Source organism: Vibrio glycogenivorans (assembly GCF_051660965.1).
GTDB lineage: Bacteria > Pseudomonadota > Gammaproteobacteria > Enterobacterales > Vibrionaceae > Vibrio.
Genome location: NZ_JBPVIS010000002.1, coordinates 1 through 230,686 on the forward strand (window position 1 = coordinate 1; position 230,686 = coordinate 230,686).

Genomic DNA, 230,686 nt, shown 5'->3' on the forward strand with positions numbered 1-230,686 from the left:
GTCTTGATTGACTTAGCAGCTTCACGAGCAAAAGCTTCAAGTGCTTTTTTATCCATGTTGTCCATCCTTAGCCAGTACGGCTTAAGTGTAGACAGTTACACAGAATTCAGGACAGTCTCACTAATTTGGCTGCTGACGCAGCTAAAAGAGAGCTATTGCCTATTGACGGGAGTTAGGCTCATATGTGTTAGGCACCTTTCTCAAATTCAAGTACTAATTTTGATAATAGTTCTTGCTCTACAACAGGTAAGTTACCTGTTGAATCACACAACAACCCATTAATGAGATAGTACTCGGTTTCGTCGTTAATACAGCCTCTTGTTATGATTTTCTTGAAAGCTGAAGAGTAACGCTTACGAAGTGTAGAAAGGGTGACAACACCATTTGATGCCAACTCCTTATCAAGACTGATAATTTCTTCAGAGTTAAGGCTGGAGGAATCCTCAATAATGTCATTTACGGCTTGTTTCAATCCTTGAAGCACTTTGGATTTTCCAAACATTTCTAGCCCTTGAGCCAAACAATTTGATGGATGCACGGGAGCATCACGTTTTAACCCCGTTACATTCGAGGAGTAAAATTCAATGAATGCTGCTAACTCATCAAACTCAAGCTCTTTCTCCGTAGCGATTTTTCTTGCCACATCGCCTCCTTGGTGCCTAACGCCTTGCTAACGGGCGATAACGCTAGACCACCCGATAAAAATTTGTGCCCTAAACACTGAAGCCGATTTGAATGAGAGTGGCCAAGCGTTAGGAGTCCCTGTTAAGCGATTTGTTATATTTTATTTGATAGATTCGATAAATCTCGAACCTACATTTTTATAAATATTGTTCAAGTCAGACTTAACACTCAATTGTCCACTATTAGCCATCAGACCAACTACAAGAGCAATAGAGGTGTCGATTAACTCACTTGCAGACTCAAAAGTTACATTGTGGCCTGGTGATTGTTCACAGTTAAAAAGTGTTGCTTTATCATTATGAGCAAGCTTTATATCTCTATATGTTTTTACGCGCAAATCTCGCCAAATATCAGCTGTTTTATTGCGTAGCTTATCAAGCCTGTCATCTAGAAATTGTTCGTGCTGCAACACTAGATTTCGCTGGGATAGGTATTCCAGAATTTCACCATTAAGCTTGTAACCATCAGAGTCGAATAAACGCGCTAAAGATATTAAGATTTCGTCATGCATTGAACGTTTAATAACTGTTGTAAACTCAAGAGACTTGGCTGACAAAGTATCTATTGCTTCACGAGAATCAAAGATTTCGCTATACACTTGTATACTTCTTCTAATGCGAATTGCTTCTGAAAGATAACGATTAAATTCATCCATTTTACAAGAGCCTCCTGAAAATATAACGCTTTGTTAAATGGCGAAAAATCGGGCTTGTCAAAACCGACTGAACTCCCCACAAAATCCGCCTAACTCTTCGCGTCCATTTGAACAACTTGTTATATATCATCGCAAGTAATGCCCGAGCAATACTCAGAACTATCTAGCAGCTCAATTACGTTACAATGCTCAGCTATAGAACGTTCAACTCTCAACATTATTTCACGTTCTTTATCGGCTTCACTTTGATTTAGCACCTCATGATACTCTCCTAACTCATGGCGAAGTTTAATATGGCGAGCCCCTTTATAAACCTCATCAATTATGAGTATTTGGGCATCCACAAAATCCCCGCTGTAGCGTATGTCATATACATCTCCGGGCTCTTCAAGACCTGTTAACGTAGCTCTCCGTCCTGTTTTCCTTTGGAACATCTGAACGCTCTCTACTTCTTTCAAGCCTTTCATGCTCGCTAGTATACAGTCTACTTCTGGGAGTGAATCCAGAGAAGCTTCCCTGTACAAATAATGGCTCGTACATCCACTAAGCAGAACTAAAGCAATAAATGAGAGTAAGATCTTCTTCATCGTATCCCTTGAAATATAACGCTTTGTTAAGTTGCAGCTAACTGCCACGACCCTCAAGCAAACCCAGCGTAATCACTAAATTTAAACCGAACCCAAAATGCCACAGGTTAGCTGTCAGCTTTAACAATTTGTTAGGCATCTATTACTGTGGAACTCACTTTATGTTGATAACCTTTAATCCATAACTAGACTCTTGTTTAACAGCTTGCTTAAAACGTATATGGCGTTTATCTTCGCAATCACAAATATTCATGATTGTTTTCTTATCGCTCTCAGACATTCTTAAGCCAAAAGTAATACTCTTAATAGAACTTGGATTGTATTTGATTGGTCCATTTGATTTGCTCACCAACCGAATTTCTTTCTCATAAGCCCAATCAATATATTTGTTACCTATAGTTGCGATGGCCATTCGAGCCTCTTCATGCTTTGAAATTTGGCTACCTAAATCTTTATATTTACGTTCCCACTCGGGTCTAGGCAGGTCTTTATTGTCACAAAACATAATCATGTAGAAATCAATTAAAAGTTCTGGATCATTTAAGTCTTCAAAATCATTTAAGTATTTAACGTTTATTACATCACAAGAAGCTGAAATGTTATTTTCAAGGTCATTGAATTCAATACAAAACCCTCTATGTTCTTCACCATAGTGACTCCACATCAGGATATTATTTTCTACTTCACTAAGGCAAACTATCCCTATATTTTTCGTATTATCCCTAATCCTATCTAAAGTAGCCTCTCTTACCTTAAGGTCATCTTCAGAAGGTTTAGCAACAAGGCTATTTAGATGTAGAAACTCCTTTCGAGATAGCTCCTTTTTTTCAAAAATTTCTCGCAGCTTAATCCTTGCATTCTTGTTATATTTTACTAGATCTGGAGCTGGGTTTCCGAACTCAAAAGGGTCATTAAACTGCTCATGAGTTGCAAAAAAAAGCTGATTATTAATTAGCCCCTCTAAAGAGTACTTGGACGTACTTCGATACTTATATAATTTCATCTTACTCTTTAACTGTTATCGATGTGATGTTGATGCCTAACGCTTATTATGAGGCATCTTACCTCATAAAACTTTGACACCAACCCCCAAATTTAGATTTTATCTATTTAAAACAATACTATACCTTCGAACACCTTACTACTCCACCGGTAAAATGTGGCAACTAGCAGCTTCTTTACCTCCACAATGTAGCTATGCTCTCCACTACCCCAGACCGGGGCTATCTACAAACATAATCAAACTCGATTTGCTTTAATCAGCACATTTTTTTGAATAATCCTTGCTTGGTTCATGCGAAGTATCAGATACTTCAACCAGATATAACGCTTTTGAAATCACACATTTCAAGCACCGGATTACGATATGCCTACAGACAACCAACCAACTTTCTTCTTCTTCGATTATGAGACCTGGGGCACCAGCCCAGCCAAAGATCGCCCTAGCCAATTTGCCGGTGTACGCACCGATGCCGACTTCAACATTATTGGTGAGCCTTTGGTGATTTACTGTCAGCTGCCATCGGACTACCTGCCTTCTCCTGAAGCGGCACTGATCACTGGGATCACACCACAAAAAGCTAATGCTGAAGGCCTTCCTGAGCCTGAGTTTATTCGTCGTATTCACCAAGAGCTGTCGAAACCGAATACCACAAGCCTTGGCTACAATAGCATTCGCTTTGATGACGAAGTGACGCGCTACACCTGTTATCGTAATTTCTATGACCCTTATGCTTGGAGTTGGCAAAATGGCAACTCACGTTGGGACTTGCTTGATGTGATGCGCGCGTGTCATGCGTTACGGCCTGAAGGTATTGAATGGCCGGAGAATGACGAGGGCTTTACTAGCTTTAAGCTTGAGCACCTCTCTGTTGCTAACGGTATTGAGCATGCTAACGCCCACGACGCGATGGCGGATGTGGTGGCGACAATAGAGTTAGCCAAGAAAGTCAAAGCGGCTCAACCCAAGCTGTTCGATTATTTCTTGCAGTACCGACATAAGCGCAAGCTTAACGAGCTGATCGATATCGTTGAGATGAAGCCACTAGTTCATGTCTCTGGCATGTTCGGTCGAGAATGCCAGTACACTAGTTGGATTGTTCCAGTTGCGTGGCACCCGACTAACAAAAATGGCGTGATTGTGGTTGATCTGGCCAAAGATGTATCACCGCTACTTGAGCTGGATGCCGATACCCTACGCGAGCGCCTCTATACTAAACGCAGTGACCTTGGCGAAGATGAGCTTCCCGTTCCAGTTAAATTGGTGCACTTAAATAAGTGCCCTATTCTGGCTCCGGCTAAGACATTGACCGCAGACAATGCCGCGACCATTGGTATTGATCGTCAGCAGTGTTTGGATAACCTGGCTTTGCTGCGTCAACATCCTGAAATTCGTGAAAAACTGCTCGACCTCTACCAGCAAGAAAGAGAGTTTGATACGTCCAATCAAGATGTCGATAGCATGCTGTACGATGGCTTCTTCTCCCCAGCGGATCGCGCTGCGATGGAAATTATCCTGTCTAGCGCGCCTGAGGCACTGGGCAGCCTAGATATTACCTTTGATGACCCGCGAATTGAGCCACTGCTGTTTCGCTATCGCGCCCGCCACTACCCATGGACACTGAGTGATGTCGAGCAGCAAAAATGGCTGGCCCATTGCCGTGATTATTTTGAGTCGCAGCTGCAGGATTATTCGCTCAATCTCGAGAACCTGGTTCACGAGCATGAGTCTGATGAAAGCAAAATACGCGTACTCAAAGCGGTTTATCAATACGTAACCAAGTTGGTCAATTAAGGCGTTTGCGAGTGAAACTGAATAAACTCTTGATAGTACTGCGTGAATACTTGATTTCGTTTACCATTATTGCCGCTTGCCTTGCAATCGGTGTTGGCTTGCAGCGACTGCTGGCGATTGCCATCCCCGGCAGTATTGTCGGCATGTTGGTCTTGTTCGCACTGCTTAGCTTGAAAGTCATCCCGGTGAAATGGGTCCAACCGGGGGCAAGCCTATTTATCCGCCACATGATTTTTCTGTTTGTGCCTATTAGTGTCGGCTTGATTGCTCATCTTGAGCTGTTACGTGAAAACGTATTAGCGATTGTGCTCAGTGTTGTCACTGGATCACTTCTGGTTCTGGTGGCAATGAGCTGGAGTATCAACAAGTTGCTTAAGGAGAAAGCCTAACTATGTGGTTTCTCATCACTCTCGCGGTGTTTATCGTCGTGCGCCGCGTCTGTGTCAAAGTAAGCTCGCCGATATTTAATCCCCTGTTGGTGTGCGTGTTGGTTTTGGTGCCCTTGTTATTAGCGCTTGAGGTTGATTACGCTGAGTATTATGCCGACAATGCTTGGGTAACTTGGCTACTGCAGCCTGCTGTGGTCGCACTGGCTCTGCCGCTTTACGAGCAACTGCCTGAGATCCGTCGGCGCTGGCAGATCATTTTTCTTAGCTGCACGGTGGGTAGTGTCATGAGTATGCTCACCACCCTGATCTTTGCCCTATGGCTTGATGTTGATGCTGAGTTGCTGGCCAGTATGATGGGCAAATCGGTCACTACACCAATCGCAATGGAGATCGCGAGCTTCCTAGGCGGCGTGCCTGCTATTGCTGCGATTATGGTGCTCGTTGCTGGACTGGTCGGCGCAATTTTGGCCTACCCGATTTATCGCATGCTGAACATTACCAGCCCTATAGCGCGTGGATTGACCATGGGCTGCGTCTCCCATGCTTTGGGCACCGCTACCAGTGCTGGTAAAGATCCGCAGGATGCAGCTTTTAGCTCGCTATCTTTGGTCCTATGCGGCGTGATCACCTCGATTACCGCACCAACAATCATGAGCCTGGCCATTTGGTTTACAAACTGGTAACCCACCCCAACACCTAACCGTGATCACCATCACTTATTTTGTGCAATTTAATATTATTGCAATGCATATAAATGATATTGATCACGGAAACAATCGTCTACTCATCTAAAATTACCTCATAAACTCCATCGAGGAACTCATATGTCATCGCGCTTTGACCAAGCCTTGTCACAAATCCCAAGCGATTATAAAGACGCCTTCTCTGTCCTATTGTGCACAGACCAATTCAATGGCGTCATTGAGCCACAACAATTTCAAACTCTGCAGCGTCAAACCGGCCTAGAGCCCAGTGAGCTGAAACTTGCCCTACTGCCTTTTGCAGCCGCCTATTCGTATGCGCCACTCTCCAATTTCTTTGTTGGTGCGATTGTTGAAGGACTCTCGGGTCGACTCTATTTTGGCGCCAATATGGAGATTGCGGGCGCACAGCTTGCGCAAACCGTTCATGCAGAGCAATCTGCCATCAGCCATGCTTGGATGAAAGGCGAGCATGGTATTAGTGATATCACGATCAACTACAGCCCATGCGGTCATTGCCGCCAATTTCTCAATGAATTGACCACGGCAGAGTCACTCACTGTACAGCTGCCCCAACGTGACCCAATGTCACTGCAGGCCTACTTGCCCGAATCATTTGGTCCAAAAGATCTTGGTGTAACAGAAGGACTGATGACGCCAGTATCACACGGCTATGAGTTGAAGGATGCAGACAAGCTGATTACGTGTGCTATCGAAGCTCTAAATATCAGCCATTCCCCTTACACCAACAACTTAAGTGGCGTTGCCCTGCAAACCAAAGACGGCGCTATCTTTAAAGGTGCATACGCCGAGAATGCCGCCTTCAACCCAAGCCTACCACCCCTTCAGGTTGCAATGACACAATTGCTACTCAGCGGCTACCAGCTAGACGATATCCAACACGCCGCACTGGTGGAACTGTCCAGTGGCAAAATCAGCCACCTACCAGAAACCCAATCCACCCTAGAAACCATCAACCCAGAAATCACGGTTGAATACGCAGCCCTGTAGATTTAGCACAGTGGTTTACGCGCGCAATAAAACCCTCGCTCCTCGGAACGAAGTGAAACCCGAACCCCGCACCTAAAAAAAGAGAGCCAACCGGCTCTCTTTTTTGCGTTTACTGTATTTTAAGTCGCTCAAATACCGTCTGCGGATCGAGATAATCGACATAGGCAAGGTGATCAAGCTTATTATCAAACACAAAGCGGGTGACCAAGACACGAACGGTCTCAATCAGCTCCTTAGCCTGCCAAGGCTTCTCGAAATAGTGCTGAACACCGGCTTGGTTGATTGCCTCAATCGTATCACCATGCGTTGCTTGACCAGTCAAGAGGACTTTCTTGGTGTTCGGATAACGACCATCTTCATGGATATCTTTGAGCAGCTCAACCCCGGTTTTATCCGGCATCATATGGTCTGAGATCACCAAAGCAATATGCTGACCCTCAGCGTCCAGTTCCTCAATAAGGTCGAGGGCTTCGTCCGCAGACTCACAGCCTTCGATTTGTAACCAAGAAGAGAGTGGCTCGAGATCAGAAACCACGGCGGTCAATACTTCTCGTTGATCATCAACACAAATTACATATAGAGATTCCATCCTACCTCCCTGATAGAACGATTGAGCGGAACTACTGAATAAAGCCGACAATATTCAGGATCCAAACCATCACGAAACTAAGCGCGACACCAATCAAACCCAAGATCACACCCACGCGTGCCATCTGCTTGGTATTGACAAAACCCGTGGCGTGAGCCAGTGCATTCGGTGGCGTACTGATCGGCAGTGACATACCCAGCGATGCGGCAAAAGTCACCACAAGGATAAGAGTCATAATACCGCCAAGCGGCAGTAGCCCTTCCATCGACATACCGAGCGCCGCCATAATTGGCATCAGCAAGTTTGCCGTTGCGGTGTGCGACATAAAGTTCGCCATCAGCAAACACAGCGCCGCGGCACCCAGCAAGACCGCATAAGGCGACAAGCTGCCAAATGGAATGGTGTTTACCACCAGTTCCGCCAAGCCAGTGCGATCAAGCGCTAGACCAAGCGCGATGCCACCTGATACCAACCACAACACATCCCAAGAAATGCCCTTAAGGTCTTCTTTATTGATAATGCCGGTCATTGAGAACACCGCTACTGGAATTAACGCGACGGTGTACGAGTTCATCCCGTGAGCAGAGCCCATCAGCCACAACAAGATAGTCAGACCAAAAGTGAAATACACGATCATCGCTTTTGGCGTCTTAAGAAACTTACCTTTAATATCCAGTTTGACCGTCTCTTGATCTGATGGGTACAACTTACACATCACCACCCAAGCGATTGCCATCATCACGATAACAAATGGAATGCCGAATGCCATCCACTCACCGAAGGTAATTGTGTACTCATCGACTAAATATTTGAGCGCTATCGCATTTGGCGGGGTGCCGATAGGTGTACCGATACCACCAATGTTGGCAGCAACAGGAATACACAGCGCAAGCGCAATACGACCTCGGTCTTCGGCCTTAAACACCGCAATCACTGGTGCAAGGATCGAAAGCATCATCGCCGTGGTCGCCGTGTTGGACATAAACATCGAGAACACGCCGGTGATCAGCATAAGACCGAGCATTACGTACTTAGGTTGATTGCCAAATGGCTTGAGCATGACCCTGGCCAAGTTGACATCAAGTCGGTACTTGGTGGCCGCCATCGCAAGGAAAAAACCACCCAAAAACAGCATGATAATCGGACTAGCAAAGGTCGCCATCAAGTCTTGATGGGCAATTAGCTCACCAAAACCTGGCTCGCCTAAGCCACTGCGTGCCCAGAGTATCCCTTTGTCAGAAAGGAGCAGTAGCTCAAGCACAATGATCACCACCGAGGTGGCGTAAATCGGGATAGGCTCAAATACCCAACACAGGGCAGCAAGTAAAAAGATAGCAATCACGCGCTGTTGAATAATCGTCATGCCTTCAAATGGAAACGCACTGGTTGGCAACAACAAAATAACAAGAGGGATCACGAGAGGAATAATAAATTTTGGTGACAGTTTCATAACGACTGTAATTCCATTTAAAGGTTCCTTAACAAAAGTGGTCTACCCATTTGGGGGTAAACGGCGGTAATTGGTATTTTGTCCTAAATAGCACATCAATTACTAGTGGTTAGATCAATGAATCTTCAGTGTTTCTTTCTCATCGGTGGATTAACCGCCATTTAGAACAGCACTGAACGCAAACGATTGCTTTTGCGCGTGGATACAGTATGATCCGCTGCGAAATTTCCAACTTCGCCCAAGCACTAAGAGGATTGTCTATGTTTGGTACTGCTACTGCGAAAAATGCAACAAAAGTGTTACTACTCGGCTCAGGTGAGCTAGGTAAAGAGGTCGCAATCGAATGTCAGCGACTTGGCTTTGAGGTGATCGCCTGCGATCGCTATGAAGACGCGCCGGCAATGCAAGTTGCCCATCGAAGCTATGCAATTGATATGCTCGATGGTGATGCGTTGGAGGCATTAATCAATCAAGAGCAACCGGATTACGTAGTACCAGAAATTGAAGCGATCGCGACCGACAAACTGGTAGAGCTTGAGCAAAAGGGCCTCAACGTTGTCCCAAGTGCCAAGGCGACCCAGCTGACTATGAACCGCGAGGGCATTCGTCGCCTAGCAGCGGAAGAGCTTGAGCTAGTCACCTCTCCGTATCAGTTTGCTGACGATTACGACAGTTTCGTTGCTGCTGTCGAAGCGGTTGGCGTACCTTGTGTGTGTAAGCCAGTCATGAGCTCATCGGGCAAAGGCCAAAGCGTTATCAAGACTCAGGCAGATATTGAATCGGCATGGGAATACGCCCAAGAGGGCGGTCGTACTGGCGCTGGTCGCGTTATCGTTGAGGGCTTTATCGACTTTGACTACGAGATCACGCTCCTGACCGTGCGCGCCGTTGATGGTGTGCATTTCTGCGCACCTATCGGCCACCGTCAAGAAGATGGCGACTACCGCGAGTCATGGCAGCCTCAAGCGATGTCAGAGACCGCGCGCAAAGCGGCCGAATACACTGCAGAGCAGATCGTCAATGCACTTGGTGGCTATGGCATCTTTGGTGTTGAGCTGTTCGTTAAAGGTGACAAGGTTATCTTCAACGAGGTTTCCCCTCGCCCACACGATACCGGCCTAGTGACGCTGATCTCACAAGACCTGTCTGAGTTTGCACTGCACGTGCGCGCCTTTACTGAGCAGCCAATTGCCGCGATCACCCAGTACGGCCCTGCGGCATCTGCGGTCATCCTTGGTCAAGGTCAATCAGAAAATATTCAGTTTGACGGCCTAGCTGACGCTGTGCGCGAGCCACAAACTCAAGTGCGCCTATTCGGCAAGCCAGACATCAACGGCCGCCGCCGCCTAGGTGTCGTCGTCGCCAGACGCGACAACGTACAAACCGCCATCGACGACGCGGTAGCCGCAACCAAGCGCATCAAGATCGTATACTAATTAGTATCTTGTCCTAGCACTAAAAAAAGGAGCCCTCAAACCTGAGGGCTCCTTTTTATATAAATAATAGATTCAATTACAGCGCACTCAGCAATCCTCGAACCCCGCAGGGCTACGCCCGTCCCCGCACCTCGCCCCCTTTCTGTAAGGCGAATACACTCTCAGCAAAATAGCTCAAACCACGCTCAGCACGCTTTGGATGAGACTCATCAGCCACATCTGTCGCCAATCGAGTGACGTTGTAACCAGTAAACAGCTGGGTAATCTCCTGCTCAAGGACGCTAAACGGTGGGCCTTGCATTTCATCTTGCTGGTACTCTAACGTGACCAGCAAAATCTGACCGCCCGGCTCAAGCAGTGAGTCTAGCCTTTGCGCGTAGTCGGCTCTCATCTCGTGAGGCAGTGCAATCAAAGCGGCGCGATCATAAATCAGCGAGACCTTTTCCAGCGGCGCGGTAAACACATCGCCTGTATAAATTGAGAGTTCGTCGAACTGATACAGCTCATGTTGACCCGATACCTTGGTGACCAATGGCGTATAAAAGTGCTCCGAGAAAAACGCTCTAACCGCAATTTGGCTTAATTCCACCCCTTGAACGTCATCATGACGCTCGGCAAGCCAAACCAAATCTTCGCTTTTACCACATAAGGGAACCAACACCTTTTGTGAGCGTAAAGGCTTGAGAGCGTCCCAGTGTTTGATCAGAAGTGGATTGACATCAGCCAGGTGGAATCCAACGGAATTTGAGGCCCATTTATTGTGCCAAAACTCGGCATCTTTCATTATATTTCCCTGTAGGTGACTTTGTGTCGCCATCATACGAGGGAACGCTTGGGATGGGAATAGAAGGGTGCACAGACAGAAAACAAAAAAGCGACCTTACGATCGCTTTTTTGTTCAAGAGGGTTTATCCATCAACCTTTAAACTCTCTACTCGAGACTTGAGCTTCTGTCCCGGACGGAACGTCACCACACGTCGAGCTGAGATTGGGATGTCTTCGCCGGTTTTTGGATTGCGACCCGGGCGTTCATTCTTATCCCTGAGATCAAAGTTACCAAACCCCGACAGTTTCACTTGCTCGCCATTCTCTAGAGCTTTACGAATTTCTTCAAAAAAAACTTCAACCGTTTCCTTGGCGTCCCGTTTACTGTAATCCAGTTTTTCGAACAAATTCTCTGCCAAATCGGCTTTAGTGAGCGCCATAAAACTTCCCTCAAAGCTAATTTCATCTTCGCTGCGCTTGCAGCACCAAACTTTTGTTTAGTCTTTCAAAGACCTACAGACCAAACTTACGAAAGTGTAAGCCAACCTTATGATTTTCGCCAACTTTTTACTGCGCTACAGGCAATTAACATCAAAACATGACAGCAGATAATGCTGCTGAATTAAATTTTAATGACATCATTAGTAGCCAAAAGACATAAAATCAGCACAAAGACTTAACTATATTATTCATGGCAGAATTTATGGCTTTTATTGGCAAAAGTGTCATTTGATGAAAATCATCGCTTACGCCGTAAACAATACACTATTTTTCAACAACTTGTATTTGACTGGGTTCATAATTTACAACAGCTTGACTTAGGAGACAGTGATAAAGCTTCACTTTTATACCCAAGTAACCTCAAGATGCAGATTCAGCGAGATTTGCTTGGTTTGCAGCCAAGGCGGTCATTCGAAGATTTAGTGGTTCTAAATCAAGGATGACCAACGCCGGCTGCGAGCCAAGCAAACTCGCCCGAAGGGACTCAATATACAGGCTCATCTCCGCGTCAAATGACTTTAAAAGGGAGCGCCATTTCTGCAGTCATTTTCCTTGATATGAGCCTGTATATTGAGTCTGAAGTCTGCATCTTGAGGTCACTTGGGTATACCCTAATCGATTAATTCCATTAAAAAACTTTAAAACAGGCGTGGGTTTACTATCTTGTGTTAGTGAGTAATAAATTAAGCAAAATTTTATGAATTTCTGACACTTAGCTCAGCGTATTCATCACCTGGTGAGGCTGTCGAGAGACCAAGGAGAGATCTTGTGAAGTTGAACGTTGCAATTGCCATGGGCATCGCCCTATCCTCCGCTCAGCTCGGTTATGCTCAAACGCTTGAGCAGGCGGTGGCGCACACGCTAAAAACCAACCCCAGTATTAAAGCCCAATACAATGAATACGTCAGCAAGCGCTATCTGCGCCGAGCATCTGGAGGGCAATACCTGCCGAGTATAGACTTGGACGCCGGTATTGGCTTTCAGGATACAGAGCGTCCTGAGTCCGATTTTGGCGACCTGACTGGGCGTGAGGTGACGCTTTCTCTAACTCAACTGCTCTGGGATGGTAATGCCACTCTCAATGATATGGATCGTACCGCGGCTGATGCCGAGTCGGTACGCTTACAACTGGTAGCTGATGCACAAGATATCGCCTTAGAGGTGACCAAGATTTACCTCGATGCGCGCCAAGCGTTCGACCTGTTAGAGCTCTCAGAAGGAAATCTACGCACCCACAAAAAAATCTACACAGACATTAAAAAACGGGTCGATTCTGGGATTGGCTCAACCGCAGATCTCTCCCAAGTTGAAGCACGCATCGCCAAAGCACACGGTAATCTTCTTGCCGCACAAAACAATATGTACGACGTCCACACCCAATTTACCCGAATCGTGGGTATGGCACCTCAGGGGCTGATTTATCCACGCGCGGACGAGAACTTTATCCCGCCATCGCTGCAAGATGCGATTGATATGGCCTTTGAAGATCACCCAGTGATCAAGGTCAGTCAAGCCGACGTCGACTCCGCTAAATTTCAGTACAAACAGTCTAAGGGTGTTAACCTGCCCACCTTTACCATCGAGGCGTCACAGACATGGCGCGAAGACATGGATGGTCTACGGGGCAGTGATGACGAAACCTCTCTGATGCTGCGTATGCGCTATAACCTATACAACGGTGGGAGCGACAGCGCCAGACAAGACAACTTTGCCTATCAACTTAATCGTTCAAAAGATCTGCGTGACAGCGCCTATCGCCAAGTCGAAGAGGGATTACGCCTGGCTTGGAGTGGTTTAGACCTGACTCGCCAGCAAAAACTGTTCTTAGCCGACCACGTTGATTCGGCATCCAACACTGTGGTGGCGTATGAAAAGCAATACAAGATTGGTAAACGCACCCTACTCGACGTACTCAACACCGAAAATGAGTTGTTCGAAGCTCGCAAGTCGTTCTTAGATGCCAAATATGGTGAGCAGTACGCCAAGTACCGGATTCTCAACGCCACTGGCGTGTTACTCCAGTCTTTAAGAGTGGAATCACCACAAGAATGGTCACAGCAAGTGGAGTATTAGTATGAAAATCTGTTCTTTGATATCGCTTGGCCTGATGGCAAGCCTTTCTGCCCCGTTACTCGCCGATGCTGTCTATGTTGAGAAAGACGCCAACGACGAGTATGACTATCGCCCCACTCCCGTTGCGACGCAAATTCATGACTTGATGGATGATGACCGTGACGGCGTCATTAATGCACGCGATATGTGCCCCGGTACACCGCTTGGGGCAGAAATCGATAATGATGGCTGTGGCGGGATGATTAGCGCGAGCTCACAGATGCAGTTGTATATTCTATTTGCTAACGACTCAGCGGAGATCAGCCCGGCATTTATGAATCAAATTCGTGAAATGGCGCTGTTCCTGAAGGATTTCCCGCAAACTTCTATTGAGCTGCAGGGATTTACCAGTAAAGTCGGTAGCGTTGAATACAATCTCGACCTATCCAAGCGTCGTGCCGCTGCCGCGCAAGCCGCCCTCAATCGCTACGGTATTGGCTCTGATCGGGTGGAAATAGTTGGCTTTGGCGAGTCACAGTTAGTTCGTGATGGTGACGATGAGATTAGCCATGCGCTTAACCGCCGGGTGGTGGCCACGGTAGTCGGGCTTGAAAATGTGGTTGAGATGGAGTGGACGGTTTATACGACACTACCTAACAAACGTTAAGCCCTGCTTCTCCTTAAAGATATCGCAATAGACAGAACTTTTCTTTGCACGCGCGGTAGTTTGCGTACCTGTGTGCTAAGAAAAGTGCTATAGTGAGCGGGAAAACGAAGAGTCCTCTTCACACCACTATTGAGATATTCACAATGACAAAACTGACTGAAAATATTGAAGCTAACCTAGAGCTTTTCATTAGCGAATCAAAACAAAACATGAAAGTTTGGGGGCTTCGCAATGAAGATGGTTGGCTTGCGGTTGACTCAACCGAGTTTGAGAACTCAGAAGTGATGCCTTTTTGGTCTAGCGAAGAAGACGCTAAGCACCACAACGTCGAAGAGTGGGCCGACTTCGAAGTGCTAGAGATCCCACTGGATATCTTCGTTGAAGACTGGCTGGTTACTCTAGATGAAGACGGTGTTCTTATCGGTCCAAACTGGAACGCTCAGCTAGAAGGCAAAGAAGTTGAGCCAGCTGATATCGCCAAGAAATACCTGTAAAGGCATCAGCAACACTGCCAATCAAAACTAACAAGTTAACCAAAAGCTCTGCATATTGTGCAGAGCTTTTTACTATCTGTTTTTTACTATCTAAGTGGTGCGCAAGGGAGTGAGCATGACGATTAATTTCAACCAGGTTTATTACACCAGTCCAACGACCGAACTAACCATCGAGCACTGGTCTATAAAACCTCAAGAGTCTTGGGGTATCCTTTGCGCTGACCAGACCACCAGCGCGCTGATTGGTGACCTACTCTGCCAAGAAATGTGTGTAACTCATGGTCAGCTTGAGCTTAATAACAACACCATCGAGCCGGTCTCTCTAAAGCAACAGCAACAACTGCTCGAGCTTGAAATCGCCAACGACGATACCGATTTTCTTGACCGCCTTGATCACGGTAGCTCAGTGAAGGACTTGGTGATGGCGTGTTGCATTGATGTCACTCAGTGCGAGCGTTTACTGGAAGAACTTGATTTAACGCATCTGGTCGACCATGGCTTTCGTATGCTCTCAACGGGAGAGACGCGCCGAGTCATGCTGGCACGTGCGATTGCCAGAGAGCCAAACTACCTTTACCTCGATGATCCCTTCGCAGGGTTAGATGCTCCGCACCGGAACGATTTGCAGCATTACCTCACGGGCCTGTCTGACTCTATTGCTATCATCATTAGCGTCAATCGCCTAGAAGATATGCCAGCGTGGATCGACCAAATTGCTGTCTTTGCTGATCATCAACTGGTTCAAACCCTTGCGGTACAAAACTGGCAACAACATCCGGTTGTCAGGCAGCTCACATCGCTTGGCGAGCAGCAAAGCCAACAGATCACCGCCCTACTGGATAAATATCAGTACCAGCCACAACAACAAGCCCAACCGGTTTTTGCCATCATCGATGGCAAGGTGGAGTACACGGATCAGATAATTTTCAATCAGCTCAACTGGACCATTGAAGCGGGGCAGCACTGGCAAGTCGCCGGGCCAAACGGCTGCGGGAAAAGCACCCTGCTTGGACTTATCTTTGGTGACCATCCGCAATGCTACAGTAATCAAATAGAGCTGTTTGGTTATCAACGAGGCAGCGGTGAGTCTATCTGGCAGATCAAGCAGCATATTGGGCTGGTTTCCTCGGCTCTCCATCTGCAATACCGCGCCAGTTGCACTGCACTTGAAGCGGTGATCAGCGGTTTTTATGACTCGATTGGTCTTTACACCCAACCGACCAAACAGCAGCGACAAGCGGCACAGGAGTGGCTGGCGATCCTTCATCTCTCTGATTGTCAAAATCAGCCGTTTCGTCAACTTGAATACGCTCAGCAACGCCTGATTTTATTAGCTCGCGCACTGATAAAACAGCCTAAGCTGCTGATTCTCGATGAGCCTTATCAAGGGTTAGACTATCTAGGCCGCCTGCTGTTTAACCAGACTATTCGCTATATCGTTGAGCATCAGTTGAGCCAAGTGCTGTATGTCTCCCACTACGAGCAGGACAATATTCCTGGCATCAACCATCGATTGACCTTTGTCTACAACCATGAACAAGGCTGCTATCAAGCTCAGCTTGAGTACGCCAAGCCTTGCCAATAGATATTTCAATAACGGTTTAAGATTGAACATTATGACTGAACGTTTAATAAAATTTATCGCTGCCGATATGGATGGCACGCTGCTAGACCAGTATGGCCGACTTGACCCACAGGTTTTTGAGCTCATCGGCCAACTAGAACAACAAGGCATTCGTTTCTGTGCGGCTTCAGGTCGGCAGTATTTCAGCTTAAAAGACACGTTTGCGCCAGTTGCCGACAAGGTGGTGTTCGTCGCAGAAAACGGCACCTTGGTGATGCATCAAGATAGAGAGCTGTATAGCTGCACTATGCCCAAAGAGGACATCGTGGCGATCATCAACTGCGTTCGGACCATCCCGGGCGCGACCATTGTGTTGTGCGGCAAACGCTCTGCGTATATCGAGACGCAAGACCCACAGGCGTTAGATGAGCTGCAAAAGTACTATCACCAATGCCAGTATGTTGCAGATGTTCTTGAGGTTGAGGATGACTTTATCAAGGTAGCGGTATGTCATTTCGGCGGGACGGAAGAACTGGTTTATCCAAGCGTATCGCACCACTTTGGCCATTCCCATCAAGTGGTGGTCAGTGCTGCTATTTGGCTTGATGTGATGAACGCTAGTGCTTCTAAAGGCGCGGCAATTGAGCACCTACAGCAGCACTTTAACTTTAAAGCGCAACACACAATGAGCTTTGGGGATTATCTGAATGATTTAGAAATGCTCGCCGTCAGCGAGCACTCTTACGCGATGGCTAATGCTCATGAGAGAGTCAAACAAGTTGCTCGATTTGAGGCCCCAAGCAACCGTGACGCTGGTGTGCAACGCGTTATCGAGCAGCTACTAACAGAGATCAAATAACGCATCACCGCTCTATTGAACCAGTTTGACCTCTAACTCAGCCATCACGCTAGCACGATTGTCCAGGTACTCATCAAGCCCTTCACGGCGTAGATGACACGCTGGGCAATCGCCACACCCATCACCAATGATGCCGTTGTAGCAGGTCAAGGTCTGCTCTCGAACCAGATCTAGCGCCGCATACTTATCTGCTAGCGCCCAGGTTTGGGCCTTGTTCAGCCACATCAGCGGCGTGACAATCTCCAACTGGCGATCCATCCCTTTCACCAGTGCTTGGTTCATCGATTTTACAAACTCATCGCGACAATCTGGATAACCTGAGAAATCCGTCTCACACACACCAGTGATCACCGAATCTGCACCGATCTGGTAGGCATAAATACCCGCTAGGGTGAGAAACAAGATATTACGTCCAGGAACAAAGGAATTGGGTAGCCCATTGTCTTGCAGTTCGTGCGACACAGGAATGTCATCACGGGTCAGCGAGCTGATCGCCAATTCATTCAGCAAACCAACATCCATCACTTTGTGCGCCGCAACGCCAAGTGATTGTGCGAGTTTCTCAGCTACCTCAATTTCAAGCTTGTGACGCTGGCCATAATCGAAGGTAATGGCATGAACCTCATCATATTGCTTCAGAGCTTGAATTAAGCAAGTGGTAGAGTCTTGCCCGCCACTAAATACAACAACGGCTTTTTTCATTCTTTTTCTCCTAGGCAATTTGCAGGTATTTGTGGGTTTGAATCGACAGGCGCCAGTTGCGCTTGATGCAGGTATCTATGCACAGTTCGGTGGCGCGTGGCTTTTGGCTGATTGGCTGCAGTGAAATAATCGTCTGTGGCGAAACCTGTACACTTTCTAGTAACTCATCGAGTTGTTCGATGTCTTTTTGCGTGCCCACTGGATGCTTGATTTCGTCCGCTCTGGCCAGTGCTTGTGGCAGAACAGGCAATTGCCCTTTCATTGCCACTTTTGGTGACACGGTCACAAACGTGTCCTCAGAGGTGCGTATCTCACTGGTACCACTGGTCTCAATCTGACAACGACAACCGAGTGATTCAAAGGCATGAGTCAACTCAGTCAGGTCATAGATGCAAGGCTCTCCGCCAGTGATCACAATATGCTTAGCACTGAAACCTTGCTGGTGATAAATCGTGACCAATTGTTCAGCGGTTGTCTTGCACCATAGCTGTGAGTCTTGCTGCTTAGCGATCACCTCTCCCACACTGCTCTCATGCTGTGGGTTTGCATCCCAGGTTTGCTTGGTATCACACCAGGCACAGCCGACAGGACACTCTTGCAGACGAATAAACACCGACGGCACGCCAGTAAAACTGCCCTCGCCCTGAATAGTCTCGAAAATTTCATTGAGCTTGTACAATGCTCACTCCAGTTACATTTGTCAGATTTTGCCAGCACCTTAATCGAGCTGCTGCAGAATATCAACCAGATAGCGGCCGCCCTTGTGTTCTTGTGGTGAAAAAGTAGCGGAAAACTATCGATAAGTAAGCCATTAACGCAGCCAATGGTAGATACAGCGACTCTACTACTAACCACTCAAGGCGATTGAAGCTCGACGCGCCGAGCACTAAGGTAAGATAGACACTGGGCATAACACACAAGCTCCCCCACCCAAACGGTAAACTGACCAACGATAATCGCCCATTTGGCAGCAACAGCATCCCCAAACTCACCATGATGATCACGACTAGCAGTTGCATTGCTTCGATTGCGTACCAGTGGTAGCACACGACGCACGCAAGCACCGACAGAAACAGCCAAGCATAGCGCCCAACCAACTTGGCATCTTGCCTCCAAGTAAGCTTGGCAACCACAAAGCCTATCCCCGCCCCAATAAAGCCATCAATCATAAATGCATGATAGCCAAGCCATAAACTTGCCAACGCCAACAGTATTATCACAGCATTGATAAGGTGCCACCTACGCGCTATGCGGTACAATTGCGTCAGGCAATACCAACTCGCCACCCAGAGGCTTATAGGTAGCGCGGGTAAACCATAGCCCATTCCTTGCCCTGTCAGCAGACCAACATACTGGCTGGGGGACGGAGAAGATACGGCAAACATAACACTAAAGCTAACGAGAGCTGTGACAAGCTGAACAAACAGCAAGCGAACAGCACTGGCAAAGTGATGACTCGCCAATACCAATATGATCGGCAAACAGAGTAGTATTGGGCTAAACAACACCTGATTGACCGCATCAATCCATCGCTTAAGCTTTTCCTCATAAACACTTGTGCCAGTGGTAGCCGATAATTGTTTCATCTCACCTTGTTGCCACCAAGGCGCCTGGCTGATTGCATTATCTATGTATTCAACTGGATAGGACTGTGTTTTTGCTATCCACTTCTTGACCTCAGGCCACAAGGCTGGATAACGATACTGCTCAGGCTGGACTAACTCGGGCTCAATCAGCATGACATCGGACACCTCAATCGCAAAATGCGGCGCATGCCAAGCTGGGACTGGTTTTGCTTTTAAGCGATGACGAAGGGAAAATGCGATTAACTTAGAAGTGGGAACGCACTCATAAATATGGGTGGAGCTTGTCGCGCCGATTTGACGCACTGCAGTAACCACAACCCCTGCTTCTTCCCATGTTTCGCGCTCCGCAGCCAGACGTGAACCCTCACCTGGGTTTACCGCGCCTCCTGGTAGCGAGAGTTTATTACTCAGCGTTTCTTTCACTAACAAAAGCTTGTTGTCTGCGTGGATAACACACAGGGCGCCATGGCTATTCGGCTCTGCGATTTCCTCTGCCAGTACAGGCAATGACGCAGCGGTCAGGAAGATCAAAAAACACAGTGCAGCGCGCAAATGTTACTCCCTAACCACCTTCATCAAGCAGTGAATATGACTTTGGTAACCCTGAGTCAAATAGAATTGAACCGCCGTGGGGTTAGATTCCCAGACCTCAACAAACAGGTACCTAGCACCATAGTCATCAAGTGTCTGCTCTATCTTATCCATCAATTTAGACGCTATTCCTGACTTTCGATAGTCTGACTCTACGTATAACTCATCGACACTGCCCATCATTACAGGCTTACTGACTGGGGATTGATATTGACCAAAGTGCCCTGAGATAAAACCAACAACGTCGCCATTATCGACAGCAACAAACACCAAGCACTCAGGATGGTCGAGGTAATGCGCAATGGTCTTATCGATTTCATTCGCGGGTTTAAACAGCTCAGGAGACTGGAGATGATGCTCATGATGCAGCTGATACATCATGCGATTGAGTTTATCGAGGTCAGTGCACTTCGCAGCTCTTATTGTAATTGGGGACATTATAGTTGCTCTTGTTAGCGATGGTACCGTCACGCATCGATGATACTCCGTTTAGCAAGAGGCGACCAGACTATCGCCCCTCTTCCTCCCTCCATACAGCCACAACGAACCTTTCACCACCATGCCACATCGCTCATTCACTTTGCTTTGAATATTTTATACAGCCATAGATAAAACCAACCAACATATGTATTTTTCGAAACAGCGTCAATAGACATATCTTACCAATACCAGTTATTGGTCAATTTATTTTTACAACTGTTGAACCTATCACTATTTTTGTATCGATTCTTGTGTAGGCTTTTGCAATGACAATCAGCTCGATGCAATCAACTTAATTTCTATTCGACCTAGGTTTACTTGGATTAAATCTGGGCCGGGGTGATTGTGTTATGAAACAGCCCATCACGCTATGAGGATTGTATTGTGAAATACAACAAAATGTTTTTAAAACCGATGGTTATAGCCCTTACTTCTGTGTTGTTTGCAACCAACTGCGGGGGCGAATCCAATCGCTCGACTCCCGACGTTGAAGACCCATCAGACGCCTATCTCGTTACGGTGGGCAGAGATAACGTTACCGAACACAATGGCAGTATTATTATTAGCCCCAGTGCTTGGAGTAGCATTGTTACCAACGCGGCCAATATAGGTACGATTCAGTTGCCCGAGGGGGATATCCGGGTTGGAAACCTAACAATCAACGTTGATGGAATAAAAGTTCGTGGCGCTGGAAAAAACAAAACAACAATAATCAGAACGGTTGGGGAAGATAATAGCGGTGGACCGCACGGGTGTATGGATAATTGTCAGTGGCAGGTGTTTCGCATTGAAGCCGATGATGTGCATTTTTATGATCTAACGATTAAAGGCGATAAGCCGGTCGAGGTCGAGAGTGATTATGAGGAAGATTCAAACTACATCACTGAATTCCCGCAAATGACCCAGGGTGTGAAGCGTGCGTTTTTTCTTACTAAGGGCAAGTCGCAGAACTTCACCATGGAAAATGTATTTGTGAATGACGTCTACAACGGCGTTGAGTACCAATACAGCACCCTACCTCATGGCCTGACACTCATTGATGTCGATTTTTCGGTTTGGACCAAGATGGTGACGGTGACCCTCACCTCCGGGGATGAGTTTAATCAGCTTTATCTGAATAAGCCGTTTTTGATTGATGGTGTACGCCATGTCAACCGAGATGGTGAGATAAAGAACAGTAATCGACCGCTTGCGGTTTCTGGGATCACCTTTGATATGGGCAACCATGGTAATACGGGCGATCTTGATAGACGCGATGATGAAAGTATCGATCTTAGCGGCTCAGTGATCAGAAACTGCGACTTCAGCATGCCAAACGCCAAGTGGAACCTCGGAATGACTCGTGTCCACAACTTTGAGATCCATGACAACATCTTTGGCGGTGGTGGCTGGGGCAACGACTTTTTCTATCATGCCATCCACATTGAGGATGGTGGTTCAGAAACGACACCGATAAAAATCTACAACAATACTATTCACCAAGATGGTCTCAATGACGAAGGCAAGCCGATAAATAATGTTGGCCACCTATGGCTGGGTGTCACCTACTCCGACTTTGCGCCAATCGTGCGGCTTTATGATAATAAGATAACGGGTGATCTGACCGAACCGGATACTGGCAGCGACGGCTTCAGTGATGCCTATATTATTAAGCGGGGGGCGGGCTTTGACCTGAAAACTTGTGATCCTGTGGAAGTTCCATATACAGAAGGGAACAATGTACCAAGTGATCAACTGTTCCGCGCTCCGGGGCCCGAGTCCAAACAAGGCGGTAATATCGGCGCCTGTAACTGATAAGACAATGATCTGTTTTCCACTCTAGATAGTCATGCCGAGCCGTTTGCAGAGACAGCTCGGCACGCAGGGAAACAGCGACAATGCTAGTAATAGCCGCTATTTGAGAGCTGACGATGGACTCGGTTGATACTCCTCAATCGAGTAACATCGCAGCCATCGATTTGGAACTGTTTGCCAACGCTGCGCCATCTTGGCAACCGTCGCCACGGGCACATCATGTATCGATTCAAACTCCCCTTTCGCTTCCACAATCTCAACCCGAAGTTTGAAGTGCTTAGCGAGATCTAAGTACGACTGCAGTTCCCATAACCTGACAAACGTATTCGAGACAACCACGGTTTTTCCTACCTGCAACGCAAGACGCGTCTGCTGCAGGCACCATTCATGTGCCTGAGGCAAGCGCTGGGGATCAAAACAGTAATCACCGGCCTTATCGACAAAATACATATCGGCCTCAAAGTGCTGATAATCTGGTTGCAGTTCAACCAGCTTGCGTGCGTAGGTCGATTTCCCTGAGCCAGGCAAGCCCCTGACCAAGATTAACTTTTGTATGCTTGAAGATTTGGCGTGACATGGACTCATTAACAACCTTTGGATGATTTTTTATTTCTGGGCGCTAATAATATTTGATTTAGCTATCGACATAAATCACAGTTTACGTTAACTTTGGATGTATAGACGTCCAAAATTATGCTTAGGGAGTAAAGCTGTGCCGATCAAGATACCCGATCAACTACCTGCCACTGATGTACTGCGCAATGAAAAAATCTTCATTATGTCGGAGACCCGCGCTGCCACTCAGGAAATTCGTCCACTTAAGGTACTGATCCTTAACTTGATGCCGAAAAAGATTGAGACCGAGACTCAGTTTCTGCGTCTACTGTCCAATAGTCCGCTGCAAGTGGATGTCGAACTGCTGCGTATCGATAATCGCCCGAGTAAAAACACACCGGTCGAACACCTAGACACCTTCTATCGTCAATTTGAGATGGTCAAGGAACGCAACTTTGATGGCTTGATTATTACCGGCGCGCCACTCGGCTTAGTACAGTTTGAGGATGTGATCTACTGGGAGCACCTGCAAACCATTATGAATTGGGCCAAGGACCATGTAACGTCAACGCTTTACGTTTGTTGGGCGGCACAAGCCGGTCTCAAGCTTTTGTATGATCTGCCAAAGCGCACCCGTAAAGAGAAGCTTTCTGGTGTCTATCATCACGATATCCATGACCCTTACCACGCGATCCTACGTGGCTTTGACGACACCTTCTTAGCGCCACACTCGCGCTTTGCAGACTTTTCACCTCAGTATCTGCAAGATCACACTGATCTGGATATCCTCGCGACCTCGGATGTGGCAGGCGTATACCTAGCAGCCACCAAGGATATGCGTAATGTGTTTGTCACCGGTCACCCAGAGTACGACGCCCATACCCTGCACAACGAGTATATTCGCGATCTAGGTGAAGGCATGGAGCCAGCAATCCCAGTGAACTACTACCCGAACAACTGCCCTGATAACAAACCCATCGCCAGCTGGCGCAGCCACGGCCACCTATTGTTCGCCAACTGGCTCAACTACTGCGTTTACCAGCAAACGCCGTATGACCTTGATCAGTTTAGTGAGGCTAACTTTACTAAAGACGACTAAAACAAAGGGGCGAGGTTCGGGGACGGGCGTTGCCCTACGGGGCACGAGGGGTTTAACACAAGCGGTAAATTACTCGCTACTCGAAACGCAGTGGCCTCGCTCCTCGCCCCTGAAAAAGAAAGGCATACTCCGGAAAGTATGCCTTTTGAAAGACTAAAAATTTCTTAAGTCACTAAAGCGCTTATCGCCAGTCTTTTTCGGTGTTCATCCCCATCAGCAAACTCACACACATTGCCAATAGCACGAAAGTGAATGGTAGTGCGGTGGAGATTGAGCCGGCTTGTAGGGCCTCGATGGCTTCAGTGCCACCTACCCAAAGCAGGGCGGCGGCGATTGCGCCTTCCATAAATGCCCAGAATACACGTTGCAGAACGGGCGCATCCACCTTACCACCAGCAGTGATGCTGTCGATAACCAGTGAACCTGAGTCTGACGATGTGATAAAGAACACCATGACGAGGATAATCGCGATAATCGATAGGAATGTACTCATTGGCAAGACATCGAACATCTCGAACATTGCCAGTGATACATCGGTCAAGCCTTGCGCGCCTAACTGACCCACGTTGTTTACTACCTGATCAATCGCCATGCCGCCAAAGACTGACATCCAGATTACCGTGACCGAGGTAGGCACGATCAAGACCGCAGTCATAAACTCACGCACGGTACGACCACGCGAGACACGCGCGATAAACATACCGACAAATGGAGACCAAGAGATCCACCAAGACCAGTAGAATACAGTCCAACCTTGGAACCAAGCTTCGTCTTCGCGCCCGTGAGGGTTGCTTAATGGAATAAGGTTTTCTAGATATGCCATCAGTGTGTTTGGTACCGAGCCCAACACGACACTGTAACCGATCACGCCAACCAAGATCAGCAGTAGAAACGCAACGATTATATTGATATTACTGATGACTTTTACCCCGCCATCAATACCGCGCAGAACCGAAACGACGGCAAGCAAGGTCACGACCGTGATCACGACTATTTGCATGCCCATGCCAGCCTCAATACCGAACACGTGTTGGATACCGGCTGCTGCTTGCTGCGCACCAAGGCCCAGAGAGGTCGCAAGACCAAACAGAGTCGCTAACACCGCGAGAATATCAACGATGTGACCTGGCCATCCCCAAGCGCGGTCGCCCAAGATAGGATAAAAAATCGAGCGGATCGACAGCGGTAGGCCTTTGTTGTAACTGAAGAACGCTAGCGAGACAGCAACAACACCATAGATAGCCCAAGGGTGCAGACCCCAGTGGTACATGGTCGCGCCCATCGCCAGTCTGGCAGCTTCCGGTGTGTTCGGCTCAACACCCAATGGTGTTTCGAACCAACCGGTGTAGTACGCTACCGGCTCAGCAACACTCCAGAACATCAGACCGATACCCATACCTGCGGCAAACAGCATGGCCAGCCACGAGAAAAAGGTGTAATCCGCGGTGGCGTCTTGACCGCCAAGGCGGATCTTACCAAAAGGCGTTACAATCAACGCCAAACAGAAGATGACAAAGATGTTGCCTGCCCAGATATATAGCCAGTCAAAAGAGCCGATGATCTGCCACTTAATCCCATCGAGCACTGCCTTGGCCTGCCCTGCATCCAATACCGCTGCAGCCAACAGGAAGAAGGTTATAAAACCTGCACTAATACCAAAAACAGGGTTATGCACATCAAAACCCCATTTTTGAACGTTATCTTGACCGACCGTGTAGTCGGTACTGTCGATACTGTACTTATCGATACCTTTCGTCATTTGACCCTCTAATCTTTCTCTATGAGACGTGAGTTATCCCACCGCTAACGCGGCTGTCAGACTCAAGTCACTTTGAGTACAAATCATCATTTTGATCATCTGTTCGCAAAGTCACTTATCTCCGGTGTGGGATTTAACCCCCATTGTCAGTTATCAAATCATTGAAAACCGGCTTGATTGTACAAGCTTAGGCTATGACTGCCAGTCAAAGGGCATAATCTGACCAAGATTGATTGAGATCACCGAATGACTGCCGATAAATCAGACAGCAATCAACACTTGGCACACCGCCATATTGGTTATGGGTGGTTACAGGTTCGCTATGCTACAAGACAAACAAGGCGCCACAATCGGCGCTATCTCGACAAAATCCCTTGCTGAGACAATTGTTGCAAGATGTCGCTGGTTTGTTGGCGGAAATAGTCTCTCAGTAGCCGCACTGTTGGGGTAATCGACTGACGACTGGGGCAAACAAGCCAAAGCTCGGTTGAGGTCGGTACATACTCGGGCAAGACACTCACTACACGCTGATTAAGCAAGTCATCGGCCATATCCAGACACGATTTAATCGCAAAACCATAACCAGAGACGCACCAGCGCCGCACTAGGTCGCCATCATTTGAAGCGCGGTTGCCCTTAAGTTTGACCTTATGCAGCTCATCGCCTTTGGTAAAGCGCCACTCGTCTTGGACGATATCGCGCAGCTGGTAAAACAGACCATTAAAATATTGCAGAGATTCAGGGGTATCTGGCATGCCGTGCTTTTCAAGATAACTTGGCGCGGCACATAACAGACGCGGCACATCGCAGATCTTAAAGCCATACATATTGGCGTCATTGGGCGAGCCATAGCGCAGGGCCATGTCCACCGAGTCACGATAGAAGTCAATATTGCTGTCGCTGATGTTGCTGCGCAGCTCAACCTCAGGGTGCTCAAGCAGAAAGGCATCAAGCCATGGGGTCACCACATTACGCCCTAAATCTGACGACAGCGCGATGCGCACCTCTCCACCGAGCACATCAAGGTCTTCTTGAATATTCAGCTTAGCGTTCTCAAGTAACTGCAATGCCTGCTCGCATTGAGGTAGGTAGCGCTCACCAGCAGGTGAAAGCCTGAGCTGACGTGTCGTGCGCACAAACAGCTCAAAGCCGATCTCTTTCTCTACCCGCTTAAGAGCAGCGCTCGCGGTGGCCATTTGCATGTCCATGCTATTCGCTGCCGCAGTAATGCTGCGAAACTCGGCTACCTTGAGTACCACTAGAAGATCATTGAGAAGCATATTTTCAATCTCTATTTGAGAATATATCTATCAATATAGTGTGTCTGCTTTAGTCAACAAGCCCTATGATGACGCGTTTTCAAGACTTACCAGGTATCGCCATGCAAACTGCGCTTTTTCAACAAGGTCCCATTCGTCCACCCTCAGAGGCAAACAGTCTACTGATCCGCACTACCCAAGGCTGTCCGTGGAATAAGTGCAGCTTTTGCACTTTATTTGCCGGAATGGATTTCCACATTCGTCCGGTCGACGAAATCATCAAGGATATCTGGGCAGCCAAAGCCTTCTATCGTGGACGCAAGTTCACCCAGTGCTTCCTACAAGATGGTGACTCGTTTGCCATGCCCACCCAAGACCTTATCTTGGTACTAAACACCCTAAAGCAAGCCTTTCCAGAGCTAACCCAAATCAGCTCATACGGACGCGCGCAAACCATGAGCAAAAAGAGCGCCGAGGAGATGAAAGCCATCTGTGAGGCGGGGTTGAACATGCTCTATTGCGGTATGGAATCTGGCTCAATTGAAGTGCTGAAAAAGATGAAAAAAGGCATCACGCCGAAGTCGATCCTCAAATCTGCGCAAATGGCCAAACAAGCAGGGATGAAGATCATGACCTTTATTATCACAGGGTTGGGGGGTAAAGAGCTATCAAACGAGCACGTTGAACAGACAGCGACGCTACTTAACCAAATTGATCCCGATGAAATCCGTGTTTTATCTTTGGCCGTCAAACCGGATACGCCACTCGACCAACTGGTCAAATCTGGAAAGTTCACACCACTTGGTGAGCTCGAGATGGTTGCAGAGCAGCGAGCCTTGATCGCGAGACTTGAGAACATATCCAGCCACTACGGGCATTTTCACTCAATCAACCTACTCACCGAGATTCATGGGCAATTGCCCGGTGATAAAGATGTGTTTATCTCACGTATCGACCAACTGCTGACTATGCCGAGCAATAGACAAAATAATTTTATGCTTGGCAGACGACTCAACTACTACGCTGAGCTTGAGGATATGGATAATCAGCTTTATTACGATACGGTGCAGAGGGAACTGAACAAGGTTGGCAATGATGAGGGAGAGAGTATCGACCGCCTTTGCTATCAGCTGCGTCAACGCATGATTTAATGGCGATAAATCATACAATAAGTCTTCGCGCTATGTCTCATTTCCGCTATACTAGCGCGCTGATTAATCGAGGAAAATTCCATGAACCAGGCCAAGCGAGCGGGCGTCATCGCCTTGATCGGCATTCTTTTTATTGCGCTAAATCTGCGTGCACCTTTTACCAGCCTTGCGCCTGTGCTTGGCCAGATAATGACCGACCTATCGCTCTCAGCTTCGTCGGCAGGGTTCCTCACTGCCCTGCCCCTGCTGTCATTTGCGATTTTCTCACCCATCGCTGCCACCGTATCACAGCGTATTGGTCTGTATAATAGCCTGTTCCTTGCCCTGATTTTAATTGCCGTGGGGGTGTTATTGCGCTCATCGGGTCAGGAGTTGTCGCTGTATTTAGGCACGATACTGCTCGGCGCTGGTATTGCGGCGGGTAACGTCCTGCTTCCGGTCGTGGTCAAGGTGAGTTTTCCAGCCAGAATATCGGTCATCACCTCGTTGTATATCTTCATCATGGGGGTGGGTTCGACCTTAAGTGCAGGTTTAATGGTTCCCCTATCGACCTTTAGTTTTGCCAATCTCTCAGGTTGGCAGGTTGCCCTGGTGTTCAATCTTATTTTTCCATGCCTAGCACTGGCTGTTTGGCTTCCTCAACGGCAAAGCTATCAAACCAGCCGCCAACAGAATGGTAATCAGGTCAATTCGACCCCGATGAGGGCACTACTCAAGTGTCCAATCGCATGGCAAGTGACGCTTGGGATTGGTTTAAACTCCTTTACATTTTACTCATTGGCGGGCTGGTTGCCGAAAATGCTCAGTGATTTAAATTATAGCGAGGTTGATGCGGGCTATATCTACAGCTTCCTTCAGTTTTCTACCATGATCCCTGGGCTGATCATGCTGCCAATCCTTTCGCGCTCCAACAGTCAGCGCGCCCTGATCACCCTTTGCACATCGAGTGTGGTTGTCGCTTTGGGTGGCATGGTATTTGTGCCGAGTTGGGCGATTTTGTGGGTCGGCTTGTTTGGTCTTGCCAACTGCTCCACCTTTATCATCGCGATGTCTTTTGTTGGGTTGCGGACCAATAACCCAGGCCAAGCAGCCGCGCTCTCAGGACTTTCTCAGAGCATCGGCTACGCATTGGCGGCGACTGGCCCAACCATTATCGGTTATACACATACCCTAACCGATGGCTGGGTCTTGCCACTTGGCGTTATTGCCGTCGTGGCGTCATTATGTGTTGTGTTTAACAACCTTGCAGCGCGGGATAAAAAAATTCTTCAGGGGTAAAGCGTATTACTGTCCCTTGGCAGGATAATTGATGCTGTGATACTCCGGCTCTTCAATACCGTCGTATTGGTTGATTAAGCGAGTCAGAGCAAAGTAGTAGTTGGCCAGCAAATTGGCGAAACGGGGTAAGGTTGGCGCTACTGCTTTACCCTCTTGCTCTACCTTAACTAACAGGCGAACGACCTTTTTACTTAAGCTGCGACAGTAATGCAGTTGAACCACTGCCCCTTGGCCGCGCGGTAGCACAAAGCGCTTGCCTTTATCTTCCACTTGCTCTTTGAAGTAAAAATACTCTTCTGCCAGCTGCTCTAAATCACTTTCAAAGATGCCACATTTACCACGAATTGAGCCATTTAAATGGAACAGCTTAGGCTGCAGCCTCTCCAAAGACTGGCGAATCTCCGGTTGGGTCACCGCACTGAGAGCAAGTCCGGTAAAGGTGCACAGCTCATCGGTTAAAATCTCATAATCGCACAAGCTACTTTGCTCAAAGATAAAGGGATAGGCGAGCTCCCCAGGTTTGCCTGAATATTTCATAAGCTGATTTCTTTGTAGTTATATCAAGCCGATAGTCACATAGGGACGATGTTTGGTCAAACTCAAAGACAAAATTAAGAAAGGTTAAGGTGGGATGACGTTGACCTACTGAGCCGAAACCAATTTGATAGTAAGGGGCGAAGGTACAGTGCGTACTGCATACTCTTCGCCCCTTGCTTCAACTCATTGATTAACGCCGATCAAGCTTTACCTAAGGTTGACTGACAACTTTGAGCAGCGGCGCCCAAAGCTCTCGATTCTCTGTATAGGGCAGAAAAAGAAACACCAGCATCATCAGCTTGGCGCATAGCAGACAGTATGCGCCAAGCGCTAAGGAACCAATCACCTCGCCCATAATACGGGTCACATCAGCGTGACGAAGAGGCACACCGAACGCTTCGTAAGCCTCCATCGCACTGACGAAGCTTTGATAAATTTCATTACCCGCAAAGAGAAGAAAAATCGCCGTTAAGCCTTTGAGCATAAGCCGTGGAGCACCGGTAACACACAATACCAAGCATAGAGAGACAGCAAAAAGTGCCGCAACGGGTATCACTTCATAGCCTTTAGTCACCACCGTCATCCTCCAAATCTCCACTTTAGAAAATGGTAATAGTGTACTGCATAGAAACAGCGTAAAAGCCAAGCAGCCAAATTTGTTATTCATTTAAAACCTATCCAATTAGACGTATTAGTATATTTTTCTATCAATTTTCTTTTTGATAGTATTTGTCATACTAATGAGCATATTTTAAAGTTTAATGAACCACTACATTACCACTCAATAGATGTTACATCCGTCCCATTAATGGATATCCAAAATTTTCACTATTAGCACCGATTTTATTAGGGATTAATGCTAATCCATATCAGTCTTGTCATGATGGGGCTACTTAAGTTTAGAGTCTATAGTCTGTAAGTAATCGCCACTACTAACCAAGCGTATTACTACACATACCCATAACTCGATAATGAATTAACTTAGCTTGGGAGCTGCAGGAATGGATAAGGATAACCTTGGTGATAATGAAGCGATCAACACTATCAACAAGCTCAGTCACCGCTTTGCTGACATGCCCGGCGCGTTTTTCACCCGCATTGGCGTCAAGCCCCTGAGTAACTCACGCTGGGTGATCTGGAATCAGGATTTAGCCAAGCAATTCGACTGGCCGCAAACCCCTCCCAGTGGATTACTGCAGCGCTTTCTTTTTGGCGAGCAGGCCCTTGAACACCACCCTGCCCTCGCAATGAAATACGCGGGACATCAATTTGGCAGTTACAATCCTGATCTGGGGGATGGACGTGGGTTGTTGCTCGGTGAGCTCAGAGATAGAGACGGCCGCTTGCACGATCTGCACCTAAAAGGTGCTGGGATCACGCCTTACTCTCGCATGGGTGATGGTCGCGCTGTATTGCGCTCAACCATTCGCGAGTACCTTTGCAGCGAAGCCCTGGCAGGCCTTGGCGTGCCAACGACGCGAGCGCTTGGCATGTTCACCAGCGACACTCCCGTGTATCGAGAAAAGAGCGAATTTGGCGCGATGTTGCTCAGGACAACCCCGAGTCACATTCGCTTTGGTCACTTCGAGCATTTCTACTATTTGCAACAAACAGATTCGCAACAAACTGACCACTTGCGACTGCTCGCCGATAAAGTCATTGAGTGGTACTGGCCAGAATGCCTTGATTCAGAGCATCCCTACCTTAGTATGTTCATCAAGATAATTGACAAAACTGCCGCTTTAATTGCGCAGTGGCAGGGACTTGGATTCACTCATGGGGTAATGAACACCGACAATATGTCGATTTTGGGCGAAACCTTTGATTTTGGTCCGTTTGGCTTTATGGATGGATACAATAGCCAATTTATTCCTAATCATTCCGACTATCAGGGTCGCTACGCATTTGATATGCAACCCAGTGTTGGGCTATGGAACCTTAGTGCGCTTGGACAAGCGCTGACCCCACTGATAGACAAGCAACACATCGAGGCCGAGCTCTCTCACTATCAGAGCAAGATAAATCACCATTACAGTGAGATCATTCGCTCTAAGCTCGGTTTAAAAAGCAAGCAGCCCGAAGATGCAGCACTGATTAGTGACCTGTTTTCACTGCTCGAGCAGCATCACACTGACTACACCCGCTTTATGCGCGAATTAAGCTACCTTGACCATCAAGATGGTACTAATGTCACTGAGCTATTTGTTGATTCAAAGGCTAGTTCGTCTTGGCTATCTCGCTATCTCAAGCGCTGTAAACTTGAGACTGGGCAGCAGGGTGTGACGATAACTGATAAAGAGCGATGTAAGGCAATGCGCAAGGTCAACCCTAAATACATCCTAAGGAACTATCTAGCGCAGCAAGCCATCGTACTCGCTGAGCAAGGAGATTATTCCGAAGTACACCGCCTTGCTCAGCTGCTCAAACATCCCTTTGATGAACAGCCCGAGTTACAACACTACGCTAATCTTCCCCCAACGTGGGCTGAGGATATTGAGATAAGCTGCTCCTCTTGAGCATTCGGCGTGGTTATTTGTTATGCAGCATCAGTCAACATTCAAAATAAGCCGCGTCAATAAAATGATTAAAACTCGGGCAACACCAAGCAATCGTTTTTAAATCCAAGATAGCCAGATAACAACTGTTCTACACTTGATGGGTTGGCCTGATGCTCGTACAAAGCCATCTCTTGACGAATAATACCGATGTAGAAATGGGTGGAGATCATACCTGGGAACAATTTCGGTTGCTCCATCATCATTTCACGGATCTGCTTGTCATTAATTTTTTTTACATGCATAAGTGTTATCCCTCTTCCTTGACTACTGATACTCAAGTGGTCTCAAGATACAGACAACTTAAGTACAGTCATAACAGCTCTCTATAGCCATATGGTCACAAGATACTGTTTTCGCTACTCGTAAACTGACGTCATATGGCTATAACTACAGTTTTATTGAATCTTGCACGGCAAATCAAGCTCTATTTTATCCATTGTTATTAATGTTGAAATTTGGAGACAATTTGTTAATGTGGAATTACCACTCACCAACAAGGTTCGTTTCTAGTTATTTATTCGTCACCTTCTGTCATTACGTTACTTGCATTTTGCGGGTAGTAAACTCAACAAAAGGACTGAATCATGAGCACAATAACTGCCACTCAACGCGAGTTTGATATCGCCAACCGCTTATTTGCCGAGTTTTTGGCCGGCATGCCAGAGATCTCAATTAACACCGCTTATGCCGACGCACCCAGTGAGATGAATACCAATGATCCAGACGAGATTGCTGCGTACCTAACCTATGCTTTTGAGCAGTATCTTGCCGCGCTACCCAAGCCACAACCTGTTTTTGACATACCACCTCATATCGACCAAGAAATACTGCCTTCTACTCAGCAGCTAGACTCCGGCGCTTCCCATGAGCTTAGCATTGATAATCAACCGCCGTTTCACCCGCCTTTACAGCCATAGATAGGCAAGCAACTTGGCGCTAACCATGGTTGGCGCCACAGAAAACCCTTGCAGACGTAAATATTATTGTACATCCAAAAAAACAACCACCAAGAGCACAGCACTTGACAAAATTGGATTGAAAACATCTCCAGACATCTTTACAGTGGGATACATTGCACAACACGCTCTAAGTAGCGTTTTTCACTATCTATTTGACCGTATTAAAGTTGTAAATTATGCATAAGCACCAACAAACCCTCGCCAGCAGTGTATTACTTTGTCTACTTTCGGCCACCTCTTGGCAGGCGTACTCGGGCGATATATTGGATGAAATCATCGCCACTAAAACGTTAAAGGTCGGTGTGACCGGAGACTATATGCCCTTCTCCGAGAAGCTAGAAGATGGCCGCTATATCGGCATCGAACACGATATTGCCGCTGAAATCGCCGCTTACCTAGGGGTTAGCATTGAGCTTGTCCCAACCAGTTGGCCTACGCTAATGCAAGATTTTCATCAGGGTCGTTATCACCTTGGCATGACAGGGATCTCAATCAACGACGAACGCCAGCGAACTGCGTATTTCTCGACGCCCTACTATGTTTACGGCAAAACACCAATCACGCTGTGTGAAAATGCAACTAAGTTTGATAGCTTGGAAAAAATCGATCAGCCCTCCACCACGGTGATCATCAACGAGGGCGGTACCAATGCCAAATTTGCCCGAACGACACTAAAAAACGCAAAACTGCATGTTGAGCCTACCAACAAGCATGTCTATGACCGAATTTTGGATGGCACGGTTGATCTGATGATTCCGGATTCGGTGGAAGCAGATTATCGCGCAGCCAATTACCCAGAGCTATGTCGCTCGATGCCAGACTTCGAGTTTACCCAATCGAGTATTGGTACCATGATGGCCAAAGATAGTGAACTCAAAGCCGCTGTAGATAAAGTGCTAGAGAAGCTTACAACCAGCGGTGAACTCGAACGCATCATTGCTACCAACATGAACACCAAGATCTAGCTATACTCCGTGCCTGCCCTTTTTGCGAGGGCAGACTCTCCCCTCATCCACTTTTCTATCATCTCGAGCAGTTGTGCCTTTTTCACCGGTTTGGTTAGGTAATCATCCATACCCGATAGGACGCCTTTTTGCCGCTCTTCTAACAGTGCATGAGCCGAGAAAGCGATGATTGGACACCAGGGATAATCACCTGACTGCTGCATTGCTCGGATCTCTTTGGTCACGGTAAAACCATCCTTGTTTGGCATCGAAATATCTGTGATCACCAGATCCGGTTGCACCTGCTGATAAAGCCGCACCGCCTCAACACCATCCTCCGCTAGGGTAAGGTTGATGTTGGTATCTTTTAGCATTGAGGAGATTAAGATTCGATTGATATCACTGTCTTCTGCCACGAGCAATTTGATGTCTGAGAAATCACACAGGGTGCTATTGGATGCCAGTGCGGCTGATTGCGCAGGCTGTTGGTAAAGTGCACTTAGTTTGCTATACGTGATTGGCTGGCGTAACACCCGGCCAAATTGTGATCGCCTAGTATCTCCACTTGGTTCTATCGCATGGATAAAGTCAGCACTCTGTACTTGCTCAATGCAATCTAATGCGTTTTTTTGAGCTTCAATATCACGCTGACCGACGATAACATGCCCGAGTTTAAGCTGTTCAATCTCAACAGCACTGCCTGTGAGCTCTGTATAGTGACTGACGGTAAGCCCAAGGTCACGTGCCATACGAGCGATCAGTTCGGCTCTTGTGCCGCAGTCATCAACGATAGTCAGGTGGGCATTGAGTCTATCTTTCGCCACCACCGTTGGTTGCGTCTGGGCGGAAAGCCACAGCTCAAAACAAAAACACGATCCCTGACCGAGCTGTGAAGTGACAGACAATTCGCCATGATACATATCAATGAGATGCTTAGAGATGGCTAAACCCAAGCCTGTGCCTTCGTATTGGCGCGTAACCGAATTATCTGCTTGCTCGAACTTATCCATAATATAAGGTAAGCGATCTGGAGGAATTCCAATTCCAGTATCAATCACTTCAAACAGATAACCGTGATGTTCAGCTGACTCTTTGGGTGATACGCGTAATAACACATATCCTGTATCAGTAAATTTAATCGCATTGCCCAATAAGTTCAGTAGGATTTGGTTGATGCGTCCTTTATCTGCCATCACAGCACTGTTTAGTGATGCAGGCATATCTACCAGTAATGTCAGCCCCTTTTTGTTGGCTTGATAAGCACACAATTCACAGCAGCTCTCCACCAACTCACGTAGATCAAACGCTTCATTGACTAAACTCAGCTTGCCGGCTTCAATTTTACTGTAATCGAGAATGTCGTTGATCACGGTGACCAAGTTATCAGCCGACTGATGAAGCAACTTCAGTTGTCCCAGTTGCTCAGTACGCTGTTCATCTTGCATCAACAACTCGCTGATCCCCATGATGGCATTCATCGGCGTGCGTATTTCATGACTCATATTGGCCAAGAACTCTGATTTCGCTTGCGCCGCCCTGTTAGATTTATCCAGTGCTGATGAAAGTTGCTTTTCAATCTCGATGCGATCGGTGATATCTCGCTCAACCGCAATATATCTCTGTAGTCGGCCATACTTGTCTTTGACTGGGGTGACATCAAGTTCTACCCAGTACGAGCGTCGAGACTTGGTGTAATTTAGGATCTCTACCCGAATCGGCTGGTGCTCACGAATACTGTCAGACAGCCTGGTCACGGTAGACTTATCCGTTCCTTCCCCTTGCAGCAAATCCCCTGGTGACAAGCCAATCACCTCCTCCAAGGTGTACTCAGTGAGCTGTTCAAATGCCGGATTGACCCAGGTGATTTTGCCGTTGGGCCCGGTGATAATAATCACATCGCGCGCGTGCTCGGCGACCTGAGCCAGTTGGGTAACTTTCTCCGTAAGCCTTTGCTGATTCGAGTACTCTTGTTGAAGTTTCTGTTGTGCTTCTGCCAATGAGAGCGACATCTGGTTAAACGCCTCACCTACGCGTGTAACCTCATCGTTGCCGCTTATCGAAATCTGTGCCCCTGGACCTTGTTTAGTGACCTGAACTACCCCTTTGCGCAGCAGATCCAAGCGCCGCATAAGGTATGTACCCAGAGCAAATGAAAACAGGGCCACCAAAGACATCTCGACACCAGCAATGATCAGGCTCGCTTGCGTGGCCAGCTCAAGCACTTGATGAAGCCCCTCCACCTTGACACCCATTTCCACGTAGCCAAACACTTGACCATTAAGCTGGATCTCACTCACCACATCATAAACCCCATCAGGGACATCAAAGGGACGAACAGAGGTGTCCACTCCATCATAGTCACCTTTGGTGGTTAACACTTGACGGCCTTGGTCCAAAATACGGATATACGCGAGATTGTGCTCACTTGCGACAGATTGGGCAAAACTATCTAGATAGGCAAGGTCGGTCGCAATCACAGCATCCCGCGAGGCGCTAGCGAACACACTCGCCAATTGCGAGCTGCCCAGTTGAAGTTGTTGCTCGTTCGAGCTTTTTAGCCAGCTCAAACCACTAATGATCAGTAGCCCTAAAGCCAGCGCTTCAATCAGAGCAATCCCAATAATCGTTTTCGAGCGCAAAGTCATCTTGATACCTACAGCTCGATGTTTAGCTCAACAATGTCTTGCCAATCGCTATCTACTGCAGGCTGAAGTCCGGGTATATTGAGCGAATCAAAACTTTGCTTGGCGGTAGCATCTTGGTTTAATGCCTCAATCGCTTCGCTTAAGGCTTGCTGGATCACAGGGTCGACCGCGTTGGCTATGGCAATCGCGTGTGGTGTATAGGCTTGTGTTCTGTGAATAATTTTTAGTTGACTGCGGACCTCGGGAGCCAAACTGTTAAATGTCCGAGCAACGCCACCGCCTGCGCGATACAGCCCTTTTGCGACACCGAGGTAGACAGAATCGTGAGAGCCAACGTACTTCGCCTCAAAATCAATGCCGAACTGCTTAAGCTCAGATTGATTAACAATGGTAGCGGCAAATGCACGCGGGGCGGGAAACGCCAGTATAACTTGATTAAGGTCGCTAAGTTCCCCCTGCCAATCTTGTCTTGCCACCAAAATACCTTCTATCCGTTTGTCCTTGGCTCGAGCAAGCGCAGTGTACCCTGGAGCACGGTTAAACAGAGTGAAATGATAAGGGTTCATATAAGCGATATCGTATTCACCTGCTGCTAAACGCTGTTCAAAGGTGGGAATGTCCCGCGCAGTGGCAAATTTGATATCGATATTTGCAAGCTCGCCCCAACGCTTGATAAGCGGCTGCCAACTTTGTGCCAATTTAGCGGCAGATTGCTGAGGAACAACGCCAAATGTTAATACCCGCGCTGGCTCAGCATGAGCAGCGGCTAGGTTAAAGATCAGCAGTAGCATCCCTGATAGCCGAATAACAACCAAGCCGAGTTTGTGCAGTTTGAAGTCCTTGCCCATCTAAGCTCTCCCCTAATCCCTTAGCTGCTCTAAATACTTGAACCTCTTAAATATAGACAACTTAATGCTTATACCCAAGTGAGCTTAAGATGTCGGCGACAGCATCGATATTCGGCCTATCTCAAGAAAGGGGATGGTCGCTGACTATGGTGACTGTGGTTTCTTTGGTGACGATGTTTAACCAGTTGGCTTGGCCGATCACCAAGGAGGGCTTTGTGCGCCACATTCGCGATGTTCTTTGCCAAACTTGAATCGAAAACTATGTGCAAACGCAGCTTATTCTTATTTACATCTTTGAACAGATTGATTACTTTATAATCTAAACGATCGCTAAGCTAGGGAAGGAATAATGTTAGTCACTAAGCCGTTGAAAGTAGAGTTTGTAAAACTGATCATCGCCTTGACGGCTGGCTCGGTTGTCAGCCTTTATTCAAATTGGCTAGCCCTAGCCATGGTTGTATGCGTTTATGCTCTTATGAGTTGGACCCAGTCGAGCAAAACGAAGACAATATTCGCCAAACGCTAGGGGGTTCTATCCCCACCCAAGCAACCTCGAGATGGAGTGTCAGCGAGGTCGAACTAGGTGAAGTAAACTTATTGGTTTTTTAGCGCGGCAGAGCGAGCTAGGATGGACAGTGTTGTACCATTGTGCAATAGAGCGCTTAGTGCAGGATTAAGATAACCCAATGCAGCGGCAAGCATGATACCACTGTTGACGTATTCAGCCAGGCGAATATTAGACGTTATCACCTGCATAGCAATATTCGCCAACTCACGCGCCTGCGATAGCCCGTGCAGATTGTCATGGATCAGTACGACATCGGCGACTTGTCGAGCCAACTCCGTGCCCTTGCCCATGGCCACACCAACATCGGCTTGCGTCAAAGCCGGGGCATCGTTGACCCCATCACCAACAAACATCACGGTTTTGCCCTGACTTTGCAACTCAGCAACAATCCGTGATTTATCGGCTGGACGGGTTTCAGCGTAAACCCTATCCATGTGCAGTTCGCCGGCCAAGATCTGCGCCTTAAACTGGCTATCACCAGAAATCATCACCAACTCTTTAACCCCAAACGCTCTCAGATCGCTTAAGGTTTGCTTGGCATCTTGACGCAAATGGTCGCGAAGACCAATCATACCTATCAGCTTATGCTGACAAGAGATATAGACAAGATGCCGCCCTTTAGCTTCATAATCACGGATCATGCCCTCGAACTCACTAAAATCGACATCCTCATGCACCTCCAAGAAATGTCGGCTACCCATAACTAGAGTGTGTCCATTCAAAGTGCTTCTCAAACCATGAGCGATAACATAGTCGACCTCGCCGTGCTCGATATGAGGCAGTTCATGATCCTTAGCCGCATTCACGACCGCTTGAGATAAGGGGTGATTGCTATGCTCCTCAACAGAGGCCGCAATCGCAAGCAGATCACGGGCGCTGTTGGTTGGGCACAACGGAATAACATCCGTTACCTCCATGTCACCATGTGTGAGAGTACCGGTTTTATCAAACACACAGGTGTCAACCTTAACCAACTTTTCTATCGCACTTCCGCCTTTAAATAGGATGCCTTGCTGAGCTGCTCGATACATAATTGATTTAAAGGTGACTGGGGTGCTCAATTTGAGCGCACACGAGTAATCGACCAAAAACACCGACGCAACGCGATTAATATCTTGGGTCAACGCAAACACTGCCGTCCCAATCGCGAGCGTGATTTTCACTCGGCGGTTGGCCATGTCTTGAGTGACCTGTTGGATTTCACTTTTTTCACTCAGTGAGTGATAAATCAGTTTGGCAATTTGAGCGGTGGTTGCCTCGCTGCCAACTTTATCAACTCGCACACGAATATTGCCATCATGAACAGAGGTGCCCGAGTAGACAACCGCCCCCTCTTCACGTCGCACTGGCACATTTTCTCCGGTAAGCGACGATTGATTAACCAGCGCCGCTCCCTTGATTACCGTGCCATCGATTGGAATCGCGACCCCAGGTCCAAGTTCAATATTATCGCCCACCTCAAGCTCCGTAGAGCTGACCTGCTCTAGCTGCCCGTCGTCAGCCACACGCCAGACCATACTCTGCTGCGGTCGCATCAAATCGGCCAATAGCTGATCGCTGTTGCGGCTTGTCTCCTGCTCCATGTATTCGCCAAGACTGATGAGGCTTTGGGTGATCATCGCGGTGCGATAGTCACCCCGCCATGCCGATAGTCCTACTGCGACAGCATCAAGGACTTCTACAGAGACCGAGCGCGCTTTTAAGTCTTTGAGCCCCTCAAACAAGGTTGGCGCGATCAATAGCGCGGTACTCATCGCACTCCAACGACTTGGCAAAAGTAGAGTGGCAATCGTGCCAATGATATTCATCGCCACATCACCGCGGGTAAATTCGCTTTCTTGCTCTTCACTGGTGCTTTGGCTGAGATCCAGCTGCCGAATTCGATCTCGCACTGCGTCAGGGCGAATGACCTCTTTGTCATAATCGACCACGATGGAATCGGCCAGAGCGTTGACACGAACCTGCTTAATGCCCTGTATCGCCATCAGACTCGACTTGAGCCAGCCCCCGATATCTTTATACTGTCTTAAAGCACGTAGCTTGAAACGAATCCTGCCTGGCAGGTGGTGCCTGACTTGCAGCGCAATCATTCTTCGCCTTTGGCAAGATTGCGATAGTACTCTAGCTCAGCCTGGGTATCCTCTAGGCGTTCTTTGAGCTCTTCCACTTCACCGCGCACCGCAGACCAGGCCTTCTCACCCGTATTAACCACCCCTTGCTTGAACTTTTTGTTCGTCAATAGGTAGGCCACCGCTGCACCTGCTGCAACACCCATCACAAAGTGCGTCTTGCTGTTTTGTTGTTGGTAAGCAGGCTGTTGTGGTTCACTCTGAGCCTGAGGCGCATAGCCGTAGTAAGGATAGTTAGCATAAGGGTTATTATTGTTGTTCATCCATTGTTTCCTTGGTCTGATCCATCAGATACAAGCCGGCAGCGCCGACACTTAAAATGGTTAGCATTGAGAGCAGCGGTCGACCGGCCATCTTTTCAGCGATATACGTGGTGGTCCCCGCAACAGCAGCGGTTTTTATCGCACTTTGCGCTGCACTGCACACCATGGTATCGGTGCTGATCTCGCCCGCCCTGTGAGCAGGCAAGTGGCGTGCAATAGAGGCGCTGCCCCCAGCTAACGCACCGACAATTAACGCCCGATTAGCTGTGCTGAGTTTATCCGTTGCGTTACTCATCACTATTGCTCTTTAATCACAGGTTTGGTGTCATCGTCGCTATCTGCGGGCACTGGCGTGTCGGCGGATACCGCTTTGACGGCAGGCTCTGCTGTATGCTTTTCAACGGATTGCTCAAACCCTTGCTTGCCAGCGGCCACGGTGTCTTTAAAGATCTCACTGCCCGTTGAAACATTCTCTTTTACTGAACTGGCCGTGTTAACAGCAGCGTCTTTAACTGACGCCCCACCCGTCTTGAGCATATCGCCAGCACCAGAGACCATCCCCATCAACTTATTGCGCACGTTGTCGTTACTCAGCAATAATGCCGCGGCAGCACCAACCATAGCGCCCTTCCAAAACTCTTTATCACTCATACCAAAGCTTCCTAATATCTCGTTAAATAATCCCGCTTCCTCACCAAGCGCTCCCTCAAGCATAGCCTGCGCCTGCTCGAAAAGTGGATTGGTGTCGGTTGCCTCCTGCGCGGGTTGGGTGTGATTGTGTGGTGGGGCCTGCATCGGCTGCGCCGGTGGCATACCGTGTCCCCAAGGTGGTGGTGGCATCATACCTGCCATAGGCGGTGGCATCTGGGGTGGAAACGCCCCAGGATGCATTGCTGGCGGCGGCATGGGGTAGCCGTTTTGCTGTGCATTGGCGTACGCTTTTGCCATCTCCACTTGCATATCCATCATTGCACGAAAATACGCCTCATAGGGATTCATGGACGGCTGTGAATCACTCATTGGTCACTCCATTGGTTGTCATCGATCCCGCAATTGCATAACACGCCTCTCTTGCCTGCGACTCAGATTGTGCAAACAGGGCATCAATCCACTCTGGACTGATCAGCTTAGCGTCATATTCAATCAGCACACTCCCTGTTGCGGTATTGAGCTTGTAGTCTTTAAAAGCAGGAATGGCGGCAATCGCTTGCTCAATATCATCACTGCGATAGCTCGCAAGATGCGCGACGATGCCTAACTTGTACTTAAGTCGCACTCGCCCGGGGATATGGTGGCCAATCCTCACCCACTTCCTTAGTTTTAAGGCCTGTTTTATATACTCTTCCATCGCTGGAAGTATATACTAGCTGTGTTGCATATCAGTAAAAAAACACACCGTGTAAGCACTTTTCTACAAATATTTTGCTCTAAGTCATGTTCAGTGATATGGTTGCTAATGGAAATGGTTATCATTTAGGTTGACATTGTTATGAACACTTATATTCATAAGACAAATCAAAGGCTTAGAGTGCGATCCGACTATATCAAGCAGCACCCTGCCGCTGTGAGCAAATTGATCACTCAGCTCAATGATATTGATGCCATTCACTCCATCAAACATCAAAAACATGCTGGCTCTGTCGCTGTGTGTTTTGACCCAGCTGAGCTTGATTGTGAGTCTTTGTTGGAGATTATGCAGTCGCATGGCTGGACAAACAGCGATGATAAGCCCTCTTTCGTTGAGCAAGCGGTAGTATCGGGCACCAAAACCTTGGTCAAGGGAATCACGGGAATAGCGCTGACGCGACTACTCGGCCCATCTGTGAGCCGCGTAATCATGAACTTAGCCTGATTCAGGCAATCTGCTTAAATTTTTTCGCCGCACATTTACACACCCCATTACTCAATGCAGGGCAGCGCTTGCACGGGGGCGATTTGAGCGGCAGGTGGACGATGGATTTAACACTTGGCGTAGGGTTGCCAGTTTGTCGACTGACCACTGAGGCGGTTTGGGTTGGCGCTGACTGACCATGCGTTTGAGTCGGCCAGTCTATCCCCCCTTCATTAAACCAAGACAACAGAGGGTTGAGTGGAGTCGCGAGTTCGCTTAATGCGCTCTTAGCCGCTTGGTTGGCAACCTGACGCAGCTCAGCAGACATCTGCGAGGCCGATCGCTCCGTCGAGCCTTTTCTTACCTGCGTCTCACTCTTTAGCGCATCCAGTTGCTTAATTGATTGGCTCTTTAGTGCTTTTTGACTGCTCTTTTTTAGTTTTTTGAGCGCTTTTTTTGCTTTCATTGGCGGTACCCTTAACTCTCACCGACAATGTAGCAGGATGCTAATTAAAAATAAATCTCATTTACAAATAAAAACGGGCAAGATGTTGTCTCTTGCCCACTCTCGTTACTGCCTCTCGTCACCCAAACTTATTGGGTTTCAAAAGCCATTTCCAGATAACCCGCCGCGTCCAATAGCTCTCGCGTGTAAGGGTCGGTGACGTTTACTAGGTCTTGCATCCGCTCGACACTCTCAACAATCACCCCGTCTTTAAAGAACATTAACCGTTCACACAAAAATGTCGCGACCGCAATATCATGGGTGATAAAGAGATACGAGATCTGGCGCTGATGTTTGAGTCTCTGCAGCAAGTCGAGGATCTGGACCTGCACCGACACATCCAGAGAGCTGACCGCTTCATCTAGTAGGATAAACTTGGGGTTAGGCGCGATAGCCCGTGCGATACACACCCGTTGCAGCTGCCCTCCGCTCAGTTGATGAGGATACCTCGTCAGCATATCGGCGCTAAGCCCTACTTCTTCGACTAAGCTCACCAGCAATGACTCGCGTTCACTGTTTGTTAACGGCTCGCTGATCAATGGCTCGTTAATGATTTCACGCACGGTAAGGCGCGGGTTAACAGAGGTGTTATAGTCTTGAAAGACGACACTGATCGCCTTGTGAGTGGGCAAGGCAGCAATCGAGTCGCCCAACACGACGGCTCCGCTATCGGGCTGCTCTAAACCCAAGATGACCTTGCCAAGCGTGCTTTTGCCACTGCCTGACTCTCCCACAATACCGACACACTCCCCCTCACCTACCGTCAATGATACCCCGTTGAGCACGTGTTGGTAGCTTGGAAATAACCAACTGTCATCGGTTTTAAACGCCTTGGTCACCTGCTTAACATCAATCAACATGCTGCGCCCTCCATGACGGATTTAAAGCGATTAATCAAGGTCAGCCGAGTATCAACTAGATAGCGAGTATGTTCGCTTTGTGGGTTAGTGAAAACCTGCTTAGCCTCGCCATATTCAACCACTTCGCCCTGATTCATCACCATTACATCATCGGCAATATGCGAAACTAGGCTGAGATCGTGACTGACGAAGATCAAGCTGGTGCCAAACTGCTCGCGGACAAATTGCAGCTCCTTAATCACCTCTCGCTGTGAGATATAGTCAATCGCTGTGGTTGGCTCATCAGCAATGATCAGCTTGGGCTCAAGCACAAGCGCCAGTGCGACCATGATCCGCTGCAGCATCCCGCCACTCAACTCGTGGGGATATTTATTCATCAGCGACGCAACCGAGGTAAGGTTCACTCGGGTAAGCACCTCGCAAAACAGCGCCGTCGCCTCACGGCGGCTTATCGCTTTGTGCTGCCTAATGGTTTCCACCGCTTGATTACCTATGGTAAACAGCGGATTAAATGCCGTCATCGGGCTTTGCATGATCATCGAGATTTGCTCACCTCGCATCTCACGCCGCTGTCTCGCTGACATACTTAGCAAATCCTGGCCATCAAATTGCGCTGCGCCACTGATGGAAAAGTGCTCACCTAGCAAGCCATTGATGGCATTACAGGTTAAGCTTTTGCCACTACCCGATTCACCCAAGATACCCAAGCACTGATCTTCTGCAAGCGAAAAGCTCACCTGTGAGACAAGACAACGCTGTGTGGGCTTGCGTAAATGAATCGATAAATTGCTCACTTCTAGCATTATCTTTGCTCCGTTTTCGGATCTAACACGTCACGCAACGAGTCGCCGAGTAAGTTACAACACGCGACCAGTACCATGATGGCCACACCTGGGATCAGCATCTGCTCTGGGCTTGAAAACAACACCTCTTTGGCATCGCTGAGCATCGCCCCCCATTCTGGTGTTGGGGGCTGGATCCCGAGCCCCAAGAAAGACAGGGTTGAGATACTCAAGATAATCCAACCAAGGTCTAGTGTGGCAAGAATGATAACCTCTGCGGCGATATTGGGTGCCAGGTGTTTACGAAACACATAGCCATGTGAAGATTTGATGGTTTTTGAGTACAGCATGTAATTTTGGTGATTGAATGAAATCACTGAGCTGCGCACAATTCGCACGTACCAGGCGATCTTCGCGATAAAGTTGGCGACAATAATATTGACGATGCCCGGTCCCATGATCCCAACGATACTTAACACGATAATCTCATACGGGAACGACAGCATGACCTCGCAGCCACGCATGATTAATGCGTCGATTTTTCCGCGCATATAACCAGAAATCACCCCGATAATCCCACCAACAACCGCGGTGATCACCATGGTAAGGAGTGAATAATATACAGTAGTACGGATACCAAATAACAGGCGTGAGTAGATGCAGCGGCCCAGATAATCTGTCCCCAGTGGGTATTCGGCTGACATCGGCATTAGCGTGTTGATCACATCCGCTAAGTTAGGGTCATGTGGCGCAATCCAAGGAGCAAAGGCACCCATTAGACAGATGATGGTCAATATCGTAAGACACACCATGACCGTCTTGTTGCTTAGAAGGCGTTTGATCATTGTGGCGCCCCTCCTGATTTCAAGCGTGGGTCGACCACAGAATGGAGAATATCAATCAACAAGTTGGACAACACAAACAAGCTGCCCATCAACAGGATGTAGGCTTGAATCACCGGATAATCGCGATTAAAGATGGCAGCTAGCGCCAAGCGCCCCAGACCAGGAATGGCAAAGATACTTTCAATGACCACAGTACCTGCGATCAAGCGCACCACCCCGATCCCAAGGGCCGTCATTGAGGTTTGCAATGAATTTTTCAGCAGGTGCTTCCACACCACTCGCCGTTCACTCAAGCCGCGTGCGCGTGCATACGCGACATAGTTTTCACTCATCGAATCCAGCATCGCATTACGGATCAAGCGGATATACGTCGCAACATAGGCCATGCACAGTGTGACCGATGGCAGAATAAAATGGCTCCAAGTGGTCGCACCACTGCTTGGTAACCAATACAGATGGATTGAGAAAACCCAAATCAAGATGAAAGCTAGCCAGAAGTTGGGCATTGCAGTGCTGGCAAAAACGAAAATACGCACACACCGGTCGAACCAATGGTCTTTATGCACGGCACTGAGCACCCCAATCGGAATGCTGACAGCAATAAGCAGCACTAACGACAGACTAGCCAATTTGAGTGTGTAGGGAAAACTGCGCAATAATTCATCAGAAACCAAGCGACTGGTGTTGGTGTAAGACACACCAAAGTCACCTCTTAACGAAGCGCCAAGCCAGTCGGTATAGCGCACCAAAAACGGCTTATCGAGCCCAAGCTTTTGCCGGATCTCCTCGATAGCTTCTGGGCTCGGCGTGGTGTCATTAACTCGTAAAGCCACCTCTGCAGGGTCTGCTGGAATAATGTTTACCAGAGTGAAGGCAATAAAAGAGACAAAAAACAGCGTCACTATCGCACTCAGTAAACGCTTTAAGATAAATTTAGCCATTACTGTCTATCCAAAAATACAAAAAACTGACACCTGCATTATCTAGGTGTCAGTTGTGCGTTGAAGTAGAGGTCGTCCTTACTTCACTGTCATTCGTTGGAGAGGGATCTCAAACTGAGACGGATTAAAGCCGACATTGCCAACGCTTTGATTGTAGACCGCACGGTTTTGCTCATAGGTAATTGGGATGTAGATGGCTTGGTTATGCAACGTCTCAAGTACATAGGAGTAGTGCTGCTGACGCACAGTTTCATCAGTCGCCTCTAGAGCGAGCAAAATCTGCTTGTCGATCTCTGGTTTTTCAGGGATGCCCTGCTGCGCCTCGTAGTCACCATAAACCGGCTCGCGCATCGCGCCAAGGAAAGACTGTGGATCATAAGGTGAGCCCCATGAGATGTTGAAAGAGATATCAAAATCGCCATGCTTGAGTCGATCGCGGTGCGCCTGCTCTTCCTCGCCGACGAGCTTCATCGTCAAGCCAACCTTAGCCCATTCGCTTTGCAGATATTGAGCAATGGTGCGCTCAACCACTTTGTCACTGTCGTACGACAGCACAATCTCAAACGGCTTACCGTCACGTTTACGCACACTGCCGTCTTTAACCCAGCCGGCCTCATCAAGTAATTTTTCTGCTTGAGCCACATCATATTGGTATGGCGTCAGCTCGATATTGGCATACGGCACCGTCTTAGACAGAAGCGTATCAGCGGGTTGCTCGAGACCTTGCATAATGCGCTCAGCAATCAGCGCTTTGTTAGTCAGATGACTGAGCGCCTGTCGCACGCGGGTATCGCTCAGGTTGCCCCGGGTAGAGTTGAGAATCAACATACGCGTAGATACCGGGCCTGAGAGTGATGTATCGAACCTTGGATCTTTTTCAAACTGCTTGAATGACTGAGCATTGATCAACTGCAGTCCGTACACTAGGTCAATCTCACCACTGCGCAGCGACAGCAGGCGCGATTGGTTGTCCGGAATCACTTTGGCGACGATTTTATCGATTTGCGGCTGCTCACCCCAGTAATCTTCACGGCGCTGAAACTCTGAATACTGATCCACCACATTTTTGCTCAGCACATAGCTCCCTGTGCCGATATAACAGCTCGCGCCGTTCTTGGTCGTGCCATCTTTAAAGCAATTCGGTGATAGAAAGCGAAACGGTCGTGTCACGCCTAGCTCAACCAAAAACGGGTAATACGAGTTGGCAAACTCGACCTCAACGGTATAATCATCGACAACACGCACACTCTGTTTGCCAGATGCCTCTACTTCCATCATCAGGCGGATGGACTCAAGCCAAGTATGGCGATTGCCATTGTCTAGCAGTGCATCAAAATTGGCTTTTACAATGCTCGCGTCAAATTTGGTTCCGTCAGAAAAAGTGACATCGTCACGCAGTGTAAACGTATAAACTGTCCCGTCTTCTGAGACGCTCCAGTCAGTTGCAAGCCATGGCTCAAGAACACTGTTCTCCCCTAAGTGTACTAAGCCCTCAAAAATCAAGTTTTGGGCAAAAATCTCACCACCGTATAAATGCGGATTTAAATCTCTGATATCGCGATAGTTAGCGAAGGTAAGCGTCGATTCATCTGCAACAGCAGCAAAACTCGGCACCAGAGTTACCGCCGCAAGTGCAGCAACCTTGAATATGTTACGTGTTTGCATACATTAAACCTATCTGTGAATTATTCTCATTTATATTGTCACCCAGTATAGTAGGTTTGTTACTGAGAGTGATTATTGATCTTAATCATGCAACCTCTCACATATTACGTTTTTTACTGATTTTTTAGATACTTACATAAATTACGTGTCACAGCACAATCTCAGTTTGCGAAAACGTTACCACTCAATTGTGCTGTCGCTGTCGCATTTGGACAAAAATCGTTCGTATTTCATTAGGTATTCTGTTTTACTAGGCTAATGTAAATGAGAATCATAGGCATTTGAGTTATGAAGGAACAGTGGGAACGATTAACCAAGCGTGCGCAACACTACTTCGATCAACAAGAGTACGCCCACGCAATCACCCTCAATCGCGAGGCGCTAAACTACGCTCGGCTTGGTTTCTCCAACTGCTTTGCCCGCTCCCCTCAGGACGCAACGGCTATGGTCCTTATCAGTTATCTCAATCTGATTGATAACTACGAAGCTGCAGATAATCGCATGACCTGTGAACGACTTTTTGAGCAAGCTTTCGACTTCTTTGCCACACTCGAGCCAGACAATGACGCTGACTATCATCGCGGCTCCGTGATGCAAGCATTGAATATCTGGCAAAGAAGCCGCGGTGAGTACTTAAGCCGCGTTTGTTTGATGTAACCCTATGCTAGTGTAAGGGTTCAATTTGACACCAAGGACATGGAAAACAACAAAGTACACAATGTCCTCACCGCCTCCAGCCAAGTGCGCCTAAAAGGGATTACGCACCCTAGGCGCCCAGCACACGTTAAGTGAGGGATACTTTCTCGGGTGCTTAATGATCATCGCCTGCGTAGATCCACATCGGTTCGGTTTCGCCAGCTCGCTCAAAACCCAGTGTTTGATAAAACGCTACTGCCGCTTTGTCTGCGGTGAGCATCTGTTGATGAAAGCTACGGTACCTAGTTTGCATTAGCTGCATGATTTTCCGCCCTATCCCTTGACCTTGGTAGTCTGGATGAACCAGCAAATGAGGGTAGTAAACCACTAAATGCCCATCTGAAATTGCGTTACCCAAACCGACTAATCGATCCCCCAACCTTGCAACCACCAATGCATCTGAATTTTGCAGGCCTAACAATAGCTTAGTTGGCACTTCAGCCGATGACCAGTGATTCGCTCGATAGAGCTCAATGACTTCTGTTTGTTCTAATTGCTCTACAAAGGCCACTTCTATTTGCATTGCTTCAATTCCTTATTCCAACTCTCTTTTTGATTACAAACCATCATACACCTGCACAATCACATACCAACATAAACAAATAACTGATATTCATAAACAAATTGAAACGATTACTCAATTAATATTATACTTATCCGACATAGCATTAAAAAACTCTGTGCTTAAAACAATATCGATTGTGCAAGGAAGCCAAATGAACAAAACAATAAACCTCGTTATCGCTGGGTTGCTACTCAGTGGGTGTATTTCAGAGGATGAGCCACATCAGCCTAGTGTGTCTGAAGTCAGAAAACTCCTCGACAACTCAGTGGCAAACTACCCTACCAAATACGGGTTTGATTGCGAAGGTGATGGCAACAATATCTATGGTTGCTACGTAATGCCTAGCTGCTACAAACCCTCTTCTTATGTCTCGACGTCTAGCAGAACCGTCTACGGCGTCGGTCGCGACAAGTTGACTGCCTACGTATTGGACTACTTAACCGATAACTGCTCTGGCAAACCAATCCTTAGCTTTATGAGCGCTGGCATTTGGAGTTACTCAGCCAGTTATGATGAAAACCTTGACCAAGGTGAGCTCGCGGTTAACCTGACCTATTACCAAGACGAGCGTTGGGATAACAGCAGCACGCCTGCAAAAGGTGTTACCTATCGCGCCCATTTCCATATCGATAACGGCAAGAAACTGTGCCTAAGTGATGGCCTGATTGATGCGACCCGACCGTTGAAGTTTATGAGCCAAAGTCCTGGCCAGATTAACTTTAGCAAGTGTGCCACTGCCATGTAGCTTGGATATTCGTTGAGCTCAAACCTGGGCTCAACGTGCTTCTCTGCCCTTAGCGCTTAAACTAAGTTGCTATTATTTCTTAACCATTTGAGCCCTTCACGCTTGGCCAGCCCATCTATTTTCTCATCATCAATAAATCTAACCACCGCAGTTGCATCGGTCTTTGAGTACTCGCGCAGCGCCCAACCAATCGCCTTTTGAATAAAAAACTCTTTATCATGCTGATTTTCCCGAATCATCTCAAACAACAATCCGATATCCGTTTGCTGTTTGAACTTGAGTTGATAAAGCAATGCTGTTCGCCTTAGCCAGATATTGTCTGATTTTCGCCAACGCTTGATGTACGGTGCTATTTGCTGAGGATAGTTTTTGTAGAGCGCTGATGCGATATGGGTTGCCAACATGTCTACGCTATCCCACCAAGACTTTGTGGTGATCAAAAACTCGAGTTCATCGGCATAAATGACCGGCAGCTGGTGTTTGTACTTAATCAGAAGATCGACCGCAATGAGCTGATATTCTCGCTGTGGCAGACTCCATAACTCGCGAACAATCTCGGGCACAGAACTTACGGGAGGTAAACTCTTTTTGCTAAATAGCTGCTTTACCGCTGCTCTCCTTGGAGAGGATTGGATGCCGTAAAATGAGAATTGGTCGCGCATATAGGCTTGCATATTTAATGCATTTGTTTCATCCGCAAGTGGCTCGATTGCAGACTTTATTGCTTGATTCCATGAGTGAAGTGGCTGATTGCTCATAACAAAACTAACGTATTAGACGATGGTGTGGGTACACCACTTTAATCGATATACCGAGTAAACCTCAAATTTCAGTATGCTCATTAAACAGCGACGTTAAAACAACAACACACCAAAAGGGGGCTCCTTTTAGTGTGTTGATTTGATACTGTCCAAACTAGAGGTCATCTAGACTTGAAAGGTAACTTAGAAAATTAGATGCCCACACAGTGCAATGATTGGCAACGTAATCAAGGTACGCAAAACAAAAATCACCAGCAGTTCAACAATATTAACCGGTATTTTGCTCGATAGGATCACCGCACCGGTTTCAGACATAAAGATCAACTGAGTAATCGATAGCGCAGCAATGACAAACTTTGTTAGCTCACTATCGATCGTTGACGCTGCAATAATCGAAGGGACATACATATCTGTGAAGCCAACCATCACGGTTTCTGCTGCTGCTGCTGCCTCTGGCAGATTCAATAGCTCGATCAGGGGCACAAACGGCATACCAAGCCAAGTGAACAAAGGTGTCGTTTCAGCAATGACCAGACCCAGGGTACCAACCGCCATCACTACCGGCAATACACCAAACATCATATCCAGCGCGCTGTGAAGGCCCTCTTTTGCTACACCGCCCAAGCTTTTCACCTGGCTTGCACGGCCAAGTGCCAGTTGGTAGCCGTAAGCCAAGGTTGATTGTCCTTGTGGCACTAACTCTGCGTCTTTATCCGGTGCTGAACCATCGATGTACACATCAGGCTTATAACTCAGTGGTGGTAGGTACTGAATCAGCATTGCCGCAACAACGCCAGACAAACAGATGATGGCATAAAAAGGTACAAAGTAGTTTTCAAGGCCAACTTGCGTCAATACCACGAGTGAAAACGAAATCCCAACCGGTGAGAACATGGTCGCAACAACCGCCGCTTCTCTGGCCGTGTATTTCCTCTGCTCATACTGCTTGCTAGTCAAAAGTACGCCAACGGTGCCATCACCCAACCAAGACGACATACAGTCAATCGCTGCTCTTCCCGGCAAACGGAACACTGGACGCATCAACTTGCTTAGCAGAGTACCGAGAAGTTCAAGCAGCCCAAAATTTAGTAACAAAGGAAGAAGTAGGCCAGCAAAAAAGAAGGTCACAAACAATGACGGTAACAAGTCATGCAATACCAAACCGCCCGTATCGCCACTCCAAATAAATTCAGGCCCAATCTGATGCAAAGCAAGCAAGGTAAATAATGCGCCTAAAACACGCACTGCAACCCAGACTGGAGAGAGAACAAACAGACGCGTGAGTAATTCAGAGCGCTGAAAGAATTTAGGCTGAATCACATTAGCAACAATAGTTACCGCAGCAGAGAAACAGATAATCGCAGTCACGGTTGGCAATATTGCCTCACCCAGTACACTCTTTACACCTTTCGCCATTAAGGCCAGTGGAAAGGACACATTGCCATCGACACTCAATGGCGCAAGGAAGAAAAACAGGCCCAGTAGGGATGGAATAGCAAACATCAGCACAGTTTTAATACTGTGCTGCTTGGTTTGAAGGGTAAGTGTATCGCTCATCTACAACCTCATGATGACTAACAATGCTTAATTTATGCATAACTTTTCAAAAACAAGCTAAGTCTATCAATCTCACTCGATAGTTCAAGTGAAAAGTATGGTAAAAATTCATAAAATTAGCATTTATAATTAATAATTATTCGAAAAACTGCATAATCTGCCCATTCAGTGACCAGTACATTGGTGGAGTTCATGCTGTGGAAGAGCTTACTCGAGCTCTTTTGCGCGAGCGATTCACACCTCTATCGATAATCATTCAAATGCATATTAGATGCCAGCGCACTAAACCACAGCCCTATTAGACCCAGTTTTGTGCTGAATTTACGATTTTCTTTCTCATTCACTATTTCCTTACTCGAAGCGCTTTGCCTTTCATTTTATTGGTTTTTATTTTTATTCTAGAGTAACAACACCAAATTAAATAACCTTAAAGAAAAAATAATTGAGTTTTTTTGAAAGTAATAAAACTTACCCAAGGTCTTTATTCGTACCCTACACTAATCGAGTCGGTTAGATTCGATAACATTTCAGGTAAGAAAGGAGAATATTATGAAACGTCTAATCACACTACTAAGCGTAATGACAATCGCCGCCCCTGTATTTGCTGGTGGTTACAGCTGGACAAACAGTGAAGAGATGATCGAGGGTGCCATTGTTGACAACAAGCAAGCAGCGTATGCGATCGGACTGGATATGCTTGAGGGTTATCAAGCGAAATCTGCTGATGAACTAAGAGATGAGTTTATTCTGGACTTCACTTATGTTGACAACGATTCATTTGCGATTACTGAGGCAACTGTTACCGTTGATGAGTTCCTACAGGAAAATGGTAAAATCGTGTATCAACCCGTACTAAACCTAGAATACGAATATCGTGTGAGAGAGCTTGGCAGTGATCGATAAAATAAGTAGCGAAACTATTTATTTTATAAGATTAAAATTCTTACCCCACCCTTATATATTAAGGGTGGGTTATTTTTATTTCCCAACCTATGACTTATCGCTCTACACTTTATCAGATTTGAGTCTCATAAGGAGTGAATCGACAATACTCCTTGTGGCCCTGTTTGGCATTAGGCTTAAAAAATGGGGGCAAATAGGTTTTATCTTCGAATCTAAGCTGATAAACAATTGAGTCGGTAATGTTTTCACCCTGTAACTAGATCACCTCCATGCTTAACTCCATGTCTACGCGCTCCCGCATGCGTTTTACTTTATCATAATAATCAGTCTCTTATAGAACATTAGCTTATTGTTCCTATTGCTAAAGTTGACAATATCAACCACAATCACTATAGTTGACACCATCAACTATGTAACTAAAGACATGATGTTGACTATCCTAGCAATTGTCGGTGAAGCGGTGCTTTATAACACTATCCGCTGGGCAAGCTAGCATAAGTTTCACTTGGTAACAGGAGATTAATATGGGCCCTAAAATGCGAATGACTCAAGTGGTGTCAGTAGAAGAGCTATCGCCACATATGAAGCGAATCGTGCTCGGTGGAGAGTCGCTGGCGGATTTCCCAATCGACAAAGAGAGTGCTCACGTAAAAGCGATCTTCCCCAACCCTGCGTCAATCGATAAGATGCCACGGCTTGGGATGTACTTCGGCTTTAAAAAGTGGATGCGCAGCTACACCGTGCGCCAATTTGACCCAAAGAGCCAACTACTCACGTTGGATTTTGCGGTCAATGATCATCAAGGTCTCGCAACCAATTGGGCTTTACAAGCAAAGGTAGGCGATCACCTCGGCATCGCAGGCCCTGGCGAGATAAAACACACTGACTATAACACAGATAATCATTTACTGTTTGGTGACTTGACGGCCCTGCCTGCCATTGCTGCCACACTGGAACGTTTGGATAAGCAGGCCACCGGACACGCGTGGATTCAGGTGCCGTCAGACCAGGATATTCAGGATATCGATGCGCCATATGGCGTAGAGATACACTGGCTGATCACCGAAGATAAATGCACCAGTCGGTTTCTTGAAGCACTTGTTGCCCAGCCCACTGAACTCGCCGACAGTGCTATTTTCATTGCTGCAGAAGCCAGCGTTGTAAAGGCCCTAAAATCGCACCTTAATTGCCACTGCCAGTACGACAAAACCAAACTTTATGCCAGCGCCTACTGGAACAAGAAATCAAAGTAGCGAGTCGTTGGGCTATGGACCGGCCCCAGATTGATACGAGGGTATCGGTTATTGGTCCCTCGTACCTGGAAACGCAGTGCACCCGCGTTTTATTTTTAATAGCCTGGTTTAGATATTGTCTAAGCGGATATGGCTATTCTTAAGATCATCACGCGTAATACCTTGACCTTGATTCATGTTATTGAACTCACGCAATAACCCTGCAATCGCATGAATCGAGGCTAGCAAATCGCCTGTGTGCGCCGATTCAGAAGAGGTGTGCATATTACGGATCGGATAACCCAAGGTAATCGCCGCGCTATCAACGCCAGCCAGCGCTGCCGCCATGCCATCAGTACCCATATCACGTCCAGTGAAATCAAGCTGGTAAGGGATCTCTTGTGCCTTACACACACTCTCAAGGGTCTGAACTAAGAACTCTGAGGCTACAGAGCCGCGGCCAATGGTGAAGCCCTCGCCCATTTTCAGCGGGTTCATATTACGATGACCAATACCTGGCGCCGCCTCGTAGTCGTGGTTCACGTCCGTTGCAATCAACACGTCTGGTTTTAGCTCACCCACCAGTTGAGTTGAGCCAAAACGACCGATCTCTTCGTGCGTTGCGATGGTGTACAGCACGCGCACATTATCCAAACCTTCTTTTGCGACCAAGCGAGCGATCTCGGTAACAGAGAAACAGCCTAGGCCGTTATCAAGGTAGGCACCGTAGAAGGTGTCTGGTGATACGCCACGTTTAATTGGACGATCGAGAATGATTGGATCGCCTGCGCGCAGTCCTAGTGCCTCAACCTGTGCCTTGCGGTCTTTACCATGGGTATGTAACTCAAGATAAATCGACTCAGGCTTGATACCCTTATCACCCGTGCGCTGACCCGGCGTTGAGAAGTGGATGGCGCCAAGCGCTTCTACTGTGCAGCCTTCGATGACCTTGTATTTGCCCGCTTGTTCTGGATGCTGGCAAAAGACTTTCACCTCATGACCAATTAGGGTCGTTGGCAAGAATGAGTCGGTGTTGATCCACACTTTGCCATCATTATCGATCTTACGCACCTGCATACGGATCTTATCCGCATGCCCCACAATCATCACGCTCACCAAGTCATCACGACCTGGGTGTGAATCAAACACTAAGCCCGCATTGGCTTTAAACTGATGCACGCCCCACCCTTGAGGCATAAAAGATTCAAACTCAGGCTTGATCACGCCATAGCTCATCGCCGCCTCAAATCCAATCGGCGAAGGTGATGCAAGGACCTTCTTCATAAATTCAAACTGATCTGATGGCATCTCATTTTGCCATACTTGTTTTTCCATGTTGCTTTCTAAACTCATGATGTTGCTCTTTTATTCTCTTGGGATAGTGTTCTCTCTTACGTTGCCAACTCGTCAGATCTCGATGATAGGGCCAGGCAAGAGGCCAAACAAACTATCGTGAGCACGTCGCAACTGCAAGCGTTAACGCAAATTAATTTGCTGAAATCACTCAATAATACCTAACTGCCTACTCCGACAACAACGATCAGTCACCACCGCCGCTTAAGCCTTACTTTCCTGACATCCTGTATCCGTTGAGGTTACAAGAAAGCTCTTTTGTGGTTGCTCACCCTCAATAACCGCTACAGCTTCACTATCAGAGCGATCTTTAAGCACAATGCCTGAGCTCTCTATCCGCCGAGCCTCGTTGAGTAGGTAAACGGCGCGCTCACAGGCGGTTGAATAACTCAACCCTTGGGGACGCACATTAGAAATACAGTTACGCTGGGCATCTTTTGTTCCCCTTGCAGCTCCCCAGGTTAAGTAGATTCCCATACTATCGGGCGAAGACAGTCCCGGCCTTTCGCCAATCAGCACCAGAGCTGCTCTAGCATTGAGTCGCTGGGCAATATCGTCACCAACCGCCACCCGTCCCTGCGTTACAATGCAAATAGGGGCGATTCGCCAAGGGGGTTCCGTATCGCTAGCCAGGCGTGGGATCAAGTAATCTAACACCTCAACCGCGTGAGATTGCACCGCAACCGCCGAGAGACCGTCAGCAATCACAATCACCAGATCAAACGCTAGCTCTGGCAAGTTACCCGGCACTGTCAACACTTGCCATGCTTTATCACTCAACTCACGCCCCCAGTCGGGGCGCTGCAAGTACGCCAATCGATCGGATGCTTTGGTCTCAAGTACCTTGGGTGGCATCGGTGTATGAGTGCAAATTGCCTCATTAGCTGCAAGCTCTGTCACTAAGGCCTGGATATCTAGTGGAGCATGCACGGCGTCCATTGCTTTGGCGTGGTCAAGCTGGAACTTGAGTAGCTCTTTGGTCGGTATGCTGGTGCCACTGCGCCCAATCGCCACGCGTGCTGATGTATGTTGGCGCAGTGCTTGCCAAGGCGTCTCAGTGACCCCAGAGGAAGGCGATGTTGCTTGTGTTGGTTTAGTTGTCATAGTCACCCCCTGTGATCACAGACTCAAGACTGTGCGTAAAGTGCGGCGACAGCCTGTCGCTTAGGGTCACGCTGCCGACATCATCAAAAATTTGCATCCGCTGCAGCCACTGCTCAAATTCCGGCGCTGGCTTTAACCCGAGCACCTTTCTCGCATAAAGCGCATCGTGGAATGAAGTGGTTTGATAGTTAAGCATCACATCATCAGAGCCAGGGATGCCCATAATAAACGAGCACTCAGCAACGCCCAACAAGGTCAAGAGATTGTCCATATCGTTCTGGTCGGCATAGGCGTGATTGGTGTAACAGATGTCACAACCCATCGGCAGTCCGAGCAACTTACCGCAGAAATGGTCCTCTAAGCCAGCACGAATGATCTGCTTGCCATCAAAAAGATATTCAGGGCCAATAAAGCCCACTACGGTATTGACCAGTAAAGGATTAAATGCCCTTGCCACGGCATAAGCACGTGCCTCACAGGTTTGCTGATCGACCCCATGAAACGCATTTGCTGACAGCGCCGTTCCTTGCCCCGTCTCAAAATACATCACATTGTTGCCCACCGTGCCCCGCGATAACGCCTGCGCCGCCTGCTGCGCCTCTTTAAGCAACGCAAGATTGACGCCAAAGCTCTCGTTCGTCCCTTGGGTGCCGCCAATAGACTGAAACACTAAATCAACTGGCGCGCCCTGCTCTATCGCCTCGAGCGTGTTGGTCACATGAGTGAGTACGCACGATTGAGTCGGGATCTGATAGCGCTCAATCACCTCATCGAGCATCGAGAGCAGTCGAACAGTCTGCGCCACGTTATCGGTGGCAGGGTTTATACCAATCACCGCATCGCCATTGCCATACATCAGCCCATCAAAAATGCTCGCGGCAATACCATCGAGGCTGTCGGTAGGGTGATTAGGTTGCAGACGCGTCGAAAGACGGTTAGGCAGACCAATCGTGCTGCGAAATGCGCTGATCACACTGCATTTTTTGGCGACCAATATCAAATCTTGATTGCGCATGATTTTGCTTACTGCGGCCACCATTTCTGGAGTCAGCCCCTTGGCGATACGCGACAAAGTTTGGGTGTCGGCTGCATCACTGAGTAGCCAGTTGCGAAAGTCTCCCACAGTGAGGTGTTCTATTGGCCTAAACGCATCACGATCATGCGAGTCGATGATCAAGCGTGTCACCTCATCACTCTCGTAAGGAACGACGGCTTGATTTAGGAATGTCTTTAGTGGCAGGTCGGCTAACGTCATTTGCGCGACCACACGTTCGGTAGCGCTGTGCGCTGCGATGCCCGCCAGCGTATCGCCGGAGCGCATTGGAGTTGCTCTCGCCATTAATTGTGCCAGTGAGTCAAAGGTGTAAACCTCACTGCCCTGTTGCCAACGGTATCCACCCATCGTTTTCCCTCTTTAGCGCTTCAACTGATAATCAATACATCTGGGTTAATTCTAGACCGCCCGTGTTACAGCGAGATAAATAGCTCCGCTGAGCCATCCCACAGCAACTTAATCCCAGAGATAAACAGAAAGAAATAACACAACTGATAGATTCGTTTTTGGCTCACGCGATCAAGTAGCCACACCCCAAGTTTGACGCCGATTGGCGCGATGGGAAACAGCACTAGAGCTGTGGTCAGATTGGTTGCATTCATCTTTCCCAGAGCAATGTATGGGATCATCTTGAACAGATTCATGGCACCAAACAGTACCGCCATGGTGCCAATCATCTCCATCTTATTCAGTCTTTGCGGCAGCAAATAGATGCTAATTGGCCCGCCACCGGCGTGGATCGTGGTACTGGAAAAACCGCTCAAGAGGCTCCAGAAATACCCTTGCGCCTTGCGTGGCGGCCGACTGGCTTCAGTCTTGGACAACACGTACTGGATACTAAACAGCACAGAAAGCAGCCCAATTAGGATCTGTAAGCCAAACTCAGGCGTGACACTTAGAAACAATCCAGCGACAAATATCCCAACCACCGCGGATGGCAGCATCACCCACAACTGTTGATAATTGCAGTTTTTGGCATGATGCGAGATGGCAATGATATCCATAAAAAACAACAGCGGCAGGAGGATCGCCGCCGCTTCAATCGGCGATGTGGTCAATGTCATCAGGGGCACCGCGATAATGCCAAGCGCACCACCGAGTCCCCCCTTGCCGATCCCGTAAATCAAGACGGCGGGGATCGCCGTCAGGTAAAACCAAGGATCTGTAATCATAATATTAGCTTGTTATATGGATTTAACGGCTAAGTAAGATCTGTTGCCAAATCGCAACCTCATCAAACAGTACATACTCTCGACGCAGTCCCCATGGGCCAAACTCGGCGTGAGCCGCGCCCATGATATACACATCAGCACCTGTTGGAGCACCAAACATACCCGGCCCTTCGTGCTTACCTTCAAGCGTCCAACGTATCGCAGCGCGTGGTGGCATCATAGGGTCATCACGGCCGATACGGTGGTGAACCTTAAACTCGGCATTAGGAAACGCAGAGCGCAGGCGCATCCAAAAGCTATCAATTTCAGCATGAGAGTGGGCCTGAACCTCACTTGGGTACTCGGCTATACACGCGCGGTCATATTCCTGAGGGATCACAGAAAATTCTGCCTTCATGATCCGCTCAAGAATATCTTGGTAACGACAGCCCCATTGTGAGTCATTGCCGACACCATGATAAGGTCCTTGAATATCTTGCTCACGGGTAAAAGGTCGTGGACACTGCTCTGCGCCACCCGCTCGCTCGATAAGAAAAGCGGCTTGCTCTTTGGCGGTCTTACCCAGGTGCTTTGCGATCGCACCGTGGTCACGGATCATCCACTCATCATTAATCTGATCGTTGATCGCATGACAATCCGCGATGATACGGAACTGGACCTTCTTGCCGGTCTCAAGTTGAGTGGCAGTGGATAAGATCCGGTGTGATGAATACATGCCATACTCAGGGTCACCAGACCATATCACGTCCTCGCCCAGCAGCACACGGTCTGGAAACTCGGCCAGCACTCCCATGGTCGCATTAATCACATCAACATTACCCTGTGACACTGCTAATGGCGTGCGCACCACGATATCCGGCGCATAGTAATGATGCAGGGAGTGTAATTGACGCTCCTCCCAGATCTCCTTGGTGATACCCAAAATGTAGTCTGGGAAATCTTTGAATTTTGGGTTGAATCCTTTCATCATTTGCTTGGTCCTACTACTTATCAAAATTGCGATAGCGCGCTTTGTTCAACTCACGCATTCGAGCCAGTACATCCACACCCAACTGCGCGTAGGCGTGGAGAATATCCACCAGCACCCAGTTCTCGCGAATCATGCCGTTTTCGCAGCGCCAGAAGTCTAGGCTGCGTAAGGTAATTTCTTTATCGCTTGGCGCGATCCCCAACCAGCCATCGCCAGACACCTTCATCGCCATACCCGGCCAACCCGTGAACGCAACATAATTATCCTCAGCAAACAAATAGCCGTTCTCTTCTATTGTGCGCCGGTCAGGCATGGCTTTTAAAAAGGGGATCTGATGCCAATTGCGAAACCCTTTGATCCCGCGGCAAGTACCAATCCCCGACGGGCCATACCAGCTACATTTTGGGTGCCATCGCTTTTCGAGCTCCATTGCCTCCACGCCGCCTTCGGCGTAATTAGACAAGGCGTCGAGCATATCACCCACTAATTTCAGGCTTTTTGCTGTGCTGTCTGGGCTGGACGCCTTCACTAAACCATCGCAGGTTGCCGGAGCGGGCGTATGCCACTCACGCCCCAAACTCGGTGACATTGGCCAAGCGCCTGCCTGCATCATCACCTCGGGAATATCCCAAAGGGCCTGCATCTCAACGATTTTATTGTTCTCAATGCAATAAAATTCATGAAAGCGCATCGAGACTTGATGGCCTGTTGGCGGAATATCTAACCAGCTATAGAGAAAAGCCCCAGTGTAATAGCCTGCACAGCCGACCCAACACTTGCCTTCTGCCTCACCCACCATTGAGATGTAGGTGCGCTTTTCCAGATCTGGAATCGCGTTAAGCAGCAGTCCGTACACCTCGTCCCAGAGCGCATCCACGCCAGACAGGGTCTCAAATGGATACGCGAGTTGGATCAGCGCCTCTTTATCGAAGCTGGCTTCAATCAGGCTGCGCACCTCGAGCGGATCGAAGTCGTACATCGCGGCATTGAGCCTGTCGATTAAAGCGCGGCTATCTGCTAGCCCGCTCATTCCATCACCTCAGCGGTGTGAACCAAAGGCCCCTGCTCACTGTCTAGGTTCTCCCAACCATGGCCAGAAAACGGGTCGACACCAAGCTGCATCATGATGCTCGGGAAATCGACGGTCACGTAGTTGTCGACGATTTTGCCATCCTCAACCTTCCAAAAGTCCATATAACGGATGATGACCTTTTTGCCGGTTGGCTCAATTCCCATAAAGGTGCCAGAGTGAATCGCTTCTTGGCGACCAAAAGCCGCACACCATTGGCCTTGCGTGATCCGCGCCTCATCTACACAAACCTTATTTGAAAACGCCTGTTGAAATGGTCGCTGCCAGCCATCTTGAAACTCTTTTAGACCATTTTTAAAGCCACAGCCGCCATTGCCCATCCAGCGAAACGACTCAGCGAAAAAGCGCCCCATGTTATCGATATCGTGATCGTTAAGACCATCGACCATAGAGTCAATCACACGCAAGGTCTCTTCGGTTTGGCTCAGGTCGTTGTCTTTGGTTAATACACCTTGTTCTGGACGATTCATAACTACTCCTTAAAAAATTATCCTTTAACCGCTCCGGCAACGAGACCTGATACGATTTTTTTCTGAAAAACAATGATTAATGCAAGAATTGGGATGGTGATAGACACAGCCCCTGCCGCGCTCATCGACCAGTATTTAATGTCATCGGCACCAAACTGTGAGATCGCCACCGGCATAGTCGCCGCATCGGTCGCGGTCAGCGTCAGTGGGATCAAAAACTCGTTATAGGCCAATAAGAAAGTAAACAAGCCAGTGGTGATAATGCCAGGCCACATCACGGGCACGATGGCACGCAAGAAGGCTTGGAACTGATTACAACCGTCCATCATTGCCGACTCTTCTAGCTCTTTAGGAATGTTCATAAAGAACGAGCGCATCATCCAGATGGTAAACGGCTGGTTGATGGCCACGAGGATCATGATCAGGACCAGGTGGGTATCGTACAGCCCGGTAATGCGAGTGAACTCATAGTAAGGAATGAGGAACACTGTGTGAGGTAGCGAACGAAACACCAAGGCTAAAATCAGCAGAACAAAGCCGAGCTTGCCCGAGTAGCGCGCTAACGCATAGCCTGCCAAGCAGCCAATCGAGAGTGAAATCACCACCACGCCCAAGGTGACAATCACCGAGTTCCATAAGAATGTACTGAACCCAAACTCTAGCCACAGCCCGGCGTAGTTTGCCGCGGTCGGCTCAAATACCCATACCGGTGGATTGGAGAACGCATCTACGGGGTTCTTAATCGAGGTCATGAAGGTCCAGAAAAACGGGAACGTACAGTACACCAACCAAATAAGCAGGACTGGGTAGATCAGCAGTGCACTTTTATTTCGCAACAAGTTTGCCATTAGTGGGCCCCTCTCTGCTCTTTGTAGGTGAGATATAAAAACGGCATCAAAAAGATAAAGATACCCAGCATAGTCAGTACAGAAACCGCACTGCCTTTTGCCACTGCGTCCTGAATAATTCCAATGCGATAGTTGTAGTACATCAGTGTTTCGGTGTTGTTCAGCCCACCTGTCATGATCGCAACCGCGTCGAACAAGCGATACGCATCCATGATGCAGATCATCGAGACAAACAGCACTAGTGGGGCGAGCGCTGGCAGCATCACGTGCCGGATCTGGTCCCAACTGCGCGCTCCATCCAGCACGGATGATTCAATCGTGTCGCTTGGGATGGCCTGCAGCCCAGCGAAAAAGACAATCGCAGCGAACGGTGTGACCTGCCAGATGCCGTATAGGATAATCAGCAATCGAGACTCAAAGGTCTCACTAAACCAATACACCTCTATCCCCATTAGGTTGAGCAGATAGGTAACGTAGCCAAAGTCTTGAAACAACCAAGAGAAGATCAGCGTACCGACCACGGGGGTGATAACAAACGGCAGCAAAGTAGCGGCCATAAATAGGCCACGAACCTTCTTATTCATTTTGTTAAGCGCCAGCGCAATGCCAAAACCCACGACTAACACAGTTAAGGTCACCGATACGGTGTATACAAAGGTAAACTCAAACGCCTGCCAAAACTCGCCGTCAGACAAGATATCGAGATAGTTATCGAGTCCCACCCAGCGCAAATCGCCCTTGAAGTTAAATCGATTCAGTGACAAGTAGAGCGTCATCACCAAGGGTGCTGACATCAGCAGCACCATGGTGGCAATAGATGGTCCAGAAAACGCAAGAAAATGTCGTCTATTCATACTCATCCTACTCCAAATAGCCCTGGGCTTTGGCCTCGCGATGATAGGCGCGCGCCGCCTCACTCAAGGCGAGTTTGATCGGTTTACGACCGCGCAGTGCGTCTGGCAACTTACTGCCAATTTGGTTATGTGCTATTGAGTAATAGGCTTGATTCGGGAACGCCTTAGCACCTTTAGCGATATTGTCATGCATCGCGGTTAGGTAGCGGTATTGCTCACCCGTCAAGCCTTCACTCGCTGAGCGTCTCGATAAGAAGGCTAATTCACTCGCACCGCGCATCGATTCAGCCTTTAACGCCTCCATAAGGACCTTAAACACCAACTCGCGGTCGGCCTTGATTCGATTTGGGATCACATAACCATCCCAAAACACACTGGTCGCGGGAATAGACGATGCCACCGTAGCGGTTGGTGCAGTGGCGTATTGGATCTTGCCGACAACTTTCGAGACCGCGGCATCATCCATTTCAGCGGCGCGCGTACCCCAGATATTGCCCATTACAGCTTTGTCTTGCTGCAAGTTGACCATCACTAGGTCATTAGACATCGACAAAGCATTAGGCGACATATAAGGCAGCAGCCCCTGTAAAATCTCAGCCGCTTCAATACCTTTATCACCATCAAACAGCGGTGCACCATCTTTATCAAAGTACTCTCCACCGAGCGACAAATAGATGTTGGTGAACTCGGTGGCCAAGTTCCAGCCCATACTCATTGCCTGAGCAAGTGGATATTGAATGCCAGCCTCTTGCAGGGTTTTCGCGCTAGCCACCACATCTTGATAGGACTGAGGAACGGACAGGCCGTATTGGTCGAGCACATCCTTGCGATAGAAGAACTGCTGCATGTTCATTTGCAGAGGCACGGCATAGATTTCGCCATCAACGGTCGCTAAGTCCCAGACGCTCTGTGGAATATCATCTAACGCGTACTCTTCCCAGTACTTTTCAACTAGGTCTGTGATTGGCTGAATTTGCTGTTTGGTTTGAAACTCGTGAAAGCTCTCAGCTGAAACCTGGATCAGTTCGTACGGCACATTTCCGCGGCGGCCTGACAGCACGATACGTGACTGCTCTTGCACAGCGCTGCCGCTGACTAACTTACTGCTGACCTTAAACCCGCTTTGCTCACAAGATTGGATCGCATCAGAAAAGTACTTGAGCACAGCGTAGCTGTTGGACAGTAGCGACAGTTCGCCTTTTGCCTTAACACCAGTCAGGTCACACTGCGCGCTTGCCGTCGTGCTGGCCAAAAGCAGTCCAGCTGCTAAAAGATGTTTTCTAAATTTTGTCATCATCTGTTCCCTCAGAATTATGCAGTTAGTTTGGCGACACTCTCTTCAAGGACAAAGTCAATCCGTTGCTCTGTTTGAGAGTTGAATAAGTAGGTATGGTGGAGGTCGAATTGGTAGCCAATGGTGTCGCCAATCTCGACTTGGTAGTTTTTGTCTGCGCGCGCGACGACCAAGTTGCCATCAATAGCCACCGTGACTAGCGTGCTCTCTCCTGTCATCTCTATCGAGTACACCTCACCAGAAAGATGTCCCTCCTCAGCCTGACAGACAGTAATGTCCTCTGGCCTTATACCTAAGGTGACTCCGGCATTAGACAGGCGCTCAAAGCCGCTCACCTGACAATTTTTGCTGCTAAAACTGCCTTGTCTTAGTGAGCCCTGAATAAAGTTCATCGAAGGTGAGCCTATAAAGCTGGCCACAAAAAGATTACGCGGATTGTTGTAGATGTTCTTTGGCGTATCGAGCTGTTGGATCTTGCCCTCAAACAGCACGGCAACGCGGTCAGCGAGCGTCATCGCCTCAATCTGATCATGGGTGACATAAATCGTGGTGCGCTTAAACTCGTGATGGAGATTTTTCAGCAGCGCGCGCATCGATACGCGCAGTTTGGCATCAAGGTTTGACAGTGGCTCATCCATAAGGAAAAACTTTGGCTCACGCACAATCGCGCGCGCTAATGCTACTCGTTGGCGCTGCCCTCCAGATAACTGGGCAGGCTTACGGTCAAGTAGGTGGTCTAACTCAACCCGTTTGGCCGCTTTAAGCACCCGCTCATGGATCTCCTCCTTTGGCAGCTTTTTCATCTGCAACGGAAAGGCAATATTGCCATACACAGTTTTTTGTGGGTAAAGGCCATAGCTTTGAAATACCATAGCGATATCGCGATCTCTTGGATGCCAGTCGTTGACTACTTCCTGATCGAAACGCACCTCGCCTGCGGATGGTGTGTCCAATCCCGCGACCATTCTCATTGTCGTGGTCTTACCACAGCCCGATGGACCAAGAAGAACCAAAAACTCTTTGTCATGGATTTCGAGATTCAGATCCTCGATCACCGTAGTGCCACCCCAAGTCTTCTCTATATTGCTTAATGTGATAGACGCCATGCTTCATCCCTCTGCATTGCCTTCTCGCTATACAATGAATAAATTCTCATTGCATAGGAATTCAGTTTTTAAGATTTTATCGCTGAATTAGCTAGAGCAAATTGCGTACCAAACCGGTTTGATTAGATCGAACAATTGCATAAACCATTTATTATCAATAACTTAAATAAATTAGACTAGAATTGGCACCGTTAAAGTATCTTTAGATTGCATACGTCTGCACTTTGCATATTATGCATGCACTATGCATAGGCTTACCGTGTGCCATCTTGATGCAATTTGTTGCATTTAATATCGCCGGGAGGTGACGTTGCTCACTAATAGTGGGATTTAACACGGTTTCTCTTAGTTGGTATTAGAATTGCTTTGCTGAACAGACTTAGGTTGTGACCATTCAGGATGATAGGAAAACAATGGCGAACGGAAAAATCACCTCCACTGATGTAGCAAAGGTACTTGGCGTCTCTCAATCCATGGTATCCAGAGCGTTTAACCCTAACGCCAGTGTCGCTGAAGATAAACGCAAGAAGATCATTGAGGGCGCACGTAAACTCGGTTACACCCCGAATGCATTAGCTAGAAGCCTGATCTCAAATCGCTCTGGCTTGATTGCGATTATCGCCAGTAGCGAGCAAAACCCTATCTATGATGAAATCACCCGTCAGCTCACTCTTGCGATTCAGATGAAGGGCTCCCAGAGTGTGCTGTGCTTAGTGAGTGAGCACAATTTTGAGGTGGCGATTTCCAAGGCGATTGAGTATCAAGTTGATGGCATGGTGATCGCCTGCAGTGGCATCAGCAGTGTCCTACTGCAGCGCTGTATTCACCTTGGGATTAGGATTAGCTTTATCAATCAGTATCATCAAGGCGTAGCCGCGCAGAGCTTTTGCTCCGACAATGAGCAGATTGGTCGAGATGTGGGCAACTACCTCATCGATCGCGGCTATCAAAAAATTGCTTACCTGGCCGGTGATAAAGGCAGTATGGTCAACGAGGAGCGCTGGGCCGGGCTGCGCAGCAGCTTATTTGATAGAAACGCTGAGCCCCCGCTTTATCTTTCGGGCAGCTTTTCATTCCAATCGGGTATCACAGCTGCCGAAATTTTACCGACTAAACCGCAAGAGATTGATGCTGTCTTCTGCGCTAGTGATATTATCGCCATCGGCTTAATAGAGGGGCTGAAAAAAACGCCTGACTATCGGCATGTTGCGATTATTGGCGTGGATAATATTCCAATGGCGAGCTGGCCTTCTTTCGAGCTGACCACAGTTGAACAACCCCTGCCCCTACTTGTTAAAGACTGTATCAATGCCTTGTTTGATCAAATCCACTTCAATCGTTATTGTAATGGACAGTATCACTATTATCGGGCCAAGATCGTAGAAAGAAAGACGACATAAAGTCAAAAAAAGGTCTACGTCAATCAACGCAGACCTCAGCAAATAAACTATTAAAATTGAATGCTACAATACCTTCTAAGCATATGTCTTTCTGCGCGTTAAGCCACATAAGCCAAGGAATACCATCAGCCAATAACTGCTACTTCCGCCATCTTTACTATCAGAAGTTTTGCAGCTCTCACCGCTGCCCTCTGGCTCATCAGTTTCTGCAGATCGATAAAGCACACCAATATTTTTGCCAGTATACAAACTAGTGCAAACCGGTGCGTTATCGATAGGTGTTGCCAACTCTGTTTCGCAGCGTGTTTTTAACGAATCGTCATATAGATAGCAATTAAATCGACGCGCAGCATCGCTCATCTCTGGATATGGCGTGTCTGTAACATTCACAAAACCAATATTGTAATTCTCACCATCCCATGCACGCCCTACCAGCGGTGAGTCAATATACTCAAACCAATGCGCTCCAATGAACAGTGGGTTGGCGACCACAGACTCTAAGTAGCGCACCATCTTCGCTGCACGCTCTTGTTGGTTGGAGGCGCGCAGTAGCCCTTCAGCCAGGCTGCCACTGTCTAGCGCACCAAAGTGATATTCGCCGATGATCACCGGTAGATTGAATGCCTCTAACTGTGCCAGTTGGTCACCATCCCAATGCTCGGCGGTGATCGTCTCTTTGTAGATGTTGAAACTGATCACATCGACCTGATCTTTGGCGGCGGTAACCACCGACGGCGTGCGCCCGAAATCAGCAAAGCGGGCACCAAGGTACAAGTGCCCCGGCATTTCTTCTTTCAGCGCGTCGTTGATAATTTTGAAGTAGTTATGCGCAATAAAATACTGCAGTTTATTTAAATCACCAGTAATAGTCGTGTCTGTTCCGTCATAGCCGGTCTTGTCAATAAAGTTGAAGGGGGCGCGCATCGCATCAAATGAAGCAAAATCGGTACCCCATGCTGCATTAAGCTGACCTATGTTGGCATAATTCAACGCCCATTCGGCGGTTAATAGATTACCAACAAATGTGTTCTTCGCCGGTGATTGAGAGGCATCCGTATTAAACACGGCCATTGTTTGCGCATGGCGATTGAGCACTTCATTATCATATTGACCTGTCTTGCCTCCCCAACTCAACTCGTTGTCAACATAGATGCCGAGGACGAGATGTCGCTTACCACCTGCGTCGAGCTGGTTACGGATTTCTTGCGCCATTAGTTGAACATTAGTCTTGAACTGCGAGTCCCATGGATCCGGAATCGCAGGTCCCCATTCACCAGCACCAATCGTTTTGTACTTTCCACAATCAGAAGCGCCGTTACAATTATTCGTCCAGCCCGCTACCGCAAAAGGCAGGGTTGCTTCAGTATAAAAATCCGTTTCAGCCCAGTTACCGAGTGAGTTAAAGCCCCAGTCTTTCAGACGTTTTTGCGTGATATCACGCCATTGTCGCTCGCCACCGTGACGCTCGGTAATGTTATTGCCAAAAAAGCTCACCGCTTGCCCGATGTCAACAGGCCCTGCGCTAGGCTTGTACCTATCGTTTATGTAGTCTTGATTCGTCGGTATCTCGGTAAACATGCTCTTACGCAACTCGGAATCCTCGCCCCCATTTGCAGCGACACCGGTTAACGTGTATGTCCCATTAAGACGCACGTTCGCAATCCCACTAGAGAAGAAGGCGTAACCATCTGGATCAACAAAATACCATTTCCCGGAATCATCCTGACAGGCGTTGAACGAATCCGCGTATGCCAACCGACAGTTTTGATCAGGCTTTAAGCTTGGGTGACTGCCATAACCATTGGCGTTTCTGCTTGGTCCAGTAAGATGCCCCAACACCCCTTTGGCGGCCTCAGCAACACCTAGCTCAGCTAAATCTGTCTGTGGGTCAATCTTATAATCGTGTGTAACCTGATTATTTTGTCCCCTGCGATCGACAAGGTCTGCATAAGCCGAATCATGGTTGAAGTCTTTAATAATTCGCGCGTTATCGTAAATAATTCTGACGTCTTCGTCATAACTCAAACCATTTGCAAAGCGCAATCGATAGACATTATCTAAGTCTAACTTCCAATCGATCCCCTCCCAATCATTTTCCAAGCTATACAAAGCGGGAAGGTTTGCCATCCCATAAGCTTTCACCCGCTCATTACGCCAAAGATTAGCCGGTAAATCGTTCAAGCTGACGTAGACTGTGTGGGTCGAGTTTGCTGGGATGTCTCGGCGACGTTTTTGATAACCCGAATCATTCACATAGTCAGAAAACTGGAAAATCTGGCGAAAGTCGAAGTCATTTGGGTTGGTAATATCAATGGCAAAGGCGATATTTTCACCCCGCTCCCCAAGGGTTGTCCAATCCCATGCTTTGCCTAACTCCCCAGGAGCCAAAGACCAAGAGCTCCACTTCCCCGATTCGTACACCACCTCAAGAGCATGACTGCCAACGCTAACGCCCTCGTTAACCAACTGCGCCTGTTTGACATTATTCTTGTCAAAATAATCAGGCAAACTCGCAAAGTCAGTTATCTGCGCCAGTGTCTTAACTGGTGCAGTAGCCACTCTACCGTCCTCCGAGCTACCACTTGATCTGTTTAAGTCACTTTGCTGAAAATTGGCAAACACGATCGGTGACATAACAATTAAAGACACCGTCATTGCTGAAGCTGTAAAAACTCGCATAAACTAATCCCTTGAGTGCGAAAGGTTAACTCTTTGTATCGAGTACGATTTGGCTGAATTGACACAAGCATAACTAATGGATAACCAATTTTCAGTGATCTTGAAACATGTACACTCTCACTAGCTAAGCAAATTGAACGCCTATTATTAACCAATACCAACAATAAACTCATATTTATCAGTATTTTAAATTGAAAAATCTCATTAACTGACATGCAAAAAGACATCTATTTGATTTGGGAGTTTATTCCCATTTTGCTATTGGTTTAACAATATTTGCATTTTGGTCTGGATTTTATTTGCATAATGGTCAACATTGCTTTGAGCAGCATTACCGCAATCCTCGCAGACGACACCTATTGTTTATTCAAGGTTCCGCGCTGCTTCCTCAACTGCCACATAAGAAGCACCGGCTCGTTTGATGTGGTAACAAACACATGAATTATCAAATGTAACTTAAGCTTTTGGAGATTGATTAAATGAAACAAGTCATTGTTATTACCGGTTCCACTGGTGGTGTAGGTCAACTTATCGCTCGTGGTTTAGGCTCAAAACACAGACATATCATTTGTGTTGGGCGTAATGAGTCGCTACTGATTAACCAGGTCAATGAACTTGCATCTACCTCCTCACCAGAGGCTGAGTTTTCTTATCGAGTCACCGATATGATGGATGCGGCTCATGTTGAAGACGTTGCTCGCAGTATTTTCAACGAGTTTGGCCAGATTGATATGTGGATCAATAACGTCGGCGTAAACAATACCAAGGCCATGGGACCGACATGGGAGGTTGAGCACAGTGAGTGGCTGAAAGAAGTTGAGCTAAACCTCTTTACCGCGTTTGCCGGCACTGCAGCCGCGATTACAGTAATGAAAGATCAACCCAAAGGGTACGTGGTGAACTTAGGTGGTGGCGGTGCGGACACACCTAAACCGTTTGGCTCGGCTTACGGCGCTTCCAAGGCGGCGGTGGTCAAGTTTAGTGAGACGGTAAACCAAGAGCTAGTCGAGCAAGGCTCTAATATCCGTGCTTTCTGTTTTAACCCAGGTTTTATTCGCAACACCCGCACTGAGGCCTTAGTCAAGTCTGATATCGCGCAAAAATACATGCCGATCCTTGCAGAAGTGATGAACAGTGACAGGATGTCGAGCATCGATGATTCCTTGTTTGTCTTGGAGTCCATCTGCTCAGGCGACATCGATGAACTCGCCGGTGGATACTTATTTGCTGACACGTTCAAGCACAATCTAGATAGTGGGCTGGATAAACAATCCTACTATCTGCGTTGCAACAACTCAGCTCAGTGAAGACGTGCGGGGACCGGCTTTGCCCTTCGAGGTACGGGGAGTTTTCAAGCGCTTCTCTAGCAATGAAGAGCCCGACCTCACCGTGTTAGTAAGGTCGGGTTTGGTTGCAGAACCAGCCGTCTAGCTTAGGTCGAACCTATCGGCGTTCATTACTTTTGTCCAGGCGGCAACGAAGTCATGGACGAACTTCTCTTTGTTGTCATCCTGTGCGTAGAGTTCTGCATACGCGCGCAAAATCGAGTTAGAGCCGAAGACTAGGTCGGCCCGAGTCGCTGTCCAAGCGGTAGTGCCCGTCTGACGACTGCGGATCTCGTAGAGGTTCTTACCTGTTGGCTCCCAGGTGTAGTTCATGTCGGTTAGGTTAACGAAAAAGTCGTTAGTCAGCTGCCCTACTCGGCTGGTCAACACGCCGTGCAGTTCACCGCCATAATTGGCACCCAAGACTCGCATACCGCCTACCAGCACCGTCATTTCACTGGCCGTCAGCCCCATAAGCTGTGCGCGATCAAGCAGCATCTCTTCGGGCGTCACAGCATAATCCTGCTTCAACCAGTTGCGGAAGCCATCATGCACCGGCTCAAGCACCTCAAACGAGTCTTGGTCGGTCATGTCTTGACTGGCATCTCCTCGTCCCGGTGCAAATGGCACGTCGATATCTACGCCTGCGGCTTGCGCCGCCTGCTCAACGCCGACGTTACCCGCCAAGACAATCACATCCGCAAGACTGGCACCGCTGTCATCAGCAATAGCGCCCAGAACAGTAAGCACTCTTGAAAGACGCTCTGGCTCATTACCTACCCAATCTTTTTGCGGCGCGAGGCGAATCCGCGCCCCATTAGCCCCGCCACGATTATCTGAACCTCGGAAGGTTCGCGCACTATCCCAAGCGGTCGCGACCATATCACCAATCGATAGTCCACTTGAAGCGATCTTCGCCTTGACCGAAGCAACATCAAAAGTCGTACTGCCTTGCGGAACTGGGTCTTGCCAAATCAAGTCTTCCGCAGGCACTTCCGGGCCAATGTACCGTCCTTTTGGCCCCATGTCGCGGTGTGTCAGCTTGAACCATGCACGAGCGAACACCTCTGAGAAATAGGCTGGATCATTATAAAAACGCTCAGAGATCTTACGATACTCTGGGTCCATCTTCATTGCCATATCGGCATCGGTCATGATCGGGTTTTGACGCACAGAAGGGTTCTCAGCGTCGACTGGTTTGTCCTCTTCTTTGATGCCGACAGGCTCCCATTGCCATGCTCCAGCAGGGCTCTTCGTCAGCTCCCAGTCGTAGTTAAGCAACAAGCTAAAGTAGCCATTATCCCACTGGGTCGGATTGGTGGTCCATGCCCCTTCAAGCCCACTGGTAACAGAATCTGCACCAATGCCACGACTGGTCTTATTGAGCCAACCTAGCGCTTGGTCGTGAATATCCCCGCCCTCTGGCTCGGGACCAAGCAACGTCGCATCGCCATTACCGTGCGCCTTACCGACCGTATGACCACCGGCGGTCAGCGCGACGGTTTCTTCATCATTCATGGCCATGCGACCAAAGGTCACGCGCACGTCATGCGCGGTTTTAAGTGGGTCTGGATTCCCGTCGACCCCTTGTGGGTTAACATAAATAAGCCCCATGGTCACCGCAGCGAGTGGGTTTTCCAAATCTCGCTCACCTGAGTAGCGGCTGTTGGGATTATCTGTTGGCGCAAGCCACTCTTGCTCTGAGCCCCAATAAATGTCTTTTTCTGGATGCCAAATATCTTCGCGCCCAAAACCAAAGCCAAATGTCTTAAGTCCCATTGACTCATAAGCAATCGTGCCTGCGTAGGCGATGAGGTCGGCCCAGCTTAAGCTGTTGCCGTATTTCTTTTTAATTGGCCACAAGATGCGGCGTGCTTTATCTAGGTTGGTGTTATCAGGCCAAGAATTTAGCGGAGCGAAACGCAAGTTACCGGTTCCGGCACCACCGCGCCCATCCGCGATACGGTATGTACCCGCCGCATGCCAAGTCATCCGGATCATCAGCCCGCCGTAGTGGCCCCAGTCGGCTGGCCACCACTCTTGACTGTCGGTCATTAAAGCGATCAAGTCTTGTTTCAGCGCAGCAAAATCGAGTTTTTTGACGGCTTCTTGGTAGTTGAAGCCATTCATAGGGTTGGTTTTATCGTCGTGTTGGTGGAGGATGTCGAGGTTCAGCGTCTTTGGCCACCAGTCCATTTCTGTCCGGTTGTTGGTCGTCATCGAACCGTGCATAAATGGGCAGCCGCCCGACGACTGAGTTTTATCATTTGGCATAATAACTCTCCTTATTTCGTCCTTTCCAAGTGCTACTTGGTAAAGCTAGCGGCCGGCACCCACCAACGGCGATACAACTCTGTAGACGTGGCCAACTAACCTGTCGTTTTACTACTTATCTTTATTGCTTACGTGCTTCTTTCGAAATCGTGCTACTTCTGAATCGTTCTCAACATCCATGCGGTTTTCTCATGGATGCGCATGCGATCGGAAACTAAAGCCACGCTCGATTCATCGTTCGCCTGCTGTGCAAGTTTCAGTACCTCACGCGCTGTTCTTACCACTCGCTCGTGCCCTTTGGTAAGAATATCGACCATCTCGGCGGCGCTAAGTACGCCCTCCACTTCCTCTATAGAACTCAGGCGTGAGAATTCCTGAAAGGTACCAGGCGCAGGCACATCTAGGGTGCGAATGCGCTCGGCGATGTCATCAACGGCGGTGGCAAGTTCCGTGTAGTGTTCTTCGAACATCAAATGGAGTTCACGAAAAAGGGGGCCTTCCACATTCCAGTGAAAGTTGTGGGTCTGGAGGTATAGGGTGTAGGAGTCTGCCAATAGTCGTTTTAAGCCGTCTGCAGTGTTCAGTCTATCTTCATCATCAATGCCAATATCGATCTTGCTCATACTGATTGCCTCTCGTCTAGCGCGAAAATGCGATGCATAAGTTGTTTAAAAGTTAGGACAAGTATTGTTGAGATTCAGATGTTTGTAAAAGTGATAACTTTGAAGATAGTGTTCGTTTTTTTAGATTGATCCAAGCGATACATTAGATTTTGACTAATAGATAAGCCAATGCACTGAACTTATTTAAAAATCTTCATGACTAACAAGACTAAATCTAGCGGCAAATCTATTTTTGGTATCCAGCCTCACTACTCGAAGCGCAGCGTCCTCGCTCCCCGCCCCTCTATTTAAGAGATTTTTGCGCCAACTCCGCGAGTATCTCCAGACTTGCCACGTTGACATAATTAGGCCGAAATATCAGCGCAATGCGTCGGTGTGGGCTTGGCTCATCGAGATGAACGACAGACAAATTAGGATACCGATCGACTAACTGCCCTATCGCCATCCTCGGGATCAAGGTCGATCCCATGCCGCTAATCACCATCTGGATCAGCGTATTTAAGCTGGTTGCTCGATAGCCTTGGTTAGTCTCTTGCTCGGGCAAACGACATACATCAAGGATCTGGTCTTTCAAGCAGTGACCGTCTTGGAGCAGCATCAGGTTGCTTGTGGTTAGGTCTTCAGTGGTGACGCCAGTTTGGTTGGTGTGCTCTTGCCCTGTCTGAGCAACCCAATAAAAGTCTTCTTGCCAAAACTCGATGCTCAGCAAGCCCTGACAAGGGAATGGCAAGGCCAGCACAGCTGTATCAATCTCGCCCCGCTGCACCATATCAACCAAGACATGGGACTGCTCTTCAAAGATATTTAGCGTCGCCTCTGGATAGTGGCTTTTCACCTCAGACATTAATTTGGGCAATAGGTAAGGCGCAATCGTTGGGATCATGCCAATACTCAACGGAAAACTGAACGGCTGGCCATGACTCTCTGCCAAGTGGACCAGTTCATCGATCTGATCGAGAATGTTTCTCGCTTTCTCCACCACCTCCTCTCCGTGCTGAGTAAGGAGCACTTTTTTATTGTCTCGCTCAAATATCTTGATGCCTAGCTGGCGCTCGAGTTCGTTAAGTCCCGTGCTCAAGCTCGACTGACTGACATGACATAGCTCGGCTGCTTTTCTAAAGTGCATCGTTTTGGCCACGGCAAGCGCATAAGTTAACTGTTTTACCGATATCATAATCCCTCGCTAGTTTTGTCCTTGGTGTCCACCTCGCCGCAACCTAATTTTCTACCAACCTAATTCACTACCAACCCAGTGAGCGAATTTCATTCTCTATCTTGGCTGCGAGTTGTTGAATTTTAAAATCCAGGTACTGAGAGTCACATTTCATGCTGAGCATATCTTCAACAAAATATTCCGTTCGGACTAACCTCATTGCCTGCTGGTTTTTACACACAAAATCGACACAAGGCAGCCCTTGGGAGTTTAAATACTCAATCACATAGGTAGCCGGTGTTTGCTGATTAAGATGAGTATTTAACTCTTCGATAAGCTCGAAGTAATGGGCATTGATCCACTCTGAGTAGTGGCTAATAAAGTAGGCTTTGAGTGACTCGTAGCTGAACTGCCCCTCTTGGTGCAGCGCGCTCTCGCTAGCTAATTTTGCACCATCATGTGGCAATAGTTGGTGACGGGATAAGAACTGGAACGGGTACCTAGCGTGAAGCCAAGCCGCGACTTCAACTAAGGCTTTGTACATAATGTAGTGCAGAGCACTGTACAGGTTGCCATAGACAAAGCGCTGATGGTAAAAGAGCCGAATCCATTCACCCCTGAGCTGATTAAGGTAACCATCCGGAGCCGTTATATTGAGGCCGTGCTCGCTGTCCTGACCGCCTATCGCAACATCACTTTGGCCTAATTTGTTGATTTCATGAAGCTGTCTATTCCAGTAGGCGATATCGAAGGTGAGTAAGTTAGGCCACTCGAGTATCGAGGTCTGAGGCCGCCTGGGCTCGTTTAGGGTGATCCGATCTCGACCTTCACCCAACTCAAGTTGGCTTGCCGCATGCGCCTGATAGATTAATTGCGGCTCTTGCTGATACTGGGGAGAGCATGTATCTGTTGTATCACCCAGCACTCCAGGCTCACGCCCTTTGTTCCATGACGTTCGATTTAGCATACCGCCTCCCCAAATCAGTGCACGATTGGTACTAAGTATATACTCAATTTCCAATAAGCGTGACCAACGTCACACTACTAATAATTCAAATCAAGCTGTGATTTCTTTGCTGAAGTACGACTGGAAAGGCACTTTGAGATTGTTAGATATAGGGATTTGAAGTGAAGGAGTTATTTGGTCACCGTTTCACTTTTCGGACTGACTCAGTCTACTGCTCACCAAACTCGCAACCATAATAGCTAAATAGAAGCTACCTAAAATGGATTCAACAAAGACAAAAAACCGTGGAATTGGCAGCCGCGGAGAAATATCACCATAACCAACAGTGGTTAAGGTGATAAAACTAAAATAGACCACCTCAAATAGGTTATCTAACCATGGCTTTTGTTCGAGTCCATTAAAAGCCTCAGGAAATAGCTCAAGCTGAATGAGATAGATGATCGCCCAGGAAAGGCCAAACAAGAGATAGACGCAAACCGAGCCGACAATTTGGTTTTTACTCACATAGTCGGTGATCATCACCTGCTTTAACGCGGTGTAGGTGTGCGAGAGCAAAAAGAACAATAGGGCTGATAAAGTCACCAGTGACATATCGAAGTCGTCGAAAAAAGAGACCACCCCAGAGATAGCCGCCAAGCTGAGCAAAAACCCGTACCAACTGCGATAAAAGGTTTGTTTGCGCTTAACCCCGACGACAGAGAAGGCCAAGCAAAGAATAATTAACGCCAGGATTGATTTTTGCCCGCCAACATTAAACTGCTGCAACGCCGCACTGGAAAACAGTATCGCGATCAAAGCGAAGAACAAGAAATAGAAATTGTCATCGCTAGAGACTCGTCTCATCTATCAGCCCCCTGTATTTACCTCGGTATCAAGCCAAGCCACCAGCAATTTATAACTCAGACTGAGGATAACGGCGCCAACGAACAGACCCACAATGCCTGACAGCGCCATTCCGCCAAGAGCTCCGAGTAAAATAACCAGCATGGGAATATCTGACCCTCGGCTCAGCAGCATGGGTTTTAATACCGCATCACTGCCACTGACAAGCAATGACCAGATCAAAAACAGCACCGCAGTTGTGGTGGTATCGACACTAAATAGATAGACGATGGGGATCAGTAGCGCCAGAATCGGCGGCAATTGAACGATCGCCACCAGCAACACCGCAAGAACCCAAAGTCCCGTGGCGGGCACGCCTGCCACAACCAACCCAATTCCTGCAGCCATCGCTTGGATAAACGCCACACCAATAACACCTTGAACCACACTGCGAACCGTGACTTTAGACAACTGGGTAAGTTCTTCGCCTCTCTCGTCGGTGAGTCGGTTAGCCACCAAGATAAACGCGCGCTGGCATTTCTCTGCGTTAGACATAAACACTCCCGCGATGATGGTTGAGATAATGAACTGAACTATTCCTCCCCCCAAAGAACCTAGCACTGAGGCTAGCTTGGTTAGAATTGCCGTAATTTGCTCCCCATATGTACTTAGTGCTACCTCAAGATTGGAAGCGGCGAGAGAAAAAGCGGCATAAGCCTTATCGCCAACTACAGGCCAGTCTTTTATTGATGCGTCAGGCTTTGGGATCACCAACTCACCACTTTGATACTGAGCCACAACCTCAGAGGTGCTGGCATACAGCCCTGTGGTGACAAAAATTAACGGAATGATCAAAAGTAAAACACCAATAAAAGATAGCAGGCCGCTCGCCTTAGACTTGGATAATGAGAATCGACCATGCAGCCACATAACCACAGGATATAGCGCGGTAGCGATTATCCCAGCCCACACCATCAACAGGATAAAAGGTCGCAAGATCGAAAAGCACCAAAAGGCTAAGATCGATATTGCTGCAATTTTAATAAACGCATCGATCGCATTGGTAGAAAAAGGGGTGTGGCTACTCATATCAGCTCCCGTTCGCTTTGTGTCAGTTTTCCTACAGCATCATTAGACGGTTTCGGTCTTTCACTTATTGGGCGTCTTTGCCACCGAACGCCGCCTCCGCTTAGATTTAACCGACTCATTTTCCCTCTTAAGCGATCACAAACACGACACAGTCTATTTTTAGATTCTGTTATTTATAGAAGTGAATGTGTTAGATTGAAAATATTCACTTTGTCTGCGAACTCGATTCAACGGCCAGCACAAAGCTCCCCTTGGAAAAGATAATCTTTGCCAATAGTGAAGGAATGATGCCCGCAGCCTGTTTAACGCTGGGTCTCAGCCTAGAAAAAATAGTTACTCAATCTGATACTAAGTTATTGATTAACCACGTGAGATTAGTATGTTTAGTTTTACTCGCTTTCAGCAGTGCACCTGCAAAGCAGCGGCCCTGGTGGCTGCAACATTGCTCGTGCTATCACCCCCTTCACTAGCTAACCTTTCAGCGCGAGATACCGCTGAACGAATTAAAACCACTTACGAGAGTAAACTCAGCAGCCTATCATTATTTAAACAAGGTCATTACAGCCTCAGACTCTATCGCTTAACGCAGGATGCAAAATACATCGATGGCATTCAGAGTGACCTTGAACGTATCGCAAATAAACTGAATTTTTTTGCCACCAGTGTTTATACCGCTGAGGAAATTCAACTCTATTCAACCAAGCGACTATTGGAGTATGTGGGAAGTTATGATGAGAGAAGTCAGCGTCGTTATCACGCGACGCAACGACACCCAGAATACCTTTATTTAGGCGTCGACCTTCTTGGCGCGCTTGCCAGAGCCGACGAGTATGGCCTCAAACACCAGGATGACCAAAGATTTAGGTATGTTCTCCAACAATACGATTTTTCCGTATATGTTACCAGTCGAGAGATGATCAAGGCATGGGCAGCGCAACTGGCTAACCAAGTCTATTGGCTAAAGCAACTCGGTGAGGCTGACTATACCGACCTATTCAAGCAGCAGTTTCGTGACACCTACCCAGACAGCCAAGACGAAAGTTTGAGCAACCAACAGTTCATGAACAAAGTCTACGGTATGACGCATATCATATTGGCTGACTCTCGCTACTATCAAAGTCAGGTCCGTGAGCAGGAGCATCAGTGGATCTACACTTATTTTCGGCGCAACCAAAATAAAATACTGGCACAAACCAAAGAAGATGTGATTGCTGAGGTCGGCATTTGCTTCTTATTGGCTGGCCTTTATGACGATCCTTTCGTTGCCGCGGCAAAAGAGGCCATTCGCACTTCGGTCAACCTAGAACATGGCATGATACCATCAACTTCGGGTAGCTTTGATTTTGCCTCCGGCGAGCATCGAAATGTACTGGCGGTCATGCTGCTCGATTGGAAAACGCCCCGAGTGGGGCCGAGAATTGAAAATGAGCCTGAGGTGTTTTATCACCTACCTGAGGGTTTAGTGCCAAAAAAATAATCACACCAATACCCTCTGGCTGCTGATAGCGCAAGCTCGTTGCTATTCCTTTGTCAATTTATGCGGCTTCAACAAACAGTGCACGATCCAGGGCTTGAATCAGCTGCGGAATATCATCTTGTTTGAGCGATTCCGGTAATGTAACCCACTGCTCTAACGCGCCACAAATAAAACTGTTATAAACAAGACAAGCCGCTGAAGACGTCAATCCTGGGTTCAGGATCCCTTGCTGTTTCAAAGACGTCATGACTTTGTCGAGTTTTTTGTTTTCTTCACAGCGCTGAGCGCGATTTTTTAGCAGCAACTCTTGGTCTGAGAGCCACTGCATGGTCACCTTGATCACTTGCTGAACTTTCTTATCATGCAGCACACTTTCGACAAAATACTGCGCAATTTTCAGTAACAGCTCACGCAAAGCCTGTCCTTGTGCCGTTTCAATGCTGTCAAACAAGCTCGTTGCCGGTGCAAATACTTGTTCAAACATCGCCTGCAGCAAGGCATCTCGATCTTCGAAATGCCAATAGATAGCGCCGCGAGTGACGCCAGCGTGGCTGGCAACCTTACTCATGGTGGTTTTCGCTAAGCCCTCTTCTGTCAGGACAGCTAAGGTTGAGTCCATGATCGCAAGGCGCGTTCGCTCTGCTTCTTCTTTAGTCTTTCGAGCCATAGGTTCCTTATGTGGTGCCCCTAAGCGGGCACCTGCTGGTCTGAATCTGAATTTTGCACACCCATTTCTTTGGGTTTGTCGCGCGTCAGCAACACATAAAGTGCAGGGATAATGATCATTGCAATCACGGTCGATGCAATCAAACCGTAAATAATCGCCATACATAACGGATACCATTGTGGATCGCTGTATGCAAGCGGCAACAAGCTTAACACGGTTGTCAGACTCGTGCTTAGAATTGGGCGTAATCTGTCGCCAGCACCCATGGCAGCGGCTTGAACTATGCTCTCTCCCTTGTTGCGATGCTGGTTCATGGTATCCACCAGCACAATGCCGTTATTCACGGCAATACCGGCAAGAGACACAATACCAATCAGACCAGAGAACGACATCGCGGTACCACTTAAAAAGTAACCTAAGAAGGTACCGATTAGGGCCAGCGGGACAATCAAAATAATAATCGCTGGCTGAACAAACGAGCCAAACATCAGGGTAAGCAGAACATAAATCGAGAACATCGCCAATACAAACGCGGTGCCCATCTGACCATAGCTGTCTCCCGACTGACTTACCTCGCCACCAAACTCATAGCGATAGCCATTTGGCCACTGCGCTGACATCTTCTCCAACTCCGGTTGGATTGCCATGACGACCTCCGCTGCCGTCGCCCCTTCGGCGCGCGCAGTGACGGTGACCGTACGGCGTCCATCACGGTGCACAAACACGCGTGGCACTTCAGCAATGCGATAGTCGACAAGCTCCCCGAGCGATACTGCATAACCTTGTGGGGTAATGATTTGCAATAGATTCATCTCGGCAAGATGACGCGGCCCACCCAGTTCGCCATGACGACTCGGCCAATCAATCCCTAAGCGGATTTTCGGGTCATCTTCGATGCCCTCAACCTTAAAATAGCCAATCTCATCTTGCTCCATTGCCACGCGGATCTGCTGGGCAAGGTCGGCCTCACTGACGCCATGAAAACTCAGCATCTCGTGCTTAAGTGAAAAGCGGATTTCATGCAGCGCAGGGCCTAGGTTATCCGCCACATCGGTTGCACCGGAAACGCTCGCGAGCTCGCGTTTTACCTCGGCGGCAATATCGATAAGCTCAGCGTAGTCATCGCCAATTAAGCTAATCTGAATCGGTGCGGCAGTATCGGGATTACCACCGATATGCACCAGTTTCACCGACAAACCCGGCTCATCGGCGAGTGCTTCGTCTAACCCCTGGCGAATATCCGGCAGATAATCAAACGATAATCGATCGCGTTGATCTTTCGGATACAGCGTCAAACTGAATCCGACCTGGTTCCAAGACTCATTAGGCAGCAAGGCATCATTGAGGTTAGCTGTGGTCATCGGGCTTTTTGCCCCGACGTAAGCAATCATTTTTTCCAGCCAAGGCTGCTCACGCAAAAACTCACCCGCCTTATCGGCGACACGCTGAGATTGCGCTAATGTTGCATCGGGGGCTAGCTCAATCGATACCCCAATCTTGCGATCATCGGCCTCAGGGTACATCTCTGATGGCAGTAAGCCTGCGATCATCACCGAGGCAACAAACAAGCCGAATGCCCCTGTTACCCATGCGGCGGCGTAGCGGCGACGCTTGACAACGTAACGCCCTAGCCAGTCGCTCAAACCCGCTTTATATCGCGACGAGAGCGTATCAATCAGCAGTGGCTTTTGCTTCTCATTTACGCGCCCGAGAATAAAGCTCGAGAGCGGAATACAGATAAGAAACGCAACAAACAAGCTCAGTAACAGGGTAACCGTGATCGTCAGCGGCAGGATACGAATAAATTTGCCATCAATACCACCAATCATCATCATTGGCAGCATCGCCAGAATGGTGGTTAATTGGCCTGCTCCTGCTGGCAAAATAAAGGTTTTTACGGTATTCAACGCCGCCTGTGAAAAAGGCTTCTTGTGTACATACAGGTTCTCATGCATGCCTTCCATCACCAAGATGAACACATCGACCATTAAACCCAGTGCCAGCACCATACCCACCATGACCATCGAGTTAAAGGTGTAGCCAATCGCTCCCATAATAGCGAGCACGCCAAGCATAGTGACAGGAAGGGCAAGACCTGCAACGATGGCTTCTCGCCAGCTTAGCAACAGCATCAACACCAAGAACACGATCATCACCGCCTGTTTCATCGATGACGAGATATCATTGAACGCCAGCTCAATCAACTCTCCATCGTCACTAACATGGGTCAATGTCAGGCCTTGTGGCCAATCGTAAGCCATTATCTCATCGGCAAGCAACAAGGTGGAATCTATCACAGCAAAGGTGTCAGCGCCCGGGCGCTTGAGCACATCTAAGGTGACACTGCGCTCAAACTCTGCGCCATTAATACTAAAATACGTACGACTGCGTTCGCGGTCGAGCTGCATGCTGACCTCAGCAATCTCACCAAGGCGCACCGTGCGGTTATTATCAATACGCAGGATTGGCAGCAGTTCAACTTGAGAAATAGTGTCAAAGCGACCTGCCATGTAGAGATTGAAGGTGTTTTCATTGCCCTCGAATTCGCCCCAGGTCATGTCCATATTAGCTGACTGAATTCGCTCTCTGACCAAGAGTGGTGAAATTCCAAGATCACGTAATTGGGCTGGGTTAAGACGAACGTGCAGGCTCTTCTCACGCATACCACTGATGTTGACCTTTTTGACCAATGGCAGGTTTTCGATCTCAGACTCTAAACGCTTAGCCGTATCCGAAAGCAACATGTCATCGACATCACCGCTTAACGCAAAGCTAATTACCGGCATGTTTGACACCGACATCTCTTCGATATCGGGCTTTTCTATACCCTGCCCGGCAGGAAACTGCGCTGCGGCGCTATCAACCGCCGCGCGCAGCAGCGGCATGGCCTCATTGACGGGCATATCCGCATCAAACTCGACGGCAATAATTGAGTAAGAGTTATACGAGCCGCTGGAAAAGGTTTTCAGCCCGTTGAGGCTGGCGATTTCATCTTCTAAGTGCTTGGTGATCTCTTTTTCAATCTGCTCTGGTGCCGCTCCTGGCCAGAAGGTCATGACAATTGCCGCTGGGATTTCCAAATCCGGGTAGCTCTCGCGTACCATGTTGTTGTAGCTCAGCACACCAGCGAGAAGTAGCATACCTAATAGCAAACGGCCGATCAGGGTTTCAACAAACAGCTTACGGCTGATCATGATTGTGCTCCTACCTTAACCACCGAGGCACCATCAATCAGTAAGTGTTGGCCACGTACCACAACCTCATCACCGCTGTTGAGTCCCTGCGTCACTTGAATCGCATTCGTGCCTTGCAAACCAAGTTGAATCAAGCGTCGCTCCACTTGCTGCGTGTTTGAATCAAACACGAACACAAACGGCTGCCCATCTCGAAATGACAGTGCATGAAGCGGCATAGTCAAGGCCTCAGGCTCTGTTTGCGCAGCGATCCATGCACGCACGAACTGGCCTTCTTTAAGCAAGCCATTAGCCTGTTCAACTCTTACCTTAACGGTTTGGGTGCGGCGCTGCAGGTTGATTGACGGACTCACCGACCAGATCTCGCCAATAGCCACACGGTCAGCGAACTGATTGTTCTGCTCTGCCTGATACAACTGATGATCATCGCTTGCCAAGATCACCTGTTGGCCTTCGCTGAGCTGTTTCGCATCCACCATGCTGATCTCAAGCTGGACCTCCATCTGTGAGTCATCCACGATCACGATCGCCGAGCTTGCCTCACGCTCACGATCGCTTGCGCCACTCATTGGTGGGTAATAATGATTATCCTCACGAATATTCATCGTGGTCACAACCCCATCAAACGGCGCAAACAAACTGGTTTTTTCAAGGCTTAATGTGGCGCGATTGAGCTCTGCTACTAAGCTGGTGATCTCCGAAGACACCGATGCAAGTCCACTTTCCGCCGCTTTGACCGCAGCGTCGGCATTCAAGCGTGAAGTTCTGATTTTATCAAACTCATCTTGAGAAATAACGCCGCGGGCGAACACCTCTTGCATGCGCTGAAAATTCTGCTCGGCGAGCTTTTGATCATTAAGCACCTGCTGCACACGCGCCTGCGCTTCACTACGCTGAGCCTGGATACTTTTTAGCCGAGCTTCTAGGCTTTGCACGCCCGCTAGGCTGTCTCGATTATCAATCTGCGCCAAAAGCTGACCATTACGCGTACCCTCTGTAGGACCAAACACTCGTGTGCCTTCACGCACTTGTGTACCATCATCGGTGAGTGAAATGCTCTCAACCTTACCTGACATTTCAAAATCGAGAAATGCCTTACGCTGAGCTTGGACTGTACCTTCGGAGAACACCCATGCAGTCAAGGGTTGAGGCTCAACTAACTGAGTTTGAATACGCACCGAGCGCTCTGGAGACGCCACCTCGGTGCCCTGCGCAGAGAGGGTCATAAACCGATACCCCACCAAACCAACCAACAACAGTGGCGCTGCAACCACTAATAAACGGCGTGAAGACCTTTTCATCATCTGATCCTGGTAACTTAAATTCTGTGCGGATTATACAAACATACATGTATGTTTGTATATTATTATTTTTGGTGATCGCTCAGTATGGACTGACACCTCATTCACGATATTTTTGTTAAACCAAGTAAGCACCCATACAGAGCGTGATCACACTCACAGCAATTTCGCTTCAATAGAAACAAACCGAGTAACTGCAACTAGTCTTGATGTGGTTATTTTTTGTCCTACTCTGCTTTACGCGATTAGCTGAGCTTGTAATCGTTACTATCAACTCAGACAACGGCAGGTCAACATGAAACATTTTGTACTAATCCTCTTACTCGCATCACCTTTCGCTAGCGTCGCATCATCTGGTACCGGCGGTGTACCAACGGTGCCTTGTTACGTTGATGGTGAGTATAAAGGCAGTGTTGAGATCACTAAGTGCACTAGCCATAGAGGCAAAACCTCACAGTCGTAGCTCGCATCCTCACTGAATGTTGTTGACTAAGGGGCCCACCATCGTCATTGAGTGGCGGTATTATTCGGTAGGGCTTTAGGGTAGATCAGTGTATTGGTGAGATAGAACGTCACATACCGCTTCGCTCGACTGCGAAAGGTTGTGACGTTTTTTTGTAATAAGTAGCGTTGTTGGTTTCGGTAACTTGTGACCTGTTTAAGCACTGCGTAACTGCGGCTGGGAGTGACACCCAGCATCCGAACCAATCCAGTCCAACGTCGTGCGCCAAAATAGCGCATCAAGGCTGTCATCACAGATCGAATTGTCTACGTAAGTCTGCTGATAGACGGGTGAGTCTGTCATCATGCCAAGCGTGCGGTAGTTTCTAAAATGACCAAGTAGCTTTAAAGTTCGCTCTACTTGAGCGCCGCCAGTAACAGGACATCGATTAAGGAAAAAACCCAGTTGTGTTCGGCGATTTAAGCGTGCCATCTCGCGGATAATTTTCTCGATGAAAGGTAGGCTTGCATGCAGGTCCATCGGGGTTGGTTGGATAGGAATAATCACCCTATCAGCAAAGGCTAAATAGCGATTAAGATGGTGGTGAGGGAAGTTGGCTGGAGAATCGATAATAGCCATCCGCTCCTTTTCGCTGAACTTGAGCGACGTGACAATGCTCGAGTAGCTTTTGTAAGCCAAATCAAACTTAACGCCTCGCACGTGTGGGTTGCTATTGCTCCAACTAAAGCTTGATTGCTGTGGGTCTGAATCAATCAGTGTGATAGGGCTGCCAAGCGAAGACAGCTTGGTGGCTAAATTGATGGTGAAGGTTGATTTTCCCACCCCACCCTTGGGGTTAATTATCAGCACTTTTTTTATCGTATTAGACGCAAGAGTAATGCCCTTTAACTTCATCACCACTCATTAACCCTTTAAAATCAGAAAACGTTAAAGGGAATGTTATCAGGTATCGCCAGTCCTGATCATTACAACCTGTCATCGCAATGTTAATCTGAGAGTTGTGTTCCGGTTAGGGTAACTTTGACATTTCTCACCCCGTTGTGACTTATCTTTTGCCTTTTGTTGGTCGTTTTAATTTGCTCCCCAAATCGCGTTACTCTGGTTCAATGACCTTGGCTTGCAATTTTGCCAGCTTAAGCCTGCCACCTTCGACAATGATCCTTAGTTGTTGCTCAACTGTCAGTGTGTAGTCTTGGCCGGTCTTATCTCGCGCTTGCCAATAGACCTGATAAGCGACACGCCAACCTGTGTTGTGGTTGCCTTCAATCTCTAAGTCGCTTAACTGATGGGCATTCCAGACAATATTATCGGTCACACCTTTGTACCAATTGAGAAAATCTTGATAGGAGTTAATGGGGTACTCTGGGTAATGCATGTCCACTGGCTCAGCAATTCTTGCTAAAAAGAACCCGGACTCTCTCTGATGATCAAATCCAGCGAACCATTGATAAACAAAGCTTGCGACATCGTTTGCACTGTATTGAGAGCGGGCGCTTGAGTCGTAGGTTTGACTAAGGATGTTCATATCTATTTGCAGGCGCTCGATTTCACCCGCTTGATTAAACGAAAAATACTCTCGCCAACGATGCTGGCTCGGAGTGATGGCGAGGCTAGCGCCGTTTTGGGTTTTGTCGAGTGTGCCATAAACGGCCACCTCGTACACGTTCTCCTCTACCTCGCCGTTGATTTGATAACGAAAGTCATCGCGAGTTCGGTAGCGTTCAAACCAATCAGAAACGGATTGGATATGCCCCTCTTTACCAAGATACTCGCTGCGCGTCACATCATGGACGACAGTAATACTGTTTTCGGCGAACAACTGCTCTCGCTGGTGAACAAAGGCATCAAACCCTTCTAGCCCAATCAAACTGTATTGGGCATAAAAGCTATCAATCGTGTGAGTCTTATCTTTCAGGTGCGCCGACTTTGCGTTCCCGACTAATAACACCAAAATCAATGCGAATACCGATTTGATAGCCATTGATTCACTCCCTCTCACCTCAAGACCTAAACTTCCCCTTTAACTACATAGAACACTTGACTCGCTTAGCCGCCAAACTCTCCAAAACATCCGACAAACCAGCGAACCCGTCTCCACTTAAAAGTGTTGCCGGATGTCGCGGTTTAAACAAGGTTGAAACTTTGCTGAAATTGTTTCTTAGCAGGCGTGATAAAGGTATTAATTTACGGTTTACTGACTACCTTAGTTCTAAGGTATTTTCACACCCCGCCAACATATAGCCACAAATATCAAATGTGCGTCGTACCAACAAACACCTATGAACTATTCTAACTTGAACCAACTAAGCCAAGTTCGCCAACAAAAGGGACCTCAAATGTTGCTTGCTATCCGTGTATGGCCTTGTGCTAATGTCTGCTGAACAGTGGTTAATTGTCACGCTGTTGCTGGCCACAATCGCGCTGTTTTTGTGGGGTCGCTGGCGCCACGATGTCGTTGCAATGACCATGCTGCTAATCAGTGTTTTTACCGGCCTAGTCCCCACGGCCGACGCCTTCGCCAGTTTTAGTCATCCAGCGGTGATCACCGTAGCCAGTGTGTTGGTGCTTGGGTTTGGCTTGTTACGCTCTGGTGCCGTAGACATTCTCGCCAAATATGTGATCCCATCTTCTGCGGGCACGACTATCACTATTTTTACCTTAGTCGGACTTGCCGCCCTTTTGTCTGGCTTTATGAATAATGTCGGTGCCTTAGCACTTCTGATGCCAGTCGCTATTCAAGTCGCCGCCAAACACGAGTTACCCGCGGGTAAAGTCTTAATGCCTCTTGCCTTTGGCTCCATCCTAGGAGGCATGACAACCTTAATTGGTACCCCAACCAATTTGGTTGTTTCAGGTTTTCGCGCTGGCAATGAACTGGGCAGCTTTTCCATGTTTGATTTCGCCCCTGTCGGGGTCTCTGTGGCATTGGTTGGCATTGTGTTTATTGGCTTGTTTGGCTGGCGGATTGTGCCTACGCGTAAACAACCCTCTTCCGGAAGTTTTGACACCGGGACCTATTTTTGCGAAGTGACCGTGACCTCAGATAGCAAAGCCAATAATGCCCGGTTGGTTGAAGTGGCACGCTTACTTGATGAAGCGGATGCTCAGGTGCTCGGAGTTATCCGTAACCATGTTCGTCTGTCTCCTAGATACCGGCGCCGAGTGCTTATCGAAGGCGACATTCTGATCATCGAGGTTGAGCCTGAATCTCTACCTAAAGTGTTACTTGGGCTTGGGTTGAACCTAGAAGAAAGCGTACAAAATATAGATAAAACGGCAAAAGATATAACCAAACTGCCTGATAAAAACACCAAAGATAGTAACGATGAGAACGAGGGGCAAAAGTCAGATGAGATTGTCGTTCAAGAGGTCGTTGTTGCCCCCTCTACCGTCTTAGTCAATCTGTCGGTGACGGACATTGACCTTCAAGCGCGCTATGGCGTCACTCTGTTGGCTATCTCACGCCAAGGCCGCCGCTCAATCAAACGACTGCGCTACACCAAACTCAACGAGGGCGATGTGTTGCTACTCCAGGGTGACGCTGACTCAGTCGCCCGTTTTTGCACCGATTTTGGCTGCCTCCCCCTCGCCCCTCGCGATATTCAAGTCCCCAAAAAAGGCCAGGCACTGAAAGCATCGCTGATTATGCTCACTTGCTTGGTCTGCGTCACAACGGGGTTGCTGCCCGCAGAAGTCTCTTTCGTTGCCGGTGCGCTCGCTTTTGCTATCTTTGCAATCGTGCCCCTACGCCTTCTCTATTCATCGATTGATTGGTCTGTGGTGGTGCTACTCGCCGCCCTTTTCCCGGTCGCGAATGCCATGGTCACCACAGGGGCGGCGGATGTTATCGCGCAGTTCTTAATCAACACTATTGCTCGAAGTGATGCGGTGACCGCCCTGGTCCTATTGTTAGTGGTGAGTATGTTTCTTTCTGACCTAATGAATAACGTTGCCACCGCCGCGGTAATGTGCCCAATTGGGATCAGCACGGCAAATCAACTTGGCGTCAATGCCGATGCCTTTTTAATGGCAATAGCCATAGGGGCTTCTTGTGCGTTTCTGACCCCGATTGGCCACCAAAACAATACCTTGATTTTGGGCCCTGGTGGCTTTCAGTTTGGTGACTATTGGCGCTTGGGGCTGTTTTTGGAGCTGATTGTTGTGCTGGTCAGCGTGCCGATGTTGTTGTGGGTTTGGCCGCTCTGAGAGCAGAGGCGAGAATCGGGAGGCGAGGGGCGAGTAAAAAAAGCAACTGCTTTGCAGTTGCTTTTTGAGTTTAAGGACTGTTAGTTGAATTTAGCTGCTGGGGAGCAGTGCAGTGTAGACGCCGGTGGCTTCGGCGGCGCACCAGACTCGGTTTGGTGTGGCGGTGTCGAACTCGATGCCGCCAACCATCATGCCGCCGCGGCCGGTGTTGAACTTGACCCAAGAGCCAGGTTTACCACCGTTAATGCTGTAGTAGGTGCCCGCATCTCGTTTGCCATGACTTTTCGTTTCGCGTGTAATAACCAGCTGGTTATTCTCGTCAAACGGGCTGGTGCGGATGGCTGACACAAATGGGTGGTCAAATATCTTGGTCCAATCTGAGGCTTGGTAGTTGCCATCGGCTTTATAGCTCGCAACCCACAAGCCACCTTCACCTGAGACCTCAAGCTCTTCTCGATCGCCTGCAGCAAGATAAATATTGGTCGCCTCTCCCGATTGGTCGGCATGCACCCAAACATCCCATACCGACTTAATCGACTCAGGGATCCCAGCTTGTGTCCAAGAAGTCGCACCGTTGTTAGTGATATACAAGCCACCATCAACACGACCACTCTGCCCCTCTGGCGCATAGTATTGACGCACAGCCGCGTAGAGCATGTTGTTATCGTTCGGGTCGACAATCAAAGACTTCACCGGTGCACTATCTACGCCGCGGGTCGGCGCACTGGTTTTGCCCGGAATATGGGTATAACCTGGGTCGTGTTTCCAGTCTCGTCCCCCAGCCGTCTTTGGAATATTGGCGTTAACGTTTTGCCAAGTCTCACCATAATCCGTCGACTTATAAATACCTTTTTGTGAGTTCGGGTTAAAGATTTGAATCTGCCCCATTGGACGATTGTTTACATCAATCGTCTCGGCCACCGCATACATGGTTTTGCCGCCATCAATAATACGCAGATCACTCCAGTAAACCGTTTTCATATCTGGAACTATGATAGTTTCAGGCACCTCAATCGGCTGAGAAATGATCTCTCGCTTAGTCCCATTTTCACTGATCTTGAACAGGTTGCCAGTGCGCTGAGAGAGTGCATAGAATACCGAAGGATCCGTTGGATGTGCCGCTATCGTCGTTGGGGTATAAAACGGCTGACCCGGCGCCCAAGGCTTGCCTTCATCAATCAGAGCTGGGATCGGTTTAACCCCTACAATACCTGGGAAATCCGGGTGGGTTTCAGTGGTTGAGCGCCATGCAGAAAGCTCATAGGGCAGAAGAAACATCTCGCCAGGACGGTGGGGATCGGGAGCGACGGCAAATGCACCCGTATCCGCATTACCATGGCCAAAGTAGGTGTCTCGACCCACTTGGGTATTATCAAGGCTGGTCCAGAAATCCGCTTTAGGGTCATATTTTACTGTGTAGTAACCCTTAATTGCCGCAGCGACTAGCGTACCGTCTGGCGCAATACTCATCGAGCGTACACCACGTCTTCCGTACGTTTGGAAGTCAGGGAACTGGCGATCATGAACCTGCAGGTCGATATTGCGGTTGGTTTTGCCAGGTTGTGTTTGCTGCCAGTATTTATCTTTCTGGAAACCAGTCCCAACCCGTAGTGCAGCCTGCCAACTGTCACCACCATCCGTTGTCGACCAAATCGCTCCCGTCATCGGCTTGTTGATATGGCGTCCCCAGGTTGACATATACACAGTGTCAGGGTCAGTAGGGTCGACCAAAATCTTAATAAAGTCTTGGAAATACGCCTTTGGCTTTTCCATTGACTGGGCTTGCTCTTTAGTGCGCTTAAACCACCACTGGGTTTGATAACGGATCAGCTGGGTATCCACACTGACTTGGGTCAAATCAACATATAGGTTGCTAGTCTTGTCTTCCCAGCCGGACTCGATTGTCGCAGTAGCAGGCTGACTGGTTTTCAACACGCCCCCGTGAGAGATCAATTGGTTGCCATCAATCTCATAAGTCGCTTGCTGCAATACATACACGGTCAGCTCTGAGCCACTCCAGTGGTAATCTGCTTTGGTTGGCCCCGAAACCAGTTTGGTCCAGTTACTATCACTGTCTTTACGATAAAAACCGCTCGACGTTGCTGCAAACAGCATCTCTGGGTGGGTTTCTACATCAGGATGCACAAACAGCTCAAACACAGCAGTTTCCGCCTCCATACCCGTACCATCAATGGGAGTAATAGTACGTTGCTCACTGGTAATGTCAGTCACTCGCCAGACTTTAGGGCTGTTGATGTCTACATCACCGAGCGGATTTGGGTTAACGGCGCTGCGGCGCTCTTTGGTATCTAGGCCATTAGCCACATACCAAGTGCCCTGCTCTGCTGGGTGTGGATGGGCAGTAAACCAAGAGGAATCTGGCTGCTCACCTGATGCATAATCAGAGATCGGGTTAAACACAATCCCCCCGTCTGTACTGACTTGAATCGTCTTGCCCTTCAACCCAACCACCACATTCGGGTTTTTCGGGTCGCTAGCAATAAAGTCTTCACTGAGGCGATTGCGTTCACTCCAAACACCATCCTCCGGCATGGTCGTTCGCCAGTGTCGTCCCCCATTCAGGGTCAGGTAGTCATTGCCCATATCCGGAGATATCCAGATTTTATTTGGGTCAACACTATCGACAGAAACGTACTTGTTACTTCCCGACATTCCCGGTGCGACCTGACGCCAAAATCCTTCTTCCTGACTTGGAATAAAATTATCGAGAATGGCTGCCGACTCGGTCACTTCTGCAACTTGGCTTGATTGCTCCGCATCCACGCACCCGATTGGCATTACTAGCGCTAAGGTAAGCAAATTACGCAAGCTGAGCACTTTGGTATTATTGACTAAAGACATAAAACAAAACTCTCTTCATTTTCGACTATCACCCGGCTGGGCCGCCAAAAAAGTGGTTGATAAACTGTTCAATGACAGACAGGTTGACTGGGGAAACGACAAACTGATGACCCAATTGTTGGTGCTGCTCTTGTGGCAAGGCGGGTCTTTTACCCCTTTTAACTCTTTATCAAAAAAGTGCTTTAAATATTGTCTCAAGCAAGTTCAAAAATAGTATAAATCTTTATTAATCATAGTTTTAAATGAGAGACGATTTTCATTAAATGAGAGCCACATCAAGGCCAATAATCACCCTTTATCCCGATATTATCATCATTATTTTGCTCCACTCATTGCAGCGGTATCGCGGCAAATCGGCATCGTCCCCTAGGTGACGGCGTCACAGTTCACTCTTTTGACATTGTTATTGCTGATAGATGCCGGTCACATCGTTGATGAATATCAGTACATCAAAACCATCAAATTAACGGTTACTTTCATAAGACTGCTAGATTAGTAGCAAAATCCAGTTTTTCTTCGCTACTTGCCTTTATGTCGATGGCGATATCGCTATAGTCTATGGTTCACTGGTTTCTCATCTACCGACTCCAAGGAGGGAGCTGTGACAACTTCACGATATCTCATCAGCCTCTTAGTCAGCACTATTGCGCTTGTTAGCCAAGGCTGCAGCAGCGACCACACGAACAACTCCGATTCTTCTGTCGAACTCGATTCGCGTTATTACCAAGATATCTATGATTGGAATCAGCACAGAGGCTTGGATGTCACGTTTCTTGGTCGTGGGATCAATATGGGCAATTACTTGGAATCACCTAGCTATGAGGGTGAGTGGAACAATGACCTCACTATCCAGGCAGAGGACTTTATCAATATCAGAGATGCGGGTTTTGCCAGTGTGCGCATCCCTATTCGCTGGAGTGCCCATAGCGCCAAAACCGCACCTTTTCAGATTGATCCTAAGTTTATCTATCGCGTCCAAGAGGTGGTGCAGCAAGCCATTGATGCCGATCTTCGTGTGGTGATCAACACTCATCATTATGATGAACTGTTTTACACCTCAGGTGGTTTCCCCCACCACAGGCAACGATTGATCGCCATGTGGTCCCAGCTAGCGACCCATTTCCCACTCGCAGATTACCCGCAAGATATGCTCGTGTTTGAGCTACTTAACGAGCCTCACGCTGAGGTTGGTAGTGAGCGATGGAATCTGCTGATTGATGATCTGTTGACTCTGCTTTGGGAGGAGCACGCCTCTGAGCAAAATAGTGCTCTCGGACAACGCAAAATTATGATTGGCACTGCAGATTGGGGCGGACCATTTATGCTGCCAAAGCTAAAGCTGCCCGACTCAGCAACAGCCGATAATACCATCATCACCGTGCATTTCTATGAACCGTTTCAGTTTACTCATCAAGGTGCCGAATGGGTTGAAAACGCCAACGCATGGCGAGGAACGCACTGGCTAGGTACTACCAAAGAGCAGCGGGTCTTATATGATTACCTTAATGCAGTTTCAAAATGGAATAGCCAACCCAATCGTGGCTATGAAATTAATATTGGAGAGTTTGGGGTGTATAGCAAGCATGCTCGAGCTGAGGATCAAAAGGCATGGACCGCGTTTATCGCCCGTGAGTCGGAAAAACGCGGCTTTAGCTGGCACTATTGGGAGTACAGCTCGGGGTTTGGCGCCTATGATCCCACCACACTCAATTGGCGACCAGCACTCATTCAAGGCTTAATTCCACAAGACTAGTGCCAATTTGCCTCTTCCTCACGACTTTCGAACTCGACCTGAGTTTGCGCGCCGACCAGTTGACTGATCTTGGTCGGTCTACCCTCTTGATCAAGCTCGACTAAACCAACGCCTGAATGGTTGAGCAGTCGCTGGCCTTTTGGCGTACCAAGCGGTTTACGCGGAGTAATGCGCATCCGCCGCCGTCGGGTAAACCAGTTGAGTGGCGAACGTGGCGAGTACAGCCATCGATTGAGCTTATCGAGGATGCTCAGTAACGGCTCTGGAAAATTATTACGCAGCCCACTGCTGCAGATCTGCCAAATCTCCGGGCTGTTTCGTCGCCCTCGCAGCTCGACGTCATACACAAAGGAGTAATGGACATCACCACTAAGCACCACAAAATTTTGTGGCGTTTTTCGATGACAGAACACATTGAGTATGCCACTTGCTGTGCCTGGGTGCGCCATCCAGTATTCTGCATCAACAGCTAAGGGTTGGCCGACTATAGTTGCCAATCGTTGGATAACCTCGATCAGTTTTACTCCAAATATGGGTGCCGCCGACACCAAAAGCACCGACGAGTGTCCACTCAAGCGACCTTGTAACTCGGTGAGAGCCTCCCAATCGAGAAGCCCTGATGGCTTGGTTGCTGAAGACTCACTGCGCCAGCGACGCGTGCGCGTGTCGAGTACAATCAGCGGTGGATCAGTTGGCCACTCAAAATCCCAGGCTTCTAGCTTGATTAAGGTGTCGAGCAGTTGCGGGTAATCTTCAGCTCCGGGCTGCTCTAGCGCTTGCTTGACCCGAGCGATAAGCTGCGGGCTAAATGTCTGTGGGCTGTTCCCCCATGCCTGATTAATCAAGTAGGCCAGCATGCCGTTACCCACCATCCGGTGAGAAAGCGGATGATTATAGACCGTTTCTTCCCAGCTTCTATGTAGGTTAAAATCATCGGTAATGTCGTGATCATCGAGTATCATGGCCACTGGCAGGTGCGCCATCACGCGCTGAACTTGTGTAAGGCCCTGAATGAACTGGTTAATTACGCTCAGCTCTTGTTGATAACGCTGTGCCAGTTGTGGAGAGAGTGAGGGGTGATAGTTTTTGTCCACTAGCTGCCAAGGCACTGCAGACCAAGAGAGCAAGTAGCACGCCAAATATTCACCCAAAGTGATCAAGTGATTGTCTGCTGAGCTGCTGGTAAATATTGGTTTACGCGCCCCACCAAACAGTGTTTTGACCAGCATCTGCCCCTCTTCATTACAGGGTAACAAATGCTCACGCCGATAATAGCAGGCGGAATGTTGGTAGAGCGCTTCACTGGTCATCCTCTCATCAGAGTCTGGTGCTACCTGCCAACTCTCACAAGGGAACTTGAGCTTGGCGCTTAATTGATGGATTGCGCTTAGCATGGGTCCGGCGACATCATCGGCATAGATCTGATCGCCAGACATCACTATCATGGAGGGCCAATCGCTGGTCTGGGTTTGCTGGTTCGATAATACGTGCTCAAGGTGTCGGTCGGCTTCGACTACTCCATCAACGCCAGCAAAATGCGGCTTACGACAAGAGCCATGCAACAGTGACCCGACCCGACTGGGAAGGCACAGTTTTAATGAAGATTGACCCGGATAGAGTAATTCCGGCATCAGCTCGGTGATATTTTGCCAACCTCCAGTTTCGTCTCCCTCAGGTCTAAGCATTAAACGATAGTCAATCAGGCAGTCCATCTCGAGTGGCTGAGATAGATTAAGGTGGATGAGTTGATAATACAGTGACGGGGCATAGCCAATGGTGATGTGCTGCGTGCTATTGCGCGCCAACAGGTACTCCTCGCTCTTCCGTGTTGGCGAAGAGAGGTTGATTTTCACCCGGACGTCTTGGGTTGTGACCAACCACAGGGTGACTGACTCACGGGTCAGCTTGCGTAAAATGGGGCCAGCAAGCACCAAGGGGAGTTCTGTTGTCGCACTCATCCAACTATCCTTAACTCATCAACTATTTGGCTCTTTTTTGAATTTATCTAGTACTCTGGCGAAGGCTTTCTCATCGGTTTTTTCAAGTTTTGCTAGCACCTCTTTGGCTTGCCATTCCAGGTCGGGCTGAAACTGAGCCTTAATCAACTCGATAGCTTGGACTCTTTCGGTTAATTGCTGCACCAAATCATCAAACCCTTCTTTACGCTCATCAGGCGCCTTAGCCAGCTCTAGGATAATCTCCGACAATAGCCCCAGCTGTTTACCGTAACTGGCCACATTGCTGACCACCTTATTTTCGACCGGGCGATTACCCGCATAATTAATCTCAAACGTCGGCGAAAACCAGTTGCTCCACGCATTAATCCATTGGTCAACAGAACCACTCAACGGATGATTATGTGTCTCACTCATAGACAGCTCTCCTTAGCTATATTCAATCAGTTTTTCGTGTCACTTTAGATTAACTCGGCAAAAGAAAAGCGGTCAATAAACAACCATTTAAATTCACTACCTCTTAACAATAATGTTCACTGGCACGCAAAAACACCTTTAATAGGCACAAACGACAACACACGATCGTCGAAGCGAACGGTGCCCAGCTACCGGTCCCTAAAAAATAAGCCGGCAACTTTGCCGGCTTATGTTCATTAATTAACGACCCCACACCTCAATATGGCGGAAGTTATTCCAATCACGCAAATGCGCTAGGCTATCGGTGTTGCCTTGACAAACAAAGCGCACATAGCGCGCTTCAATCGAGCCCAGTGGGTACTTGACCATATTGTCACTGTCACCATCGGTGGTCACACTCATCACATGCTCAAAGTTTTGACCATCACTACTTACTTGAATATCCATAAAATAGCGACGCTCATGACCTTTGTCTTGAGCAAAGCGTACCGAATGCAGCGTGGCCAAGTTCGCAAGGGTCAGTGTGTAGGTCACATTCTGCCCTTTCGCCGACCATTTGGTGGCAAGATTGCCATCAATCGCATGTTCAATCTTGTCTATCCCATTTGGGTTAACCGCACTGGCGTTAGCGGCAACAATGGATAGTTTGCTATCGACCGCGTCGTCGCAACTGCGGAAAATCGGTAGTGATTTGACCGTAAACTCTTTCAATGATGGGAACAGCTCCTCAATACCTGAGTCTCGCACCCCGACCCACTTGAGCAGTGACGCATGGAATAAGTCGACACTCATGGACGGGATCACCCGCCCTCGGCTGAGCAGATCATCACTGCCATTGGCAAGGCTTGGCCATTGACCCAGCACGCGCTCACCTAATACATCTCCACCAAGTACCATCTGGCAGTTACCCCACCCGTGGTCAGTGCCTGAACCATTTGGCTCTAGCGTTCGGCCAAACTCAGAGAAGGTAAAGCTGGTCACTGAGTCGGATAAGCCCAACTCTTCCAAGCGCTGGTGGAAAACCGAAAGCTGAGATGCCAAGGTGCGCAATAGTGCACCTTGCTCTTTACTTTGCGATGCATGGGTATCAAAGCCGCCCATGCTGACAGAGAAGAACTGCACAGGGTGGTTAAACTCATCGCGCGCCTTAAGCAGCAATAGTACCACGCGCAGCTGTTTGCCCAGCGATGTACCTAGGTCAAATCCGTAGTCATTCTCATCATCAAAAATGGTCTCGAACTCTGAATACATCTCTTTGGCGTCCGCACACAGCTCAGCATAGTATTCTTTGAATAGAGAGCCTTTGGTCATGCTGCTATCGCGAAACGCTTGATAGAGAAACTCGCCCTGCTCTTCCAATACCATGGGTGCTGGCAGTGAGGTGCCGATACGGTTGGCCGATTTTGGCAAGCTGTTCGTCCAGATGGTCTGTGAGCCAACTTCAAACAGAGGTGGCAGCTCTTGAAGACTGAATAAGTTATCCAACAGCTCAGCCGACAGACCGCCCCAACCTTGATCGCTGATCTGCAGGCCCGTGTGAGTTTGAGTGACCGCACTTTGATGGCTGTGTGAGTAGATATGTACCGGCTCAAGCTGTTTAACATCGCTCACCGCAGTTGGATCACGCATCAGTGGTCCAACATTGACCACAGGCAACGCCTTGCCCTGATCAAACAGCCACTTTAATTCCTCTAGCTCAGGCGACAGACCGAGATCTAAGCCCGCATCATTAAGCCCAAGATCCAGCACTTGGTCGCGTCCAAATGCCAAGCTCGTTCTCAGCGCCTGATAATCTTCATAGTGACCAGCACCTTTGGGAATAAAACAGTTAAATCCATCATTACCACCACCAAGGTTGATACCAACCAGCGCCTTGTGAGGCTTATCCCCTCCGCAGGTATTATCAAACGCATGAGCCAAAGGAGAAGATAGGTTCAGCGCCGCTACACCTGCGCCCGATAAGCCACTTTTTAGAAAGTTACGTCTAGAAATCTTCATTATCCTTTACCCCTGAGTCATGAATTCTGGTGACATAAGTAGTTGAATGATCAATGCACGCAGATGACCATTGTTACGAGGGGCGCCTGCTAGGAACTCCCTAACGATCTCTTTCATCGCATCGCTCATATTGGAAGCAAATAGATGCACATCAAGCTCTTCGATCAGCTGCTCATCATTCTGTGTTTCAAAGAAATGGCGAGTAAAGCTCGAACGATTCATATAAGTTTGCGCGTTCTCGCTCTCTAGACGCACGGCGAGATCAGACACTTGACGGAAATAGTGGTGCACGTCATCCCAGTTGTAGATTTTAAACTCAGGTGCGGCAAGACCGACGAAACGCTCATCACTTGGCGCCTCATGGGGTTTGTAGTAATAAAAGACGCTTGGTCCATCCATCACAAAACGGCGATCATGCCATGCAAATGCGTTCGGCAAGATGTTATTACCCGGTTTTAGCGTTAGGTTAAGCGCTCTAAAAGCGTGTGAGAGTGTAATGAGAGGGTCGCGGATCAAACCATCCTCTTCATCATTGCGCGAGTAGTCTGCTTCTGGGTCTGACAAGATAGCTTTAATCAGCGTAACCATCTCCAGACCGCTATTGCGAAACTCACTCGCGACTCGGTATATGTACTCCGGCGATGGATTTGAGGTCACCATTTTCTGAATGAAGAACTTAGCGATAAATGGGGCGATGTTATCGTGCTCACACAAAATATCGAGCAATTGATCAAGGTCTTGCTCAGCGCTTGCACCCGCTGGGAAATCATGGCCAAGGATGGTCTTGGCTTGAGTATTGTGGGCGCCGTCTTTTTCTCGCATCGCGATATCCCAGCGATCATTATGTAATCCCCAGCCGGTCATCACTTTAGCACCTTGCTCGATATCCTCTTGGCTGTATGACAACACAGGGCGACCGTCTTCAGTTACAATACTGCCATCCATACGCAACAGTGAAGGACCAATCGAGAAAAGCTGCATCAACTCACGAGCAAAGTTCTCATCGGGTGCTACACCCTCTACTGCGTCGTTATCAAGATAGGTCAGGTACTGCCCCATTACTGGCGATGTAGACATCACCTTAAGCAAGTCACGAAAGTTGCCAAAACACGCTTTAGCCAGCTCATCGTAATAGTGTGAGAAAGCGATGCGACGGAAGTGTTGAGATAAGCCAGGTGCGTTATTACTGACAACAAACAGTTGAGTTAAGACGTAGGTCATGCGTTGGCGCAACAGATCGTTACGCTTGATCAGCATATCGGTATAGCCGATGTTGAAGTGAAGATCACTCCACTGCTCATGCTCGTGCTCATTTGCCACTTGCTGATGGAAGTTGGCTAACGATGAGCGCCCAACCGCGATTTGATCATCAACCCACTGAGCAATACTGCCCGCCTGATGCACTTTCTCAACATCGTTGCTTTTAAAGCCCATGGTGGCTTGCAACAATATCTGATGCACGCGTTTGTTATCGAATACTTGCATACGATTTCCTTGCTAACTTTATATTTCACAGCGAAATATACTGAGGAAAATCGCACACTTGTTATTTGGCTAATGGATTTTGAACCCTGCTTCAATTATTGATAATCATGACTTAATTTAACTCTACGCCTGTTGACAACCAGGTCAAATCAATAAAAATCAACAACTTGCACCAGGAGTGCAAAGACAGCGTACGGTGAAAAAGTGCGGTCGTCCTATAAGATGATGGACCTAAAATGAGCATGCAGCGGAAAGGTGTGACACACCCAAAATGCAACAGAATATTTCACAGCGTAACCTGGTATTAACCTCTGACAAATCTGCTTGGCTGCTGTCCTTGGCATAACCAGGCCTGACCTGTGTCTGACATCTCAATGCAGCAAGGCCGTTAATTTCCAACCACACGATTTTTCAGGACATAACAAGATGAAGAACATAACCCTAACCCTATTTATTGCCGTTTTAGTAACACTGTTTAGTGTTGAAAGCTACGCTAAACCGCCACACCATGGACATGGGCATGGACACAAGCACGGCCACAAACATGGTCACAAATACGGGCATAAAAAAGGTCACAAGAAAGTCGTCGTGGTGAAGAAACATCGCCCGTCACCAAAAAAGCGTCCAAAACACAAATACTACCACTACAAAAAGATGCCGCGTCACACCACTTACATCAAGATTGGCAACTTTACCTACGCCCAAGTAGGTGGCCATTATTATCAGCGTCGCGGTGACCGCTACGTCAATGTGATTATCAAATGATTAAGTAAACTATTTGCTAATGGGAGTAGTGCTTTCGACTACTCCCCAAGCACAATCCCTTCCCTGCGCGAATCAGCGCCGCCTACCATGGCGTTATCGCCAAACACAACGCCATGTAAACCAGAGTTAAGATCCCTTACCTGCACCTCAAATCCCATCGCTTGTAAAGACTTCTGCATTTGCTCTGCCTCGGTGCCGGCCTCCAGATCAAACGTGCCAAATCTATTAACCATGTTGGGCAACTCGATCGCCTGTTGGATATCCATCCCCCAGTCAATATGAGCTATCAAGGCTTTGACAACATAACCAATAATTTGCGAGCCACCTGGCGAGCCAATTGCCATGTACGGCTTGCCGTCTTTCATCACTATAGTGGGTGCCATGGATGAACGCGGTCGCTTGCCCGGCTCCACTCGGTTGGCTATTGGATAGCCCCCTGCATGAGAGGCAAAAGAGAAATCCGTTAACTGATTATTGAGCAAGAAACCATTGCTCATCACCCTCGAACCAAACCCATTTTCAATTGTGCTGGTCATCGACACTATGTTGCCATACTGGTCGACGATGACCATATGCGTTGTGCTTGGCAGTTCAATCGAGTGATCGTCAGCAAGGGCGACTTTTTGACTCCATCGTGGCTCGCCCGGTGACACAGATGAGAGTGCCTGTCCTTGGGTGATAAGTGCAGCACGCTTGGCAAGATAGTCAGCATCAAGCAGCCCTTCCGGCATCGGGACATAATCCGTATCGGCAATATACCGCCCGCGATCGGCAAAAGCCAATCGTGACGCATCACCAATAATTTGCCAAGCTACTGGACTGTTTGCCCCCAGAGCGCTTAGGTCAAAGTGACTCACCATCCCCAGGATTTGTCCGACCGTCAAAGCCCCTGAACTCGGCGGCCCCATCCCACAAATCTGATACTCGCGATAAGGCGCGCACACCGGATCTCGCTCAACCACGCTGTAGATAGAAAAATCTTCCTTGCTTAACACGCCTGGATTATCCGTGATGCTGGTGACCTTGTTGACAATATCAGTGGCAATTTGCCCTTGATAGAAGGCTGCGTCACCATATTTTGCAATCTGCTTAAGTGTCGCAGCGTATTCTAGGTTGACCAGTCGCTCGCCCTGAGCAATTGGCGCGCCCTCTGGGGTGAAAAAATAGGCTTGAGTATCGGGATAACGCTTAAGACGAGCCTCGTCACGGACAATTGCAGAGGCCAAACGCTCAGAAATAACAAAACCTTGCTCGGCCAGTGCTATGGCGGGTTGATGCAGCTCAGACCATGATTGCTTACCGTATTTTCGGTGAATCGTAGCCAATAGCTTTACGGTGGCAGGCGTCGCGACCGAGCGCCCACCAACAACGGCGTCAAAAAACTCGACCGGTTGTCCATTCGCGTCTTGGAAAAGACTAGGGTTCGCTGCGAGAGGGGCGGTTTCACGCCCATCATAAGTGGTCAGGCTTTGGCTGGTTGCATCGTAATAGACTAAAAAGCCCCCTCCACCTAAACCAGAGGACTGTGGCTCGACCAATCCGAGAACCGTCTGCACCACTACTGCAGCATCAGCGGCGGTGCCACCTCGCTTCAGTACCTCGGCACCCGCTCTGACCGCAACGGGGTTAGCCGCCGTCAGTATGTACTTGTTGGCCGATACCGCTTGTTTGGCAACAATCTGACTGGTGAATTCCGGTGCTACTTGGTCAGCGACTTGCTCACTAGCGAAGACACTCACCGCGAGCAACGACAGGCTAACTAAACTCATCTTGTTGCGCATAATTCAATCCCTGTGTACGGTGACAATGTGATGGAGAGCTCAGCCGATAGGGCCTAATCCGGCTCAGTTGCCTCGTGGATTGCCCCTTTGGTGTCGCTCCAAATCGTCGAGCTATCTTCCTTAACCCCTTTCCAAGTTTGCGAGCAACCGCTGATAAAAAGCCCCAACACGAGTATTAAACACAATCTTTCCATGACCTTTCTCCTTACTGGCGCGTCCTATCCTAGCGCGTGGTTTATTTGATTAGTGTAGACTCAAATTCGCCTCGGCGTCATGGTTGAATGCCAATGCAATCACAAAAATATCATTAACTTAGAGATGGATAACAAAATACTATTCGGCCCGTTTTCGCTGGTTGAGATTACTTGTCATCCGTTTAGACACCGCCTGAAAGTGCTCAATTTCTTGCTCACTCAACCCCTGACACATGGTTTCGAGCATACCCCCATCAAGTTGCCTAATTTGCTCAATCATCGCCTGTCCCTTGTCCGTGAGTACCAACCGTTGGCTGCGCTTGTCTTCCGGGTTCGGCTGTTTGACGATCAACCCTTGCTCAATCATAGGCTTTAACATTCTCGTGACTTGTGCTTTATCTCGGTCAAGAAAGTTAGCAATATCTATTGCCGTAGCTATCTTTTTGCGTGACAAAATTTTCATCACCCTGACCTGCATAGGCGCCAAGGGTATATCGATGTTTTCAATCTGCTCATGCATATAGCGCTTGAGTGAATGTACTAAGTTAAACACACTATCCAGCGTTTTATTGTCGACCATACGGATCCCAAGATTGTTGTTGACGTCATCATTTATATTGTTGACAGTATCAACGAGTTGCTTAACAAAAACAAGCGAGCGTTTTTCTCATAAGAACAGCCCTTTGCCGAACAAGTTACTCTTCGCCGTCAAGCAGCAAAATATACTCTAGCATCACCTCCGTCAGCTGCTGTGACGAAGAGGGCGAGAGGATATCGCCGCCGAGTACATGCTGCATAGGATCCGTTGAAGCAGCAAAACTTACCATCCGGTTGGCACGGTTACTCAGTCGCTCGACGTGGCTTTGAATCTGTTTCACGTCCACCACTCGGTCCTGTGGAGAATAAATGGTCAGTACCGGCACCTCGACATCCGTCATTTGATGACGCGTCGTCTCGACTACCCCCATCATAGTAACCAATGACCGTGAGTGGTACTTCTCTGTCCAGTATTGAGCTTGTTGCGCGTTATGCGGCTTGAACTCACGATATTCTCCCACCACCATCCGCGCTAAGTACTCGCCCCACGGCAGAAGTAACAGCTCGCTGTTGGTATCAGCCGGTCCAAAGTTCGGTGAGACAAGGACAATCGCTTCGATGGACGCCGCACACCACTTCTGGCTGCCTAGCCAAGCCGCCAAAGTGCCACCTGTGGACGTTCCCATCAGTATGACCCTGTCCCCCAACTGCTTGGCAACATAGCAGGCCTCGGCAGCATCTGTTAACCAGTCTTGAGGTTGCGGCTTGGCCATTGCGTCGGCATCGAGGCCATGACCTTTTAAGCGAGTGAGTAGTAGGTTGGCCTCTAACTGCTGAGCAACCATCTGTGGCACTGGAGCCAGGTCTTGATGTGAAGAGGAAAAGCCATGAAGGTACACCAGCGCATACCGAGTCCTCTCACCGGGTTGTTGATACCACTGGATAGATTTCTCTGTGCCAGCCACAATCCCCGTAATCGAGTCTTCACTGATTAGGTACTCATGTGCTGTGATTGCTGGCTGATCGATATGATGTTCTGTCACTACTCGAGGACCAAAACCGATCACCCCCGCCAGGATCGCACACACAACCAAGATGCTATTTTTCATCGCCCTTCCCCGTGTCTATATCAACGCTCACACAACAATCTAACACCAGTTCAATGATTTTGAGGTGATTCATCCACAAAAAACCACGTAACGCCCCTTTAAGTAACATTCCCAAACAAAATTCCCGATTGACCATCAGCCAAGGGATTGCATTAATGCACTGAGAGTGCAATCATTCCCATGTACCCAAGTCACAAGACGCTGTTTCAGGGAGATTAGTTTGGGTGCATGGTGCAATTTGACTGCGATCTGGTAGAGATAGTCAATCGCCTTATTTCGGATGTCACTGCCGGGCTGTGACATCCGAAATAAGGTTTTATATTGGTAAGGTATATATAAATGCAATCTCGCATAATCGAGGCAGGAAGTAGTCGCCATCGAATTGCGCTAACGGATACTCCTCAAGCAAGCAGTCCTCAAGCAAATAAGGCGACACTGGAGCTACTACAACAGCAATTACATACTGAATACAGCTTGGTTCAAGACAGTGACTACGTACACAAACGTGCCTTGGCAGCCCAAGACACCTATCGAGTCAACTGTGAGTTCACCTTGGTGCAAGTTATCAGTAAGAACATTACCAGTAATTTGGCCGACTATATTCGCGCACTAGAGCATTGTGAGCACCACACTCAAGAGTGTAATAATAACCGACAGAAGGCCGAAGGCTTGACTGGCACAATTGTCGGCCGCTTACCCAACGGTGAAGAGTATACCTTCATCCTGTGCGATCGAATTATTCGCCAAGTTTCTCGTGGCGATTGGCTTGCACTGGCGATCAGTAATTTGCACTACTCACCCTCTGCATGTCTTTACTTCAACGAATACGCCTATAACATCACCAGAGATAGAGAGATCACCCTCGATGGGTCCCTACTCCATTTTTGTGACCACAACAATCCCAGCATGACATCATGGCGCATTTGGTCACTGATTTTAGGCTCAAGCTATCTCGCCCTCGCCTTGGTAAAGCCTGACATCGTATTTGTTCCCGCGTATACGTTTATCGCCCTGACGATTTGGTCCATCGGCAATGGTTTGTGGAATTATCGCCGCAACCGCCAGAGAAGAGCCAAAATTCTTGCTCCCCTTCACCAATTAACCCTTAAGCTCAAACGCAATAAGGCTCAAATTACCCAGCAGTTAGAGACGATTTCAAACGCTTTCGGCAAGGTCGGTCAACAGGACTCACCTAGTGCTGAGTAACACCGTTTTTTTCTCCGCATAGCAATGACATTCACCTAATGTTCACCTCAGCGGGACCGATTGTCCCGCTGAGGCTGTTAATGCCTTTGCCTTGTTCATGCATAAGGTTTTTTACACCACAGATCGCTCTATCGCGCATTAGGATCGGATAAATTTGGCCTGCCTCGCAACTTCATCAGTAATCAAATAGCTCACCGTGTGCCTTCACTAGACTGATTAGTAGCAAATCATGCCAATCAGATTCGGCTAAGGGAGAAGGCGATTGAACACCTTTCGGATAATTTTACTCACGATACCCTTTTCGCTCGTGGCTTGTACAACAACCGACCGTTACGCTATCAACCAATCAAATCCGGTCAAGCATGAACAAGCTGATGCCCGTATCGCGCTGGGGCTGAGCTATATTCGCCAACAACAAATGCCAAAAGCGCAATACAACCTCTCTTTAGCGATTGAGCATGCTCCAGATTACTACAAGGCACAACTAGCGCTCGCCTATTATTTCGAGCAAGTCAATGAACCCCAGCAAGCACAAGCCATATACCATCGCGCCCACAAAAGCCATCCCAATAATGGTTATGTACTAAACAACTATGCGAATTACCTGTGTCGCCATGGAGACTATATGCATGCAAAGACCTTATTAGAACAAGCATTGGCCACCTCAGCGTATCCAGCTTCGGTTGTGACACTTGAGAATGCTGCGTTATGTTCACTGAAAGCTGGCAATCAAACCCAGGCTAGGCACTACTTTCAGCGTGTGTTTGATCATGATCCTAATCGAATCGACGCGGCCCTGCAGTTAGCCAGACTAGATATCGAGTCAGGAGAGTTATCGCTGGCTCGACAGCGATTGCTTACTGTATACCGACTCCAACCTCAACGCCGAGATACATTAACGCTGTTGGTCGAGCTAGAAACACAGGATAACAACCGTACGATGCAGCAATACTATCAATCAAAGCTCGACAGCCTTAAACCAAGTCAATGACAATAGAGATCCGCAAGGAATCAAGAGCGCTTGGTTAACCCCTCCCATTGCCCTCCACCGGCATACACTGTTTTTTCAGACTCTCAAGGCCAAACGCGAAGGTGTCTTTCCACGCTGCGGCTATTTGATCATTAAATAAGGGATCGGTATCTTCCACAGCTAGAAGTAAGCAATGAAGCCAAATATCAATATCACCGGGCGTCAACCGTATGCCGCGCTCATCGTGGCGATGGGCAAGTTGCTTGACCAATAAGCCCACCGGAGGGTTTTCAGCGGCATTACTAAGCATCAACATTGCCGCATTCAACATCTTGATTTGCTGACCCATATCGGTCCCACTAAACATCTTTTTTAATCTTGGCTCGACACTCATAAATAACTGGTAAAAGCGCACAAGAAACTCTGAGTCAGCTCGGCAACGCTCAAAACTCAATTCAAACACTTCTCGATTATCCATTTGACTTCCTTATCAATTATCGAGTTCATATCCATACCTCTGATTTAACTTAAGTTTAGGAAATAAACCCCTCGTTAACGCCATTTTTCCTCGCTGCAATTTAAACTTTCATATTGAGTTTAAACTGGGTAAAGCCTTTTCTGTGTCCTAGCATGCTGTTAAAACCACAAGCACTGGAGACCTCAATGATGTCCGATTCCGAATTAGAATGCTTCTCTGAAGTCTTACCCAACCTCTTTACCGGAGCGCCCTGGGAATTAAATTGGGAAAACAAACAGTTCACCTTGATGGGACCTGTGATCGAGCAGATTCTTGGCTGGCCAAGCCAGTCCTGGGTCGATGTATACAGCTGGGCTGAACGAATTCACCCGGATGAGAGAGAGCAAGTCGTGGATTTTTGTACCAGTCAATCACTGTTTGGCATCGATCACGAGGCAACCTTTCGCGCACTGGCTGATGACGGCAGCTATCGATGGATTCGAGATATTGTTCATGTTAATCGCCGAGATGGGGAAACAGAAAAATTAATGGGATTTATTTTCGACGTGACGGAAGAGCCCGATGTGAAATTTGAACTCAAGGTTTTGAAGAAGTATGCCGATTTTGAGTTTGACGATCTACTCTGTGAATAATCGAGTGTTTTCCGCAGAGTCTGACTAAAAATCCTTAGGGGAAAACAGACTTCCTGAGATTACATAAAAGCCACCCTTTTAGTTACTAGCAAACTTCAAAGGTGGCTTTTATCTAGCGCTTAAAAATTAATTTGCTCACTTGGAAAAGTTAAAACAAGTTAGATTCGATATCATCAAAGTAGCTAAAGTTGTTCGTGGCTCTATTATCGCCGACATACAGTGCGTACAGGGTTGGCGCCTCACCCACTGCATTCTGAGCTTTTAGACCGCTATACTCGTTACCATCGACAGTAACGGTGACGTCGGTACCCTGCCATGCAATGGTCACGTCTACCCAGGTATCCTGTTGGTAGCGCTGCAGGTTGTCTAAGCCTCCAGCCTCATTACGGAATCTGACATCATTTTTGCCAAAAACAACTTCCGTAAAGCGCTGACCCGAGGCTGCGCCTGCCGAGTTACCCAAGTAGAGGTAGGTTGATTTCACATAGCCATCTGATGGAATAAACACAGAGGTTGATACCGAACCACTCTCAGCAGCCCCATCCGTGAAGGCACGTGAAACAACAGGTTTAGTGGTGTCATTGTTATCAAGCAGATACAGTGATTTTGTCCCTGACTTAGCCTGATCATCACTAATGGTCGCAATCACATCACTGCCGTTCACATTGGCAACCGCGTAGGCCGCGTTTGCCTGATCAATTTGCGATCCCACCGGGTAAGATTCAAAGTTTTCTGTCGTTGCAGATGAGGAGAATAGCGCTGATTTCGACGACGTAACGGCTCCTGAGCTACAGCCCAACAACAAACCCGTTGAAAGAGTGACAGCAATAGCGACTTTAGTTACTTGCATTATCTGAGTATCCTTATTCTATGTAATGGCTTCAATTCTATTTGCCAATCTCATCATATAGTCATACAAGAATATCTAAGACATCAATCGATGAAGCATATTTGAATGATCATTATCACATACCAGCTCAGATTATTACTTCAATCTGCTAAATTCATCACATAGACGTCAGTGAATTGAATAGATTTGAACGTACCAACCTACACAAATGATGATATCACCCAACACAAACTGCAGCATGTTGTAATATTTTACAACATCAAAGTTAGCGCATTGGGCCAATATAGGTTGCCGAGATACATAGGCAGTGATGAGAGCATAACCAAAATCCATTATTGCCACTTAACTAGACCTTTCTGCAAAAAGGCATCGCAACTGTATTTTACGATGCCTTGATTCGATGCGTAACGCTTATTGAATACTAACGAAGAGGAACTCGTTAGTGCCGATTATATTGGCTGAGCTCTGCACGCAGCTCTTCCATTTGTCTGCGACGCTGCCAAAAGGCCTCAGCACGCTGCTCTTGCTGTGTGAGGTTCGGCTTAGCGCCCAAATAGAGAATTTCATTCACACCTTGAGCTTCACTCTGATTAACGGCAACAGAATTCACTTTTTCGATCACTGATTGCTCCGCTTGCCCCAACGCCACTACTGCTCCTGGACTAAAAGTGACGCCCTGCCAAATCGCTAGCTCATCGATCAGTGCGGCGTGCCCATTGTTGTATCCCTGCGCATGATCGTTGTTAATCAACCATGACAAACCTGTATGTATGGTCTCATGTCGTGGGTCATGTAGGTCAACGCTGCCATAGTGCAGGGTACCCTCGGCATCATAAACACCAAAGGTCATCACCCCAAAGCCTTCCCCACTTGCCCATGGCTGGGTTTTATCTACGCTTGCCACTAGCAGATTCCATTGAGGATTATCGATATCTGTGGTTGGAACATAAGGTAACTGGACAAAACAACAACTTCCCTCATTATTGGCCCCAACTTGCAGCTTAAGGCTGTTATTTAACTGAGCTAAGATCATACCATCGGCTGCCGATGACCAACGTTTATTTGTCAGTACAGCGGGATCGTAGGAAGTACCATCACCAACAAACCACAACGAAAAGCTAAAGGTATCTGTATTGGTGATCTCGTCAGAAAAATACAGGTCATTGTGAAACTCACGCACGTGAAGCAACGCTTGATCGTATTTTCCAGCAACAGCCGTTATGTTCGGCTGACCCGATGTCTCCAGTGCCTGGCCACCGATAATGGCGTTTTCGGTTAACTCTCCGTTAAAGGTGTACAGGTTTGAGATGGCGCTGAACGGCAAATCGTCGTAATCCACATCTTCAAGAATGGTCACTGAAGCCACAATTGATTTAGGAATTTGGTTGTTAATCAACGTAAAGACAATTTGATGATTTCCCGGCTCAAGATCAAGGTTCTCAGGAACATAAGTGTAAAGCTCACCCTTTACGGCATCATCAATCACTTTAACCTCGCTGCCATTCATCATCACGTGCACTGGAAGATCATTGGATGGCGTAAACTGAAGCTCAAGCTTGTTTGAGTTTGGATCCGTTTCTGCAAACAGACCACGCACACCAATATCCCCGATTAGTGGCGTTCCTTCGATTTCCCATTCGGGTTGAATATCAACTTGATGCCAAGCTAGCAATGTGGGTGTGACATCCGTCTGGGCAACATAACGGTAAATCCCGTCCTTTTCTCGGTTCCCCACTACCTCCAACGGCTGAGTAAACTGCTCATTAAGCAAGGTTTCATGACTGGCTGCGACCCAAATTTTCTTCGCATCGATGTCTTGTGAGCCGTGAGCACAATCAACAGAACCATTGTCCTTTTGGCGATTAAAGCCATGATCTGGAGCGACCAAAATCAGCCATTCCTCGTCATGCTCTGCTTCGCGCTGTTCAATTGCATCAAGCATGTAACCAAAAATCGTATCAGCCTCCTCGATAGTCTGCACATAAGCATCGGACCAAGCACCACCACTATTTCCGTAGTTACAGTGCCCCGAGTAATCAACCATATCAATCGTAGTAAAGAGTGAGTCATATTCTCCCGAGAGAATTTTCTCCGCTACCACCAAGCTGTTTTCATGCTCAGCTGCACGGTCCGTTCCAGTACGAAAAGCATGCTGTTTCTCAATGCTACTTAGGTCAAAACTGACGTAATCAAATATTGGCCAGTTCGGGTACAGGCCTATCTGGAAAGACTCTTTATCCTCTTTGATGTGCTGCCAAACTGTCTTAAAGCCGTTTTCACCTGATTTTTGGATAGTATGCCAGCTTCCTGTCCATAAGGTTGACTCACCCTCGACGGTACTCGTACCCGACTGTGATAAAGTACCAGAAATCCCACCAGTGTAGGCTTGTTGGATAGTCAACTGATCAAGGTTGGGTGTTGAAGCGTTGAGCAACGCCTCGTAGCGAGTGCCATCAATCATCACCATTAAAGACTTACGTTGTTTGTCCACCGGCTGAGGGTCCTGTTTATCTGACGAACTATTACAACCCGCCACTAGCAGCACTAAGGCAATGCTATTTGCCAATTTTGTTTTTTTATACATGACTTTAATTCCATCTTGTTGAGGTGGTTTTAAGGTTATGAATCAAGCATTTCAAGTATGTTTCAAGCCTGGATAGCTTTTCTAACCAAAGCCGAAACCAAAACTCACTTGTGCACATGAATGAATAAAGCTAGTCATGTGGGGTAGCTACACTTGCTCGCTTGTTAAGAATTTCTAACGCCATGATTTTTCCAATTGGTATTAATCTAAGCCCACGAAAATCAACCGGAACCCATACCATGGCGGGCAACTACAGCTATTGGCTAAATGACGCACTCAAGCGTGACCCACAAACCGCAACACCTCTTAAACAAGATATCCATGTCGATGTCGCTATCGTCGGTGGCGGATATACGGGACTTTGGAGCGCTATCTTACTGAAACAGAAGCAACCTCAACTTCGCGTGGCAATCCTAGAGAGAGACCTGTGTGGCTCTGGCGCATCGGGGTTTAACGGCGGCTGTTTACTTACTTGGGCGACGAAGTACCCAACGTTAAAGAAACTTTATGGCGAGCAGGAGGCGCGCTGGTTGGTTGCTGAGTCTGAGCAGGTCATTGATGAGATACGGCAGTTTTGCGATCAGCACGCTATCGATGCCGACCTTTACACCAACGGCACTTACTATACCGCGACGAACACTGCTCAACTCGATTCGATGGCTCCTGTGGTCTCAGAACTCGACAAGCAAGGGATTAATAGCTGGCAAGCCGTAGCCACAGAGTCTATCGCTGAAAAGACTGGCTCAGAGGTGCATCAACAAGCGCTGTTCTCACCAGCAGCTGGGAGTGTGCAACCGGCTAAACTCGCCTTTGGCCTCAAGCGCGTCGCGCTTGAGCTTGGCGTCGAAATCTATGAGCAAACTGCGATGGAGAAACTGATTGAGACACAGCCAGCTAAGCTTGTGACGACTAACGCCACCGTCACTGCCAACAAAGTGATCCTGGCGACTAACGCATGGATGCTCGATCAGTTTAGTGAATTTAAACACTCTATTGTGGTGGTTTCTTCAGATATGGTTTTGAGTAAGCCAATTCAGCGGCGTCTTGAACACAAGGGACCGGCGAAAGGGGTTACCGTGGTTGATTCGCGTATATTTGTCCACTACTACCGTGATACCGAAGATGGACGCGTGATGCTCGGTAAAGGCGGCAATCGCTTCTCGTTTGGTAACAAGGTAGATGCGATGTTCAAGTCCTATACGCCGTACCTCGACTTACTCAAGAAGAGTTTTTGCTGGCTGTTTCCCGAGCTATCGGCAAACGACATTGAGCACTCTTGGTCAGGTGGCTCTGACCGCTCAGTAACGGGCTTGCCGTTCTTTGGCACGCTGCGCGGCCACTCTCATATCGTTTACGGCTTAGGATACTCCGGTAACGGCGTTGCACAAACACGGATCGGCGGCAAAATTCTCTCGAGTTTGGTGCTTGAAGAGGATAATCAATACACCCGCAGCGGCATGGCGCAAGGACCACGCGGTCATTTCCCTCCCGAGCCATTTCGCTGGATCGGTGCGATGATGGTACGCAACGCCGTACGCCGTAAAGAGACCGCCGAGCAGAACGAGAAGAAGCCTTTTTTGGTCGACAAGCTCCTCGCTAAGCTAGCTGGCCCTGCCGGTAAAGCCGACAAAGGTTAAGGTGGATAGAGAATTTGAATTAGTCTAAAGGAGTAAAATCCAGCTCAGCTAACTTGCACAGTGTCAACTCAAGCAGCCTCAAGCCCAGCACCTAACTGCGCAGCCTTTCCCCTATCAGGGCAAGTTAAATTGCCCTGATTCATCAATTTTTAACACAAACACAATACAACGAGGGAAGACCTATCGCGTGAAAAGCTATCGAATGAACTTCAACACTCCCCAAGTTGCCCACAGCCAAAGACGTATCCCCCCTTTTAAGGCATTAAGAGCGTTTGAAGCGGCCGCCAGACATAAAAGTTTTTCTGCCGCGGCTGAGGAGCTCAATGTCAGCCGCGCTGCGGTCAGCCAGCAAATCAAGCTGCTTGAGCAATTCTTAGACTCTAAACTTTTTGAGCGTATCGGCACCAAACTGCACCCAACTGAGCAGGCGCTGCACTATTTGCCGCTGCTCACCGATACGTTCGATCACCTTTCGCTCGGCACCGACCATTTATTTGGCAAAAAGAAAAAACAGACCCTGACCATTCGAGTCGCGCAAAGCTTCTGCCACACTTGGCTTTTGCCGCGTCTGGCGGATTTCCACCGCCGCTACCCTGATTTTTCTCTGCAGTTCTATTCAACCACCAATCTTTATCCGAGCAACAACAACACCGTCGATATCGAGATTGTCAATGGGTATGGCAATTGGAGTGGTAGCTCATACGAGCCGCTGTGCTCTATCGAAGAATGGTGCGTAGTCGCCAGTCCTCAATTCATTAACAAACACGATTTTACCTTGGGCATCGAGGCGATTGCTCAGTTTCCTAAGATAGCCACCTTGGGTTACAACCAAGGCTGGCGAGATTGGTTTCACCTCGTCGATCATTGCCTGCCGTTCTCCGAGCCGATTATGCAGTTTGATAGCACGCAGTTATCGGTTGAAGCGGCAGTACAAGGCCTTGGAATGCTGCTCGCCAAATCGATTTTAGTTGAGGATGCGCTCAAACAAGGCACGCTTGCCTTGGCTCACGCCACCAAGATGCCAAGCCAAAGTCAGCATTATTTGATAAATAATACCAACCATCACAACCAAGCCAAAATTGCCGCATTTCGAGATTGGCTGCAAACCTGTGACATGTTGAAGTAGGCACACCACAATACGCCTTGCGCACTGTGGTGTGTTTGACAAGCTCGCGCGAAGATCAACGTTTTTGCCAGATCGACAGCTGTGAGATAGTGTGTTGGAATTTGCGTTGAGTTTCACGGATCACAAACGGCACATCAATGACACTCACCAATACAAAGCGCGGGTGCAGCGCCTCGGTCAAACCCTCTAGTGTGGTTTGGTTCTCACCATTGATCTTGATTCCCCCGACCCAATTTGGTTTCGGCGTGTACTCTTCAAGCCAAGTGTAAGGTGAAGCGATAGCCAAGATACCGCCTTGGTTTAGCCTATGGTTAATCAGGTCCAAGAACTTGTGGGGATCACTCAACCGGTCGATTAAATTAGCGGCTAAGACGAGATCATAACCACTAAACTGGGGCTTAAGATTACACGCATCACCTTGGGCAAAATGGATACGCTCACACTCTGTTTTACCATACCCAAGCTCGTCTAGATTCACCGCTTTAAACTCAACCAAGTCACCCTCGGTAGGAATGGTATATCGAGTATGTCCCCGCTCACTCAAGGCATAGGCCTGCTGGATAAAGCGCGCAGAGAAATCAATTCCATCGACCTTCTCAAAGTGTTTAGCCAATTCAAAACTTGCCCGCCCGACAGAGCATCCAAGATCGAGCGCTTTGGCTCTATTAGTGAAGTTATGCGCTGATAAGATCTGCTCCACCAGACTGACAGAGAAGTTATCAACGTTAAAGTAACGCTTACCATAATGAAACTCGAGGTATTGAGAGACCAGCTCATCAGTCTCATACACATTGACCGATTTTTGCGCCTGAGGCTCTTGCTCTGACACCACATAACGCAGGCCCGCATGCTGATAAAAATGGCGGCGAAAAGCATAACGCGAGGACTGCTGAGCTTCATTACCGGTTGAGATCCATGACCCACCCTTGATCAGGTTGTGTTTGCCATCAAACGTCGGCGTTGAGAAGTCATCATAAAGCGGGTGAACATCGAAACCGTTCAACCCATCGATTGGCGTTTGCGTCCATTGCCAGACATTGCCCACGACATCATACACACCCTGATGTTCGAACTGATCAACAGGAGCGGAAGACGCAAAGTGATTCAAAGCGATATTTCCTGGTGCTTGCTGCCAATCAACACCATCACCGGCAACGCGCTGGCGCAGGACATACCATTCACTCTCAGAGGGAAGGCGCACTGTTTGCCCTAGCTGCTCCGCTTTCCAGCGGCAAAATGCTTGTGCTTCGAGTTGATTGACCTCGACTGGCCAATTCATTGGTAGCGGTACCTCTTGGGTCAAGTTACGTTGCCAATACTGCCCATCTCGGTAGCGCCAAAATCGCGGCATTTTCGCCTGCGTAAACCTCAGCCACTGCTGACCCTCTTCATCCCAGTATTTTGCACTCTGGTAACCTTGCGCCTCGACAAACTGCAAGAACTCTTGGTTACTGACCAGGTATTGACTGGTTTGGAACTCGGGCACATGCACCTCAAGTTGGCCGTACTCGTTATCCCAGCCATAGGTGTCATCACTCTCAGCTTTGCCAAGCGTTACATCGGCTGCACCAATCGAGACCAACTGGTTGTCCGGCGCAGGCCCAAACGTATCACAGGCTGTCCAAGCATCGTGCCTAACCACTGACTCTAGTGGCAACTGGCGAATGATCACCGACGAGGTCTCAAGATGAATACGCTCATGCTCAATCCCCATTAAAATCACCCAAGCGGGATCGCTTTGCGTTATCGGCAGGCTGAGCGGCATGGTGTCGATAACCGTATTGACAACTTCTCGAACTTGGTCACGATACTGCCTAACCTCATCGACGCTCGGCCAGTCGTAATTACGCTCATCGAGATCATCCCATGACATTTCATCAACCCCAATAGCAAACATCGACTCAAATGCTGGATTGACTCTATCGGTAATCTGCTGAGCAAGCTTGAGTTTATTAATAAAAAAGCACGCCGTGTGGCCAAAATAAAACACCAATGGATGGCGTAGAGGTTCAGCTTTAACATAGTACGCTTCGTCATTCGCAATGGTCTCGAACAAGGACTCGTAGAGGTTATAGGTCTGTTGGAAGTAGGCTTTGATCTCGTCGCGTTTTGCCTGGCAACTATCACCATTGAGGCGGATAGTCGGATGGTACATATGAGTAGGAAGTGCCATTACTGTCGTCCCGTTGTCTGGTCGTATAAACAAATGCGCAAAATAACTTCGTATTATCATTAAGTTAGAAGGCTTATCAGCGCTTAGCAAAAAAATATTGCCGCTCTGGTGCTCCCCGCCCAAGATGAATAACGCCTACTTACGTCCTCGACCAAGACATAGTTCAAAATAACAGTATAGTTTAAAGGGAAATTGAGCCGTGCCCCCCACTAAGCAAACCACGGCTCTGAGGTAAGAGTTGAGACGAGCAACTCGACACCACCACGACCAGCACTCGCCTCTCGCAGCAACGCGATCTCGCTTCTCGCCTCTTTATTTTACCCTTCGGTTCCGCTGCGAACCACTTCTTCTTCAAGATCAAACGGCGAGTTCGCCACCTGCTGTTGCACTAAGCGCTCCTCGAGCGGTGAGGCAACAATTTTGCGGTTAATCAGGTGTTTAGGGCCAACGTTTTCTGAGATTGAGTTACCACCCCAGGTGCCACAACCCAAGGTTAGTGACGGTGGAATAATGGTATTGTAAATCCCACCAATCGCGCCCTGAGATGTTGGAGTATTGACCAAAATACGCACAGTTTTTAGCTTCTTACCAAAATAGCGTACTCGCTCAGGGTGGGTATTTTCATTGGTATAAAGGCCCGACGTATGACCAATGCCACCAAGTTCTACCATGCTAATTGCTTGGTCAACGGCGTCTTCAAAGTTATCGGCTTTAAATAATCCCAGGGTTGGCGAGAGTTTCTCGTGTGCAAATGCATCAGAAGAGCAGACTTTGCCAAGCCCCTCACCAACCAATACTCTTGTCTCAGGGGCAACGTTAATGTCTGCCATGCGCGCAATTTGGTAAGCAGATTGACCAACAACGTTGGGATTCAAGTGACCTTCCACTCGCAATACTCCGCGCACCTTCTCTGCTTCATCGGCATCCAATAGATAACATTGATGCTTGACCAACGCAGCCTTAACCTCATCATATGCGCTCTCGACCACGATAGCCGCCTGCTCTGACGCGCAAACCACACCGTTATCAAAGGTTTTGGACTTGATGATTGACTCAACCGCATGCTCAACATCGGCAGACTCGTCAATTACAACTGGTACATTACCCGCGCCAACTCCCAGTGCAGGCTTGCCTGATGAATAAGCAGCCTTCACCATACCCGGCCCACCCGTGGCGAGAATCAAGCTAATATCTTTGTGCGTCATTAAGGCATTTGACAATTCAAGCGATGGTTGGTCCACCCAGCCAATAATCCCCTCAGGCGCGCCTGCCGCTACCGCCGCTTCCAGCACTACGCGCGCCGCACGGTTAGTTGACTCTTTGGCTCTTGGGTGGGGTGAAAAGATGATGCCATTACGCGTTTTGAGTGAAATAAGTGATTTAAAGATGGCAGTTGAGGTTGGGTTGGTGGTTGGGATCACGCCACAAATTACCCCGACAGGGTCTGCAATGGTCATCGAGTTGTGAAACTTGTTCTCTTCGATGATGTCGCAGGTCTTTTCATTCTTGTACTGATCGTACACGTACTCAGAGGCAAACTGATTCTTGATGATTTTATCATGGACGATGCCCATTCCAGACTCTTCAACTGCTTGCTCGGCCAAATGTGTACTGGCTTGATACGCTGCTAGCGCCGCAGCGCGAAAAATCTCGTCAACTTGCTGTTGTGTATAGGTAGCGAATTGCTCCTGTGCATGTTTGACCTGTGATACGAGAGCATCGAGCTCTGGAAACTGTGACTGTTGCATAATGACACCTTAAATATACAAAATACCAAACGGTAATACTGATACATTACCAAAATGTAAGGTCATGAAATTAAAGCGAATTTATTGCAAAGGAAAGATCTAGATCTCATTTTTAATCGACCATTCACCACACTGAGATATTGATTCCAAGTTCATGTGATAGATCAGAATATTTTTAATTTTTTAATAATTACTTAATACTAAAAAATTAATCAAAACAGATATTTATGCTGAGCCTTCAAATTGAATTGCCTTTATCAATCTCGAAAACGCAACGTGCTCATTGGCATGCTGATCAGCTCAAAGTTTTAGCATTGGGCGTGGCTTATGCGCCCTTGTTAACCACTTAAAGAGTATAAAATTCATTTACGCCAGAAGCTTACATAGTGGTACTCTAGCCTTGTGATCAATGATACGGGGTACGGGTACGATGTGGATAACGGTGTTTTCAACCACGTTGGGGGCGTTAATCGGCAAAGTGAGCGGCCTTCCTATGGGAAGCTTGTTTGGCTCTATTCTCTTCGTCGTCTTGGTCGCTCAACTGATAAACACCTTAAATAGTAAACGGTTAGAACAAGGTAGACCTAAACTAGTCCAACCAATGACCTTGCCAAAAGGCTCGATTATCGTTATCCAATTGATCCTCGGCCTTGGTGTCGGCTCAATTGCTCGCCTCTCTACCATCGTCGACACCATCAGTGTTCCCGTCTTCCTTGGATTGCTAGTGTGCCTATCGATACAAATTAGCCTGGGATTCTTTTGGCTGTATCGCGCTGAAAAATGGTCGCTCGGTGACAGCTTGATGGGCGCAATTCCCGGCGCACTGTCGGCGTTACTCTCCCTATCAGGGCGCTACCACACCCCCTCACCGAAAGTCATCTTTGCGCATTCTGTCCGTTTAGTGCTTTTAGTTTGCCTTGCAGCGGTGATTTCCCTCAATGTCGTGCCGCAAGGGGTTACTACTGAGCCGCAGTTAGCCACTGAGATGCCTGTCGATTGGGCTTGGCTTTGCCTAGTCACTGTCGTTGCCTTACTCTGTGGATGGGCCGCAGACAAGCTGAATATTCCGGCGCCTTTCTTGGTTTGTTCACTCACCATTTCAATCGGTTTTGGTTCGGTATTTGACCACGTTCAATTGATCGTACCTGACTTTTTGCTTGAGGTATCAACCGCCATTTTAGGTGCAGTGATCGGTATAAAACTAACCGCAGTCAAGATCACTGAGGCATGGCGTTACGCCAGAGCAGGACTTATTGTCACGAGCTTGAGTGTCTCGGTAACGATTTTAACCGCCTTCGTTGCTAGCTATCTGTTGGGTATCGATTGGCCAGTGCTTATTCTTGCCTGGGTGCCCGGAAACGTCGAAGCCATGACCACGATTGCCTTAACCTTTGCTATGTCACCGGCCTTTGTGATGATTAACCACGTTATTCGGCTGTTCATACTCAATCTCGCGCCACTTGCAATCGGGTTTATCTTGCCCGCCAAGGAGATTGGTCAAAACCACGAAGCGTAACGCTATCTGTTTGAAACGCTCCGTTATAAAGCACACTTTTCATGCCAAGATATTGATAATGTTTGTAATTGATCGCACCGTAAGTGGGTTATGCAAATTATTGATATAAGGATGAATGCTTTGGTCAGTGAAAAACACTTGGAAGAGTTTTCTGTTCATGGCTCGCTCGAGAGGTCCTTGCTCGACGCCCAATTGACGATGCGCGAGCACCTCTACGATTTTAACCATACCCGTCCCGGTGAAACAGACAAACGACAATCTCTACTTACGCAGATTCTTGGCCGCCCCTGCAGTACTCAAATTGTCCCCCCGCTTTTCTGCGATATTGGTACCAATTTGGTTCTTGGTGAGGGTGGCTTTATCAATACCAATCTCGTCGCACTTGATATCGCGCCGATTCGTATTGGCAATTTTGTCATGATAGGCCCCAATGTTCAGCTGCTAGCCTCAACGCACCCACTTGCCCTGCAAGAGCGCTTAGTTCCCCATATTGCCGGTGAACCGATAACCATTGGTGACCGAGTTTGGATTGGTGCAGGCGCTATCATACTCCCTGGCGTGAACATTGGTGACAACAGCGTTATCGGCGCGGGCAGCGTTGTTAACAAGGATATCCCTGCCGGTGTATTAGCGCTAGGAAACCCCTGTCGGATTATCAGAGCCATCGACCACGGTGAGATTCCAAGTGATGAGAAGATCAAAGCAAACTATGCCGAGTTTCGCTAGCGGTAAACGCCATAACAACAGGACAGAAAATTTGACTGACGCTAAATGCGCTGCAATTTTCCTTTTGGCTTGAGGCAGATCGTTGTTTTTAAACATTTCTATCACAATGAAAACGGCTTTCATCCGACAAAACTGATCGGTTACGCTTTTAAACCGACCAAAAGTCAGTTAACTTCTGGCCCATGTTCATACAGTAAAAAAGGTCTTACTTTGGAAAAACACGAAGAGGTCCTAGTCTCGGTGAGACAAATTATTCGAGCCATCGATCTACACTCAAAAAAGCTCAGTAAAGAAGCGGGATTGACCGGACCACAACTGATCCTAATGCGCGCGATTAGAGAGTTAGGAGATGTCAATCTTCGTCAGTTGGCCGAGCACACCAACATGAGCTCTGCGACCACAACAATTATCTTAGACCGATTAGAGCGCAATCAATTGGTGGTTCGTATGCGCAGTACCACCGATAAGCGTAAAGTCCACGCTAGCCTGACGGACAAAGGGCTGCAACTGCTCGACTCAGCACCAATGCCGCTGCAAGATCACTTCATCAGCGAGTTTCAAAACCTCCAAGAATGGGAACAAACTCTGCTGCTCTCGTCCGTCCAACGCTTGGCCAGCATGATGAATGCAGAGCGTTACGATGCCGCGCCAGTGTTGGAGCTCGGTAACATCACTGATCCAAACCATACCTCCGAGTAAAACCACGCCTCTAAGTAAATTAGTGCTAGCTTAAGCTCTCTACCAAGGGGGCTTACCAATCAATCTAACCCTCTAGTCACAACCCTATCTTAACACCCACTCGCCCCCGACAAATTTAACACTCAACTAATTTTTTCAAGGCAGACATGCCACTCCCAACGATTGTTATGTAGCCCAGACAAAGCGGCCAAAACTACGCAAAACAATTAGTTTAGAGTTAAAACTAATTTGATTGATTTCATTGGTATATCCTTTGTTTGCAACACGTCCTTACAAATCACAAAAAGTGTTTAAAATCAGCAAGTTAATAAAGGAATCACTAATTCAAAGTGTGATATATCTCAAGACTGTGTTCAAATGCAATCGAAGGTGCGGTTAATAACTAGTTTGAGGTCTAAGTAAATATTTTGTATGCTTTAGTTAGCAATCAATTATTAATATTAGGAAGAAATGTAATATGAAATGGAATTTCGCACTTCTCGCCCTTGCTGCAACCACTACGGCGCAAGCCAATGAATGTGGTTCTGTAACCATCGCTGATATGAACTGGAACTCCGCCAGTGTTATCGCCAACCTTGACCGATTTATCCTTGAACATGGCTATGGCTGTGACTCCGAGTTAGTCCCGGGCGATACCATGCCAACGGCAACCTCAATGGTTGAAAAAGGACAGCCTGACATCGCCCCTGAAATGTGGACCAACGCGGTGCCAGACCTGATTGAAGCCGGGGTTGAAGAAGGACGAATTGCTTATGTCGGTGATTCACTCTCCGACGGGGGTGAAGAGGCATTCTGGGTTCCGGCTTACATGGTCGAACAATACCCTGAGCTGAGCACAATTGAAGGGGTGAAAAAGCACGCTAAACTATTCCGCCACCCCGAAAACCCCTCTCTCTCAGCATTCTATGGCTGTCCTGCGGGTTGGGGATGCCAGATCTCATCACGCAATCTGTTTGATGCGCTTGAGCTAGAGGAAGCTGGCTTTGAATTGATTGACCCAGGCTCAGCGGCGGGACAATCGGGTATCATTGCTAAAGCCTATGAGCGCGAAGAAGGCTGGTTTGGTTATTACTGGGCACCCACCGCTATCTTGGGTAAATATGAAATGGTCAAAGTCGACTTTGGCTCAGGTGTCGACGAGCAGGCGTTCCTTGACTGTATCAGCAGCGAAGATTGTACTGAGCCTACAGTAAGCATGTACCCAGCCTCCCCAGTGAAAACCTATGTCGTCACTGACTTCTCAAGCAAAAACCCGATGGTGATGGAATATCTAGCCAAGCGCAGCTTCACTAATGCGCAGATGAACAGCCTGTTGGCTTGGATGGAAGACGAGCAAGCCGATTCTGAAGACGCTATGTACCATGTGCTTGAAAACTATCCGTCAATCTGGAAAGCCTGGCTACCAGAAGCGGTGGCTGAGAAAGTGGCTGATCAGCTTTAACCTACCCTTTCAAATTACTATTCCTAAGCCCCAACCTCAGTGCGGCTTAGGATAAGCATAGGAATGTATAATGGCCAGTAGTAGTTGGTTAACGAGCTTTCCCGAGATGGATCGCTCAACATTGCGTGGGATACGCAAAACCTTAGATGGTGCCTATAAAGAATTTTCTCGTGAGTATGGCGACTTTATCGAGTCCCTATTCGACCCACTTCTTACCTTTCTGGTTTGGTTTGAAAAAACACTCCTCAGTACACCTTGGTGGCTTGTGTTAATCGCCTGTACTGGCCTTGTTTACGCTGCCAGTCGTTCTATCAAACTCTCGATAGCCTGCGTGGTATCACTGCTACTGATTGGCTACTTCGGCATGTGGGACGACACGATGCGTACCTTGAGCATCATTACCGTCTGTACCTTGCTTGCCATTGTCATCGGCATTCCAATTGGTGTCGCGATGGCGCGCTCCGATCGAGTCCAAGCGTTCGTCACACCAATCCTAGATATCATGCAAACCATGCCAGCATTTGTCTACCTTATCCCAGTGGTGATGCTGCTTGGGATTGGTAAGATTCCCGGCCTTATCGCCGTTATTATCTACGCCATTCCACCCGTGATCCGTCTAACAAACCTTGGGATCAGACTGGTCGATAAAGAAGTCATGGAAGCGGCAACCGCGTTTGGTGCCAGTAAGTGGCAGCGACTAACTGGTGTTCAGTTACCCCTGGCGATGCCTACCATCATGGCGGGGATTAACCAGACCATTATGATGTCACTATCCATGGTGGTTATTGCCTCTATGATTGGCGTTAAAGGACTGGGTCAGCCAGTACTGCGCTCAATTACTAATCAATACTTTACCCTTGGACTTCTGAATGGCTTTGCGATTGTCGCACTGGCGATACTCTTTGATCGCGCCTCTCAGGCGTATGCAAAACGAACTCAAGCGTATTTAGGGAATCAGCACCATGACTAAGCCACTGATCAAGATTACCGGGTTGTACAAGATCTTTGGCCCAACGCCACAAAAGATCTTACCACTGGTCAAAACGGGAAAAACCAAAGACCAAGTCCTAGAGGAAACCGCTCATACTGTGGGCTTGAAAGACATTAATTTGGAAATTTTCAAGGGTGAGATCTTCGTTATTATGGGGTTATCTGGCTCAGGCAAGTCAACCTTAATTCGCCACTTTAACCGCTTGATTGACCCGACTGCTGGTCAAATTGATGTTGAAGGCAGCGATATCATGCACCTCTCAGCGAAAGAGCTAGAGAAGTTTCGTCAACAAAAGATGTCGATGGTTTTTCAACGTTTTGGTTTACTGCCCCATCGTAAAGTTCTCGATAATGTTGCGTACGGGTTGGAGATTCAGAAAGTCGATAAAACCAAACGCTTAGGTATCGCTCAAGAGTGGATGGACACGGTTGGACTCAAGGGCTACGAGCAACAGTACCCTTCACAGCTCTCAGGCGGACAACAGCAGCGTGTCGGGTTGGCCCGCGCTTTATGTACTAACGCAGAAATCTTGCTGATGGACGAAGCCTTCTCGGCTCTCGACCCTCTTATCCGTAGTGAGATGCAAGATCAGCTGATTGAGCTGCAAGAGAAGCTGCACAAAACCATTGTTTTCATCACCCATGACCTCGATGAAGCTCTGCGCCTTGGTGATCGCATCGCTATCCTTAAAGACGGTGAGATGGTGCAACAGGGTACGCCGGATAGTATCTTACTTAATCCAGCCACCGACTACGTTGAGGCATTCATTAAAGACGTCAACCGAGCCCGTGCGTTAACTGTCGAGAACGTGATGAAAAAGCCATCAATGCGTATCACTACCACCAGCATCGCCGAAGCTCAAGCGCAAATGAAACGTACCAAGCATGATTATGCCTACCATGTCACGGATGAGGGCTACCAAGGCGTGATCACCGAAGAGAGTCTCAATGAAGCGGCTGAGAATAACGCGATCGAAACGATAGAGCCGAGTTTGTACGAAGAAGTCCCCACCGTCTCTCCCGATTCTGTTATCGAACAGGTATTAACTGATACGATATCCTCTGATTACTCTTTGCCGGTAGTCGATGACGAGGGCAACTTAAAAGGCGCGCTAGAAAAAGAGTGCGTCGCTGACCTTTTTACTGAAAAAAATCATCATTAAGCTCATCAAACAAGGGAAGCTTTCTACTTCCCTTGTTTTTGCCCCTGCCTAATTCATTACCTTACGGCTTTAATCCAACTTAATACCAAGCATAACCTTCACTCACTGGCCGTTATATATTCACACCTATTCGCAGACATTCTTGAGCCATGCTTGATTAGGAGCTGTTAATTCAACTGTACTCCTCGATACATGTCTAAGCCTCGAGCTTAATAAACTGATCCAGATCAAACAAAATTCAAGTCGGTTTAATTGACATCAATTTGCAATATAGCGCAATTAGCATTTCTCAATGTTACATTTACTTACATAATATGGACATTAGAAATGAAAAAATATCTTCTAGGCGCGGCGCTGATTATTGCAACACAAACTGGTACATCGATGGCTCAAGAAACGTTATCGGTTGTTGGCTCAAGCTCAGTATCTCCACTGATGGAAGTGTTTGGTGAAACTTACCAAAAAACGCACCCAGAACTGTTTATCGAGGTACAAGGCCCTGGCTCATCGGCCGGCGTTCGCGCAGCAAAAAGCCAAACCGCAGATCTTGGTATGGCGTCACGTGAGCTGAAATCGTCAGAAGAAGAAGCTGACTTGCATACAGAAGTGATTGCACGCGATGGAATTGCGATTGTTGTTAACCCAGCCAATAAGGTTCAGTCTCTGACGGCTAAACAGATCCACGACATTTACGCTGGCGAAATCAAAAACTGGAAAGAGGTCGGTGGCGCAGACAAACCTATCGTTGCTGTCACCCGCGATACCGCATCTGGCACGCGTGGCGCATTTGAGGAAATCATGAGCCTAACTAAGAAAATCAATGGTCAGAAAGTTTCTGCGATTTCGCAACACGCTCAAGTGACCAATGGTAATGGTCATTCAAAAACCATGGCGGCGCAAAACCCTTACGCGATCAGCTACATCTCGCTTGGTAGCGTCGACTCGTCAGTCCAAGCCGTCAGCGTTGACGGCGCAACCGCGACCGTTGAAAACGTAAAAAATGGCACCTACAAAGTCGCTCGCCCATTCCAAGTTCTTTATAAAGGCAAACCTGCAGCAAATACCCAACAGTTCCTAGACTGGATGTTGTCTGATGAGGCTCAAGCGATCGTTGAACAGCAAGGCTACATCGCGGTTAACTAATTTAACTGCGGTTGTCTTTGACGCGTGTGTAATTGAGAGGGAGCCTTGGCTTCCTCTTGTCATTTTTGTCATCCTTCGTCTTACCCACCACCAACCCACTTTTATCACTAAGGTGCAACAACGCCTCTATCCCACCTAGGATAAAAACGACTGCTGATATTGTTATCAGAATTCCTGTCTATACTTGAATTTAGTCGCTAAGGGGGGCCTATGAGCACCAAACCAGTTTTTCCGCTAATACTCGCATCATTTATCTTTCTCTCTGGATGCGATGGTCAACAATCCCAGGCTCCTGCCGCCACTCCCCCTGCCCCCGCTATCGGCTATACCGTAGTCAATGCACAGCCGCTTGAATTAACCGACAGTATGCCTGGGCGCACCTTGGCGTCGTTTAAAGCCGAAGTCCGCCCCCAAGTTGGAGGGATCCTGGTCAGTCAATTGTTCCAAGAAGGGGCATTTATCGACAAAGGCCAGCCGCTTTACCAGATTGATCCAGACTCTTTCCAAGTCACGCTAAACAGTGCCAAGGCAGATCTAAAGCGCGCCAGAGCGAATCTTGCCACAGCAAGTAACCGCGCCAAACGTTATGAACGTCTGGTGCGTGAAAATGCGGTTTCTCGCCAAGACTACGATGATGCGGTTGCCAGTCTGCAGCAAGCGCAATCGGATGTGGCCACGGCGCAAGCTTCTATCGATGCTGCACAAATCAACCTTGATTACACCAAAGTTACCTCACCGATTTCTGGGCGTATTGGTCGCTCAAGTGTAACGGAAGGCGCTTTAGTCACCGCCAATCAAGCCGATCCGCTGGCTACGGTTCAGACTTACGACCCAATGTACGTTGACCTAACCGCATCAAGCAACGAGTTGTTGGCCTTTCGCCGCGCGCTACAAGCGGGTGATTTCTCTCGCTCAGAGCAGGATTTAACCAATATTCACCTGACCCTTGAAGATGGAACTGACTACGAACATAAAGGCACCATCTTGTTTTCTGACGTCAATATCAGTGAATCTACCGGTGCATTTGTTCTGCGTGTCTCCTTCCCCAACCCAGACAATATTCTACTGCCGGGCATGTTTGTTCGTGCGACCCTGCCCAAAGGCGTCGCCAGTGATGCGATCTTGGTGCCAGCGAAAGCCGTGTCACGCACTCCGCAAGGTACCGCCCAGGTGTGGGTTATTGACGACAATGATGTGGTTAACATTCGTACCGTCTCAGCCGACAAACTGATTAATAACCAGTGGCTGATCACCGAAGGGCTCAACTCTGGAGATAAGGTTGTCGCGGTCGGCCTGCAGTTTATTCGGCCGGACATGACCCTGACCAACACCTATGACATCTCCCAACAAGACCAATAACAGGTAACTCGCTATGGCGCTCTTTTTTATCAATCGCCCGGTTTTCGCCTGGGTATTGGCAATCATGGTTATGCTGGCCGGACTGCTGGCACTGCTCAATCTGCCGGTGGCGCAGTACCCAACCATTGCCCCGCCTTCAATTCAAATAACCGCTTTCTACCCTGGGGCTTCAGCCAAAACCGCTGAGGACTCAGTCACCCAAGTTATTGAGCAACAAATGACCGGCTTGGATAATTTACTGTATTTCAAGTCCACCTCAGATTCGTTTGGTAACATTGCTATCACCCTAACCTTCTCCGCAGAAACTGACCCAGATATCGCCCAGGTGCAGGTACAAAACAAGCTCCAAGCCGCCACCCCGCTGTTGCCCACGGAAGTACAGGCACAAGGGGTCAACGTCGAAAAGGCCAGTAGCTCATTTTTGATGGTACTGGCCTTTGTATCCGAAGATGGCAGCATGACAGACATCGACCTTGGGGACTATATCTCGAGTAACATCCTCGACCCGCTCAGCCGAGTCGATGGTGTCGGTCAGACACAACTGTTTGGCGCTGAGTACGCGATGCGCATCTGGCTCGATCCATACAAGCTTGAGAGCTATAAGCTTATGCCGTCAGATGTAATTGCTGCCGTGCAAGAGCAAAATGCGCAGGTGTCTGCAGGTCAAATGGGCGCAGCCCCTGCCAATATGGGCGCGCAACTCACCGCAACCATCACCGCGCAATCGCGCTTACAAACAGTGACCGATTTTCGGCAAATCCTGCTAAAAGTCGACAGTGATGGCTCACAGGTACTTTTGGAGGATGTGGCGAATGTTGAGCTTGGTGCATCCAGCTACAGCTCGGTATCGGCGTATAATCAACTCGCCGCCGCTGGGATGTCTGTCAGCCTCGCTACCGGAAAAAACGCCCTCGATACTGCCGAGGCGGTGCGGGCGAAAATTGATGAGCTTAAGCCCTTTTTTCCCCCTGGTCTCAAGGTCGTCTACCCCTATGACACCACGCCATTTATCGAGATCTCTATCGAGGGTGTCGTGCATACCCTAATCGAAGCGGTCGTGTTGGTTTTCTTGGTCATGCTGCTGTTTTTGCAAAACCTGCGCGCCACCTTTATTCCCACTATCGCGGTGCCTATCGTGATCTTAGGCACCTTTGCCGTGCTGCTGTCGCTTGGCTATTCGATTAATACCTTGACGATGTTTGCCATGGTGCTGGCCATCGGCCTGTTGGTGGATGATGCGATTGTGGTGGTGGAGAATGTTGAGCGAATCATGGAAGAAGAGCACCTTGATGCTAGAGCGGCCACCATCAAGTCTATGGAAGAGATCACCAGTGCTTTGATTGGTATCGGTATGGTGCTGTGTGCGGTGTTTATCCCGATGGCGTTCTTTGCCGGATCGGTCGGTGCCATCTATCGTCAGTTCTCGATCACCATAGTAACGGCAGTCGCACTGTCGGTATTGGTGGCGATTATTCTCACCCCAACACTGTGTATCAGCCTGCTTACTCACAATGAAGAGGCAAAGAACAAAGGCTTTGCCGGTTGGTTTAACCGTCATTTTCACCGCTTAACCGACCGTTATGTGGCAATGGTGGATTTTATTTCTCACCGCGCGGTGCGCTTTATGCTGATCTATGTTGCCATCATTGCGATTGTTGGCATTCTGTTTATTCGCCTGCCGACCGGCTTTTTACCCGATGAAGATCAGGGCTCAATGATGACCATGATCCAGCTGCCCAGTGGCGCTACTCAAGAGCAGACCTTGGCGGTACTTGAGAAAGTTGAGAACTTCTACCTGAATCAAGAACAAGACAATATCGAATCGGTCTTTTCGATCGCAGGCTTTAGTTTTGCCGGCTCTGGCGCCAATACTGGGATGATGTTTATCAACCTAAAAGACTGGGACGAGCGGCAAACCCCGCAATCACATGTCACTGCGATTATCGGCCGCGCGATGGGCTATTTTCAACAGATCACCGAGGCAGCCGTGTTTGCCTTTGCCCCGCCTGCGATCATGGAGCTGGGTAATGCCACCGGTTTCAACTTTTTTATGCAAGACCGCGCCGGTGTGGGGCATGAGCAGCTGATGGCGATCCAAGGTCAATTACTCGGCACGGCCAATCAAAGCCCACTGCTCACTGCCGTGCGGCCCAATGGTCTTAGCGATACACCGCTCTATCACTTAGAAATCGATCAGCTTAAAGCAAGAGCTTTAGGCGTTGCCATTGGTGATATCAACGCCACCATAGGCACGGCTTTTGGTAGTAGTTATATCAATGACTTTGTCGACCGTGGCCGAATCAAAAAAGTCTATGCTCAAGCGCTAACGCCGTATCGGATGACACCTGAGAACATTATGGAGTGGAAGGTGCGAAATGACGCTGGAGAGATGGTCGCGATGCGGGTCTTTGCCGAGGGCGAGTGGCAATATGGCTCACCACGTCTTGAGCGTTATAACGGGGTATCGGCGGTCGAAATTGTTGGTGAGCCGGTTGCTGGGGTGAGTACCGGGGACGCGATGGCCGAGGTGGAGCGTATCATCGGCGAGCTGCCGCCCGGGGTTGGTATCGAATGGACCGGGATGTCCTATCAAGAGCGGGTTTCCGGCGGACAAGCTCCCCTCCTTTATGCTCTCTCCATTTTGATCGTGTTCCTTTGTCTGGCCGCGCTCTACGAAGACTGGGCCGTGCCCTTCTCGGTGATCCTGATCATTCCGCTGGGGATTTTAGGCGCGGTCAGTGCCACTGAGCTGTTTGGCTTAGAAAACGATGTTTACTTTCAGGTTGGTTTGCTCACGACCATAGGGCTTGGCTCTAAGAACGCTATCATGATCGTCGAGTTTGCCAAGAGCTACTACGAAGCAGGAGAAGATCTTATCCAAGCGGCGCTCAAGGCTGCGCGTATCCGCTTGCGGCCGATTTTGATGACCTCACTCGCCTTTGGCATGGGGGTTGTCCCTCTCGCCATTAGCTCGGGTGCTGGCTCCGGTGCGCAAAATGCGGTCGGTACCGGTGTGGTTGGCGGGGTGATCACCGCAACCTTGCTCGGGGTGTTATTTGTGCCTTTGTTCTTTGTCGTAGTCGAACGCTTATTTGCCGGCAAGTCCAAGCATCAAGTGGAGAGCTCTCATCAAGAGGAGTCCGTCTAATGAAGACATCGGTTAAAGTTCTATCCTTGACACTGGCGCTCTCTGGATGCACCAACTTTATCCCTGAGTATTCCCAGCCTGAGTTTCCGGTGACCAATGACTGGCCAGTCAATGAACTCGGCTATGAGGAGGCGCAGCTGCTGAATTGGCGTGCGTTTGTAAATAACGGTGAGCTTCAGGCGCTGATTGAGATGTCACTGGCAAACAACAAAGACCTTAACGAAGCACTGCTTAATATCGTCCGCGCAGAGGCTCAACTTGGTTTAAGCCGAGCCACGCGCTACCCATCGATTGGGCTCGACGCCTCGAGTGCTAACCAGCGCCTATCGGAAAACTTCACTGGCGGCGACTCCTCCATCTCGCGCACGCAAAATCTTAATATTGGCCTCAGCAGTTATGAGCTTGATTTTTGGGGACGGGTTTACAGCTTAGAGCAACAAGCACTCGAGGACTACCTCGCGACTATCGAGGGGCGTAGAAACACCCAGATAACCTTGATCAGCAATGTGATCCAAGCCTATTTAACGCTTGAATCTGACCGGCGGCTACTGGCTCTCGCCAAGGAGACCCTGATCTCACAACAAAATTCGCTCAAACTGACACAAACCAGTTTTGAAAATGGCGTGGCCTCGGGCCTTGATGTGGCACAGGCCAAGACCACCGTCGCCACTTCTAAAGTCGATGTTGCAAGATTTACTAGCCAGGTGAATGTTGATATCAATGCACTTAATCTCTTGGTCGGTACCCCTATCCCCGATGAGCTGCTACCAAACAGTGAGCAAGGCACAGAATTTCGTAGCTTATCGGTTGGTTTGCCCTCCCAAATCTTACTTAACCGACCTGATGTGCTGCAAGCAGAGCATCAGCTCAAGGCGGCCAATGCGAATATAGGTGCGGCTAGAGCCGCGTACTTCCCAACCATTTCCCTGACCACCAGCGGTGGGTTACTCAGCGCCGATCTCGATGATCTGTTCTCGGGTGACAGCCGCTCATGGATCTTTACCCCAAGTATTACCTTGCCGATTTTTGATTGGGGCGCTCGAGCGAGAAACTCTGATATCGCCGCCACCGATCAGAAAATTGCGGTGAACAACTACCAAAGGACCATCCAGACCGCCTTTCAAGAGGTCGCCGACGCCCTCAGCAACCAAGCCACTTTCGATGATCAGATTGAGGGGCAGCAAATGTTGGTCGATGCCTACGAAGAGAGTTTTCGCCTGTCTGAGCTGAGATTTAACGAAGGGGTGGATGACTATTTCAACGTGCTCGACTCTCAGCGCTCTTATTACAGCGCGCAGCAAACCTTAATCACGACCGAGCTCAGTGCCCAACTTAATACCGTGAGTCTCTACAAGGCATTAGGGGCCGGCTGGGATCCCGAAGATGTGCCTGTCCCTTTAACAGAGGATATGTATCAGGGACTAGATAACTAGGGTCACCCAATCTGCTCTCATACTACCGTGAGTATTTGACTTGAGTGGTGACGATTGCTCAGACTCAGAAAGGGGCTTAGGCCATATCTGCCATTGGCTGTTGTGATTGTGCCCATTGCTTCGGTGATTGACCATAAAGGCGCTTAAACTCACGGCTAAATTGGGAAGAGCTGACATAACCCACGGTCAGAGCCGCTGCACTCACGTTCATGCCGCTCGCAATCTTCATGGCAGCATGGTTGAGGCGCATTGATTTTATGAACTGGATGGGCGACATCATGGTTGCCTGCTTGAATTTTCGATGGAACACCGCTCGGCTCATACTCACTTGTGAGGCCAGCTGCTCTATTGTGACATTGTCACCAATATGGGATGAGAGATACTCAATCGAGCGAGCGATCTCATTGCCAACCCCAAACGCCCGCCTAAACGCCGCCCCACCCTCGCCTTTTAAAATGGCATAATACAACTCTCGTAAACGGCTCTGCGCCAAAATAGCACTGTCGACTGGATCGTCAGCCAGCTCTAATACCCGCAATAGTGCATCAGAAAAATAGGTATCCCAACTCGCTAAGGTCAGTCCTTCAGGAAGTTCATTTTTAGTGTTTGATTTTATGGCCCCAGCATGGCGCTCAAACTCAACCACCAACTCTCTCATTACAGTAGTCTCTATCGCAATTGACACACCAAGCAAAGGCGACTCAGGGCATGCCTGTGGCGTTCCGGCCTCGACTGGCATCGATACCGAGCAGGACAAATACTGTCGACTATCATAGACGTGCCGTTTACCGTCGACGATGGCCTCTTTGCTTCCGTTGACTATCGCAATCACCATCGGCTCATAAACCGCGGGAGCACAGGGAATTGACTGCGTCACCCGAAATAGCCGCACCCCGTGAATGCCGCTCTCAACCCAACCATCCTGCACCATTTTGCTTTCAATCAACTGCTTTATCATCGGTTGTGCCATTGTCATACCTTAGTTCAAATCCAAGCATCGATACAAATAGGCAAAAATGAGCGACAAATGCGCCTACTTTTCACCCAACCCGAGCGTTATAGTACATCCCGTCAACGATACTCCCCCTGATAGTGGCTGGCAAGCCAGCGTGTGCCAGCTTCAGCAATAGCATGATGAAAGAGGTTTAAACTATGACAACTAAGCAAATCGCCATTAAAGGTTGGACACCAGAGCGCATCGATTCCCTTGAGGGTAAGACCTACCTCATCACGGGAGCTAATAGTGGTGCGGGCTTTGAGGCCTCACGTATCCTGCTATCAAAAGGCGCGAAAGTGGTCATGCTTAACCGCAACCCAAGCAAATCAGCCGCCGCTATCGATAGCCTGAGAGAACAATTAGGTGACGCCGTCGATGTGAGTGTTATCACAATGGACTTGGCCGATTTAAACTCTGTGCGCAGCGCAGCTAAACAAATTCTAGCGGACATATCACAAATTGATGCCCTGCTATGTAATGGTGCCATCGCACAAGTCGCTAGACAGGAGCTGACCAAAGACGGTTTTGAAAGCCAGTTGGGGGTTAATCATCTCGGTCATTTTCTGCTCTGTGGTCTATTGTTCGAACGCATAGAGGCATCGCAGGGTCGCATCGTTGTCGTAGGCAGTAATGCCTACAAAATGGGACTGAAGAAGATTCAGTTTGATGATCTGAATTTTGACCGTCATTACACTGCATGGAACGCCTATGCCCAAAGCAAACTCGCACAAATGATGTTTGCTTATGAGTTGCAGCGCCGAATCCAAGCGGCAGGGAAGCCAGTTCAGGTGCACGTCTGTCACCCTGGCGCCTCAAGAACCAATCTGTTGAAGGATACGGCCAGTCGCTTTAACAAAGCTCTCTGGTCGATACTTTCACGCGTTATCGCGCAATCAGCAGAAAAAGGCGCATGGCCAGAAGTCATGTGTGCAACCGAGAAAGGCTTGAGCTTGAACACCCTTTATGGTCCAACTAAACGCGCCGATACAGTAGGTCCAGTAGGAGAATGTAAACTCGATAAGGTCGCATTAGACCAAAGCATGGCGCGCGAACTTTGGACGCTCTCTGAGCAAAAAACGTCCCTAAGCTGGTCTTTCTAAGGAATGAAACAGATGATAGAAACTAGCCTACTACTCAAGTTGACCGGGATATTGCTACTGATTATCGGCGTGGTATTGGTCGTCAATCCCGAACTGATCAGCAACAAGCCGATTCCCGATGACACCTTTGCAGCCATCGAGCGCCGAATATGGTGGGGTCTTATCATTGGCTTGGGCACACTGCTGCTGTTTCACCATGAGTTGACCCCATGGTTAACAACGCTTGCCGCTACAGGAGCGTCAATGATGTTTGGCTTATTGGTCGCTCGGCTAATCGGTATCATGCTGGACGGCTCCCTAATCAAGCAATGGCTTTATGTCGGCATCGAACTTGCCCTGCTTGCTCCTTTGTTATGGTGGTATCTGAGCCTGCGTAACTAAACATGCTGACGATATCTGCCTGAACCATTCGCCAGAAACCATATAGATTTCTGGTGAATGAAACTCGGTCGCTAATTTAGCGTTACTCGTTGTCACCGCTGTTAAGCGAGAACTTGCTCGATTATCTCGCTGATAACGGGCACGATAGACAACACCAACAAACTCGCCATACATAGGTTAAATAACTGACGGCGTCGTGGACTATTGAGTACATTCTTAAGCAGTGAGCCAAAGCCCAGCCATATCGCCACACAAGGGAACGAGACCACCAAAAAAGTCGCAGCAATCATCATATTCTGCATCAACAAATCGCCGCCTGCAGTGGTGAAAGCCGCTATCGCACCCATCGCCACGACCCAAGCCTTGCCGTTTACCCACTGAAACAACGCACCATTCATAAAAGTCAACGGCTTGCTCTGCCTGTCAGATTGAATTGCACCACTTGAGGTAGCGATTAGGTAGGCAAGATAGAGTAAATAAAGTACGCCAAAACATTTGATCACAAAATGTAACTCTGGGTATAGCTCAAATACTGCGGAAAAACCCGCCCCCAGAACCAACAACATAATGGTAAAGCCGATACAGATCCCAGTCAGAAGAGGCATGGTTCTTTTGACACCGAAATTTACACCGGACGTCATGACCATTATGTTGTTGGGACCTGGTGTAACCGACGAAGAGATGGCAAAAAGAATCACCGCTGTTAAATACTCCATCTTTTTAACCTCCGGCACCAAAATCGAACACACTTAGTACAATATGCCACCTGTATAATAAAGAGGCAATATTAACACTGGACTGTGTCACCTAAACACCGATGTTCATTTCTATTTCCGAAAGGTACAACAGGCGTCGAGTCTTTCTATAATTGCGGCGTTAAAATGACCGGCTGAGCTTATCCGGTAAAGCTGCTTAACAACTTTGGCAACTATCCTGCTTGAATTGGTCAAACGTTAATGTGTTTGAGTTTAACTTTGCACCTACATGAACAGCTACATCTCTTGCGCCACCACCAATAGCCAACTCCCTCAAAACTCTCTCTTCAATTTGTGTAAGACCACCTTCGACTTTATCCAATTGATGCATAATAATGCGAGGGGTCGGCGCAAAACGCCATGATTGATGCATTTCACGCACGCCATGATGAATAAGTTTCTCTGCCACAAAAAAATCAGCAACAAACGAGCGTGGATGAGTGAAAGGATTGATGACCTTAATATCTGCTCCGGTTTGCAGCTTTGCTTGTGAACCTATTGCCTTAACAGCACTTTTCTGTGCGCATGTTTCAACTGCTATGTACGGTTCAAAGCGTAAAACCTTATCTTTTCCCAGTTGTTTAATAACGATTTCTTTTTCACTCAACTCGATTAGCAAGTCGTGTGAAAAAAGCCCTTTGATAAATCTGAACATTGATTAACTCTAAAATCTCGATGTACTACTGCCTAACGACTTGATCGCCCGCTAGGCGTGAAATTGGCTGCCGCAAACACCACAGTTTACTCAATGTATTATTTTATAATTTACTCAATGTATTATTTTATAACTAGTGGAATATAGCGAGTTCTACTTGGCTGGTGAGTGGTAATTCAAAAGGGATAAAACTGATCTGAGAAAACCTGTCAGAACTGGCGCTTAGAAGCAAGTTGACTGACAGGTTAAAACTGGATGAACTCTAGTTTATCGTGCCTTCATAGCGAGGTGCTATTGCTGTGTTTTATAGCTGAGCATGTAAGTCACTTTACCTTTGTCGCGGAACAATTTGTCGAGGCCCTTTTGGCCAAACTCGTCAAATTGCCCCATCTCTTTTACTGACTTGCCCGAGCCACCGACATTATCGGTCTCCATCGCCAGCAAATACTGACTCACGCGTGTAATCGCCTCACGGTAGCCATCAGCAGTCACTAGGTCAAATTCTGCAACATCAATATCTTGGCGCACTTCTTTAGACCAATAGAACTCAAGAAATGGCACTGGAGATTTCGGTTTGTTCCAGCCTACATCACGTGAAAAATACATCATTGAGCGGTACTGATCGTTTTGGAAGTTCTCAATACCCAGCGATGATGGTAGGTCTTGGTAGGTAATCGCGTCACCCTGGCTGTCGTACAGCCAAGTATTGCCATCGGCGATCATCGCATCCCAAAACTGCTCCATGTTCTCAAGGTGACGGTAGTCTTTATCAATAACGACATTGACGCTAAAGTCCTCACCGCCACGAGCCATGTGCCAGAAAACGTTAAACGTGTGGTGACCATCGGTCAGATAGTATTGACCGTTAGGTGCAATAACGATCGTTTTCATGTCTTTGTGACGCGAACCGATCTCTTCTTTACACTCAAAGCTACTCAAATCTTTCGGGTTAGACTGATTGTCAAAGCTAACTAGGCCTTTTTGGCCATTGGCTTCACACACTTCGTCAAACATCTTCTTGGTGTCTTTTTCAAAGCGACCAAGTTTGTAAAATACCTGATCGTAGCCCACTGAAGGTTGCGTTGGATGCACCTCATTAAGCGCTACCGTCGTTACCTCGCCTTCCACCAGTTGTGTCGCGCTGAGCGACCAAGAGCAGCACGTAAGTGCCAGAGCCATCATCGTTTTATTCATCACTTATCCAAGATATCGAAATATATTTCGGCGTACGTTAATTGGATACTATTTCAAATTGATTAAGGCTTATTGACAGTATTGTTGCTCTAGGCTGCCCGACTTCCCACGCACAACTGTTAATTATTGCGTCTTTAGCTACACTTCGCCGCTTGAGACTTTAAATTGTTTGATATAACTGTTCAGCCGGACACTCGACTCTCTTAGCGCCTCACTTGTCGCCGCTGTAGTATCTGTTGATTGATACATTTGCTTAGTTTCATCTTTGATCTCATGTATCTGGCGACGTATCTCCTTAGAGGCCACGGTTTGCTCTTCAGCTGCCGCTGCAATTTGCTGTGACATCACCGCCACACTATCAAGCTCTTTACGGAAATAGACAAAAGTATCCACGTTACTCAGAACCACATTCGCGACACTCGTACCACTTTTCTGTAGCTCCGATAGGTGTTGTACCGCGTGCTTGGCCGTCGACTGCAGCATACTGATCTGTTTCTCGATCTTCTCTGTCGCGTCACGAGTCATCCCTGCCAGATTGCGCACTTCATCAGCGACAACCGAGAAACTACGACCGTGCTCACCAGCGCGGGCGGCCTCAATAGCAGCATTAAGCGCCAGCAGGTTGGTCTGCTCAGCGATACCGTGAATGACTTTAAGAATATCGACAATTTCATCACTGTCAGTATCAAGCCGACTTACCTGCAACTGAGTTTCCTTCATTGTGCCGACCAAGCTGTCCATTAGTTCTTGACTGTTTAACACCACCTGCTCACTGTCGAGTGACTTTTGATAAACAGACTGAATCGATACTGCAGTCTCATTAATAATGCTTGCCACCTCACCGCTTGCTGTGGCCATTTCATCGATAGAAAGTGACAGTGCACTAGTCGAACTATCCTGGCGACTGGCACTAGCAAGGTTGTCTTTCATTGATACACCCACGGAATCAATGCAATGGTTATTGCTTTCTAGCTCACTGAATATTCGGATCAAGGTATCATTAAAGCTTGTCTGGATCTGGTTGAATGCCTTCACTAGCTGCGTCAGCTCATCAGAGCCTTGCAATTGAATCTGTTTATCGACTCGCTTATTCACTGCGATATCCGATAATTCTTTTAGTAGGTGAGTGAGTGGCTGGGTAATAGATTTTATGATCAGCAGCGAAATGGTCAAAATTAGAATCAAGCTGATAATGCCAAATGAAATGCTTATTGCTAAGGTTCGATTTGCACTCGCAATATCATCGCTCGCCTGCTGAGCCAGTTTTTGAGCCACATAATCAGAGACATCTCGTAAGTTGGTAATGTTATTCGTTGCATCTTCAAACCAAGCATGAGGAGAGTGACTGATTGTCTCGCCGCCCATTTGTAATAACTCGAATCTCAGTTTATGGATAGACTTATTTATCTCAGAATTTTCATGATGCTGCTCGAAATAGTGAATAATATCATTTGGCGCATAGGAGCGTAGCCTTGGAACCAGGTCCTGCAATAGTCGCCAGTCAGTCTTATTGTTACTGTGTGATGTATAGTCTACCTTGTTGAAACGAAACATCCTTAACTTCATTGAACGCTCAAAAGAATAGACACGCTCAATCTGCATTAACGTCGCATAACTGGCCGCCAACATAAATAGCTCGGGTTCATGTGAGGCAACTTTGACCAGGCCGTTCATCGTATCGATGGCAAGTAGATTGGTATCTGCGTACTTGTTGGTGATCCACTCCCCCTGTTCATCTTGCAGTTTGCCTTGATCAATACCCTGCCTAGACGATGCAAGAAAACTCAGTGCCGAAAGAAACTCCTCGGCACTCGCATAGACATCTTTTAGTTCATCAGTCGCTTGAGCGACACTGCGTAGATACTCTCGATAACGGTTAATCTCTAAATCAACCGCGTTTCTCTGAGCGGCTAACTTGTGTCTATAGGTCGTACCATCTGCGGTTTTATGATCGGGGAAGGCGATAACGGTGAACGTATAGTCCCTTTCATCTTGGAGAGATTTGAGTAACTCCCCTGTTCTCTCCGTCAACTCCATGACGGAATGCAGCTTGTCAGCGCGTTGTTGTTTTTCCAATGACTCAGATAGTGTTAGGAAGATAAATACACAGACTAACAGTGTGGGGATGAAAGTAAGTAGGAAAATTCTTGTTCTTATCTTTATTTTATTTAAAAACATACAACCACCAATGTTTTACCTAATCAATAAAGGCGCTTACTATATTAAATCGGCCTTGAACCCGCCTTTGAATTCTGGCGAACTCCATTAACAAACAATGGTCGAACAGGAATAAATCAACCCCCCTTACAGACACAAAAACTCAAGGCTATTTCAGCAAATAAAATAGCCATCTAAATATGTTGATTTATACCTTGACCATTAATGGTTAAAGTAACGATTATGAAAAAACATTAATGTGATAAGTAGCGCCTTATCAAATCTAGCACTTATAATCCCATTGTGTGGAATATCCGCCTATTTAACCGCAAGACCAATGCTGATAGCCAAAACGGGCGAGATAATGCCAAACTTTCTTTACGTCCTGCTCCTCATACCCACCATTTTGCAGCGCAATCCCAAGCAAATCCGGCGTGAGGATCTGGTTCTTTGCAATGTCTTTTGCCAAGCTAACATACTTTTCACCCCGATAATCAGTACGTTCGCTAAGCTCAGTGACACAAAGCTTAAACCCAGAATGCCACTCAAGATTGACCGGTAAACGACGCGCTAATATCTCCACTTCCGTGTTGCGAAAGATCGGGTCGAGCACTAGGGCCTCCACATCGGTGGCTAAGTCAATATCACCGTGAAAATGCGCCTCAATATAAGCATCCAGTGCGTCGTGTTGGTCTTTTTCCGCGCGCTCGATCAGGTGCTGAGTGTAGTCACTAGAGGCGAAATGCTCTGGCTCAAAATAACTATCCGGATAGCAAAACGTCGCTCGCTGATGCATATGCGGTCTCAAGCGAAAATGCGCTGAGCCAAATCGTGGCGATGCTCCCACATCTAAACATTGATAATTCAGTGCGCCATATTTTGGCCGCTGGGTGTTGAGGGCATGATCGTAAACCCCACCGAACACGCGTTGCTCCCAGCGCCACCTTTCCCCCCCGTTTGCGCTTAAACCACCATTACTGGTCCCCGTTTCAAATTGGGATTTGATTCTGAGATCCTGCGCTATCGCAGCAAGCAGTGGGGTAGAATCAGCGGTCAAGCGGTCGGGATGAAAATTGATGGTGAGGTCATAACGAGGCTGTGATGCCAACCCCTGCGAGCGCGAGCGAATATTCTCAATCGCCTCTTGATAAAGGCTTGCGTTATAAGGCACTTCCCTAATTGCTCCTATCTACAGTCTTTTGCATTCATTAAACCACAGATCAGAATCAATTTTGGCTAGCAACACAAAAAAGTAGGCAGGACGCTTGGAACAGGCGAGCTACATCCAAGACAATCTACTGTATGGATGAGAAAAGACCTTGGAGAAAAGACTCACCCTATCATGGCGAGTCAAGTGACCGCTTGATACACAATCAAGCGGTATCGCCTAGAGTTAGTCGACGCCGTTAGCGTCAACAAGTGGCCCGACTTTGACCTCTGAACACTCAGAACGCTGTTCTAGCCAGTCTGTGATCGCCTGACGATCGTCCTCAGTAACCGAGTCATAACGACCATCAGCCAAGACAAAACAGTCAAAGCTGTGTTGATTCGCACCGCCACCCATAATCAAGTCTCGACTTTCAATAAAATCAATGAAGTCATCGATTAAAGTTGAATAATCCATCACATCATTCACTGCAACTTGGCATGAGAACTCGAACCCATATACGGCAAATTCATCCACATACAGTTTTTTACGGAGACGTTTACTTCTATTTTTGGCCATGATCACCCCACTGTCTAATAACTGCCTCTAGTGTAGCCTACTATCCTGCTGAAAAAACAAACCAGGTTAAAATCTGAGCGCTTTGCGATAAATTCATCGCAACCATTATACATCAGCAAAAATCATTGCTCCTTGCGCGATAACACGACGCGGCTTATCAGCGAATCGGTAGCCTAGATGCGTTTTCACCAGTATCTCTTCATCGATTAACGCAGTGCAAATCTTGCCCACCGAGTTACGTGAGATCTTGAGTAGAGAAGCCAATGCGCCAATATTGAGGGGGATTGTGCCCGTTGCACTCGCGTCCGCGATAGCTTTCAGTGCCTGTAACAGTTTCTTACGCTGATCGGATTCCATTCGAATATCAAACAGTGTTTGGAAAAAGCGCTGTTTTATCGCCAGAGAACGATTGAGCATTACGCTAAAATCAAGCTGGTTCAAAAGCTGTTCGGCTTCTTTAAAAGGCAACATAATTACGCGGCATTCTGTTGCAGCTTTAACATCCAGATAGTTGCTCGTGGAAAGGACATAATTGTCGTCGTTAATGATCACACCTGGAGTGATCAGGTTATAAAACGGTCCCGTGTAGCTACTTGCAGGGGGGTGAAAACCGAGGATGCCGCTGAGCGTAAAGGTGATGTACTCTTTACTCTCGTTTTGATAATACAGGAACTCGCCTTTTTTTAAGCGTTTTACTTTGCCTATGCCCACGAGTTCTTCTGCTAGTGAGTCTGACATCTCGTAGCTGCGTTTAAGTAATTGCAAAACGCCTGTATCGCATTCCCCACGAAGCGCACGTGTTGTCATCAGTGTCATGGTGGTGCTCTTTTTTTCTGATTGCTTTTTGTGGCAGAGCGGCGATAACACTTAAGTTTCTGGCACGCCCAGTGATGAGGCAAATTTAACAAATTGCTTAATAGACAAAGTTGCAAAATACAACTTTGCCCAACAGACTTAGGCGATACTGTGGGATTTTGCTACCCTTTACCCACTTGTGAGCTTGGTGATAACTGTTAGTCCCTAATTTGCAAGTTTTTTGGATAGTTGGAACGTGTGAAAATATCACAGTATTAGTAACCTACGCGGAGGCGAGTGGACTTTGGCTTTAAAAATCTGATCAGGGCAACGACGGGTTTATAATTGACATCAGGCTCAAGTCTTGACCACCTTTACCGTTCCATAAGCATTCTCAATCCTGCCCTCTTTCTCCAACTCCTTAAGTGCACGATGTATCTTGTGTTTGCTGACGACAAGATGAGTGGCAAGCTTTTCGGCAGTAATCGTTACCGAGTCGCTATCGCCCTGCAAGCGGATCAGCCATTGAATCACCTGCTCTTTAAGCGACAACATCAAAGCACTAGTTAATAAGCGCTCACAAAAGCGATACAAATACGTGGCACAAATACCCGCTAGTAACGTCGCCTCGCGATCTAATTGCGGCTCGAGCCTGAGCTTCTTATACGACAAAAACAAAACTTCACAGCGTTGCTTGGCTATTAAGGCCACCGGGGAGCGCTGACCATCAAGGTAAGCCGGCGCATTTAAAATGCAGCCATGTGAGACAATACCGGCCGCCAGGAGTCCGCCATCCGCGGACACCACCTCTATCTCTGCCTGCCCTTTGACCAGATAGCCCATACGTTTTAATGGCTCTTGTTGATAAACCAACTGCTCCCCCGGCTCAAATACCTTGCGTATTGCTTCGGTCTCAAACTGACGATGCAGCAAGGGATATTCCTCTGCGGAGAAGATGTGACTAAATCCATCAAAGTAAGCATCATGGGCGTTAAGCATAAACAGTAAGACCTTGTTGAAGTTGAGCTTGATGCGCATTAGCCGCGATGTTGAGTTTGGCAGTTCGAGCGACTCGTTCATACCGGCAACTTGTTGCGTCAATTGATAATGCTATCAACTAATTGCATCTTTTCAATTTTTTTTGTTCTGCTTTAAGCATGATTTAGCCGACCTGAGTGTTTAAGCAACCTCAATCGACAAGATGGTAAATATCTTTTTACGTCAACTTTGAGACTGGCTCAAAAATGACTCTGGTCCTAATCAGACTAAAACCATATTTAACTTTTGTTTATACCAAAATCTTTTGTGATACCCATCACGCTGGAAACTGCTGCTTATATCTGGTAAATTCCTCCTTTTTTTGCACCAAGCCAATCCATCTGAGGACTCTCTCCACCATGATTACAACGGCAAATATTACACAGCAGTTCGGCGCTAAGCCTCTGTTTGAAAACATCTCAGTTAAGTTTGGTGGCGGTAATCGCTACGGCTTAATTGGCGCAAACGGCTGTGGTAAGTCGACGTTCATGAAAATCCTATCTGGTGAGCTAGAGCCGACATCAGGTAATGTTTCTTATGACCCGAACGAGCGTGTAGCCAAGCTAAACCAAGACCAGTTTGCCTACGAAGAATACACAGTTATCGACACTGTGATCATGGGATATAAAGAGCTGTGGAAAGTCAAACAAGAGCGTGACCGCATTTATTCGCTAGCAGAAATGTCTGAAGAAGACGGCATGAAGGTCGCTGACCTTGAAGTCCAGTTCGCTGAGATGGATGGTTACATGGCTGACGCTAAAGCCGGTGAACTGCTGCTTGCTGTGGGCATTCCTGAAGAGCAACACTATGGCTTGATGAGCGAAGTTGCTCCAGGTTGGAAACTGCGTGTGCTACTGGCTCAGGTTCTGTTTGCTGACCCGCATATTATGCTGCTAGACGAACCAACCAACAACTTGGACATGGACACCATTCGCTGGCTAGAGGAAACATTGAACCAGCGTAACTGCACCATGATCATCATCTCGCACGACCGCCACTTCCTAAACTCAGTATGTACCCACATGGCTGACTTGGACTACGGTGAACTGCGTCTGTTCTCTGGTAACTATGATGAATACATGGTCGCAGCCTCTCAGGCTCGTGAACGTCTACTGGCAGACAATGCAAAGAAGAAGGCACAGATTGCTGAACTCAATACCTTCGTGGCTCGATTCTCTGCGAACGCATCAAAGGCTAAACAGGCAACCTCTCGTGCTAAGCAAATCGACAAGATTCAGCTTGAAGAAGTTAAGCCTTCAAGTCGCCAAAACCCATTCATCCGTTTCGACCAAGAGAAAGAGCTATTTCGTAATGCGCTTATCGTCGAGAACCTAAGCCAAGGTTTCGAGGAGGATTTGTACTCTGACTTCAACGCTATCTTCGAAGTCGGTGAGCGTGTTGCTATTATCGGTGAAAACGGCGTGGGTAAAACCACTCTTCTAAACACGCTTGCTGGCGTGCTTGAGCCGCGCACTGGCGAATACAAATGGTCAGAGAACAGCAACATTGGCTATTACGCTCAAGACCATGCACACGATTTCGCAGAAGACTTGAATCTTATGGACTGGATGGCCCAGTGGAGACAAGAAGGCGATGACGAACAGGTTGTCCGCAGCTTCCTAGGTCGTATGCTGTTTGGTCAAGACGATATCAAGAAATCGGTTCAGGTACTCTCTGGTGGTGAGCAAGGTCGTATGCTGCTTGGCAAGATCATGATGCACAAGCCGAACATGCTACTGATGGATGAGCCAACCAACCACATGGATATGGAGTCTATCGAGTCTCTCAATAATGCACTTGAGCAATACAAAGGCACACTGTTCTTCGTTTCGCACGACCGCGTGTTTGTTGACTCCCTAGCGACCCGTATCCTTGAGATCAAAGATGGTAAGATCAATGATTTCCGTGGTACTTATGCCGAATACTTGAAGTCAAAAGGCATTGAAGGCTAATCAAAGCTGGAGATGAAAAAAGGAAGTGGCCTTAGGGTCACCTCCTTTTTTGTTACTTAGCCAGCCTAATTTACTGGCTGAGACGCCTGTTGCCGGCGTAGATTCCACCCCATCAGTGCCATTAACACCACTATTCCTACCAACTCAACGGTCACTGATCCAAACACCATACACAGCGCAGTTAGAAGCCAGAATAGACGCTCGATAGCCGATAACCGGCCAAACATATAGCCCTCAATACTGCCAGCAAAAGCAATAATCAACGCAATGGTACTCAGTGTTGCAATGGCAAAGCTAGCGAGTTGACCATCGACCCAAATGAGCCCTGAAAATGCCATCATCATCGGGATAAGGAAAAATCCCTGAGCAAGCTTAAATGCTTGCACAGCCGAGCGCATTGGCGATGACTTGGCGATGCCTGCCCCAGCAAAAGCGGCAAGCGCAATTGGGGGAGTCACGTTCGAGGTTTGAGACAACCAAAAGACAATCATATGTGCAGCCAGTAAGCTAACACCAAAGTCCAATAAGGTGGGTACTGCCATAATCGACAATACGATATAAGCCGCCGTCACGGGTAAGCCCATGCCCAAAATCACGGCCGCCACCGCGATAAGCGCAAGTGCGCTAAACAGATAGCCTCCAGACAATGCAATCAAGAACTGAGTAAATTGCAATCCAATTCCGGTTTGACCAACCACACCGACGACAATCCCAGCGGTTGCACACGCCACAGAAATTGGTAAGGCCAGCAGAGCCCCCTGCTTCATTCCCTCTAAGAACAGCCCCAAGCTAATTCGGCTGTGCTTGCGCAGCATTGCCGCAACTAAGATCGCCGCGCAACCACTTATCCCAACTAATACCGGTGAGTAGCTCATCATCAACAGCGCCGTAATAAGCACCAACGGCACCAGAAAATGCCAGCCACGTTGCATCACTAATGCGAGCTTTTCATAGCTATCCATTCCCTGCAATCCAAGCTTGCAGGCCATAATGTGGACATACAGCAAGGTACATGCAAAGTACAATATGGCGGGCATAATCGACACCACGAGGATCTCACTGTAGGGAATACCGGTAAACTGCGCCATCACAAACGCCCCTGCCCCCATGACCGGCGGCATGATTTGCCCGCCAGTTGATGCAGCCGCTTCAATACCCGCGGCCTGCTCCGGCTTGTAACCGAGTTTTTTCATCATGGGTATAGTCAGAGAGCCTGTTGTCACGGTATTGGCTATCGCTGAGCCGGAGATAGAGCCCAGTGCTGCCGACGAAATCACGCTTGCTTTGGCCGGGCCTCCGCGATATTTTCCCGCAATAGCAAATGCCGCATCGATAAAGAAATTACCGGCACCCGTGACCTGCAGAAAAGCACCAAATAGAACGAAGATAAACACCACGCCAGCAGCAATAGCCAGTGGCGCACCGTATACGCCGTTGGTGGAGAAGATATGGAAACGAATGATGTCCTCAAGCGGGAATCCACTACTGGCGATTTGGGTCGGCAAGTAATTACCAAACATCGCATAGGCAAGAAAAATGGCCGCAATAGCCACCATCACCATACCTACCGTGCGCCGAGTCGCCTCAAGCAGCAATGCAATCGTTAAGCAACCCGCAAGTTTGTCAATATCGCCAATCCCCTCGAGCAAAAAGGTAATATCATCGTAGTCAAATCTTGCGATGCGCCATGCTGCCCAGATGATTGCAGCGGCAAAAACGCTATCAAATAACCGCCCTAATTTAAAACGCCAGCTCTCTGGATCAGCCGCGAAGAGTGGTTGGGTTAGAAACACCAACACAATGACCCAACTTAGGTGGATAGGACGAAAAACCGGTGCCGATATCTCAGCAGTAACCCCTTGCCAAATCTGAAACGCTGACAAAGCAATAGCCGCAACAGCGGCTATTTTGAGTGGTATATCGACCAGAGTAGACGACTTAGTATCTGGCATGCATCACTTCCCTACTTCATTTCATCGAGATATTTTTGTGCACCTGGATGGAGCGGGACACCAGAGAGTCTTTGCATATTATCTAGCGTGGTGTAGCTCGTCACCGTGATGCTCTGACGCACTTGATCGATATTCTCGAACATCGACTTGGTCATGGCATAAATTAGTTCAGGGTCAGCGTTCTTGTTCACGACTAAAACATTCCACACCGCCGGTGTGTTAAATGCAGGAACGCCTCGGTAACTCTCCGCTGGTACCTCTAAAGGCTGAAATGAAGGCATCGCCTCACTCACCTTGGCTAGCTCATCGGCAGTGAAGGACAAAATGCGAATATCACGGGTTAACGCCAGCTCAGTCACCGCACCGACACCTAGGCTTCCTACAATCACCCCGGCATCAATCTGGCCATTGGCCAGGGCTGAGGTTGTCGCAGTATAATTGAGACTTTGTGACTTCAAGTCACCTTCCTCAATCCCAAGTGATGCCAGAATACTCAAAGCACTAGTGCGCGTCCCAGAGCCCGGGGCGCCAAGCGACACTCGCTTGCCTTTTAGGTCCTGAATAGATTGAATTTTTGAGTTTGCCGGCACCATAAAGTGGACAACATTGGGGTATAGAGCGGAGATAACCGCGACATCCATTTTCTTCGGAAATGGATCTTCACCGTTATAGGCTTTTAGGACCACACTGCCCATGGCCACACCCGCTAATTGCTTGTTGGTGGCGACCTTAATACTGTTCTCGACCGAGCCCGCTGTTACCTCTGCGCGCATCGAAAAGCCATCAATCGTCTCACCCCAGATTTTTGCCAGTGTCCCGCCTAATGGATAGTAGGTCCCGCTCTGACTGCCCGTGCCTATCGTATAGTTCTGTGCTGCCGCAGAGAGCGAAAGTGTCGCCGTGGCTAACGCTGTGACTAATCCTTTTACACCAATGTTCATAATCATCCATCCTTGTGATGCGGTTTACAATCCGATAATCGGTCTACAATTCACTTAGTTAGCCTAGCGAGGCGTGAGATTGGCGGGCATTAGACTTTAGTCGAATAGCCACTTGGGTCACATGATTGGGCTAAGTCTGATGTGATTTGGTGCAGTGAAAGTTAACCGACTATATACCTTAGTGGGCCAGATAATGGTTGGTGTCTCAAACTCTATGCCTCCAAAAGACTGTATTTTGTGTTTACTCAGCCAACTACTCTTTGAAAGAGATTGTTAGAGTGTGAGCCTTTTTCAAATATTGGTTTTTAATCATCATATAAATCATTATGTTATTTGGCCATCCATCCTGTATTCGGTTGGATAATTTGTATCCGTTTGTGACCTGCAGCCAATAAAATATTCATGCTGCTATTTTGAGGTTAATATTTAGTCAACCACTTCAACTTTAACGTTAACAACGTGTCACTAAACCATTAAATCCAAGAAACTCAAGTGCATTTCCAGACAATTTTCCCCATCTAACAACCCCTCGATAAATGTCGTTAACATTAGATAGCTCAATTACAGAGCGATAATAAATCAAATAGCTGTCCTGTATAGATAGCTCAATCAAGTGGAGATGTTTCAATGTGGAAGTTAAATAGCCTTGTTGCCGCGAGTCTGGTATCAGCATTCAGTGTATCTGCCGTGGCAGAGGAGAGAGAAGTATTAGAAGTTTTTGTTACTCCGTACAATGTCACTATCGATTCTGGTGTTTCAAAACCTATGTCCGCTCGCGTTCTTTACAGTGATGGTTATGAGCTTCACCCAGAGGGTGTGGAATGGAAGAGCAGCAACCCTGAGGTTGCACCAATTTCAGACAACGGCGTTGTTTTTGGCGTAAAGACCGGTTTAAGCCTTGTCACCGCAACTTATAAAGGCGTTAACTCTTCGGATCATGCGACAGTCAAAGTTGGCGAAGCAACGATTGATGAAATCACGGTCGAGTTCCCTATTCGTAACATGGTGGTGGGTGACTCTCTGCAAGCAGAAGCTTATGCAACCTACTCAGATGGTACCCAAGGAGAAGTCACCAACTCTGTTCAGTGGCAGGTAGTCACCGCTGCTAAAGAACTAACCGTAGATGACGCAGGCCTTGTGACGGCTCACCAAGAGGGCTATGGCTTGTTAATCGCTCGTGCCGATGGCGTGCGCTCTCAAGAAATCCGCATTGACGTCGCAGAAAGCCAATCTGATTTCCAATGGGTAATGCCATTCCCAAGTAGCACAACGATGGCTGAAGGCTCTCAGTTCACACCTTCAATCCGCGGATTGCACAACAATGGCAGCATGGTCGATGTTGATACGATTGACGGGTGGGTCATCGAGAATCAAAGCATTGTTCGTCCAACCCCTGACAATCAAGCCATCATGGCCATTAGCACAGGGACTGTCAAAGTGTACCCAATCGCAGCCGGCTTACAAACTATTGAACCTGTCGTTGTGACGGTTGAGTAACGAGTTACGATTTGAAGCTAAGAAGCCTCTTGGTAGGCTTCTTTTGGACGATCTAATCTTTGCCAACCGACAAATCATTAAAGTGAAGTTGCGGACACGATACTGATGTGACCGCAAGAGCCGAAACCGATTAGAAGCGAGAAAAGTACAAGGCTACAATCACTCAACCACTTTCCATGTTCTCACCCATTGGTAGCGTGAAGCGCGATCAATCAAAGGGCGAGGCTGGCCATTTTCCAACCTAAAACCATCTGCGACATCATCACCGCTTGGCCAATTAAAATCGTAGGTTTCAGTCGCCATGACAATCGCCATTGGGTCTTCAAAAGGCACCGAAGGGGTTATTTCGAATTGATACTCACCATCAACATAGAAATAGAGCTCTGTTGGCGACTTCCAGTAAAGTCCATAAACGTGGAAGTCTTCGGAGGGGTTAAAGTCAGTGGTATTGTCCTTTTTATTCGAGACATTGTGCGCAGGAAGGCAATCGGTTTTGCGCTGACGTGCGGTCGGGTTGATGCCAGACTCAAACTCAATCGATGTTGGCTCATACCAACTCAGCTGCTTTGGATGCTTTTCATCTATTGGTCGATAGACACCAGAGCGACGGCCAATGCTCTCAGTGATATCTAACTCTTTTTTGATCAGTTTTTTGCAATCGGCATTGGGCATCATTAACCAAAATGTGCCCGACATAATCGTGTCGGTGGTTTTCATTGAGGCTTCAATGTAGGTCCCCGGGGTGACTAGATTGTGTGAGCGCACAATCGCGCCGCCGTGAGTCCAGTCATCCCTCACGCCACGAAAATCCTCTCGTGGTGCATCAAATTTCTCAGCCTCCAGCCACAGCTCGCCATTTTGAACTGACACATTCTCATCTTCAAACATCCCTGGATAGCGGCCTAACCAATAAAATCGACCGGGGATCACACCACGGTTGTCCCACTTGGTGCCATCCAGTGAGCTGCCTTCAAACTCATCCGACAGATTGTCGATTCTCTGCCAGCTTTTTGATGAGACCAACTGATCCCTCTCGCTGCTTCCCGCTACAGTCGGTCCAGTAACTGCTGAGTTAACATGTGCTGACGCAAGCAACAAGGAGACAAATGCGGCTTGCCTGATTGATAATCCTTTATTCATATAACAATACTCTTCAATGCTAGTTGTTAAGAACTCAATAAAGAATACGTTACGCCCGCAACAAAGGTAAACCAATATTAGATATATAGCATTCCAATTATGAGTTTGATCAACCTATACTTGCTCGTCATATAGCCATGCTCTGGCGTACAAACTTAAGGAACCATCAGTCGCTTTTTTTAAACTTTCGCATCAGTTTGCTAAGCCCTCGGGGCAGTGCAGACTTCACCACTGCAGGAGCTAACTTCTTACTACTTTTGCTTAAACGGGAAAATTGCTTGCCCAAGCCAACACCACGTGATTTAGCTTCGTGGCGTTGTCGATTACGCTGAACGTTTAACGCCTGGTTAATGTGGTTGTAAATCAGTGCTTTAAGTTCTTCAACACCGAAATGGGCACTATTATGGTCTATCGACAGCGGCATCATTGTCTCGATTGCCAATAGTTTTTGGTTATAGGCTATCGCCTGAGCAATCGTCTTTGCCTTGCCATTAGCAGGCTCCGTTAAATCGTACGGGGGCATCCACTCATCAATCGGTGATAACTGGTCCACCTGATTTAGCACGCCAATCACCACTGGCTTTTGCCGAGAGATATTCGAGGAATCGGAGTAGAAGCGTTCGATATGTTGCTTAAGCTGATTATCAGGCTCACGCGCCGACTGATTGGCTCTTAAGACCCACAAGACGATATCGGCTTGCACCAGTTGCTCTAAACACGCTTGGCTTCGTTTGTCACTGCCATCGAGCCCCGGCAAATCAATAATTCTCAGCTCCTGCCCTTGTAACAACGCACGATAAACACTCGCATCGCCTGCACTCGGCAACACATCCACCTCAGCTTGGAGCTGCTCAGAGAACTGATTGACCAGTGAAGAGCGGCCAGCTCCAGTCTGCCCAACAATCACGATCCTCACTGGCTCAAGCGGAGCAGCGTGGCGAGACAAATCCTCCGTCGCGACTTTTGAGGGCGCTACCTGCTCTTGCTCAAAGAGAAATCGTCCGCTGTAGAGTTCGATCGCAACGTAGCTTACCTCATCTAATAGGGCCTGTTTGGCCGTAAGCTGGAGATCATCCACCAAGCCTCGTGTCATACTGGCACTGAACTGCTGAGTACCTATATCTGAGATGGCCTTTACCGGGTTGATATAGAGATTCTTCGCATGATTGAGCCAAATAGCGGCTTTGACACCGTATCTGCCCGCCTCGCCATATTGCTCATAAAAGTCATAGCCCGACTTAAGGTGTGACACCTTGATCGCCTCAAGGGCAAAGCCATACTCATCGAGTAACTTGCGATAGCGACGACTGACCTCTTCGGCGAGCTTAAGCCCCTCTGGCAACGTGAAATCCAGTGCCTTCTTATCGTAGGCCTCGGCGATAAAGCTCAGCAGCTCTAGCGCCGCCTCGTCTAAATCTGACCAAAGCGTTTCTCCTGAGACCAGAGAGCGCGAAAAGGCTTGGCTGCGTTGCCAAATAGCCAGCTCGGCCGGTGACCAATCCTCGTTTGGCTCGACTAGGCTTTCTTGTTGCTCTTGATCGAGTGATATTGAGTCTGAGTTATCACTTGCGGGCGTATGCTTAGCGCGTTGACGCATCAAATACAGTGGAATACTCACAACCAAAGTAGAGAAAGCAATGGCGAGAGATAAAGGCAGTAGATAGCCATATTTAAATGCTAGAGCGACACCAAACCCCGCCATAATCGTTACCGGCAACACAGCTGAAGCGACAGCGATCCCCCAGCGGCCGCCACTGAGTTGATAGAGTAAGATAAACAGTTGCTTAATTTTTCTCATGACCCGCCGCCGATTGCCCTCGTTTTAGTGCAGCTTGATACACCTCGCGCAGTGTATTTTCTGCAACCGGTTTACCTTCTCGCAGATGGTAGAAGTAGTAACACGCCGCTCTGCCCAAACCGTAGGTTGTGGCAAAACTCATCACTGCAGCACTGACGGCGCCTACTGTTTGACCATAACCTGGGATCAATTTAATCACCTGACGGCTGGCCAGTTTAATCGAGTACTGCAGCGCGACGCTAGTGCCAAGCGCTGCGATAAATTCGCTAAACATACGCTTGCTCCACTCGAGTCCATATTGATTGGCTAAGCTGTGCAACATTTTTGCTTGAAGAGCAGGTACTGAGACAAGACCCACTGCAGGAACGAGATCAGAGCCTGATGCACCGCCAGCGTACCAAAGGACTTCTTTTTCTAAGTGGGCAAAGTTTTGCTCTTCTAGGTTACGGTGGTTTTGTTCACTGGCCAGCAGCGCCACCATAGGCAAAATCTCACTTAGCTTATCAATCAAAGGCTCTAGATTGTAAGGTCCGTGCTGATCACCGATAAAGTCGACCGTCTGTGAGACGATTGGCCCACCCCATGCCTTCTCAACCTGCGCGTGCTGAAACTGATTGAGCCGCTCACGCTGCCTATCATCGACCGACAGACAATGGCTGTTGACCAATAACAAGTGCCGTATTTTACCCTGGCGTTTGGCGACCTTAAGGGCATTGAGCAGCGCCCCCTGCTCCGTCTCATCAAGCCGGACTAAGGCAACAATCGCGTGACACGATTCTCCCAATGTCGCGAGATCATCACTCGGATCATAGTCAGCCTCCCCCAACCCACGCGAGTCGTAAAACCGCAGCAGTGGCTTTTGCTGGGGGAACAGGTACTCCTGAGCATGTTGGGTGCACGGAGCGAAGCCATTACCAACCTCTGCCGACGACTGCCGCGTCATGGCTTGAATAAATGATGATTTCCCTGCCCCGGTTTTTCCCAAAAGCCATAATGTCGGTAAGGGCTGTTCAGCCAGCGCTTCGCCGATAACAAGCTCTGGGTTTTCGCTCGGGTTAATGTACGCTTTAATCTTGTCAAACATATCGCTGATAGCTTTCTCGGAGGTTACTTGCCAAGTTCTAAGTTAAAGTCTAGCTGAGCCTATCTATTCATTGGTACACAGAAAGACGGTCTTGTGTCTAACTAGACCTTGGTGACCTTTTTGCCATCTTACACAAGCGCTTAGAGTAAAGGCAAAATATCTGTCTGCTTCGACTCTAAATCACCGTGATAACATGCTAAACTCTACGCCATTCGGGACATCTATTGTCCGACTTCATTCAACAGAGAACCACCATGCCTTTCGCACAACTTGGCCTAAGCCAACCACTGAACTCTGCTCTTGAGCAACTTGGCTACCACAAGCCCACCACTATCCAAAACCAAGCGATCCCTGTCATTCTTCGTGGCGATGACTTGATTGCTGCGGCGCAAACCGGTACGGGTAAAACCGCGAGTTTTGTCCTCCCAATGCTTGAAAGACTCAGCCAAGGTCAAACACAACGTAAAAAGCGCATTCGTGGCCTGATTCTCGCCCCTACCCGCGAGTTAGCGATCCAGGTTGAAAGCAAGATCCGAGACTATGGCCAGCACCTATCCCTGACATCACTGGCGATGTATGGTGGTGTTGATGAGCAGCAGCAAAAGCAGGCGCTGATTGAGGGCGTGGATATATTGGTTGCAACACCTGGCCGTCTTTTGGATATGTATGGCAAGCGCGCGGTGTATTTCGAAGAAGTTGAAATGCTGGTTCTCGATGAAGCGGATCGCATGCTCGACATGGGCTTTATCGAGGACATTAATAAAATCCTCGACCGCCTGCCAGTCGACATTCAGCACCTACTCTTCTCCGCTACGCTGTCTAATAAGGTACGCGATCTGGCAAAAACTGCGGTTCATAACCCCTACGAGATCAGTATTGCCGCCAATCAAGCCTCGAAAGCCAATATCGAGCAGTGGCTGATCACGGTCGACAAGGACAAGAAATCGGCACTACTTAGCCACTTAATTCAAGAAAGTAACTGGGATCAAGCGCTTATCTTTATTGAGACCAAACACGGCGCCGCCAAGCTGGCTAGCCAGTTAGAGAAGCGCGGCATTCACGCCGAGGCGTTTCACAGTGGTCGCAGCCAAGCTGTTCGCACTCAGCTGCTAGCCGATTTTAAAGCGGGTAAGATCAAATACATGATTGCGACTGGAGTTGGCGCGCGTGGTATCGATATTGAAGGGCTCACCCGAGTGATCAACTACGATCTGCCTTTCCCTGCCGATGAGTATGTCCACCGCATTGGCCGTACTGGCCGCGCTGACGCGCAAGGTGAAGCGATCTCGTTTGTGTCAAAGGACAACTTCAAGAACCTTTGTATGATTGAAAGTCGCTTGGGCCACCTTATTGAGCGACGCGAAGTCGAAGGTTTTGCTCCACGCAAACCCGTACCGATTTCGATTCTGAACTACGTGCCTAAACACAAGCGCGAAGCAAAAGAATCATAATCACGACGGCGGCTGCTTGAGTCGCTGCTCAGTGCTCTTACCCCGCTGTTTACAGTGGGGTATCGTTGTCACTATCGCCTGCGATACTTGGCTAAGGCGCTGAATAAATTAAGCGCTACTTACGCAACACATCTAAATTTGGCCTCTATTTCAAAACCTTGTTGAACTTCATTCTCTACCTGTGACTCAGTAAATATCCATACTTCCTTGGTCGTCTTTCTGGTTTCAAAAACGGTGACTTCCCCTGTTTGGGTTTGCTTAATTTCAATCACCTCAAAGTTGGGTCGCTGCTCGACCTCGCACCTTGATTTCATAATCCCTACCAACATATTAAATGTTCTGGTCTTAGTTGATCCCTCAACAATGGTCAGAAACTCATTCTCGCCTACCAGGATCGCCCTGTCAGACATGTAAAGATTGGTGCAGCCTACCAATGATAGAATCAACACGACAAGTAGTACCTTCACTGTCAGTCCCTTATTTGAATGTACATCACCACATCGGTTATATACTCATTCGGCATAACCTACTTGCGGTAAGATCAACAAAAGCTCGGAAAACAAATTTTGCCGAGCTTTATTATTGACCAATTATTAAACACAATCAGTAAGCCACCAGCACTGCATGACGGTGTAACTAGATAGAGTATTCACAACTTTCTAATTGCATCAACATAGTCTTTACTCCAAGCGTATTTCTTAAATACGTCTTCATAGATTGGCGCGACAGCTGACACATTCCAATTGTAAAACTCATCACTGGGTTGGATGATTTCCAATCCCTGTGCCTCAAAGTACGCCAGTGTCGAATCATTCTCTTCGATGGTCATCTCTGAGGCGAGCTGACCAAATCGTTTAGACTCTTCATCTATGATGGCCTTGTGATCGTCACTCAGCGACTGGTAAAAATCTTTATTCATTCCCAGATTGAGAGACGTGAACATATGATTGGTCACAACGATGTATTTTTGCACTTCATGAAAACCTTGCGATTTGATCGAACTTAGTGGATTTTCTTGCGCATCAACCACCCCTTGCTCAAGGGCAGTAAACACTTCTGTATAGGCCATAGTCTGCGCGTTTACCCCTAAATTGTTCGACATCGCAACAAAGGTTGAGGCATTAGGAATTCTTAAACGAACCCCTTTGTAGTCATCGGGTGAAGCGATAGGCTTGTTGGAGCTTATGACGCGAAAACCAAGAATGATGTTGGCCAGGTGCTTGACGTTATACTCTTCGAACGTGTTTTCGATGTCGTGAGAGATATCTGAGTCATAAAACTTTTGCACATGCTCATAATCTCGGAACAAGAAAGGCATTTCGACAAAACCAAGTTTATAATCAAGATCTTGCATCAAAGAACCGAAGATAGCCGCTTGGATAGTTCCATTGCGGATACTGTTGATCATCTGCTTCTCATTGCCAAGCGTCGCGTTGGGGAAGATGGATACGGTCAGTTCGCCGTCGGTTCGCTCCTCAACATTCGCCTTAAATTTCTCTAAAGCGATATGGTGAGGATGAGTCTCCGGCCAATAATGGGCGATTTTTATCTCTTTGCTATCACTGCCAAAAAAACCGAGAAAGGCGTGGCTTTGGAATGCTAACAAAGCGGTGACGCACAGTAGTACTATCCGTTTAAAACCTAACATACAAACTCCTCGCTATCCTAATAGCTGTATTGGGTACAGAATGATTTGGGGGAATGCCACAACGAGCATGAGTATCGCGATGTGGACGATTAAGAACGGCAAGACACCACGGGCAACGGCGCCAATGCCGATTTTCGAAATACTCGAGCCGACGTACAACACCGTGCCGATTGGCGGTGTGATCAACCCAATACTGAGGTTGATCACCATCAGCACACCAAAGTACACCGGGTCGATACCGTAACCGGTCACCACCGGTAACAGCACAGGGGCAAAAATAAGAATCGCAGGCACCAAGTCCATTACACAGCCGATAAATAACAAGAAGACCATGATGATCAGCAATATAACTGTTGGGTTTGATGAGATTGAGTTGAGCAAATTCGCAAGCTCATTCGGGATACGCGCCACAGTAATCGCATAGGCAGAGACCATAGCAGAGGCCGCGATAAACATAACAATCCCTGTGGTTTTGATGCTCGATAGAAAAATTTCATACATATCCGTCAGCTTGAGCTCACGATAAGCCACTGAGATAACGGTGACATAGGCCGCTGCGATTACCCCAGCCTCTGTGGGTGTAAACACCCCACCGCGTAAACCAACAATTATGAGGATGGGTAGCATCAATGCCCAGATCGCATCCTTAAAAAGCGTCCATATCTCGGCTTTGGTGCGCTTTGGGTAGGTGGGCGTCTTGCTGTTTCGATAGAGGAATTTCCAGCAAAGCCATAAGCCGGCACACATCAGTAATGCAACGGGCGCGCCGCCAATGAACAGCTTAGTGATACTCACACCACCAATGACACCAAACACAATCATCGGAATCGACGGGGGCATAACCAGAGCAATAATGCCAACCGCGCAGATTATTCCTGTGGAGGACTTTTTCGAGTAGCCCTTGGAGAGCATCATTGGAATCAAGATAGCGCCAAGTGCAGCAGTATCTGCGACGGCCGATCCTGATAGACCTGCAAAGATCAAACCAGAAATGATGGCAACATAGCCCAGCCCACCTCGAATATGACCGACCAAAGACATGGCAAACTCCACAATCCGCGTTGAAACACCCCCACGCTTCATTATCTCACCGGTCAAGATAAAGAAAGGAATCGCCATCAGCGAAAAGTTATTGGCACCATTGATAAAATACTCTGCCATGATCTGGTGATCATAGATGCCCAACACCGCTAACATCAAAGCCCCAGAAGCCAGCATCGCAAATCCAACAGGGACACCAATAAACAGCATGGCAAACAGCGAAATTAAGAAGAAATAAATCATGCCTTGCCCCCACGTTTAAATAGCAGTGAGTAAAGATTGCCAGCGTTGATCACAATAATCAGAATCGCTGCAAATACCCCTGCGAGATAAATGACCGAACTTGGTAAACCCGTTGAAGGCAGGCCTTGATTATGAGTCAGAGCAGCAAGCTTAGCGCCACCGATTAACACACTCATACTGACTAAAATAACAATCACCAAAGAGAGTGTTTGTAGTCCCTTTTTTAGTTTTGGGCCGCAGCGTTCAACCAGCACATCCACCATTAAGTGTGAGCCTTCTTTACAACCCACAATGATGCCTAGAAATACTACCCACACAAAAAACACCCGTGATAGTTCTTCAGACCATGGGATCCCTGAGTTAAACAGATAACGTAGTAGCACGTTCGCTAACACAAAACACACCATACAAAGCAATGAGGCTATCGCAAGGTAGTTGATTAACTTGTACAAATGCAGACTGAAGCGATTTTCCATCGGAACTCCCTTATCCGACCAACCCACTAAGCAAATTTCATGAATTGGTAGCACCAATATGAGATAAATATAATTTCATCCGATGTAGTTAAACTGTGATAAGTGCGTGTTTATGTCTGGATAACAACACTCTAGACCAACATTTGTGACTCAATGCTACTTTTGACGCTCTGGCTATCTAGTGCTAGCTGCTCCTCATTTCACCGAAACTTTGGTAGTACCAATTTGTACTCTTGTTGCTCAACGCTCACTGTTAATTAGGAGAAGGATGGCCATCGCTTATGATCAATACATTATCGATAGAAGGCTTCTTCAAGTTGCCTCTCCTGCGACGAGTCAAAAATAGACGACTTAGATGTTCGATACCTTTGACAATCCTATGAAATATAACAACAATGCGTTGAGTTAAGCCTGAATTAACAGAGTTGTTCTCCAATCATCATGACAGTAACAGAAGATATTATTGACGCTTTAGGTCAACAAATTGTTGATGGCAAATACCGCCCTCACGAGAAGCTACCCAACGAAAGGGAACTGGCGGTACAATTTGGGGTAGCACGCGGTCGTATTCGTGAAGCGCTTCGCGGCCTGTCCATGGCCGGCTTGGTCGATATCAAGCGAGGCAATGGTACTTTCGTTAGGCATCCAGACTCGAGGGTCGACGCCTCCACTGTCCGTTGGGCATTCTGCGGAACTAGCGCATCGATGGACGAGTTGTTGGTGGTCCGTGATGTATTGGAAAAGGGTATCTACGAGCAAGCCTATGACCAGTGCAATAATCTCGATCTAGAAGCGATCCATGACCGACTTTTCCAGTTGAATCATACCGTATCATCTAGCATAGAAGAATTTGCTGATGCGCTTGATGCGTTTGACTTAGAGATGGCGAGGATAGCGCGAAATGTTCTATTTCTCAGGCTTTTCCAGGCTTTGTTGATTCTAAGAAGAGATAAAGTAGAGGCGATTTTGGCTATCGAGGGTAGCCGTACACAAAGTTTACTGTTACGTGAGCGGATCTACATGAGTTTTCGCGAACGCAATAAACAACATGCGCTCGCAGCTATTGATGATTTCTTTTCCAAAGCCCGTAGCTTTTTAAAAGACATACCCTAACACTAACTCATCTCAAACATTAGATGAACTTGGTTTAACCCAAGTCATTGTCAGCGTAATTTAGAAGGAGGTGGCCGTCATTCACCACCTCTTAGTTATAATGTGCCCGGTCGATAACTTGACGTTTTAACTCACGTCAAGATGCCGATTTCCTGGTATCAACTCGATTTCGGGTAATTGGAAGGGAAAAACGCGCGCTTGGCTTGTTCATCAAAATCAGATTTAAATGCAATCCCCTCACCAGTTTGCCTCGCTTTAGCCACAGCAGGGCGTTGATTGACGGAATTAAACCAGCGCTCAATATTTGGATACTGACTCAGCTCGCCGTCACCTAACACACGCTCGACGCGATCAACCCATCCCCAGGCGGCCATATCGACAATGCTGTACTCGTCACCAACAATATACTCTTTCCCCTCCAGTTGTTGATTAAGTACCTCATAGTGACGCTGCGCTTCTCTAAGGTAACGGTTTACCGCGTAATCGAGCCCTTCAGGCGCTGCAAAACGAAAGTGCACCGATTGGCCAGAGAAGGGGCCAAGTCCTGAGGCGATAAACATCAGCCAAGACAAGATTTCGCTGCGATCGCTTGGCTGTCCGCCGAAACGTCCGGTTTTTTCCGCAAGGTACAATAAGATCGCGTTTGAATCGAACACCCGCTGATCACCGTCGATAATGGCGGGAGTCTTGCCATTAGGGTTGATGGCCCGATATTCGGGACTGTGCTGTTCACCTTTCATGGTATCGACCGGGATCAGCTCAAACTCCAGTTCAGCCTCATTAAGAAACAGAGCCACCTTCATTGGGTTGGGTGTGGGGTGAAAATAGAACTTAAGCATGACGTCTCTCCTTTATTTGAACGATCACTCAACTTATATTGTAACGATCGTTCAAATTCAAAGATAATGCAAGTAAAAGTCTGATAAATCACTATCCTGCCCACAATGTTTAGCTACACTTTGAACAAAAAGGGGGTAATGAACTTATGACGATACCGACGCTTCATCAGACCATCATCGATGACGCCTTCAAGGCGTTTCTTTTAGCCCTCGACGAGGGTGCTGATTGCAACCAGCTCGATCCGATAATGGGAAACTCACCACTGCATATTGCAGCGCAGCAATCCTCCGCTAAATGGGTACGACGGCTACTCGAGGCTGGCGCTTTGGTGAATCTTCAAACCCCCAAACACGGGGTGACGCCTTTGATGATCGCCGTTTGGCATCGCAATCCCGAAGTGGTCAAAATACTGCTCCTAGAGCCTGATATTAATATCGAGATCATCTCCACCTTTGGCCTTAAAGCGGAGCAGTTGATAGATTTTGGCGCGAGTGAAGATGATGCCTTTGGTGCCCAACAGAGCACAGAAATGGCGGGCTATTTTGCCCGCTATAAGCAGAAATTGAGTGCCTTGAACCAACAACTCTCCGCCTACTCTATCGTGACCGACACTAAGTTAAGCGATAGTGAGAAGGCACAAAAGCTGCGCAGCCTCTCGGACCTGTCGACACTCAACACCACCACCGCCGTCACCTGCTCCGGAAACGACGAGCATACCGCGGTGATGGTGGCCGCAAGGGATGGCCTAGCCGAGACTTTAAAGGCGCTAATGGATTTGGGCGGCGATCAGACCATTCCCGATCACTATATGAAAGCTATTCCTCTGCACAAAGCCGCCTACAATGGCCATGCTGAGTGCATCCGGGTTCTATCTCACTATCCTGGGTTTGCTGAAACCCTTAACGCCCAGGGACCGAACAATGGCTATACGCCTTTGCACGATGCCATCTGGCATGGTCACCTCGAGGCGGCTTCGGTACTCATTAAAGCGGGTGCAAATACCGAATTGAAGGGGTTTGATGGCAAAACGCCGATTGAGTTAGCAAGAGAGTTTCACTATCAAGCCATCGTCGATTTACTTGCATAAACTCTATAGGCAGGCACTACTGTTACGTTATGCCTGCCTATATTTTGCTATATCGACTAGCGGCCAAGCACCCGCTCTATTTCACCAAGGCTAGTCGGATCATCAATGGTTGACGGCACGGTATAGTGCTCGCCATCGGCAATTTGACGAATGGTGCGACGCAGAATTTTACCTGAGCGCGTCTTAGGTAAGCGGTCGACAACTAGAGCATGCTTAAAGCACGCCACCGCGCCTATCTGATCTCTTACCTGATTAACCAACTCATCCTCAAGCTCAGTCACATCGACATTGATCCCATCCTTAAGCACCACCAGCCCAAGTGGTAACTGACCCTTAAGCTCATCATGCACACCGACCACAGCGCACTCTGCGATAGCTGGGTGTCCGCCGACAATCTCCTCCATTTCCCCAGTCGACAAACGATGCCCAGCCACGTTAATCACATCATCAATGCGTCCCATGATAAACAGGTAGCCATCTTGATCGAGATATCCGCCATCCCCCGACACATAGTAACCCGGGAACTGGCTTAGATAACCGCTGGCAAAACGATCATGATTGCGCCAAACGGTGGGCAGACAACCCGGAGGCAGCGGACGCTTTAACGCCACAAAGCCCTGTTTATTGGCCTCTTGAGGCTGGCCGCTTTCATCTAAGATCACCACATCATAGCCCGGAGTGGGCTTGGTTGACGAGCCAGCTTTGACTGACATGGGTTCAATCCCCATCGGGTTGGCAGCAATCGCCCAGCCCGTCTCAGTCTGCCACCAATGGTCAATCACAGGCTTGGCGGTTTTACTCTCTACCCACTGTAAAGTCGGCGGGTCAAGTCGCTCGCCAGCCATAAAGATACTTTTCAGTCCACTGAGGTCGTATTGACCAATCAACTGCCCATCGGGGTCTTCTTTTTTAATCGCACGAAACGCTGTCGGCGCCGAGAACAACACATCCACTTTGTACTGCTCACACACGCGCCAGAACGCGCCGGGATCTGGGGTTCTCACCGGCTTACCCTCATAAAGAATCGTGGTACAACCGTGGATAAGCGGGCCGTAAACAATATAGGAGTGCCCCACCACCCAGCCAACGTCTGACGCGGCCCAGTAAACACCATCTTGTGGCATGGCATAAATGGCACTCATCGAATACTTCATCGCAACCGCATGTCCCCCATTATCACGCACGACACCCTTAGGCTTACCCGTTGTTCCTGAGGTGTAAAGAATATACAGCGGATCAGTCGAGCGCAGCGGCACACAAGGGTGGTCTTCGGCTTGCTCAACCTGCACCTGCCAATCAAGATCACGCGGCACAACCAAAGGCGCTTGGCACTGGGGCCTTTGATAAACGATGACTTTTTCCGGTTTCCAACGACTCTCCATCAAGGCGCGGTCAATCAGCGGCTTGTACTCAATGACCTTGTTTATCTCGATACCACACGAAGCAGTGAGCACCAGCTTGGGCTCCGCATCTTCAATTCTCACCGCTAACTCACTGGCTGCAAAGCCGCCAAACACCACCGAGTGAATGGCGCCAATGCGCGCACAGGCCAGCATCGCCATTGCCGCTTCAGGGATCATAGGCATATAGATCACCACGCGATCTCCGCGTGTTACCCCTTGCTCCACCAGCATGCCTGCAACTTTGGCCACCCTGTCGCGCAACTGTTGATAGGTATAGGTTTGTTGACTCCCTGTCACTGGGGAGTCGTAGATTAACGCTACCTTGTCGCCGCGCCCCTGCTGACAGTGCACATCCAACGCCAACCAAGCGGTATTGAGCTCGCCATCTGGAAACCAGCGCTCGATGCCATTGTCATCGGCTTCAAAGGCAACCGAAGGCGGTGTGAACCAGTCGAGCTGCTTGGCTTGCTCGAGCCAAAATTGCTTAGGGTGTGATTGAGCCAACTGATATTGCTTGTGATATTCAGACATAACATTCCCTCCAGCGCGATTGGCGCTGTCTACTGCTTTCACGCAATCCGAGAAAGCAAACATTCCACTTTCAATTAAAGAGCTATTGGGTGAGGGGTTGCGGCACTCGCACCGCCCCCTCCATCAACACTCTTGCGCTACGGCTCATTGTCACCGCCTTGATCTGCCAAGTGCCGTTTTCTTGACTACTTTGCGCACCCACCGCTAACGTTCCCGACGGGTGACCAAAAACAATCCGCTGTCGTGACTCACCACCGGCTGCACGGTTGACCACAGTACCCGGAATCGCCGCTGCACTCGCGATGGCGACGGCGGCGGTGCCCATCATTGCATGGTGCAGCTTACCCATCGACAGTGCTCTTACCGACAGTTGATAGTCTTGCTGCTTAACCGTTTTGCCACTCGACGAAACATAGTCCTGCGCCGGACTGACAAAGGCGACTTTTGGAGTATGTTGACGCTGTTTCGCCTCCTCAAGGTTTGTGATCAGCCCCATTTGGCGTGCCCCATAGGCGCGGATGCGCTCAAATTTGTCGAGCAGCTCAGTATCAGAATTAACCTGTGCCTGACTCTCTATGCCCGTGAGTCCCATTGACTCCGCATCAATAAAAATCGTTGGGATCCCGGCGCTAATTAGTGTTGCGTTAAAAGTCCCAACACCCGGTACTTTGAGCTCATCGATAAGCTGACCAGTGGGAAACAGCTTTTCATCAACGTCGTTTGGCGCAACAAAGCTAACCTTCAACTCTGCCGCGGCAAAGGTGACACCATCGAGGTAAAAATCACCCAACTCCTGAACTTGACCATCACAAACCGGAACATCGACTAAGATGGTTTTGCCTATATTTGCCTGCCAAATACGCACCTGCACATGGCCATCTTCCGGCACACGCTGTAGGTCAATCAAACCAGCATGCAAGGCAAAAGGCCCCACTGCAGCGGACAAATTGCCACAGTTACCACTCCAATCGATCATCGCTTGGTCAATGGACACCTGGCCAAACAAGTAGTCCACGTCGTGACCCTCACGCTCACTTCGGCTAACAATCACCACTTTACTTGTGCTCGAGGTCGCGCTTCCCATACCATCAATCTGAGCCTTATAGGGATCAGGGCCGCCAATCACGCGCTGAAGCAACTGATCCCGCACAGCGCCGGGCTCACGGGCTGCGGCCGGCAGGTCATCTAAACTAAAGAAAACGCCTTTACTAGTTCCCCCGCGCATATAGGTCGCTGGTATTGCAATCTGCTTATTCATAACACCGTCCTTAGTTAAGAAATTCTTGGGCAAAGCGTTGCAATACCCCTCCGGCTAGATAAACCCGCACCTCATCCTCGGTATCGAGGCGGCAAGTCACTGCGACATCCCGTTTGTCGCCATTTGCCCGCGTGATGACTAATGCCAATTGCGCCCCCGGCCTGATATCGCCGATGACATCGAAGGTTTCCGTGCCATCAAGCTCCAGCGTGTGGCGATTCATTGGTGACTGAAACTCAAGCGGTAACACGCCCATCCCGACTAGGTTAGTGCGATGAATACGCTCAAACCCTTCTGCGACTATCGCTTCGACACCCGCAAGACGTACCCCTTTTGCGGCCCAGTCGCGCGAAGAGCCTTGACCATAATCTGCGCCAGCAACCACAATTAATGGCTGACGGCGAGCCATATAGGTCTCTATCGCTTCCCACATCCGAGTGACCTTGCCTTCCGGCTCAACACGTGCCAGCGAACCTTGAACAACACTTCCCTGCTCGGTAACCATCTCATTGAGCAGTTTAGGGTTGGCAAAAGTGGCGCGCTGAGCGGTCAAGTGATCACCTCGGTGCGTGGCATAGGAGTTAAAATCCTCTGGTGCGAGCCCCATCTTGGCCAAGTATTCGCCCGCGGCACTCGTGGGCAGAATAGCGTTAGAGGGAGACAAGTGATCGGTGGTGATATTGTCACCTAAGATCACCAGCGGTCTCATCCCACTGAGCGTGCGCGGCGCTGCAAGTGCCCCTTGCCAGTAGGGAGGGCGGCGGATATAGGTGCTTTGCTCACGCCATGCATACAGTGGAGCAATCAGGTTTGCTTTTGATTCCGGTTTAAACATCTGGATATAGACCTGTTTAAACTGCTCAGGTCTCACGCACTCACTGACGACAGCATCAATTTCCGCATCAGAGGGCCATAAGTCTTTGAGGTAAATAGGCTCTCCATTAGAGTGATAGCCAAGTGGGTCTCGCTCGATATCAAAGCGAATACTCCCCGCAATCGCATAAGCTACCACCAGCGGAGGCGAAGCGAGAAAGGCTTGTTTGGCGTGGGGATGAATACGACCGTCAAAATTGCGGTTACCCGATAACACTGCGGTGGTATACAGGTCGCGCTCAAGAATTTGCTGCTCAATTTTCTCATCCAGCGCACCACTCATACCGTTACAAGTCGTACAAGCATAGGCAACGATACCAAAGCCCAACTTTTCCATTTCAGCGAGCAAACCTGCCTGCTGCAGATAGAGCTTGGCGACTTTCGAGCCTGGTGCAAACGATGATTTAACCCAAGGTTTGCGTATTAAACCGAGCTGGTTGGCTTTTTTCGCTACCAAACCCGCGGCAACCACATTGCGCGGATTACTGGTATTAGTGCAAGAGGTAATCGCGGCAATGATCACCGCGCCATCTGGCAGACTGTCACTGTCCGCACCCTGGGCTGTTTCAGGTGAGTGAGCCGTAGCGATACCCCGCTCTGATAACTCTGTAGTTGCCACGCGTCGGTGCGGGTTTGAAGGCCCGGCCATATTGCGCGTAACCTGGCTAAGATCAAAGGTCAACACCCGCTCATACAGCACATCTTGTAACTCATCGGCCCATAATCCCGCTTGTTTCGCGTACGTCTCGACTAAGGCCACTTGCTGCGGGTCACGCCCGGTGAGCTTAAGATAATCGATGGTTTGCCCATCGATATAGAACATGCCCGCCGTTGCGCCATATTCCGGAGTCATATTGGAGATGGTCGCTCTATCGCCAATCGTCAAAGACCGAGCTCCCTCGCCAAAGAACTCAAGATAACTCGACACCACGCGCTGCTCGCGTAAAAACTCGGTCAGAGCCAGCACAATATCTGTCGCCGTTATCCCTTCTTGGCGAGTGCCCACAAGCTCGACGCCAACAATATCTGGTAAGCGCATCATAGAGGGCTGGCCGAGCATCACGGTTTCTGCCTCAAGTCCCCCGACACCGATGGCAAGCACCCCCAAGCAATCGACATGAGGTGTATGGCTGTCGGTGCCGACACAGGTATCAGGAAAAGCGATGCCATTTTTTGCTTGTATGACTGGTGACATCTTCTCGAGATTGATCTGGTGCATAATACCGTTGCCAGCCGGCACGACACTGACATTGTCAAATGCGTGCTTGCACCAATCAATAAAGTGGAATCTGTCCGCGTTGCGTCGATCTTCAATCGCTCGGTTTTGTTCAAACGCGTCAGGTTCAAAGCCCGCATGTTCAACTGCGAGTGAGTGGTCTACGATCAGTTGCGTTTCCACCACTGGGTTGACCTTGGCCGGATCGCCGCCCTGCTCTGCGATTGCATCACGCAGCCCTGCCAAATCCACCAGGGCAGTTTGACCCAAGATATCGTGACACACCACTCGCGCCGGGTACCATGGAAAATCAATATCGCGCTTACGCTCAATCAATTGAAGTAAGCTGGCACTCAAGTGTTCAGGTGAGCAGCGGCGCACTAACTGCTCAGCTAACACACGGCTGGTATAGGGCAGTGTTTGATAGCTATTAGGTTTCAGCGCCTCAACCGCTGCTCTTGCATCAAAGTAGTCTAAGTGCGAATTGAGTAACCGCCGACGATAACGACTATTGACCTCTTGATTCATATTAACCTCCTTTGCCTGCGATCAGCGATCGTCGATTGCAACCCAAGCTTGATGCTCAGGCCCGGTATAGTCAGCGCTTGGGCGAATAATTCGATTATTCTCACGCTGCTCGAAGACATGCGCTGCCCAGCCGGTTAATCGGCTCATAACAAAGATTGGCGTGAACAATTTGGTTGGGATATCCATAAAGTGGTACGCCGACGCATGGAAAAAATCAGCGTTGCAGAACAAATCCTTTTCTCGCTTCATCACCGCTTCCACTCGCTCTGAGACCGCGTACAAGTGGGTATCACCCACATCCGCAGAGAGCTGCTTCGACCAGCGTTTGATCAATGCATTGCGTGGATCACTCTCACGATAAACGGCATGACCAAAGCCCATGATCTTATCTTTGTTCGCCAGCATCTGCATGATATTGGCCTCGGCTTCATCAGGTGTTTGCCAGTTCTCAATCATCGCCATCGCCGCCTCATTCGCGCCGCCGTGCAATGGTCCGCGCAGCGTACCGATCGCTGCAGTCACACAAGAGTGGATATCGGACAATGTCGACGCACACACGCGAGCGGCAAAGGTCGAGGCGTTGAACTCATGCTCCGCATAGAGAATCAATGAACAGTGCATCACTTGACGATGCAGCGCGGAGGGCTCTTTACCTGTCAACATGGAAAGAAAGTCACCGCCAATGCTGTCTTGACCACTGCCTTGGGTATCAACTCGCACGCCATCATGACTAAAACGGTACCAATAACAGATGATTGCTGGAAACAGGGCCAGCATTCGCTCGGTCGCTAGCAGCTGGTCATCAAAGCTCTGCTCTTGCTCGAGATTACCCAGAACTGAACACCCAGTGCGCATCACATCCATCGGATGAGCATCGGCCGGGATAAGCTCTAATGCTTGTTTAAGCTCCTCAGGAAGACCACGTAAACTGATCAAATGCGTCTTGTAGGCATCCAATTCAGCACGATTGGGTAAACGGCCACGCAGCAGCAAGTGCGCGACTTCTTCAAATTCTGCATGGTTAGCAAGGTCAGTAATATCGTAACCACGATAGGTCAGGCCAGTGCCGGTTTGACCGACTGTACATAGTGCCGTGCTGCCTGCGCTTTGGCCGCGCAGACCCGCACCACCGATTTGAGAGTGTGGCATAGTCAACTCCTTTTGGACCCGAACCGACACTCTAGTGGTGTGCTTTTATTCGGGCGATTCACGTTATTGGATTAAACTGATATGGGCTGTCTTACAGGTGCTGAACTACTGCTTTTCAGCAAATAATTGGTCTAATTTGTCCTCGTAAGCATGATAATCAAGGTGCTGATAGAGTTCGCTGCGAGTTTGCATCGACTCAATCAATGCCTCTTGGTTACCGGCGGATAATAGATGCTGATAAACCTGCTCTGCTGCGCGATTCATCGCCCTAAAGGCACTGAGTGGATACAACACCATGTCCACATTGGCTTGTGCAAGTTGATTGCAGCTGTAGAGGGGCGTTTGACCAAACTCGGTGATGTTCGCCAGTATCGGCACCGACTTACCCGTTGCCTGCGACAAACGCTCTGAGAAGGTTTTATACTGCTCAAGCTCGGTCATTGCCTCAGGAAAAATCATATCGGCCCCCGCCTCAACGCACGCCACCGCGCGCTCGATAGCTTGCTCCATCCCCTCGACCGCCAGTGCATCGGTGCGCGCCATGATCACAAACTGCTCATCCTGACGTGCATCAACTGCGGCCTTGATCCTATCGACCATCTCTTGCTTGGATACAATCGCTTTATTAGGCCGGTGTCCGCAACGCTTTTGCGCCACTTGATCTTCGATATGCACGGCGGCAGCACCCGCTTTCTCCATCGCACGTATGGTGCGAGCGATATTAAATGCGCCGCCAAACCCCGTATCAATGTCGACTAATAAAGGCAGATCGCAGGCGTTGGTTACCCGCTCGACATCAACCAGGACATCATTTAGGCTGGTGATACCTAAATCGGGTAGCCCGTAGGACGCATTGGCAATACCGCCACCGGATAAATAGATGGCTTGATGGCCAACATTCTTTGCCATCATCGCGCAATAGGGATTGATGGTGCCCACAATTTGCAGCGGTGTGTTTTGCTCAACGGCAAGACGAAACTTGGCTCCTGGTGATTTTGTCATGTCTCAATTCCTTTTTGCATTTGTTGCTCTATCAAGTGTCTACTGCCAGAGATATGTCTTCTCATTAGCATCTCTGCCAGCTCTTCATCGTGATTCTTGATTGCCTCGAGAATAAACCTGTGCTCACTCAGGGCCTTCTTAGGCCGGCGCTCGACGCGCGGCGCTTGATAACGATACATGCGCAGCAAGTGATACAACTCATCGCACAAGGTGGTGATGAGCTTACTGTTTCCGCTCGCTTGGATAATCCGGTAATGAAAATCAAAATCACCGGTTTGATGAAAATAGGCCGTACCATCCACTCGCTCGATATAATTCGAATGGGTCGACAACAGTTGCTCAAGCGCGTCAATTTGGTCATCAGTAATATGTCTTGCCGCTAGGCGCGCCGCCATCCCCTCCAGTGCCTCGCGCACACAATACAGCTCAAGAAGGTTGGCAATCGACAAGCTGATCACTCGCGCGCCAATATGCGGAATACGTTCAACTAACCCCAAGCCTTCCAAGCGCATGATGGCCTCGCGCAGTGGACCGCGACTGACTTGATATAACCTCGCTAACTCAGGCTCAGAAATCTTGCTCCCAGAAGGGATATCACCACTAACGATCGCCTCAACCAAAGACTCGGTTAAAGACTCAGATTTGGTGTTGTCCTTATTGGGCAAGGTCGGCTGTTCAATGTCATGACAAGTGTTAGTGGTACGCACGCGATTACATCCAAAGTGTCTACAGTTTTAACAATTGAATTTAAAATAGACCACAGAATTGGATATCAACAAGGCAATTGTCGACAATTTAGACCAAGGTATAATGCCGCACGGTAGACTAGCAACGCGTTATAGCTCGAGTTCAGGTTGCGCTTTTATGCTCACCAAGCATTGATAAAGCTGGCTTAGAGATGAGTAAAAAAGAAATGGACCGCGGTGAGAGCGCCAAGTACTGCGCGATCGCGTGTGTGATGTGTATTATCGGTACGGGTGTCGAATACACCCGCATATAACCGCCTATGGGGAGTTGAGCCCCTTACTTGTCAAGACTTTGGATATCAGTGATGATTTCACCGATAGAATAAAGAACCAACTCTTTTGGGGTCGAGGGATCGGCTAACGAGTGAATGTCTTCCCCCTCACTGCGCAGTTGCTCGATAATCTTTAGGCTTAATTGCTGGTCAACACCGATGATCATCGGCATCTCAGCAGCGGATACTCCGAATTTAGTCGCAAGCAAAAGCTCACGAACTTTTTCTTTCTCATTATGCACCATGACATCCTCTCTACCATGACCTACCAGCGTTCGGTATCTATAATAATAGCGGTTTCTCTAATAATAATAGATACCCGAACAAGCTCAAGAAGCGGGTTTGGTCAGGCTAGAGCTGATAGTGCTTCAACTTACTCGAGCAGAGGGATGAATTTCAGTGGCAATGAGCGACACATCTGCCACTCGTGTGGTATCAACAATTAGGTACTGTGTATATTCACGCTCATCAACTTGCACTCTAACCTCAAGATCCCCCTTAAAGCCAAGTCGCATCAGCCGAGCGCATAGTTCATTCGGTGCTTGCTCAAATACACAGTCCAAAAACGGGAAATGCTCACTGCTTACCAGTCCTTCTTGGTTACAACGTCGCATTGCCGTTTCCAGCAGATCACTATCAGTGAACTCAATGATTTCTAATACTTGTTCCAGTTGCATTAATTGGATAATTCCGTTTGTTTCTATGAATGCGGTTGATCCTATCTTATTCCGCTGCGAAACGAAATGTTCAACCTCGGATATCACCCAGGATTACTAACAAATCTCGATCTTCACCTCAGGCTATTGTTCCCTATCATCTTTTCCGAGCAAGTTAGTTACATCGACTATACTGTCCGGTGATGAGTTACTAAAAAATCGAACATTCAACCAACATCGATTCCGGCAAATTCACGATGAAATATCAGGGACGATAAGGAAATAGCTAAGCATGAGATTACATAATAGAGTCGCCTTTTTAGGCGTTGGTTTGTTTATCGCTGCGATCGTCTATCGAGCGTATGACGCCTACGGGGGCGATGCTCTAGCTGGACAACAAAAGTATCTGGCCAACTGCCAAAGCTGTCATGGTGTAAAAGGGTTTGGTGATGGTGAGCAGGCCAGTGATTTGGCCAATATACCTCGTGATCTAGAGAAAGAAATCAACGGCTTGCTTGCCTACGACTCAATCGTCATTCCTCGCTTGGTGCTCGATGGTAAGACTGATAAGGGAATGCCCGCCTTTCGAGGCCAGCTCAGCGAGCAAGATGTGAAGGACATTTTTGCCTACATTCGCCAGGTGAACAAAAGCTACTAGTCTTGAGCTTTGATGCTATACCGTATTACATTCGCAAAACGCAATTGCATTTTGCGAATCGCCCTCTACAACTGTCACCAAAATGCAATAATATGCACTAAAACTTGGCTCAATGTCCCATTTATTGGTAGAACAATTATTGGCACGCTGTTTGCTAAACTATAGGTGACCCTTATTAAGCCGAGGGTCACCTAGCCAACTGACGTTGTTAGTGAACCGATTTTGTTCACACACTTTTCAGCCAGATGCCTCGCATCTGGCTTTTTTTATTGCCTAATAAATTCCACACTTCTTCAACCCTGTATCATTGTCAGCCAACACGCTTTACCTTAGACTCTTGCGATTCGTTTCCCTAATTGGTGTCATCTATGGTTAATCCCCTCTCTCACCGTAAGCTCACTCAACTATCGCTCGCGTGTCTCCTTACGGGGTGCTCGACAGCCAACCACTATGACAATTTGCAACCGATTGAAGTTATCAGCCCAACCATTGCTGATCCTATTGCTCAAGAGCAAACGCTAGACCAGACACCTATCTCCGGCGAACAAGTAACAGGTGCGGAACTCAATACCGGCAAACCTAAATTGGCCATCGCTTTTGGCGGTGGAGCGTCAAGGGGCGTGATGCACTTGGGTGTGATTAAGGCGCTTGAGGAAGCTGGTATTGAGGCCGATATCGTCACTGGCACATCGGTAGGGTCAATTGCCGCGGCCTTATATAGCAGTCATGACTATCAACAAGTTGAGAAGATCATCCTCGAGTTTGCAGAGCATGAAATCGTCGACTTAAATCTGCCAACTAAGGGCGTGATTAAAGGTAAGGCGCTAGCGAAGTGGATCAATTCTCATGTCGACTTCGACACCATCGAAGCACTGCCAAAAACCACTGGTATCGTGGCAACCAACCTCACCCAGAAGAAAACCGTGGTATTTACCTCTGGTGATATCGGTCAAGCTGTCCAGGCCTCTTCCAGCGTCCCAGGCGTGTTTATGCCCGTCTATTATCAAGATGACATCATCGTTGACGGCGGGGTAACCTCACTAGTACCCGTCTACGCTGCCCGTCAGCTTGGCGCTGATATAGTTCTAGGTATCGACGTGTTTTGTGGTGCCCCGCCTCCGTTAAAATACTCGGCCGTGCATACCCTAGCTAATGCCTTCTGGCTGCAGAGCTGTCTGGTCACCGAAGCAGAAACCCAAAGTGCCGATGTGCTTCTTACACCCGAACCCTATCACCCTAGCCTGAAACATTTTGGTGACCTGTATGAGCGTGAGCAAGCGATGCAAGTTGGCTATGAGGCAATGCAAGCCGCTCTTCCTGAGCTGCTCGAGCTGTTGGGCGAAAGAGGTAAGCCATCATCCATCACAAGTTTCAAATAGTGCTGCAAACCTCTCTCTCAACCATTGGACTTTCGGATTATAGGCGTTGCGCTTATGCCACATCAGGGTAAAGGGAACCATGAGTTTTTCTGCTTCACTATTGGGTAGTGGAATTGGCATGCTCACCAGATCAAGACTCAGCCGCTCAAGATAGCGGCTGCAATATCCCGGTGCTGTAGTCAGCATTTCATGCCCCGGCTCTGCAGCCATAAACAATGCTTGCTCGAAATTTGCCACGGTCAGCGCAATACTGCGCTTACGACCAAGATCCCGTAGTATCTCATCCAGCGCCCAAGTATCACTTTTTTCCCAACGTACATTGATGTGTGCATAGTGCAAAAAAACCTCAAGGTCCCACCGTTTCGATAGCACTGCCGGGTGATCCCGGCGCATAAATACTCTCGGCATATCGGAAAACAGCACCTGATAGTCAATGTAATACGGCAGTTGCTGTAATGACTCCCGCGAACGAGGATGACTCTCCCGACCAGAAAAGCCCACATCAACCTCCCCCTTGATTATCGAATCAATAGAATCGTAGTCCCACTGACTTGTGACTACTCGAGCACTAGGGTAGCGCTGAAAAATCTCGCTATTGAGCTGATTAAGCATGGTCAAAACCAAGGGAGATTCAATTGCGAGGTGAAACTCTATCTCCTGTCCCGACTCCTCACTGCTGCTCTCTGCGATTTGACCACCCAGCAATAACCATTGCTGCAGATCCTCGCTAAGCGCCTCAACCAAAGGAGTCGGTACCAAGCCCGTAGGTGTGCGAATGAACAGAGGGTCATCAAACCAATCACGCAGCTTAGCAAGAGACTTACTAACGCTCGAAGGCGTCAGATTGAGCTGCTTGGCAACCTTTGATACGCTGCGCTCTTGGCAAAGTAGTTGCAGCGTCAAAAGTAAATTTAGATCAAGCCGTAGTAGCGACTTCTTCATTCAACACCCTTTCTTGAGTCGACCATTTGATTAGCCCTAGGCTTAACAGCCCCGCAATAACGAGGATTGTGACAAGCATAGACAGTGCGTTCACACCTAGCCATCCCATCAGCCAAATGTATACAGCGCCACTGCACACCTGTGCCAGTCCAAGCATTGAACTTGCTACGCCTGCACGCGCTTTAAAGGGACTTAGCGCTCGACTCATGGCTACACCAAAGCCCAATGAAAAACCACAACATACCAAGGCAAAACCTAATAAATACCCTATCTCGCTCAGCGCGTAGTAATAAGTCACAAACAGCACTGCAGCTACGAAAATAAACACACATTGTGCACTAATCATGAGCCTGACTGCACCGACCCGATTAATCAGTAATGGCGCACCAAAAGACACCATCATACTAAACAGTGCCGTCATCGCCATGACACTTGAGTACCCACCTCGATCAAAGCCCAGAACACCCATGATCAGCATTGGTGACACATTGACATAAGTCAGGATCACCGCAACACCCAGTGAGGTGATCAGCAAAGGAGCGATAAAGGCGCGCTGCAATAGCGACTCATCATCGTTGTGCGATCCCTCACTCATGGTATTCTGCGAATTGACGTGCTTAACAACAGACTCTTGCATCACAAGCAACATCAGGGCGGTAACCAAACCTCCCATCGCTGCCATAACGTTGAACAAGCTCTGCCACGGAAATTTTAGCATGATCAGATGACCAACTACCGGCGCCAATACAGGTACAATACAGGTGACACCATTAACCATCGAAAGCACCTTGGCACGCATGGTTTCATCAAGACGGTCACGTAATGCTGCAAACGCAACCACATAGCAAGCACCCGCGCCTATACCTTGCATAAAGCGAGCGCCAATAAACATCGCGCTGTTCTCGGCGTGCCCACCAAGCAACGAAGCGAGGGTGAATACAATCGCGCCGATGATGGCAACGGGTCTTCGACCTATCGAGTCCGACAGCTTACCTGCTACCAACATGGTGGCTGCCATTCCTGCAAGGTAAGCAGAAAAAGCCATATGTAACTGACCCTCATTCACCCCAAGATCGACTGCGATTTGGGGCAAACCGACCAGATAAAGATCGATCGCCGTTGGGTACAACAACACCAACGAAAAGCAACATAAAACAAATCGGTACATAACTATCTCCATTATTGACGGAGACATATTAGGTTTCGAGACAGTCCAGTGCCTAGTGAGTTTAGTGACAAGTCACCTTTCCCCTCGCGACATTAGCACAAAATTTCAACAATTTGCTCTATCCGTGCAAGAGACTTATAAAAAACAACCGTCGACTAAATGTGATAAAGGTCACGTTTACATGAATAATAAAAAATTAATTCTCAAACGCCAATGTGACAACGATCACATTAGAAGTTGCATTTTGCCCGCAAATGTAACTGAAACGTGCAAATGCAAAGGATTACAACGAGCGCCGTTACTGATACTTAACACACTTATGTCGACTTGTTGCAAACCTATATTTTTTACGACTTTTTACTGAAATTTGGATGTCATATATCATTTTTAGCATTGCAACGTTTGCAATTACATAACTAAATGAGAAGTCAGATGAAATTTTGCTCAAAGAAAGCACTGCTTGCAGCAAGTGTGACAGTAGCACTTGCTGGTTGTAACAGCAGCAGTGATGACAAAACAGTTGAAGCACCGCTTCACATTAACCTTCGCTTGATGGAGACAACCGATCTTCACGGCGCAATGATGCCATACGACTACTTTGCCAACGCTGGCGGTCAAAACTATGGCTTTGCACGCACCGCGGTTGTTATTCGTGAGACTCGTGATGAAGTAGCGAACAGCATGCTATTTGACAACGGTGACCTAATCCAAGGTAGTCCAATGGCCGACTATGTTGCCAACATTGGTGTCGAATATTTCGAGCATGATATCCACCCTGTGTTTAAGGCAATGAACCTGCTTGACTATGATGCAGCCAATATCGGTAACCATGAATTTAACTATGGCCTTGAATACATGGACGCCGCTCTTGAGGGTGCTAACTTCCCATACGTAGTATCAAACGTATTTGAGTACGATGAGAGCCTAGTGGAGAACGGTACGTTCGGTAACAGCTGTGAGCTAACCATGAGTACGGACATGATTGCGCAAGCAGGTGATCCGATTTACCCTGCGTGGGTTCCTCTAGAGCGTAGCTTTGTTGCAAGCAATGGTGAAGAATACACGCTTAATATTGGTGTGATTGGCTTTACCCCACCAAACATCATGAGCTGGGACAAAAGTCATCTTGAGTGTGAAGTACTCGTAACCGATATCAAGACTACCGCTGAATACTGGGTACCTCAGATGAAAGCTGCAGGTATGGATGTTATTGTCGCAGTACCGCACAGTGGTCTTGCAAACTCAGATCAAGAGCGTCCATTCCAAGAGAATGCAACCTGGCAATTGGCTCAGGTTGAGGGTATTGATGCCATCATGTTTGGTCACGACCACAACAACTTCCCAACAACCTCAAATACCTATGACGGTATGGAAGGTGTTGAACCTAGTAAGGGTAAAATCTTCGGCAAGCCTGCCGTTATGCCTGGCTCTTGGGGTGACCACCTAGGTATTATTGATCTTGTTATCGAAACACTCGATGAGGGTGAAACATGGGAAGTGAACTACGGTAAAAGTACTGCTTCTCTTCGTGCACTAAACGAAAACCCGAACGAAACTGATATTGAAGTCGTTATTGCTGTTTCTGGCGATCACTTGGGTACAGTCGAATATATGCAAGAAGAGTTGGTTGAAATCAACCAAGAGATCAACAGCTTCTTCTCTGCACTAGAACCTGATCTATCTGTTCAAATCGTCAACGAGGCGCAGTTCAACTGGGGCTTGCAGCAGGAAGAAGAAGGCCTTCTAGAAATGGAAGAAGATGCGATTCTCTTGTCAGTATCAGCACCTTTTAAAGGTGGTCGTAACGGTAATGATGATTACACCAACATTAACGGTACTCACCTAACTAACGCAAGTATCGCTGACCTTTACGTATTTGATAACAACACTCCAGCTGTTTTGAAGTTGACTGTAGCTGATGTTAAAGAATGGCTTGAAACTATCGCTTCTCAACAGTACCAGACGGTTGAGGCCGAAGGTCAACGTCTACTTCATCAAATGTTCCGTAGCTACAATTTTGATGTGTTCTACGGTGGCTGGGATAACGAAGGTCAAGCAAACACGCTGAACTACACTATCGACGTTAGTCAAGGCCCACGTTACGCAGTTGACGAGATTGGTGATCTGATCAAAGAAAACGGTGAGCTGGTTAAAAATGAAGATAACTACCGTATCGGTGACATCATGTACAACGGTAAAGCACTCGATAATGAACAAGTGCTTTATGTGGTAACCAACAACTACCGTGCATCAAACGATGATATCCCAGGTGTTGATAACGCAGAGATAGTTCTAGAGGACGCAGCGTTTACAAACCGTGAGCTTGTTGATCAATACATCAAACAACTAGCTGAGGCAGCTGATGGTGATGTACCTTTGGTCGAGTTTGACAATGCAAACAACTTCGAGCTTCTTGGCCCACAAGGCATTACTGCAGAGTTCCTATCAGACCCACGTGGTAAGGACTTCGCTGAGTCACTTGACAATGTCACTTACACTGAAGACCGTGACTCTGTTGGTGACAACCATGGTTACGCGGTTTACCAGTACACTTTCAACTAATTGCCCTTTAAATTAGTTTGACGTTGGATACTAAAAAGGCTCTGAACATGGTTCAGAGCCTTTTTTTGGACTGATAAGCTAATGGCACTTCGTTGCGCTAACCATCGAGACTAGGTTAGGCCACTTTTATCCTACACTTGAGCCAGTTATCTAGATCTTTGCCAAGCTTTACGCTGCTCAGCGTCCATAAACGTCCAAGCCACAAAACGACTCTTTTTTTGCCCCTGTGACATCTCCACCACACGCGCCTCCACTGCCCCGGCCTTTTCAGCGCATTTGCGCAGCCAACGCACATTATCTTTTTTAGAAATCAGGCTAGTAAACCACAGCACTTGCTCGGCATAAAAGCGGCTCTCAATAGCCATGGTTTTCAAAAATGCCGCCTCGCCGCCCGGGCACCACAGCTCCGCTTTTTGTCCGCCAAAATTCAATGCTGAACTTGGCTTTGCCTTAGACTGAGCACTTGCGCCTTGACGCTTGGCCTTGTTGGCATTGAGATTCGCAATTTTGCGCTCGGTTCCCTTGCTCGCCTCAGCCAAGGATTTATGAAACGGTGGGTTACACATCGTCACGTGGTAGCGCTCACCCGCCGCAATAATATGTTTGAAGATGTGCTTAGATTCTTTCTGCAAGCGCAGTGTGACCTTATCACGCAGCGAATCATTGCTCGCAACAATCCCGCTTGCGCACTCGATCGACTTAGGGTCGATATCTGAAGCAACGAATTGCCAGTCATACTCAACCGCGCCGACGATTGGATAAACCATATTGGCCCCGGTGCCAATATCAAGTGCCGTCACTTGGCCACTTTTATCAAGCCCCTCTTTAGCCAATAACTCTGCCAAGCGATGAACATAGTCCGCTCGACCTGGAATAGGTGGGCACAAGTACCCGGCAGGGATATCCCACTTTGTTACCCCGTAGTGATGGGCTAACAGAGCTTTATTTAATAACTTAACGGCTTGATCTGAAGCAAAGTCAATCGACTGGGTACCCTTTGGGGTTTTGATCAAATGCGCTTTGAGCGCAGGCACGGCTTGGCAAAGTTTCGCTAGATCATAGTTGCCCTGATGCTGGTTGTTCACGTGTAAGCCCGACTTGGGGGTGATTTTGATAAACTTCATTGGTTGGCTCACTGTGCCCTCTTTAACTCTTCACAGATCAAAAATAATCGCGCATCAAACTCTAACTGATGGTAGTCCGGCTCCATGTGGCAGCACAGCTGATAAAACGCCTTATTGTGTTGCTTCTCTTTAAAATGCGCCAACTCATGCACCACCAGCATACGCAGCAGAGGCTCGGGCGCCTGTTTAAACAAACTGGCAATACGGATCTCGTTCTTAGCCACGACGCGATTACCATGAACCTTTGCTACATAGGTATGTAAACCCAACGCATTGTTGACCAAGTGGATCTTAGGGTCGTACACCGCTTTACTCAGTGGGGCGGCTTTTTTCATGTAACGCTGTTTGATCTCGTTCACGTACTGAAAAAGCGCTTTTTCACTCTGAATAGAGTGAGCTTTTGGATAACGGCGCGCAAAACTTGCGATAAGCGTTTTATCATCAATTAATTGCTGTATTTGCGCAACGATATGCTGGGGATACCCCTGAATATAACGAATTGGCGAAGTCATAGTGATCTGTGTTCATTCTTTTCGCGCGAGTTTAACCTATTCAAGGCTAGTTTTCAGCTTTGATTCCGATTACACTGCGTCGACAAAAAACTAAGGCTCGTAAAAGCGCGCTGATAAACGCTGACTTGGGTTGAAAAGAGCAAGAGCTGCCTGAGTGGATTTGACTTGAAACTCATCATAACCCGCCACAAGCCCAACGGCATCACCGGAGAAGTTGAATGAAAAGACTCGTCTTGTACGTCAAAGATAAGTGTCCTCATTGTAAAGACGCCCAGCGCTACCTTGATTCTAAGGGGTACAAATACCGACTAACCAACGCCAAAATGCAACGCGGAAGAAAAGAGCTCGATGCCCTCGGCGCTCGCTCACTGCCTGTTCTCAAAATCGGTGACCGCATTATGATTGGTTGGAATCCGCAAAACTTTGAGCGAATTTATAAGGGCAGCTAAACCTCCCTTCCTCCTTCAAACTTTATATACCTTAAAGCCAGTGCGCCAACTTACTCATTAACTTGTCGGAGTTGGCCGGTTTAACGATAACGTCAGACATACCTGAGTTTTCTATTCGCATACGCATCGATGACGAGCTGTCTCCAGTGTGCGCAATAATAGGCACATTGGCAAACGCCGTACCCGAGCGGCGAATGGTATAAGCCGCCTCAATACCATCCATTACTGGCATCTCTATATCCATCAGCACAACATCGACAGGACTATCTGCAAGTCTATCTATCGCTTGCTGGCCATCGTCGCTCTCAACGACATCAAATCCCTGTTTTTTTAACAGCATCGCTGTTAAGGTACGCAGCGACACATTATCATCCACCACCATAACGGTGCTCGGCCTTGGTTCCTTCGCTACTGAACGAGACTCTCTTATCGGCTGATAGCCTGGTTCAAATAACAATCTCTTGAGCAGTCGATCGCCCCCTGTAAACCACTGTTCAAAGGGAACATGAGTCGCACCAGCGAGCATCGCTTTGCTCGGTCCAAGGGCAAGGTCATCGGTTAAACACACTATCTGAGCTTGAGTGAAATCAAATAGCCATTGAATCTCTTTTTGTAGGCGTATATCACCAATAAAGCCTCGGGTATCAAGAAATATCAGGTCATACTCAAACTCATGCGATTGTCTTTGCAATGCAGCACGCATATCAATGATGTCACTTTGATAGCCCATTTCACGTGCGATCTGTGTTGCATTCTCGAAGGTATCTGAGCAATCTGTAATAGTTAAAACCCGTTTGAGTTGGGTTAGCTGTACCATGATCTTTTCTATGTCGCTTGACGATATAGGAGGAAACGTGAGTGTAAACTCGCTTCCCTTACCTTCTATAGATTGACACCTGATCCCTCCGCCAAACGAGCGCATTACGCGCTGACAAAATGGCAGCCCTAAACCATAACTACTCGATTTTCCGGTGGTATAAAAGTCCTGATAAATGTTGTCTAACACTTCAGACGCGATCCCCCGACCATTATCACTCACCACCACGTGATGACCCTGCTCATCACAATAGAGCGTTACCTCAATCTTGAATTGATGGTCACTACGATGGTAGAAGGCATTTTTGAATAGGTTAAACATCACATACTTAAGCAGTGTATTGCTACCAAGGAACTGAAAATCCTCAGCAACGACTAACTTAATCATTTGTCTATTGGCAGTATTACTATAGCTAAAGCCATCAATCGCATTCTCTATCACCTGCTTTGCCGAATACACTTGAAAACTCGAGCGACTAACTCGACTTTCATCGATTGAGGTCAAGAGCAGATCGATCGTTTCATTTCCCGAGATGATGGTGTTGTGTGCCTCTTCGGTTAAGCTATGCAGTGTATTGAGCTGCTCTCTGCTAAGGACATATTGGTCTACGCCCGATTGCACTCGAGGTAGCGTCGCTTGAGCCAACTCAATTGAGGCCGATAGACAACTGAGGGGATTACGCATCTCGTGTGCGATCCCGGCACCAAAGGTTTTGGCCAATGAAATCCGCGATTCGTGCTCAAACTGGTTGCGTGAATAACACCAGTTACCGAACAAATAAACAAACAGAAACACGGGTACATGAGCCCAGTTGATATCACATTCCAGCTTAAATCCTTGTGCAACCCAGGCAAAGAAAACGGCAAGACTCACTGCGATTATCGCCTGAGCTAACACCACTCGGGTGATGTGCACCAGAAGGATGTGCAAAAAACTGGCTGATAGAAACGACAGTACCCATACCTGCGACCAATCATTCATCAGCATCATGAAGAAGAAGAAAAATGGCAGCCCTAGCGTAATCGCCAACTGGTAAAAATGATGTCCATACGTTTGCACGTTTTGGGGTAGGTGATTACGCAACAGAACGGGTAAGAAGGCAAGTGAGCACGCTAAGCGCAAAGCCAAGTTCTCATAAGCTTGGGAGAATAAATACTCCCAGATGACGTAATAAAGGGGGTAACCAAGGACACCCATCAAACCTATCGCATTGAGGTTCGGTTCGGCGTATTGATAAACTTTGCGGATATGATTCATGTTGGTTTCTGCGCGAGGTTGGGCTTTGTTAGCGCCCTTTAAGCGCGCTTTATATCAATAAATATATCATTTATCAATTTCTAGAACGACGTACTGAAAGATAAGATAGATGCTCTGCCTAAATTGCTGTTTTTCACACCAATGATTTACAAAACCAGAACACCTAACCCCACTTGATCGATTATTTTGTCCTTTCAATAATTGCCACGTATCTAACTCTACAGTGCACCTCGTTCATGAGGACATATACTAATTAAGGCATATTCAATCTGGTCATCTGATGAGGGTTAAATGTCTAAAGAGATGGAAAAACAAGTTTGGGCTTGGGTAGACAATGTTGTGATCGGGCTAAACCTCTGTCCCTTCGCGGTAAAACCACGCAAACGCCATCAGATTGGGCTGAGAATCAGTGATGCCACAGAGCCAGCAGATCTCCTTGAAGATATCATGATGGAGTTTTTCAAGCTTGAACAGAGTGACCCGGAGCAACTGGACACCAGCTTGGTCATTGTTTCAAACATGCTAGACGACTTTGCTGAGTACAATAACTTCATCGACTGGCTTGAGCTAATGATTGAGCAGCAAGGCTGGCGAGGCGTTTTTCAGGTAGCCACCTTCCACCCACACTATCGTTTTGCCGATACCCAGGCAGAAGATCCGCAAAATTTGACCAATTGTGCGCCCTACCCCATCTTTCATTTGCTACGTGAAACGAGTATCGAGCGAGTGCTCGCCAGCACACCCAAACCCGAGACCATCCCGATTAACAACATTGCTCAAGTTCGCTCTCTCACCTACGCGCAAAAACAGGAATTATTTCCCTATCTTTTCAAGCAGTGAACACCTAACCTAGGACTCAGACCTGACACATGACTTGCAAAGCAAACTCTGAGTCATCTTTAGGTCAAAACACGATCTGCCCTCTCGACACAGTCCATCAAGTTGCTAAACTTCGGTCATGGTAGTGAGTTGGCAAGGAACTATTTGCTACTATGAGACTCTATTGAGTGTACCTGAAGTACTCGGCATCACTGTGGTGTGACCCAGTGCACAGGTCGAAACAAAACTACCATTGAGGGATTGGTTTTTAGCGCGGCTCCCCCATTTATTGATTAGCGCTAGCAGTTAAGCGGCTATTTTGTTGAACTCGACCCTTTTATTGGCACCGTTTTTTGAGTCATCACAAAATAGGAGAGCGAATGAGCTTATTCTTACGTGCTGCTGCACTGACACTATTAGTGCTAACCCGCACCCCGGCATTTGCCGCGTTGCCTACTGCTCCAAGTAATGACACCTCGAAAGCCAACAACAGCCAAGGCGAGGTATGTTCTAAGAAGTTCAAACACAGCTTAAGTGGTTTGTATGGCATCCCTAACCACGACGTCACTCCACTGCAACCTTACGCTGATTTTGATGTGCTTTACACCAAGGCGCACCAAGCACAAGCCGAACTTGAAACCCTGTGCCAAAGCACAGCACTATTAACCAACTCAGAAGCCTACTTTGCAGGCGTTAAATCACAACACCGTGCCCAAGAAAAAATCGAACACGAACTAGGTGGTAAAGTCGAACGTATCACTGACCTTGCGCGCGCCACAATCGTCGCGAATGACATTGCCAGTCTGATGGACGTCTATGAAGTGCTCGAGCGTGAAGCAACCGTAGTGAAGGTCAAAAACCGCTTTAAGAAACCGACAGCTTCGGGCTACCGTGACCTAAACATCTTGGTACAACTACCAAAAACCAACATCATCGCTGAGGTGCAATTACACCTTAAAGCTATCGCTGATGTAAAAAATGGCCCTGAGCATGACATTTACGAAAACGTACAGAAAATTGAGCGTTTAGCCGCAAGTGAACACCGTGCATTCAACGACATCGAAGCCGAACAGATCAAACGCTACCGCAACCTATCAAAAGATCTGTACCAAAACGCATGGCAACCATACGTCACAACCAACATAGAGGCCGCTTAAAAACCACCTGATCTTAAGCGTAAATGCGTTAGTCACAAGGGAAAGCTTCCCTTACCCGAGGTAAACAGCGCGCACCATACCCCTCGCTCCTCGGAGCGAAGCGAAACCCGCTCCTCGCTCCCTAATAATTGCTCCCCAACCCTAAAAAAAAGCTCACCAAGACTGGTGAGCTTTTTTAATTTTTCAGCTTGGGGGAACAAGCTATTAACCTTAAGCACTAATCGGGTATGCCTGATCAAAGTTCTTGCGAATGAACAGTGCATGGCAGTAACTTTGAAAACCAAAGCTACAGTAAATCGGTAGTTGAAACTCTTCACACCAACGGATCCAGACGCTTGTCTGTGAGCCATCTTTACCCACAACACCATCCCAAAGTAGGGCTGCGCCCTTATCTTGCTCGGCGGTGCATGCCATGCCCAACTGCTCTAATGCTGTAAAAAATTTTTCCACCAATTCACCCTTTCTGTTTCTTAGATTTCACCTGGCAAACGATTGCTTTTTTAAACGTATGCTTTTTTGGTTGTCTAACAAGACCAATCAACGTTAAAGCCGGTGATTGCCTATGATAGGACTGGCTATTTTAACGTGATGTCGCGACCGGGTCTGCCTAGTCGCACACATATTTTGTATTATTTAATGACAAACGCAACAACTATTTTGGTTTTGTAGTTATTTTAGTGTGTAGTTACAGGGAGCAATGGTCAGTCTGACTTGCGCATCACAAAGTTAATCAGTGACTGCCCTCTAACATGAATGAGTTGTTGAGTTTCAACCTCAAAGCCCATGTGCTGATAAAACGGGCGAGCCGTTAGGCTTACTTCAGAGTAAAAGCTGTTGATACCACGTGTTCTGCCCACCTCAAGCACATGCTCCATCAGGGTGCGCCCTACCCCCTGCCCTTGATAACGACTATGGCAGAAAAAATGGTCGATAAGCCCATCAGGCTGCAGGTCTGCATAACCTACAATCACCTGGTCAATTTCAGCGATATAGGGCGATATTCTGCTCATTTTATCCCGCCATAGTTGGGGATCTAAATTGTCAGGAGCCCAAGCTTCAACCTGTTGTTGGCTGTAATCACGACGATTGACAACGCGTATTGTGTGATAAAACAGGTCCCACAACACATCAGCATCTTGCTCTTCATACGGTCTAATTTTAATCATCTTTTTCTCTCACTTTATGTGCTGGTGTCTTCGGCACCACCCGTGGGTAGTGTGATATAGTAGTATCTTACTCCACCGTACTGCCAGTCAGTGCCAGCAATAGTTAAAATGGTTTGATGATTTGTTCGGTGACCCTGTCACCCAACGCTGCATGGATGATTAATGATAACGCCCTTTAGTAACGCTACTTGCGAAAGAAGTAGCGTCAGGCAACTTGGTATAAATTAAACAAAAGGACAGCTATAAAAACCCATAAGCAGGGTTTATATATTGGCTAAGAAAGGGATAATAAAAATAATTGTCTATCGATTACTAATTAAGCGTGCTTCAAATGGTTGTGCTGCTCAACAAAATAGCCTTCATCAACCAGTAACTTGATCACTGATTGATGAACTTTCCTTAATTTGTTACTCGCAAGCGTTAACTGGAAACCGACAACGACAGTGACTAATACGAACATCAACAAATAGAAATGAGACAAGTAAGGTAGTAGGACATAAAACATCCCTGCTGCCATGATTGCACAGGTGTAGGCAAGCGTTGACCATATACCCAAGCGGCGAGAAGCGCGCTCATCGTAGTCATCACAGCACAGCAATGTTTGCTCTTGCTTCGCATTGCGAACGCCCACAACCATAGTCAAATCATTGATTGTTATAAACATCAACTCAAGGTTGGCCCCAACTTCTATAAGACGCAGTTGATTCTCGGTCACAATAACATCTAAGAAAGTAAAGGCTTCCTCACCCTTCTCAATAACAAGCTGAGATAGATGATAGTAAGGTGTGTTTGCCAGCCCGGCAAACGCCTGAGGACTTGAACTGAAACGTTCAATAGAGACTAATTTTCCCTGAATTTTATCTGATATAAACATCACTTATTCCGCCTTTAATCCATTAAGGCATTTTGTATCACGGAAAAATAGTATCGAAATTGACTGTAAATGTCACTAATAATCAGACTATCGTGCGGCTTAATCGTTTCAAAATGTGACTTTTGACCGGATAAGATATGTAAGCTGAGTGTCAAATATTTAAGTCTAGGTAAGATTTGAAATTAGTCTTTTCAGAAACAAAGAAAATAGCTGTATCTCAAACCAAGCTCATTAATTGAACAAATAATCCACTAAAAAACTTTCAATTAGCCCAACTTTCTATAGCTAAGCTATTGCACTCGCGTAACAATTTTTGCTATAAACGTAAGCGATGTCACACATCTCTAGTCTATTTTTGGGATTTTTCAATAGCTAGCTCAAATAAAATTACAACAGTGAAAGGATTCATTTATGAAAAGCATCTTCCGCAATGTTGCGGCGATCGTACTTGCCTCAACCGCAGCTATCGGTACTGCGTCAGCATCATCTCCGACTCTACTGCAAGAAATTGCTAAAGATGGCGAGCTGCGTGTCTGTTTTGACGCGGGCTACATGCCATTCGAGATGACAGCGAAAAACGGTCAATACATCGGCTTCGATATCGACCTAGGCCGACAAATGGCGCGCGCCATGGGCGTGAAATACACCCCAGTGAACACCGCTTGGGATGGTATCATTCCAACGCTGTTGACAGGTAAATGTCACATGATCATGGGCGGCATGACCATTACGCCACAGCGTAATATGCAGGTTAACTTCGCTGACCCTTACGTCATCATTGGTCAATCAATCTTGGTTAGCCCTAAGCATGAAGGCAAGATCAACAGCTACCGTGACCTAAACGATGAGAAATATACTGTTGTAACCAAACTTGGTACGACAGGCGAAGGCGCAATCAAGCGTTACCTACCAAAAGCCAAACTAAACCTTTACGAAACACAGTCTGAAGCGGTACTTGAAGTGGTCAACGGCAAAGCGGATGCCTTTATCTACGACCTTCCATACAACGCCATCTACAGTGCGGAGAACAATGGTCAGTTGGTCCACCTAGACGACCCGTTCACTTTCGAACCTCTAGGCTGGGCAGTTCGTCAAGGCGATCCTGATTTCATCAACTTCCTTAACGGCTACCTACGTCAAATCAAAGGTGACGGCACTTACGATCGCATCTACGACAAATGGTTCAAGAGCGATGCTTGGTTAAGTCAGGTTCAATAAGCACAGCTTATATATCCATAACTTATCTAAACGCTTGCTTATTTAAGTCATTTGTTAAATAGACCAAGCCTGCTGAGTGACATTGTGCTCACTCACTATTGATAGCCCAAATGCCGAGCTTTTGGGCTATTTTCCATCTCCTAGCTGTACATGAGAGAATCCATGCAAAAACGTGAGAGACCCATTCTGTGGAATGGTGTTTTCCTACTCGTGATCGCCTGCCTATGTGGCATGATCTACCTATCAGGGAAACGCATCGACTATAACTGGAACTGGGAACGTGTCATTCCCTACATCGTAGATAACTCTGCCTCTGCAGTCACCGCACCTGAAGATGGTAATATCGGTCGCAATGCCGATGGGGAGCTTATCCTTGAATCCCTCTCAGGTGAAGAGTTGGTCAATCTTGGTGAGTTCGAAAACCTAAGTGTCTATGAAGGCGATTTGATCTTTGAAGGCGACAGGCTTGCCGAAGCCACCGAGTGGCGCATTGGTCCCCTTACCGAAGGCTTGATTGTCACCATCAAGATCTCGCTGTGGTCGCTTCTATTTGCCATTGTGATTGGTCTGTTTATAGGCCTTATGCGCATATCGTCCAATATTGCGCTGAGAAAACTCGCCATCACTTACGTTGAATTAATTCGCGGTACACCACTCTTAGTTCAGATTTTTATCGTCTATTTCTTCATCGGTACGGTGCTCGACCTTGACCGTTTCACTTCTGGCGTTATTGCTCTCTCTGTCTTTACCGCCGCCTATGTCGCCGAAATTATTCGCGCGGGTATCCAGGCCATCCCAAAAGGACAGATGGAAGCGGCACGTTCACTCGGTATGAATTATGTACAAGCAATGGTGTACGTCATCTTGCCGCAGGCATTCAAACGCACGCTACCCCCACTGGCTGGTCAGTTTATCAACCTAATTAAGGACTCTTCGCTGGTATCGGTTATCTCCATCACTGATCTGACGAAAGCGGGACGTGAGGTAGTCAGCGGCAGTTTTGCCCCATTCGAGGTGTGGTTCACGGTTGCCGCCTTGTACTTAATCCTTACAAGCTCCCTTTCTTGGGCGATTCAAACGTTGGAAAAGAGGTTATCTGCCAGTGACTAAAGATTATCAAGGCGAAGAGATGATCATCGCCGACAACATCAACAAGATCTATCCCAATGGCTGCCACGCTCTAAAAGACGTGAGTGCCACCATTAAGCGCGGCGAAGTAGTCGTGGTCGTGGGTCCCTCAGGCTCGGGAAAATCCACCTTCCTCCGTGCGCTAAACCAACTTGAAACCATCAGCAGCGGCTCTATCGTAGTTGATGGCACAAACATGTACGATAAACACACCAACATCAACTCGCTGCGTGAGGAAGTTGGGATGGTGTTTCAGAGCTTTAACCTATTTCCACACAAAACCGCGCTAGGTAACGTGATGCTTGCACCGCTTAAGGTCTCTAAGCGCGACAAGGCCGAAGTGGAGCAGGATGCCAAAGAGCTGTTGCAAAAGGTTGGCCTCGCTGACCGGATGGAAAATTACCCTAACCACCTCTCCGGTGGTCAGCAGCAGCGTGTTGCTATCGCCCGTGCCCTGGCGATGAAGCCCAATATCATGCTGTTTGACGAGCCAACATCGGCGCTTGATCCAGAAATGGTTGGCGAGGTACTCGATGTGATGAAAAGCTTAGCCGCCGATGGCATGACCATGGTTGTCGTCACCCACGAGATGGGGTTTGCTAAAGAAGTCGCTGACCGCGTTCTGTTTATGGAAGATGGGGAGCTGCTTGTTTCAGATACGCCTGAGGCCTTTTTTGAGCGCCCAAGTAACGAGCGCCTGCAAAAGTTCCTGTCTAAAGTGTTGTGACCAACCTTGCTCCTCGTCTATAGAAGGTCAGATCAACTTGATGTCTGACCTTCATTTTTTTCTCGACCTCTCCTATCGAGCAGTAACCATTGCCTTAACACAGCCAAATCTGTTATGTTGCAACGCATAAGCCCAATAAGCCTTTGGTTCGTCTTCTTTTTCAATCCTTTTGCTAAAAGCGACTGAATGATTGAAATTTTCTCAATTCAAAAGCCGGTCTTGATTTAAACTCCCTCTAAACCCAGACACCTTTAACTAGGCAAGACACCTCATGAGCAACGCACTACTCCATCGCGGACGTCATATTCTCTACTTTATGTGGCATCGCCTACAAAGCAGTGGCTTACAAATGATCACTAGCTTTCTCTTAGTGCGCAGTTTTTTACTGACTCTGTTTGTGCCCTTGGATATCTGGATCAGTTCAAAGCTCATGAGTCTGCATGGTGTAACGGCCATCGCTAATCAAGAGCTGCTTGGGTTTTTCTTATCACCGGCAGGCTTACTACTGAGCCTGTGGTTTGTCACCCAACTCAGCTTCGCCTTTTTTGTCGAGCAATCGACCATCAGCATTTTGCTCGCTCAGCATGATCTTGGTAAGCGCTCCATTCTCGATACCGTTGGACTCATCTTGCAGCGCAGTTGGCGCGTGGCAAAAGTACTCTTAGCCCAATCGATTGGCGTCAGTCTTTTGTTCGCTAGCCTGCTTTGGTGTGGTCGGTGGGTCTATGGTCTGATGCTCAATGACTGGGACATCAACTATTACCTCAGCAATCAAGTGAGTTCTCTGTGGCTTGCAGTCGGGCTACTGATTGTCATCACACTCCCCATTAGCATCTTGATCGTACGTTATTGGGCCAGTTGGTGGCTGGCACTGCCGCTGAGTCTATTTCAAAACTGCTCGCAGTGGCAGCTGTTTAAACAAGCACGAAAACTGAGTAAAGATATCTATTTGCATATCTTGCTTGGCCACATCGGCTGGCTATTGAGCCGCACCGTCATCGCCGCCTTTTTTGCCACCAGCTTGTTATTCATGCTTGACCCGATTCTACAGTGGGCGACCTCAGATCCAGACCGATACCCTTGGCTGATGGCGTCGGCGATCCTTCTGATCGGTATGGCGCTGATGCTCAGCTTTATCGACCGATTTATTTATGCCAGCTGTCAGTATTATGTGCTGCGCCTACAAACCAAACGCCTGAAACTCGTCAATGATACTGAGCGCTATATTGGCCTAAAACAGAACACTGAGCGACGCAAACTACTGGGAGGTACGTTACTCGCGGTGATCGCGATTGCGTCATTTAATGGTTACAGTGACATCCGACAGTTCGTTGAGCATCTACAAGCTGATACCACCGGTCAGATCACGGCGCACCGTGGTGGTGGTTTTAAGTACGAAGAAAACAGTGAAGCTGGGGTGCAATATGCGATTGAGCTGGGCTTGCAGAGCAGTGAGATTGATGTGCAAATCACCCTAGATGGGCAGATTGTGGTCTTTCATGACCGAGATTTGGGTCGCATGCTGGGTAACCCGTTAGTCGTTGAACAATCCAATTATGCTGAAATCGTTGAGGCCTATCAGCAAAATGGTCGCACCCCTCCACCACTTCTCAAATCACTTCTTGATCAATACGCAGATCAGATTGAGTTTAATATTGAGCTCAAGCGTTACAACCGCAGTTTGGCGCTTGCCCACGCAATTGCTGAGCTCCTGCCCAGCTACTCACAAGCTATGATCGTCTCAAGTCTTGATGTTGAACTTTTACAGACCACCATGACAGCCATGGCCGCTCAAAAGCCTACCGAACTGCGCTATGCGTTGATCTATGCGGCCAGTGTCGGCCAATCTGCGCTAGAGAAAGAAGTTGATATGCTGATGGTGAGCGCACAATGGCTCAATGCATGGCGAATTATTGATATTCAGCAGCGACAGCAAGAGGTGTTAGTCTGGACGATCAATGATGTTGCCTCCATGCAGCGATTGTTTTTACTTGGCGTCAATGGGATCATCACAGACGAGCCTAAGCTCGCGCAAGAGGCCAAAGCGACGATTAAGGAAATGGATTTTTCTGAGCGAGCATTATTGACCTTGCGCCACTGGTTATCAATCTAGGATTATCAACCCCCTTGATTGATAGCCCGATAACCTTGGTTTTCTTGTTTGGAATTAACCAATTTCAAACGAAGCGACACCATATACTTTATCTAGTCTGATATCGGGGAAACCTCCGCTGTACATCCTCGCCGTCTCAAATGCCGCTTTCATTTGGTATCGCTGAGCGAGCATAAAAGCATCTTGGTTGACTTCCGGAACGTCCAAAAACACCGGCACATCACCGACGGTTGCGATTAGGGCTTGATATATGCTGTCGGCAAAACCCGGGGTATCTGCATAGAGAGGACCAATCTTATAACCATCGCGGCATTGACGGATCACGCCATAACCACGTAAACGACCCTCTTCAATAATTCCTAATGTTCTAGCATTGCTTTGCTCAATCCAAGCACGGTCAAACGCGGCTCGGGGTGCGGGGAAAAGCGGTTGATTGTATTGCTCGATCATCGAAAACGCTGTCGAGTCGAGATCGACTACAGAATGACTGGTGACAGGCTGAACCCCTCCTCTGCCCTCAAAACGAATATTGCGATACGCCAATTTAAACCCCGATTTGGTGTAGTTGTCCTGTTGATCGATGACCCCATCCAAACCAATATTACATCCCTTGAGTTTTGCAAGGCCTGCCTGCCAGATTTGTAAGCCATAACCACGGCCACGATACTCAGGCTCAACGATATAAAAACCGATAAAACCAAAAGTCGCGTTGTATTTAACCACCGATATTGTGGCAACAGGCTTACCATCAACCAGCCCAACGAGAAATCCATCTGGATCTGCTGCATAGTAACTGTGGTTATCGCATAATCCTGGGTTCCATCCTTCTTGCGCTGCCCAATCTATGGCAAGGCTAAACTCCGTTTTATCCATGCTTCTTATGATCAAGGGCTTGTTATCCATTTCACTCTCCTGAGGCTTTGTTTGGCATCGAAGGCAACTTTTGAAAGCGTAGTGTCGGATATCTCTCTTGCCTAGATAGACTTTGCTCTTATTTACGCTAATCGCTGGTGTTATCACACAGATTAGCTGGCAATTTGCAGCACTCTTGCTCACGCACCCGCACTCGTTCCCGTAAATATCTGATATAGATATTTGATACAGATATTTGATACAGACATCCATAATTCCGATTTAAGACATCCATAATAAGACTTTCCAAATATAGACATCTGTCGATTAAAGACATCCATAAAAATTTTTCCAAATATAGACATCTATGACTTAGTTGAAGAAGCTTACCTAGCGATTGAATCGACAAGCATAGGGATACAGAACGGAAAAGGAGCCAAATATCAGACAAAATCTATGAATAGAACTATGTTTTGGGTTATTGAGCAGTAACGGGCAAATAATTCCTAACCACTGCACTCATCAGCGGAATATTGACCTCGATAAATAGAAAGTTAAGCCGCTTTAAAGCATCGCCTGGCGACTCTAACACCTTTCATTCGCTGCAGGCCGTGATGTCGCTGATATTGACGCAGAGACTGCTCACCGCCGATAGGTCCGGTGAACTCCTTTTCAAGCGAAACAATCAGAGATTTCCACACCGCCTCATCGATTCCTAGTCTGGACAAAATCGGCGGCTGGAACTCAGCTATGGCTCCACACTTATCTTCACGTATAGCGCGACCACTGAAATCCACTAGTAACAGGTAGTCTTTAAGTCGGAACGGCAGTCCCTCTGGCATCTCCAGCCTGGGGTCACCAACAAAGGGAAATAAGGCTTCAGGCTGGCGCGGGTCGCAGCCGTCAGAATCTCGGAGAGTATCCACTCTAGCCTTGATACTGGTATATTCAGACTCTTCAGGGGTTGGTGCTATCTGGGCGCGGACCGGGTTTAAGTCGACATAAGCCATACAGGCAACTAAGGCGGCTTCGTCAAGCAGCGCTTGCGATTTAAAACGCCCTTCCCAAAATCGTCCAGTACACCCCTCTTCCCTGTTAGCTTGACGGGCTATGGTCTCATTCAGATTACGCATAAACCAGCTGATATCGTACAGACGCTGGCGATACACCTCAACAATATCCATAACCGCTTTCAATGACGCGTCGTCGAGCTGCTCCCCACTCAGATAACGAGTGGTTAGCACCGTTCCTTTGTGCAATTGATGCCAACGCTCTAAGACCTCATTCGCACTCCAACCCAGAGCCGTGACCTGATTAACATGCAGCACCACGTGGGTATGATTACTCATCACCGCATAAGAGCAAACATCAATGGCGAACACACGCGCCAACTTGAGCAGACGCTCTTCAACCCAGCCCCGCCGATGTTCATAACTCTTGCCAGTCATCTCATCAATGCCACACAAGTACGCCCTGCGCACACAGCGCGAAACACAGTGGTAGTAGGCCGTATCATCCAGACTAACTTGTTCAGAGCGAGCTTTGGGCATCTTAATTCCCCTAAGATTTGAGCACTACTTTCAGTGTAGGAGTGAGTCGATAACTTCTCCAGTTATATGGGTGTCTATATATTTAGTCCAGTACACCCCTCTTCCTTGTTAGCTTGACGGGCTATGGTCTCATTCAGATTACGCATAAACCAGCTTATATCGTACAGACGCTGGCGATACACCTCAACAATATCCATAACCGCTTTCAATGACGCGTCGTCGAGCTGCTCCCCACTCAGATAACGAGTGGTTAGCACCGTTCCTTTGTGCAATTGATGCCAACGCTCTAAGACCTCATTCGCACTCCAACCCAGAGCCGTCAACTGATTAACATGCAGCACCAAGTGGGTATGATTACTCATCACCGCATACGAGCATACATCAATCGCAAACACACGCGCCAACTTGAGCAAACGCTCTTCAACCCAGTTCCGCCGATGTTCATAACTCTTGCCAGTCATTTCATCAATGCCACACAAGTACGCCCTGCGCACACAGCGCGAAACACAGTGGTAGTAGGCCGTATCATCCAGACTAACTTGTTCAGAGCGAGCTTTGGGCATCTTGATTCCCCTAAGATTTGAGCACTACTTTCAGTGTAGGTGTGAGTCGATAACTTCTCCAGTTATATGGGTGTCTATATATTTATTATATGGGTGTCTATATATTTATTAATATATTTATCGGTCTTACGGGTGTCTAAACATTTAATTTTAATGGGTGTCTATATATTTACAGGTGTCTATATATTTACAATATATTAAATGATATGGGTGTCTGTATATTTATTTCTATATATTTATTATATATTTAATATCCCTGAGTGAAATACCTTACTCATCGAGTTCTGGAAGGTTGTTTAACCACTGAGAGACTGTCAGATAATGCTGCCCTCCATTGCGTGCGAAAGGACTAGATTGGTCGACAGTACTTAAACTGTCATCAGCCACATTGGCCATATAAAACCATTTAGGTTGTTGGGTTAAATAAATAAAGCGACTACCACCAGCACCAGAAAGATAATTCGCATCTGCGAAATCCCCTGCTTCAACTGAAGTTACCTCATCTGGATAGTAGTCAACACCGATACTGATCAATATTTTGGCATCATCATGTGAACTTTCGATCCAAGCTTTTGTTCTCACAAATACACCTAGAACATTTCGTCCATTAAACGGAATTCTCGCTGTCCCAGCATGTAAAATTTCAGGATGCTTAAAGTCGAAGTAACTGTGATAACTGTTCGCTACCGGTGACGCTTTTCCTTTCCAAGTCACTATATCCGAATCGTAATAAGAACCCCAGGTAACCGGTGTTGACGTTAACTTACGCCAAACAGCAGATTGAACATTACTTCCTGTTAATAGCCAAATTTCAAAATTACTATAATGGACCTCAACATCGTGAACTAAGTTATCTTTGGATTCAAAAACCGTAAACCATCCGGTCAATGCATTCCATGCGTTAGGCGCCACCAAAGAGTCATTTATGATACGGTCAGCCCACCATTGAGGAGCGGCATCACCACGCGGTACGCCTTGATTAATCATTGCTCTTGAAGCCCAACTTACATGGCCTGGAGCATTCATCAAAGGAGCATCGTTGGGAAGCGACATGCTGTCTATGGTATCGAAAGCAAAGGCCTGGGTTGGCTCTGGAAAAATGACTCTATCACCAGAGCTACTAGCTCCATTACATGCCGTTAGTAAGAAAGCAAAAATACCAATCAGGATTTTAATTCTCATAGCCAAGATATTCTCGATAAAACATAGGTATACATTATCACCCTACTCGTTTTCTGCGTAGGCAAAGTGTCGTCCTATTAACACTGAATTACTAGTTTGCGCCATCGATAACTCTGGCCAGCGCGCCACGTGAGTTATTATCCGTCACGTCGCTTTATGTCGTTTAAGCCCCTCAATCAATACCGCGCCAATAATGATAAACCCTTTCACCACCTGTTGGTGATAACCAGGAATCGACATTAGATTCATCAAATTACCGATGATGGCTAGGATAAACACGCCGATGATGGTGTTAAGGGTGGTACCTCTGCCGCCTGTCATGCTTGCACCACCAATCACCACGGCCGCAATCACATCGAGCTCAAATGCGATACCAAGTATCGGACTGCCGACGCCAGTTCGCGTTGCGCTGATGATCCCAGCAATGGCACACGCAATACCGGATATGACGTAAACTGCGAACTTAAACCAGTCAACTTTGACTCCGCTGTATCTCACCGCGGTTTCATTACTACCAATCGCGATCACCAAACGACCGAACATGCTCTTGCGCAGGCAAGTCAGGGCTGCAAACCACACGGCAAACAACACAAAAGCAGTCAGAGGTAGACCCATAAAGCGGCCTACCCCAAAATCGACAAAGGGATCCGATTCAACAAATATTGGCTGCCCTTTTGACCAGATCAGAGACAGCCCACGCGCGATGGTCATGGTCGCTAGTGTCGCCACAAAGGGGGCAAGTTTGCCGAGGCTGACTAATAGACCAGAAAAGGCACCACAGAGTGCTCCTACGCCCACGCCGACCCCTAGTGCAGCCAGCACGCCGGCCTCAGGAATAACCATCGAGGTAATGACCGAACATAACGCCATCACTGAGCCAACCGATAGGTCTATGCCGCCGGTTAAGATCACAAACAACATCCCTAAAGACACAATACCTAAGGGCACACTCTGAGCAATAATATTATTGATGTTAGTCGTGGTATAAAACCGGTCAGAGCTCAACCCTGCGACAACCAGCATAATGATCAGCACAACTAGCGCACTGTTCTCGAGTAGTAATTGCCACAGTTTTGCCCCATTAAACGCTGTCGTTCTTCGCTGGTTCAACACCTTATCTTGCATAACTACCTCCTAGTGAACTCGCTTGCGTGAGGGTAGCGCGAGCCTCATGATTGCTTGTTCGTTGATCTCTTGCCCTGTTAGCTCGCCCGTCACCGTCCCTTCCGCCATCACCAATACGCGGTGACTCATACCGACAAGCTCCGGTAATTCAGATGAGACTAAGATGATCCCGCGCCCCTCTGCCGCTAAGTCGCGAATGATTTGGTAAATCTCAGACTTGGCTCCGACATCAACGCCGCGCGTAGGTTCATCCAGGATCAACACATCAGAGTCGGTATTAAGCCATTTCGCCAGAACAACTTTTTGCTGATTGCCTCCCGAGAGCGAAGCGACGTTGTGCAGCAAGGAGGCCGACTTCAATCTCAGCTTTTCTGATAACCCGAGACAAATGTGACGCTCTTCAGACAACTGAATAAAACCAAAATGCGGCGCCACCTGCTTACGGTTGGCCATGGTCATATTGCTGCTGATAGGCAATTCCAATACCGCCCCCTGCTCCTTACGATTTTCCGGCACCATAGCAATACCGTGACTAATCGCCTGTTTAGCACTTCGAATTGAAAGAGGATTGCCGAGCTTCATCACTGCGCCAGAGTCAACATGATCGAGACCAAATATCGCGCGGCATAGCTCGGTTCGACCTGCGCCGACCAGTCCTGCGATGCCCAAAATTTCGCCTTTATTCAGAGTGAAATTGATATCAATTAGCTGGCTGCCCCGGTTGAGCCCATCGATTCGCAATAGTTCTTGGGTGGTACTGTCCTGGGTCTTGGGAAAGATGGTATTTAGTTCTCTTCCTACCATGGCATGAATAATGTCGTCATGAGTGCATCGGTCTGGTAATAGGTTTGAAACGCTGGCACCATCTTTTAGTACGGTAATCTTATCTGCAATTCGGAATATTTCATCTAAGCGATGGGAGATATAGATAATAGAAACCCCTTGCTGTTTTAGCCTTAACAGGTGGTCAAACAACACATCGATTTCTGGCCCAGCCAGTACCGCAGTTGGCTCATCCAAGATTAACACTTTGACCTGCTTTGCTAGCGCCTTAGAGATCTCTATGATCTGCTGATAAGCCACCGATAAGGTCTCAACTTTCGCTCTCGGGTCAATATCAAAACCAAAATTCTCTATGATATCAGCGGCTCTTCGATACAGATTTTTCCAGTCGATGAACATACCACTCGACAGTTCAGATAAAAACATGTTCTCCGCAACACTCAAGTCAGGGGCCAATGAGAACTCTTGGTGAATTATCCCTATACCCAGCTTTTGCGCCTGCTGCGGGGAATGAATATTCGCCACGACGCCATTGATTGCGATGCTACCCGAGTCCTTTTTGTAGATCCCTGAGAGGATTTTCATCAAGGTCGATTTGCCCGCACCATTCTCGCCAACCAATGCATGAATACTGCCCTGCTCCACCCTGAGGTCGACATGGTCCAATGCAACAACACCACCAAAGCGCTTGCTCACTCCATCTATTTCAACTGCGTACATAGTAGCCCTCCCATAGGCAATCCCAGCCCCAAGTGGGGCTGGGTTGTATTGCGTGAGATCAGAAGAGTGAGTCTTTGTCGTAGACTACTTGAGCATTTTTCTCATTCACCATCAGCGTTGGCGTGAGGCTGTAATCAGGATAACTGCTGATATCTTTTTCATTTGCCTCGAGCTCTTTGATGATATCGATGGCCATTTTGGCCATGATCAATGGGTTATTTTCACCGGTTGCATCCATCTTGCCGTCGGCTATCGCTTTGTAAGCATTTTTATTGCCGTCATAAGAATAGAGGCGAATGTCATTGGTTTTACCGGCAGCGCGAATGGCACGAATAGCACCAAGCGCCATATCGTCATTCTCTGTATATATGGCATTCACGTTCGGGTAAGCCACTAGAATATCTTCAGCGGCTTTCATACCACCTTGCTGATCCCAGCCTCCCCATGCTTGAGTGATGATTTCGAGATTCGTTTTGTTCGAGCTGCGCAGCTGAGCATCAATAATGCCAAGGAAAAATGAGGTTCTCCGCGTTCTACCCACCAAATTACCTTGGTTACCACTGATCACGGCAAGATTAATCTTCTTGTTACCAAACTGCTCAACCGCATATTCACCAATCAGTAAGTTATTTCCTTCGTTATCGGGCAGAATTCGCGTCACTACGTCAGCCTTAGTACTGATGTCACTATCGACGGTAATAACTGGGATGCCTTTTTTACGCACCTGTTCAACGATGCGCAGCGAAGATGCTGGATCTTGTGGGTTTAAGATCAGGTAGTCGATACCCTTGGCCACCAGATCCTCAACGTCTGCCATCTGCTTATTTAGATCAGCTCGGGCATCTGTGCTAATAACTTTATAGCCTTGCTCTTTACCTAACTCGCTAATGTGAGTGGTAATGGCCGAGAAATAGGCCCCATTCAGGGTGCGATTAGAAAAACCAACCACGACGTCTTTGGCCATTGTCGGCAATGACGCCGTGATAGATGTGAGTATGGTCAGTGCTAATATTGCTTTCTTCATTTTTCCATCCTTTTCTCTTCGGTATTGCGAATAAACGGAAATTACCATCGAGTATAAAAAGATGAGCCAATTAAAAAACAATTCAAAATCACAAAACGAAATTCGAAAGACACATAGCACAATTTACGTGACTGTAGTCGATTTCATAGGCAAAACACTTATCAGCATTCACATTTATTGTGATCGTTTACGCATACTTGTGAACTAAAAATGTCCATCGCTTGGCAAAATCTCAAGCACAATCGTTCTACCACCTAACATGTGATCTTTTAAATGCTTACGAAAACTATCGAATCACTTACTTTTACACCCGCTTTCTCATCCAATATTATTTATAAAAAAGAGTCTAACTCATAATTAAACGAGCTTTGCTAGCTTCCCATTTACTCAGTATATTTAGGGCTTTGCTCTTCAGGAACAAACGTGAAACTGCTCATTACCACTTTTTTTGCTTTGCTGGCATTTGCCGCTAACTCCCTCTTGGCGCGAATGGCATTAGCTGAACAAGCTATCGACGCTGCGAGCTTTACGACATTGAGGGTTGCCTTTGGCGCATTGTTCCTGTTCGCTTTTTGCCTACTTAAACAAAAAACCAACCCTATTCGACGTTTAAATCATTACTCTGCAATCTCAGGCGCCAGTCTACTCGCGTATGCATTACTGTTTTCATTTGCTTATCTTGAACTCTCAACAGGGACAGGCGCGCTTTTACTCTTCGGTTCAGTACAAATCAGTTTAGTTCTAGCCCATTGCCTTGGTGGTAATGGGCTTTCGAAAGGCCAGTCTATTGGGATCATAATCGCAACATTGGGCTTCGTCGTGTTGATGCTACCCAGCGCACAACAGCCAGATGTGATAGCAGCAATTTACATGCTGTCGTCTGGAGTGGCGTGGGCGATTTTTACTGTGATTGGAAAAAAGTTGGCAGGCCAAGGAATCAGTCCCACCCAGTCTGTGACTCAAGGGTTTATTGTCGCGACGGGTTTGAGCTTATTCGTCATGCCTCTTTCGTTAGAAAACCTTCACGTGACTGTGAAAGGTGTGCTTTACGCACTCCTATCAGGGTCTCTCGCGTCAGGCGCAGGGTACGTACTTTGGTATCAGGCATTAAGCAAATTATCGCTTCTCCAAGCCTCTGTGAGTCAGTTGACCGTGCCCGTCATTGCGCTCGGGCTGGGGATACTCATTCTTGGTGAATCTTTATCGCTTGATGCACTGCTTGCGTCCTCACTCATCTTAGTCGGTGTGGGACTTGTGGTGACCGCTCAGTCTATTCAATCTAATAAGTAAATACTTGGCGTAAATTAATCGTTAGGTTCTCAAGGCGCACAGTTTATCGTGCGTACGGGTTAAAAGTTGTTAGCAGGAACAAGAGACCAACAAACACTATATCTAAATTTGAAAATTAATTTACCTATTGTTTTTATTGGAATAGATCTCCTTACACTCCACAGTAGTAAAGCATCCATCTCATCTTTCCTCTGTGCGTGTCTATTTGACTGTGATACAAGGCACACCTCTGCTTGTTTGTGTGGTAACAAGCACCACACAAAGCTCATCTTTGTAATTTATGCGCCACAGAGAATTCACCTAAAATCTCAACGTTTTCAAAAACGTCAAGGTTAACAATTTATGAAATTGCACAAGTTTTCTCTGCTAAGTCTTTCTATTGCATTAGCAACTAATGTTGCCCATGCGGACGAGTTACAGGGTGTCACCGTCTTTAAGGCAAAAGAAATTATTACTATGGATGATAGTAAACCTTTAGCAGAAGCGGTTGCGGTTCATCAAGGAAAGATAATTCAAGTCGGAAGTGAGAAGGAACTTATCAACCAGTACAGCCACCAACCAGGCTTCTCAGTCAACATCGACTACGCCGACAAAGTAATCACACCGGGGTTTCTAGACCCACACCTGCACGCTTGGTTGCTCGCTATGCTAACACCAATGGAGTTTGTTACTCCGGCAGATTGGAATCTGCCGTGGGGTGATGTGACTGGGGTACAGAGCGAAAAGGACTTTATCGCGCGCGTAAAGGAACTCGACAAAACCAAGCCAAAAGGCGAGCCGCTGTGGGTATGGGGTTACCACAAGTACTTTCACGGCAGCAATATGAGCCGCGCGCTACTCAATGAAATATCACAAGATCGACCAATCGTGATCTGGCAGCGCTCTTTCCACGAGATTTTCTTTAATGATGCCGGTCTGGCCATGATGGGCTGGACAGAACAAGACTGGCAGGGTGAAGCCTACGGCTACAATCATATGGACTGGGAAACAGGGCATGTTTGGGAGCAAGGCGGTACGATTGTATTTCCAACGCTAATTGATCAAATGGCTAAGCAAGGTATGTTTGTCACTGGCTTTGAACGCGCCAAAGAATACATGCAGGCATCTGGGATCACCACCGCGATTGACCCAGGCGTCAGTGTCGATGACGCAACGATAAAGACCATGATTGATGTTTTTGAGCAATCTGATCTAGCCATGGATTACTGGATGATGCCATCCGCCTTCTTCCTTAACGCTCATGCGAAAGGAGATGTGGATGCGATGATTGCAGCCGCGAAAGCGCAAACAAGCAACCCTGACACCCAAAGTGAGCAAGTTCGCTGGATGCCAAAGCATATCAAACTGTTTACTGACGGCGCGATGTACTCACAGTTGATGCAGATGAAAGACGGTTACACCGACGGTCACGACGGTGAATGGATGATTTACCCTGACCAACTTGAACCCATTTGGCGTGGTTTCTGGAAAGAAGACTACACCGCCGTCATCCACTCAAACGGCGACCTTGGTTTTGATGTTGGCGTTGGCATCCTTGAGAAACTACAAAAAGAACACCCGCGTGATGATCACCGCAGTGACTTCCACCACCTCGCCTTTACGGATAAAGATGACATCCCGCGCGCTGTGGCTGCGGGTGCAAGTTTTAGTGTTAACCCATTCTACACGCACGTTCTCGGTGAGAACTATAGCCAGCATGGTATCGGCGCGGAACGTGCATCAGAAATGTCACGTGGTCGCTCTTTCCTTGATGCCGGTGGCATCCTATCACTACATTCGGACTCACCAATGGCACCAGCAAGCCCATTAGCAATGATGTGGGCAGCGGTAAATCGTACCGGGCTGAGCGGCAGCTTGCTTGGTCCACAAGAGCGAATCTCGCCCCAAGAAGCACTGCGTGCGGTGACACTGGACGCGGCATACTCAGCACGTCTGGAGCAACAAGTCGGCAGTATCGAAGTCGGTAAATATGCTAACTTCACGGTTCTCGACCAGAGTCCATACACAGTAGCACCTGAGACCATCAAGGACATTAATGTGGCTGCAACCATCTACCGTGGTCATGCCAATAATACCGAAACTGGCCGCAGTGCAGGCATCTCTCAAGAGGGCAACAACCGTAAAATCGAACAAATCTTAACCCGCATTGATAGTGCTCGTGGGGGTGATTCTTGTGCAACCTCAATGAATATCCAACGCGCTGTAAGTCAAGTTGATTTGAACTAATATAACTGCATCGATGAATAAGACGGGGGCCCCTACTAAGGGCCCTTTAATGTTCTAGTTTAATAGCTCGGCACTATTATCTATTAGCCAACGCTTCACTTGTCCAATCTCACTGGTCATCTTCCAAGTCATCACACGTTGGATAGGTAAACCTTGAGTAATATCTAAGTTTATCTGCATCAGCTTATCCAGTGCGATGTCTTCTCTGACAGCCGACTCTGGTGCCAGCGCCCAACTAGGTTTGACCTGCAGCAAACGGATTACCTGTTCCAATGACCCTACGTTTTGTACCCTAGGAATGCGATCAAGACGAATCGCATTCTCCAATTCATTAAAGGCAATTAGGGTTTTATTTCTTAACGAGTTAAAACTTCTCACCTCATCGATATAAGCATATTGACGCGGTGAGGCGACAGCAATCAAGTTAGTCGGTTTGAGATGGGCTGCTTGGATTACCTCTGGCACATCTTGGTTCTTGAACAAAAGATAACAAAGGTCTAAACGTCCTTTTTGCAACTGTGCAAAGTTGTTTTTATCATCAACATAATGCCAGTGAAGTTGAGTATTGGGAAAGCGTGAATATATAGCTCGTTCGATTTTTACAATATCCTGGCTAGATACAAAGTTGTCGTAACCGATATTCAATTGGCTCTCTATGTTGGCCTGAAGCGACAAACTATGATTATAAAAACTCTGATGCTGAAGGACTAGATTTCGCGCATGACGATAAAGGTCTTGGCCCACTGGCGTTAATTTTATCGACCTGCCCTGACGAGTAAACAAGGTTAGGTCCAAATCAGCTTCAAGGTTGCTGATGGCATTACTGATAGTGGTACGATCGCGCTTAAGTTGGCGTGCAGCCTGCGTGATCGAATTGGTTTCTACTACAGTGACAAAATAGTAGATGTGCTCAATATTCATGGTTTGTAGCAATGGATAGTCCTAATAATATCAGCGTAACCTACGGCCTATAATGACACAGGTTATGTGCCACAGCAAAATAACAACTACCTTGAAATTACGCCTATATATATTGCCAATTTTCTTTATCTAATCAGTCATTCATGCCGTAAAGTTAGTTTAACTCAATATATTGAAATGTTATAACGTTTCAATATGGCATTTTTTATGTGAGCCTTATCTCATACAACCAAAGTGCAACATAATGCACATTATTTGTGTGTTAGTTTTGTCGTTAGCAATAACCAAACTTAGAGATTTAACAATGACTTGTACTAATACACACTCTCACGCTAACCATGTTCACGGTCCAAACTGTGGTCACACTGCGATCCGTCACGACGATCACACTTGCTACTTGGTTGACGGTGATCTACACCACCCACATGGTGATCACTGTGATGTACATTCGCTTGAAGTAACAGAGACAAACCCTGATCACTGTAACCCGGTGCACGTTTGTACCGATCACGTTCATGGTCCAGACTGTGGTCATGAGGCCGTGCGTCATGGCGACCACATCTGCTACATCGTAGATGGTCGACTGCATCACCAACATGGCGATCACTGTGACGACCATGGTCCAGTTGAGCTTGTTCAAGGCTAAGCTTTCCAAGACTGCCAACCCTATTGGGATAGCTGCAAGAAAAAAGGGAAGCGAGCGCTTCCCTTTTGTGCATGCAAAAAAGCTTAGACGAGAGTCTCTATACCGTATTGCTTTCCGTATTGCTCTACAACAAAGTCGATATCTTTATCACCACGCCCCGACAAGTTGAGTAAAATCGAGCCCTTTTCACCCCTCTTGGCCAGCTCAATTGCCTGAGCAACGGCGTGAGACGATTCAATTGCGGGAATAATTCCCTCCAGTCGCGATAATTCAAAAAAGGCATCAATCGCTTGTTGGTCGTTGATGGCACGATACTCAACGCGGCCTATGTCTTTCAAGTATGCGTGCTGAGGCCCAACCGATGGGTAATCTAGACCACTTGCCACCGAGTACACAGGCTCTGGCTCTCCCTGCTCATCCATCAGCATATAAGACTTAAATCCGTGCATTACACCCGGCTTGCCTAATGTAAGCGTGGCTGCGTGTTCGCCTCGCTCTTCAAGACTGCGACCGGCAGGCTCCACCCCATAAAGCGTCACCTCACTGTCTTCTAAAAACGCGCTGAATAAGCCAACCGCATTCGAGCCACCACCGACACAGGCCACCAGATTATCCGGCAACTCACCAGTCATCTCTTTAAACTGCACGCGAGCTTCGTTACCAACAATAGATTGAAAGTCACGGACCATCTTAGGGAAAGGATGCGGCCCAACAACAGAACCGATCGCGTAGAGTTGAGTGACAGGATCTTTCAGGTAAGCCTCAAACGCGGCATCAACGGCTTCTTTAAGCGTTTTGCGACCATGGGTAGCAGGGATAACATTCGCCCCCAAAATGCGCATTCGAACCACATTCGGGTGCTCTTTAGCAATATCAACTTCACCCATATAGATATCACACTCCAATCCCACCAGCGCTGCAGCCGTCGCCAGTGCCACGCCGTGTTGCCCTGCTCCCGTTTCAGCGATGAGCTTTTTCTTACCCATCTTTTTGGCCAGCAGCGCCTCACCCAAGCAGTGGTTTATCTTATGTGCCCCAGTATGATTAAGGTCTTCACGTTTTAAATAGATATCTGCGCCGTATTTTTTTGATAGGTTTTGCGCATGAAAAATCGGACTCGGGCGACCAACGAAATGCTTGTATAACCTTGCAAGCTCAGACAAGAACTCAGGGTCTTGGCGACAAATATTATAAGCCGCATTGATCTCTTTCATGATCCCTTCGAGCTCCGGTGGGATAAAGCTACCACCATACTCACCAAAAAAGCCATTCTCATCGGGCAGCGAATGTGAAAACGTGTTTTCCATAACATAATCCTTTAGCTAAACAATTCGTTCAATTCAAAATGTTTAAGTGTTATAACCCAAGCTAAAGCATTGTACTACCCAACTAGTTTAGTGATTTTTCATTCTGTGATTAGTCACTATTTTCTATGTTGAATAAAGCCTCAAGACCGAGGTAAAAACACACATAATATATGGGCTACTAAGTTAACCTAAATTAAATTGAATCAATTTTCGCTGCTTGATATTTGCCGAAGGGTATTTTCAACTCAGCTTAATTCGTGTTCATTCACTAAGTTGAACTCATCACTCATGATGATTTATTGCCGAGCTTAGTTTAGCGGTTGATTTGATGAACACGGTTGTGCAGCACATCCATAGTGCGCCTGTCGCTTATCGCTCAAGTAGGCCCAGTATTGGTCACCATAAGAGAAGTGCCACCATTCACGTGAGTAATTCACAAAGCCCGCCGCTTCCATCACTGAGACCAGCAACGCACGGTTTTGGATGGCTTTTGTCGCTAACCCAGAGGCGTTAGTAGCGCATAAAGCCGCGGGAACTCTAGCCCAATCCTTAATTTCCATACCAAAATCGATGACCTCTCCATTAGAGTCGACGATCTCAATATCAACCGCACCGCCTGAACTGTGCGGTGGTGTAAGGCTTTCACCACTCACCGTTTCTACCGGTGCAACGAGCTGGGCTGCCTTTTGATAACGCTTTGGGAATGAAAGCTGAGGATGGGTTGTATTAACTTGTGCCAACTGCTGAGCAAACAGGTTGCGTTGAAACTCGGGCGAACGATAACCCTCGTAGAGCCTCAAACGTAATCCTGCGGGCAAGCTCTGCTGGGCAAGGTTAAGCCTAGCCAGCACACCTTGGCGCACAAAATGATAGTTGTCCCGAGTGGCAGGACACTCGGGTGGCGGACCAAGTTCGATGTGATTGACAACCGAGATCAGCGGCTCTGCGCTCTCCACGATCGGCACCTTAACCACCGACGGATCGGATATGTCGATATGATGCGTCATACTGAGCTTGTGTCTATCATGTGGCTTCAATATCACCTAAGCAAACTTCTCTAGGTCAATATTGAATTTCTCCAGCACTTCCTGAAACTGCAGCTTCTTTTGCCCTGCAGCCACTGCCATTACTTTTGCTGTGACGTCTGAGATCTCTCCCTTGGTAATACCCGCTCGTTTGGCCTGTTTTAGATAATAGTTGGTACAAGGTAGGCAATTCATCGCCATGGCGGCCGACAATCCGACTAGTAGCTCTGTCTTGGTATCCAAATGCTCATTGTCGTGCGTTGAGCGATAAAAGTCTCCATACGGCTTTTGATGCTTTCCTAGCATATTCCTTCCCTTAAAGAATAAATAACCTAAAACAAGATAAACGAGACAAAAAACAGAGACAAGAATAACGTGTCGTTTTTATACGAAGTAAGCGAGCGTTACTCTCATCATTAAATTACCAGCCAACACGCTTTGGCTGGTGATTATCAATGCTAGTTATTCATAGTTACTCTAGCTCAACCGGCGGTCTAAACGTCATCTCATGCATGACCAAATCAGCGGGTAGGGTCAGGATATGCGCAATCGCGCTAGCCACGCTCTCAGGCTGCATATACTGCGGGCGCTCGGCCTCTCTAAAGTTGGTATCGGTGCCACCAGGGAATAAGGAGGTTACCTTGATACCATGCGGCTGCGCCTCTTTCATCAGTATCGCGCTAAACCCGGCTAAGCCCTGCTTCATCGCGGTATAGATGCTCATGGTCTCATTCGCGCGCTTGGCCACTGTGCTGACCACATTGATAATTTGCCCTTGTTTGCGCGGCTTCATCCGCTTGAGTGCTTCACGACTTAGCAAAGCTGGCGCGCGCAGGTTAATCGCATACTGGTGATCAAACTCCTCTAGCGTAAACTCCTCAATCGCACACTTGCGCGAGTTCATGCCGGCATTGTTGATCAATACATCAAGCTCACCCACACACTCAATGGCGCGGTCAAACAGAGTGATGACTTGCTCGGCATCAGCCAGGTCCGCAGCCAACGTATGACAGCCCGTTAGCTGTTTCAGCTCATCCAATTTATCTTGATTACGACCTGTCGCCACCACAGTGTAACCTTGCTCGCACAATAACTTGGTGAGAGCATAACCAATACCGCTGGTTGCGCCAGTCACTAGTACAGACTTCATAAACTTCCTCAAATAATCATTTTGTTAAGCGTGAGTGACGCTACAGGATTATCAAGAACAAGGAAAGCGAAAGCCCGGTTCCTTCATCTGTCATGTGATGCTGGTTGATATCTGTTAAATAATCATCACCATACGCCGCTTGGTCATGGCGTCTTCTATCGATAGTGAGGCCCGGCAATACCACGAGTAAAATACACCTCGCACCTCGAAGGGCTTTGCCCGCCCCTCGCCCCCTTGAAACGTCCATCACAAGTTTCGATACCCAGCAGGAAGTGTTAATATTGTCACATTAAATGCTGTATGGGCGTGTGAAATCAATCCGGTCAACTGCGCAGTCGAATGTTTTGACTCTCGTTGCGATCCCTATCCATGCCCCACCAGCCTAACCATAAAAACAATAGGTAAAATTTTCATATGGTTAATAACACAATCCAATGGTTTCCTGGCCACATGCACAAAGCGCGCAAAGAGATCGAGGAAGCCATCCCACAGGTGGATGTGATCATTGAAGTCCTTGATGCGCGAATTCCATTTAGCAGCGAAAACCCAATGATTTCGCAGATCCGGGGTGACAAGCCGGTGGTTAAGGTGCTGAACAAGCGTGACTTAGCAGATCCCGAGTTGACTGACCTTTGGATTGCCCACTTTGAGAAAGAGCAAGGGGTGAAAGCGATGGCAATCACCACTTCTAACACTCAAGAAGTACATAAGATCATGGAGTTGTGTCGTAAGCTCGCGCCGCACCGTGAAGAGATTGGCAAGAACATCCGCACCATGATCATGGGTATCCCGAATGTGGGTAAGTCAACCATCATCAACACACTCGCTGGTCGCACTATCGCAGTGACAGGTAACCAACCTGCGGTAACTCGTCGTCAGCAACGTATTAACCTGCAAAACGGTATTGTGTTGTCAGACACTCCAGGAATTTTGTGGCCGAAGGTTGAAAACCCGCATAGTGGCTTTCGCCTTGCGGCAACGGGCGCGGTTAAAGATACGGCGATGGAATACGAAGATGTGGCGTTTTACACCGTCGAGTACTTAGCACAAGCCTATCCAGAGCGCCTAAAACAGCGCTATGAAATCGAAGAGATGCCAGAATCTGATCTCGAGATCATGGAAGAGATCGGTCGCCGTCGCGGCGCACTGCAATCGGGTGGTCGCGTCAATCTGCACAAAGCCTCTGAGATCTTGCTCCATGAACTGCGCAATGGCACATTGGGCCAACTGACCCTTGAGCTTCCTGAGATGATCACTCAAGAGCTGATCGAGGTTGAGATTGAAGCGGCGCGTAAGGCTGAAGAAAAAGCTAAGAAGAAAGAAGAGCGCCGCAAGCGCTACTTGAAAAACAAGCGCTAAGCCTGCTAACTTCGGCAGTGTCATTTTTCTCCGACACTGCCTATTCCTTAACTCCCATTCATCTGTTCGCCAACAAGCTTCACTGCACTTTACTTGCCAACGACCACTACACACATCGTGTATCACCATCACAACAAGGCCGTTAACTACCACACCTCTAGTTCCACTGCTATGCTGATTACAACGAGATAAATCATAAAGTAAGCAGAATAGATGAAGAAAAAGCCGACCCTTAAACGAGCCACAGTTGTCTCTACACAAACCATCACACCCAACATGCAACGCCTTGTCCTACAAAGCGACGACTTCGCGAAATTTCCTCATGACTGTGGGGGTGACTACGTTAAGCTTGTGTTTACTCCTGATGGTAACACCGATCTTACCACCCTAGATGACGCGTCTCGTCCAGTCATGCGCACCTACACCATCCGTCAATTTGATTCGCAAACTAACACGATAGAAATTGATTTTGTTCGTCATATAACCCAAGACCCGAGCTGTGGCTTTGCAGCGCGCTGGGCAATGCATGCATCAGTCAATGACACGATATCCATCGCCGGACCAGGAGCTATCGCACCCATTAAACTCGACGCAAGTTGGTTTTTTATGGTGGCAGACATGACCTCTTTACCCGCTTTGACGGCCAAGACCAAAAGCCTGCCTGACCATGCCCAAGGATATGCCGTGATACAAGTCGCTAGCAAAGAGGATATCCAAGCACTTGCGTTACCAGAATCAATGCAAGTCATTTGGGTAACTGGTGAGGATTTGATTGAGGAGCGAGTACGCGAACTAGAGTGGCTATCAGATGATGTATTTGTTTGGTGCGCGTGTGAGTTTGATACCATGCGGGCAATGCGTCAGTATTTTAGGAATGAGAAAAACGTTGATCGTGAAGCGATTTACATCAGCAGTTATTGGAAACGCGGTGTGACGGAAGATGGGCATAAGGTCTTAAAAAAACAAGATGCCGAGCAAGAGTCCAGTTGAATAAGGTTTGTGAGCGTATCAGCAATGGCGTGGTAATGTGCTGATACGCTCAGAGGAGATAGCGGTTATTTAGTCTGACCTGCGATGGTTAGCAAAACCGACTCCAGTTGATCCCATGGCATCAATTGGCTGTCAATCACCTCGATACGCGATTCGAAACCTTCAAGTGAGAGATCGTTGACAGACAACACGCCATTGGCCTTGTTAAAGGCATAGCACCCCTGATCGGTATTCATTACGCCTTTGACTCGCTCAGCTTGCAAGTCACTGAGCATCGAGAAAAGGTCATCAAAGCCAAACACGACTTCTGCGCCAAACAACCAACCACACGAAAAGTAACCTTGCCCCTTGTTCTCTTTACGCGTATGAGTTTGATCCGGCGGCAATTGAAATTGGGGTTCATCCGCTGCATGGTGATGGTGGTGGGTTTCGATATTCAGCGACTCCGCTGGCTTAATAAACGCATCCAGCCACGTCGGGTCAATTTCCCCTTGGGATGTGTGAATAATAGGCGTTTCGATACCTTCTCCGACTAACCATACTTCCATCGCGTCAACATCAAGCTCACTCGCCAGTTCACTTTTGTTTGCAACAACTACGTCGGCAACCGCTAGCTGCTGGTGAAAATTCTGATTCTCAGTATATTTGCTGTCGATGAAATAACGAGCGTCGGTCAGTGTTACGGTCGAGCGCAATTCGATATACGCTTGGTATTGCTCAGATGTCAGGGTTGCCATGACCTCTTTTGGGTGACCAAGGCCGGTGGGTTCGATGATCAGTCTATCCGGATTTTGCCGCAGTAGCGCAGTAATCGCAACACTCAACGGGACACCTGCGGTGCAGCACATACAGCCACCAGGCACCTCTTTTATCAGTGCACCAGAGTCTGACAGGATCGCGCCATCAATGCCGATCTCCCCAAACTCGTTGACGAGCACAGCCCAATTTTCTTCTGTGGGTTTGTTTTTTAGGAGGCTAAGGATAGTGGTGGTTTTTCCTGTCCCTAAAAAGCCGGTGATAATGTTGGTTGGTACTCTTGACGACATAATCTTGAATTCCCTCTTTTTCATGTCCGTCATTTTATACTTGAGGGGATGCGAATAACAGACAAGCAGACACAAAAAAGCGAACCCAGTTGAGCACTAAGTTCGCCTTTTCGATCACGAGATGAGGTGGTTCAACTAAGCCTGTCGACTCATCATTATCAGTGATTTACCCATCAGCCATTCAATCCTTTCAGCGCTTTCTGAGCCAAACTCCGTCTCTGCCAAACGATACACTCGCTCCACACCATTGTTGGCAAAATCAGACGCGCTGTCTGTTGCCACAATATGGTGAAAAAGTAGACGCAATATTGCGACAAACTCTTCACTATTTTCTAGTGCAGCAATCCAACTTGCTGTGAAGCCTTCAATCCCTTTTTCGGTATCGAGATGCGAAACAAACATTTTGAAGATACGCCCGTCCATAGCGGCGGCGAAGTCGGTCTTTTTCGGGAAATGATGAGATATGCCCGTACGTGAAATGCCAGTCTGCTGACTCAGGGTGGTGTATGACATCTTGTCATAGCCCAGCGTCAGTAGTTGATCGACTACCGCATCCATTATTGTTTGAATCGTTATTTCAGTGTCTTCTTTAGTCCGTTTTGGCATTGGTTCGCCTCATTGTTTGTAAGCCCCTAACACCTTCTCAACCTACCCATCTTTGTGGATTTTTTGGTTCATTAATGAGAAATTCAAGAAAATAATTTCGAAATTACACAAATTAATTTCTACCAACTGCGTGATGGGCGTGAATGATGAAACATCTGAAGTTGTAACACAATGAAAATTCGGACTTTTTCACGTTTTACCATCCGCCAAACTGTATATTTTTGAACGAAGATCACACTTTTGAGCCATTTCCTTTGCTTAACGGCAGATTTTTATGTCTGAGTTATTACTCTGAATCGTTTCAAATTTTTTGATAATTTTTATAACTTGAGTTCAATTTTGTAGCCTTCGTTGGCTTGAATGAGTAAGATAGGACCAAACAATAAATTCACCTTTAGGAGAAGTAGTAATGAACAATAATGAAGTCGAAGCTCAAGTATGTGAAGCGTGTGGTTGTGCAGGCGAAATGGGTTTCATCATCAAAGAAGGTGATGATGTTGCTGAGGTATCGATCTTTGCACCAAGTGAAGCAGCCCTTGAAGCAGAGCTTGCGAAGTACGTGGAGCTGGCAAAGCAAGTGAATGAAAACGTAAAATTCGAAAGCGCGCTAGCGGAAGGCTCAAGCACTGAACTCTCTGCTCGTTTCCAGTTTGAAGTAAGTGCTGAAAAGCTTATCTTCGAACTTAAGACGCGCGCACTAAGCCGCTAATTCAATCCGGGCTTAAGCGTTTCGGCTTAAGCCCACTCTTCGCATGCAGCCTATCCTTATGAAACGATTTTTATCGTTCGTTTGCCTGACGACCAGCCTAAGTCTCAGTGCAGAGCCACTCGGCTATTACCAAATGCTCAACCACCTAGACAGTTACGGTAATCTCGATCTGAGGAATAAACCCTATACTCGCTTACAAGACGGTCTAGAGGTAAAAAGAAATCTACTGATTGCTCGCTCACCCATCAAGGCACTACCAAGAGGACTGCGCGTTGAAGGTAGCCTGGACGCTGCCAATAGTCAGCTTGCTCATGTCCCTGCCGGGATTTATATTCGCGGTTTCGCCAATCTATTGGGTACGCCAATTGAGCACTGGCCAGCTGGTGTTAATCTGGGTGGCTATCTAAACCTGACCGATACTGCGTTACAAACACTTCCCGAGGCCCTGCATGTTCGAGGCGACTTAAGTGTTATTCGCACGCCACTCACCCAACTGCCCGAGGGTTTACTTATCGAAGGGGACCTGTATATCGGGGGCTCAAACATCACCAGCCTACCGAGTCGAATACACATTGGCGGTAATCTCTTTTTGGGGGGAAATACCATCAGCCAATGGCCTGACGAACTCGAGTTAGGTGGCGTTGTTGTGCGTTAGCATACTAAGGCAGATGCGTTAATACACCGAGTTGCTCGCGAAGTAGCACACCGCGAGTATGGTATCACTGCGATGCACTCTTACTTGAAAAATCTGGCTTAAATCAGGCAGGTTTATTATTGACTGGGTTGGCATAACTTGCCACCAGATAGGGCTGTGCCTCTTGAGGCAGTTGCTTGAGCTTGTCACTCATCGCTTGCTTAACACTGGTTTCTACCGTTTCATCACCGGCAGCCAGTTGATTAATCGGGAAGAGCTTGTAGTGATCATGAATTTGGCGGTCTATCTCATTGGCCAGTAGCTCAGGCGTTTCAAAGCCCTCCTCAATCACATCACCAAAGGCGACATGCACACGGCCTTTGTTGCCGATAATCCCCTGAATGATACTCTCAATATCTTCAAACTCACCCTTCTCGTACTCGCCATGTGTCGCCTTAGCATGTAATTCCAATGCCTTAGCCACATCACAAGGGTCATTCTCATAAGAGATAGAAACAGGCACAATCTTGAGCGATTGAATGTAATCACCGAAGGCGATTTTTTGCTTACGCCCCTCGACGTGAAACATTTTTAGGATCGCGGGATCGGTATAATCATTGCCATCTTTTGCTCGGCCTTCACGCTGCGCAATCCAGATAGAGTTACCCGTGTCGAGCGAGTGCTTTATGTACGCTGACAAGGTGCCGAGTGCCTTCATCATTTCACGAGGTGCTTTGACCGAGCGCTTAACGATAAAGCTCTTATTAAGGCGCATAAGCTCAGTCGCGCAAGGCTTCTTCAACAAATTATCCCCTATCGCGATTCGCATCGTACGATGTCCCTGCTGATGAAGACCATAGTTCACCAAGGCAGGATCCATAGCGATATCGCGATGATTAGAGACAAACAAGTAAGACGTGTTCGAATCAAGCCTATCAAGACCGCTGTAAGTCACGCCATTTGTGGTCTGCTCTAAAGCACGGTCGAGGTATTTTTTCACCTCTTGTTGAATAGCCTCAACGCTGTTTAGCTTTGCCCACTTAAGCTTCAGATAAGCTTTAACTACAGGCATGAGCAAGGCTCTTAACCAAACTGGTTTCTCTGCAAATCTATGGTCAACGATTGCATGAATAAACTCTTCATCATCGATTAGTCGCTGGATAGCAGCAGGAATTTCATCATCGTTGTAAGGGCGAATATCAAAATAAGGGTCTGTCTTGTCGGTCATAATCTGTAATACGTCACTGTAAATTCGCAATTATTCTACGCTGCCTGCCGCCTTAGCACAGCACCTGATAGGGCATAATCACCATGGTCAGACCACAAACCAGTAATGGTTCTGGTGTGATTTACTGTGTTTTTCCCACGATTGACGCAAAAGGTCGGTGCTGTCGCACCCTTGGGTATACAAAATTTCGAATTGGTTTAAACTACCCGTCCAACTAAGTTACACGGTTTTTTCTATGAACTTCGCAATCGAACACAAACGGCTCAACTCCCCTTTCCTTCAGGTCACAGGCCGACGCAACAGCCTGAAACATAAATTGATCTATGTCGAGTCAGGATTAATGTTGGTGCGCCTGGGTAAACTTGAGTACGCGATCGAGCCGGGTCAATTGTTTTGGTTGCCGTTCGACTGCCTGTGTGCCACAACCCAGCTACCCAACAGCGTGGTTCATGAAGTGAGTATCTCGGTGCGCATTAAGGCTAAGTTCGCCAAACAAGCGGGCTATGTCGCCGATACACCGCTTTTGCTCAGCTTGATAGAAAAGCTCTCTTTACCGTCAATCAATCAAGATTATACCGAGGCGTTACTCAAGGTCGTGAAGTATGAGTGCATCACGCTTAAGCCACAGCTTACCCTCTCCCCCCTATCAGAGAGAATCTCTCAATGGGCGCCTCACAAGCCACTCGGTGAGAAAGAGATACATCTTGGCTTATTGGTGCGAGAAGCACGAAAAATGAAGCTCTCTGGACGCAAAGATGATGATATCGCGACCAAGCTATTTGCCGGGCGAGTCGAGCAATTCCACGCGCTTTATCATGCTCTAGTCGCTCAGGACTAATGCGTTAAGAGAGAAAGCACTCGTCCTTAAAGCAGTCAATCATATCTCCCAAAACCAAGTCAGTCAGTTTTTCTGGCTGGCTGCGCTGCGCAGGTGCAATGGCTAAGCTTTGTGCGGCATAATTTTCAAACATCTTCCAATGCGCTAATAAACGCTCGTTGATATCAGGCTTGTCTTCCCAGATCTCCGCCATAAACGGTCTCAATGACGCCGCGCCATGTGCGTATAGCATCATCTGCCACTTGAACTCATAAATATTGATTGCACGCTCAGGAAACTCACGATTGTGCTTCTCAGCCAACTCGATAAAGAATACCTGCATCCGATCGGTGGTACTAATAAAGTAGTCGACTAGCTGATCGGTTTGTTGGCGCACCGCATCGGCAATCAACTGGATTGGGGCGGGTTGAACCAGCATCAGGGCAAGCATGCGAATCGAAAACTGATACATAAACTCATTCAGAGCCATTTTGTCCCCTAGATGCTCGATCAGCGCATCTCGATAGTGCTCCATATACTCGTGTAAGCCATCACTGATGCTCTGCCAGATCTTCTCTTTGCTACCAAAGTGATGGCGGATCAAGCTGTGGGAAACGCCAGCTTTCTCACTGATATTACGCAGTGAAACCTTGTCATAGCCATGCTCACAGAATAACAATGCCGCGACGTACATAATACGGCGCTTAGTGTTCTCCGCATCCTGCGCGCTTCTACGGCCCTGTTTTCTCTCAGCTATTTCACTCATCTCTGTCACTCTGTTTGTTGTTACACGCTAATTGTAATCATAAACCTCATCAAAATTCATCATTTTTATTGTCCAGGTGGAAAATATGCGTTGATCAATCACAGCATTTGAATATACTGCCCACATGTATAGCAATTAATTGTCCACTTGTGCAATAAGAGATAGAGAATGAGCCAACCCAACGCCTTTTCCAATTGGTGGAAAAACAAACCGGTCGAAGCATTACTTGGTGTAACCTTATTGGCTGCGCTTTTGTCCGGCTGTGATAACGCAGTCTCCAGCGAGGTACACAACCCGATCACCCCAGTTAAGCTGATCGAGGTGCCAGATCTTTCCACGACACCCGAGGATCGATTTGTCGCCAAGATTGAAGCCACCGATCGCGCACTGCTGTCGTTCCTAGTAGGCGGCCGAATTGAAGCTGTTCATGTCAATATGGGTGACTATGTCGTCAAGGGACAGGAGATCGCTCGCTTGGAAAGCAGCGACTACCAATTTGCTCATGACGCTCGTGCGGCCGAATATCAACTGGCCAAAACTCAATATGAGCGCTCAAAAACCTTAGTCGAACGTAAGCTAGTCAGTGCCGATGCCTTTGAACAGGCCGAAACCGCTTACAAAGCGGCGCGTATTGCGCTGAATAAGGCTTCAATTGAGCTTGATCAGACGAGAATTGTTGCGCCTTTCACTGGGTTGATCTCGATGTCGCACGTTAAGCCGCATCAAATTGTAGGGGCTAACCAAGCGATTCTGACCTTGCTTGATACCAACCAGATGGACGTTAAGTTTTCTTTGCCAGTCACCTATGTTGAGCGACACGGCTTTGATCACCTATCAATGGCTGAGCTTTCAGTGACCATGGATACGCACCGAGATACACGCATCGTAGCCAGCTTCAAAGAGATTTCGACCCGTCCAGATGCCGACACCAATAGCTACACCGCGCGTGTGACAATCAAAACACCGCCATCAATGAACTTGCTTACCGATATGACCGGTGAGGTTAATGTACCGAGCCCAGAGCCTGTCCGTCACTACCAAATCGCTGAAACGGCGTGGGTTTCAAAAGATGCGCATGCAGGCTTAGTCTGGCGTTTTGATCCACTTACTCGAACCATTCAACAGGTTGAAGTTACTATGGATGCCGCTGGTAATGTTGTATCAGGCCTGTCACAGGGTGACCTTATTGTTCAAGCAGGAACTCACAAGCTGGTTGAAGGACAGACCGTTCGACCATGGACTCAAGAAGGTGGGATCTAATGCGCTTATTCAAACTTACTGCCCTATCAGCGGCAATGACAAGCATTGCCTTATCTGGCTGCTCTCCTGTCGTTGAGCATCGCGAGAAACCAACTCAGATCATCGAGACCATCAGCATGGACGTCACAGTCGAAGGTCAGGAGCGAATTTTTAACGGCCAAGTGGTGCCGGCAGAGCTTACACCACTTGCTTTCTTGCGCCATGGTGAAATCAAAAAAATTGCCGTTGCCGAAGGACAATTGGTTAAGCAGGGGCAAGTTATCGCGATCCTTGATGATGATACGGCGCAAGAGCAACTTGCCGATGCGAATGCACGCATGCAACTAGCCGCTCGACAGCTTAGCCGTGGGCGTGAGCTCAAGCAAAGTAACATGGTCTCAGAGGCTGAGCTCGATGAGTTGTCGGCAAATTACAAGCTCGCCATGGCGAACCTCAATCTCGCCAAAAATCAGGTTAATTACACCAAACTGCGTGCTCCATTCGATGGCATGGTCTCTGAAGTGTTCAAGCAAGACTTTGAGCAGGTCAATGTCGGCGAGCCGGTCGTTAGCCTCTATGATCCGACCTTGGTTTACGTTGAAATCACGATTCCAGATGCGATCCTAGCGCGCACGCAAACCGGCACTGCCAAGCGCAGCACCTATCGACCTGATGCACAATTTGCCGGCGATTCGGCAACCTATCAGCTGAGCTACCTTGAGCATACCAGCGAGCTGCACAGCTCAAGCCAGAGCTATCAGATGTGGCTGACCATGCCGCAGCCAGAAAAAACCATCGTACCGGGTACCAGCGTATCAATCGCAGTCGACTTAAGCCAAGCGGGTTTGGATTACTCTAGCGGATTTGCGGTACCTATGACCGCTATCGATGCTGACCAACACAGTTTTTATGTCTGGCGAGTTGAGGATAGTGCCGTTTTCCGCACGCCAGTCCAAGTTGATCGCGTCGATCACAACGGGGCGATTATTACCCAAGGACTCAACCTAGGCGATACCATCGCCAACTCCAATCTACGCACACTGCGTGAAGGTATGATCATTAAAGGAGCACAGCAGTGAACATCGCTGAGTATTCAATCAAAAACCGCGTGATCAGCTGGGTGTTCTTAGTCATCCTCGCGATTGGTGGCGTGAGTTCATTTAGTCAACTAGGTCGCTTGGAAGACCCAGCGTTTACCTTAAAAGATGCGATGGTGATCGCGAGCTATCCCGGCGCGACTGCTCAAGAAGTTGAGGAAGAGCTTACCTACCCGCTGGAGAAAGAGATCCGTCGCCTGCCTTATGTCGATAAGATCAGCTCCACCTCATCCAACGGCATGACCCAGATTATGGTCAGCATGGGCATGGAGTATGGCCCTGATGAACTTCCGCAAATCTGGGATGAGATGCGGCGTAAAATCAATGATATTCAACCTACCCTGCCAAGCGGTGTTGCGGGAGTCAATATCATCGATGACTTTGGTGACGTGTTTGGCATTATGTTGATGGTCACCGGAGACGGCTATGATTACGTCGAACTTAAACGCTACGTTGATTACCTTCGCCGAGAAATTGAACTTGTCGATGGTGTCGGTAAGGTATCGATTGCCGGTGATCAGCAAGAGCAGTTGTTCGTTGAGATCTCACTCGAGCGTCTTACTGCTGTTAACCTAGATATGAATACAGTCATAGGTATATTGAACCAGCAAAGTGGCGTTAATTCTGCGGGTAAGGTGATGATCAATGGTCAGTCTCTCACTATTCGCCCAAGTGGTAACCTTAGCTCAGTAGAGGAACTTGAGAATCTGATTATTCATGGCCGTGATACCGGGCAGCTAATCCGCCTCAAGGATGTGGCCGATGTCAGTCGCGGCGTGCAAGAGATCCCGACCAACGTTATTGCATTCAATGGCAAGCCTGCCATCAACGTTGGTATTTCGTTTAGTGACGGTGTCAACGTGGTTAAGGTCGGCCAAGTGCTCGAGCAAGAGCTGGCAATGCTTGAAAATATAAAGCCTGCCGGTATTGAGCTGCACTATCTGTACAACCAGTCCGCTGAGGTTGACGAGTCAGTTAAATCCTTTATTGTCAGCTTGGCACAGGCCGTTGGCATCGTAATTATCGTCCTGCTGTTTGCTATGGGCTTGCGCAGTGGCCTGATCATTGGAGCAGTTCTTCTGCTAACCGTGTTCGGCACCTTTATCTTGATGAGTTATAACGACATCGAGCTACACCGTATTTCTCTTGGCGCCTTGATCATTGCGCTGGGGATGCTGGTTGATAATGCCATCGTTGTCGTCGAAGGCATCTTGGTCGGAATGAAGAAAGGTCGAACCAAGCTTCAAGCCGCTACCGATATCGTCAAACAAACTCAGTGGCCTCTGCTTGGTGCCACCGTTATTGCCATCACAGCATTTGCTCCGATTGGTCTATCAGAAGACGCCACCGGTGAGTTTATGGGCTCACTGTTCTGGGTGTTGTGTTACTCGCTATTCTTAAGCTGGGTCACCGCCCTGACTTTGACGCCTTTCCTTGCTGATTTGCTGCTCAAAGAAGAAGACAAGATCGCCGACTCTGAGGAAGATCCTTATAAAGGCATGCTATTTGTCATCTTTGGTGGACTACTCAAATTCGCGCTTAAATTCCGCTGGCTAACCATGACATCCATGGTGGTGATGCTTGCGCTGGCCGTCGTTGGCTTTGGTAACGTTAAGCAGTCTTTCTTCCCGGCATCAAACACGCCAATGTTCTACTTGGACATGTGGATGCCTGAGGGCACCGACATTCGCGAAACACAAAAGCAAGCAAAACAAGTTGAGAGTTTTATTCTCGAGCAAGATAGCGTTGAGTTTGTCACCACCACGGTGGGTCAAGGCTTGCAGCGCTTTATGCTGACTTATCAGCCAGAGAAAAGCTATCAAGCCTATGCTCAGTTTGCGGTTCGTAGTGAAACACGTGAAAAGATGTTTGAGATGCTGGAAAACTTCGACCAACAGCTGGCATCCGAGTTTTCAACACCGACCTTTATCTACAAACTGATGGAGTTTGGCCCTGCCCCTGGATCAAAGATCGAGGCACGCATCACCGGGCCAAGTCCAGAAGTGCTGCGTGATATCGCGCGTCGTGTTGAGGATATCTTTAATCAAGACCCAGGCTCGAGAAATGTTCGCCATGACTGGCGTGAGCGAACCAAAGAGTTGGTGCCACTGTTCAACGAATCCAAGGCTCGCCGCCTAGGCATTTCTAAACAGGATCTATCGGGCACACTGCAAATGGCCTTTGGCGGTAATACCATCGGTGTTGTTCGTGACGGCACGCACTCACTGCCGGTGATTGTTCGCCTGCCGGAAGAAGAGCGGATTGACTTTAGCTCGTTGAATAACCTCAATATCTGGAGTCCATCATTACAAACCTACATCCCGATTGAACAGGTAATTGATGGCGTGACTCTCGATTGGCAAGACCCGCTTATCCAGCGTCGCGACCGCAAACGTACCCTAGCCGTTCTCGCTGACCATGACTTTTTGGGCGATGAGACCGCAGCCAGCTTGTTTGACCGACTACGCCCTGCTGTCGAGGCACTTGAGCTCCCTGAAGGCTACAGCGTTGAATGGGGTGGCGAGTACGAGTCAACCGTTGAAGCACAAGAAGCGATGTTTAAGTCGCTGCCAATGGGCTATCTGTTTATGTTTATCATCACCATCTTCTTGTTCAACTCGATCAAAAAGCCATTGGTGATCTGGGCTACCGTTCCGCTATCAATTATCGGTGTAGCAATTGGCCTTTTAGCGACCAACATGCCATTCAGCTTCACGGCGCTACTCGGTCTGCTGAGTCTAAGCGGGATGATCTTGAAAAACGGCATCGTACTCCTTGACCAAATCAACATCGAAATCGATAGCGGCAAGGACCCCTACACCGCCATCTACGACAGTGCCATCAGCCGCGTGCGCCCAGTAAGCATGGCCGCCCTAACCACGATTCTTGGCCTGATCCCACTGGTATTCGATGCCTTCTTCGGCTCAATGGCCATCACTATCATGGCGGGTCTAGGTTTCGCTACCATACTGACCCTGATTGTGGTACCTGTGCTGTTCGCGATCTTCTATCGTGTGAAGCCCATTAACGCTTAAGTAAACGACAACCACGCAAAATACCCGGCGCTGTTTCAGCCCGGGTATTTTTTTAGGTGCGAGGCTCGGGGACACTTCGTTTCGAGGTGCGAGTAGCTCAAAGCGCGTTTTTAAGTCCTCGCTCCCCGAAGGGCAAAGCCCGTCCTCGCGCCTCGCTCCTATTAGTTATTCCCGCACCAACAGCAGACTAGTTTTTGCACCAATAGTAATCACAAGCTCCTCATCCGTCGCGGTGTAACACTCACCGGTCAGCAGGTCTTGCCAACTGCCCTCAAGGGACAGGCTCAGCTCTTGTGCACGCTTGGATTTATTCAGTGCTACGATGCCCTTGGCTAGTTCGACCACCTCTCCTCTGTAGAAGACCAACAGGTCGTCACTGGCCTCGATCAGGTCCATTTTTTCGCCGTGCATTCGATTATGGAAATCGATTCGCTTGATCATTTTGTCGTCTTGCCAAGCATTGAGCCAACGCGGCTCTCCATCGCTCGCCTTGATGCCACTGGTGTCTAAATCGGTGTAGATCAATGGCACCCCGCCATCACGACCGAGGATATAACTGTAGGCGAGCCACTCATCCTGCTCCTCCATCACAAGCGCTGAGAACACGTCATTATTCGGAATGTCGTGTGTCACGGCAAAGGTGATAGCGCGGCGACTCGATAGCGCTTGGCCAAAACTGTAGGGGTCAATCAACGACTTGAGTGAGCCACCAGCGCCTAGCGCGTCGAAGACGGTTTGAAACAGCGGGAAGTCATAGGCAGAAAGACGCGTATGCTCAAGATACGGCTGAAGGAAAAGTTGATACTCCTCTTCAGTAGCACCGCCATCGGTGATGATCTCACCGAAAATGTGCACGTCGTGAACAATCTCTTCGGTCCATACCTTTGCCAGGTGCTCGAGACTTAAGTGTTTAGCGGCATCAATTCTAAAGCCTTTGACACCCAGCTCTTTTAGCGCCTTGAGATAGGCTTGTTGCTGCTTAACGACGTGGTCATTGTCTGACAGACTCGGCAAGCCCGGGTCTTGAGGACCACCACTAATGCGCCCAGTCTGAACCTGCCAGCGATCTTTCCAGTCTTCAATGCGAAATGCAGTCAGAAAATCGTCTTGGGTAAAGAGTGGCTGTGATAGATCGCCAAACAGTTTTTGGCGCTGATAGTAGTCCGCCTGCGCTTGATAATCATCAAGCTCTTGCTGACTTGGGTAGTTTAAGTCATCGCGTATCGATGACTCGTTGGCCATATGGTTGAACACCACATCAACGTAAACCCAGACGCCTTGGTCATTAAGGGCCTGGATCATCGCCTTAAAATCTTCACTGTTACCGAGCTGATTATCAATCACACGGTAGTCTTGAGGTTGGTATCGCTGCCACCATTCTGTGCCGTTGTCGGACTTGTTCGATTTCATCGGTGGTGAGATAAGAACGGTTTGGTATCCTGCTGCGCGGATCTGCGATGCGCGCTTGGCAACAAGTGAATACGGCCAATCAAATGCGTGCAGAATTACATTACTGTGCTTGGGGTAATTGCTGTTCATTGTCTTAGGTATCCCTTTCTGCGGGTAAAAGTAATCGTATCTGGTGACGATTATAACCTAGGCCAGCAGGTGCACTTTCCCCCCTAACAGTGAAAACCAGGGGGGATAGCAAAGGCGTAGCAGGCCCTTATTAACACCAAAAGATGCAAAAACAGCGCCCGAATGATCACTCAGTGCACAGCTGTGTGAAGAGAATATCGAGTATTTGTTCAAGTTGAGTGACGTGGTGGATAGAGGCAGGCGTGTTGACTTGAGCATTAGGATGAAGCCAGATCCCCTGTGCGCCTGCGGCAATGGCTGGACGGATGTCTTTTTCAAGATTGTCACCAATCATTATTAGCTGCTGCGTATCCACCTCAAGCTGGTCCGCTATCGCGCTAAAGTACTCACTACTCCCCTTGACTACGCCTAAATTGGAGCGACAAAAATAGCCGTCAATAAATTCGTCTAACTGCCCTCTTTCAAAAGCTCGAGCAATCTCACGTTCGGTAGAGTCCTTGGCATCCGTTGCGACATAGACTGGATAGTACTGACTCACTTGCTCAAGCACTTGGCGAGCACCAGCGACCAAATGAATATAGGGCCAATCACACATGGGTCCGCGCTGACTCGGGTCATCATGCATCAAGGTATCTCCCCAATCAAATAACACAACTTGGTTTATTTTGCTTCCCTTTTGCATACGCTCTCCCTGCAACGACTGCTAAACAATAGGTTAATCATTAACCTAACACGCTGTTCATCATTGAACAAATGATCGTCGACTAGGCTAAATGGCGTTTTCAGTTTTCACATCAAGGGGTAAACTGTTCGTATACTTAAAAACAAAAACGACGATTTCTAAAGGAAGCCAATGTCCACTATTGCTACCGGCACATTAAAAAAAATGCAAGCCAAGCTCGATTCTACCCTCCATTACCGTCTGCCAGTTGGAGACGAACTGGTTGAGCTTAACCCCCTAATCGGTCAAACCCTTACCCTGACGCATACTGGCAATATCTTCTGTTGCAACTGCGGTAAAAAGACCAAGAAAAGCTACTCGCAAGGCCACTGTTTTGTCTGTATGAAGAAGCTTGCCAGTTGCGATATGTGTATTATGAAGCCGGAAACCTGTCATTACGATCAGGGCACCTGTCGAGAGCCACAATGGGGTGAAGATAACTGCATGGTCAATCACTTTGTGTATCTGTCCAACACCTCAAGCCTCAAAGTCGGCATCACCCGCCATACTCAGATCCCGACCCGTTGGATTGACCAAGGTGCAACCCAAGGCTTGCCGATCTTGAAGGTCAAAACTCGTCAGCTGTCTGGCTTGATTGAGGTTGAGATTGCCAAGCACATAGCGGATAAGACTAACTGGCGAGCGTTACTAAAAGGCGACGGAGAGCCACTTGAACTTGAGCAGCAAGCGAAGAAAATCCTCGAGCTGGTCGCACCAAAGATTGCTGAGCTTAAGCAGCAGTTTGGCGATGATGCGATTACCACCCTAGATGAGGTAATCACACCACTGCACTACCCAGTGACGCAGCATCCGACTAAGATCGTTTCACACAACTTCGACAAAAACCCACAAGTGACTGGCATCCTGCAGGGCATTAAGGGCCAGTACCTGATTTTTGATACCGGAGTGATTAATATCCGTAAATTCACCTCGTATGAGGTTGAGGTCAGTATCTAACCCCTAGAACCAGTTATGGGCTGCTAGTGCGCAGCCCATTTTTCTATTCCAGTAGTGACTATTCCAGTAGAGATACGAGCGCTTGTTCTAGTCGGTCTATCTCAGCGAGGGTGTTGTAATGCATCATCCCTACCCTAACTACACCGCCCTTTTGTTCACAGCCGAGCTGCTCAATTAAGTCTGGTGCATAGAAGTGACCACTCCATACACACAAATTGTGCCCACCAAGCACTTTGGCGACGTGATGCGGTGAAAGATCGGCAACATCTAGAGCAAAGGTTGGCGTTCTCAGCTCATAGTTGGGCAAAGTATGACCAAAAACTCTGATGCCTGGCAGCCTGGTCAGCATCTTAAGAAAGTGCTTGCTGAGGCGCGACTCGTGCCTTGCTATTAGTGCAAATGAGCGCTCAAGTCTCACCCGCAGCGTCCCCTGCCTGCCGGAGCCTTCAGTGCCTGAGGGTTCACTGCCGGAGATAGCCGCTAGGTAGTCCACTGCCGCGCAAAATCCTGCCAGCGATTCGAAATTCAATGTACCGGTTTCAAAACGCCCAGGCCCTTGAGATGGCGCAGGCGTAACTTTATAGGGACGCAAGCGCTCGAGGTGCTGCGGCGCAATATACGCAATACCTAAATGAGGCCCAAAGAACTTGTAGGCTGAGCAAACTAAAAAATCACACCCTAGCGCTTGCACGTCAACCAAGCGATGCGGCACATAATGCACAGCGTCAAGATAGACCAGTGCACCAACTTGCTTGGCTGCCTCAATGACCCGTTGCACCTCCACCAAAGTGCCCGTCACATTGGACGCCATCGTCAGTGCCACCAGCTTGGTACTAGGCGTTATCAAACTGATCAGGTGATCAATATCTACCCCACCCGTTTCGACATCAACACGGGCTTGGCGCACATCGGCACCGCGATCGCTGGCGAGCGCTTGCCAACTTGACACATTGGCAAAGTGATCAAGGCTGCTGACCACAACCTCATCGCCCGCTTGCCAGTCTCGCCCAATACTGCGACTGAGCGCGAACGTTAATGTAGTCATGTTAGCGCCAAACACGATTTGCTTGCCGTCTTGTGCGTTCAATAACTGCGCTGCATACTCGCGCGCTTTCGTCACTAAATCTTGAGTGATATTACTGGTGAAATAGTGTCCACCTAAGTTAGCGTTCGAGTAACCCAGATAGCCGACCATGGCGTCTAGCACCGTTCGTGGTACTTGGGTGCCACCCGGTCCGTCAAAGAACACCACCGGGCGATCATTGTGCGATTGATAGAGTGCTGGAAACTGCGAGCGTAGTAACTCCACATCAATCTCTTCGACTCTTTCAATCATTATTGCTCCTTACTCGCGGTCAATACAAACACGTCCATATGGCCCTCTTGGCTATGGTCAATACTGCGAATGGGCATCGCGTTGTGCCATAGACGGTGGTCATCCAGCATCGCCACTTCACCATTTTCGAGTACCTTACGGTAAAAAGGCGCAGTGTGATTGTCACTGTAGAGTAACACCTCACCCCCCACGATATTGTGCCGGTCAATCCCAATCAAGGCGATGTAATCAAAGCCATCTTGGTGTACCCCTTCAGGTGCGACCTGAGTTTCATCGTAAATCGCTGCAATGCGCATCTGATGGATCTCAATCTTCTGTCCATCGGGCAACAGGTTGGTTTCAACAAACAGCTCACACAGCTCTCTTAGCCCTTCGCTGGCTAACGTTTGGGGCAATAAAGGCTCAAAATGACGCACCACATCACCTTGAAAGTGATTAAACTCCTCGGTTTGCATAAAATCATGCTGATTGGTTTCTATCACTTTCCCCTGAGTGAAGCGCACAACCGAATATCGGCGTAAACGGTATTGGCCGTCGGCATGGTCTGTGTGCGGCAGTGCCGCAAACGAGGGTGACAATTGCTTGACTGCAGTTTGACTAAGCGAAGTCAGGTGCAGGGTATTTTCATGCGTAGTAAACATCCTGTCCTCCTAGCGAAATGTAACGCTTTGCTAACGATTTAAGTATTGCCTAATTATTCTGCTCTACCAACTTTATGCAGTGGTAAACATTGCAATACACATTAATTAAGCAGATCCATCTGCATATAAACTTATCTACGCACTATCCAACTATTTTGATCAGCAGAACTTTTCACTGGTAGAATTATCAATAACATTTTTGCCCTACTGCTTATCAGGCTTATAAAAAAACGATTGATTAGATGAGATTAAGTCATAAAAACACGGGCAAAAACGCAGTAAAGAGACTTTCAAAGCTCGCCGTTCTCCCATACAATCGGGGGCGTAAATCAGTCTATTTTTGTCCTAATGGAGTCCGAATGAGTGACGTAAAGCATTGTAAACTATTGATTCTTGGTTCAGGTCCTGCAGGTTACACCGCTGCTATCTATGCCGCGCGTGCCAACCTTAATCCCGTGGTTGTGACCGGTATGCAACAAGGTGGTCAGCTAACAACAACAACCGAAGTGGAAAACTGGCCAGGCGATGCTGCTGATCTTACCGGTCCGGGTCTGATGGAGCGTATGCAGGCGCACGCCGAACGCTTTGAAACTGAGATTGTTTTTGACCATATCAACGAGGTGGACCTCAGCGAGCGCCCATTCAAGCTTAAGGGCGACACAGGTCAATACACCTGTGATGCACTGATCATCTCGACTGGCGCGTCTGCCAAGTATCTTGGTCTCGAGTCTGAAGAGGCGTTTAAAGGCCGCGGCGTTTCTGCTTGTGCTACCTGTGACGGCTTCTTCTACCGCAATCAAAAAGTGGCGGTAGTCGGTGGTGGTAACACAGCCGTGGAAGAGGCACTGTATTTATCGAATATCGCCTCTGAAGTGCACCTGATCCACCGCCGCGACACCTTCCGCGCTGAGAAAATCTTGATTAAGCGCCTGATGGACAAGGTCGAAGCGGGCAATATTATCCTGCACACCGATCGCGTACTGGATGAAGTGCTTGGCGACGATATGGGTGTGACCGGGGTGCGTATTAAAGATACCAACAGCGAAAACACTGAAGATCTTGAGGTAATGGGCGCGTTCATTGCAATTGGTCACCAACCGAATACGTCAATCTTCAAGGGCCAATTGGACATGAACGGCGACTACATCACGGTTAACTCTGGCCTTGAAGGCAATGCGACCCAAACCAGTGTCGAGGGCGTGTTTGCCGCTGGTGATGTTATGGATCACAACTATCGCCAAGCCATCACCTCAGCAGGCACTGGCTGTATGGCAGCACTGGATGCTGAACGCTTCCTTGACAGTCAAAACGACTAACCCCGCATAAAAGCCCCACTGCCCAACGGTATTCTCGTTGGGCTTTGTTTTGTATACTACCCTTCTACCCATTCTAATAATCAATAACAAGCCTTCTAAATAATGGATACAACCAAACAAAGGAACTTGAGTAAATGGCTAAAACAGCAAAGCAGACTTGCTAACCGCTGGCTGCTCACCGCCATCGGTTTAGGTCTCCTCTCTAGCCTGGTCCTGCTCGCTCAAGCAGGATTAATTGCTCACATTCTCCACCAACTTATTATCGAACAAGTGGATAAATCCACGCTTATTCCCGCCTTCGCCACTCTTGTGCTCACCACCGTTTTTCGCGCCTTGTGTGCATGGGGACGTGAAATAGCCGGTTTTCGTTGTGGCATGCAAGTTCGCCAGATTATTCGTCAGCAAATCCTAGACAAACTCGAGTCACTTGGTCCAGCGTACATCAAGGGCAAGCCCGCAGGCGCATGGGCCACGCTCTTACTGGAGCAGGTAGATGAAATGCACGACTTCTTCGCCCGTTACCTGCCGCAAATGTCTCTGTCGGTATTTATCCCGCTGATCATTCTCGTCGTCGTGTTCCCCATCAACTGGGCAGCTGGGGCGATTTTCTTGATCACCGCACCACTAGTACCCATCTTTATGTCATTAGTTGGACGTAAAGCCGCTGATGCAAACCGTCGTAACTTTAAAGCGCTGCAACGCCTCTCCGGGCATTTTTACGACCGCTTGCAAGCCACGAACACCATCCGCCTGTTTAACCGTGGCAAGTATGAGCACGAGGTGATGCGTGGTGCATCTGAAGTCTTTCGTCAACGCACCATGGACGTACTGCGCGTCGCCTTCTTGTCTTCCGCAGTGCTTGAGTTTTTTACCTCTATCTCAATCGCCATTACCGCAGTTTACTTCGGTTTCAGCTTTATTGGTGAGCTCAATTTCGGTCATTATGGTGTCGGGGTATCCTTGTTTGCCGGTCTGTTTATCCTGATCTTGGCCCCAGAGTTTTACCAACCCCTGCGCGATCTCGGTACCTTCTATCACGCCAAGCAGCAGGCGATTGGCTCTGCAGAGAGCATCGTTGAGTTTCTCAACACCGAAGCGAGTGCCTTACCTCAAGGCGACCAAGCGTTAAGCGCTGACGCCATCACTATCAAAGCGCAAGATTTGTGCGTAATGAGCCCCGAGGGAGAGCAGTTGGTTGGGCCTGTCAGCTTCGAGCTAGACGCCAATGCGCAAACCGCAATTGTTGGCCCAAGCGGAGCGGGAAAAACCAGCTTAATCAATGCCATTCTAGGCTTTTTACCTTACCAAGGCTCATTAATGGTCAACGGTATTGAGCTTAAATCGCTCTCAATCGCTGACTGGCGAAAAACCATCAGTTGGGTAGGGCAAAACCCGCTCTTGCTCCACGGGAGCATTCGCGACAACTTGATGCTGGGTAAAACGGAGATTGACGACGAGCAACTGATGGCCGCTGTCACTGCCTCCCATGCCGATGAGTTTGTTGCTAAGCTGGGCCTTGAGCATGCGATCTCCGACCGTTCGTCAGGGCTTTCTGTCGGCCAAGCGCAGCGCATCGCGGTGGCAAGAGCCATTCTGCAACAAGGTCAGTTTTGGCTGCTTGATGAACCGACAGCAAGCCTTGACGCACGCAGTGAACAACTCGTCTGGCAAGGGCTTGCCAATGCGACTCAAAATCGCACCACTCTGCTTATCACCCACCAGCTGGCACAACTGACTCACGCCGATCAGATCTTAGTCATGGACAATGGGCAGCTAGTGCAAACGGGAACCTTTGATGAGCTAAAAAATACACAGGGGCTTTTCAAACAGTTACTCAAATCAAATCAAGCGCTAACCAAGTCGAACAAGGAGAATCTCGATGCATGAGTTAAAGCCGTATCTTAATCTCTACCGCAAGCACTGGTTTGGTTTATCACTTGGAATGATCCTGGCGCTGGCAACGACAGCTGCCTCTATCGGCCTATTAACCTTATCTGGCTGGTTCTTATCTGCGGCGGCAGTTGCCGGTCTCACCATTGCCCGCGAGACCTTCAACTACATGCTCCCTGGTGCCTTTGTGCGCGGCTTTGCAATGGGCCGCACGGCGGGTCGCTGGGGCGAGCGTGTGGTCAGTCACAACGCCACCTTTAAACTGCTCACCGATTTAAGACTGTTTTTCTTTAAAAAACTCACCGCGCTCTACCCCGGCAAATCTTCCACCATGCGCGACGCCGATGCCCTCAATCGCCTAGTGGCAGATGTTGATGCAATGGATCATGTGTATCTTCGCCTAGTGAGTCCTGTCGTCGTCGGTGTCTGTGGTATTACCCTGCTCACGGTCTTTTTGTCTTGGTTTGATGTCTGTGTCGGCCTGACGCTCGGTGGGATCTTAATGGCCCTGCTACTTACTTGGCCAGTTCTGTTCTATCGACTCGGCAAACACAATGGCGCCAACCTGACACAAGAAAAAGCCAACATGCGTATCGCCAGCCTTGACTGGCTGCAAGGCTATAGCGAGCTGACCCTGTTTGGTGCCGCCCAGCGCTATCGCCAGGCCATTGAAGCCGCAGAGCAGCGCTTTTTCACCAACCAGTACGTAAACGCCCACATTACTGGCCTGGCACAGGCGTTAATGCTTGCCTGCAATGGCCTCACTCTGGTGTTGATCTTATGGCTGTCAGCCGATGGCATTGGCGGACGCGCGCCTGATCCCATGATTGCCATGGTCGCCTTTGCGACGCTTGCCAGCTTTGAGCTGCTGATGCCGATTGCAGGTGCCTTCCAGTACCTTGGTCAAACCCTTACCTCTGCCAAGCGCCTAAATGAAGTGATCCTATCCCCTGCTTCGATGACGTTTGCTCCGCAACCTCACACCTTGCCTGCACAACTGCAAATCGACCTAAAACAAGTGAGCTTCAGCTACGACGACAAGGTAAATGCACTAAGCAACATCAACGTACAAATCAACCACGGGGATAAAGTGGCTATCGTTGGAAAAACCGGTTCGGGTAAGTCCACCCTTGCTCAGCTATTGACTCGCACTTTTGACCCTACTCAAGGCCAGGTTTCTATCGGTGAGCGCTCGTTGACGGAGTGGCATGAGCCTCAGCTACGTGACAGTGTCACTGCTGTTAGTCAGAGAGTCGATATCTTAAACGGCACTTTAAGAGACAATTTGTTGCTCGCTGCGCCAGACGCAAACGACACACAACTCTGCCACGCTCTAGCTCAAGTTGGTCTAAACAAGCTGATAGAAAAACAAGGCTTGGATGCTTGGCTTGGTGACGGTGGACGCCAGCTTTCTGGTGGTGAAAAACGTCGCATCGGAATTGCACGAGCTGCACTACGACAAGCACCAATCGTCATCCTCGATGAACCAACTGAAGGACTAGACAAACAAACCGAGCTACAAATCATGGAGTTAATTGAAGCTCAGTTTAACCAGCAAACGGTCATCTTCATCACTCACCGATTGAGCTACCTAGCCAAAATGGATCAAGTTTTGTTGATGGAGCAAGGTGAGATCATCGAGAGTGGCACGCATGGTGAGCTACTTAATGCACAAGGACGCTACTACCAATTAAACCAGGCAATAGCGTGAGAACGATTGTCCTTGGGATCAATTTGGGAACGATCCCCATACTTGTCTCGACGAAGTAATTTTTATTTAGTTCTACGTTTTATGGCGTACAAGCTATCTGAATAAGTTTGTACGCCTTCTCTCCAAGTTAATCTGCTGTTTAGCAAGTCGTTTAGTAGTTACGATACGACAAAATCCCTCGGTGATCACACAACGCATTTTGCTGCGCAAACTCAGAATTAGGCACAAATGAGTTTCAGCTCTCGCTAAAGCAGTTTACGGGTTAGCAAAAGTATTACAAAGCCTCTAAAATAGTG

The 230,686-nt window shown here is 48.0% G+C and carries 201 protein-coding genes and 2 pseudogenes; 77 read left to right on the top strand and 126 right to left on the bottom strand.

Features of this window, described 5'->3' with window-relative positions; all coding sequences use genetic code 11:
- Window positions 1–187 precede the first annotated feature (187 nt).
- From ACSTTG_RS04635 to ACSTTG_RS04650, 4 genes are all read right to left on the bottom strand, one after another.
- Complete coding sequence (locus ACSTTG_RS04635) at window positions 188–643, bottom strand: hypothetical protein (protein ID WP_438473916.1); 456 nt, start codon at window positions 641–643, stop codon at window positions 188–190.
- 141 nt (window positions 644–784) lie between these two features.
- Complete coding sequence (locus tag ACSTTG_RS04640) at window positions 785–1,339, bottom strand: AbiU2 domain-containing protein (RefSeq protein WP_438473917.1); 555 nt, start codon at window positions 1,337–1,339, stop codon at window positions 785–787.
- 119 nt (window positions 1,340–1,458) lie between these two features.
- The gene (locus tag ACSTTG_RS04645) at window positions 1,459–1,926 is read right to left on the bottom strand and encodes a putative periplasmic lipoprotein (RefSeq protein WP_438473918.1); all 468 of its coding nucleotides are present in this window, start codon (window positions 1,924–1,926) and stop codon (window positions 1,459–1,461) included.
- Between the two features lie 154 nt (window positions 1,927–2,080).
- Entirely contained in the window at window positions 2,081–2,929 is an 849-nt protein-coding gene (locus ACSTTG_RS04650) for a DUF2971 domain-containing protein (protein ID WP_438473919.1), read from the bottom strand.
- 363 nt (window positions 2,930–3,292) lie between these two features.
- Here ACSTTG_RS04650 and sbcB point away from each other — a divergent pair, with 363 nt between their 5' ends.
- From sbcB to cdd, 4 genes are all read left to right on the top strand, one after another.
- Window positions 3,293–4,720: an exodeoxyribonuclease I gene (gene sbcB / locus ACSTTG_RS04655; RefSeq protein ID WP_438473920.1), complete on the top strand. Its 1,428-nt coding sequence runs from the start codon at window positions 3,293–3,295 to the stop codon at window positions 4,718–4,720.
- Between the two features lie 17 nt (window positions 4,721–4,737).
- Window positions 4,738–5,109 carry a CidA/LrgA family protein gene (locus ACSTTG_RS04660; protein WP_438474470.1) on the top strand — a complete coding sequence of 124 codons (372 nt, stop codon included), beginning with the start codon at window positions 4,738–4,740 and terminating at the stop codon, window positions 5,107–5,109.
- A gap of 2 nt (window positions 5,110–5,111) precedes the next feature.
- Window positions 5,112–5,792 (top strand): LrgB family protein, encoded by a 681-nt coding sequence (locus tag ACSTTG_RS04665; protein ID WP_438473921.1) that lies wholly within the window; start codon window positions 5,112–5,114, stop codon window positions 5,790–5,792.
- Window positions 5,793–5,933: 141 nt separating this feature from the next.
- On the top strand, window positions 5,934–6,821 hold the full coding sequence (gene cdd / locus ACSTTG_RS04670) for a cytidine deaminase (RefSeq protein WP_438473922.1): 888 nt from the start codon (window positions 5,934–5,936) through the stop codon (window positions 6,819–6,821).
- A gap of 109 nt (window positions 6,822–6,930) precedes the next feature.
- On the opposite strand, the gene ACSTTG_RS04675 is transcribed toward cdd, so the two are convergent.
- Both ACSTTG_RS04675 and ACSTTG_RS04680 read right to left on the bottom strand, forming a co-directional pair.
- A complete protein-coding gene (locus ACSTTG_RS04675) occupies window positions 6,931–7,410 on the bottom strand; it encodes a response regulator (RefSeq protein WP_438458365.1) in 480 nt (159 codons plus the stop codon).
- A 31-nt stretch (window positions 7,411–7,441) separates the two neighbouring features.
- Entirely contained in the window at window positions 7,442–8,860 is a 1,419-nt protein-coding gene (locus tag ACSTTG_RS04680; RefSeq protein WP_438473923.1) for an SLC13 family permease, read from the bottom strand.
- A gap of 260 nt (window positions 8,861–9,120) precedes the next feature.
- On the opposite strand from ACSTTG_RS04680, the gene purT reads away from it, so the two are divergent.
- Window positions 9,121–10,296 carry a formate-dependent phosphoribosylglycinamide formyltransferase gene (gene purT, locus ACSTTG_RS04685; RefSeq protein WP_438473924.1) on the top strand — a complete coding sequence of 392 codons (1,176 nt, stop codon included), beginning with the start codon at window positions 9,121–9,123 and terminating at the stop codon, window positions 10,294–10,296.
- 112 nt (window positions 10,297–10,408) lie between these two features.
- On the opposite strand, the gene ACSTTG_RS04690 is transcribed toward purT, so the two are convergent.
- Complete coding sequence (locus ACSTTG_RS04690; RefSeq protein WP_438473925.1) at window positions 10,409–11,080, bottom strand: thiopurine S-methyltransferase; 672 nt, start codon at window positions 11,078–11,080, stop codon at window positions 10,409–10,411.
- A gap of 124 nt (window positions 11,081–11,204) precedes the next feature.
- Entirely contained in the window at window positions 11,205–11,501 is a 297-nt protein-coding gene (gene ihfA / locus ACSTTG_RS04695; protein ID WP_438458361.1) for an integration host factor subunit alpha, read from the bottom strand.
- Window positions 11,502–12,354: 853 nt separating this feature from the next.
- Between ihfA and ACSTTG_RS04700 the strand changes: the two genes are divergently transcribed.
- From ACSTTG_RS04700 to ACSTTG_RS04720, 5 genes are all read left to right on the top strand, one after another.
- Window positions 12,355–13,635, top strand: coding sequence for a TolC family outer membrane protein (locus ACSTTG_RS04700; RefSeq protein WP_438474471.1), 1,281 nt, complete (start codon window positions 12,355–12,357; stop codon window positions 13,633–13,635).
- A gap of 1 nt (window position 13,636) precedes the next feature.
- A complete protein-coding gene (locus ACSTTG_RS04705; protein ID WP_438473926.1) occupies window positions 13,637–14,281 on the top strand; it encodes an OmpA family protein in 645 nt (214 codons plus the stop codon).
- A 143-nt stretch (window positions 14,282–14,424) separates the two neighbouring features.
- Window positions 14,425–14,775, top strand: a complete 351-nt coding sequence (locus ACSTTG_RS04710) for a DUF2750 domain-containing protein (protein WP_438458359.1) — start codon at window positions 14,425–14,427, stop codon at window positions 14,773–14,775.
- Between the two features lie 115 nt (window positions 14,776–14,890).
- Complete coding sequence (locus ACSTTG_RS04715; RefSeq protein ID WP_438473927.1) at window positions 14,891–16,360, top strand: ATP-binding cassette domain-containing protein; 1,470 nt, start codon at window positions 14,891–14,893, stop codon at window positions 16,358–16,360.
- Between the two features lie 31 nt (window positions 16,361–16,391).
- The gene (locus ACSTTG_RS04720) at window positions 16,392–17,198 is read left to right on the top strand and encodes an HAD family hydrolase (RefSeq protein ID WP_438458357.1); all 807 of its coding nucleotides are present in this window, start codon (window positions 16,392–16,394) and stop codon (window positions 17,196–17,198) included.
- Between the two features lie 12 nt (window positions 17,199–17,210).
- On the opposite strand, the gene queC is transcribed toward ACSTTG_RS04720, so the two are convergent.
- The 4 genes from queC to ACSTTG_RS04740 all read right to left on the bottom strand — a co-directional run bounded on the left by queC (window position 17,211) and on the right by ACSTTG_RS04740 (window position 20,515).
- On the bottom strand, window positions 17,211–17,900 hold the full coding sequence (gene queC, locus ACSTTG_RS04725; RefSeq protein ID WP_438473928.1) for a 7-cyano-7-deazaguanine synthase QueC: 690 nt from the start codon (window positions 17,898–17,900) through the stop codon (window positions 17,211–17,213).
- Window positions 17,901–17,910: 10 nt separating this feature from the next.
- Window positions 17,911–18,579: a 7-carboxy-7-deazaguanine synthase QueE gene (queE, locus tag ACSTTG_RS04730; RefSeq protein ID WP_438458355.1), complete on the bottom strand. Its 669-nt coding sequence runs from the start codon at window positions 18,577–18,579 to the stop codon at window positions 17,911–17,913.
- A 61-nt stretch (window positions 18,580–18,640) separates the two neighbouring features.
- On the bottom strand, window positions 18,641–20,038 hold the full coding sequence (locus tag ACSTTG_RS04735) for an NUDIX hydrolase (protein WP_438473929.1): 1,398 nt from the start codon (window positions 20,036–20,038) through the stop codon (window positions 18,641–18,643).
- A 3-nt stretch (window positions 20,039–20,041) separates the two neighbouring features.
- A complete protein-coding gene (locus ACSTTG_RS04740) occupies window positions 20,042–20,515 on the bottom strand; it encodes a GNAT family N-acetyltransferase (protein ID WP_438473930.1) in 474 nt (157 codons plus the stop codon).
- Between the two features lie 426 nt (window positions 20,516–20,941).
- Here ACSTTG_RS04740 and ACSTTG_RS04745 point away from each other — a divergent pair, with 426 nt between their 5' ends.
- Window positions 20,942–22,351, top strand: coding sequence for a hypothetical protein (locus ACSTTG_RS04745; RefSeq protein ID WP_438473931.1), 1,410 nt, complete (start codon window positions 20,942–20,944; stop codon window positions 22,349–22,351).
- Between the two features lie 174 nt (window positions 22,352–22,525).
- On the opposite strand, the pseudogene ACSTTG_RS04750 reads toward ACSTTG_RS04745, so the two are convergent.
- A pseudogene (locus ACSTTG_RS04750) lies at window positions 22,526–22,936 on the bottom strand (ATP-binding protein); the annotation flags it as partial.
- A gap of 127 nt (window positions 22,937–23,063) precedes the next feature.
- On the opposite strand from ACSTTG_RS04750, the gene metA reads away from it, so the two are divergent.
- Entirely contained in the window at window positions 23,064–24,005 is a 942-nt protein-coding gene (gene metA / locus ACSTTG_RS04755; protein ID WP_438458351.1) for a homoserine O-succinyltransferase MetA, read from the top strand.
- Window positions 24,006–24,186: 181 nt separating this feature from the next.
- On the opposite strand, the gene ACSTTG_RS04760 is transcribed toward metA, so the two are convergent.
- Both ACSTTG_RS04760 and ACSTTG_RS04765 read right to left on the bottom strand, forming a co-directional pair.
- On the bottom strand, window positions 24,187–25,764 hold the full coding sequence (locus ACSTTG_RS04760; protein WP_438458350.1) for a BCCT family transporter: 1,578 nt from the start codon (window positions 25,762–25,764) through the stop codon (window positions 24,187–24,189).
- 356 nt (window positions 25,765–26,120) lie between these two features.
- Complete coding sequence (locus ACSTTG_RS04765; protein WP_438473932.1) at window positions 26,121–27,044, bottom strand: LysR family transcriptional regulator; 924 nt, start codon at window positions 27,042–27,044, stop codon at window positions 26,121–26,123.
- A 65-nt stretch (window positions 27,045–27,109) separates the two neighbouring features.
- On the opposite strand from ACSTTG_RS04765, the gene ACSTTG_RS04770 reads away from it, so the two are divergent.
- Both ACSTTG_RS04770 and ACSTTG_RS04775 read left to right on the top strand, forming a co-directional pair.
- Complete coding sequence (locus ACSTTG_RS04770; RefSeq protein WP_438473933.1) at window positions 27,110–28,174, top strand: radical SAM protein; 1,065 nt, start codon at window positions 27,110–27,112, stop codon at window positions 28,172–28,174.
- An 81-nt stretch (window positions 28,175–28,255) separates the two neighbouring features.
- Complete coding sequence (locus ACSTTG_RS04775; RefSeq protein ID WP_438473934.1) at window positions 28,256–29,452, top strand: MFS transporter; 1,197 nt, start codon at window positions 28,256–28,258, stop codon at window positions 29,450–29,452.
- A gap of 6 nt (window positions 29,453–29,458) precedes the next feature.
- On the opposite strand, the gene ACSTTG_RS04780 is transcribed toward ACSTTG_RS04775, so the two are convergent.
- Together ACSTTG_RS04780 and ACSTTG_RS04785 are read right to left on the bottom strand one after the other, a co-directional pair.
- Window positions 29,459–29,989 carry a cobalamin adenosyltransferase family protein gene (locus tag ACSTTG_RS04780; protein ID WP_438458346.1) on the bottom strand — a complete coding sequence of 177 codons (531 nt, stop codon included), beginning with the start codon at window positions 29,987–29,989 and terminating at the stop codon, window positions 29,459–29,461.
- Between the two features lie 211 nt (window positions 29,990–30,200).
- Window positions 30,201–30,656 carry a hypothetical protein gene (locus ACSTTG_RS04785; RefSeq protein ID WP_438458345.1) on the bottom strand — a complete coding sequence of 152 codons (456 nt, stop codon included), beginning with the start codon at window positions 30,654–30,656 and terminating at the stop codon, window positions 30,201–30,203.
- A gap of 334 nt (window positions 30,657–30,990) precedes the next feature.
- Here ACSTTG_RS04785 and ACSTTG_RS04790 point away from each other — a divergent pair, with 334 nt between their 5' ends.
- Complete coding sequence (locus tag ACSTTG_RS04790; RefSeq protein WP_438473935.1) at window positions 30,991–32,505, top strand: protein adenylyltransferase SelO; 1,515 nt, start codon at window positions 30,991–30,993, stop codon at window positions 32,503–32,505.
- A 68-nt stretch (window positions 32,506–32,573) separates the two neighbouring features.
- Here the strand turns inward: ACSTTG_RS04790 and ACSTTG_RS04795 are convergent, their stop codons facing one another.
- Window positions 32,574–32,789, bottom strand: a complete 216-nt coding sequence (locus tag ACSTTG_RS04795; protein WP_438458343.1) for a hypothetical protein — start codon at window positions 32,787–32,789, stop codon at window positions 32,574–32,576.
- Between the two features lie 342 nt (window positions 32,790–33,131).
- On the opposite strand from ACSTTG_RS04795, the gene ACSTTG_RS04800 reads away from it, so the two are divergent.
- Both ACSTTG_RS04800 and ACSTTG_RS04805 read left to right on the top strand, forming a co-directional pair.
- The gene (locus tag ACSTTG_RS04800; RefSeq protein WP_438473936.1) at window positions 33,132–33,464 is read left to right on the top strand and encodes a hypothetical protein; all 333 of its coding nucleotides are present in this window, start codon (window positions 33,132–33,134) and stop codon (window positions 33,462–33,464) included.
- Window positions 33,465–33,682: 218 nt separating this feature from the next.
- Complete coding sequence (locus tag ACSTTG_RS04805) at window positions 33,683–34,471, top strand: transporter substrate-binding domain-containing protein (RefSeq protein ID WP_438473937.1); 789 nt, start codon at window positions 33,683–33,685, stop codon at window positions 34,469–34,471.
- On the opposite strand, the gene ACSTTG_RS04810 is transcribed toward ACSTTG_RS04805, so the two are convergent.
- Both ACSTTG_RS04810 and ACSTTG_RS04815 read right to left on the bottom strand, forming a co-directional pair.
- A complete protein-coding gene (locus ACSTTG_RS04810) occupies window positions 34,468–37,095 on the bottom strand; it encodes an ATP-binding protein (protein ID WP_438473938.1) in 2,628 nt (875 codons plus the stop codon). The genes ACSTTG_RS04805 and ACSTTG_RS04810 overlap by 4 nt on opposite strands.
- Before the next feature lie 8 nt (window positions 37,096–37,103).
- Complete coding sequence (locus tag ACSTTG_RS04815; protein WP_438474472.1) at window positions 37,104–37,886, bottom strand: phosphate/phosphite/phosphonate ABC transporter substrate-binding protein; 783 nt, start codon at window positions 37,884–37,886, stop codon at window positions 37,104–37,106.
- A gap of 146 nt (window positions 37,887–38,032) precedes the next feature.
- Here ACSTTG_RS04815 and ACSTTG_RS04820 point away from each other — a divergent pair, with 146 nt between their 5' ends.
- Window positions 38,033–38,194, top strand: a complete 162-nt coding sequence (locus ACSTTG_RS04820; protein WP_438473939.1) for a hypothetical protein — start codon at window positions 38,033–38,035, stop codon at window positions 38,192–38,194.
- Between the two features lie 343 nt (window positions 38,195–38,537).
- Here ACSTTG_RS04820 and ACSTTG_RS04825 read toward each other — a convergent pair whose 3' ends face one another.
- The 5 genes from ACSTTG_RS04825 to ACSTTG_RS04845 are packed head-to-tail and all read right to left on the bottom strand — an operon-like array spanning window position 38,538 to window position 42,209.
- Window positions 38,538–40,601: a heavy metal translocating P-type ATPase gene (locus tag ACSTTG_RS04825; RefSeq protein ID WP_438473940.1), complete on the bottom strand. Its 2,064-nt coding sequence runs from the start codon at window positions 40,599–40,601 to the stop codon at window positions 38,538–38,540.
- The gene (locus tag ACSTTG_RS04830) at window positions 40,598–40,903 is read right to left on the bottom strand and encodes a YtxH domain-containing protein (RefSeq protein ID WP_438458338.1); all 306 of its coding nucleotides are present in this window, start codon (window positions 40,901–40,903) and stop codon (window positions 40,598–40,600) included. Before ACSTTG_RS04830 ends, ACSTTG_RS04825 begins: the two co-directional genes overlap by 4 nt.
- Window positions 40,890–41,198, bottom strand: coding sequence for a magnetosome protein MamC family protein (locus ACSTTG_RS04835; RefSeq protein ID WP_438473941.1), 309 nt, complete (start codon window positions 41,196–41,198; stop codon window positions 40,890–40,892). Before ACSTTG_RS04835 ends, ACSTTG_RS04830 begins: the two co-directional genes overlap by 14 nt.
- A 2-nt stretch (window positions 41,199–41,200) precedes the next feature.
- Entirely contained in the window at window positions 41,201–41,923 is a 723-nt protein-coding gene (locus tag ACSTTG_RS04840; protein WP_438473942.1) for a YtxH domain-containing protein, read from the bottom strand.
- Window positions 41,916–42,209: an HMA2 domain-containing protein gene (locus ACSTTG_RS04845; protein ID WP_438473943.1), complete on the bottom strand. Its 294-nt coding sequence runs from the start codon at window positions 42,207–42,209 to the stop codon at window positions 41,916–41,918. The genes ACSTTG_RS04840 and ACSTTG_RS04845 overlap by 8 nt, the downstream gene beginning before the upstream one ends.
- A 183-nt stretch (window positions 42,210–42,392) precedes the next feature.
- Here ACSTTG_RS04845 and ACSTTG_RS04850 point away from each other — a divergent pair, with 183 nt between their 5' ends.
- Window positions 42,393–42,755, top strand: a complete 363-nt coding sequence (locus ACSTTG_RS04850) for an HMA2 domain-containing protein (protein ID WP_438473944.1) — start codon at window positions 42,393–42,395, stop codon at window positions 42,753–42,755.
- A gap of 1 nt (window position 42,756) precedes the next feature.
- On the opposite strand, the gene ACSTTG_RS04855 is transcribed toward ACSTTG_RS04850, so the two are convergent.
- From ACSTTG_RS04855 to nikA, 6 genes are all read right to left on the bottom strand, one after another.
- Window positions 42,757–43,200, bottom strand: coding sequence for a hypothetical protein (locus tag ACSTTG_RS04855; protein WP_438473945.1), 444 nt, complete (start codon window positions 43,198–43,200; stop codon window positions 42,757–42,759).
- A gap of 128 nt (window positions 43,201–43,328) precedes the next feature.
- Window positions 43,329–44,099, bottom strand: a complete 771-nt coding sequence (locus tag ACSTTG_RS04860) for an ABC transporter ATP-binding protein (RefSeq protein WP_438473946.1) — start codon at window positions 44,097–44,099, stop codon at window positions 43,329–43,331.
- Window positions 44,093–44,902, bottom strand: a complete 810-nt coding sequence (locus ACSTTG_RS04865) for an ABC transporter ATP-binding protein (RefSeq protein WP_438473947.1) — start codon at window positions 44,900–44,902, stop codon at window positions 44,093–44,095. Before ACSTTG_RS04865 ends, ACSTTG_RS04860 begins: the two co-directional genes overlap by 7 nt.
- On the bottom strand, window positions 44,902–45,726 hold the full coding sequence (gene opp1C / locus ACSTTG_RS04870; protein ID WP_438473948.1) for a nickel/cobalt ABC transporter permease: 825 nt from the start codon (window positions 45,724–45,726) through the stop codon (window positions 44,902–44,904). The genes ACSTTG_RS04865 and opp1C overlap by 1 nt, the downstream gene beginning before the upstream one ends.
- On the bottom strand, window positions 45,723–46,667 hold the full coding sequence (gene opp1B / locus ACSTTG_RS04875; RefSeq protein ID WP_438473949.1) for a nickel/cobalt ABC transporter permease: 945 nt from the start codon (window positions 46,665–46,667) through the stop codon (window positions 45,723–45,725). Before opp1B ends, opp1C begins: the two co-directional genes overlap by 4 nt.
- A 78-nt stretch (window positions 46,668–46,745) precedes the next feature.
- Window positions 46,746–48,332, bottom strand: coding sequence for a nickel ABC transporter substrate-binding protein (gene nikA / locus ACSTTG_RS04880; protein ID WP_438473950.1), 1,587 nt, complete (start codon window positions 48,330–48,332; stop codon window positions 46,746–46,748).
- 288 nt (window positions 48,333–48,620) lie between these two features.
- On the opposite strand from nikA, the gene ACSTTG_RS04885 reads away from it, so the two are divergent.
- On the top strand, window positions 48,621–48,989 hold the full coding sequence (locus ACSTTG_RS04885; protein WP_438473951.1) for a DUF2753 family protein: 369 nt from the start codon (window positions 48,621–48,623) through the stop codon (window positions 48,987–48,989).
- Between the two features lie 154 nt (window positions 48,990–49,143).
- On the opposite strand, the gene ACSTTG_RS04890 is transcribed toward ACSTTG_RS04885, so the two are convergent.
- Complete coding sequence (locus ACSTTG_RS04890) at window positions 49,144–49,551, bottom strand: GNAT family N-acetyltransferase (protein ID WP_438473952.1); 408 nt, start codon at window positions 49,549–49,551, stop codon at window positions 49,144–49,146.
- A gap of 193 nt (window positions 49,552–49,744) precedes the next feature.
- On the opposite strand from ACSTTG_RS04890, the gene ACSTTG_RS04895 reads away from it, so the two are divergent.
- The gene (locus tag ACSTTG_RS04895) at window positions 49,745–50,338 is read left to right on the top strand and encodes a hypothetical protein (RefSeq protein ID WP_438473953.1); all 594 of its coding nucleotides are present in this window, start codon (window positions 49,745–49,747) and stop codon (window positions 50,336–50,338) included.
- Window positions 50,339–50,394: 56 nt separating this feature from the next.
- On the opposite strand, the gene ACSTTG_RS04900 is transcribed toward ACSTTG_RS04895, so the two are convergent.
- Together ACSTTG_RS04900 and ACSTTG_RS04905 are read right to left on the bottom strand one after the other, a co-directional pair.
- Entirely contained in the window at window positions 50,395–51,096 is a 702-nt protein-coding gene (locus tag ACSTTG_RS04900; RefSeq protein WP_438473954.1) for a DNA alkylation repair protein, read from the bottom strand.
- A 186-nt stretch (window positions 51,097–51,282) separates the two neighbouring features.
- The gene (locus ACSTTG_RS04905; protein ID WP_438473955.1) at window positions 51,283–52,656 is read right to left on the bottom strand and encodes a YjiH family protein; all 1,374 of its coding nucleotides are present in this window, start codon (window positions 52,654–52,656) and stop codon (window positions 51,283–51,285) included.
- A gap of 549 nt (window positions 52,657–53,205) precedes the next feature.
- Between ACSTTG_RS04905 and ACSTTG_RS04910 the strand changes: the two genes are divergently transcribed.
- Complete coding sequence (locus ACSTTG_RS04910) at window positions 53,206–53,559, top strand: DUF3316 domain-containing protein (RefSeq protein ID WP_438458321.1); 354 nt, start codon at window positions 53,206–53,208, stop codon at window positions 53,557–53,559.
- A gap of 524 nt (window positions 53,560–54,083) precedes the next feature.
- A complete protein-coding gene (locus ACSTTG_RS04915) occupies window positions 54,084–54,812 on the top strand; it encodes a siderophore-interacting protein (protein ID WP_438473956.1) in 729 nt (242 codons plus the stop codon).
- A 108-nt stretch (window positions 54,813–54,920) separates the two neighbouring features.
- On the opposite strand, the gene ACSTTG_RS04920 is transcribed toward ACSTTG_RS04915, so the two are convergent.
- The 11 genes from ACSTTG_RS04920 to ACSTTG_RS04970 all read right to left on the bottom strand — a co-directional run bounded on the left by ACSTTG_RS04920 (window position 54,921) and on the right by ACSTTG_RS04970 (window position 66,106).
- The gene (locus ACSTTG_RS04920; protein WP_438473957.1) at window positions 54,921–56,144 is read right to left on the bottom strand and encodes a M20/M25/M40 family metallo-hydrolase; all 1,224 of its coding nucleotides are present in this window, start codon (window positions 56,142–56,144) and stop codon (window positions 54,921–54,923) included.
- A gap of 204 nt (window positions 56,145–56,348) precedes the next feature.
- Window positions 56,349–57,248, bottom strand: coding sequence for an ethanolamine ammonia-lyase subunit EutC (eutC, locus tag ACSTTG_RS04925; RefSeq protein ID WP_438473958.1), 900 nt, complete (start codon window positions 57,246–57,248; stop codon window positions 56,349–56,351).
- Window positions 57,238–58,650, bottom strand: coding sequence for an ethanolamine ammonia-lyase subunit EutB (locus tag ACSTTG_RS04930; protein WP_438473959.1), 1,413 nt, complete (start codon window positions 58,648–58,650; stop codon window positions 57,238–57,240). The genes eutC and ACSTTG_RS04930 overlap by 11 nt, the downstream gene beginning before the upstream one ends.
- Window positions 58,651–58,715: 65 nt before the next feature.
- Entirely contained in the window at window positions 58,716–59,474 is a 759-nt protein-coding gene (locus tag ACSTTG_RS04935) for a sulfite exporter TauE/SafE family protein (RefSeq protein WP_438473960.1), read from the bottom strand.
- Window positions 59,475–59,496: 22 nt separating this feature from the next.
- On the bottom strand, window positions 59,497–60,441 hold the full coding sequence (locus ACSTTG_RS04940; protein WP_438458391.1) for an ester cyclase: 945 nt from the start codon (window positions 60,439–60,441) through the stop codon (window positions 59,497–59,499).
- Between the two features lie 16 nt (window positions 60,442–60,457).
- Complete coding sequence (locus tag ACSTTG_RS04945) at window positions 60,458–61,474, bottom strand: ester cyclase (protein ID WP_438473961.1); 1,017 nt, start codon at window positions 61,472–61,474, stop codon at window positions 60,458–60,460.
- Window positions 61,471–62,004: an ester cyclase gene (locus ACSTTG_RS04950; protein WP_438458314.1), complete on the bottom strand. Its 534-nt coding sequence runs from the start codon at window positions 62,002–62,004 to the stop codon at window positions 61,471–61,473. Before ACSTTG_RS04950 ends, ACSTTG_RS04945 begins: the two co-directional genes overlap by 4 nt.
- A 17-nt stretch (window positions 62,005–62,021) precedes the next feature.
- Window positions 62,022–62,852, bottom strand: a complete 831-nt coding sequence (locus ACSTTG_RS04955) for a carbohydrate ABC transporter permease (protein WP_438458313.1) — start codon at window positions 62,850–62,852, stop codon at window positions 62,022–62,024.
- Window positions 62,852–63,706, bottom strand: coding sequence for a carbohydrate ABC transporter permease (locus ACSTTG_RS04960; protein WP_438458312.1), 855 nt, complete (start codon window positions 63,704–63,706; stop codon window positions 62,852–62,854). Before ACSTTG_RS04960 ends, ACSTTG_RS04955 begins: the two co-directional genes overlap by 1 nt.
- A gap of 7 nt (window positions 63,707–63,713) precedes the next feature.
- Complete coding sequence (locus ACSTTG_RS04965; RefSeq protein ID WP_438473962.1) at window positions 63,714–65,000, bottom strand: ABC transporter substrate-binding protein; 1,287 nt, start codon at window positions 64,998–65,000, stop codon at window positions 63,714–63,716.
- 17 nt (window positions 65,001–65,017) lie between these two features.
- The gene (locus ACSTTG_RS04970; protein ID WP_438473963.1) at window positions 65,018–66,106 is read right to left on the bottom strand and encodes an ABC transporter ATP-binding protein; all 1,089 of its coding nucleotides are present in this window, start codon (window positions 66,104–66,106) and stop codon (window positions 65,018–65,020) included.
- Between the two features lie 413 nt (window positions 66,107–66,519).
- Here ACSTTG_RS04970 and ACSTTG_RS04975 point away from each other — a divergent pair, with 413 nt between their 5' ends.
- A complete protein-coding gene (locus tag ACSTTG_RS04975) occupies window positions 66,520–67,506 on the top strand; it encodes a LacI family DNA-binding transcriptional regulator (RefSeq protein ID WP_438473964.1) in 987 nt (328 codons plus the stop codon).
- Window positions 67,507–67,581: 75 nt separating this feature from the next.
- On the opposite strand, the gene ACSTTG_RS04980 is transcribed toward ACSTTG_RS04975, so the two are convergent.
- Entirely contained in the window at window positions 67,582–70,065 is a 2,484-nt protein-coding gene (locus ACSTTG_RS04980) for a GlyGly-CTERM sorting domain-containing protein (protein WP_438473965.1), read from the bottom strand.
- A 599-nt stretch (window positions 70,066–70,664) separates the two neighbouring features.
- On the opposite strand from ACSTTG_RS04980, the gene ACSTTG_RS04985 reads away from it, so the two are divergent.
- Entirely contained in the window at window positions 70,665–71,492 is an 828-nt protein-coding gene (locus tag ACSTTG_RS04985) for an SDR family NAD(P)-dependent oxidoreductase (RefSeq protein ID WP_438473966.1), read from the top strand.
- A gap of 120 nt (window positions 71,493–71,612) precedes the next feature.
- On the opposite strand, the gene katG is transcribed toward ACSTTG_RS04985, so the two are convergent.
- The 6 genes from katG to ACSTTG_RS05015 form a co-directional block, all read right to left on the bottom strand.
- The gene (gene katG, locus ACSTTG_RS04990; RefSeq protein WP_438473967.1) at window positions 71,613–73,784 is read right to left on the bottom strand and encodes a catalase/peroxidase HPI; all 2,172 of its coding nucleotides are present in this window, start codon (window positions 73,782–73,784) and stop codon (window positions 71,613–71,615) included.
- A 152-nt stretch (window positions 73,785–73,936) separates the two neighbouring features.
- Window positions 73,937–74,407 carry a Dps family protein gene (locus ACSTTG_RS04995; RefSeq protein ID WP_438473968.1) on the bottom strand — a complete coding sequence of 157 codons (471 nt, stop codon included), beginning with the start codon at window positions 74,405–74,407 and terminating at the stop codon, window positions 73,937–73,939.
- A gap of 283 nt (window positions 74,408–74,690) precedes the next feature.
- Window positions 74,691–75,581 (bottom strand): hydrogen peroxide-inducible genes activator, encoded by an 891-nt coding sequence (locus tag ACSTTG_RS05000; protein WP_438473969.1) that lies wholly within the window; start codon window positions 75,579–75,581, stop codon window positions 74,691–74,693.
- Between the two features lie 67 nt (window positions 75,582–75,648).
- Window positions 75,649–76,527, bottom strand: a complete 879-nt coding sequence (locus ACSTTG_RS05005) for a hypothetical protein (RefSeq protein WP_438473970.1) — start codon at window positions 76,525–76,527, stop codon at window positions 75,649–75,651.
- Window positions 76,528–76,713: 186 nt separating this feature from the next.
- Window positions 76,714–77,370 (bottom strand): potassium channel family protein, encoded by a 657-nt coding sequence (locus ACSTTG_RS05010; protein ID WP_438458301.1) that lies wholly within the window; start codon window positions 77,368–77,370, stop codon window positions 76,714–76,716.
- Window positions 77,371–77,373: 3 nt separating this feature from the next.
- On the bottom strand, window positions 77,374–78,438 hold the full coding sequence (locus ACSTTG_RS05015; RefSeq protein WP_438473971.1) for an AI-2E family transporter: 1,065 nt from the start codon (window positions 78,436–78,438) through the stop codon (window positions 77,374–77,376).
- Window positions 78,439–78,817: 379 nt separating this feature from the next.
- On the opposite strand from ACSTTG_RS05015, the gene ACSTTG_RS05020 reads away from it, so the two are divergent.
- Window positions 78,818–79,915: a DUF3541 domain-containing protein gene (locus tag ACSTTG_RS05020; RefSeq protein WP_438473972.1), complete on the top strand. Its 1,098-nt coding sequence runs from the start codon at window positions 78,818–78,820 to the stop codon at window positions 79,913–79,915.
- Between the two features lie 58 nt (window positions 79,916–79,973).
- Here the strand turns inward: ACSTTG_RS05020 and ACSTTG_RS05025 are convergent, their stop codons facing one another.
- From ACSTTG_RS05025 to ACSTTG_RS05035, 3 genes are read right to left on the bottom strand one after another with little or no spacing between them, the layout of a single operon-like run.
- Entirely contained in the window at window positions 79,974–80,582 is a 609-nt protein-coding gene (locus tag ACSTTG_RS05025) for a TetR family transcriptional regulator (protein WP_438473973.1), read from the bottom strand.
- Between the two features lie 20 nt (window positions 80,583–80,602).
- Window positions 80,603–83,776, bottom strand: coding sequence for an efflux RND transporter permease subunit (locus ACSTTG_RS05030; protein ID WP_438473974.1), 3,174 nt, complete (start codon window positions 83,774–83,776; stop codon window positions 80,603–80,605).
- Window positions 83,773–85,077, bottom strand: coding sequence for an efflux RND transporter periplasmic adaptor subunit (locus tag ACSTTG_RS05035; protein ID WP_438473975.1), 1,305 nt, complete (start codon window positions 85,075–85,077; stop codon window positions 83,773–83,775). Before ACSTTG_RS05035 ends, ACSTTG_RS05030 begins: the two co-directional genes overlap by 4 nt.
- 295 nt (window positions 85,078–85,372) lie before the next feature.
- Here ACSTTG_RS05035 and ACSTTG_RS05040 point away from each other — a divergent pair, with 295 nt between their 5' ends.
- Window positions 85,373–85,540: a hypothetical protein gene (locus ACSTTG_RS05040; RefSeq protein ID WP_438458294.1), complete on the top strand. Its 168-nt coding sequence runs from the start codon at window positions 85,373–85,375 to the stop codon at window positions 85,538–85,540.
- A 195-nt stretch (window positions 85,541–85,735) separates the two neighbouring features.
- Here the strand turns inward: ACSTTG_RS05040 and ACSTTG_RS05045 are convergent, their stop codons facing one another.
- Both ACSTTG_RS05045 and ACSTTG_RS05050 read right to left on the bottom strand, forming a co-directional pair.
- On the bottom strand, window positions 85,736–86,434 hold the full coding sequence (locus ACSTTG_RS05045) for a ParA family protein (RefSeq protein WP_438458293.1): 699 nt from the start codon (window positions 86,432–86,434) through the stop codon (window positions 85,736–85,738).
- Between the two features lie 199 nt (window positions 86,435–86,633).
- Window positions 86,634–87,521 (bottom strand): hypothetical protein, encoded by an 888-nt coding sequence (locus ACSTTG_RS05050; RefSeq protein ID WP_438473976.1) that lies wholly within the window; start codon window positions 87,519–87,521, stop codon window positions 86,634–86,636.
- 389 nt (window positions 87,522–87,910) lie between these two features.
- Here ACSTTG_RS05050 and ACSTTG_RS05055 point away from each other — a divergent pair, with 389 nt between their 5' ends.
- Window positions 87,911–89,746: an SLC13 family permease gene (locus ACSTTG_RS05055; protein WP_438473977.1), complete on the top strand. Its 1,836-nt coding sequence runs from the start codon at window positions 87,911–87,913 to the stop codon at window positions 89,744–89,746.
- Between the two features lie 90 nt (window positions 89,747–89,836).
- Here the strand turns inward: ACSTTG_RS05055 and ACSTTG_RS05060 are convergent, their stop codons facing one another.
- Window positions 89,837–92,608, bottom strand: a complete 2,772-nt coding sequence (locus ACSTTG_RS05060; protein ID WP_438473978.1) for a beta propeller repeat protein — start codon at window positions 92,606–92,608, stop codon at window positions 89,837–89,839.
- A gap of 601 nt (window positions 92,609–93,209) precedes the next feature.
- Here ACSTTG_RS05060 and ACSTTG_RS05065 point away from each other — a divergent pair.
- Window positions 93,210–94,361: a glycoside hydrolase family 5 protein gene (locus ACSTTG_RS05065; protein WP_438473979.1), complete on the top strand. Its 1,152-nt coding sequence runs from the start codon at window positions 93,210–93,212 to the stop codon at window positions 94,359–94,361.
- On the opposite strand, the gene ACSTTG_RS05070 is transcribed toward ACSTTG_RS05065, so the two are convergent.
- The 4 genes from ACSTTG_RS05070 to ACSTTG_RS05085 form a co-directional block, all read right to left on the bottom strand.
- Window positions 94,358–96,319, bottom strand: coding sequence for a metallophosphoesterase family protein (locus tag ACSTTG_RS05070; RefSeq protein ID WP_438473980.1), 1,962 nt, complete (start codon window positions 96,317–96,319; stop codon window positions 94,358–94,360). The genes ACSTTG_RS05065 and ACSTTG_RS05070 overlap by 4 nt on opposite strands.
- 18 nt (window positions 96,320–96,337) lie before the next feature.
- Window positions 96,338–96,733, bottom strand: a complete 396-nt coding sequence (locus ACSTTG_RS05075) for a hypothetical protein (protein WP_438473981.1) — start codon at window positions 96,731–96,733, stop codon at window positions 96,338–96,340.
- 240 nt (window positions 96,734–96,973) lie between these two features.
- The gene (locus tag ACSTTG_RS05080; RefSeq protein ID WP_438473982.1) at window positions 96,974–98,731 is read right to left on the bottom strand and encodes a DUF1501 domain-containing protein; all 1,758 of its coding nucleotides are present in this window, start codon (window positions 98,729–98,731) and stop codon (window positions 96,974–96,976) included.
- 6 nt (window positions 98,732–98,737) lie between these two features.
- Complete coding sequence (locus ACSTTG_RS05085) at window positions 98,738–100,216, bottom strand: DUF1800 family protein (protein WP_438458285.1); 1,479 nt, start codon at window positions 100,214–100,216, stop codon at window positions 98,738–98,740.
- Between the two features lie 426 nt (window positions 100,217–100,642).
- Here ACSTTG_RS05085 and ACSTTG_RS05090 point away from each other — a divergent pair, with 426 nt between their 5' ends.
- A complete protein-coding gene (locus ACSTTG_RS05090) occupies window positions 100,643–100,981 on the top strand; it encodes a VPA0510 family protein (protein WP_438458284.1) in 339 nt (112 codons plus the stop codon).
- Window positions 100,982–101,019: 38 nt separating this feature from the next.
- Here the strand turns inward: ACSTTG_RS05090 and ggt are convergent, their stop codons facing one another.
- From ggt to ACSTTG_RS05110, 4 genes are all read right to left on the bottom strand, one after another.
- Window positions 101,020–102,762 carry a gamma-glutamyltransferase gene (gene ggt / locus ACSTTG_RS05095; protein ID WP_438473983.1) on the bottom strand — a complete coding sequence of 581 codons (1,743 nt, stop codon included), beginning with the start codon at window positions 102,760–102,762 and terminating at the stop codon, window positions 101,020–101,022.
- A gap of 53 nt (window positions 102,763–102,815) precedes the next feature.
- Window positions 102,816–102,956, bottom strand: coding sequence for an entericidin EcnAB (locus ACSTTG_RS05100; protein ID WP_438473984.1), 141 nt, complete (start codon window positions 102,954–102,956; stop codon window positions 102,816–102,818).
- A gap of 139 nt (window positions 102,957–103,095) precedes the next feature.
- The gene (locus tag ACSTTG_RS05105; RefSeq protein WP_438458282.1) at window positions 103,096–103,536 is read right to left on the bottom strand and encodes a MarR family winged helix-turn-helix transcriptional regulator; all 441 of its coding nucleotides are present in this window, start codon (window positions 103,534–103,536) and stop codon (window positions 103,096–103,098) included.
- A gap of 115 nt (window positions 103,537–103,651) precedes the next feature.
- A complete protein-coding gene (locus ACSTTG_RS05110) occupies window positions 103,652–104,602 on the bottom strand; it encodes an alpha/beta hydrolase (protein WP_438473985.1) in 951 nt (316 codons plus the stop codon).
- A gap of 339 nt (window positions 104,603–104,941) precedes the next feature.
- On the opposite strand from ACSTTG_RS05110, the gene ACSTTG_RS05115 reads away from it, so the two are divergent.
- Window positions 104,942–105,808 (top strand): hypothetical protein, encoded by an 867-nt coding sequence (locus ACSTTG_RS05115; protein WP_438473986.1) that lies wholly within the window; start codon window positions 104,942–104,944, stop codon window positions 105,806–105,808.
- A 262-nt stretch (window positions 105,809–106,070) separates the two neighbouring features.
- Window positions 106,071–106,799, top strand: coding sequence for a type IV pilus biogenesis/stability protein PilW (gene pilW / locus ACSTTG_RS05120; protein ID WP_438473987.1), 729 nt, complete (start codon window positions 106,071–106,073; stop codon window positions 106,797–106,799).
- Between the two features lie 34 nt (window positions 106,800–106,833).
- Here the strand turns inward: pilW and ACSTTG_RS05125 are convergent, their stop codons facing one another.
- Window positions 106,834–107,256 carry a globin family protein gene (locus ACSTTG_RS05125; RefSeq protein WP_438458278.1) on the bottom strand — a complete coding sequence of 141 codons (423 nt, stop codon included), beginning with the start codon at window positions 107,254–107,256 and terminating at the stop codon, window positions 106,834–106,836.
- A 185-nt stretch (window positions 107,257–107,441) separates the two neighbouring features.
- On the opposite strand from ACSTTG_RS05125, the gene ACSTTG_RS05130 reads away from it, so the two are divergent.
- The gene (locus ACSTTG_RS05130) at window positions 107,442–107,888 is read left to right on the top strand and encodes a PAS domain-containing protein (RefSeq protein ID WP_438458277.1); all 447 of its coding nucleotides are present in this window, start codon (window positions 107,442–107,444) and stop codon (window positions 107,886–107,888) included.
- 148 nt (window positions 107,889–108,036) lie between these two features.
- Here the strand turns inward: ACSTTG_RS05130 and ACSTTG_RS05135 are convergent, their stop codons facing one another.
- Together ACSTTG_RS05135 and ACSTTG_RS05140 are read right to left on the bottom strand one after the other, a co-directional pair.
- Window positions 108,037–108,738: a hypothetical protein gene (locus ACSTTG_RS05135; protein WP_438458276.1), complete on the bottom strand. Its 702-nt coding sequence runs from the start codon at window positions 108,736–108,738 to the stop codon at window positions 108,037–108,039.
- A gap of 439 nt (window positions 108,739–109,177) precedes the next feature.
- Window positions 109,178–111,322: an alkaline phosphatase family protein gene (locus tag ACSTTG_RS05140; protein WP_438473988.1), complete on the bottom strand. Its 2,145-nt coding sequence runs from the start codon at window positions 111,320–111,322 to the stop codon at window positions 109,178–109,180.
- A 239-nt stretch (window positions 111,323–111,561) separates the two neighbouring features.
- Between ACSTTG_RS05140 and ACSTTG_RS05145 the strand changes: the two genes are divergently transcribed.
- Both ACSTTG_RS05145 and ACSTTG_RS05150 read left to right on the top strand, forming a co-directional pair.
- Window positions 111,562–112,959, top strand: a complete 1,398-nt coding sequence (locus tag ACSTTG_RS05145) for an FAD-dependent oxidoreductase (RefSeq protein ID WP_438474473.1) — start codon at window positions 111,562–111,564, stop codon at window positions 112,957–112,959.
- Window positions 112,960–113,146: 187 nt separating this feature from the next.
- The gene (locus tag ACSTTG_RS05150; RefSeq protein WP_438458274.1) at window positions 113,147–114,085 is read left to right on the top strand and encodes a LysR substrate-binding domain-containing protein; all 939 of its coding nucleotides are present in this window, start codon (window positions 113,147–113,149) and stop codon (window positions 114,083–114,085) included.
- A 55-nt stretch (window positions 114,086–114,140) separates the two neighbouring features.
- On the opposite strand, the gene ovoA is transcribed toward ACSTTG_RS05150, so the two are convergent.
- Both ovoA and ACSTTG_RS05160 read right to left on the bottom strand, forming a co-directional pair.
- Window positions 114,141–116,258 carry a 5-histidylcysteine sulfoxide synthase gene (ovoA, locus tag ACSTTG_RS05155; protein WP_438473989.1) on the bottom strand — a complete coding sequence of 706 codons (2,118 nt, stop codon included), beginning with the start codon at window positions 116,256–116,258 and terminating at the stop codon, window positions 114,141–114,143.
- A 389-nt stretch (window positions 116,259–116,647) separates the two neighbouring features.
- Window positions 116,648–118,006 (bottom strand): annotated as a pseudogene (locus ACSTTG_RS05160) (aldehyde dehydrogenase family protein); the annotation flags it as partial.
- 430 nt (window positions 118,007–118,436) lie between these two features.
- Between ACSTTG_RS05160 and ACSTTG_RS05165 the strand changes: the two are divergent.
- The 10 genes from ACSTTG_RS05165 to ACSTTG_RS05210 all read left to right on the top strand — a co-directional run bounded on the left by ACSTTG_RS05165 (window position 118,437) and on the right by ACSTTG_RS05210 (window position 131,624).
- A complete protein-coding gene (locus ACSTTG_RS05165) occupies window positions 118,437–119,522 on the top strand; it encodes an AbrB family transcriptional regulator (RefSeq protein ID WP_438458272.1) in 1,086 nt (361 codons plus the stop codon).
- A 90-nt stretch (window positions 119,523–119,612) separates the two neighbouring features.
- Window positions 119,613–120,248: a sugar O-acetyltransferase gene (locus ACSTTG_RS05170; RefSeq protein WP_438458271.1), complete on the top strand. Its 636-nt coding sequence runs from the start codon at window positions 119,613–119,615 to the stop codon at window positions 120,246–120,248.
- A 210-nt stretch (window positions 120,249–120,458) separates the two neighbouring features.
- Window positions 120,459–120,947: a MarR family winged helix-turn-helix transcriptional regulator gene (locus ACSTTG_RS05175; protein ID WP_438458270.1), complete on the top strand. Its 489-nt coding sequence runs from the start codon at window positions 120,459–120,461 to the stop codon at window positions 120,945–120,947.
- 457 nt (window positions 120,948–121,404) lie between these two features.
- Window positions 121,405–122,388, top strand: a complete 984-nt coding sequence (locus ACSTTG_RS05180; RefSeq protein ID WP_438473990.1) for an ABC transporter substrate-binding protein — start codon at window positions 121,405–121,407, stop codon at window positions 122,386–122,388.
- 70 nt (window positions 122,389–122,458) lie between these two features.
- On the top strand, window positions 122,459–123,358 hold the full coding sequence (locus ACSTTG_RS05185) for an ABC transporter permease (protein WP_438458268.1): 900 nt from the start codon (window positions 122,459–122,461) through the stop codon (window positions 123,356–123,358).
- Window positions 123,351–124,541, top strand: a complete 1,191-nt coding sequence (locus ACSTTG_RS05190; RefSeq protein WP_438473991.1) for a quaternary amine ABC transporter ATP-binding protein — start codon at window positions 123,351–123,353, stop codon at window positions 124,539–124,541. The genes ACSTTG_RS05185 and ACSTTG_RS05190 overlap by 8 nt, the downstream gene beginning before the upstream one ends.
- 327 nt (window positions 124,542–124,868) lie before the next feature.
- Complete coding sequence (locus tag ACSTTG_RS05195; protein ID WP_438473992.1) at window positions 124,869–125,684, top strand: phosphate ABC transporter substrate-binding protein; 816 nt, start codon at window positions 124,869–124,871, stop codon at window positions 125,682–125,684.
- 210 nt (window positions 125,685–125,894) lie between these two features.
- Window positions 125,895–127,043, top strand: a complete 1,149-nt coding sequence (locus ACSTTG_RS05200) for an efflux RND transporter periplasmic adaptor subunit (protein WP_438473993.1) — start codon at window positions 125,895–125,897, stop codon at window positions 127,041–127,043.
- A 13-nt stretch (window positions 127,044–127,056) separates the two neighbouring features.
- The gene (locus tag ACSTTG_RS05205; protein ID WP_438473994.1) at window positions 127,057–130,191 is read left to right on the top strand and encodes an efflux RND transporter permease subunit; all 3,135 of its coding nucleotides are present in this window, start codon (window positions 127,057–127,059) and stop codon (window positions 130,189–130,191) included.
- Complete coding sequence (locus tag ACSTTG_RS05210) at window positions 130,191–131,624, top strand: efflux transporter outer membrane subunit (protein WP_438458263.1); 1,434 nt, start codon at window positions 130,191–130,193, stop codon at window positions 131,622–131,624. Before ACSTTG_RS05205 ends, ACSTTG_RS05210 begins: the two co-directional genes overlap by 1 nt.
- 76 nt (window positions 131,625–131,700) lie before the next feature.
- On the opposite strand, the gene ACSTTG_RS05215 is transcribed toward ACSTTG_RS05210, so the two are convergent.
- Window positions 131,701–132,594 (bottom strand): AraC family transcriptional regulator, encoded by an 894-nt coding sequence (locus tag ACSTTG_RS05215; protein ID WP_438473995.1) that lies wholly within the window; start codon window positions 132,592–132,594, stop codon window positions 131,701–131,703.
- Between the two features lie 182 nt (window positions 132,595–132,776).
- On the opposite strand from ACSTTG_RS05215, the gene ACSTTG_RS05220 reads away from it, so the two are divergent.
- Complete coding sequence (locus ACSTTG_RS05220) at window positions 132,777–133,721, top strand: SDR family oxidoreductase (protein WP_438473996.1); 945 nt, start codon at window positions 132,777–132,779, stop codon at window positions 133,719–133,721.
- 12 nt (window positions 133,722–133,733) lie between these two features.
- Window positions 133,734–134,102 (top strand): DUF4345 family protein, encoded by a 369-nt coding sequence (locus ACSTTG_RS05225; RefSeq protein ID WP_438473997.1) that lies wholly within the window; start codon window positions 133,734–133,736, stop codon window positions 134,100–134,102.
- Between the two features lie 101 nt (window positions 134,103–134,203).
- On the opposite strand, the gene ACSTTG_RS05230 is transcribed toward ACSTTG_RS05225, so the two are convergent.
- From ACSTTG_RS05230 to ACSTTG_RS05265, 8 genes are all read right to left on the bottom strand, one after another.
- Window positions 134,204–134,818: a LysE family translocator gene (locus ACSTTG_RS05230; protein ID WP_438473998.1), complete on the bottom strand. Its 615-nt coding sequence runs from the start codon at window positions 134,816–134,818 to the stop codon at window positions 134,204–134,206.
- Between the two features lie 196 nt (window positions 134,819–135,014).
- A complete protein-coding gene (locus ACSTTG_RS05235) occupies window positions 135,015–135,512 on the bottom strand; it encodes a rod shape-determining protein (protein ID WP_438473999.1) in 498 nt (165 codons plus the stop codon).
- 291 nt (window positions 135,513–135,803) lie between these two features.
- Window positions 135,804–136,706 carry a ParB/Srx family N-terminal domain-containing protein gene (locus ACSTTG_RS05240; RefSeq protein ID WP_438474000.1) on the bottom strand — a complete coding sequence of 301 codons (903 nt, stop codon included), beginning with the start codon at window positions 136,704–136,706 and terminating at the stop codon, window positions 135,804–135,806.
- A gap of 138 nt (window positions 136,707–136,844) precedes the next feature.
- Window positions 136,845–138,884: a methyl-accepting chemotaxis protein gene (locus ACSTTG_RS05245; protein ID WP_438474001.1), complete on the bottom strand. Its 2,040-nt coding sequence runs from the start codon at window positions 138,882–138,884 to the stop codon at window positions 136,845–136,847.
- 301 nt (window positions 138,885–139,185) lie between these two features.
- Window positions 139,186–140,034, bottom strand: a complete 849-nt coding sequence (locus ACSTTG_RS05250; protein WP_438474002.1) for a DUF3626 domain-containing protein — start codon at window positions 140,032–140,034, stop codon at window positions 139,186–139,188.
- A gap of 222 nt (window positions 140,035–140,256) precedes the next feature.
- Window positions 140,257–140,589: a YggL 50S ribosome-binding family protein gene (locus ACSTTG_RS05255; RefSeq protein ID WP_438458254.1), complete on the bottom strand. Its 333-nt coding sequence runs from the start codon at window positions 140,587–140,589 to the stop codon at window positions 140,257–140,259.
- Window positions 140,590–140,694: 105 nt separating this feature from the next.
- The gene (locus tag ACSTTG_RS05260; RefSeq protein ID WP_438458253.1) at window positions 140,695–141,405 is read right to left on the bottom strand and encodes a Crp/Fnr family transcriptional regulator; all 711 of its coding nucleotides are present in this window, start codon (window positions 141,403–141,405) and stop codon (window positions 140,695–140,697) included.
- A gap of 336 nt (window positions 141,406–141,741) precedes the next feature.
- Window positions 141,742–142,485 (bottom strand): Crp/Fnr family transcriptional regulator, encoded by a 744-nt coding sequence (locus tag ACSTTG_RS05265; protein ID WP_438474003.1) that lies wholly within the window; start codon window positions 142,483–142,485, stop codon window positions 141,742–141,744.
- Between the two features lie 296 nt (window positions 142,486–142,781).
- Here ACSTTG_RS05265 and ACSTTG_RS05270 point away from each other — a divergent pair, with 296 nt between their 5' ends.
- Complete coding sequence (locus ACSTTG_RS05270) at window positions 142,782–144,374, top strand: ABC-F family ATPase (protein WP_438474004.1); 1,593 nt, start codon at window positions 142,782–142,784, stop codon at window positions 144,372–144,374.
- A gap of 65 nt (window positions 144,375–144,439) precedes the next feature.
- Here the strand turns inward: ACSTTG_RS05270 and ACSTTG_RS05275 are convergent, their stop codons facing one another.
- Entirely contained in the window at window positions 144,440–146,326 is a 1,887-nt protein-coding gene (locus ACSTTG_RS05275; protein ID WP_438474005.1) for a TRAP transporter permease, read from the bottom strand.
- A gap of 11 nt (window positions 146,327–146,337) precedes the next feature.
- Entirely contained in the window at window positions 146,338–147,267 is a 930-nt protein-coding gene (locus ACSTTG_RS05280; protein ID WP_438474006.1) for a TAXI family TRAP transporter solute-binding subunit, read from the bottom strand.
- Between the two features lie 627 nt (window positions 147,268–147,894).
- On the opposite strand from ACSTTG_RS05280, the gene ACSTTG_RS05285 reads away from it, so the two are divergent.
- Complete coding sequence (locus tag ACSTTG_RS05285) at window positions 147,895–148,764, top strand: Ig-like domain-containing protein (RefSeq protein WP_438474007.1); 870 nt, start codon at window positions 147,895–147,897, stop codon at window positions 148,762–148,764.
- A 159-nt stretch (window positions 148,765–148,923) separates the two neighbouring features.
- Here ACSTTG_RS05285 and ACSTTG_RS05290 read toward each other — a convergent pair whose 3' ends face one another.
- The 3 genes from ACSTTG_RS05290 to ACSTTG_RS05300 form a co-directional block, all read right to left on the bottom strand.
- Window positions 148,924–149,904 (bottom strand): family 16 glycosylhydrolase, encoded by a 981-nt coding sequence (locus tag ACSTTG_RS05290; protein ID WP_438458247.1) that lies wholly within the window; start codon window positions 149,902–149,904, stop codon window positions 148,924–148,926.
- 166 nt (window positions 149,905–150,070) lie between these two features.
- Window positions 150,071–151,702 carry a GTPase family protein gene (locus ACSTTG_RS05295; RefSeq protein WP_438458246.1) on the bottom strand — a complete coding sequence of 544 codons (1,632 nt, stop codon included), beginning with the start codon at window positions 151,700–151,702 and terminating at the stop codon, window positions 150,071–150,073.
- Window positions 151,689–152,786 (bottom strand): YcjF family protein, encoded by a 1,098-nt coding sequence (locus ACSTTG_RS05300; RefSeq protein WP_438474008.1) that lies wholly within the window; start codon window positions 152,784–152,786, stop codon window positions 151,689–151,691. The genes ACSTTG_RS05295 and ACSTTG_RS05300 overlap by 14 nt, the downstream gene beginning before the upstream one ends.
- Window positions 152,787–153,040: 254 nt before the next feature.
- Between ACSTTG_RS05300 and ACSTTG_RS05305 the strand changes: the two genes are divergently transcribed.
- Entirely contained in the window at window positions 153,041–154,237 is a 1,197-nt protein-coding gene (locus ACSTTG_RS05305; protein WP_438474009.1) for a DEAD/DEAH box helicase, read from the top strand.
- Window positions 154,238–154,356: 119 nt separating this feature from the next.
- On the opposite strand, the gene ACSTTG_RS05310 is transcribed toward ACSTTG_RS05305, so the two are convergent.
- The 4 genes from ACSTTG_RS05310 to ACSTTG_RS05325 form a co-directional block, all read right to left on the bottom strand.
- Window positions 154,357–154,704: a hypothetical protein gene (locus tag ACSTTG_RS05310; protein WP_438458243.1), complete on the bottom strand. Its 348-nt coding sequence runs from the start codon at window positions 154,702–154,704 to the stop codon at window positions 154,357–154,359.
- A gap of 182 nt (window positions 154,705–154,886) precedes the next feature.
- Entirely contained in the window at window positions 154,887–155,885 is a 999-nt protein-coding gene (locus ACSTTG_RS05315) for a TRAP transporter substrate-binding protein (protein ID WP_438458242.1), read from the bottom strand.
- Between the two features lie 12 nt (window positions 155,886–155,897).
- Window positions 155,898–157,169: a TRAP transporter large permease gene (locus ACSTTG_RS05320; RefSeq protein WP_438474010.1), complete on the bottom strand. Its 1,272-nt coding sequence runs from the start codon at window positions 157,167–157,169 to the stop codon at window positions 155,898–155,900.
- Window positions 157,166–157,645 carry a TRAP transporter small permease gene (locus tag ACSTTG_RS05325; RefSeq protein ID WP_438458240.1) on the bottom strand — a complete coding sequence of 160 codons (480 nt, stop codon included), beginning with the start codon at window positions 157,643–157,645 and terminating at the stop codon, window positions 157,166–157,168. Before ACSTTG_RS05325 ends, ACSTTG_RS05320 begins: the two co-directional genes overlap by 4 nt.
- A gap of 441 nt (window positions 157,646–158,086) precedes the next feature.
- Between ACSTTG_RS05325 and ACSTTG_RS05330 the strand changes: the two genes are divergently transcribed.
- On the top strand, window positions 158,087–158,758 hold the full coding sequence (locus ACSTTG_RS05330; protein WP_438458239.1) for a FadR/GntR family transcriptional regulator: 672 nt from the start codon (window positions 158,087–158,089) through the stop codon (window positions 158,756–158,758).
- 158 nt (window positions 158,759–158,916) lie between these two features.
- Here ACSTTG_RS05330 and ACSTTG_RS05335 read toward each other — a convergent pair whose 3' ends face one another.
- A complete protein-coding gene (locus ACSTTG_RS05335) occupies window positions 158,917–159,597 on the bottom strand; it encodes a glutathione S-transferase family protein (protein ID WP_438458238.1) in 681 nt (226 codons plus the stop codon).
- 146 nt (window positions 159,598–159,743) lie between these two features.
- On the opposite strand from ACSTTG_RS05335, the gene ACSTTG_RS05340 reads away from it, so the two are divergent.
- Window positions 159,744–160,685: an ankyrin repeat domain-containing protein gene (locus ACSTTG_RS05340; RefSeq protein ID WP_438458237.1), complete on the top strand. Its 942-nt coding sequence runs from the start codon at window positions 159,744–159,746 to the stop codon at window positions 160,683–160,685.
- Between the two features lie 56 nt (window positions 160,686–160,741).
- On the opposite strand, the gene ACSTTG_RS05345 is transcribed toward ACSTTG_RS05340, so the two are convergent.
- From ACSTTG_RS05345 to ACSTTG_RS05380, 8 genes are all read right to left on the bottom strand, one after another.
- Window positions 160,742–162,619 (bottom strand): propionyl-CoA synthetase, encoded by a 1,878-nt coding sequence (locus ACSTTG_RS05345; RefSeq protein ID WP_438474011.1) that lies wholly within the window; start codon window positions 162,617–162,619, stop codon window positions 160,742–160,744.
- Window positions 162,620–162,701: 82 nt separating this feature from the next.
- Window positions 162,702–163,877 (bottom strand): 2-methylaconitate cis-trans isomerase PrpF, encoded by a 1,176-nt coding sequence (prpF, locus tag ACSTTG_RS05350; protein WP_438474012.1) that lies wholly within the window; start codon window positions 163,875–163,877, stop codon window positions 162,702–162,704.
- Window positions 163,878–163,887: 10 nt separating this feature from the next.
- Complete coding sequence (gene acnD, locus ACSTTG_RS05355) at window positions 163,888–166,494, bottom strand: Fe/S-dependent 2-methylisocitrate dehydratase AcnD (protein WP_438474013.1); 2,607 nt, start codon at window positions 166,492–166,494, stop codon at window positions 163,888–163,890.
- Window positions 166,495–166,515: 21 nt separating this feature from the next.
- Window positions 166,516–167,643, bottom strand: coding sequence for a bifunctional 2-methylcitrate synthase/citrate synthase (gene prpC, locus ACSTTG_RS05360; RefSeq protein WP_438458233.1), 1,128 nt, complete (start codon window positions 167,641–167,643; stop codon window positions 166,516–166,518).
- Window positions 167,644–167,748: 105 nt separating this feature from the next.
- Window positions 167,749–168,645 carry a methylisocitrate lyase gene (gene prpB / locus ACSTTG_RS05365; RefSeq protein ID WP_438474014.1) on the bottom strand — a complete coding sequence of 299 codons (897 nt, stop codon included), beginning with the start codon at window positions 168,643–168,645 and terminating at the stop codon, window positions 167,749–167,751.
- The gene (locus ACSTTG_RS05370) at window positions 168,642–169,352 is read right to left on the bottom strand and encodes a GntR family transcriptional regulator (RefSeq protein ID WP_438458231.1); all 711 of its coding nucleotides are present in this window, start codon (window positions 169,350–169,352) and stop codon (window positions 168,642–168,644) included. The genes prpB and ACSTTG_RS05370 overlap by 4 nt, the downstream gene beginning before the upstream one ends.
- A gap of 316 nt (window positions 169,353–169,668) precedes the next feature.
- The gene (locus ACSTTG_RS05375) at window positions 169,669–169,908 is read right to left on the bottom strand and encodes a hypothetical protein (RefSeq protein ID WP_438458230.1); all 240 of its coding nucleotides are present in this window, start codon (window positions 169,906–169,908) and stop codon (window positions 169,669–169,671) included.
- Window positions 169,909–170,031: 123 nt separating this feature from the next.
- Window positions 170,032–170,340 carry a hypothetical protein gene (locus tag ACSTTG_RS05380; protein WP_438474015.1) on the bottom strand — a complete coding sequence of 103 codons (309 nt, stop codon included), beginning with the start codon at window positions 170,338–170,340 and terminating at the stop codon, window positions 170,032–170,034.
- 271 nt (window positions 170,341–170,611) lie between these two features.
- Here ACSTTG_RS05380 and ACSTTG_RS05385 point away from each other — a divergent pair, with 271 nt between their 5' ends.
- Together ACSTTG_RS05385 and ACSTTG_RS05390 are read left to right on the top strand one after the other, a co-directional pair.
- Window positions 170,612–170,977: a c-type cytochrome gene (locus ACSTTG_RS05385; protein ID WP_438474016.1), complete on the top strand. Its 366-nt coding sequence runs from the start codon at window positions 170,612–170,614 to the stop codon at window positions 170,975–170,977.
- A gap of 368 nt (window positions 170,978–171,345) precedes the next feature.
- Complete coding sequence (locus tag ACSTTG_RS05390) at window positions 171,346–172,356, top strand: patatin-like phospholipase family protein (RefSeq protein WP_438474017.1); 1,011 nt, start codon at window positions 171,346–171,348, stop codon at window positions 172,354–172,356.
- On the opposite strand, the gene yidZ is transcribed toward ACSTTG_RS05390, so the two are convergent.
- On the bottom strand, window positions 172,333–173,298 hold the full coding sequence (gene yidZ / locus ACSTTG_RS05395; protein ID WP_438474018.1) for an HTH-type transcriptional regulator YidZ: 966 nt from the start codon (window positions 173,296–173,298) through the stop codon (window positions 172,333–172,335). The genes ACSTTG_RS05390 and yidZ overlap by 24 nt on opposite strands.
- Window positions 173,273–174,466 (bottom strand): MFS transporter, encoded by a 1,194-nt coding sequence (locus tag ACSTTG_RS05400; RefSeq protein WP_438474019.1) that lies wholly within the window; start codon window positions 174,464–174,466, stop codon window positions 173,273–173,275. Before ACSTTG_RS05400 ends, yidZ begins: the two co-directional genes overlap by 26 nt.
- Before the next feature lie 432 nt (window positions 174,467–174,898).
- Between ACSTTG_RS05400 and ACSTTG_RS05405 the strand changes: the two genes are divergently transcribed.
- Window positions 174,899–177,028: a bifunctional 2',3'-cyclic-nucleotide 2'-phosphodiesterase/3'-nucleotidase gene (locus ACSTTG_RS05405; RefSeq protein ID WP_438474020.1), complete on the top strand. Its 2,130-nt coding sequence runs from the start codon at window positions 174,899–174,901 to the stop codon at window positions 177,026–177,028.
- Between the two features lie 146 nt (window positions 177,029–177,174).
- Here ACSTTG_RS05405 and rlmF read toward each other — a convergent pair whose 3' ends face one another.
- Window positions 177,175–178,152 (bottom strand): 23S rRNA (adenine(1618)-N(6))-methyltransferase RlmF, encoded by a 978-nt coding sequence (gene rlmF, locus ACSTTG_RS05410; protein WP_438458223.1) that lies wholly within the window; start codon window positions 178,150–178,152, stop codon window positions 177,175–177,177.
- Between the two features lie 8 nt (window positions 178,153–178,160).
- Window positions 178,161–178,664 (bottom strand): M48 metallopeptidase family protein, encoded by a 504-nt coding sequence (locus ACSTTG_RS05415; protein WP_438458222.1) that lies wholly within the window; start codon window positions 178,662–178,664, stop codon window positions 178,161–178,163.
- 218 nt (window positions 178,665–178,882) lie between these two features.
- On the opposite strand from ACSTTG_RS05415, the gene ACSTTG_RS05420 reads away from it, so the two are divergent.
- On the top strand, window positions 178,883–179,113 hold the full coding sequence (locus ACSTTG_RS05420) for a glutaredoxin family protein (RefSeq protein WP_438458221.1): 231 nt from the start codon (window positions 178,883–178,885) through the stop codon (window positions 179,111–179,113).
- Between the two features lie 31 nt (window positions 179,114–179,144).
- Here the strand turns inward: ACSTTG_RS05420 and ACSTTG_RS05425 are convergent, their stop codons facing one another.
- A complete protein-coding gene (locus tag ACSTTG_RS05425; RefSeq protein ID WP_438458220.1) occupies window positions 179,145–181,187 on the bottom strand; it encodes an ATP-binding response regulator in 2,043 nt (680 codons plus the stop codon).
- A gap of 291 nt (window positions 181,188–181,478) precedes the next feature.
- Between ACSTTG_RS05425 and ACSTTG_RS05430 the strand changes: the two genes are divergently transcribed.
- Both ACSTTG_RS05430 and ACSTTG_RS05435 read left to right on the top strand, forming a co-directional pair.
- Entirely contained in the window at window positions 181,479–182,027 is a 549-nt protein-coding gene (locus tag ACSTTG_RS05430; RefSeq protein WP_438458219.1) for a DUF1415 domain-containing protein, read from the top strand.
- Between the two features lie 359 nt (window positions 182,028–182,386).
- Window positions 182,387–183,163 (top strand): RelA/SpoT domain-containing protein, encoded by a 777-nt coding sequence (locus ACSTTG_RS05435; protein WP_438458218.1) that lies wholly within the window; start codon window positions 182,387–182,389, stop codon window positions 183,161–183,163.
- 210 nt (window positions 183,164–183,373) lie between these two features.
- Here ACSTTG_RS05435 and ACSTTG_RS05440 read toward each other — a convergent pair whose 3' ends face one another.
- The 3 genes from ACSTTG_RS05440 to ACSTTG_RS05450 form a co-directional block, all read right to left on the bottom strand.
- A complete protein-coding gene (locus tag ACSTTG_RS05440; RefSeq protein WP_438458217.1) occupies window positions 183,374–183,613 on the bottom strand; it encodes a hypothetical protein in 240 nt (79 codons plus the stop codon).
- Between the two features lie 251 nt (window positions 183,614–183,864).
- Entirely contained in the window at window positions 183,865–184,329 is a 465-nt protein-coding gene (locus tag ACSTTG_RS05445; RefSeq protein ID WP_438474021.1) for a GNAT family N-acetyltransferase, read from the bottom strand.
- A gap of 316 nt (window positions 184,330–184,645) precedes the next feature.
- A complete protein-coding gene (locus tag ACSTTG_RS05450; RefSeq protein WP_438458215.1) occupies window positions 184,646–185,206 on the bottom strand; it encodes a hypothetical protein in 561 nt (186 codons plus the stop codon).
- Between the two features lie 408 nt (window positions 185,207–185,614).
- Here ACSTTG_RS05450 and ACSTTG_RS05455 point away from each other — a divergent pair, with 408 nt between their 5' ends.
- The 4 genes from ACSTTG_RS05455 (at window position 185,615) to ACSTTG_RS05470 (ending at window position 190,389) form a co-directional block, all read left to right on the top strand.
- Window positions 185,615–186,421, top strand: coding sequence for a transporter substrate-binding domain-containing protein (locus ACSTTG_RS05455; protein WP_438474022.1), 807 nt, complete (start codon window positions 185,615–185,617; stop codon window positions 186,419–186,421).
- 162 nt (window positions 186,422–186,583) lie between these two features.
- Entirely contained in the window at window positions 186,584–187,531 is a 948-nt protein-coding gene (locus ACSTTG_RS05460) for an amino acid ABC transporter permease (RefSeq protein WP_438458213.1), read from the top strand.
- 19 nt (window positions 187,532–187,550) lie between these two features.
- Complete coding sequence (locus ACSTTG_RS05465; RefSeq protein ID WP_438458389.1) at window positions 187,551–188,276, top strand: amino acid ABC transporter ATP-binding protein; 726 nt, start codon at window positions 187,551–187,553, stop codon at window positions 188,274–188,276.
- Window positions 188,277–188,547: 271 nt separating this feature from the next.
- Window positions 188,548–190,389: a glycerophosphodiester phosphodiesterase gene (locus ACSTTG_RS05470; protein ID WP_438474023.1), complete on the top strand. Its 1,842-nt coding sequence runs from the start codon at window positions 188,548–188,550 to the stop codon at window positions 190,387–190,389.
- A 54-nt stretch (window positions 190,390–190,443) separates the two neighbouring features.
- Here the strand turns inward: ACSTTG_RS05470 and ACSTTG_RS05475 are convergent, their stop codons facing one another.
- The 7 genes from ACSTTG_RS05475 to ACSTTG_RS05505 all read right to left on the bottom strand — a co-directional run bounded on the left by ACSTTG_RS05475 (window position 190,444) and on the right by ACSTTG_RS05505 (window position 198,188).
- Window positions 190,444–191,292 (bottom strand): GNAT family N-acetyltransferase, encoded by an 849-nt coding sequence (locus ACSTTG_RS05475; protein WP_438458211.1) that lies wholly within the window; start codon window positions 191,290–191,292, stop codon window positions 190,444–190,446.
- A gap of 503 nt (window positions 191,293–191,795) precedes the next feature.
- Window positions 191,796–192,791, bottom strand: a complete 996-nt coding sequence (locus ACSTTG_RS05480; RefSeq protein ID WP_438474024.1) for a transposase — start codon at window positions 192,789–192,791, stop codon at window positions 191,796–191,798.
- 74 nt (window positions 192,792–192,865) lie between these two features.
- Window positions 192,866–193,354, bottom strand: coding sequence for a hypothetical protein (locus ACSTTG_RS05485; RefSeq protein ID WP_438474025.1), 489 nt, complete (start codon window positions 193,352–193,354; stop codon window positions 192,866–192,868).
- Between the two features lie 270 nt (window positions 193,355–193,624).
- A complete protein-coding gene (locus tag ACSTTG_RS05490) occupies window positions 193,625–194,536 on the bottom strand; it encodes a hypothetical protein (protein WP_438474026.1) in 912 nt (303 codons plus the stop codon).
- Window positions 194,537–194,680: 144 nt separating this feature from the next.
- The gene (locus tag ACSTTG_RS05495) at window positions 194,681–195,661 is read right to left on the bottom strand and encodes an ABC transporter permease (RefSeq protein WP_438474027.1); all 981 of its coding nucleotides are present in this window, start codon (window positions 195,659–195,661) and stop codon (window positions 194,681–194,683) included.
- Between the two features lie 9 nt (window positions 195,662–195,670).
- Window positions 195,671–197,164, bottom strand: coding sequence for a sugar ABC transporter ATP-binding protein (locus ACSTTG_RS05500; RefSeq protein ID WP_438474028.1), 1,494 nt, complete (start codon window positions 197,162–197,164; stop codon window positions 195,671–195,673).
- A gap of 58 nt (window positions 197,165–197,222) precedes the next feature.
- Complete coding sequence (locus tag ACSTTG_RS05505) at window positions 197,223–198,188, bottom strand: substrate-binding domain-containing protein (RefSeq protein ID WP_438458206.1); 966 nt, start codon at window positions 198,186–198,188, stop codon at window positions 197,223–197,225.
- Between the two features lie 423 nt (window positions 198,189–198,611).
- On the opposite strand from ACSTTG_RS05505, the gene ACSTTG_RS05510 reads away from it, so the two are divergent.
- Together ACSTTG_RS05510 and ACSTTG_RS05515 are read left to right on the top strand one after the other, a co-directional pair.
- A complete protein-coding gene (locus ACSTTG_RS05510; RefSeq protein WP_438458205.1) occupies window positions 198,612–199,478 on the top strand; it encodes a DMT family transporter in 867 nt (288 codons plus the stop codon).
- 342 nt (window positions 199,479–199,820) lie between these two features.
- Window positions 199,821–201,704 (top strand): amidohydrolase, encoded by a 1,884-nt coding sequence (locus ACSTTG_RS05515; RefSeq protein ID WP_438474029.1) that lies wholly within the window; start codon window positions 199,821–199,823, stop codon window positions 201,702–201,704.
- Between the two features lie 54 nt (window positions 201,705–201,758).
- On the opposite strand, the gene ACSTTG_RS05520 is transcribed toward ACSTTG_RS05515, so the two are convergent.
- Window positions 201,759–202,637, bottom strand: a complete 879-nt coding sequence (locus tag ACSTTG_RS05520) for a LysR family transcriptional regulator (protein WP_438474030.1) — start codon at window positions 202,635–202,637, stop codon at window positions 201,759–201,761.
- Window positions 202,638–202,929: 292 nt separating this feature from the next.
- On the opposite strand from ACSTTG_RS05520, the gene ACSTTG_RS05525 reads away from it, so the two are divergent.
- The gene (locus tag ACSTTG_RS05525) at window positions 202,930–203,271 is read left to right on the top strand and encodes a hypothetical protein (RefSeq protein WP_438458202.1); all 342 of its coding nucleotides are present in this window, start codon (window positions 202,930–202,932) and stop codon (window positions 203,269–203,271) included.
- 83 nt (window positions 203,272–203,354) lie between these two features.
- Here ACSTTG_RS05525 and trpB read toward each other — a convergent pair whose 3' ends face one another.
- The 4 genes from trpB to ACSTTG_RS05545 all read right to left on the bottom strand — a co-directional run bounded on the left by trpB (window position 203,355) and on the right by ACSTTG_RS05545 (window position 206,753).
- Window positions 203,355–204,578 carry a tryptophan synthase subunit beta gene (gene trpB, locus ACSTTG_RS05530; protein ID WP_438474031.1) on the bottom strand — a complete coding sequence of 408 codons (1,224 nt, stop codon included), beginning with the start codon at window positions 204,576–204,578 and terminating at the stop codon, window positions 203,355–203,357.
- A gap of 308 nt (window positions 204,579–204,886) precedes the next feature.
- Window positions 204,887–205,585 (bottom strand): M15 family metallopeptidase, encoded by a 699-nt coding sequence (locus ACSTTG_RS05535; protein ID WP_438474032.1) that lies wholly within the window; start codon window positions 205,583–205,585, stop codon window positions 204,887–204,889.
- Between the two features lie 36 nt (window positions 205,586–205,621).
- Window positions 205,622–205,909, bottom strand: a complete 288-nt coding sequence (locus tag ACSTTG_RS05540) for a carboxymuconolactone decarboxylase family protein (protein ID WP_438474033.1) — start codon at window positions 205,907–205,909, stop codon at window positions 205,622–205,624.
- 166 nt (window positions 205,910–206,075) lie between these two features.
- Window positions 206,076–206,753 (bottom strand): SDR family oxidoreductase, encoded by a 678-nt coding sequence (locus ACSTTG_RS05545; RefSeq protein ID WP_438474034.1) that lies wholly within the window; start codon window positions 206,751–206,753, stop codon window positions 206,076–206,078.
- Between the two features lie 414 nt (window positions 206,754–207,167).
- Between ACSTTG_RS05545 and ylqF the strand changes: the two genes are divergently transcribed.
- Together ylqF and ACSTTG_RS05555 are read left to right on the top strand one after the other, a co-directional pair.
- The gene (ylqF, locus tag ACSTTG_RS05550) at window positions 207,168–208,112 is read left to right on the top strand and encodes a ribosome biogenesis GTPase YlqF (RefSeq protein ID WP_438458192.1); all 945 of its coding nucleotides are present in this window, start codon (window positions 207,168–207,170) and stop codon (window positions 208,110–208,112) included.
- A 213-nt stretch (window positions 208,113–208,325) separates the two neighbouring features.
- Window positions 208,326–209,102, top strand: coding sequence for a siderophore-interacting protein (locus ACSTTG_RS05555; protein WP_438474035.1), 777 nt, complete (start codon window positions 208,326–208,328; stop codon window positions 209,100–209,102).
- Between the two features lie 65 nt (window positions 209,103–209,167).
- On the opposite strand, the gene ACSTTG_RS05560 is transcribed toward ACSTTG_RS05555, so the two are convergent.
- Both ACSTTG_RS05560 and ACSTTG_RS05565 read right to left on the bottom strand, forming a co-directional pair.
- Window positions 209,168–210,148 (bottom strand): CobW family GTP-binding protein, encoded by a 981-nt coding sequence (locus ACSTTG_RS05560; protein ID WP_438474036.1) that lies wholly within the window; start codon window positions 210,146–210,148, stop codon window positions 209,168–209,170.
- A 135-nt stretch (window positions 210,149–210,283) separates the two neighbouring features.
- Window positions 210,284–210,754, bottom strand: coding sequence for a TetR/AcrR family transcriptional regulator (locus tag ACSTTG_RS05565; RefSeq protein WP_438458189.1), 471 nt, complete (start codon window positions 210,752–210,754; stop codon window positions 210,284–210,286).
- Window positions 210,755–211,163: 409 nt separating this feature from the next.
- On the opposite strand from ACSTTG_RS05565, the gene ACSTTG_RS05570 reads away from it, so the two are divergent.
- Complete coding sequence (locus ACSTTG_RS05570) at window positions 211,164–211,463, top strand: YfcZ/YiiS family protein (protein ID WP_438458188.1); 300 nt, start codon at window positions 211,164–211,166, stop codon at window positions 211,461–211,463.
- A 58-nt stretch (window positions 211,464–211,521) separates the two neighbouring features.
- Window positions 211,522–212,118: a hypothetical protein gene (locus tag ACSTTG_RS05575; RefSeq protein WP_438474037.1), complete on the top strand. Its 597-nt coding sequence runs from the start codon at window positions 211,522–211,524 to the stop codon at window positions 212,116–212,118.
- A gap of 103 nt (window positions 212,119–212,221) precedes the next feature.
- Here ACSTTG_RS05575 and ACSTTG_RS05580 read toward each other — a convergent pair whose 3' ends face one another.
- Window positions 212,222–213,325: a 1-acyl-sn-glycerol-3-phosphate acyltransferase gene (locus ACSTTG_RS05580; RefSeq protein WP_438474038.1), complete on the bottom strand. Its 1,104-nt coding sequence runs from the start codon at window positions 213,323–213,325 to the stop codon at window positions 212,222–212,224.
- A 235-nt stretch (window positions 213,326–213,560) separates the two neighbouring features.
- On the opposite strand from ACSTTG_RS05580, the gene ACSTTG_RS05585 reads away from it, so the two are divergent.
- The gene (locus ACSTTG_RS05585) at window positions 213,561–214,163 is read left to right on the top strand and encodes a cupin domain-containing protein (protein WP_438474039.1); all 603 of its coding nucleotides are present in this window, start codon (window positions 213,561–213,563) and stop codon (window positions 214,161–214,163) included.
- A 4-nt stretch (window positions 214,164–214,167) separates the two neighbouring features.
- On the opposite strand, the gene ACSTTG_RS05590 is transcribed toward ACSTTG_RS05585, so the two are convergent.
- Window positions 214,168–214,908 (bottom strand): TetR/AcrR family transcriptional regulator, encoded by a 741-nt coding sequence (locus ACSTTG_RS05590; RefSeq protein ID WP_438458184.1) that lies wholly within the window; start codon window positions 214,906–214,908, stop codon window positions 214,168–214,170.
- A gap of 168 nt (window positions 214,909–215,076) precedes the next feature.
- Between ACSTTG_RS05590 and ACSTTG_RS05595 the strand changes: the two genes are divergently transcribed.
- From ACSTTG_RS05595 to ACSTTG_RS05605, 3 genes are read left to right on the top strand one after another with little or no spacing between them, the layout of a single operon-like run.
- Window positions 215,077–216,168, top strand: a complete 1,092-nt coding sequence (locus ACSTTG_RS05595; RefSeq protein ID WP_438474040.1) for an efflux RND transporter periplasmic adaptor subunit — start codon at window positions 215,077–215,079, stop codon at window positions 216,166–216,168.
- Complete coding sequence (locus ACSTTG_RS05600) at window positions 216,168–217,226, top strand: efflux RND transporter periplasmic adaptor subunit (protein WP_438474041.1); 1,059 nt, start codon at window positions 216,168–216,170, stop codon at window positions 217,224–217,226. Before ACSTTG_RS05595 ends, ACSTTG_RS05600 begins: the two co-directional genes overlap by 1 nt.
- Window positions 217,223–220,279 (top strand): efflux RND transporter permease subunit, encoded by a 3,057-nt coding sequence (locus ACSTTG_RS05605; protein WP_438474042.1) that lies wholly within the window; start codon window positions 217,223–217,225, stop codon window positions 220,277–220,279. Before ACSTTG_RS05600 ends, ACSTTG_RS05605 begins: the two co-directional genes overlap by 4 nt.
- 165 nt (window positions 220,280–220,444) lie before the next feature.
- Here ACSTTG_RS05605 and ACSTTG_RS05610 read toward each other — a convergent pair whose 3' ends face one another.
- Complete coding sequence (locus ACSTTG_RS05610; RefSeq protein WP_438474043.1) at window positions 220,445–221,818, bottom strand: alpha-amylase family protein; 1,374 nt, start codon at window positions 221,816–221,818, stop codon at window positions 220,445–220,447.
- A 166-nt stretch (window positions 221,819–221,984) separates the two neighbouring features.
- Window positions 221,985–222,500 carry an HAD family hydrolase gene (locus tag ACSTTG_RS05615; RefSeq protein WP_438474044.1) on the bottom strand — a complete coding sequence of 172 codons (516 nt, stop codon included), beginning with the start codon at window positions 222,498–222,500 and terminating at the stop codon, window positions 221,985–221,987.
- A gap of 171 nt (window positions 222,501–222,671) precedes the next feature.
- On the opposite strand from ACSTTG_RS05615, the gene ACSTTG_RS05620 reads away from it, so the two are divergent.
- Window positions 222,672–223,496 (top strand): DUF2797 domain-containing protein, encoded by an 825-nt coding sequence (locus ACSTTG_RS05620; protein WP_438474045.1) that lies wholly within the window; start codon window positions 222,672–222,674, stop codon window positions 223,494–223,496.
- Between the two features lie 58 nt (window positions 223,497–223,554).
- Here ACSTTG_RS05620 and ACSTTG_RS05625 read toward each other — a convergent pair whose 3' ends face one another.
- Both ACSTTG_RS05625 and ACSTTG_RS05630 read right to left on the bottom strand, forming a co-directional pair.
- A complete protein-coding gene (locus ACSTTG_RS05625; protein WP_438474046.1) occupies window positions 223,555–224,832 on the bottom strand; it encodes a cysteine desulfurase-like protein in 1,278 nt (425 codons plus the stop codon).
- Window positions 224,832–225,473: a 2OG-Fe dioxygenase family protein gene (locus ACSTTG_RS05630; protein WP_438474047.1), complete on the bottom strand. Its 642-nt coding sequence runs from the start codon at window positions 225,471–225,473 to the stop codon at window positions 224,832–224,834. Before ACSTTG_RS05630 ends, ACSTTG_RS05625 begins: the two co-directional genes overlap by 1 nt.
- Window positions 225,474–225,832: 359 nt before the next feature.
- On the opposite strand from ACSTTG_RS05630, the gene trxB reads away from it, so the two are divergent.
- From trxB to cydC, 3 genes are all read left to right on the top strand, one after another.
- Window positions 225,833–226,789 (top strand): thioredoxin-disulfide reductase, encoded by a 957-nt coding sequence (gene trxB, locus ACSTTG_RS05635; RefSeq protein ID WP_438474048.1) that lies wholly within the window; start codon window positions 225,833–225,835, stop codon window positions 226,787–226,789.
- Between the two features lie 102 nt (window positions 226,790–226,891).
- Window positions 226,892–228,676 (top strand): heme ABC transporter permease/ATP-binding protein CydD, encoded by a 1,785-nt coding sequence (gene cydD / locus ACSTTG_RS05640; protein ID WP_438474049.1) that lies wholly within the window; start codon window positions 226,892–226,894, stop codon window positions 228,674–228,676.
- Window positions 228,669–230,390 carry a heme ABC transporter ATP-binding protein/permease CydC gene (gene cydC, locus ACSTTG_RS05645; RefSeq protein WP_438474050.1) on the top strand — a complete coding sequence of 574 codons (1,722 nt, stop codon included), beginning with the start codon at window positions 228,669–228,671 and terminating at the stop codon, window positions 230,388–230,390. The genes cydD and cydC overlap by 8 nt, the downstream gene beginning before the upstream one ends.
- Window positions 230,391–230,686: the final 296 nt, after the last annotated feature.

Bases quoted from the DNA above. Each gene is read 5' to 3' on its own strand.
- ACSTTG_RS04640 (WP_438473917.1), bottom strand. From the start codon at position 1,339: ATGGATGAATTTAATCGTTATCTTTCAGAAGCAATTCGCATTAGAAGA.
- ACSTTG_RS04645 (WP_438473918.1), bottom strand. From the start codon at position 1,926: ATGAAGAAGATCTTACTCTCATTTATTGCTTTAGTTCTGCTTAGTGGA.
- ACSTTG_RS04650 (WP_438473919.1), bottom strand. From the start codon at position 2,929: ATGAAATTATATAAGTATCGAAGTACGTCCAAGTACTCTTTAGAGGGG.
- sbcB (WP_438473920.1), top strand. From the start codon at position 3,293: ATGCCTACAGACAACCAACCAACTTTCTTCTTCTTCGATTATGAGACC.
- ACSTTG_RS04665 (WP_438473921.1), top strand. From the start codon at position 5,112: ATGTGGTTTCTCATCACTCTCGCGGTGTTTATCGTCGTGCGCCGCGTC.
- cdd (WP_438473922.1), top strand. From the start codon at position 5,934: ATGTCATCGCGCTTTGACCAAGCCTTGTCACAAATCCCAAGCGATTAT.
- ACSTTG_RS04675 (WP_438458365.1), bottom strand. From the start codon at position 7,410: ATGGAATCTCTATATGTAATTTGTGTTGATGATCAACGAGAAGTATTG.
- ACSTTG_RS04680 (WP_438473923.1), bottom strand. From the start codon at position 8,860: ATGAAACTGTCACCAAAATTTATTATTCCTCTCGTGATCCCTCTTGTT.
- purT (WP_438473924.1), top strand. From the start codon at position 9,121: ATGTTTGGTACTGCTACTGCGAAAAATGCAACAAAAGTGTTACTACTC.
- ACSTTG_RS04690 (WP_438473925.1), bottom strand. From the start codon at position 11,080: ATGAAAGATGCCGAGTTTTGGCACAATAAATGGGCCTCAAATTCCGTT.
- ihfA (WP_438458361.1), bottom strand. From the start codon at position 11,501: ATGGCGCTCACTAAAGCCGATTTGGCAGAGAATTTGTTCGAAAAACTG.
- ACSTTG_RS04700 (WP_438474471.1), top strand. From the start codon at position 12,355: ATGGGCATCGCCCTATCCTCCGCTCAGCTCGGTTATGCTCAAACGCTT.
- ACSTTG_RS04705 (WP_438473926.1), top strand. From the start codon at position 13,637: ATGAAAATCTGTTCTTTGATATCGCTTGGCCTGATGGCAAGCCTTTCT.
- ACSTTG_RS04710 (WP_438458359.1), top strand. From the start codon at position 14,425: ATGACAAAACTGACTGAAAATATTGAAGCTAACCTAGAGCTTTTCATT.
- ACSTTG_RS04715 (WP_438473927.1), top strand. From the start codon at position 14,891: ATGACGATTAATTTCAACCAGGTTTATTACACCAGTCCAACGACCGAA.
- ACSTTG_RS04720 (WP_438458357.1), top strand. From the start codon at position 16,392: ATGACTGAACGTTTAATAAAATTTATCGCTGCCGATATGGATGGCACG.
- queC (WP_438473928.1), bottom strand. From the start codon at position 17,900: ATGAAAAAAGCCGTTGTTGTATTTAGTGGCGGGCAAGACTCTACCACT.
- ACSTTG_RS04740 (WP_438473930.1), bottom strand. From the start codon at position 20,515: ATGTCCCCAATTACAATAAGAGCTGCGAAGTGCACTGACCTCGATAAA.
- ACSTTG_RS04760 (WP_438458350.1), bottom strand. From the start codon at position 25,764: ATGACGAAAGGTATCGATAAGTACAGTATCGACAGTACCGACTACACG.
- ACSTTG_RS04765 (WP_438473932.1), bottom strand. From the start codon at position 27,044: ATGCTTCTCAATGATCTTCTAGTGGTACTCAAGGTAGCCGAGTTTCGC.
- ACSTTG_RS04770 (WP_438473933.1), top strand. From the start codon at position 27,110: ATGATGACGCGTTTTCAAGACTTACCAGGTATCGCCATGCAAACTGCG.
- ACSTTG_RS04775 (WP_438473934.1), top strand. From the start codon at position 28,256: ATGAACCAGGCCAAGCGAGCGGGCGTCATCGCCTTGATCGGCATTCTT.
- ACSTTG_RS04780 (WP_438458346.1), bottom strand. From the start codon at position 29,989: ATGAAATATTCAGGCAAACCTGGGGAGCTCGCCTATCCCTTTATCTTT.
- ACSTTG_RS04785 (WP_438458345.1), bottom strand. From the start codon at position 30,656: ATGAATAACAAATTTGGCTGCTTGGCTTTTACGCTGTTTCTATGCAGT.
- ACSTTG_RS04790 (WP_438473935.1), top strand. From the start codon at position 30,991: ATGGATAAGGATAACCTTGGTGATAATGAAGCGATCAACACTATCAAC.
- ACSTTG_RS04795 (WP_438458343.1), bottom strand. From the start codon at position 32,789: ATGCATGTAAAAAAAATTAATGACAAGCAGATCCGTGAAATGATGATG.
- ACSTTG_RS04800 (WP_438473936.1), top strand. From the start codon at position 33,132: ATGAGCACAATAACTGCCACTCAACGCGAGTTTGATATCGCCAACCGC.
- ACSTTG_RS04805 (WP_438473937.1), top strand. From the start codon at position 33,683: ATGCATAAGCACCAACAAACCCTCGCCAGCAGTGTATTACTTTGTCTA.
- ACSTTG_RS04810 (WP_438473938.1), bottom strand. From the start codon at position 37,095: ATGACTTTGCGCTCGAAAACGATTATTGGGATTGCTCTGATTGAAGCG.
- ACSTTG_RS04815 (WP_438474472.1), bottom strand. From the start codon at position 37,886: ATGCTACTGCTGATCTTTAACCTAGCCGCTGCTCATGCTGAGCCAGCG.
- ACSTTG_RS04820 (WP_438473939.1), top strand. From the start codon at position 38,033: ATGTCGGCGACAGCATCGATATTCGGCCTATCTCAAGAAAGGGGATGG.
- ACSTTG_RS04825 (WP_438473940.1), bottom strand. From the start codon at position 40,601: ATGATTGCGCTGCAAGTCAGGCACCACCTGCCAGGCAGGATTCGTTTC.
- ACSTTG_RS04830 (WP_438458338.1), bottom strand. From the start codon at position 40,903: ATGAACAACAATAATAACCCTTATGCTAACTATCCTTACTACGGCTAT.
- ACSTTG_RS04835 (WP_438473941.1), bottom strand. From the start codon at position 41,198: ATGAGTAACGCAACGGATAAACTCAGCACAGCTAATCGGGCGTTAATT.
- ACSTTG_RS04840 (WP_438473942.1), bottom strand. From the start codon at position 41,923: ATGAGTGATTCACAGCCGTCCATGAATCCCTATGAGGCGTATTTTCGT.
- ACSTTG_RS04850 (WP_438473944.1), top strand. From the start codon at position 42,393: ATGAACACTTATATTCATAAGACAAATCAAAGGCTTAGAGTGCGATCC.
- ACSTTG_RS04855 (WP_438473945.1), bottom strand. From the start codon at position 43,200: ATGAAAGCAAAAAAAGCGCTCAAAAAACTAAAAAAGAGCAGTCAAAAA.
- ACSTTG_RS04860 (WP_438473946.1), bottom strand. From the start codon at position 44,099: ATGTTGATTGATGTTAAGCAGGTGACCAAGGCGTTTAAAACCGATGAC.
- ACSTTG_RS04865 (WP_438473947.1), bottom strand. From the start codon at position 44,902: ATGCTAGAAGTGAGCAATTTATCGATTCATTTACGCAAGCCCACACAG.
- opp1C (WP_438473948.1), bottom strand. From the start codon at position 45,726: ATGATCAAACGCCTTCTAAGCAACAAGACGGTCATGGTGTGTCTTACG.
- opp1B (WP_438473949.1), bottom strand. From the start codon at position 46,667: ATGGCTAAATTTATCTTAAAGCGTTTACTGAGTGCGATAGTGACGCTG.
- nikA (WP_438473950.1), bottom strand. From the start codon at position 48,332: ATGCAAACACGTAACATATTCAAGGTTGCTGCACTTGCGGCGGTAACT.
- ACSTTG_RS04885 (WP_438473951.1), top strand. From the start codon at position 48,621: ATGAAGGAACAGTGGGAACGATTAACCAAGCGTGCGCAACACTACTTC.
- ACSTTG_RS04890 (WP_438473952.1), bottom strand. From the start codon at position 49,551: ATGCAAATAGAAGTGGCCTTTGTAGAGCAATTAGAACAAACAGAAGTC.
- ACSTTG_RS04895 (WP_438473953.1), top strand. From the start codon at position 49,745: ATGAACAAAACAATAAACCTCGTTATCGCTGGGTTGCTACTCAGTGGG.
- ACSTTG_RS04900 (WP_438473954.1), bottom strand. From the start codon at position 51,096: ATGAGCAATCAGCCACTTCACTCATGGAATCAAGCAATAAAGTCTGCA.
- ACSTTG_RS04905 (WP_438473955.1), bottom strand. From the start codon at position 52,656: ATGAGCGATACACTTACCCTTCAAACCAAGCAGCACAGTATTAAAACT.
- ACSTTG_RS04910 (WP_438458321.1), top strand. From the start codon at position 53,206: ATGAAACGTCTAATCACACTACTAAGCGTAATGACAATCGCCGCCCCT.
- ACSTTG_RS04915 (WP_438473956.1), top strand. From the start codon at position 54,084: ATGGGCCCTAAAATGCGAATGACTCAAGTGGTGTCAGTAGAAGAGCTA.
- ACSTTG_RS04920 (WP_438473957.1), bottom strand. From the start codon at position 56,144: ATGAGTTTAGAAAGCAACATGGAAAAACAAGTATGGCAAAATGAGATG.
- eutC (WP_438473958.1), bottom strand. From the start codon at position 57,248: ATGACAACTAAACCAACACAAGCAACATCGCCTTCCTCTGGGGTCACT.
- ACSTTG_RS04930 (WP_438473959.1), bottom strand. From the start codon at position 58,650: ATGGGTGGATACCGTTGGCAACAGGGCAGTGAGGTTTACACCTTTGAC.
- ACSTTG_RS04935 (WP_438473960.1), bottom strand. From the start codon at position 59,474: ATGATTACAGATCCTTGGTTTTACCTGACGGCGATCCCCGCCGTCTTG.
- ACSTTG_RS04940 (WP_438458391.1), bottom strand. From the start codon at position 60,441: ATGAAAGGATTCAACCCAAAATTCAAAGATTTCCCAGACTACATTTTG.
- ACSTTG_RS04945 (WP_438473961.1), bottom strand. From the start codon at position 61,474: ATGAGCGGGCTAGCAGATAGCCGCGCTTTAATCGACAGGCTCAATGCC.
- ACSTTG_RS04950 (WP_438458314.1), bottom strand. From the start codon at position 62,004: ATGAATCGTCCAGAACAAGGTGTATTAACCAAAGACAACGACCTGAGC.
- ACSTTG_RS04955 (WP_438458313.1), bottom strand. From the start codon at position 62,852: ATGGCAAACTTGTTGCGAAATAAAAGTGCACTGCTGATCTACCCAGTC.
- ACSTTG_RS04960 (WP_438458312.1), bottom strand. From the start codon at position 63,706: ATGAATAGACGACATTTTCTTGCGTTTTCTGGACCATCTATTGCCACC.
- ACSTTG_RS04965 (WP_438473962.1), bottom strand. From the start codon at position 65,000: ATGACAAAATTTAGAAAACATCTTTTAGCAGCTGGACTGCTTTTGGCC.
- ACSTTG_RS04970 (WP_438473963.1), bottom strand. From the start codon at position 66,106: ATGGCGTCTATCACATTAAGCAATATAGAGAAGACTTGGGGTGGCACT.
- ACSTTG_RS04975 (WP_438473964.1), top strand. From the start codon at position 66,520: ATGGCGAACGGAAAAATCACCTCCACTGATGTAGCAAAGGTACTTGGC.
- ACSTTG_RS04985 (WP_438473966.1), top strand. From the start codon at position 70,665: ATGAAACAAGTCATTGTTATTACCGGTTCCACTGGTGGTGTAGGTCAA.
- katG (WP_438473967.1), bottom strand. From the start codon at position 73,784: ATGCCAAATGATAAAACTCAGTCGTCGGGCGGCTGCCCATTTATGCAC.
- ACSTTG_RS04995 (WP_438473968.1), bottom strand. From the start codon at position 74,407: ATGAGCAAGATCGATATTGGCATTGATGATGAAGATAGACTGAACACT.
- ACSTTG_RS05000 (WP_438473969.1), bottom strand. From the start codon at position 75,581: ATGATATCGGTAAAACAGTTAACTTATGCGCTTGCCGTGGCCAAAACG.
- ACSTTG_RS05005 (WP_438473970.1), bottom strand. From the start codon at position 76,527: ATGCTAAATCGAACGTCATGGAACAAAGGGCGTGAGCCTGGAGTGCTG.
- ACSTTG_RS05010 (WP_438458301.1), bottom strand. From the start codon at position 77,370: ATGAGACGAGTCTCTAGCGATGACAATTTCTATTTCTTGTTCTTCGCT.
- ACSTTG_RS05015 (WP_438473971.1), bottom strand. From the start codon at position 78,438: ATGAGTAGCCACACCCCTTTTTCTACCAATGCGATCGATGCGTTTATT.
- ACSTTG_RS05020 (WP_438473972.1), top strand. From the start codon at position 78,818: ATGTTTAGTTTTACTCGCTTTCAGCAGTGCACCTGCAAAGCAGCGGCC.
- ACSTTG_RS05025 (WP_438473973.1), bottom strand. From the start codon at position 80,582: ATGGCTCGAAAGACTAAAGAAGAAGCAGAGCGAACGCGCCTTGCGATC.
- ACSTTG_RS05030 (WP_438473974.1), bottom strand. From the start codon at position 83,776: ATGATCAGCCGTAAGCTGTTTGTTGAAACCCTGATCGGCCGTTTGCTA.
- ACSTTG_RS05035 (WP_438473975.1), bottom strand. From the start codon at position 85,077: ATGAAAAGGTCTTCACGCCGTTTATTAGTGGTTGCAGCGCCACTGTTG.
- ACSTTG_RS05040 (WP_438458294.1), top strand. From the start codon at position 85,373: ATGAAACATTTTGTACTAATCCTCTTACTCGCATCACCTTTCGCTAGC.
- ACSTTG_RS05045 (WP_438458293.1), bottom strand. From the start codon at position 86,434: ATGAAGTTAAAGGGCATTACTCTTGCGTCTAATACGATAAAAAAAGTG.
- ACSTTG_RS05050 (WP_438473976.1), bottom strand. From the start codon at position 87,521: ATGGCTATCAAATCGGTATTCGCATTGATTTTGGTGTTATTAGTCGGG.
- ACSTTG_RS05055 (WP_438473977.1), top strand. From the start codon at position 87,911: ATGTCTGCTGAACAGTGGTTAATTGTCACGCTGTTGCTGGCCACAATC.
- ACSTTG_RS05060 (WP_438473978.1), bottom strand. From the start codon at position 92,608: ATGTCTTTAGTCAATAATACCAAAGTGCTCAGCTTGCGTAATTTGCTT.
- ACSTTG_RS05070 (WP_438473980.1), bottom strand. From the start codon at position 96,319: ATGAGTGCGACAACAGAACTCCCCTTGGTGCTTGCTGGCCCCATTTTA.
- ACSTTG_RS05075 (WP_438473981.1), bottom strand. From the start codon at position 96,733: ATGAGTGAGACACATAATCATCCGTTGAGTGGTTCTGTTGACCAATGG.
- ACSTTG_RS05080 (WP_438473982.1), bottom strand. From the start codon at position 98,731: ATGAAGATTTCTAGACGTAACTTTCTAAAAAGTGGCTTATCGGGCGCA.
- ACSTTG_RS05085 (WP_438458285.1), bottom strand. From the start codon at position 100,216: ATGCAAGTATTCGATAACAAACGCGTGCATCAGATATTGTTGCAAGCC.
- ACSTTG_RS05090 (WP_438458284.1), top strand. From the start codon at position 100,643: ATGAAGAACATAACCCTAACCCTATTTATTGCCGTTTTAGTAACACTG.
- ggt (WP_438473983.1), bottom strand. From the start codon at position 102,762: ATGCGCAACAAGATGAGTTTAGTTAGCCTGTCGTTGCTCGCGGTGAGT.
- ACSTTG_RS05100 (WP_438473984.1), bottom strand. From the start codon at position 102,956: ATGGAAAGATTGTGTTTAATACTCGTGTTGGGGCTTTTTATCAGCGGT.
- ACSTTG_RS05105 (WP_438458282.1), bottom strand. From the start codon at position 103,536: ATGGTCGACAATAAAACGCTGGATAGTGTGTTTAACTTAGTACATTCA.
- ACSTTG_RS05110 (WP_438473985.1), bottom strand. From the start codon at position 104,602: ATGAAAAATAGCATCTTGGTTGTGTGTGCGATCCTGGCGGGGGTGATC.
- ACSTTG_RS05115 (WP_438473986.1), top strand. From the start codon at position 104,942: ATGCAATCTCGCATAATCGAGGCAGGAAGTAGTCGCCATCGAATTGCG.
- ACSTTG_RS05125 (WP_438458278.1), bottom strand. From the start codon at position 107,256: ATGGATAATCGAGAAGTGTTTGAATTGAGTTTTGAGCGTTGCCGAGCT.
- ACSTTG_RS05130 (WP_438458277.1), top strand. From the start codon at position 107,442: ATGATGTCCGATTCCGAATTAGAATGCTTCTCTGAAGTCTTACCCAAC.
- ACSTTG_RS05135 (WP_438458276.1), bottom strand. From the start codon at position 108,738: ATGCAAGTAACTAAAGTCGCTATTGCTGTCACTCTTTCAACGGGTTTG.
- ACSTTG_RS05140 (WP_438473988.1), bottom strand. From the start codon at position 111,322: ATGTATAAAAAAACAAAATTGGCAAATAGCATTGCCTTAGTGCTGCTA.
- ACSTTG_RS05145 (WP_438474473.1), top strand. From the start codon at position 111,562: ATGGCGGGCAACTACAGCTATTGGCTAAATGACGCACTCAAGCGTGAC.
- ovoA (WP_438473989.1), bottom strand. From the start codon at position 116,258: ATGGCACTTCCTACTCATATGTACCATCCGACTATCCGCCTCAATGGT.
- ACSTTG_RS05165 (WP_438458272.1), top strand. From the start codon at position 118,437: ATGTGGATAACGGTGTTTTCAACCACGTTGGGGGCGTTAATCGGCAAA.
- ACSTTG_RS05170 (WP_438458271.1), top strand. From the start codon at position 119,613: ATGCAAATTATTGATATAAGGATGAATGCTTTGGTCAGTGAAAAACAC.
- ACSTTG_RS05180 (WP_438473990.1), top strand. From the start codon at position 121,405: ATGAAATGGAATTTCGCACTTCTCGCCCTTGCTGCAACCACTACGGCG.
- ACSTTG_RS05185 (WP_438458268.1), top strand. From the start codon at position 122,459: ATGGCCAGTAGTAGTTGGTTAACGAGCTTTCCCGAGATGGATCGCTCA.
- ACSTTG_RS05190 (WP_438473991.1), top strand. From the start codon at position 123,351: ATGACTAAGCCACTGATCAAGATTACCGGGTTGTACAAGATCTTTGGC.
- ACSTTG_RS05195 (WP_438473992.1), top strand. From the start codon at position 124,869: ATGAAAAAATATCTTCTAGGCGCGGCGCTGATTATTGCAACACAAACT.
- ACSTTG_RS05200 (WP_438473993.1), top strand. From the start codon at position 125,895: ATGAGCACCAAACCAGTTTTTCCGCTAATACTCGCATCATTTATCTTT.
- ACSTTG_RS05205 (WP_438473994.1), top strand. From the start codon at position 127,057: ATGGCGCTCTTTTTTATCAATCGCCCGGTTTTCGCCTGGGTATTGGCA.
- ACSTTG_RS05210 (WP_438458263.1), top strand. From the start codon at position 130,191: ATGAAGACATCGGTTAAAGTTCTATCCTTGACACTGGCGCTCTCTGGA.
- ACSTTG_RS05215 (WP_438473995.1), bottom strand. From the start codon at position 132,594: ATGGCACAACCGATGATAAAGCAGTTGATTGAAAGCAAAATGGTGCAG.
- ACSTTG_RS05220 (WP_438473996.1), top strand. From the start codon at position 132,777: ATGACAACTAAGCAAATCGCCATTAAAGGTTGGACACCAGAGCGCATC.
- ACSTTG_RS05225 (WP_438473997.1), top strand. From the start codon at position 133,734: ATGATAGAAACTAGCCTACTACTCAAGTTGACCGGGATATTGCTACTG.
- ACSTTG_RS05230 (WP_438473998.1), bottom strand. From the start codon at position 134,818: ATGGAGTATTTAACAGCGGTGATTCTTTTTGCCATCTCTTCGTCGGTT.
- ACSTTG_RS05235 (WP_438473999.1), bottom strand. From the start codon at position 135,512: ATGTTCAGATTTATCAAAGGGCTTTTTTCACACGACTTGCTAATCGAG.
- ACSTTG_RS05240 (WP_438474000.1), bottom strand. From the start codon at position 136,706: ATGAATAAAACGATGATGGCTCTGGCACTTACGTGCTGCTCTTGGTCG.
- ACSTTG_RS05245 (WP_438474001.1), bottom strand. From the start codon at position 138,884: ATGTTTTTAAATAAAATAAAGATAAGAACAAGAATTTTCCTACTTACT.
- ACSTTG_RS05255 (WP_438458254.1), bottom strand. From the start codon at position 140,589: ATGGCCAAAAATAGAAGTAAACGTCTCCGTAAAAAACTGTATGTGGAT.
- ACSTTG_RS05260 (WP_438458253.1), bottom strand. From the start codon at position 141,405: ATGACACTGATGACAACACGTGCGCTTCGTGGGGAATGCGATACAGGC.
- ACSTTG_RS05270 (WP_438474004.1), top strand. From the start codon at position 142,782: ATGATTACAACGGCAAATATTACACAGCAGTTCGGCGCTAAGCCTCTG.
- ACSTTG_RS05275 (WP_438474005.1), bottom strand. From the start codon at position 146,326: ATGCCAGATACTAAGTCGTCTACTCTGGTCGATATACCACTCAAAATA.
- ACSTTG_RS05280 (WP_438474006.1), bottom strand. From the start codon at position 147,267: ATGAACATTGGTGTAAAAGGATTAGTCACAGCGTTAGCCACGGCGACA.
- ACSTTG_RS05285 (WP_438474007.1), top strand. From the start codon at position 147,895: ATGTGGAAGTTAAATAGCCTTGTTGCCGCGAGTCTGGTATCAGCATTC.
- ACSTTG_RS05290 (WP_438458247.1), bottom strand. From the start codon at position 149,904: ATGAATAAAGGATTATCAATCAGGCAAGCCGCATTTGTCTCCTTGTTG.
- ACSTTG_RS05295 (WP_438458246.1), bottom strand. From the start codon at position 151,702: ATGAGAAAAATTAAGCAACTGTTTATCTTACTCTATCAACTCAGTGGC.
- ACSTTG_RS05300 (WP_438474008.1), bottom strand. From the start codon at position 152,786: ATGTTTGACAAGATTAAAGCGTACATTAACCCGAGCGAAAACCCAGAG.
- ACSTTG_RS05305 (WP_438474009.1), top strand. From the start codon at position 153,041: ATGCCTTTCGCACAACTTGGCCTAAGCCAACCACTGAACTCTGCTCTT.
- ACSTTG_RS05315 (WP_438458242.1), bottom strand. From the start codon at position 155,885: ATGTTAGGTTTTAAACGGATAGTACTACTGTGCGTCACCGCTTTGTTA.
- ACSTTG_RS05320 (WP_438474010.1), bottom strand. From the start codon at position 157,169: ATGATTTATTTCTTCTTAATTTCGCTGTTTGCCATGCTGTTTATTGGT.
- ACSTTG_RS05325 (WP_438458240.1), bottom strand. From the start codon at position 157,645: ATGGAAAATCGCTTCAGTCTGCATTTGTACAAGTTAATCAACTACCTT.
- ACSTTG_RS05330 (WP_438458239.1), top strand. From the start codon at position 158,087: ATGACAGTAACAGAAGATATTATTGACGCTTTAGGTCAACAAATTGTT.
- ACSTTG_RS05335 (WP_438458238.1), bottom strand. From the start codon at position 159,597: ATGCTTAAGTTCTATTTTCACCCCACACCCAACCCAATGAAGGTGGCT.
- ACSTTG_RS05340 (WP_438458237.1), top strand. From the start codon at position 159,744: ATGACGATACCGACGCTTCATCAGACCATCATCGATGACGCCTTCAAG.
- ACSTTG_RS05345 (WP_438474011.1), bottom strand. From the start codon at position 162,619: ATGTCTGAATATCACAAGCAATATCAGTTGGCTCAATCACACCCTAAG.
- prpF (WP_438474012.1), bottom strand. From the start codon at position 163,877: ATGAATAAGCAGATTGCAATACCAGCGACCTATATGCGCGGGGGAACT.
- acnD (WP_438474013.1), bottom strand. From the start codon at position 166,494: ATGAATCAAGAGGTCAATAGTCGTTATCGTCGGCGGTTACTCAATTCG.
- prpC (WP_438458233.1), bottom strand. From the start codon at position 167,643: ATGCCACACTCTCAAATCGGTGGTGCGGGTCTGCGCGGCCAAAGCGCA.
- prpB (WP_438474014.1), bottom strand. From the start codon at position 168,645: ATGACAAAATCACCAGGAGCCAAGTTTCGTCTTGCCGTTGAGCAAAAC.
- ACSTTG_RS05375 (WP_438458230.1), bottom strand. From the start codon at position 169,908: ATGGTGCATAATGAGAAAGAAAAAGTTCGTGAGCTTTTGCTTGCGACT.
- ACSTTG_RS05380 (WP_438474015.1), bottom strand. From the start codon at position 170,340: ATGCAACTGGAACAAGTATTAGAAATCATTGAGTTCACTGATAGTGAT.
- ACSTTG_RS05385 (WP_438474016.1), top strand. From the start codon at position 170,612: ATGAGATTACATAATAGAGTCGCCTTTTTAGGCGTTGGTTTGTTTATC.
- ACSTTG_RS05390 (WP_438474017.1), top strand. From the start codon at position 171,346: ATGGTTAATCCCCTCTCTCACCGTAAGCTCACTCAACTATCGCTCGCG.
- yidZ (WP_438474018.1), bottom strand. From the start codon at position 173,298: ATGAAGAAGTCGCTACTACGGCTTGATCTAAATTTACTTTTGACGCTG.
- ACSTTG_RS05400 (WP_438474019.1), bottom strand. From the start codon at position 174,466: ATGTACCGATTTGTTTTATGTTGCTTTTCGTTGGTGTTGTTGTACCCA.
- ACSTTG_RS05405 (WP_438474020.1), top strand. From the start codon at position 174,899: ATGAAATTTTGCTCAAAGAAAGCACTGCTTGCAGCAAGTGTGACAGTA.
- rlmF (WP_438458223.1), bottom strand. From the start codon at position 178,152: ATGAAGTTTATCAAAATCACCCCCAAGTCGGGCTTACACGTGAACAAC.
- ACSTTG_RS05415 (WP_438458222.1), bottom strand. From the start codon at position 178,664: ATGACTTCGCCAATTCGTTATATTCAGGGGTATCCCCAGCATATCGTT.
- ACSTTG_RS05420 (WP_438458221.1), top strand. From the start codon at position 178,883: ATGAAAAGACTCGTCTTGTACGTCAAAGATAAGTGTCCTCATTGTAAA.
- ACSTTG_RS05425 (WP_438458220.1), bottom strand. From the start codon at position 181,187: ATGAATCATATCCGCAAAGTTTATCAATACGCCGAACCGAACCTCAAT.
- ACSTTG_RS05430 (WP_438458219.1), top strand. From the start codon at position 181,479: ATGTCTAAAGAGATGGAAAAACAAGTTTGGGCTTGGGTAGACAATGTT.
- ACSTTG_RS05435 (WP_438458218.1), top strand. From the start codon at position 182,387: ATGAGCTTATTCTTACGTGCTGCTGCACTGACACTATTAGTGCTAACC.
- ACSTTG_RS05445 (WP_438474021.1), bottom strand. From the start codon at position 184,329: ATGATTAAAATTAGACCGTATGAAGAGCAAGATGCTGATGTGTTGTGG.
- ACSTTG_RS05455 (WP_438474022.1), top strand. From the start codon at position 185,615: ATGAAAAGCATCTTCCGCAATGTTGCGGCGATCGTACTTGCCTCAACC.
- ACSTTG_RS05460 (WP_438458213.1), top strand. From the start codon at position 186,584: ATGCAAAAACGTGAGAGACCCATTCTGTGGAATGGTGTTTTCCTACTC.
- ACSTTG_RS05465 (WP_438458389.1), top strand. From the start codon at position 187,551: ATGATCATCGCCGACAACATCAACAAGATCTATCCCAATGGCTGCCAC.
- ACSTTG_RS05470 (WP_438474023.1), top strand. From the start codon at position 188,548: ATGAGCAACGCACTACTCCATCGCGGACGTCATATTCTCTACTTTATG.
- ACSTTG_RS05475 (WP_438458211.1), bottom strand. From the start codon at position 191,292: ATGGATAACAAGCCCTTGATCATAAGAAGCATGGATAAAACGGAGTTT.
- ACSTTG_RS05480 (WP_438474024.1), bottom strand. From the start codon at position 192,791: ATGCCCAAAGCTCGCTCTGAACAAGTTAGTCTGGATGATACGGCCTAC.
- ACSTTG_RS05485 (WP_438474025.1), bottom strand. From the start codon at position 193,354: ATGCCCAAAGCTCGCTCTGAACAAGTTAGTCTGGATGATACGGCCTAC.
- ACSTTG_RS05490 (WP_438474026.1), bottom strand. From the start codon at position 194,536: ATGAGAATTAAAATCCTGATTGGTATTTTTGCTTTCTTACTAACGGCA.
- ACSTTG_RS05495 (WP_438474027.1), bottom strand. From the start codon at position 195,661: ATGCAAGATAAGGTGTTGAACCAGCGAAGAACGACAGCGTTTAATGGG.
- ACSTTG_RS05500 (WP_438474028.1), bottom strand. From the start codon at position 197,164: ATGTACGCAGTTGAAATAGATGGAGTGAGCAAGCGCTTTGGTGGTGTT.
- ACSTTG_RS05505 (WP_438458206.1), bottom strand. From the start codon at position 198,188: ATGAAGAAAGCAATATTAGCACTGACCATACTCACATCTATCACGGCG.
- ACSTTG_RS05515 (WP_438474029.1), top strand. From the start codon at position 199,821: ATGAAATTGCACAAGTTTTCTCTGCTAAGTCTTTCTATTGCATTAGCA.
- ACSTTG_RS05525 (WP_438458202.1), top strand. From the start codon at position 202,930: ATGACTTGTACTAATACACACTCTCACGCTAACCATGTTCACGGTCCA.
- trpB (WP_438474031.1), bottom strand. From the start codon at position 204,578: ATGGAAAACACGTTTTCACATTCGCTGCCCGATGAGAATGGCTTTTTT.
- ACSTTG_RS05535 (WP_438474032.1), bottom strand. From the start codon at position 205,585: ATGACGCATCATATCGACATATCCGATCCGTCGGTGGTTAAGGTGCCG.
- ACSTTG_RS05540 (WP_438474033.1), bottom strand. From the start codon at position 205,909: ATGCTAGGAAAGCATCAAAAGCCGTATGGAGACTTTTATCGCTCAACG.
- ACSTTG_RS05545 (WP_438474034.1), bottom strand. From the start codon at position 206,753: ATGAAGTCTGTACTAGTGACTGGCGCAACCAGCGGTATTGGTTATGCT.
- ylqF (WP_438458192.1), top strand. From the start codon at position 207,168: ATGGTTAATAACACAATCCAATGGTTTCCTGGCCACATGCACAAAGCG.
- ACSTTG_RS05555 (WP_438474035.1), top strand. From the start codon at position 208,326: ATGAAGAAAAAGCCGACCCTTAAACGAGCCACAGTTGTCTCTACACAA.
- ACSTTG_RS05560 (WP_438474036.1), bottom strand. From the start codon at position 210,148: ATGTCGTCAAGAGTACCAACCAACATTATCACCGGCTTTTTAGGGACA.
- ACSTTG_RS05565 (WP_438458189.1), bottom strand. From the start codon at position 210,754: ATGCCAAAACGGACTAAAGAAGACACTGAAATAACGATTCAAACAATA.
- ACSTTG_RS05570 (WP_438458188.1), top strand. From the start codon at position 211,164: ATGAACAATAATGAAGTCGAAGCTCAAGTATGTGAAGCGTGTGGTTGT.
- ACSTTG_RS05575 (WP_438474037.1), top strand. From the start codon at position 211,522: ATGAAACGATTTTTATCGTTCGTTTGCCTGACGACCAGCCTAAGTCTC.
- ACSTTG_RS05580 (WP_438474038.1), bottom strand. From the start codon at position 213,325: ATGACCGACAAGACAGACCCTTATTTTGATATTCGCCCTTACAACGAT.
- ACSTTG_RS05585 (WP_438474039.1), top strand. From the start codon at position 213,561: ATGAACTTCGCAATCGAACACAAACGGCTCAACTCCCCTTTCCTTCAG.
- ACSTTG_RS05590 (WP_438458184.1), bottom strand. From the start codon at position 214,908: ATGAGTGAAATAGCTGAGAGAAAACAGGGCCGTAGAAGCGCGCAGGAT.
- ACSTTG_RS05595 (WP_438474040.1), top strand. From the start codon at position 215,077: ATGAGCCAACCCAACGCCTTTTCCAATTGGTGGAAAAACAAACCGGTC.
- ACSTTG_RS05600 (WP_438474041.1), top strand. From the start codon at position 216,168: ATGCGCTTATTCAAACTTACTGCCCTATCAGCGGCAATGACAAGCATT.
- ACSTTG_RS05610 (WP_438474043.1), bottom strand. From the start codon at position 221,818: ATGAACAGCAATTACCCCAAGCACAGTAATGTAATTCTGCACGCATTT.
- ACSTTG_RS05615 (WP_438474044.1), bottom strand. From the start codon at position 222,500: ATGCAAAAGGGAAGCAAAATAAACCAAGTTGTGTTATTTGATTGGGGA.
- ACSTTG_RS05620 (WP_438474045.1), top strand. From the start codon at position 222,672: ATGTCCACTATTGCTACCGGCACATTAAAAAAAATGCAAGCCAAGCTC.
- ACSTTG_RS05625 (WP_438474046.1), bottom strand. From the start codon at position 224,832: ATGATTGAAAGAGTCGAAGAGATTGATGTGGAGTTACTACGCTCGCAG.
- ACSTTG_RS05630 (WP_438474047.1), bottom strand. From the start codon at position 225,473: ATGTTTACTACGCATGAAAATACCCTGCACCTGACTTCGCTTAGTCAA.
- trxB (WP_438474048.1), top strand. From the start codon at position 225,833: ATGAGTGACGTAAAGCATTGTAAACTATTGATTCTTGGTTCAGGTCCT.
- cydD (WP_438474049.1), top strand. From the start codon at position 226,892: ATGGATACAACCAAACAAAGGAACTTGAGTAAATGGCTAAAACAGCAA.
- cydC (WP_438474050.1), top strand. From the start codon at position 228,669: ATGCATGAGTTAAAGCCGTATCTTAATCTCTACCGCAAGCACTGGTTT.